The sequence below is a fragment of the Stenotrophomonas sp. CS3K5 genome (assembly GCF_059515225.1).
In genome coordinates this window covers 1-177000 of sequence record NZ_JCAKRX010000011.1, presented here as the reverse complement: position 1 = coordinate 177000, position 177000 = coordinate 1, and the positions used below count along the sequence as shown (strand labels likewise).

The window sequence follows — 177000 nt, the reverse complement described above, 5'->3', positions numbered from 1 at the left end:
TTCTTATTAAGTGAAGGCACTGCTTTTTCCGGGTACCTTCCGCCCCAAGGGCAAGATCGCGAGCTGGCGCTGCAAGCGCTGCTGCAACCGTCTCCCTGGTGAAATTAGCGCTGTGGAACCACCCGATCCCATCCCGAACTCGGAAGTGAAACGCAGCTGCGCCGATGGTAGTGTGGCTCAAGCCATGCGAGAGTAGGTCATCGCCAGGGTCTACACCCAAAACCCCGCTGCTCATGCAGCGGGGTTTTTCTTTGTGCGCAGGAAAGATCGTGGTTGCCGGCCAGCGGCCGGCACTACCCGTAAGACGATACCGGTGATCGACAGTGGGTAGATCCACGCCATGCGTGGATGGAAAGAAGTGCCAACCAGGGTTGGCACCCACCCATGGCGGAGCGCGCAAAAAAAGCGGCGCCCCGTGGGGCGCCGCTCAGGCCTGAACGTTGGTCAGTCGAGCACGCTCGACTCTACTTGGCTGCGGTCTTGTCTTTCATCATGGCGTCGCGGGCCGCCTTGAACGGGTTGCCCTCGTACCAGTTCGGCCAACGATCGCCGCCGGCCAGCTCCTTGCCGACGCCATACATCAGCTGCAGGTCTTCCACGGTGCCGTCCAGCTTCCAGGTGGCAGCGTCGAACTCATCCTTCGGGCCGTGGTAACGGTTGGCACCGTAATCGGCAGCAGCCTTGCGACCTGCCTCCACGCCACCCTCGCGCAGGTCTTCGCCACCATCGGCGTACAGCGCCGGCACACCGGCCTTGGCGAAGTTGAAGTGGTCCGAACGGAAGTAGAAGCCGCTCTGCACCGAGGTCTCGCCGTGCAGGGTGCGGTCCTGTGCGGCGGCCAGCGGCTTGAGGATGTCTTCCAGCTCCGAGCTGCCGAAACCAGTCACCGTCACGTCCTTGGCACGCCCGGCCACCGACATCGCATCGATGTTGATCACGCCGGCAATCTTGTCCAGCGGGAAGGTCGGGTGGGCGACGTAGTACTTCGAACCCAGCAGGCCCGACTCTTCCAGGGTCACGGCCAGGAACACCACCGAACGCTCCGGCTTCGGATCCTGGTGGGCCATGGCCTCGGCCACCTCGAGAATGCCGGCCACGCCGGTCGCATTGTCGACGGCGCCGTTGTAGATGTTGTCGCCGGTCTCACCCTCGTGCTTGCCCAGGTGATCCCAATGGGCCATGTACAGCACGGCCTCATCGGCGCGCTTGCTGCCCGGCAGCACGCCCACCACGTTGCGCGACTGCTTCTGTGCAATCTGGCTCTTCAGATCAACCGCAGCGGTAGCCTTCAGCGACACCGGCTTGAAGCCACGCTTGCTGGCGTCCTTGTAGGCCTGCGCCAGGTCCAGGCCTGCACCGGCAAACAGCGCCTTGGCCGCGTCGGCACTCAGCCAGCCCTGCACCGGGATGCGCGCATCCGGATCGTCCTTGGCCGGCAGGTCGTACTGCGGGCCGGCCCAGGAATTCTTCACCACGTCCCAGCCATAGGACGCGCCGGCAGTGTCGTGCACGATCAGTGCGGCGGCAGCACCCTTGCGCGCGGCTTCCTCGAACTTGTAGGTCCAGCGCCCGTAGTAGGTCATGCGCTTGCCGTCGAACAGCTTGGCGTCATCGACGTGGAAGCCCGGGTCGTTGACGAACATGACCACCGTCTTGCCCTTCCAGTCCTGGCCGGCGTAGTCGTTCCACTTCTGTTCCGGCGCATCGACGCCATAGCCGACGAACACCAGGTCACTGGCGTCGACCTTGACTTCGGCCTGGCCGGTGCGGGTCCCGACCACCATGTCGGTGCCGAACTTCAGCTCGGTGGTCTTGCCACCCTGGGTGATCTTCAGCACGGTCGAGGCATCGGCCGTGGTCTCGGTCATCGGGACATCCTGGAACCAGCTGTCGCCGTTGCCGGGCTGCAGGCCGATGCGCTGCATCTGGTCGCGGATGTAATTGACCGTCAGTTCCTCGCCCTTGCTGCCCGGCGAGCGGCCCTCGAACTCATCCGAGGCCAGGGTCTTGACCATCTCGGCGAAGTCGCCGGCGTTGATCTCCGGCGAGAACGAATGGGCCGTCGGCGTGGTGGTGGTGGCAGCGGCGTCGGTGGCCGGCGCAGGTGCCGGAGTGTCTTCGCCTTTGCAGGCACTGAGCGCGGCCGCAGCGGCCAGGCACAGGAGGAGTTTGCGGGGCATCGTCGATTCCTGGGAAACAAAGGGCGGCCGCACGCCTTGCGCGACCGGTGTCAGCGAGTATCACCGAACCTGGGAGGGCCGGTGCGCTCAGTCCGCCGGGGCGGTTTCGGTGTCGAACGGGATCGGTTCGGCGCCGGTGACCGGCCCGATCCGTGCGGTGCGGTGTACGTACAGCACCACATCACGCTCGAACTGCAGGGGACCGTTGACCACGGCATTGGGGCCGACAATCACGCGCGGCTTGCGGCTGGCGGTCAGCGAGACGCTGAAGTTCGGCTTGCGCACATGCACACCGCCGTTGACCTGTGAGCCGATGCCGACGGTGATGTCACCGTTGACGGTCTCCACGTCCTTGCCGATGCGGCTCTCGACCAGGCCGATACCGCCGTTGACGGTCTCGACACCGCCTTCGATCTGGCTGCCGCGGTCGGCGAAGATGCTGCCGTTGACGGTGCTGACGCTGCCGTTGGCGATCACCTCACGGCCCAGCCGCACGCCGCCGTTGACGGTCTCGATCTTGCCGGTGCGGGCGCGGTCGGCGACCTTCACCCCGCCGTTGACGGTGTCAATGCTGCCGGTCTCGACGCCTTCGCCGACCCGGATGCCGCCGTTGACGGTGTCCAGCTTGCCGTAGCGCTGGCCGGGTTCGGCGCTGATGCTGCCGTTGACCTTGCTGATGTTGTCCTGCGCCGCCACCGGCGCGGCGACCAGCAATACGCCCAACAGCAACGGAATGGAAAGAGTGTTCATGGCGCCCTCGATGGAAGTGCGGCTGGCAGGCCGCGTGCGGAGATGTCACCATTCCCCGGTACCCCCTGCAACTGCCTGAAGTCACTGGAAAGCCCTTGCGCGACAACGTCTTCCCATCACGCCAACCTCACATCGCCGCGGCCCGTGGCGGGCGCTGGCTGCTGTTGGGGCTGGCCCTGATGCTGGCCGTGCCGCTTCCCGGTGCCGCACAGACCACCCGTGAGACCGAGCGCAAGCTGCAGAAGCTGCGCAACGAGCTGAAGGATGTCGCGCAGGAACGGCGGCAGATCGAAGGGCAGCGTGGGCAGGCGTCGCGGCAACTGCGCGAGGCCGACGAGAAGGTGGCGCGCAGTGGCCGGGCACTGGCACAGACCGAAACGGCACTGCGCGAGCAGAACCAGGCACTGGTTGAGGCCGAGCGCCGCCGCAGCAGCCTGCAGGCCAATCTGGCCCAGCAGCATCGCGAGCTGGCCGGCCTGCTGCGTGCGGCCTACCAGCTGGGCAGCCATGCACCGCTGAAGCTGTTGCTGTCACAGGACACCGTGGCCGATGCCAACCGTGCGCTGGCCTATCACCGCTATCTGCAGCGCGAGCGGGCGCAGCGCATCACCACGCTGACCGCCGACCTGAAGGAACTGGAAGGGCTGCAGACGCAGATTGCCGAGCACCAGCAGAAACTGCAGAGCACCCAGCGCGACCAGAAGCAGCAGGCGGCGACGCTGGCGGCCGATCGTCGCGATCGCGCGCAGACCGTGGCCTCGCTGGACGAGCGCTTCAAGGACCGGCGCGAGAAGGAACAGGCGCTGGGCCAGGATGCCAAGGCGCTGGAAACGTTGCTGGCCAATCTGCGTGCCGCTGCGGCCCGCGCAGAAGCCGAACGCCGTGCTGCGGCCCGTCGCGCGGCAGCGGAGAAGGCCGCTGCCGAGAAGGCCGCGCGGCAGGCGAAGGCGGAAGGGCGTCCACCACCGCCGACCAAGGTGCCGCCTGCGGTGGCTTCGGCCCCGGCGCCGAAGGTCGGGGGCCTGGGCTGGCCGCTGTCGGGCAATCTGTTGGCCCGCTACGGTGGCAAGCTGCCCGATGGCCGTACCAGCAGCGGTGTGCTGATCGGTGCACCGGCCGGCAGCACCGTCACGGCGGTGGCTGATGGCACCGTGGTGTTCTCCGACTGGATGACCGGCTACGGCATGATCCTGATCGTTGACCACGGCAATGGCTACATGAGCCTGTACGCGCACAACGACACGCTGCTGAAGGATGCCGGGGCCCGGGTCAGCCGCGGCGATGCCGTGGCCAAGGTGGGCAATTCCGGCGGGCAGGGCGTCACGGCGCTCTACTTCGAGCTGCGTCGCGGCGGGCAGCCGGTCAACCCGGACAGCTGGCTGCAGCGGCGCTGAACCTGGCCTCGCTGCCAGCGCTGCGGATTCAACGGGAATTTAGCTGTGCTTCGCGCATAATCGCGGCATGTGCCTTGGGCACGATGCCACCGTCGACAGGAGTGATCCATGCGCGCAGCCCGTACCGCCACCCTTTTGCTGGCCCTGTTGCCGGCGCTGTCCTGGGCGCAGCAGACCGCGCCCGCCCCGGCCCAGGAAACCAGTGGGCAGGCGGCGAACAGCGAGGAGGCGGTGACCTCGAAGGTGCCGCTGGAAGAGATCCGCCGCTTCGTGGCTGTGTACAACGCCGTGCGCGCGGCCTATGTCGATCCGGTCGATGACAAGAAACTGATGCAGTCGGCGGTGCGCGGCCTGCTGCTCGACCTCGATCCGCACAGCACCTATTTCAACAAGGAAGATGCGCAGGCCTTCGACGAGCAGGCCAACGGCGCCTATGAAGGCATTGGCGTGGAGCTGCAGCAGCAGCCGGACAACGCCAGCATGAAGGTGATCTCGCCGATCGACGACACGCCGGCGGCCAAGGCCGGCATTCTTGCCGGCGACCTGATCATCGCCATCGACGGCAAGCCGATCAGCGCCATCGATGCCAGTGAACCGCTGCGCGGCCCGGCCGGCAGCAAGGTGGTGCTGACCATCGTGCGCGATGGCAAGCCCAAACCGTTCGATGTCAGCCTGACCCGCCAGACCATCCGCGTGACCAGCGTGCGCAGCCGCCTGCTGGAACCGGGCTATGGCTACATCCGCCTGAGCACCTTCCAGGCTGACACCGGCTCGGATTTCCAGAAGCACGTGCAGCAGTTGCAGAAGCAGTCCGGTGGCCAGCTCAAGGGCCTGGTGCTCGATCTGCGCAGCAACCCGGGCGGGCTGCTGACTGCCGCCGTGCAGGTGGCCGACGATCTGCTCGAGAAGGGCAACATTGTCAGCACCCGTGGTCGTATCAGCATCAGCGATGCGCGCTTCGATGCGACCCCGGGCGACCTGTTGAAGGGCGCACCGGTGGTGGTGCTGGCCGATGCGGGTTCGGCCAGTGCCTCGGAAGTGCTGGCCGGCGCGCTGCGCGACAACAAGCGCGCGCGCGTGGTTGGCAGCCGCACCTTCGGCAAGGGCTCGGTGCAGACCGTGCTGCCGCTGGACAACGGGGATTCGGTGAAGTTGACCACGGCGCGTTATTACACGCCGAGCGGCAAGTCGATCCAGGCTACCGGCATCGTGCCGGATGTTGAATTGAAGCCGGCCGCCACGCCAGCCGACGATGCGTTGCCGGCCAGCCTCAGCGACTACAGCGAAGCGACCCTGCCGGGCCACCTGCGCGGTGACGACGAAGGCACCGAGGGCTATCGCGCCGGCGCGGTGCTGCCGGGCGATGGTCCGATCAACGACGCGCTGGCCGAACTGAAGAACCCGGGTTCGGTGGCTGCGCGGTTGAAGGCCGAAGCGGCCAAGGCGGACGCGGCCAAGGCCGCAAAGGCCGCAGCGGCGAAGCCGGAAGCCAAGCCGGAAGCCAAGCCGGAAGCCAAGCCGGAAGCCAAGCCCGTTCCGGCGCCGGCCAAGCCCTGACGGTAGCGCCGGGCCATACCCGGCGGACGAGGCCCGAGCCGAGCAAGCTCGACTCTACGGACGGGCGGGTCAGCGTGGAGCCGGTCAGCGGCCGGCACTACCGGGGCGGTCAGAACCCGTGCCGCTTGCGCAGCCGGCGGGCGATCGCTGCCCGCACGTAGACCCCATACACCACGCCGAACACGAAGCCGCCGATGTGCGCCCACCAGGCCACCATGCCGAAGCTGGGGCCGATATGGGCAAACACCACCTGCAGCGCGGCCCACACGCCGATCAACAGGTAGGCCGGGGCGCGCACAAACTCCAGGAACAGCCCGAGCGGTATGACCACGCCCAGCCGAGCGCCCGGGAACAGGGCCAGATAGGCGCCAATCAACGCCGAGACGGCGCCGCTGGCGCCGATGATGATCTGGTCCGGGCTGCCCATGGTGTAGATCGCCACCAGGTTGGACACCGCGCCGCCGACCAGGAACAGCAGCAACAACCGCCACGGCCCCAGTACGCGTTCGGCCGGCAGGCCGAAGATCAACAGGAACACCAGGTTGCCCAGCAGGTGCGACCAGTCCGCGTGCAGGAACAGGGCGGTGAACAGGCGCAGCACGCTGCCGTCCTGCAGGGTCGCCCACCAGTCCAGCGGGTGGGTCAGGCCGGTGGACAGCGCGCCCCAGTCCAGCCAGAGACTGCTGCGGGCATCGTCCGGGCGCGAGATCGACCACAGGAACGCCAGCCACAGTGACGCAAAAAGCACGGGCGTGGCCCAGCGCAGGGCCGTCTTCTTGCGCGACGGGAGGGAGACGAACATGGGCAGTAGCCTAGCGTGACGGCGCCTGGGGCGGGGATTGTCCTGTTCAGCTTTTGAGGCGGAAGAAGCGCCGGCGCTGTTATTGTTTCATTAACAGCTCTGGGTAATACTCGCATACGGCGTCGTATGTCGGGAGGGGAATCCGGCGCGCTTCGAAGGGCCCTCCGGGGCTGGTCGGGCGCAGGCGCACTCAGAGCAACATCACCGCTTACCGGAGAGAGAACTACGATGCAAACCGCTTCCACCATTGCCCGTCTGACCCTGCTGGCCGTCGGCGTTGCCGGTGCGCTGGCCGCTGCTGACGCCAACGCTGCCGCCTTCCAGCTGAAGGAAAACAGCGCCAAGGGCCTGGGCCGTGCGTTCGCCGGCTCCACCTCGACCGAAGGTGACGCCTCGGTCATCGCCACCAACCCGGCTTCGATGCGCCTGCTCGATGGCACCATGCTGCAGGGCGACGTCAGCGCCATCAGCTTCGGCGCCAAGTTCCGCGGCCAGGGCCAGTACGGCAACGGCGCGCCGATCTCGGGTGGCAACGGCGGCGACGCCGGCATGATCGCCCCGGTTCCGGCTGCCTACTTCCACATTCCGTTCGGCGAGAACGACAACATGCACTTCGGTGCGTCGCTGACCGTGCCGTTCGGCTTCAAGACCGAATACGACCGCGACTGGGTCGGCCGCTACAACGGCGTCAAGACCGAGCTGCAGGCGATCGATCTGGGCGTGGCGTTCTCCTATGACGTCAACCCGTACCTGTCGTTCGGTGCGTCGGTGTTCGCCGAGCGTCTGAACGTCGACCTGACCAGCGCGGTCGATACCGGCACCGCCATCAACGCCACCGCCTAGCGCACGGCTGCCAAGCGCGTGCTTGATGCGGGCGGAACGCCTGCCCAGGCGGCTGCCGCCTCGCAGGCCGCTGCCCGCCAGATGGCCCAGCTTGGCTTCTCGCCGGGTACCGCCGATGGCTTCCTGCGCATCAAGGGCGATGAAGTGTCGGTGGGTTACACCCTGGGCATGACCGTCACCCCGGTGGAAGGCACCAACATCGCCTTCAGCTACCGCTCGCAGGTCAAGCACAAGATCAACGACGGCACCGCCGACTTCACCATTCCGGGTAACGCCCAGGCCTTCCTGGCCTCGACCGCGCCGGGTACCTTCATCGACAGCAACGGCCGTGCCTCGATCACCCTGCCGGCCAGCGCTACCGTGGGCTTCACCCACCGCGTGAATGACCAGTGGCAGATCATGGCCGAGGTGACGCGCACCGCGTGGAGCAAGTTCGACCAGGTCGTTGTCGATTACGACTCCAACCAGCCGGACAGCGTGCTGCCGTTCCACTACCGCGACACCACCTTCGCGTCGATCGGTACCGATTTCCGCGTGAACGACAAGCTGACCCTGCGCGGCGGCCTTGCCTACGACCAGACCCCGACCACCGATGCCCACCGCGACGTGCGCGTGCCGGACACCACCCGCAAGTGGCTGTCGCTCGGCATGACCTACGCCGCTTCGGACAAGATGGAATACAGCGTGGGTTACACCCACCTGTTCACCAAGGACCCGAACGTCAACTCGACCTCGGCCACGGCCAACACCGTGACCGGCAAGTACAAGGTCAGTGGCGACGTGCTGGCGGCTTCGATGCAGTACAAGTTCTGATCCGGGCGATTGCCTGACGCAGGACACGCAGGGCCCCGCGCAAGCGGGGCCTTTCGTTTTCAAGGCGCGGATCCATGACAATAGGGCGATGAACCTGTCCGACCCGAACTTCCAGCTGGAGCTGGCCGCCAACATCGCCGTCGCCGGCTCGATCCTGCTGGCCGGACGCAACAACGTGCACACCTGGTGGCTGGGCATCGTCGGCTGCGCGCTGTTCGCTGCGGTGTTCGAGCGTTCGCACCTGTACGCGGACATGGTGCTGCAGTTCTTCTTCATCGCCATCAGCGTGCTGGGCTGGTGGCAGTGGCTGCGGGGCGACCACGGTGCGCCGCTGCCGATCACCGCGCTGCGTCCGCGCGCGTGGGCCTGGCTGGCGCCGCTGGCGGTGGTGGCCACCTTCGGCTACGGCTGGATGCTGACCCGCCTGACCCACGCCTATGCGCCGTACGTCGATTCGGCGGTGCTGGTGCTGAGCGTGATCGCGCAGATCCTGATGATGCGGCGCAAGCTGGAGTCGTGGTGGGTGTGGCTGCTGGTCAACACCATTGCGGTGCCGCTGTATTACAGTCGCGGCCTGCACCTGACCTCGATCCTGTACGTGGGCTTCTGGATCAATGCGCTGGTGGCGCTGCGCCATTGGCGCAAGCTGATGCGGGCGTAGAGCCGAGCCCTACCGTTCAAGCCGAGCATGGGCTCGGTTCTACAGGAAACAAGGCACAAAAAACCCCGCGTTCGCGGGGTTTTTCGCTTGCCGCATGACGCCTGGGATCAGTCGCCCAGGGTCAGCAGCGAGGCGTTGCCGCCGGCGGCGGTGGTGTTCACCGTCACCGTCTTTTCGGTGGCGAAACGCAGCAGGTAGTGCGGGCCGCCGGCCTTCGGGCCGGTGCCGGACAGGCCCTGTCCGCCGAACGGCTGCACGCCGACCACCGCACCGATCTGGTTGCGGTTGACGTAGACGTTGCCGACGTGGACGCCGTTGCTGATGCGGTCAACGGTCTCGTCGATGCGCGAATGCACGCCCAGGGTCAGGCCGTAGCCGGTGGCGTTGATCTGCTCGATCACCGCATCGAGCTGGTCGCCCTTCCAGCGGATCACGTGCAGGACCGGCCCGAAGATTTCCTTGTGCAGCTGGCCCAGGTCCTTCAGCTCGTACGCACGCGGCGCGAAGAAGGTGCCGTTGGCGGCTTCGGGGGACAGCTCGGCGGCGGCGATCAGGCGTGCTTCGCGGTCCATGCGCGCGGCGTGGTCCTGCAGGATCTTCAGCGCGTCGGCGTCGATCACCGGGCCGACGTCGGTGGACAGCAGGCCAGGGTTGCCGACCTTCAGTTCCTTCATCGCGCCGGCCAGCATGGTCATCACCTTGTCGGCGATGTCGTCCTGCACGAACAGCACGCGCGCGGCCGAGCAGCGCTGGCCGGCGGAGGTGAAGGCCGAACCGATGGCATCCTTGACCAGCTGTTCCGGCAGCGCCGAGGAGTCGGCGATGAAGGCGTTCTGGCCACCGGTCTCGGCGATCAGCACGCCGATGGCGGCGTCACGTGCGGCCATCGCGCGGTTGATCGCACGGGCGGTGTCGGTGGAGCCGGTGAAGGCGACGCCGGCCACACGCGGGTCGGCGGTCAGTGCGGCGCCGACGGTGGCACCGTCGCCCGGCAGGTACTGCACCACCTCGGCCGGCACGCCGGCATCGTGCAGCAGCTTCACCGCGTAGTAGCCGATCAGGTTGGTCTGCTCGGCCGGCTTGGCAATGACGCTGTTGCCGGCGGCCAGTGCAGCGGCCACCTGGCCCAGGAAGATCGCCAGCGGGAAGTTCCACGGGCTGATGCAGACGAACACGCCGCGGCCGTGCAGCTGCAGTTCGTTGGATTCACCGGTCGGGCTGGGCAGCTTCTCGGCGTGGCTGAACTGCTCGCGCGCCTGCTTGGCGTAGTAGCGCAGGAAGTCCACCGCTTCGCGCACTTCTGCGATGCTGTCGGGCAGGCTCTTGCCGGCTTCCTTCACGCACAGCGCCATGAACTCGGGCATGCGCGCTTCCAGCTGGTCGGCGGCGTGTTCGAGGATGGCGGCGCGGCTGGCGGCCGGGGTGCGGTTCCAGGCCGGCTGCGCGGCCACGGCATTGGCCAGCGCCTTCTGCACGGTGGCGGCATCGGCGGCCAGCCACTGGCCGACCACTTCGCGGGTGTCGGCCGGGTTGGTCACCGGCAACGCGGCGCCGGCCGGGTTGGCACCCGGCACCAGCGGGGCGGCCTGCCAGCCGCTCTTGCCAGACGCGGGCACAGCCGCGTTGATCTGCTCGGCCAGGGCGCGCAGTTCGTTGTCGTTGGCGAGGTTGGCGCCCATGGAGTTCTTCCTGTCGTGGTTCTGGCTGCGCAGCAGGTCAACCGGCAGCGGGATCTTCGGGTGGGGGATCGAGGCGAAAGAGGACACCATCTCGACCGGATCGCGGATCAGGTCGGCGATCGGCACGCGCTCGTCGGTGATGCGGTTGACGAAGCTGGAGTTGGCGCCGTTTTCCAGCAGGCGGCGCACCAGGTACGGCAGCAGGTCTTCGTGCGAGCCGACCGGTGCGTATACGCGGCAGGGCAGGCCGAGGCGGTCGGCCGGCACCACTTCGGCGTACAGGTCATCGCCCATGCCGTGCAGCTTCTGGTGTTCGTACACGCCGCCGTTGGCGATGCTGCGCACTGCGGCAATGGTGTGCGCGTTGTGCGTGGCGAACATCGGGTAGATCGCATCGGCATGGGTGAACAGACGCTTGGCGCAGGCCAGGTAGGACACGTCGGTGTTCTGCTTGCGGGTAAACACCGGGTAGCCCGGATAGCCTTCGATCTGCGCGCGCTTGATCTCGGCATCCCAATAGGCGCCCTTGACCAGGCGCACCTGCAGGCGGCGACCGGCGCGGCGAGCCATGTCGGCCAGATGATCGATCGTGTACGGGGTGCGCTTCTGGTAGGCCTGCACGACCACGCCGAAGCCATCCCAGCCGGCCAGCGACGCGTCGGAGAACACCTGCTCGATGATGTCCAGCGACAGTTCCAGGCGGTCGGACTCTTCGGCGTCGACGGTGCAGCCGATGCCGTAGCTCTTGGCCAGCTGTGCCAGTTCCAGCACGCCCGGCACCAGATCCTTCAGTACGCGCTCGCGCTTGGCATGCTCGTAGCGCGGGTACAGCGCCGACAGCTTGATCGAGATGCCCGGGGCGTTGTTGACGTCGCCGTCGGGGCGGCCGCCGCGTGCCTTGTGATCGCCGCCGATGGCGTGGATCGCACGACGGTAGTCTTCCAGGTAGCGCAGCGCGTCTTTCATGGTCAGCGCGCCTTCGCCCAGCATGTCGAAGGAGTAGCGGTAGCTGGCGTTGTCGCCCTTGTGCGAGCGGGACAGCGCTTCGCTGATGGTGCGCCCCATCACGAACTGGTGGCCCATGATCTTCATCGCCTGGCGCACGGCCAGGCGTACCACCGGCTCACCGACACGGCCGACCAGGCGCTTGAACGCGCTGGGCGCATCGGCGCGGGTGGCATCGTTCATCTGCACCAGCTTGCCGGTCAGCATCAGGCCCCAGGTGGAGGCGTTGACCAGCACCGAGTCGCTGCCGCCCAGGTGCTTTTCCCAGTCGGCATCGGCCAGCTTGTCGCGGATCAGCTTGTCGGCGGTGTCCTGGTCGGGAATGCGCAGCAGCGCCTCGGCCACGCACATCAGCAGCACGCCTTCCTCGCTGCCCAGGTCGTACTGGCGCATGAAGGCTTCGATCGCGCCCTGGTCCTTGGCACGCACGCGCACGCGGCCGACCAGGTCGGCGGCCAGCGCCTGCACCCGGGCCTGTTCCTCGGCGGGCAGGCGGGCCTGCGTCAGCAGCTCGCGGACGTGGCTGGCCTCGTCCTTCAACCAGGCATCGGTGATGGCCTGGCGGAACGGGTTGGGGGACGCCGGCAGTTCCGGCGACAGCAGCGCGCCGGGACGCGGAGCGTCGCTGGCGGCAGGGGAGGAGGAGGGTGCGTTCATGCCGGTCCGGCCAGTGGAAAACTTGGCGATTTTAATCATTTTTGCGCCCTTCGGAAGTGCCCCGCAGACACCTTCATGAAGGGCTGATAGCCCCTAACGGTGGTGGATTCGGCGTGTTCAGCAATCCCGGCCATATTTGTGCTGAATTCGTCATTCGTGCCGCCGACCTCATGCTGTGTTGCAGCATCGGAAAAAGTGTGAATGCACCCTTGCTACCGGCGAGAGGGCGGGGCTACCATCGAGACGTTTCCCGCGGCAGGAACGCGGTTGCGACATGATCGAGGTGCTTCCAGCTCCGGATGGGTCAGGTACGCAGCTGCGGCTGCGTCCCCCACGGGCGCTCGATGCCCGGCAGTTCGTCCTGTTGTTCACCGTGTTGGCCGGTGCGATGTGGCTGGTGTCCGCCCTCGGGTGGTTGGCCGGCAATGCATTCGCCCCCCTGTTCGCGCTGCTGTACAGCCTGGTGCTGGCGGCGGCGCTGCGTGCCTTGTGGCGCAGTGGTGAACGGCAGGAGGAGATCCGGGTAGTGCCGGCGTACGTGGAGGTCATCCCCGTACCCGGTGGATTGCCGGTGTTCCGGGCTCACCCCCACTGGGTGCGTCTGCTCACCGACGATGAGAGGGTCCGGCTGGCATCCAGCGGCCGGCAGGTGGAGGTGGGGAGTTTCCTCGCGCCGGCCGAACGTCAGACGCTCGCAGAGACACTTGAAAGCTTGCTCGCCGCCAGCGATGGCGGCAACCGACGACGCTAAGGGTCTAGGCAATGAAGCAAAGCAGCAGGTGGGGCACGAAGTGCGTGAATGCGGTCGCCGCAGTGCTGGCGACCGGGGGACTGATGCCGGCGTTGGCCTGGGCCCAGGCGGCCGATCCCAAGCCGTGGCAGCTGAACATGGGCAAGGGGGTGACCCAGACCTCGCGCCTGGCCTGGGAATCGAACAATCTCTCGCTGATCGTCTGCACGGTCATCGGCGTCATCGTGTTCGGCGCGATGGCCTATGCGATGTTCAAGTTCCGCAAGTCCAAGGGCGCAGTGGCGGCCACCTTCAGCCACAACACCAAGGCCGAGGTCATCTGGACGGTGATCCCGGTGATCATCCTGATCGTGATGGCATGGCCGGCCACGGCCAACCTGATCAAGATGTACGACACCCGCGATGCCGAGATGACGGTGAAGGTCACCGGCTACCAGTGGATGTGGAAGTACGAGTACCTCGGCGAGAACGTTACTTTCACCAGCCGCCTGGACCGCGAGTCCGACCGCGTGCGGCAGAGTGGCGTGGTGCCCACCCGCCAGAGCCATCCGCACTATCTGCTGGACGTGGACAACCGGCTGGTGCTGCCGGTGGATACCAAGGTGCGCTTCGTCATCACCTCCGACGACGTGATCCACGCCTGGTGGGTGCCGGCGCTGGGCTGGAAGCAGGACGCCATCCCCGGTTTCATCAACGAGGCCTGGACCAGCATCGAGCAGCCCGGCGTGTACCGTGGGCAGTGCGCCGAACTGTGCGGCAAGGACCACGGCTTCATGCCGATCGTGGTCGAGGCGGTATCCAAGGAAGACTTCAAGCGGTGGCTGGCGCAGCGCAAGCCGGCACCGCCCGCAGCACCGGCGGCCCCTGTGGCACCGGCAGAACCTGCTGCACCGGCCGCTGAGGCACCGGCCGCCCCGGCGGCGGCTGAAGCTGGCAACGCACCTGCCGCCGCGGCCAGCGGCGCGTGATGTAAAGCCCGTGGCCGCCTGCGGCCGCGGTGACAACCGATTCTGAGAGGTGTTTTGCAATGGCGCACTCGGCAGTTGGGCACGACGATCACCATCACCATCCGGGTTTCTTCGAGCGTTGGTTCTTCTCGACCAACCACAAGGACATCGGCACGCTGTACCTGGGTTTCAGCTTCATCATGTTCATCATCGGCGCGGCGATGAGCGTGGTGATCCGTGCCGAGCTGGCGCAGCCGGGCCTGCAGTTCGTCAAGCCCGAGTTCTTCAACCAGATGACCACCGTGCATGCGCTGGTGATGATCTTTGGCGGCGTGATGCCGGCCTTCGTGGGCCTGGCCAACTGGATGATCCCGCTGCAGATCGGCGCGCCGGACATGGCCCTGCCGCGCATGAACAACTGGTCGTTCTGGCTGCTGCCGGTGGCCTTCAGCCTGCTGCTGCTGACCCTGTTCCTGCCCGGTGGTGCACCGGCCGGTGGCTGGACGCTTTACCCGCCGCTGTCGCTGCAGGGCGGCTACAACGTGGCCTTCAGCGTGTTCGCCATCCACGTGGCCGGCATCAGCTCGATCATGGGCGCGATCAACATCATCGCCACCGTGCTGAACATGCGCGCGCCGGGCATCGACCTGCTGAAGATGCCGATCTTCTGCTGGGCCTGGCTGATCACCGCGTTCCTGCTGATTGCGGTGATGCCGGTGCTGGCCGGCGCGGTGACCATGCTGCTGACCGACAAGTTCTTCGGTACCAGCTTCTTCAACGCCGCCGGTGGCGGTGACCCGGTGATGTACCAGCACATCTTCTGGTTCTTCGGGCACCCCGAGGTCTACATCATGATCCTGCCCGCCTTCGGTGTGGTCAGCGAGATCATCCCCACCTTCAGCCGCAAGCCGCTGTTCGGCTACCAGGCGATGGTGTACGCCACCGCCGCGATCGCCTTCCTGTCGTTCATTGTCTGGGCCCACCACATGTTCACCGTGGGCATGCCGCTGGGTGGCGAGATCTACTTCATGTTCGCCACCATGCTGATCTCGATCCCGACCGGGGTGAAGGTGTTCAACTGGGTCAGCACGATGTGGCGCGGCTCGTTGACCTTCGAAGCGCCGATGCTGTGGTCGGTGGCCTTCGTCATCCTGTTCACCATCGGCGGTTTCTCCGGGCTGATGCTGGCGATTGTGGCTGCCGACTTCCAGTACCACGACACCTACTTCGTGGTCGCCCACTTCCACTACGTGCTGGTGACCGGTGCGGTGTTTGCGCTGATCGCCGCGGTGTACTACTGGTGGCCGAAGTGGACCGGGCGCATGTACAGCGAGAAGTGGGCCAAGGTGCACTTCTGGTGGTCGATCGTGTTCGTCAACCTGCTGTTCTTCCCGCAGCACTTCCTCGGCCTGGCCGGCATGCCGCGCCGTATTCCTGATTACAGCGTGGCGTTTGCCGACTGGAACCTGATCAGCTCGATCGGTGCGTTCGGCATGTTCGCCACCCCGTTCATGATGGCCGCGATCCTGCTGTCGTCGCTGCGCAACGGCGAGAAGGCCGAGGCCCGAAGCTGGGAAGGCGCGCGGGGCCTGGAATGGACGCTGCCGTCGCCGGCACCGGCACATACCTTCACCACGCCACCGACCATCCGCCCGGGGGACCTAGCGCATGACGACATCACCCATTGAGGTGGGCCATGCATAACGAGAACCCGTTTCCGGTTGGTAGAGTCGAGCCATGCTCGACTGACGCCTTGGGCAGAGTCGACTGTCAGTCGACTCGCCAAGAGCAGCCAACCAGCGGTCGGCTCTACCACGGCCAGAGCAACGGCATCGAACAGCAGCGGCAGCGCGCCCGGCGCACCGCCGCCTGGGTCGGCGCGATCGCGGTGCTGGTCTACGTCGGCTTCATTCTCAGCGGAGTGATCGGCCGATGAGCGAGGCACCGGCCAGCACGCCGTCACCCAGCGCCGGCCTGCCGCGCCTGATCGGCGTGGCGGTGGCGGTGTTCCTGCTGACCTTCTCGCTGGTGCCGCTGTACCGTATCGCCTGCGAAAAGGTGTTCGGCGTGCGCCTGGAGCGTGGCCCGGGCAGTGAAGCCAGCACCGGCGCCGCCGCGGGCAGGCGCACCGTGCGGGTGGAATTCGATGGCGGGGTGAATTCGCGCCTGCCGTGGTCGTTCCATCCCGAACAGCTGACCATGGACGTGGTGCCGGGCGAACTCAACGAGGCGCTGTACTTCGCCCGCAACGACAGCGCCGCTGCGGTGGTCGGCAGCGCGGTGCCATCGGTGGCGCCAGCGCGTGCGTCGGGCTTCTTCAGCAAGACCGAATGCTTCTGTTTCACCGCGCAGACGCTGCAGGCCGGCGAGAAGCGCGACATGCCGGTGCGCTTCATCGTCGATCCGGACCTGCCGCCGGAAATCAAGACGATCACCTTGTCCTACACCTTCTACCGCAACGACGCGCTGTCCGATCGGCTGGCCCCGGCCGCCACCTCGGAAGGCGCGCACGCCGCACCCTGACCCGGATACCGACATGGCCCAGACACCGACCGACGCCAACGTGTACTTCGTTCCGGCCCAGAGCAAATGGCCGTTCGTGGGTTCCATCGCGATGATGGTGACCATGGTCGGCGTAGCCAGCTGGCTCAACGATGCCAGCTGGGGACGCTGGACCTTCTATATCGGCATCGCGATGCTGGTGCTGACCCTGTTCTGGTGGTTCAGCGACGTGGTGCGCGAATCGCAGGCGGGCCACTACAACCGCCAGGTGGATGGCTCGTTCCGGATGGGCATGGTCTGGTTCATCTTCTCCGAGGTGATGTTCTTCGGTGCCTTCTTCGGCGCGTTGTTCTACACCCGCAACCTGGGCCTGTCCTGGCTCAGCGGCGAAGGCCGTGGGGTGATGACCAACGAGCTGCTCTGGCAGGGCTATTCGGCCGGCTGGCCAACCAACGGCCCGGCCGCGATCGGCGGTGCGTTCCAGACCATCCCGGCCTGGGGCCTGCCGCTGATCAATACGCTGATCCTGCTGACCTCCGGCGTGACCCTGACCATCGCCCATCACGCACTGAAGGCCGGCAATCGCCGCCAGCTGCTGATCTGGCTGGGCTTGACCGTGGTGCTGGGCCTGGGCTTCCTGACCCTGCAGGCGGAGGAGTACATCCACGCCTACAAGGAACTGAACCTGACCCTCGGCTCGGGCATCTACGGTTCGACGTTCTTCATGCTGACCGGCTTCCACGGCGCGCACGTGCTGCTGGGTACGATCATGCTGATCGTGATGTGGCTGCGCTCGGCCAAGGGGCACTTCACCCGCGACAACCATTTCGGCTTTGAAGCTGCCGCGTGGTACTGGCACTTCGTCGACGTGGTGTGGCTGATGCTGTTCCTGTTTGTCTACGTGCTTTGATCACGCACGCATCGGTGGCCTCAGCCGCCGATGCCGTGCGGCTTGATCCAGCCCATGTAGATGCTCACGATCACCAGTGCGATCAGTGCGACCGACACCGCGATGCGGCGCGTCAGTGCGTTGACCGTGCGTTTGGTCTGGCCACGGTCGACCAGCAGGTAGTACAGGCCGGCGCCCAGATTCCAGACGATGACGATCAGAAACGCGATTACCAGCAGGGTCTTCAGCGAATCACTCATGCGCGGCTCGAGGGCAGGGTGGATGCGCCTATCTGACCGCGTTTGCGCGGACTTGTCATGATGCGGAAGCACACACGCGTGATTGGATGGCTGCTGGCCGTGCTGGCGATGGCCGCTTTCAGCGCATTGGGGCTGTGGCAGCTGCAGCGCATGCATGCCAAACAGGCGATGTTGGATGCACAAGGTCCAGCCGCAGCGCAGGTACTGTCGCTGGCGCAGGCCCTGGCAGCGCCTGGTGCGTTGCACGGTGTGGCCGATCACGGCCGCTTCCTGCCCGGCGTGGTGCTGCTGGACAACCAGACCCGGCATGGCCGCGCCGGGGTGAAAATCTATCGCCCGTTCCGCAGTGACGATGGCAGCGTGCTGCTGGTCGACCTGGGATGGCGCGCGCTGCCGCCGGACCGCACGCTGCCGGACATACCGGCGCCGCCTTCGCCGGTGGCGGTGCGCGGGCTGCTGGCACCGCCGCCGGCGGCCGGATTGGCACTGGGTCCCGCATTCTCCGCCACCGGAGAAGCGGGCCGCTGGCTGGCAAGCCGTCTGCCGGCCGAAGGCCTGGCCCGTGCGCTGGGACTGCGAGTGCTGCCAGAGCGGGTGCTGCGGCTGGACCCGGCACTGCCGTTCGGCGACGAGCGCGACCTGGACCTGCTGCCCAACACGCTGCCGCCGCAGCGCCATCTGGGCTATGCCGTGCAGTGGTTCGGGCTGGCCCTGACCGTGCTGGTGGTGGCGCTGGTACTGGAATGGCGCAGGAGACGGCTCATCGCCCGGTAGTACCGGCCGCTGGCCGGCACGCCCCCGGATTCCTGGATGCCGGCCGGCGGTCGGCACTACCGCGGCATCACACCCGCATCCCCCATCCAACCATGAGAAAATGCCCCGCATGAACACTGCTACGTCCCCGCAGGCGCGCGGCTCCGGCCGCCGGACCCTGGTGCTGCTGTTTGCCGTGTTCTTCGGCGCGATGGCGCTGGCCGCCGTGCTGCGCTTCTCCGGTTGGCAGCCGACCGGGCACCGTAATGCCGGCCAGTTGCTGAAGCCGCCGGTGGACCTGCGCCAGCAGGCACCGACCCTGGCCAATGGCCAGGCCTACCCTTGGAACCCTGAGGCACGCACCTGGCGCCTGCTGGTGGCGCCGTCCGGGGGCTGCGACGCGCAGTGCGTCACTTTGTCGCAGGGACTGGGCAAGGTGTGGCAGCTGTTCGGCCATAACGCCGATAATGTCGAGATCCTGTGGCTGGGAACGCCACCGGTGTCGATCGCCTCGCTGCCCGCGCTGCGGCCGCTGGCTCCGTCGCCCGCCCTGCGCGCGGCGTTGCCGGGCGTCGATGATCCGGCGGGACTGCCGGTCTACGTGATCGATCCGAACGGCTTCGTGATCATGCGCCATGCCCCGGGTTCCGACCTCGGTGGCCTGCGCAAGGACATGGCCACGTTGCTGAAACTGAAGTGAGTCCCGTTTGATGAGCCTTTCCGCGCGTCCGGCGCTGCACCGCAATTTCCACCGCCTGGCGTGGTTCGCCATGATCATGACCGCGAGCACGATCATGTTCGGCGCCTTCGTGCGCCTGTCCGATGCCGGCCTGAGCTGCCCGGACTGGCCGACCTGCTACGGCCGCGCCACCTGGCCGCAGCACATCGAGGAGACCGTCGGCCACCCGGCCGCGGAGATCCGCCCGCTGGAGACCCACAAGGCCTGGCGTGAGCAGGTGCACCGCTTCCTGGCCGGCGCGCTGGGCATCGAGATCCTGACCCTGGCCCTGCTGGCCACGCGCAAGCGACGCTTCGGAAGCACGGCGGTGGTGACCGCCTGCGTACTGGTGGCCACCGGCATACCGTTGTACATGATGGGCTGGCATGGCACCGCCAGCGCCCTGGCATTGATCGGCGAGGCGATCCTGCTGATCGCCGCGCTGCGCTGGAGCAACATCGACCTGGCGCGCGCTGCCCTGCTGACCCTGGCGGTGGTGATCTTCCAGGCCCTGCTGGGCATGTGGACGGTGACGTTGTTGCTCAAACCCATCGTGGTGATGGGCCATCTGCTGGGCGGCATGCTGATGTTCGGCCTGCTGGTGTGGATGGCCTGGCGTGCCACGCATATGCCGATCACCCTGGCCGAAGCACCGAAGCTGAAGTGGCTGCTGCGCATCGGCGTGGCGGTGCTGGTCACCCAGATCGCGCTGGGTGGCTGGGTCAGTGCCAACTATGCCGCACTGGCCTGTGGCGGTGGCAGCCTGTCGATGGACAACTTCCCGCGCTGCGCCAACCAGTGGTGGCCGCAGCACAACTTCGCCGAAGGCTTCACCCTGTGGCGTGGCATCGGCGTGGATTACGAAGGCGGCGTGCTGGATGGCGCGTCGCGCATCGCGATCCAGATGGCGCACCGCCTGTTCGCGATGGTGGTGGCGGTCTACCTGCTGTGGCTGGGCGCGCGTCTGTTCCGCCTGCCGAGCATGCGTGGCTGGGCCAGCGCGCTGATCGCACTGCTGCTGCTGCAGGTGACCCTTGGCATCCTCAATGTGAAGCTGGCGCTGCCGCTGGAAGTGGCCGTCGCCCACAACGGCGTGGCCGTTGCCCTGTTGTTCGTGCTGGTCAGCCTGCTGGCCCGCCTGCGTGCCCCGGACTGATTCCATGTTTGCCAATTACCGCCAGTACTGGGACCTGACCAAGCCCAAGGTCGTCGCCCTGATCGTGTTCACCGCCCTGGTCGGCATGGTCCTGGCCATTCCGGGCGTGCCCAGCTGGGAGCAGGTGCGTGCCGGCCTGCTCGGCTTCCTCGGCATCTGGCTGGCCGCTTCGGCCGCTGCCGCCATCAACCAGCTGCTGGATGCGCACATCGATGCGCAGATGGCGCGCACCTCGTGGCGTCCGCTGGTGGTGGGCAAGGTCAAGCCATGGCAGGTGCTGGTGTTTGCCGGCGTGCTGATCGTGCTGTCGATGGTCATCCTGGTGCTGTGGGTGAATCTGATCACCGCCGTGCTGACCTTCGCCTCGCTGATCGGCTACGCGGTGATCTACACCGTGTACCTGAAGCGCGCGACCTCGCAGAACATCGTCATCGGGGGCCTGGCCGGGGCGATGCCGCCGATGCTGGGCTGGGCGGCGGTGACCGGCATGCAGGGCTCGTCGGACTGGGCGTACTCGTCGCTGCTGGTGCTGATCATCTTCATCTGGACGCCGCCGCACTTCTGGGCGCTGGCGATCTTCCGCCGCGAGGACTATGCCAAGGCGAAGATCCCGATGCTGCCGGTAACCCACGGCGTGGTGCACACCCGCAAGCAGATCATGGTGTATTCGGTGGTGCTGGCGCTGGTCTGCCTGCTGCCGTACCTGGTGGGCATGAGCGGCGCGTTCTACCTGGGCGGCGCGATCGTGCTCAACGCCGTGTTCCTCTGGTACGCCTGGCGCATGCTGGACCCGCCGGACGAACTGTTCTCGATGAAGATGTTCCACTACTCCATCGTCTACCTGATGGCGCTGTTTGCCTTCCTGCTGGTCGACCACTGGATCCTGCCCTGGTTGTGAGGGGCCACCTGTAGAGCCGAGCCCATGCTCGGCTGAGGGGGGAGAGCAGCCGAGCGTGGGCTCGGCTCTACACTTGATCCCTTCCAGCGGCGTCGCCATTGCTGTTCCTGACCCCAAGGAAAGGAAGGCGTACGGATGCATTCGATCTTCCGCTGGACCACCGCGCTGCTGCTGGCGCTGGGCATGGCGCTCAATGTGCATGCCGATGACACTGTCGCGCAGATCCGCCAGCACGCCGCCGAGCATCGCATGCTGGTGCTGGGCGAATTCCACGGCACCCGCGAGGTACCACTGCTGGTGCGCCAGCTGGTGGATGACTACAGCCGCGAAGGTACCCCGGTGCTGCTGGCGCTGGAACTGCCCCGTGCTGAGAACCCCGCGCTGCACGACTATCTGGATTCCGATGGCGGGACGGCGGCACGCCAACGCTTGGACAACCGTGCGTTCTGGACCGTGCGCGATGACCAGCACGACGGCCGCCGCAGCCGCGACATGCTGGCGATGATCGAAGCACTGCGCGCGCTGAAGGCGCAGGGCCGTGCGATCGAGGTGGTGGGCTACGACGTGAACAGCAGCGGCGGCGGCAACCAGGATCGCGATGACCGCATGGCCGCCGAGCTGCGGCGCCTGTACCGGCGCCTGCCCGACAGCGCACGCATGGTCGTGCTGACCGGCAATGTGCACGCCATGCTGCAACGCCCGGCCGATGCGCCGCCGGAGATGCAGACCCGGCCGATGGCATCGGCGCTGCGTGACCTGGATATCTACAGCGTGCGGCTGGAAGCGCTGCGCGGACACTTCTGGGGATGCATGGACCGTTGCAAGGCACTGGCTCTGCTCGAACGGCCGGCGCGTGCGGCGCAGGTCAACACCCATGCCGGGCGCGAGTACGACCTGTGGGTGTGGATGCCGCAGCTGAGCGTCGGCACCCTGGTGGACCCGTAGCACAACGCAACCCATCCACGCATGGCGTGGATCTACCCCCAACCATCGGTGACGTCGACCAGCAGTAGATCCACGCCATGCGTGGATGGGTCTCCTGATCCCGTGCATCCGGTGTCGGCTTCCCCTCCCCCAGGATTGCGCCGCGCCAAAAAATCTACCGGGCAAGGTGTAGGGATTTGCCGCGTCGCTGACTCCCCGCGAGCCATGGATCACAGATGCGGATGGATCTGCCAGGTGGGACGATCCGGAGTGGATACACAGGACGAGCGAGATGACTCGCAGTTCTGTGGAGCAATCAATGAGAAGCCACTTTTCTCTGCCCATCGTTCTAGGTGCCGCGGTTGCCTGCCTTGCCGGCAATGCTTCAGCGGAAGTGAAAGCATTGAGCCGGGCGAACTGTATCGGATTCATCAATGAATCCGTTACCTACGAACGGCCTCAGTTTCGTAACTTCCAGGGGTCGGCCGTCACCAGACACATCCCGCTGGGGAACATCGAACCAAAGCACGTCTTCGGTGCACCCAACAACGGACACTTCTCCTGGCGCTTCTACGCGGGGGATGGCTCCGATCCGGAGCGGATGGTCGTCCACGGCTATCACACATGGGTGCTGGACGGGCGTGTATTCACTCAGTCCACGAGCGCGGTCGACTGCCAACTTTCGGAGTGGTGAGCATCATGAAAAAGCTCGTTTGCATCGCAATCCCATTGGCGATATCGATGTCCGCCCACGCGTCCCAGTCGGGTACAGATCCCGATCCGGTGGGACGTTGGCTGCACCAGCGTGCCCTGCAGATGGCAATGCAGGATAAGGATTCGACTATGGGAAGGTTGTCCGCCGGCGTGGGCAGCTACCGCATCGTGCGATTGGCGGACCTGGACGCACCTGAAGAGGTGAAGCGTCAGCTTCGTGCTGACATCGCGCGATCCGAAGGGGTGGTGCGGGTTGCGGAGGGCAGTATCCCGACGCAGGCCCAGATGCTTGCGGCCCTGCCTCGACGTCACCGCTCGGCAGCGGAACTGCGCCAGCGCCTGCCGCAGCCTCCCAGCGCGCTGCTGGCCAGCCCCTTGGGGCCGGCAGAATTGATTGGCATGGAGCCCAGTGGCGTGCTGGAGGGAGGGACGTCCTCGGGCCTCAGTCGCTTCTACCGGCTGGGGGGTGTCGGCATCGTGGAGTTCAGCGAGAACAACTTCCTCGCTGCGGGCACGCACATCGAAGCCATCGCCGAGGCGCAGAACACCACGGTCAACGGCGTACCTGCGCAGCTGAGGAAGCGTGCTGATGGCGTTGGCCACACCCGGGTGGAGCTTGCCTGGACGGGCCGCAGCAAGACCTACAGTCTGGTGGCCACGGGTGAAAAGGGTAGCGACGTGGAGCGTAACGCGCGGCTGCTGCACGACATCGCAGCGGCCATCGTGGATTAGTGGCGGAACGGGGAGCATCCACGCATGGCGGTACATCAGCCGAGCATCGGCTCGGCTCTACAGTAGATCCACGCGATGCGTGGATGGCGTTTTCGGCAACAACCCGCGCGCCCGATCAGGGCGCGCGCTTTGCATACCGCTGCGCGATCACGCCGCAGACGATCAGCTGGATCTGGTGATAGATCATCACCGGCAGCACGATCGCGCCGAGGCTGCCGCCGGCAAACAGCACCTTGGCGATCGGCACGCCGGTGGCCAGGCTCTTCTTCGAGCCGCAGAACACGATGGCGATCTCGTCCTCGCGGTTGAAGCGCAGGCGGCGGGCGATGAAGGTGATCAGGGGCATGGCGATGCCCAGCAGCACCGCGGCCACGATCGCCACCGCGAACAGCGACAACAACGGCGTCTTGCTCCACAGCCCTTCAGTGACCGCTTCGCCGAACGCCGAATACACCACCAGCAGAATGGTGGCCTGATCGGTGTAGCGCAGCAGCGCGCGCTGCTTCTCCACCCAGCCGGCGATCCACGGCCGCAGCAGGTGGCCGGCCACGAACGGCACCAGCAGCTGCAGCATGATGCCGCCGATGGCATGCAGCGGGTCGTGCACGCCGCCGGAGGTACCGGCCAGCGCGGTCAGCAGCAGGGGCGTGAGGAACACGCCGAGGATGCTCGACAGCGAGGCGCTGCAGACGGCCGCAGGCACGTTGCCGCGCGCCATCGAGGTGAAGGCGATGGACGACTGCACGGTGGACGGCAGCGTGCACAGGAACAACACGCCCAGGTACAGCTCCGGGGTCAGCAGCCAGCCCGACAGCGGCTTGAACAGCAGCCCCAGCAGCGGGAACAGGATGAAGGTGCAGGCTAGGATGGTCAGGTGCAGCCGCCAGTGCAGCATGCCGCCGATGATCGATTCGCGCGGCAGGCGCGCGCCGTGCAGGAAGAACAGCGCGGCGATGGCCACCGTGGTGACGTCGTCGAGGACGATGGCGGCAGCGCCCTTCATCGGCAGCAGCGAGGCCAGCCCGACGGTGCACAGCAGGGCGAGGGTGAAGTTGTCCGGTCGCAGGCGCGACCACCAGCGGGTCATGGGGGGCGGACTCCTTGGTGCGGGTGATTCAGGGCGAGGTGACCGGCGTGGCCAGGCGCTGGCGGGTGGCGGCCTCCAGCGACTTCAGGCCGGCACGCTGGCCCAGTTGCAGCGCCTGATCGGGGCTGGCCTGTTCGTAGCGTGCATTGACCAGGCTGAGCATGGCGCCGGCGCGGTTGCCGGAGGCGCAGTGCAGCAGCACCGGCCCCTGGCTCTGCTGCAGGGCCTGGTGCACGGCACGCACGTTGGCCGCGTCCAGGCCCTCGGCACCGGCCACCGGAATGCGCACGTAGCGCAGGCCCAATGATTCGGCCTGGCGGGTTTCATCGAAACCACGGTCCTCACCGGGCTGGCGCAGATCGATCACGGTGCGCACGCCCTGCGCGGCAAGCTCGCGCAGCTGCGTGGCACTGGGCTGGCCGCCGGCATACAGGCCAGGGCGGACTTGGTTGAGCGCCGCGTCTTCGGCCAGCGCGGCCAGCGGCAGGCAGAGCGACAACAACAGCAGGCAGGTCAGGCGCAGCAGCATGGTCTTCTCCGTGAAAGCGTCCTGCCGCTACAGGCGCAGTCCGGCGCGGGCCTTGAGCAGCTCGCGCAGTTCGTACTTGTCAGTATCGTCCAGGCCCTGCTGGCGCTGCTTTGCCAACAACTCCTCCAGACGTTGCACCAGCAGCTGTTTCTCCAGCTGGGCCACGGCATCGTGCAGTTCCTGGGTCCACATTGCCTCGTCGCCCGGCATCGTCTGCGCGGCCAGGGTATGCAGGGAGGCCTGTTCTTCGCGGCCGTCGAAATGCTCCAGCAGCGCGCCGGTGCTGATGTCCGGGCGCTGTTCGACCAGCCCCAGCAGTTCCAGCAACAGCTCTACCCCCGGCAGGCGCAGGCCCTGGAAGTGGTGCTTGCCGCCCAGGGTCAGCGCCAGCGAAGGCTGCTGCAGCAGTACGGCAATCGCACCACGCACCAGGCTGCGCTTGGCCACCGGTTGGATCGAACGCGCCGGCGGCCGTTGCGGCATCGGCGAACGTGCCGCCTGGGCATTGCCGCCGAGGCCGGTCAGCTGCCCCAGCTGCTGCTTCATCAGATCGCCGAAGGCGCCATCGGGAATCTGCGCCAGCATCGGCTTTGCGCGTTCGGCCAGGCGGGCCTTGCCGTCCAGCGTGCCCAGGTTGATCTCGCGGGTCAGCTCGTCGAAGAAGAACTGCGACAGCGGCGTGGCCTGCTTCAGGCGCTCGTTGAACGCCTCGGCGCCTTCCTTGCGCACAATGGTGTCCGGGTCTTCGCCATCGGGCAGGAACAGGAAGAACGCCTGGCGGCCATCCTTCATGCGCGGCAGCACCGATTCCAATGCCTTCCAGCCGGCGCGGCGGCCGGCGGCGTCGCCGTCGAAACAGAAGAACACGTCCGGCGCGTTGCGGAACAGCAGCTCGGCATGGTCCGGCGTGGTCGCGGTGCCCAGCGTCGCCACCGCCTGGGTGACGCCGAACTGGAACAGCGAGACCACGTCCATGTAGCCCTCGACCACGATCAAGCGCTCGATCTTCTGGTTGGCCTGGCGCACCTGCCACAGGCCGTACAGTTCGCGGCCCTTGTGGAACAGCGCGGTCTCGGGCGAGTTGAGGTACTTGGGGCCGTCGTCCTTCTCGAACACGCGGCCACCGAAGGCGATCACCCGGCCCCGGCGGTCGAAGATCGGGAACATCACCCGGTCGCGGAACTTGTCGTAGACGTGGCCGCGATCGTTCTTGGAGAACAGGCCGGCGCGGTCGAGCAGCTTCATGCGCCGCTCGTCCTTGCCCAGGGCATCGCGCAGGCCGCTGTAGCCATCCGGTGCATAGCCGATCTGGAAGCGCGCGCGGGTGTCCTCGTCAACGCCACGACCATCGAGATAGCTGCGCGCCTTGTCGCTGCCTTCCAGGTTCTTCTGGAAGAACCTGGCGGCCGCATCCAGCGCCGAGTACAGCTCGCGGCTGTCGTCCTGCTGCTGCGGGCTGCGCGGGTTCTCGTTGCGCGGTACTTCCATGCCGGCGCGCTTGGCCAGCTCATCCACCGCATCGAGGAACTCGAGGCGGTCGTAGTTCATCAGGAAGCTGATCGCGGTGCCGTGTGCGCCGCAACCGAAGCAGTGATAGAACTGCTTGGTGGGCGAGACCGTGAACGAGGCCGAGCGCTCGTCATGGAACGGGCAGCGCGCCGCGTACTCCTTGCCCTGGCGCTTCAACGGCACGCGGCTGCCCACCACCTCGACGATGTCGGTGCGGGCCAGCAGGTCGTCGATGAAAGCGTCGGGGATACGGGCCATGGGCAACAGGGCAGGGCGCAGCCGGCAGGCCGCGCAGAAGGGAAGGCAGGTTCCCTAGTCTACTCGCTGGTGGCCGCCGGGCCCGCTTCTTCGGTGGTGTCCCCGCCCTTGGCCAGCTGCGTCCGGGCATACAGGCGTTCGTCGATCACCGCGGTCATCAGCGCGCCGACGAAGAACACCGCAGTGGCGTAGTAGATCCAGACCAGCGAGATCACCAGCGCGCCCATCGAACCGTAGGCGCTGCCCGGGGCCACGGTGGCGATGTAGACGCCGATGCCATAGCGGCCCAGCGCGAACAGCGCCGAGGTGATGGCGCCGCCGATGAAGGCCTGGCGCCAGGCCACGCGGCGGTCGGGCAGGTAGTGGTAGAGGAAGGCGAAGGCCAGCGTGTACAGCAGCAGCGAGGTGAGGTAGCCGACGGCCGGCAGCACCGACGGCAGCTGCGCGAACACCACCTGCAGCGCGGTGGTAGCGGTCATCGACAGGATCAGCAGGAAGCCCAGCGCCAGCACCACGCCGAAGGAGAACACGCGCTTGCGCAGCCAGGCCTTGATGCCATCCAGGCGCTGGCCGCTGGTGTGGAAGATGCGGTTCAGCGCGTTCTGCAGCTGGGCGAACACCGCGGTGGCACCGACAAACAGCAGCAGCGTGCTCCACAGCCCGGCCAGCGAGCCCATGCTGGGCTGGCTGTTGGCGTTGTGCAGCACGGTGTCAGCGACGCTGGCCACGCTGCTGCCGGCCACCGAGCCGATCTGGCCGATCAGTGCCTGCTGTGCCGGCGGGTACAGCGAAGCGGTCAGCCACAGCAGCAGCACCAGCAGCGGGGCCATCGACAGCAGGGCGTAGAAGGAGACCGAGGCGGCCTGGGTCAGCACGTCGATCTCGACGAAGCGCTTGGCCACGGCCATCGGGAAGCTGTCCTGCAGCTTTCCCAGGCGAGATCGGACGGCAGGCAGAAAGGCGTGGGGATGCGGCATCGAAGCAGGAGAAGGCAGGTGGATGATGCTTTTTCTAGCAAATCAGGGCGTTGGGTTGGGTGAAGTGCCTATTCAGACGTTGTGCCGTACAGCGTCCGCGCTATCCTTCTGCCCGACCGTGGGTGCGCAGGGGGGCTGCCGCCACGGTATCCGGGGCCGGCTGCCGCTGCGCAGGGCCGCGACATTCCAATTTCTCTGCAAAAGGACGCGTTATGAAAGGGATGGTCTACACCACGATGGTGTTGCTGGCGACGGTGAGTGGCTCGGCGGCCGCCGCCTCAGCTGCCTGCGAGAAGGCATTCAAGACGGTAGGGGATCCGCGCAACGGCGCGATGTACATGGCCGATGTGACGGTGCCGGGGCTGAAGGTGCAGAGCGCACTGGACCAGCTGCGGCAGATCGGTGCCGAGGACCAGTTCGAGATCGGCGGCCAGCTGGTGGAAGGCAACACCGGCAACCAGTACCTGATCCAGACCAAGGGCCTGCGTACGCCGCTGGTGCTGATCGGTACCGCCGACCACACCGGCCGGGTGACCCTGGCGACCAAGCTGGCGCGTGGCCAGACGATCGGGCAGGACGAGGCGCGGCAGTCGATGTGCGCGATGCTGGACAAGCTGAAGGGCGGCAGCCAGGGTGAGGCGCTTGCCGCCGCGGCGCGCGCGAAGCAGCCGATGCCTGCGCTGGAAGACGTGGCCGCACCGGACCTGTCCAAGAAGATGGGCAAGGAAGTGCGCTCCACGATGGCCGCCTACAATGCCGCTGGCAGCTTCAAGGACCTGATGCTGGGGACCACCACCAACAAGGAAGACCTGGGCGATCGGTCGGCCACCTTCCTGCCGCTGTACGCGAAGTACATCGGCCGCCGGTACCGCATCGACGGGCAGATCTATACCGTCAACCGGAACAGCTACTCCACCCGTCCGGGCGAGGTGGGATCGATCAACTACCTGGTGACGCCGGAACGCGGCCTGCTGCGGATCCGCCAGAACGACACCTTCAACAACAACAACTACACCATCCGCTGCGAGTTCGCGCCGGACCAGGCGGCCAACTTCAGCGTGCTGCGTGAGCGTGACTGGGCCAAGCTGGAAGGTGAGGTCAGTTCGATCGAAGGCAGCTCGATGACGCTGCGCAACTGCCGCCAGGCGTAAGCGGCAGCGCCCCTGCCTGCAGCAATGGCAAGGCCCGCATAGCGCGGGCCTTGTCGTATGCAGTGGGCGGTGCGGTGATCAGCCGGCCAAGGCCTGCTTGACCAGCTTGGACACCAGGCCCATGTCGGCCTGGCCGGCCAGCTTGGGCTTCAGTGCGCCCATCAGCTTTCCCATGTCGGCCGCGCCGGAGGCGCCGGTCTCGGCGATGGCCGCCTGGATGGCGGCCACGATCTCGGCTTCGCCCATCTTGGCCGGCAGGTAGGCTTCGATGACCACGATCTCGGCACGTTCGATCTCGGCCAGGTCTTCGCGCTGGGCCGCTTCGTACTGGCTGACCGAGTCCTTGCGCTGCTTGACCATCTTGTCGAGCACGGCGATCACCGCGGTGTCATCCAGCTCGATGCGCTCGTCCACTTCGCGCTGCTTGATGGCGGCGTTGATCAGGCGGATCACGCCCAGCTTGTGCTTCTCGCCCGCCTTCATGGCGGCCTTCATGTCGTCGGTGAGCTGCTGCTTCATGCTCATGAGGAACCTCGTGGTGGTGGAGGGGCGGGGCGGATGCCCGGGCCCGGAAACGCAAAAAGCCGGCGACGCTCGCGCGTGCCGGCTTCGGCTTCACCGCGGAAGGACAAGCCTGCCGCAATGAAGATGCGTCCGATCAGTACAGGCGCTGACGCTTGGTGACGTCGCGCGACGAGCGGCGCAGCTGACGCTTCACAGCAGCGGCGGCCTTGCGCTTGCGCTCCTGGGTCGGCTTTTCGTAGAACTCGCGCTTGCGGGTTTCGGCCAGCACACCGGCCTTTTCGCAAGTGCGCTTGAAGCGGCGAAGAGCAAACTCGAAGGGCTCGTTCTCGCGGACTTTGACGCTGGGCATGGAATCTCCGGGACACAGTAGAACCGGGTCACGCCCGGCGAGCCGCACATTATAGCGGCGAATAGACAAACTGCAAGCGGCCAACCCTGAATACGGGCCGGAAGTTCGAAAGCAGTGAGATCTGCACATCCCCCGAGGGGGCGGCAGGGGCGTCATAATAGCAGGCATGCGAGTCCTTGGCATCGAATCTTCCTGTGATGAGACCGGCGTGGCGGTGTATGACACCGACCTGTCCGGCAGCGCGGCCCTGCGCGCCCATGCGGTCTACAGCCAGATCGCGCTGCACGCCGAGTACGGCGGTGTGGTGCCCGAACTGGCCAGCCGCGACCACGTCCGCAAGCTGCTGCCGCTGGTGCGCCAGACCCTGGCCGAAGCGGGCCTGGGTGTGGGCGACATCGACGGTGTGGCCTACACGGCCGGCCCCGGCCTGGTCGGCGCTCTGCTGGTGGGTGCCGGCGTGGCCCGTTCGCTGGCCTGGGCGCTGGAGGTGCCGGCGGTGGGGGTCCACCATATGGAAGGCCATCTGCTGGCCCCGCTGATGGAAGATGACCCGCCGCAGGCGCCGTTCGTGGCACTGCTGGTCTCCGGCGGCCATACCCAGCTGGTGGCGGTCGATGCCATCGGGCAGTACCGCCTGCTGGGCGAAACCCTGGACGACGCGGCCGGCGAGGCCTTCGACAAGACCGCCAAGCTGATGGGCCTGCCGTACCCGGGCGGCCCGCAGCTGGCCAGGCTGGCCGAGCAGGGCACGCCGGGCGCGTACCGCTTCGCGCGGCCGATGACCGACCGCCCGGGGTTGGATTTCAGCTTCTCCGGCCTGAAGACCCAGGTCCTGATGGCCTGGCGCGACAGCGACCAGAGCGAACAGACCCGCGCCGACATCGCGCGTGGCTTTGAAGATGCGGTGGTCGAGACCCTGTCGATCAAGTGCGAGCGCGCGCTGGAAGCGGCCGGGACCAATGTGATCGTGGTGGCCGGCGGTGTCGGCGCCAACAAGCGCCTGCGCGCGCGCCTGCAGCAGATGGCCGAGCGTCTAGGCGGCCGTGCCTGCTTCCCGCGGCCGGCGCTGTGCACCGACAACGGCGCGATGATCGCCTTCGCCGGCGCGCTGCGCCTGCAGGCCGGCCAGCACAGCCCGCCGAAGGTGGATGTGACCCCGCGCTGGGACATGGCGACCCTGCCGGCGGTGTGAACCGCTGTCTGTAGCGTCGAGCTTGCTCGACTGTTCCAGGCAACAACTACAAAGGCGGTGAGGCAGCCGAGCAAGCTCGACTCTACGGGCGGGCGGCCAACGGCGATGCGGCCAACACCGTCGTCGCCCGCTCGTGCCGCTGCAGCCACCCCAGCGTATGCGGGCAGCGCGCATGGATCAGCCGCCCGATCGCGGCCAGGTCAGCGCCGATGTCGCGCTCCAGGATGGGTTCGTGGTGGGCGATGCGGTTGCGCAGGTGGCGGATGCGTCCAATGTCTGCGTGGATGGCTTTCCTGATGACACTGGGATGGGCCGAAGGCGCATGACGTAGAACCCCGCCGAGTGCAGGTATCCACAATGTGGCGTCGAAGCGGCAGGTGAAGAGCTGCTGCCAGAAGACCATCGGCAGGTTGGCGACGACTTCGGAGGCCTCTGTTGCGCGGCTGGCGACCTGCTCCAGCGCGATTCTCGCCGAGGTGGATGAAGCGGCGGGCAGCCTGCGCCGCTGCGTTGCGAATGACCACTTCGCACAGATGCACCGGCATCATCAGTGCACCGCACATCCGCATGTTCCACACGTACAGGCATTGGGCAGTGACGTCAGCGCTGCAGGTTGATGCGATTCTCTCGTAGGTCGACAGTCGCTCCGCCGACAACGCGCGCCTCAATGCATCGTATGCAGCCATGGTGATGTGTGGTGAGGGAGGGAAGCGGGATGTTGCCGAGGGGCCGAGCCGGCCACCATCAGGAAACATCCTTGTGTACGTGGGCTGTTTCCCGCGTATCAGCCGGGGCGGGAACACGGATCTGCGTTGTCGTGATTGGCCTTGACCCGCCGGTTGGTCACTGACTAGTCTGGGCACCTGCGCCACCGGGACTCGCGGCTTGAGAAAGCTCCCCCCGGGGACAAACGGTAGTACCAAAGGGCCCCGCTAGCAGGGCCCTTTGTCTTTTCCGGGCCCGCCCCATGCGGGACGCCCACCGCCCGTTCCGGGCAGGGTCACCGCCGTGCCGTTACCATGGCCGCCTGTATTGTCGCTGGTAACCGCAATGGACAAGGTTTTCATCGAGGGGCTGACGATCGACGCCCTGATCGGTATCTACGATTGGGAACGACGGATCCGCCAGGACCTGGTGTTCGACCTGGAAATGGGCTTCGACAACCGTCGCCCCGCGGCGACCGACGACATCGCCCACACCCTGAACTACAAGGCAGTGAGCAAGCGCCTGGAGCAGTTCGTGCGTGAATCGGAGTTCGGCCTGGTGGAAACCCTGGCCGAGCGTTGCGCGCAGATCGTGCTGGACGAGTTCGAGGTGAAGTGGCTGCGCCTGAAGCTGAGCAAGCCCGGTGCAGTGCGTGGCGCGCGCGCGGTGGGTGTGATCATCGAGCGCACGCGCGACTGACCCGGTGAACCCGGCCGCCGGCCGGCAATCCGGTAGTGCCGGCCGCCGGCCGGCAACCTCATCAGCAGTAAAACAAGGAGACAACCGATGGTGGACGCGGTGGTGGCGGTACAGTGGCTGGAAAAGCTGCAGAACACACTGGAACCCTATCCTGGCGCCTACCTGGCGTTGATGATCACGGCGCTGTTGATCGCCGCCGGCCTGGCCAACTGGGTGACCAAGCGCATCCTGCTGCGTGGGCTGCGGCGCCTGCTCAGCCGCCTGCCGGGCGCCGACACCGGCCGCGGCAGCCATCTGATGCGGGTGATCTCGCGCCTGTCCAATGTGGTACCCAGCCAGGTGATCGCCTCGGGTATCCGCATCGTGCCGGACCTGCCACCGGGTCTGGTCAGCTTCATCATCGGCGCCTGCCAGGCCTGGGCGATCCTGACCGTGGTGCTGGCGATCTCGCATGCGCTGGATGCGGCCAACGACCTGTACGAGCGTCGCCCCGAAGCGCGCAACAAGCCGATCAAGGGCTACCTGCAGGTCGCCAAGATCGTCATCTTCGTGATCGCCGGCCTGTCGATCGTTGCCACCCTGGCCGGCGTCGACCTGCGCTATCTGGTCACCGGCCTGGGCGCCGCCACCGCGGTGCTGATGCTGATCTTCCAGGACACCATCCTGTCGCTGGTGGCCAGCGTGCAGATCAGCGGCGATGGCCGCGTGCGCATCGGCGACTGGATCGAGATGCCCAGCCAGAACGCCGATGGCGATGTCATCGACATCGCGCTGCACACCGTCACCGTGCAGAACTTCGACAAGACCATCACCACCATCCCGACCAAGAAGCTGGTGACCGAGTCGTTCAAGAACTGGCGCGGCATGCAGGAGGCCGGGGGCCGCCGCATCAAGCGCGCGCTGTACCTGGACCAGCACAGCGTGGGCTTCCTGGACGAGGGCGACCTGGCCTTCCTCGGCCAGTTCGCGCTGCTGGGCGACTACCTGCGTGAGAAGGAACAGGAGCTGGGACAGTGGAACGGGCGCCTGCGCGAGCAGGGCGTGGCCGAGGTCAACAGCCGCCGGGTGACCAACCTGGGCACCTTCCGCGCCTACGTGGAGCGCTACCTGCGCAGCCATCCGGGTATCCACACCGACATGACCCTGCTGGTACGGCAGCTGCAGCCGACCACCGAGGGCCTGCCGCTGGAGCTGTACTGCTTCACCCGCAGCACCGCCTGGGGCGAGTACGAGGCGGTGCAGTCGGACATCTTCGACCACCTGCTGGCGATCCTGCCGGCCTTCGGGCTGCGGGTGTTCCAGGCCTCCAGCGACGCCATGTTGATGGCCGGGCAGCGCCAGTTGGCCGGCTCGGAGTAAGCTGCGAGGCCTCCGGCCGGACCGTACGGATCCGGCTGGAGGTTGAAACTGAACGACGAAACCTCTCGCCAAATGGCTCCGGATCGCTAGAATGCCGGGCTTGTAAACGTTTTCATCAAGGACTGCTGGTGGCCTCCGATCGCATCGAATCCCTCATTGCCCAGATGACCGTCGAGGAAAAGGTCGGCCAGCTGGGTGTCTTCGCGGACATGGTCCGCCCGTTCGCCCCGGACGTGAACCCGGAAGCCAACGTGCGCAATGCCGACCAGGTGCTGCAGCAGGTGCGCGAGGGCAAGGTCGGCTCGCTGTTCAACGGTGTCGGCGCCGAGCTGGGCCGCCGCATCCAGCAGGTCGCCACCGAGGAAAGCCGGCTGGGCATTCCGGTGATCCTGGCCGCCGACGTCATCCACGGCATGCGCACCGTGTTCCCGATTCCGCTGGGCGAGGCCGCCAGCTTCGAACCGGACCTGGCCGAGCGCACCGCGCGCGCCACCGCCGTCGAAGCCACCGCCGCCGGCCTGCACTGGACCTATGCGCCGGCCGTGGACATCGCCCGTGACCAGCGCTGGGGCCGTGGCGCCGAAGGTGCCGGTGAGGACGTGGTGCTGGGCTGTGCGTTCGCCGCCGCCCGCGTGCGTGGCTTCCAGGGCAGCGACCTGCGCGCCGCCGATTCGCTGCTGGCCACGCCCAAGCATTTCGCTGCCTATGGCGCGGTGATGGCCGGCATGGAATACAACATGGTGGACATCTCGCCGCAGACCCTGCGCGACGTGCACCTGCCGCCGTTCAAGGCCGCCTTCGACGCCGGCGCGATCACCGTGATGTCCTCGTTCAACGACATCAACGGCGTGCCGGCCAGCGCCAATGCCGAACTGCTGACCGACATCCTGCGCGGTGAGTGGAAGTTCCCGGGCGTGGTGATCTCCGATTACACCGCCGACATGGAACTGGTTGCGCACGGCTATGCCGCTGACGATCGCGATGCCACCGCCAAGGCGTTCACCGCCGGCCTGGACCTGAGCATGCAGAGCGGCTTCTATGCCGAGCACCTGCCGGGCCTGGTCGAGAGCGGCGAAGTGCCGATGGCGGTGCTGGATGAAGGCGTGCGCCGCATCCTGTGGCTGAAGGAAACCATCGGCCTGTTCGACGACCCGTACCGTTCGCTGGACCCGGCGCGCGAAGCCGATACCTCGCACCTCGCCGCGCATGACGCACTGTCGCGCGATGCTGCACGCCGTTCGATCGTGCTGCTGAACAACCGCGACAACGTGCTGCCGCTGCAGAAGAGCGGGCAGAAGATCGCGCTGATCGGCCCGTTCGTGCAGGACCGCGAGAACATCGAAGGCTGCTGGACGCTGTTCGGCGACAAGCAGCGCTATGTGGACCTGGAAACCGGCGTGCGCGCTGCCATCGGCGACCAAGCGCTGCTGGAGATCGTGCCGGGCTGCGAACTGGAAACCGCCATTGTGGGCGGCACCGAAGCGGCCGTGGCTGCCGCGCTGCGCGCCGACGTGGTGGTGCTGGCGCTGGGCGAGCCGCAGCGCTACAGCGGTGAGGCGCAGTCGCGCGTGGAGATCACCCTGCCGCCGGCGCAGCAGGCGCTGGCCGAGGCGGTGGCGATGACCGGCAAGCCGCTGGTGGTGCTGCTGCGCAATGGTCGCGCGCTGGCGCTGCAGGGCGCGGTGCGCAACGCACACGCCGTGGCGGTCACCTGGTACCTGGGCACGCAGACCGGTCATGCCGTGGCCGATGTGCTGTTCGGCGATTACAGCCCGTCCGGCCGCCTGCCGGTCAGCTTCCCGCAGGTGTCCGGCCAGCAGCCGTACTTCTACAACCACCCGCGCACCGGTCGCCCGGAACTGCCGACCATGTCGGAGTTCAAGGCACGCTGGCGCGAGATCCCGAACGAGCCGCTGTACCCGTTCGGTCATGGCATCGGCTACACCACGTTTGCCTACGGCGTGCCGCAGCTGAGTTCGGCCCAGCTCGGCTGGGATGACACCCTGACCCTCACCACCACGCTGACCAACTGCGGCGATGTGGCCGGCGAGGAAGTGGTGCAGCTGTACATCCACGACCGCGTGGCCAGCCGCGTGCGTCCGGTGCGCGAGTTGAAGGACTTCCGCAAGGTGGCCCTGCAGCCGGGCGAATCCACCGAGGTGGTGTTCACCCTGACCCGCGAGCAGCTGGCCTTCACCGGCCGTGACGGCGTGCTGCGTGCCGAACCGGGCGTGTTCGACGTGTGGGTATGCGCCTCGTCGGCGGCCGGTGAAGCGGTGCAGTTCGAGCTGCTGAAGGGCTGATCGTAGAAAAAGGGGACGGAGGGGATTAAGTCGTTTGTGCCACAAACGACTTAATCCCCTCCGTCCCCTTTTTGTTGCCGTCACTGTGGCGGCGCTACCATCGGGCTCCCTCATTCGATGGAGCGCGCGCATGCGCCGGATGGCCTACCTGATTCCCGCCTTGTTGCTGGCGGCCTGTTCGCAGCCGGCGGCCCCCCCGGCCGCGCCTGCGGCGGATGCACCGCCGCCGATGGAGGCCAGTGCCCCGGCAACGCCTGCGGCACCTGCCGCTGAGCCCGCTGCTTCGGCACCGGCCGCGCCCGCAGCCGAGGCGCCTGCCGAAGACGCACGTGCGCGCATCGAGACGCTGCTCGGCGACGCCGCGCAGTACGAAAAGGTGTTCAATGCGTTCAAGACGGCCGTGGTTGGCGGTGATCGCGCCGCCGTCGTCGAGGAAGTGCACTTCCCGCTGAACATCGCCGATGGGAAGAAGATCACCGGTCCGGGTGAGTTCCAGCGCAACTACGAGAAGATCATCACCCCGGCGGTGGTCAAGGCAGTGTCCGAACAGGACTTCGGCAAGGTCTTCGTCAACCAGCAGGGCGTGATGATTGGCAATGGACAGGTGTGGTTGAACGGGCAGTGCCTGGACCCGGCCTGCACGAAGACCGAGGTGAAGGTCATCACCATCCAGTAAACGGAAACGGCCCCGCATGCGGGGCCGTTCCGGGAAAAAGTTCCGATCAGGCTTTCGGCGTCAGCTTCAGCAGGCGTGCCTTGCTGCCGTCTTCCAGCAGCCACAACGCGCCATCCGGGCCCTGTTCCACTTCGCGGATGCGCTCGCCCATGTTGAAGCGTTCGGCTTCGCGCGCGCTGTCGCCGTCGAAGGTCACGCGCGCCAGCGAGGTCGACGACAGGCCGCCGATGAAGCCGCTGCCCTTCCACTGCGGGAACAGCGTGCCGCTGTAGATCACGAAGCCGGCCGGCGAGATCACCGGTGTCCAGGTCACCTTCGGTGCAGCAAATTCCGGACGGGTGCTGTGGTCGGGAATCGGGCGGCCGTCGTAGTGGTCGCCATTGGAAACCACCGGGTAGCCGTAGTTGGCACCGCGCACGATCAGGTTCAGTTCGTCGCCGCCGGCCGGGCCCATCTCATGCGCCCACAGCTTGCCGTTGGCATCGAAGGCCATGCCGAGGATGTTGCGGTGGCCCAGCGACCAGACCTGCGCGGCCACGCCGCCCTGCGAGGCGAACGGGTTGTCGGCCGGCAGGCTGCCATCGTCGTTGAGGCGCACGATCTTGCCGAGGTTGCCGCCCATGTCCTGCGCCGGATCGAACTTCTGCCGCTCGCTGGAGCTGATCCACAGCTTGCCGTCCGGGCCGAAGGCGAGGCGGTGGCCGTAGTGGCCTTCGCCACTGACCTTGGGGCTCTGCCGCCAGATCACCTTCAGGTCCCTGAGCTGGCCAGCGCCGCTTGCGTCCAGCGTCAACGTCGCACGGGCCACGGCGGCACCGCGGGTGTCCAGCGTGCCTTCCTCGGCATAGCTGAGGTAAACAACATGATTCCGGGCGAAGTCGGGGTGCAGGATGATGTCGCCAAAGCCCCCCTGGCCACCGTAGGCCACCTTGGGAACGCCGGTGATCTCGTGCTTCTGGCCGCTGGCCAGGTCCAGGTGCTGCAGCTTGCCGCGCTTCTCGGTGACCAGCAGGCTGCCGTCAGGCAGGAAGGTCATCGCCCACGGCTGGTCGAAACGGCTGACTTCGGTGGCGGTGAACGGGCGCTGGTCGGTGGCGGCGGAGGCTGCCGGTGCGGCGGCCTGGGCGCCGTTGGCGGCCGGGTCGGCGGCGTTGCAGGCGGAGGTGGCGAGGATCGGCACCAGGCCGAGGGCGAGCAGCAGGGAGGTGCGGGTCATGGGTATCTCCAGGGCGGGGATGCGGATGGCCGGGCTGTCCCTTGTACACCACCCGGCGTGTGACCGTCGTGGCCCGAAGGTCCTGCGCCCCCTGTGCGACGACGGCCGGATCGACTAGGGTGGGCACGCCCGGGCAAAGCATGCCCGCCTGCCTGCAAGGATCCGCAATGAACACTGCCATGCCCCACAAGCCGTCCACCGCCTTCATCGCCGCCTCCTGGGTTGCCCTGCTGCTGGGAGCGGCGGCCTACCTGATCGGCCTGTTCAACGCCGCCACCATGGCGCTCAACGAAAAGGGCTACTACCTGACCCTGCTGCTGTTCGGCCTGTTCGCAGCGGTATCGCTGCAGAAGAGCGTGCGCGACCGCGTCGAGGGTATTCCGGTGAGCGCGCTGTACTACGCACTGTGCTGGTTCGCGTTGCTGTCGGCGCTGATGCTGCTGCTGGTTGGCCTGTGGAATGCCACCCTGGCATCGAGCGAGAAGGGCTTCTACGGCATGGCGTATGCGCTGTCGCTGTTCGGTGCGGTGGCCGTGCAGAAGAACACCCGCGACCTCATCGCCGCAGGTGGTGGTGAGAGCAAGCGCAGCGCGGTCGTGCCGCCGCTGCCGGAACAGGAGTGACTCCGTAGAGCCGAGCCCATGCTCGGCTCTCCTGCCGCATCTGTAGCGCCGAGTCATGCTCGACTCCCAGCCGAGCATGGGCTCGGCTCTACACGAGCATGGCGTTATCGCTTCAACCGTGGGTCCGCCAGCTGCGCGTCTTCCCAGCCACGGCGCACCGCATTGCGTGCCTGTGCCCATTCCAGCCGGCTGCGGCCACGTTCGCCGGCCCAGCGCGATTCCAGCTCGGCCTCCACCTGTTCGTAGGCGCGGATCATGTCCTGCGCGCGGGCCGCGTGGCCGATGCGGTAGGCCGGTTCGTAGTCCTCGAAGAACAGCTGGTCGTCGTAGTACGGCTCGGCGCTGTAGCGCTCGCGCCAGTAATTGCTGACCGCATCACGCGACGTGCTGTCATCCGGTACGCGGCCGGGGATCTGGTACTCGGTCATGGAAGGCTCCGTTGTGTACGAAGCCTGATCGTGCCTGGGTGGCGGTTAACGGCCCGGTCCGGCAGTGTGATCACCAGATCAATCCGCCGGGCACGGCCCGGCGCTACCGGTTACCCGGCGTCGGCATCCTTGCGCGGCAGCTTGTAGATCACCGCGCCGATGGCAAATGCCACCAGCGCAGCGGCGATGTTCTGCCAGCTGGCACTGGCGAACAGCGCCACGCACAGCAGCAGTGCCAGCACCGGAATCAGCGGCCCACCGGGCAGCTTCAATGCGCCCGGGCGGTCGGCGTAGCGCTTGGCCAGCACCAGCACCGCAGCGGCGGTACCGATGTAGGCAAACAGGCGCGTGGTCATCGACAGCAGTGCCAGCTGCACGAACGAGCCGGACAGCGCCAGCCCGAGTGCAATCAGGCCCTGGCACAGGATCGATGCGGCCGGGGTGTGGAAGCGCGGATGTACCTGCGCCAGGATCTTCGGACCGTAGCCATCGCGTGCCAGCGCGAACAGGAAGCGGGGGCCCATCATCATCGTGTTGCTGTTGGTGCCGAGGATGGAGATGGTGGCACCGACCGTCAGGATCAGCGCCAATGCTTCGCCACCGAAGCCGGCGGCGGCATCGGCCAGCGGCGTGGCCGAGCTGGCCAGGCCGGCCAGCGTACCCTGTGCCACCACCTGTACCGCGCCGTAGATGACGGTGACGGTGATGATCATGGTGATCAGCGCGAACGGAATATCGCGACGCGGGTTGCGGTATTCGCCGGCGGCCGCGGGGATGTTCTCGAAACCGGCGTAGGCGTACAGCAACAGCAGCGCGGCCTCGCCCATGCGCTGCAGGTCATGCGGGTCCGGGCGCTGGCCGGAGAAGGCCAGCTGCGGGTCGATGTAGAACGCGCCGATGGCCACGAACAGCAGCAGCGGCAGCATCTTGCCGATCACCAGCACCACGCCGGTACGCGCGGCCGAACGCACGCCGATGATGTTGATGCCGGTAAGGAAGCCCAGCGACACCACGATCACCGCGATGCGGCCCAGGCCAGCACCGGCCCACGGCCAGAAACGCGCAACTGCATCGGCCAGCGCGTTGCTGAGCGCCGCGGCCGAGCTGATGCGGGTCAGCCAGATCATCCAGCCGATCTCGAACCCGGCGAAGCGCCCGAACGCCTCGCGGGCGTACAGGTAGCTGCCGCCGGGCTCATCGAAGTAGCTGGCGGCCTGCGCGTAGCACAGCACCAGCAGGGCCACGACGATGCCTGCGGCAACCACGCCCCACAGGCTGAAGGGGCCGAGCAGGGCGACGGTGGCGGCCGGCAGCAGGTAGATGCCGCTGCCGATCACATCGTTGATCGACAGGCCGACGATCTGCCAGCGGCTGACCGCGCGCTGCAGCTGCGGTTCGTCCGGCGCGCTCAACGGGCGTCTCCGCTCAGTGCGGGCAGCTGCCACTGCGCCTGCAGCCGCTTGTACTCGGCGCGTGGCAGCAGCACGAAGCGCGGCGTATCCTGCGGCCGCAACCAGTCCAGCAGGGCCTGCATGCGCGCCTGCGGCATGGCGGTGCAGCCGGCAGTGGCTTCGCCGGGCTGGCGCCACAGGTGGGCGAAGATGCAGCTGCCCTTGCCGGGCTGGTTGTCGGGATTGTGGGCGATCACGAAGCCTTCCTGGTAACGCACGTCGCCCTTGGTGTGCAGGTCCAGCCGCATCGGTTCGGTGGAGCCTTCCACGGCCGCCTTGCCCACCTTCTTCGCGTCGACGATGCGGTTATAGAACGGCGAGCCGGGTACGTCCATGCAGTAGCTGCTTTCAAGCATCGGCTGGTAGGCCATGGCCGTGCCTGGGCGTGTGACGGCATAGCCGAACGCGCTGCCGAGCGCGAACACGCCCGCAGGGCTGCGGCCATCGCCTTCCTGCTTCTGCGGGCCGTCGGCCTGCGCCGGATGCAGGCCCAGCCCCCAGGCGCTGCCGGTGCGGCCGAGCGCCACCGGGAACGCCTGGCCATGCGCGTGCCAGCCCTTGCCGTCGCGCACATAGGCCTGCAGCTGCCCCTGGGGGCTGTCCCAGCCTTCGCTGGTGACCACGATCAGCTGGCGCGCCCCATCCAGCGGCGCAGCATGGACGGACACCGCCGCAGCAAGCAGCAGCGCAGCGGTAGCGAGGCGGACCAGCGATTTCATCAACAGGTGCTCCGGTCAGGAATCCAGCAGGTGGTCGATCCGCTCCAGGTTCACCGCCAGCTGCTGCTGGCGGTCCGGATTGGTGTGGCAGAGCAGCACGAACAGGAAATCGAGCAGGGCGTGCATGGCGCTACGGTACAGCAGCTGCGCCACCTGCGGCGTGCGATCGTGCGCGCACACCACCAGTGCTGCATCCGCATGCGCGCGCAGCGGGTTGGCGGTGTGGCGGGTGATGGAAATCACCTTGCCGCCCATGTCCTGGAACTGGCGCGACAGCTGCGAAAGCTGGGGCAGGTTGCCGAATTCGGAGAACACCAGCAGCACATCGCCGGGGCGTGCGGCCGACAGGTTGGCCAGCATCAGGATCGGGTCGGTATGCGGCACCACCAGCAGGCCGAGCAGCGACAGCCGCATGGCGAACTCGCGGGCATACAGGCCATCGTCACCCAGGCCGTACACGAACAGCTTGGGCGCGTCGTCGAGCAGCTGCACGATGCGTTCGATCTCTTCGCGCGGATTGGCCTGTCGGGTCTCTTCCTCAGCCTGTGCCTTGCTGCGGCGCAGGGCCTCGCCCAGGCGAAGGTAGTCATCGCCGCTGTCGGGTTCGCGGGGTGCCTGCTGTGGATCGGTACCGGCGCGGGCAACATCCTGGCCGATGGAATACTTCAGGTCCGGGTAGCCCTTGAAACCGAGCTTCTGGCTGAACTTCACCACGCTGGACTGGCTGATGCCCAGCGCGCTGGCCAGCTGCTGCGAAGAGTAGTCGCGCAGCAGGTGGGCGTTGTCGAGGATGAAATCGGCAATGCGGCGTTCGATGGCCGACATCTGCCCGCGCTCGGAACGGATCTTCAGCAGGGGCGGCATGCGGGGCGTCCGGACATGGATAGGCGCGTTGCGGTTGGCAGCGTAGAGCGTGTCATGGAATGGGTCGGGCGGGTGGGATGTGCAGGGGACGCCGTGAATCCATCCATGGAGGCTTGGCCGCGCCATCCATGGCGCGGACACCCCTGCAGATCCCACCCGCCCGACCCCGGACAGATCGCGCGCGTGCCAGCCGCGAAGAGGATACGGGGTAGGGCAGAAGCAGGAGCATCCACGCATGGCGTGGATCTACCCGGAGCTGCTGTTGAGTCCGCCTTGTAGCGAGCCGAGCACCGCAGGGCACCGGCGTGCGCAGCACGTCGGCTCGCGGCCGGCGGAGCGTTTCTTTTGGTTACTTTTCTTTTCGCGAAAAGAAAAGTAACGCCCGACCCAATGTCAGTTGCATGCCAGGTCAGCCGCAAGGCAGAGATCAACCCAGCATCTCCAGCCCGCGCACTTCGGTGATGCCCAGCCCCGGCACATCGCTGATGCTGATCTCCGATTCGTTGAAGTGCACGCCGCCGCTGACCGGATCGAACTGGCCCAGCGACGGACCGTCCAGGTCGACCTTGGTGATCACATCGCTCTTGGCCACCGCCAGGTGCACGGCGGCGGCGACGCTGATGCTCGATTCGATCATGCAGCCGATCATGCACGGCACACCGTAGATGCCGGCGATGTCGGCGATGCGGATCGCGTTGGACAGGCCGCCGGTCTTCATCAGCTTGATGTTGATGATGTCGGCTGCGCGCTGCTGGATCAGGTCCATCACCTGGCTCGGGCTGAACACGCTTTCGTCAGCCATCACCGGTGTATTGACCCGGTCGGTGACGTACTTCAGGCCGCTGATGTCGGCGGCCTTCACTGGCTGCTCCAGCAGCTCCAGCACCACACCGGCTTCTTCCAGTGTGCGCATCGCATGCACCGCCTGCTTGGCGGTCCAGCCCTGGTTGGCGTCCAGGCGCAGCAAGGCGCGGCCTTCGACGGCGGCATGGATCGCCTTGACCCGTTCGATGTCCAGGCCGATGTCCTTGCCGACCTTGATCTTCAGCGACTCGAAGCCACGGTCGATCGCCGACAGCGAATCGGCCACCATCTTGTCGATGTAGTCCACGCTGATGGTGATGTCGGTGGTGATGACCGGGTCGCCGCCGCCGAGCATCTGGTACAACGGCGCACCATGCAGCTGCGCCCACAGATCGTACAGCGCGATCTCCACCGCGGCCTTGGCGCTGGTGTTGCGCTCCATCGCGCCCTGCACCAGGCCGCACAGGCGGTTGAGGTTGACCACGTCCTGGCCGATCAGGCGCGGGGCGATGAAATGGCGGATCGCTTCAATGATCGAGCCGTGCGTATCGCCGGTGATCACCGCCGTGGCCGGGGCTTCGCCATAGCCGGTGTGGCCACTATCGGTGCGGATCAGCACCACCACGTCTTCCACGGTTTCCACCGTGCGCAGGGCGGTCTTGAACGGTGTCTTCAGCGGCACGCGCAGCATGCCCAGTTCGATGGCAGTGATCTTCATTCAGGAGTCTTGGCGCGCAGGCGCTGGATGTTGGTGATGCGGTCGATGTAGCGGACGGTATCGCTGGCCATCATCGGCTCCAGCGGCGTCACCGAAACACCATTGAGGTGAGCCTGCACGCGTTTGCCGTCGGCACCGGACCAGCTGCCGCCTGCCGTATCGTGGATGACCCAGGTACGGCCGTCGACGTGGCCGATGGCCATCATCACGTGGCCGGGTATGTAGACCAGATCGCCCACCTGAAGGTCGGTCACAGCACGGTCGCGCGCGGCCTTTGTGTCCTTGTCGGTGAACGGCAGGCGGTCCAGTGCCGGGCTGACGGCCTGGGCGCTGGTATTGCGCGGCAGCAGCACGCCGAAGCTGCGGTAGATCTCGGAAACGAAACCGCTGCAGTCGCGGGTGTCGTAGTCGTGGCCCCAACCGTAACGCTCGCCGAGGAACTTGAAGGCCTGCTGCAGCAGCAGGCGCGGGGTCAGCGGCGGGTAATCGGCTGCGGTGTCCTGCGAGCGCGGCAGCAGGGCCGGCACCAGCTTCAGGCGCCCGTCGGCCTCGCGTACCGGCAGCTGCACCACCCACGAGGCATGCGCCTGCTGGCCGTTCACCGCTTCGGCGGCGGGCCAGTCGGCCAGCACCGGCAGTCGCACGCCCATGTCCAGCTGCAGCCGCGAGACGCGCGGTTCCTCCGGGGTGTAGGCGGTCTGCGCGGTGGCGCCGGTGACAACGCGGTACGGGCCCTTCGTGCCGTAGCCGAGCACCGTGGCCTTGTCGCCGCCAGCGATGGCATCGGCTTCGATCCACGCGCTGTAGCGCTCGCTGTGCACGAACAGCCAGCGGCCATCGGCGCTGCGATGGACCACCGCCACCTTGTCGCCGGGGAACAGAGCCGACTCCTGGAAGCGGTCGATGTCGGTATCACCGACGGTGCTGAAGACGCGCTCGCGGGTGGGGAAGGTGCGCAACGCCGCGCGCTTCACCACCAGGCCGTAGGCGGGTGCGACGTGTGCGGGAATCGCATCGAGGCCGAGGTTGGCTTCGATGCCACTGCGCAGCGCAGGCGCGATGGCCTGGCCCCGCTCGTTGAACAGTGCCCGCCCGGGCCAGCGCGACAACGCGCTGATGCTGGCGCGTACCTGCGCGGCATCAAGCTGTGCGGGCAGCGCGGCGATGTCCTGGATGTGGCTGTCCTGCGCGCGCATCCGCGCGTTCTGCGCATCGATCTGCGCGCGGTCCATGATCGGCGCATCGGCGTTGTCCAGCCGGGCCGCCCAGTACTGCGGCGTCAGGTAGGCCTCATGCAGGCCGATCACATACGGCAGCGGCGCGCCGGGATCGGGTGCCGGTGCGGCCGGTGCAAAGGCCGGTGCGGCCAGCAGGCACACGGCCAGGGTCAACCGGCGCGGCCATCGCCACTGCCGCAGTGGTTCGCGGGAAGCCAGGATCATGCGCAGCACACCCTCCTCGAATGCCTTTTGGAATATTTATTCCTTTCGGCACAGAAAGCAAGAATAAATTATTGACCGGCATCCCGGCCCGTGTTACACAGCCATTACCACCCGCGCTGGGGAAGTGTCGCTGTGGATCCTGCCGTTCGCAAACCGCGTCTGCCTGCTGCTGCCGGCCTGTGTGCCGCGCTGCTGCTGTGGGCGTCGGCCACGCAGGCGGCCGATGGGCGCAGCAGCCAGCAGCGGGCGCGGCAGACGCAGGTGATCGACCTGATCGACAGCGGTCGCTTCAACGATGCCCAAGCCCTGCTGGCAACGGCGGGCGATGCTGCCGAAGGCGCCTTCCAGCGCGAACGCATGCGCCGCATCCGCCTGGATTTCAGCCTCGACGAAACCGCCGCCAAGGCCGCTGTGCGGCGCTGGATTCCCGATCTGAGCGACGAAGAATTCGCGCGCTGGGACCAGCTCGGCCTGATCGAACACCTCGATATCGATGGCACGCGCGGGTACTTCAAGCGCGCTCCGTCGAACCTGTTCCTGCTCAGCGACGAAGCACGCGCGCGGCGCCGCGCAGATGCACCGATGCCGCCTCCGGGGCCCAACGAAGTGCTCAATGCGCACCACGCGCGCGTGCTTGCTGCGGCCGAACACAGTGGCCGGGTGTCGGTGCTGCCGCAGCGCATTGAGTTCACCCAATCGCTCACGGTGAAGGCCGATGCCGTGCCGGCCGGCGAGACCCTACGCGCCTGGATTCCGTACCCGCGCGAGATTCCCGGCCAGCAGGAGCAGGTGCAGTGGCTGGGCAGCACGCCGGGCAAGGCACGCGTGGCTCCGGCCAGTACCTTGCAGCGCACCGCCTACCTGGAAGCCAAGGCCGTAGCCGGCAAGCCGACCCGCTTCGAGATCCGCTACGCAGCGACGATCTTCGCCCGGCATACCGCGATCGATCCGGCCAAAGTGCAACCGACCCCGGCCGATCCAGCCTTGAAGCCCTATCTGGCCGAGCAGCTGCCACATGTGCGCTTCACCCCGGCGCTGAAGCTGTTCTCCGACCAGGTGCTGCAGGGCGAGACGCGCCCCCATGAAGTGGTGCGCAAGCTCTTCGCGGCGGTCGACCGCATTCCCTGGGCCGGTGCACGCGAATACTCCACGATCAGCAACATCAGCGATTACGCCTTGCGCGCTGGCCATGCCGACTGCGGGCAGCAGACCCTGCTGCTGATCGCGCTGCTGCGCCTGAACGGCATTCCCGCGCGCTGGCAGTCGGGCATGGTGTTCTCCGACGATGGCAGTGGTTACAACAACCTGCATGACTGGGGGCAGGTCTATCTGGCGCCGTACGGTTGGCTGCCGATGGATGTAACCACCGGCGCGCTGGCCAGCGATGTGCCGGCCCTGCGCGATTTCTACCTGGGTGGCCTCGATGGCTACCGCATCGCCTTCAACGATGATTTCGGCCAGCCCTTCGTGCCGGCCAAACAGCACTACCGCTCGGAAACGGTCGACTCGCAGCGCGGCGAGGCCGAGTGGGCAGGCGGCAACCTGTACTTCGACCAATGGAGCTACGACTTCCAGTGGCGGGTACTGCCAGCCAGGCAACGCTAGCGCGACACCTCGCATTCCACACCATTCAATTCTTGCAGGAGAGAGCAGGGGATGAAGGCTTACAGCATCAAGCGGGCGGCGTTGTGCGTCGCCCTTGGGGCGTGTCTGGGCGTGATCGCGCCCAGCGCATTCGCACAGGATGGTTCAGTGGTCGGCCGGCTGGTCAGCGATGCCGGCCAGGTACCGGCCGGTGCCACGGTGACCGTACGCAACCCGGCAACGGGCTTCGTACGCTCCGTGCAGGCCGAAGCCAACGGCAGCTACCGCATTCCGCTGCTGCCCGTCGGCACCTATGACATGGAGGTGAGCCTGCCGGGTGGAGGCGCCAGCCGTGTCGGCCAGGTGACGGTCAGTCTCGGCAGCGCGACCACGGTGAACGTGCCGCTGGGTGCGGTCAGTACCCTGGGCACGGTCGAAGTGCGGGCGCCGCAGGTGGTGTCGATGGTGGATGTGAAGTCCACCGAGTCGGCCACCAACATCACCCGCGAGGAGCTGTCGCGCCTGCCAGTGGACCGTGACATCACCGCGGTGGCGCTGCTCGCGCCGGGCGCGGTGAAGGGCAAGGGGTCGCTGGGCGGGCAGGGCATTTCCTTCGGCGGTTCGTCGGTGGCCGAGAACACCGTCTACATCAATGGCCTGAACGTCACCGACTTCTACAACCGGGTCGGCTTCTCGTCGGTACCGTTCTCGTTCTACCAGGAATTCCAGGTCAAGACGGGCGGCTACTCGGTGGAGTTCGGGCGCAGCACCGGCGGTGTCATCAATGCGGTGACGCGTTCGGGCAGCAATGATTTCAAGGCGGGTGCCGAGCTGGTGTTCGAGCCTCGCGCGTGGCAGTCGCAGGCACGCGACCGCTACGACGGCAATGGCAGCCGCTACATCACCGCCAGCCGCGACGACTACAGCCGCAGTGCGCTGAACGTGTTCGCCTCCGGTGCGCTGGTGCAGGATCGACTTTTCTTCTTCGGCATGTACGAAGCGCGCGACTACCGCCCTACCTCGACCAACGACGCCGGTACGCGCCTGAGCCAGGGCAAGGCCGATGATCCGTTCTGGGGCGGCAAGATCGACTGGCAGATCACGGACAACCAGATGTTGTCGCTGTTCGGTTTCTCGGACAAAAGCAAGACGCTCACCGATGTCTACGCCTACGACTACGCCACGGGGCAGACCGTGGGCGAGCGCAGCAACCAGATCTACAACACGGTGGGCGGCAAGAACTGGTCCGGCACCTACAGCTGGCAGGTCAACAACGACCTGACCATGAAGCTGATGTATGGCGAGAACAAGCGCAACCGTGCGCAGAGCTCGTTGATGGACGAGAACTGCAACCGCGTGTTCGACAACCGCACCGCCAGCCAGGGCGTGCCGCCCTCGCTGCAGGGTGACCGCAGCTGCACCAGCAGTTCGCAGCTCGAATCCGCACTGGACACCCGCAAGGCTGCGCGCGCCGATTTCGAATGGACGCTGGGCAACCATCTGCTGCGGTTTGGCCTGGATCGGGAAGAGAACACGTCCGACTACAGCCGCGCCTATCCCGGGCCCGGCGGCCTGCGCTATGACATCTACGCCCGCACGCCCGGTAGTTCGCTCAACGGCGGCGTCGTGCCGGCCAGTGGCCTGGTGGCGCGCACCCGTCGTTATGAAGTGGAGGGTGCCTTCGAGACGATCAACTCGGCCTACTACCTGGAAGACAACTGGCAGGTGACGCCGAATCTGCTGCTGAACATGGGCCTGCGCCTGGAAGCCTTCGACAACAAGGGCGGCGACGGCAGCAGCTACATCAAGATCGACGACATGCTGGCCCCACGCCTGGGATTCTCCTGGGACGTGCGCGGCGACGGCACCACCAAGGTGTTCGGCAACCTGGGCCGCTACTTCCTGCCGGTGGCCAATGTCATCAACATCAAGCAGGCCGGTGGATTCCTCGACGAACGCACCTGGTATGAGTTCCTTGGCTATAGCGGAGCGACCAACAACATCCCGAACCTGGGCGCGCAGATCGGCCCGGTGGACAATTCTCAGGGCGACGGCAGCGTGCCGGACCTGCGTGCGGAAGTGAACCGGGACATGGACCCGGTGTACCAGGATGAGGCGATCCTGGGCTTCCAGCAGATGATCAACGAGGCCTGGTCGGTCGGTGCCAGCGTGACCTACCGCCGGCTGCACAACGCCATCGATGACATGAACATCACCGCGACCGGGCAGTGTGGCGCCATCGACGGGGTGTGGATCATGGGCAATCCGGGCCGGACCAATACCGTATGGGGTGACACCGACTGTGACGGCAGCAATGACGGCTGGATCAGCATCGACACCTCGAAGGAAGGCTGGGCGCTGTACGACGACAACGGCAACTACGTCGGCCAGCGCGGCTGGGTCAAGCCCAAGCGCGACTACAAGGCACTGGAGCTGCAGGTCGACCGCGCCTGGGACGGCAAGTGGGGTTTCAACGCGTCCTATACGCTCGCATACGGTCGCGGCAATGCAGAAGGCCCGGTCAACTCCGATACTGACTTCGCCGATGCCGGGCGTACCGAGAACTTCGACAATCCGTGGGTGAACTACCGCGGCTACGGCTATCTGGCCAACGACCGCCGCCACCAGTTCAAGTTCCGTGGCAGTTATGCCTTGACCGAGAACCTGAGTGTAGCCGCTACGCTGGGCGTGCAGTCGGGCAGCCCGATCACGCGCTTTGGCGCCGGCAACCCGTTCGACGACACCGATTTCCACAGCTACTACGTGTGCGTGTCCAACTGCCAGGCGACGGTTCCGTCCCAGCGCGTGTTCGTGCATTCCCCACGCGGTGGCGACGGGCGTACGCCGTGGACCTACGATCTGGACGTGAGCGTGTCGTACAAGGTGCCGATCCCCACCGACCTGCGCCTGAAGCTGGCGGTGTACAACGTGCTCAACCAGCAGCGCGTGGTGACCGTGGACCAGGACTACGAACCGCAGGACAGCATCGGTACGCTCAACCCGCTGTACCGCTACGGTACAGGGTTCCAGTCACCGCGCTATGCGCAGTTGACCGTGACATGGGCCTACTGAAACCTGTCCGGCATGCACGACGCTGCGTCTGCGTGGCGGCGTGGGCGGTGTTCCCGATTGCGGCGGCGCAGACGACCACGACCGCCTCCATCGATGCCGACGTCGCGGCCATCGTCCAGCACGAGCACCTGCCCGGGCTGGCCATGGCCGTGGTCGATCACGGGCAGGTGGTCTACCAGCACGCCGATGGCATGCGCGGCGATGGTGGCCACATCGATCAGGACACGCTGTTCAAGATCGCCTCCAACAGCAAGGCGATGACCGCCGCGCTGCTGGCGCGGCTGGTGCAGCAGGGCCGGCTGCGCTGGGATGATCCGGTGCAGCGGCACCTGCCAGGTTTCCGCATGCATGACGCGTGGGTGGGCCAGCAGATGCAGGTGCGCGACCTGCTGATCCACAACAGCGGCCTCGGCCTGGGCGCGGGTGACCTGATGCTGTGGCCGGAGCCGAACGCATTCACCCGCGCCGACATCATTGCCGGTCTGGCGCACCTGAAGCCGGTCAGCAGCTTCCGCAGCCGCTATGCCTACGACAACCTGATGTATGTGGTGGCCGGCGAAGTGGCGGCCGCTGCCGGTGGCAAGCCGTACGACCAGCTGATGCGCGAGCAGGTGTTCGAGCCGCTCGGCATGGACCGTTGCCAGGTCGGGGCATGGCCGGTGAAGCAGGTGGGCAACGTGGCCCAGCCGCATGCCTGGCGCGCGGGCCGCAACGTGGTGGTGAACGCCGATGGTGAAACCAGCCCCGACCTGACGTCGATGGCCGCCGGCGGCATCCGCTGTTCCCTGCGTGACATGACGCGTTGGATGCAGGTGCTGCTGGAGCCTTCCCTGGTCCCTGATTGGCTCAATGCTGAGCAGCGCCGCACGCTGTGGACCCTGCACATGCCGATGCCGCTGGGCGAACGCCAGCGGCGCTGGGACAACGCGCACTTCTACGGCTACGGCTATGGCTGGCGGGTGTCGGACATGGACGGGCAGTGGAAGGTGGCGCACACCGGCACGCTGTCGGGCATGTACTCGTCGCTGGCCCTGCTGCCCGACCGCAAGGTGGGCGTGGTGATGCTGATCAACGGCGAGGGCGAGGACGCACGCACGGCGCTGATGCAGGCGCTGCTGAAGCGCCTCACCGCTCCGCATGATGCGCGCCCGGCCGAGGCCTATCTGGCCGAACTGAAGACCGAGCAGGCCACGCGGGCAGCATCGGGCCATCAGCGACCTGTGACGTCCCCGGCGCAGGCGGCGCGCGCGGTCGATCTGCCGCGCTGGCAGGGCCGTTACCGCGATCCCTGGCTGGGGCCGGCCTCGCTGTGCCCGGGCAAGGACGGCCTGCGTTTCAGCGTGGACAAGTCGCCGAAGCTGCAGGGCGCCGTGCTGCAACAGCAAGGACGCTGGCTGCTGCGCTGGGATACGCTGGGCGACGAAGCGCAGGCATGGCTGCAACCGGGCGAAGGCCCGGTGCCGACGCTGGACCTGCGCGCCATCGATCCGGACATCGACTTCAGCTATGACTTCCAGGACCTGCATTTCACTCGTACTGGCGATTGCCCTGGCCGCGACCGCCCACGCCGCTGAGCCACCCCGCGTTTCGCCGGCCACCGATGCGGCGGAGGCTGGGCTGGTGGAGATCGGCACGCTGTCGCCGCACATCGAGATGGATATCCGCTATGCGACGGCGAACAACTTCACCGGTGCGCGCGTCCCCGGCTACGAGGCGCCGTCCTGCTATCTGCTGGCGCCGGTCGCCAAGGCACTGGCCCAGGTGGAGCAGGACCTGCGCGCGCAGGGCTTCGGCCTGCGTGTTTACGACTGCTATCGACCGGTGCGTTCGGTGCAGGCTTTCATGGCCTGGGTGAACGATCCGAACGAGCGCTCTCGCAAGGCGGTGCAGTATCCAGACCTGGAGAAGCCGCGCCTGCTGGCCGACGGCTATATCGCCGAGCGCTCCGGTCACAGTCGCGGTGCCACCGTAGATCTGGGGTTGCTGGATTGCCGCAGCGGTGGTTGTACGGTGCTGGAGATGGGCACCGACTTCGATTTCTTCGGCCCGCGTGCGCATACGCAGACGACCGGCCTGAGTGAAGCACAGCAGGCGAACCGCCAGCAGCTGGTGCGGGCGATGGCGCGGCGCGGCTTTGTGAACTATCCGCAGGAGTGGTGGCACTACACGTTCCAGCCCGAACCGGACCCCGGCACCGCCTACGACGTTCCCGTGCGGTAGGGGCGACACGGTAGTGCCGGGCGATACCCCTTACACTGGCCGCCTTCCCACCGCTGCCCACCCGATGAACCTTCCCCTGCACTTCGGCCTGCTCGGTACCCTGGAAGCGGGCGCCATCGCTCTGCTGGTCGGCCTGCTGGTGTACCTGCTGTGGTCGCGGTTGTGCCGGCTGCTGCACTGGCCGATGCGCCATGCGATTGGCTGGTCCTGCGTCATCTCGGTGGTGATCTCGGCGGGCATCGATGCGTGGAAGCTGTTCTACATGGGCATCGTGCGCCTGGAATCACCGCTGTACGCGCGCATCTTCCTGTCCACCATCCACGATCCGAACGAACTGGGCAGCCGCGTGGTGCTGGAAATTGCCGGCGCGCTGGCCGGTGTGGCATTGGGATGGGTGATGTTCAGTTCGCGGTCATCGGAAAAAACCGTCGACTGACGCAGGTTTTTCGTTGGCACCCGGTTAAATCCGGGCGCACTGAATGCGCATCTTATGAGCCACTCACCCGGCCCTAACCAGCGCACTAATGCATGCGCGCGGGCCAGTGGTTAATCGCGCGTGTGGGCGCCGGTCGCAGCGCAAAATCGATTCAGAAAGGCGGTGGCAGGGTAGGTGCCGTGCGGAGACAACAGGCCGCGCAACACCACCCAACAGGTAGGAGACACCCCTGATGACTATTCGCAACCGCAAGCCCCTGATCGCCCTGATCGTCGCCGCCGGCAGCGTACTGGCCATTCCGGCGATGGCGCAGTCGGCCAAGCAGCAGGCCGCGCAGGCGCAGAACGAGGCCGCGCAGGCCCAGCAGGCAGCCGCGCAGGCGGGTCAGGCTGCTGACCAGGCGACCAATGCGGCCGCTTCGGCATCGGCGCAGGCCAATGGCGGTGGCCAGACCTGGGCCAGCATCGATACCGATGGCAACGGCACCATCAGCAAGACCGAGGCGCAGGTGAACGCGGGTCTGGCACAGGTGTTCGACCAGGCCGACAGCAACAAGGACGGCGAGTTGAGCGCCGATGAGTACAAGGCCTACGTGGCCGCCCAGCAGGCAGGTGCGGGCGGCGCTGCGCAGGGCGCGCAGGGCAGGTAACACCTGCATCGGGGCGTATGGGAACCCGGGCGGCTTCGGCCGCCCGGGTTTTTCTCGTCACCATGGCCCCTGTATCCTTGACCGATGAATACCTCCACGCCTGCGCCGTCGCGCGCCATCGGCCTGGTCGGTTTTGACGGTGACGATACGCTGTGGAAGAGCGAGGACTACTACCGCAAGGCCGAGCAGGATTATCTTGACCTGCTGTCGCGCTACGTCGACGTGCATGACACCCAGACCGCGCGCCACCTGCTGGAAGTGCAGCAGCGCCACCTGGGTACTTTCGGCTACGGCGTGAAGAGCATGACCCTGTCGATGATCGAAGCGGCCATCGACATCACCGGCCAGCGCATCGAAGCCAAGGACATCCAGCGCATCCTCGATATCGGCCATGCCACCCTGGGGCATCCGGTCGAGTTGATCGACGGTGTGCGCGAAGCGGTGGCGGCCATCGCCGAGCACTACCCGGTGGTGCTGATCACCAAGGGCGATCTGTTCCATCAGGAAGCCAAGATCAAGGTCGCCAACCTGGCCGAGCTGTTCCCGCGCATCGAGATCGTCTCCGAGAAGGATCCGGAAACCTACGCCCGCGTGCTGTCCGAGTTCGACCTGCCGATGCAGCGCTTCGTGATGGTCGGCAACTCGCTGCGTTCGGATATCGAGCCGGTGGTCACCCTCGGTGGCTGGGGCGTGCATACGCCGTACGCGGTGACCTGGGCGCACGAGACCCAGCACGGCGTGGCCGACGACGAGCCGCGCATGGTCACCGCGGACAGTGCCCACGATTGGCCGGCCGCGCTGGCCGCGATCGAGGCCAAGGCCGCTGCTGCGGCCTGACAGGAACGGGCGGCTGCGGCAGAATCGGGCCATGAACCTGCGACTGCGCGCACTGCTGTTGTCCCTGCTGCTGGCGCCGGCCACCGTGCTGGCCCAGCAGACCGCCGAGCGTTCGGCCGCGTATGAGGTGGAGACCGGCGACAGCTGGGTGGATGACCAGCTGCAGGACATCAACCATTACGCCGAACGCTACCCCGACGCCTTCCTTGACGAAGTGTCGCGCTATGCGGGCGTGCCACGCGGCTACATCAGCGCGCTGTTCACCACGCATGGCTGGCAGGCCGGGGACATCTATTTCGCCTGTTTCTGGGCCAAGGCCAGTGGCCAGACCTGCCGCGACAGCGTGCGTGCGTTCAGCCAGAACCCGGAGGGCGGCTGGGAGGCGGTGGTGAAGCGGATGCCGGTGAAACCGCAGAACGTGCATGTGCGCGCCGTACGCCATGCCATCGTGGCCAGCTACCAGCACTGGGACCGGCCGATCACCCTGGATGCCACCCTGAAGCGTCAGCTCAACCGGTAATGCCGGGCCGCGTCCGGTGGGTGCGAACCTTGGTTCGCACGGAACGGCCAGGGGCCGGTGCAGAAGCACTGCGAACCAGGGTTCGCACCTACCAGGAGCAGTCCAGGGGTTGCCGGCCAGCGGCCGGCACTACCGGTTTGCTTCATGTTGCTCTGCATATCGCCGCCGCCCCGCGCTCCGGCGACAATACGGGCCCGAGCTGTTCCCCGTTCCCGTAATCGAGTGACTGATGAGCGCCTCTTTCGTTTCGCCTGATGTGATCCGCCGCCTGTTCGCGCAGGCCATGTCCCGCATGTACCGCACCGAAGTGCCGCTGTACGGCACGCTGGTGGAACTGGTGGAGCGGATCAACGCGCAGGTGCTGGCCCAGGACCCGGCGCTGGCCGCGCAGCTGCAGCGCAACGACGAGCGCGCGCGCCTGGATGAAGAGCGCCATGGCGCCATCCGCGTTGGCACCGTGCAGGAACTGGCCACGCTGCGCCGCCTGTTCGCGGTGATGGGCATGTACCCGGTGGGCTACTACGATCTGTCGGTGGCCGGTGTGCCGGTGCATTCCACCGCGTTCCGCCCGCTCACCGGCGCCGCGCTGGCGCAGAACCCGTTCCGCGTGTTCACCTCGCTGCTGCGCCTGGAGCTGATCGAAGACGAAGCGCTGCGTGCCGAATCGGCAACGATCCTTGCCCGCCGGCGCATCTTCACCGACGGCGCGCTGGCGCTGATCGAGCAGGCCGAGCGTGACGGTGGCCTGTCACAGGCCGATGCCGAGCGCTTCGTCGATGAAGCGCTGGAGACCTTCCGCTGGCATGGTGATGCCACCGTCGACCTGCCGACCTACCACGCCCTGCACAACGCGCACCGCCTGGTGGCCGACGTGGTGAGCTTCCGTGGCCCGCACATCAACCACCTGACCCCGCGTACGCTGGACATCGATGCCGCGCAGACTGCGATGATCGAGCATGGCATGGCGGCCAAGGCGGTGATCGAAGGCCCGCCGCGCCGTGCCTGCCCGATCCTGCTGCGCCAGACCAGCTTCAAGGCGCTGGAAGAGGCCGTGCACTTCCCGGACAGCGAAGGCGGCGATGCCGGCACCCATACCGCGCGCTTCGGCGAGATCGAGCAACGCGGCCTGGCGCTGACCCCGAAGGGCCGCGCGCTGTACGACCAGCTGCTGTCGCAGGCACGCGATGCCGGTGGGGCCGGCAGCTCCGGTGGCGACTACGGCCAGCGCCTGCAGGCGGTGTTTGCCAGTTTCCCGGATGACCACGACACCCTGCGCCAGGAAGGGCTGGGCTACTACCGCTACCAGCTGACCGAGGCTGGCCGCGCCGCTCCGGAGCGCGTGGCCGATCTGCCTGCCGAAGTGCTGGTGGCCGCGGGCCTGGCCACGGCCGACCCGATCGTCTACGAAGATTTCCTGCCGGTCAGTGCCGCGGGCATTTTCCAGTCGAACCTGGGCGGCGAGGAGCAGCGCGCCTATGCCGCGCATGCCAACCGCGAGGCCTTCGAACAGGCGCTGGGTGTGGCGGTGAATGACGAGTTCGAGATCTACGAGCGGCTGCAGGCCGAATCGCTGGCGGCGCTGCGCACCTGATCGGCACCGCTTGGGTGCGTGTGGTGGGTGCGGACCTTGGTCCGCACTGATGTATCCGGGCTCCAGAGCAGATGCAGTGCGGACCAAGGTCCGCACCCACCGGAAGCTGGTAGCGCCGGGCCATGCCCGGCGAACCGAGAATAATCAGCCCTTCATCGTGCCGGTATCCAGCCAACGCTGGTGCCACGACAGCGCTTCGGGCAGCAGGTGCGGGGTGTGCTTGCCGTAGCTCTCGCGGCTGGCACGGTCGAAGTAGTCCTGCAGCTGCGCGCGGAAATCCGGGTGCGCGCAGTTGTCGATCAGCACCTGCGCGCGCTTGCGCGGGGTCAGCCCGCGCAGATCGGCCAGGCCCTGTTCGGTGACGATCACCGACACGTCGTGCTCGGTGTGGTCGACGTGGCTGGCCATCGGCACGATTGCCGAGATGGTGCCGTTCTTGGCGGTGGACGGGCTCAGGAATGCCGACAGGAAACCGTTGCGGGCAAAGTCACCCGAACCGCCGATGCCGTTCATGATCCGCGTGCCCATCACGTGCGTCGAATTGACGTTGCCGTAGATGTCCACCTCGATCATGCCGTTCATGCCGATGCAGCCCAGGCGGCGCACCAGTTCCGGATGGTTGGAGATCTCCTGCGTGCGCATGATGATGCGCTCGCGGTAGAAATCGATGTGCTCCTTGAACGTCTCGTTGGCCTGCGGGCTCAGCGCAAAACCCGTGCACGAGGCATAGCTCAGCACGCCGTCGCGCAGCAGGTCGAGCATGCCGTCCTGGATCACTTCGGTGAACGCGGCCAGGTCGCGGAAACCACTCTTGGCCAGGCCGGCCAGCACCGCATTGGGAATATTGCCCACGCCCGACTGCAACGGCAGCAGGTTCGGCGGCAGGCGGCCCTTCTTCACTTCGTGCTGCAGGAACTCGATCAGGTGCGAGGCGATCTGTTCGCTGGTGGCATCGATCGGGCTGAACGGGCTGTTGCGATCCGGGCCGTTGGTGCGCACCACCGCCACGATCTTGTCCGGGTCGCAGCGCAGCGCGGTATCGCCGATGCGGTCGTTGGCGTTCACCAGCGGAATCGGCTTGCGGTGCGGCGGCAGCGCGGTGCCGTAGTAGATGTCATGCATGCCATCGACGCCGGCGGGCTGCCACTCGTTGACCTCGACGATCACCTTCTTCGCCAGGTCCAGCCAGGTCTTGTTGTTGCCCACCGAGGTGGAGGGCACCAGCGAACCGTCTTCGCGGATGGCCGACACTTCGATCACCGCGGTATCGATCTCGCCGTAGAAGCCGAACCACACGTGCTGGGCCACGTGGCTGAGGTGGATGTCGATGTAATCCAGCTTGCCCTCGTTGATGCGGTTGCGCGCATCCGGGTCGCTCTGGAACGGCATGCGCATGGCGATGCCATCAGCCTTGGCCAGCGCGCCATCGAGTTCCGGCGCGGTGGAGGCGCCGGTCATCAGTTTGATCTGGAAGGGGTTGCCCTGGGCGTGCACCGCTTCGATGCGGCGGGCCAGTTCGACGGGAACGGCCTTGGGATACCCGGAGCCGGTAAAGCCGCTCATGGCCACGGTTTCACCGGGCTGGATCAGCGCGGCTGCGGCCTCGGCGGAGACCACGCGGTCACGGAGACGCGCGTTGGCGATGCGATCAACAGACATGACGACAGTGTTTCTGGGGGGAAACCCGATTATCGGCCATCCTCATCCGTACGGGGGGTTCTACCTTCGTGGAATGGCTTTTCCCCGCAGGGCTCACCCATACCCACCGGTTTTGTTTTGCAGTGCAGCGTGCAAAGTGCTTTCGCAGCCCGCACGATGGCCCTGCATCCCGACGTGGGGGAGGGAGCAGAGCCCGCTGGCAGTTCGCTGCAAGCGGGCTTTTTTATTGCCTGTCGCCCAGAATGAATACGCGACCTCCATTACCGGTAGTGCCGGCCGCTGGCCGGCAACCCCAGCAACCTTCGGCAGGATCATCGGATTTGCCGGCCAGCGGCCCGCAGCACCGGGTCGATACAATCAGCCCATGACCCTCGCCCCCGCTGAACTGCCCGCCTCCCTGCAGCCCGTCGTCGACCGCGCGCTGTCGCGATTGACCCAGGTTTTGCCCGAGCCCGTCACGGTCGAGCTGCAGCCGCTGCTGATCCGGCTGGCCGTGGCCAGCGACTTCGCCCTCGATACGCTGGTGCGCCAGCCGGCCCTGCTGGCGCAGCTGGCTGCCCCCGGTTGCCCGCCGATCCCGGCGCCGGTGCTCGACCCGCTGCAGCCCAGCGACTGGCCGGCACAGCTGCGGCGTTGGCGTGCGGCGATGTCCACGCGGCTGATCTGGCGCGACCTGGCCGGTCTGGATGACGTGGCGCAGACCCTGGCCGGTGCCACCACCCTGGCCGAAGACTGCCTGCGGCTGGCGCTGGAGGCCCTGCAGCAGGAGTTCGCGCAGCGCCACGGCGTGGTCTGTGATGCCGAGGGCCACCCACAGCAGCTGGTGGTGTTCGGCCTTGGCAAGCTCGGCGGCGGCGAGCTGAACTTCAGTTCCGATATCGACCTGGTCTACGCCTACCCGCACGGCGGTGAATCCGACGGCCCGCGCGCACTGGCCGCCGAAGAGTATTTCGCCCGCCTCGGCCAGCGCCTGGCCAAGCTGCTGGACGAAACCACGGTCGATGGCTTCAGCCACCGCGTCGACCTGCGCCTGCGCCCGTTCGGCAGCGCTGGCCGCGTCGCACTTTCGTTTGCGGCGATGGACCAGTATTTCCAGCGCGAGGGCCGCGACTGGGAACGCTATGCCTGGTTGAAGGCGCGTGCAGTGGCCGGTGATATCGCTGCTGGTGAAGCATGGCTGCAGACCCTGCGCCCGTTCGTGTACCGGCGTTATCTCGATTTCACCGCGCTCGATGGCCTGCGCGAGATGAAGGCGGCGATCACCGCCGAGGTCGCGCGCCGCGAACTGCATGAAGACATCAAGCGTGGTGCCGGTGGCATCCGCGAGATCGAGTTCCTGTGCCAAGCGCTGCAGCTGATCCGTGGCGGCCGCGAGCCGGCGCTGCGTGAGCGCCGCCTGCTGGTGGCGCTGGAGGCACTGGTGGCCGCCGGGCAGATCGCGCCGGAGGATGGCAGCGCGCTGCGCGAGGCCTACCTGTTCCTGCGCCGCTTGGAAAACCGCCTGCAGATGCTGCGCGACGCGCAGACCCACGTGCTGCCCAGCGATGCCTTGGACCGCGAGCGCATCGCCATCGGCCTCGGCTACCCGGACTGGGACGTGCTGCGCGCGGCGCTGGCCGTGCAGCAGCAGCGGGTCAGTACCGAATTCGCCGCGCTGCTGGCACCGCGCAAAGGACAGGCCGCGCCTGACGCGCTAGCCAACTACTGGCGCAGCCTGCCCGACGGCAGCGATGCACCGCTGCTGGCCGAAGCCGGTTTCCTCGATGCCAACGGCGCCGACCAGTCACTGCGCGATTTCGCCCAGGGCACCGGCGTGAAGTCGTTGTCCGACGCTGCGCGCGCACGCCTGGACCGCGTGCTGCCGGCGCTGCTGCATGCGGCCACGCGCTCGCCGCAACCGGACGCAGCGCTCAAGCGCGTGCTCGGCCTGCTGCAGGCGGTGCTGCGCCGGACCAGTTATCTGGCGCTGCTGGACGAACAGCCGAGCGCGCTGGCGCGGCTGGTGGACGTGCTGGCGCGCAGCGCATTGCTGGCCGAACGGCTGGCGGCGTATCCGCTGCTGCTGGACGAACTGCTGGACGTGCGCGTGTCCGGGCCGATGCCGGATGCGGACGGCATGCTGGCCGAGTGCCGGCAGGTGCTCTCGGTGGAGGATCCCGAATCCGCGCTGCGCTGGCTCAACGAGACGCGGCTGGCGCTCAGCTTCCGCATGGCGATGGCCACGCTGGACGGCCGTCAGGGCGCGGTGGACAGCACCCGGCAACTGGCCGAGCTGGCACAGGCCGTCGTCATCACGGTGCTGGCGATGGCCGAGGCGGACATGCGCGCCGCGCACGGCGAGATTCCCGGCGGCCGCTTCGCGATCATCGGCTACGGCAGCCTGGGTGGTCTTGAACTGGGCTTCGGTTCCGATCTGGACCTGGTGTTCCTGCACGACAATCCGGCCGGGGTGGATGCCAGCGATGGCGCGCGCCCGCTGGAACCGGGGCGCTGGTATGCGCGCCTGGCACAGAAGGTGATGGCCCTGCTCGGTGCGGTCACCGCTGCCGGGCGCCTGTACGACATCGACGTGCGCCTGCGCCCGGATGGTGGCAAGGGTTCGCTGGTGTCTTCGCTGGCAAGCTACACCGAGTATCAGCGCGAACGCGCCTGGACCTGGGAACACCAGGCGCTGGTGCGTGCGCGTGGTGTGGCCGGTGATGCCAGCCTGCTGGCCGCCTTCGAGCAGGTGCGCGCGCAGACGTTGGGTCGCGAACGCGATCAGGCCACGCTGTTTGCCGATGTGTTGAAGATGCGCGGCCGCATGCGCACCGAGCTGGACCGAAGTGATGCCGCGCGGCTGGACCTGAAGCAGGGCGCCGGTGGCGTGGTGGACCTGGAGTTCCTGCTGCAGACCGGCGTGCTGGCGCGCAGCGCGCAGCATGCGGCGCTGCTGCAGCCGCGTGATACGCCATCATTGATCGATGCATTGGCCGTTACCGGTTTCCTGCCCGATGGCACTGCGCAGGCGCTGCACAGCGCACATGCCACGCTGCTGGAGGTGGGTTTGGCCTGCACGCTGGATCGGCGGCCACGTTTGGCAGCGACCACCCCGGCCATTGAAGAGGCCTGCGCGGCGATCACTTCGGCGTGCGTTGAGGCGGAGTTGCCGTTCGCCTGACCGGCAGCGATGGCTGGGCAATGGCCCGCTTCTGGTAGGTGCCAACCTCGGTTGGCACAGGCCCTCAGGGCTCATGACCCCGGCAAGAGCGTGCCGACCAACGGTCGGCACCTGCCAGAGCGATGGCGGTCAGCCGGCGGTGCGCAGCGGCGCCATCTTCCACAACAGCGCGCGGAACGGGGCCAGCAGGCACACGCCGATCGCCAGCTTCACCGCCAGGTCGCCGGCGGCCCAGCTCACCCACGGCAGCGCCGAACCGGCAAATGCGATCGACCAGAAGATCGTGGTGTCCACCGTCGCACTGCAGGTGGTGGCCACCATCGGCGCGCGCCACCAGCTGCCACGGCGCAGGCGGTCGAACACGGTGATGTCCAGCAGCTGCGCCACGATGAACGCCGAGCACGAGGCCATGGCAATACGCGGGGTGGCCACCCACACCGACAACACCACCGCCACCAGGAAACCAATCCACGCCACGCGGCGCGCCGGGCCCGGGCCGAAGCGGCGGTTGATCAGGTTGCTGACCAAAAACGCCACCGGATAGCTGAAGGCACCCCAGGTCAGCCAGTCGTTGATCGGGTACTGCACCAGCACGTTCGACAGCAGCACCACCGCGCCCATCGCCAGCACCGCCAGCACCAGGGCGCGCGGGGTCAGCGGGGCAAACACAGGGGCAGGACGCACGGACATGGCGAGCCAGGGGGACAAGGGGAATTGCCCATTATCCGCCCGGCCCGCGGCAAAGCCAAAACCGGTCGTTCAGCTTTACAGCGCTTGGCTCATCACATCGCCGGCGGCGTAGGCGGTGGGTACGTAGGCCAGCGTCTGGCCCTGGGCGCCCTTCACGTTCCAGCCGGCACCGGCCGGGGTCGGCTCGAAACGCACCTGCTGGCCGACCACGAAGGCTGCCGTCGGATCCTGGTCCTTCGGCGTGACCGGCCAGTGCAGGGTGGCGGTCTGGTCGGCCTTGTCGGGCACCTGCAACTGCACCTTGCGCTCGCCCTGCGGCGTGGTTTCCACCTTCTTCACCTCCATCGGCGGCAGCGGCACCGCCTTGGTGCGGGTGGCCTTGCCGTGGCGCTCGCTGGCCTCGAACGGCGCCTTGGACAGCTCGGACAGGCCCATCGAGGCCGCCAGCGGCAACGACAGCACCACGAACGAAGTGACGATCACGCTGGCTTGGCTGCTGTTCAACTGCGGCGCAGCGCCGGCATGGACGGTGGGCACCAGCAGTGCGGACAGCAGCAGGGCGGACGCGGGAACGCGCAGGCAACGGAACATGCAGACCTCCAGGGAGCGAGGAAAAAGGAAAGGATTCAGGGCGCGGCGGCGGCAGCACCGGCCACCGGTACATGAGGGATCACCAGTTCCTGCTGCAGCTGGCTGCGCTGGTGCAGGAAGTCGAATACCGATTCCACTGTGACCACCGAGTAGTTGCCGGAGATGCGTTCGCCGGCGGGGTGGTCGGTGGTGGTGGCGTTGGCCACGAACAGGCGCGCACCCACGCGCTTGCCCAGGCCGATATGCAGCACGCTGGGCTGGTACTTGTGCTGGCGCAGCCACTGCTGGGCCTGTTCGCGCTTGACGATGGCCGGCGCGCCGTCGGCCTGGGCCATCGCCGCGGCCAGCACTTCCAGCACCCACTGGTTGGAGTTCTGGTAATCGGTGGCGAACGGATAGGCCACCACGTTGTACTTCGTTTCGTGCAGCGCCTTGGGCTGGATCGACGGCGCGGCCAGCATCGCCTTCAGTGCCGCACGCAACGCCGGCGAAGGGATGCCGATGCGCACATCGGTATGCCCCGCGCTTTCACCGACAAAGTTGCCCAGCCCCTCGTGGTACAGCTGCGAGCTGTCGGTCTTGCAGCGGTTGAGCAGGTGCATCGCGCGCCAGCGGCCGTCGTCCTCGCGCAGCAGGAAGGCCAGGTGGCTGTGGCGCAACCCGTAGCGGCTCAGGTCCTGGCCCCCGCGCGCGGCCACCACCACGTCCACCTCGGGCAGCGCGTCCAGGCGTTCGGCGGTGGTCCAGGCAACGTCCAGCATCGCCGCCTGCGACGCCACGCTGGGGTAGCGTTCGCGGCACTCGGTGCTGTTGGCCCAGGCCGGTGCAGTTGCCAGCAGGCTGGCGAACAGCAGCGCGGCGCGGGGCAGGCGATAGAAACGATCCATGTCGGTACCTTCAACGGCGGTCAGGGCCGCGCACTGATCATACGCCGGTCAGCGCAGCGGGCGGTCCACACCCTTGCGCTTGAGCTCGCGGTCGCAGGCCTCGCTGATCGGTGCCACCGGCAGTGGCGGGCGCTCGTCGCGCGGATTGCGCAGGGCCGGCTGCTCGCGGTACGCATCCAGCTGCTGCTGGCACTGGTAGGAAATCGGGTCCAGCTCGGTGGGCGCGGTGGAGCACGCGGCGAGCAGGGCCAGCGGCAGCAGAAGCAGGGTACGCATGGGGACATCCGGTCCAATGGGGGAAGCTGGACTCTAACCGTGCGGCCCGATCGAGATGTTCAAAAATCGCTGGGCGATCAGGTGGTGCCGGCCAGCGGCCGGCACTACCGTAGTGCCAGGCGCTGCTTTACCTCGGCGGCAATCCGCGCGGTTTCGCGCAGTGGTTCGATGCGCTCGTACTGCCAATCCAGCCACTTCGGCTGCAAGCGCCCGCGTTCGCGCAGCTGCTGCTGGAAGCGCGCCAGCCGCCCTTGCACGGTATCGGCCAGCGCCACCATCACCGGCATGCGCGTGGCGCAGGCTTCCGACAGCAGGTTCACCGAATCGGGCGATACCACTACGCGGTTGGCCCAGCCGAGCAGGCCGCCATATGGATTCACCCCGTCGCCGCCGTCGCCCCAGATCACGTGCGGCAGGTCGGCGAAGGTCGCGCGCAGGATCTCGGCCAGTGCCGGCGGCGTGCGTCGCGAGGTGGTGGCCAGCAGGCTGCCGCCTTCGCTGCGGATCTGCTCGGCCAGGGCGCGGAACACGCCGACCATCGCGGTCTCGTCCCACGGCGCCAGCGGCGTCGGGCCGCCCACCAGCAGTGCGGTGCGCGGGCCGGGCAGGGTGCTGAAGCCGGCGAACGCGGCGCGGCCCCAGGCCAGCCAGTCGTCGTCCACCGGGTTGAGGCTGCCGAGCAGGGTCAGCACGTTGCTGCCGCGCAGGCGGTCGTGCTCGGGCACCACCACCACATCCCAATGGCGCGCGCCCAGGCGCGGGTCAAGGATCTGCACCACCTGGCTGCCGCGTGCACGCAGCACGCGCAGGGCACCGGCGGCCTGGCGGCCACAGCCGATCGCCAATGCCGGCGGGTCGGCAGCCAGTGTCGCCAATGCCTCGCCATAGCCATTCACATCACCGGGCAGGCGGCGAGGTGACAGCCAGCGCCACGGTGCACGCGGCTGCAGGAGCAGCGGCCGATGGGTGCCCTGGCGCAGCGCCGAGGCCAGCGCGACCGCCTGGCGGACATTGCCCGCGCGGCCGTCGGTGACCGTCCAGGGCGCGCTCGATCGTTTCACCATTGGCATTAATTCGTTTCAGCCCTGCTGGGTGTTGCAACAGTCGCGACACTCTACACTGCGGCTCGTCGATTCGCCCCGCGCCGCCCGCGGGCACTGACTTCCCTTAGCCGCCCTGGAGATCCACCGATGTCCCACGCGCTTGACGCTGCCGCCCTGGACCAGCTGTTCCGTACCGCCCGCACCCAGAACGCCTTCCTCGACAAGCCGGTGTCCGACAGCCTGCTGCAGGAACTGTACGAGCTGGTGAAGTGGGGCCCGACCGCAGCCAACACCACCCCGGCCCGCTTCGTCTTCGTGAAGTCGGCCGAGGCCAAGGCCAAGCTGGCCCCGGCCCTGTCCGAAGGCAACCACGACAAGACCATGGCCGCCCCGGTCACCGTCATCATCGGTTTCGACCTGGATTTCCACGAGAAGCTGCCGTACCTGTTCCCGCACACCGATGCCAAGGCCTGGTTCGAGGGCCCGCGTGAAGGCCGCCACGAAGCCGCCATCCGCAACGGCAGCCTGCAGGGCGCCTACCTGATCCTGGCCGCGCGCGCGCTGGGCCTGGATGCCGGCCCGATGTCCGGCTTCGACAATGCCAAGGTGGACGAGGCGTTCTTCGCCGGCACCGCCATCAAGTCGAATTTCCTGGTCAACCTGGGTTACGGTGACTCGGCGGGCCTGTTCCCGCGTCTGCCGCGCCTGTCGTTCGAAGAAGCGGCGCGCATCGCGTAAGTCGCTGTATCGGTTTCGGGCCCGCCGTCCCGCGGCGGGCTCTTGCTGCACCGTGTACCCACCCTACGATCCGGAGAGTTCCTCAGATGAGCGCCACCCGTAAACTGCTGCTGCCGCTGGCCCTGACCCTGGCCATCGCCGCCTGCTCCAAGCCGGCCGATACCGCTGCCCCGGCCGCTGATGCTGCCGCCCCGGCCACCACCGAACAGGCCGCTGCCCCGGCTGCTGCGGCCGCCGATGCTGCCGCTGCCGCCCCGGCCGCCGAAGCGATCAAGATCGCCTCGGGCACCTACAAGCTGGACCCGAGCCACACCGACGTGCTGGCCCAGTGGAGCCACTTCGGCTTCTCCAACCCCAGCGCGCACTTCGGCAACGTGGAAGGCACCCTGGTGTACAACGCCGAAGACGTGACCAAGTCCACCGTGGAAGTGAAGCTGCCGCTGAGCGGCCTGAACAGCTTCACCGCCAAGTTCGACGAGCACCTGAAGAGCGCCGACTTCTTCGACGCCGCCAAGTTTGCTGATGCCACCTTCAAGAGCACCAAGGTGGAAGGGGCGGGCACCAACAAGCTGACCGTCACCGGCGACCTGACCATCAAGGGCATCACCAAGCCGGTCACCCTGGACGTCACCGTCAACGGCGGCGGCGAGCACCCGATGGCCAAGGTTCCGGCCGCCGGCTTCGATGCCACCACCACGCTGAAGCGCAGCGATTTCGGCGTCGGCGCCTATGCTCCGAACGTCAGCGATGAAGTGAAGATCCGCATCACCACGGAAGCCACTGGCGAAAAGCCGGCGGCTTGATGCACCCCGCTCACTCGTCGTGAGAAGGCAGAAGGCCCGCTGAAAAGCGGGCCTTCTTTTTTGCGCGCGGGCACATGCGCTTTGGTAGGTGCCAACCTTGGTTGGCATGCGACCAACCGGTGGGCCAACCAAGGTTGGCCGCTACCGGATACGCGCGTTCAGCGCAGCGCGCCCATCCACGCCACGCACGCCTCGCTCGGGCTCTGCTTGGCCTTCACCGTCAGCCCGCTCACGCGCACGAAGGTCTGCGCCGCCTGCGCCACCACCTGACGGGCGATCAACGCCGCCTGCTTGGTCGCGGCCTGCTGCTTGCGCAGCTGCACGATGTGCACCGACGGGCGGCCCACCGGCGCGTACTTCTGGTCGCGACGCAGCACATCGGCCACCTGCGCCACTTCGAACTCGGCCTGCAGGTAGCGGTGCTGCGCCTCCACCAGGTCGCGCAGCGGCGCGCGCAGCGCGGCGGTGTCGGTGAACGCGGCCAGCGCCGTGTCGCAGGCGGCATCATCGGCGAAGCGGATACGCAGCGCGTCCACGCTGGCCAGGGTCAGTTTGGCCATGTGGGCCTCGTTGCTGCAGGAAAGGAGCGCGATTGTCGCATTGCTTGCCGGCCCCTGCGTTGATCCGGGGCACTTTCGGCCTTCGTTGGATGGGGGGCGGGGCGCCGCCCCTGTAGCGCCGAGCCGATGCCCGGCTCATCGCGCGTAGCGCGGGGGATGGATCAATGGTGGCTGGGAGAGCAGCCGAGCGTGGGCTCGGCTCTACAATGGGCCGCTGTTTCATTCACGGAAGAACGACCCATGCAGGACGCGCAGTACTGGTTGAACGAATTCTGGGCCGGCTTGAGCGTGCTCGATCTGGCGTTGGGCAGCGTGCTGGGCACGTTGCTGGGGCTCATCGCCGGCCTGGCCGTGTGGTATGGCCTGCGCCGCCGCGGCTGGCTGCAGCGGCGCAAGCGCTGGCATCACTGGCTGCTGGCCAGCTACATGGTGCTGCTGCCGCTGGCCACCGCCTTCTTCGGTCTGCAGCTGGGCTTCACCGCCGGTGCGCACCGCGCGCTGTTCAAGCAGCTGGACCATTTCCAGCCGCACCTGCAGACCCTGGTGGCCGAATGGAGCCACGGCTTCACCGATTCGCTGGACGACCCGCGCATGCGCGAGGCGCTGCGCAGCCAGGGCACGGTGGGCGATGTGGCCGATGCGGTGGCCTCGGCCTACCTCAGCGAGCACCCGCTGCCGGCGCTGGACCGCCTGGGCGACGGCGTACTGGCACGTGCCACGGGCTGGGTGATCGGCAAGGTGCGCGAAGGCGTGCTGCGTGGCCTGGTGGAAGACACGCTGGTGGACAAGGCGGGCGCACTGGGCGTGGAGCCGAAGGTGGTGCGTGAGGCCCTGACCATGCACGTGGATGAGCTGCTGCACACGCGCGGCGTGCTGCGGCTGGTGAAGGCGCAGATCAACGGCATGATGCCCGGTGTGTACTTCGGGCTGCTGCTGCCGTGGCTGTTGATCCTGCTGCTGGTGGCGCTGGAGATCTGGGCCGCGCACCGGTTCGGATGGACGCGGAAGGTGGCGACCGACGTGGTAGTGCCGGCCGCTGGCCGGCAGCTGCAGGTTCCTGCCGAAGGTTCATGAGGTTGCCGGCCAGCGGCCGGCACTACCTGTCGGAGAGCGTGCGGACCAACGGTCCGCACCCACCCAGGTGCATGCAGTCAGTCGCCGTCGGTTTCGTCCGGGTGGGCTTTCCAGTAGCCGGTCGAACGGATCCAATCGCGCGGCACGCCCAGGTGGCCTTCGATGAACTTGCGCATCATCCGCGCGCGGCGCGATTCGGTGGCGATCCAGTAGAAGGCATCGCCGTCCGGGGCTTCGAAGTCGGTCAGCATGTCCTCCAGCAACGTGCTGCTGGCGGCCGGGAAGCCGTTGCGCTCCAGCCAGTGGATGCGCACGTTCTCGTACTGCGGCAGGTCCTGGCGTTCGGCTTCATCGCTCACTTCGATGTAGGCCTGCACTTCGGCGCCGTCCGGCAGCACGTCCAGCCAGCGGGCGATGGCCGGCAGCGCGGTCTCATCGCCAATCAGCACATAGGCGTCGTAGCTGTCGGCCACCACGAACGAGCCGCGCGGGCCGCCGATCACCAGCGGGTCGCCCGGCTGCGCGCGCTCGGCCCACGGCCCGGCAATGCCCTGGTCGTGCAGCACGAAGTCGATGGCCAGCTCGCCAGTCTGGTGGTCCCACCAGCGCGGGGTGTAGTCGCGGGCGGGCGAGGGCTCCTTGCCCTCGGGGTAGCTGCGGCCTTCGGCGGTCAGCACCGGCAGCACCATCTCGCCGGCGGCGTTGGGGAAGAACAGCTTGATGTGGTCGTCGGCGCCGGGCGAATCGAAACCGGCCAGGTCGTCGCCGCCCAGCACGATGCGGCGCATGTGCGGGGTGACTTCTTCAGTGCGCAGCACGGTCAGTTCACGGAAGCGCACATCCAGGCGCAGGCGCGTGTTGTTGTGTTCGGTCATTGGGGGTACCTGCAAAGGTGTCGCGCAGTGGTGCGCGGCGTAGGGGAGGACCTGGCTGGAATCAGTCTGGCTGGGTCGTTGAAAGCGGGGGTGTCTCGTTACCGGCGGTGCCGTTGAGCAGGGCCGAGGCCCGGATCAGCAGCGCCGCCACTTCATCCGCCTCACCCTCGGCCCAGCGGCCGTGGTGGTGCACCAGCGCCCGCTTGAACTCGCGCAGGGCGGTGGCCAGCGGTGGCGGCAGCGAGGCCTTGGTGATCTCGCGGGCGCGGTCGAAGGCGCGTCGCTGCGCCAGCCGTACCTGGGTGCGCTGCACCTTCAGCTCGAACTCGCCGGCGGCGGTGATGCGGAAGATCCGCTTGCCATCCACCTCCTCCGCCTCGATCCAGCCGGCCTGCTCGAAGCTGGCCAGCAGCGGGTACATGGTGCCGGCGCTGGGCGTGTAGGCCTGCATGAACTGGTTGCTGATCAGCTGCATCAGCTCGTAGCCATGGCGCGGCTGCTCGCCGATCAGGGCCAGCACCAGCAGGCGCAGGTCACCACGGCTGAGCACCCGCGGCTGGCCGTTGCGGCGCGGCACCGCCGAATCGGTGGAACGGGCTCGGGGAGAAGGGGGGCGGCTCATTTCGATATATCGGTAAACGAGTGTGCAAACGATATATCGATATGTCGAAGCCGGCAATCATCGATCCGGCCACAAGCAGATCTGTTTTGGGCCACGGCCGACGGCGCGCACGGTAAAAGGGGCGCCCCTTGCGAGGCGCCCCGGCGATGCTGTGGAAGGGAGCAGGGCCACCGGGCCCATCACTCACGGGCCACCCTGGGCCCATGGCCAGCGGCAATCCAGAGGCAGGTGCGACACGTTGTCGCCGGTTCAGAACCGCTGCCCGGCGCCCACCTACGGCGGTGCCGGAGTTGCCCCACAACCGTCATCGGCAGCAGTAACACTGCGTCCCGCACATGGGCGCAGCGGCCCGCACGCGACAGCCCGCGCAGCCGCCAAGGCCCGCCGCAGGGCCATCAAGGGCGCTTGCAAGCCCCTTGCGGACACTGGCCGGTTGCGTCCATACGCCAGCGTAGCCAAGTGACGAAAGCCCTTGGTGCGCTACACTTTGCGGTCTAGAAATCTATACAACAGTCGCGCGCGTGCGTGCGGTTATGGGAGCGCTAATGAACTGGTTGAACGAGGTGCTGAACAACGACCCGAATCCTGTGGAAACCCAGGAGTGGATCGAGTCGTTGAAGGCCGTTATTGATGTCGAGGGCTCCGAGCGCGCGCATCAGCTGCTGGAAGGCATGGTGGAGCTGACCCGTCGTTCGGGCGCCTACCTGCCGTTCTCTCCCACCACCGAATACGTCAACACCATCGAGCCGCAGCTCGAGGCCAAGAGCCCGGGCAATGCCGAGCTGGAATGGCGCATCCGTTCGATCATCCGCTGGAACGCGATGGCCACCGTGGTGCGCGCCAACCGCAAGCCGGGTGACCTGGGCGGCCACATCGCCTCGTTCGCCTCCGGCGCCACCCTGTACGACGTGGGCTTCAACCACTTCTGGCGCGCCCCGAGTGAAAACCACCCGGGCGACCTGCTGTTCATCCAGGGCCACAGCGCCCCGGGCATCTACGCGCGTTCCTTCCTGGAAGGCCGCATCAGCGAAGAGCAGCTGGACAAGTTCCGCATGGAAGTGGACGGCGGTGGCCTGTCCTCGTACCCGCACCCGTGGCTGATGCCCGATTACTGGCAGACCCCGACCGTGTCGATGGGCCTGGGCCCGCTGGCCGCCATCTACCAGGCGCAGTTCATGCGCTACCTGGAAAACCGTGGCCTGATCGAGAAGTCCGACCGCAAGGTGTGGTGCTTCATCGGCGACGGCGAGAGCGACGAGCCGGAAACCCTGGGTGCCATCGCCCTGGCCGGCCGTGAAGGCCTGGACAACCTGATCTTCGTGGTGAACTGCAACCTGCAGCGCCTGGACGGCCCGGTGCGCGGCAACGGCAAGATCATCCAGGAGCTGGAAGGCGTGTTCCGTGGCGGCGGCTGGAACGTGATCAAGCTGCTGTGGGGCGGTTACTGGGATGCCCTGCTGGCCAAGGACAGCGACGGCGTGCTGAAGAAGCTGATGATGGAAACCGTCGACGGCGAATACCAGAACTGCAAGGCCTTCGGCGGCGCGTATACCCGCGAGCATTTCTTCGGCAAGTACCCGGAAACCGCTGCGATGGTGGCCGGCCTGAGCGACGACGACATCTGGCGCCTGAACCGTGGTGGCCACGACCCGCACAAGGTGTACGCCGCCTACCACCAGGCCGTGAACACCAAGGGCATGCCGACCGTCATCCTGGCCAAGACCGTGAAGGGTTACGGCATGGGCAGCGCCGGTGAGGCGCTGAACCCGACCCACCAGACCAAGAAGCTGGACGACGATGCGGTGCGCCACTTCCGCGACCGCTTCAACATTCCGGTGACCGACGCGCAGCTGGCCGACGGCCAGGTGCCGTTCTACCACCCGGGCCCGGATTCGCCGGAAGTGCAGTACCTGCAGGAACGCCGTGCCGCACTGGGCGGTTACCTGCCGCAGCGCCGCCGCAAGGCCGACAAGACCTTCGTGGCACCGAAGCTGGAGGCCTACGACCGCCTGCTGAAGAGCAGCGGCGAGCGCAGCTACTCCACCACCATGGCCTTCGTGCAGAGCCTGAACATCACCCTGCGCGACAAGGAACTGGGCCCGCACATCGTGCCGATCGTGGCCGACGAAGCCCGTACCTTCGGTATGGAAGGCCTGTTCCGCCAGATCGGCATCTACGCGCCGTTCGGCCAGAAGTACAAGCCGGTGGACGCCGACCAGCTGATGTTCTACCGCGAAGACCAGAGCGGCCAGGTGCTGCAGCAGGGCATCAGCGAGCCGGGTGCGATCAGCTCGTGGATGGCGGCCGGTACCAGCTACTCGGTGAGCAACGTGCCGATGCTGCCGTTCTACATCTACTACTCGATGTTCGGCTTCCAGCGCGTGGGCGACATCGCCTGGCAGGCGGCGGATATGCGTACCCGCGGCTTCCTGCTGGGCGGCACCGCCGGCCGCACCACGCTGAACGGTGAAGGCCTGCAGCACGAAGATGGCTTCAGCCATCTGGTGGCCGGTGGCATTCCGAACGTGCGCAGCTACGACCCGACCTTCGGCTTCGAAGTGACCGTGGTACTGCAGCACGGCACCAAGCGCATGATGGAAGACCAGGTGGACGAGTACTACTACGTCACCCTGATGAACGAGAACTACACCCACCCGGAAATGCCGGAAGGCGCGGCCGAAGGCATCGTCAAGGGCATGTACCTGCTGACCGACGCCGGCAAGCCGAAGAAGGGCGAGCTGCGCGTGCAGCTGCTGGGTTCGGGCACCATCCTGCGCGAAGCCATTGCCGCGGCCGAGCTGCTGGACAAGGACTTCGGCGTGACCGCCGATATCTGGAGCTGCCCGAGCTTCAACGAACTGCGTCGCGATGGTTTCGACGTGGAACGTGCCAACCGCCTGCATCCGGAAGGTGAGCAGCGCAAGGCCTACGTGACCGAGCTGCTGGAAGGGCGCCAGGGCCCGGCGATTGCCGCCACCGACTATGTGCGTGCGTATGCGGACCAGATCCGTGCGTTCGTGCCGATGTCGTACACCGTGCTTGGTACCGATGGGTTTGGCCGTTCGGATACGCGTGCGAACCTGCGTCGGTTCTTCGAGGTTGACCGGTACTACATCGCGCATGCCGCGATTGCGGCGCTGGCGAAGGAAGGGAAGATGACCGCGAAGGATGTGGCCCGGGCGATCAAGCAGTACAAGATTGATCCGGAGAAGGCTAATCCTGTTGGGGTTTGATTAGTCAATTAATTGACGCGAAAAAGGGCGGCCATTGGTCGCCCTTTTTCTTTTAAGGCAAATGGCGCTACACGCTTCACTTCATTGCTGATAGCGACTAGGCTAAAGCGAGGCGGTCGCTTCGCTTGACCTAAGAATCTCATAATATCTACCCCGCAGGCGCCGAGGTTAATGATGAAGGTATACGAAGATTGGTTTGATGATGATGCGGAAGATTTTGACGTTCGAATTGATGAGTATGAGATAAGCTCCTCGCCTAACGATTTTAATGTCTCAACGATCTTCAGCTTCATTAAATCAGGGGCAGTAAAGATTCCTGGGTTTCAGAGGCATTTCGTATGGGATATAAAGCGATCGTCAAAGCTAATCGAGTCTCTACTTCTTGGGCTTCCTGTTCCTCAAGTATTTTTATACGAGGAAGCTAAAAATAGCTTTCTGGTGATCGATGGCCAGCAGCGCCTGATGTCGATATATTATTTTGTCAAGCAAAGGTTTCCGCGACCTGAAAAAAGGGCTGAGCTAAGAGCCATTTTTGACGCTGAATCGGGAGATATTCCGGATGAAGTCTTGCAAGATGATCGCTACTTTGTTCCATTTAATTTGAAGCTTCCTGCTCCGATTCCAGGGCCTAAAAGTAGATTCGACGGTTTGAACTACTCGACGTTAGGCGAATTTAAGGTGGCGTTCGATCTCCGCACCGTCCGGAACATTATCGTCAAGCAAACATCTTCAGAGGAGGATGACTCTGCGGTGTTTGAGATATTCAACAGGCTCAACTCCGGGGGCGTTAACTTGACCCCTCAGGAAATTAGAGCCAGTCTATATCATTCGTCGTTCTATGAAGTCCTTCAGAGGATTAACAACAAGCCCGCGTGGCGCCATATTGTTGGCCGGGAAGACGCTGATATTCACATGAAGGATGTAGAAATTTTGCTGAGATCGTTTGCAATGCTTGTAATGTCTGACAAGTATGCGCCATCAATGACGAAATTTCTTAACATATTCTCGAGGAAGTGCCGCGGCCTGGACAGTTCTCAGGTTACCTACCTAGAGAGACTTATGGATGAGTTTGGAGAAGTCGCAGCAAAGCTTCCTGCAAGGGCCTTCTATAATCAGGGGAACAGTAGGTTCAATATTTCACTGTTTGAGTCAATATTCGTCGCTGCATGTGGTTCAGCTTTCAAAGAGAGAAATTTTGAAGTGAAGCAGTTTGCTGTTGAGCATCTGGCTAGTTTGAAGTCTGATGTCAATTTTACAAGAGCTTCTTCAGAGGGAACTAGTAAGTCGGAAAACGTAGCAACTCGAATTGGAATCGCAAGGGCGCTACTCGGGGGTTAAGTGGCAAACACAGTCGAAGAGCTCAAGGAGGCCGCTGACGCGGTGAAAGATTTCTTGATCAGGGAAGGTGAAGCGTCGCTAGTTGTCACGGCAGAAGATGTCTGGCGAAAAAGTGTTCTAATTGCTGCGGCTTCACACTTCGAACATGAGCTGGGGAGGGCGATCGAGCGCTGTGCTGAAGTGCACGGAGTATCAGATACATTTAGAAGCCTTATTTCTGCAAAGGCTATATCTCGCCAGTTCTACAGTTACTTCGATTTTGAGTCGAAAAATACAAATAGGCTTTTTAACTCATTCGGAGCGAAATGCAAAGAGCGAGCGGATCGGCTCTTGAAAGAGTCCACGGAGTTGCGTGATGCGCAGAGGGCGTTTCTCGAGGTGTGTGCTCTTCGAAACAAAATGGTGCATACGAACTACGCTTCATTCGTCATTGAAATAACTACCGACGAAGTATTTTTTATGTATCAAAACGGAAGGAGATTTATCACCTTCTTTGAAGAGGTTGTATCTGGTGGAGAGGGGCGGCACTAGCCTCTCCTCATTCCAAATTGCTACACGGCAAGATCAAGTGGCAGGTCGGAAATGTCCTTGAGTCTTTTTCCTTCAATCAGAATTTCGAGCATATCGACGGCGTCGAACTGACCAAGATCTGCTACCGCCAGCTTCAGTTCATTTAGTGCGAAATGGTAGGTGCAGTCTATGTCGCCCGTGCCAAGTGCAATCGACGCTATTCGGCTGGGGCTTGGTTCCGCAGTTACTACTACAGCATGCGGAAGTCTTCCCTTTCGATTCCTAATTAGATTAAGCGCTTCGGAACGTGCGTTCTGCGCTCTATCGCTGCGCAGCGTCCATTTGCAAGAAATGCTCGCATGCAGCAGCGGCAGGCCTCCATTTGCGCTTCGAAGGGAGGATCGCTGGGCAGTATATCCGTCGACTATGAGGGTGTTGGTGTTTATAACGGAATCATCAAGTAGGCCGCGTGAAACTATAATGTCAGGGGTGATTGTATAATCGTTCCCCAAGGCCGCAGCCAATTCGCGATTTCCTTTGGCTGCGCGATCAAGGGCTACTAGGTGCGAATATTGATCGAAACTCGCAATCAACTTCCTGTTCTTGCCGCCCACTTGTTGGATAAGCCAGTCGCCCGGCCTTATATGATCAAGTTGAGCAAACGTACTTCGAATAAAGCTCGCGCACGCGCTCTCGAAATTTGACCCGGAGGTCTGTGCTGGAGCGCGTTCGCTCAGTACCTCAACACAGAGCTGAGTGGCTATGTGCTTAGCAATTTCCCGGCTTGCTCGGCTATCTTTATCAGCGTTGGAAGGAATGCCGTTCTTGTCAATCGTAAGTGTGTTTTCCAGCAGTGAAGCGTGAAACTTTTTTCGTTCTGAAAGGAAGAATGCTTCTTCGCTCATGCCACTTTGAAAACTCGCTGTTGTGAAAGAACATCGAAAATGCGAGAAGCCACAGCCGCGGCCACCGGAGGAGGGAACGCGTTGCCGATCTGCCTATAAGCTGCTGTCTTACGCCCTGCAAACTCCCAACTGTCAGGGAAGCCTTGGATCCGAGCAGTCATGCGCGGAGTGAGCCGAGGCATGCCCACGAAATTCGCTTCGGGAGCCTGATCCCAGAGCCCCATGCCGTCTACGCCGAGGGCAGCCCAAGCCTTCTTGGCGCGGGTTGGTCCAAGGTCAGGGCCGCCGTGCTTCTTGGATCCCCCGACGAGAGTCGGCGCGATCGCGTTGGCACCTTCCCTCCATGCATCAACTTGATCCCAGCCTCGCGCGCCCATCAAGTCGTGCAGGAGCTGACCTACCGTCTTTGGGGGCTCTTTCAGTGCTTCTGGCCATGAGAATGCCGGAGCCAGCTCCTTCTTCATGCCGACAAATATCACGCGCGGCCGAAGCTGGGAGACGCCGTAGTCGGATGCGTGCAGAAGTCGCCAATCGCCCAAGTATCCGAGTTTCTTGAGCTCCTTCTCTACGCCCTTCCGGTAATCATCGAACTTGGGGTCGAGCAGGCCGCGAACATTCTCGAGCATGATTGCTTGAGGCCTTACCTGATCAACAATTCGAATGGCTTCAGGAAAAAGGTCGCGCTCGTCGTCGGCGCCCAGCTGCTTTCCTGCCTTAGAGAAAGGAGGGCAAGGCACGCCGCCGGCAACGAGATCCACACCCTTGTATGGGGACGCGTCGAATTCGCGAAGGTCACCCTCAATCACGTTCCAGTTCGGGCGGTTCAAGCGGAGCGTCTGGCATGCGGCCGGCTCCCATTCCACGAGCGCAGAGTGGTCGAAGCCGGCCATCTCTAGGCCAAGGCCTTGTCCGCCAGCACCGGCGCACATCTCAAGGGAGGTGAATTGACTCATGTAGATCTCAGATCAGAAAGGAGCCCGGCAGGAGGGTGTCGCGCTGGCTACAGCGCGAGCTCCTTAGAGCGCCAGGTGTTGGGTGGGGGGCGATGGGGTCAGCAAGTACACGCTGGCGCCGTATCAGATGCTGAGACTAGGGCAGGCATGTCCCTAAGCCGCATGACAGTGCGTGGCGTGTCCAGATGCCTGGATTCCCCTTCTCTGGCAACTGCCAGCGTACCAAGCCTGATCGCTAGTGCAAGTGTTTGGAGTTCAGGGCGCTTGGGAGGCCATCCCTGCAGGTCAATTCCGCCAAATCGCTTCCAAAATCCCCGAGATGTCAAGGCCAGGGCTGGCCCATTGCGTAACGCAGTCAGCCGAGTCCTGGAAGCTGCTGGCTGTGAGCCTCTGTAGCAAAGCCTTAAGGGCTATCAGAGATCCTGAGGCTCAACCATTCATCTTTGGCTGCAGGGGTGAAGCCGTGGGCGATCATGATCTCGCGGTCCGCGAGATAGGTGGCACAAAGGACCTGGTAGCCCTCCCTCCCCAGCGTTTCCTTCATCTCGCGAGCCCGCTTCACCGCATCCCTTTGCTGTGCCAACTGTTCGATGACATCCCGTGGGATGAGAAGGCCCGTGGCCATGGTGAAGAGCGCGCGCACTCGCTGCCGCCCACTAGGCTGGGCCAAGATTGTCGAGCGGACCACTTCAGGGAGATCCAGCATGAAGTTCCTGGGCATCGGACCCTCTACAAGCCATCGAATCTGCGCTTTACCGGCAGCGGAGATGGACTTCTTCCCGTCTCTGTTCTGGCCATTGGTCAGTACTCCCGGGGTCATTCTCAACAGGCCGAGCCAGCAAAGCCCCTTCACATCGTCCGCGCGGACAAGCATGCAAAGCTGCCCAATCGCCTCCTGCGGGATCATCCAATCGTTCTTGACTGTGAATTTGGTATCAACCTCGTGGCCGGCAATTAGATTATCCAACAAGACTCCTCGCTCCAGGGCCAAGGCTTTGCGGAGCAGGATCTCGACCTTTGTGCCGATGTAGGTCTTTTCTGTTTTCTCTAGCTGATCAATGCAAAATCGCCCCGTACGGGGCGCGTCAATCACTTCGTCGAACGCCGTGCGGAGCGCTTGCCCCACCTTGCTCAGCAGAGCAGGGTCGCGTGAGAGCGCAGCGGCAACCTGCTCTAGAGCGGGGTCATCCAGCTGCGGAACTTGTGGAAAAAAGGCATTCATTGAGCCCTTCTATCACAACACGGGCAATTTACGTAAGGTTATGCCGTGTCCGGCCCATAGTTAGCCGCCGCCCTATTCTCGTGATCCTGATGTGTCAGTTGGGCCGCAACAATCTGACTATGCGATCGATCTCTCGGGCTCGGTCCGCTTCCCGCTTGATCTTGCACTCCCAAACAGTAATCACCTTCCAGCCTGCGGCCCTTAAGCGGCGCGCTGACCTACGGTCGCGCCGGACATTCGCTTCCAGCTTGGGCGACCAGTAGCGCGCGTTAGTTCCCGGTCTCCTTCCGTTCAAGCAACTGTGCAGATGCCAAAAACAGCCATGCACGAAGATGGCGGTTCTGTACTTCGGTAGCACGATATCTGGTCGTCCAGGAAGCCCGCTTCCTCCCAGCACATACCGAAAACCTCGAGCATGCATAGCTTTGCGTAGCCACAGCTCAGGTTTGGTACCTGAGCTGCGAATCCTGGACATTCGTTCGCTTCGTGCTTCAGGGCTAAGAATGTCGGGCATCGTCCTGCCTCGGGTCTTCTGAGATAAAGCACACTCTCGCCTATTTCAGCTCTCGGTAGATAGCAAGTGAACGTTCCATTGGTCCCGCACTGCTTCCTACCACTGGCACTGCGATCGATGCCAACTGATTGATTCCTGGCAGGCTGACAGCTCAGACGGCATGGGAATGCTCAACTCACGGCCATCCAACTCGAAGTAGGTTGATTGCTGGAGCGCAGGCGCCACGGCGATCCGCAGAGAACCGGGGTTGATGGCTATCAGATACAAATCGAACAGAGTGTGCACATCGGCACGGAGCAAAAGACCGTTCCTGACATTGTTGCTCTTTAGGCCTGAGTAGGGCTGGATGTGGGCCGCCTCGAGCGCATCGACCACATCGCATCCCGTCATAGCACAGCAGCCGCCGTATGCGTCCAGCAGTGCCTTACGGAAGGCAGGCTGCCCGCGGCGCCGAACGATAGCTGCCAGCACACGCTGCCTCTCGTCCACCTCGTCCGCTGGGGAGTAACTGCCAGATGCCTCCGCCGCTTTGGCCTGCTGCTCCAACAGTTCCCTTGTAGGACCAGAGACCGACGTGAGCGTCTCACCGGAGAGCCCGAGGAGCTTGGCCAGTTTCGGCTCAACCTTTGCACCCACTTTCGATGCCGGAAGAAGCCCGGATAGCCAGGGCTTACCTGCCTGATCTAGAACATGGGAGATGTTCTGCATGCGGTACTCCCAGGCCTTGGGCGTGCGTCCGTGGCGGGCAGCCAGTTCCCGATAGACCCTTGCCTTCTCAAGGGTAGATCCATTGGCAAGACGGGCCTCCATCTGGCGATATGCCTCAACGGCGGCAGCCAATTCGTCTTCAGTCCACCTACTCACAGCCTTCCCCTGTCCGCGATCGCACGTGGCGTCCTTGGGAAAGTATGCCGTAAACGACACAATGAGCCGCTAATGGCTTGGCGCGGAAGAGCGTGGCGTGTCAGCGCAAACCGCGGACTGTTCAGGCCCGTCGGTAAGCCTCGCACGTGGAGTTCAGTTGCAGAGCCCTAGTTGGCCGGACGTACTCGGTTACTCCAGCGCTGGCGTAGAGGTTGAACGCAAGGCGTCTCACTGGCTCGGCCTATGAAGCCTAGGATGAGCAACTGTGATGAGGAGTTGTCCACCAGCAGAGCGGGCTCACCTCGGCAAGTGAGTTCGAAGTACCTTGCTTCAAAGCGTCCGGCACCGAGCGTTGCATCTTCAGCCGCTAGGCTTAGGGCTTCCTCGCGCATGACAGCAAATTCGGTAGCCGAGACCTTGGGGTAAGTCTTCAGCTCCAAATCGCCTTTTGGCAAGTGGAAGTGGGCGAGCGCTGAACCAATCAGCGCTGCTAAGCACAGTACTGCGTACGTCAGAGACTTCATCGGAAGTCCTGCAGATCAGAGGCGAACGGATAATGGAGCCGCGACGATAGCCTGCAGCCCATTGCTTAAGGCTCAAGCCTTGGGCGCTACTCCCGCACGTGCAGCCGCTCTGCCACCTGCGCAGTCAACGCCACACACGCCATCTTCAACCCCTCCATCACCCGATCCCCCAGGTACTCCTCGGGCGCGCCGTTCTGCCGAGTCCGCTCCGCAGCCAGCATCAACTCCGCCACCACTCGCAGACCGGCCACAGCACAATCCGCATCTGCCAGCTGAAGGCAGCGACCAGGCAGCTGATGCCGTTCCGGCCAAGGTTGGCCGTCTGCCGCCGCACCGGTTCCGATGCGGCGCAACGTGGCGACGAAGGAGTTGGGATCGGGGGAGGGTTCGCGCTCGGCGTCGGCGTTGTCCGGATCGTACAGCGCGTGCGGGGAACGGAAATCCGAGGTGCTCATGGCAATGCTCCGTACAGGACAGATAGCAGCGCCACCAGTAAAGGCGGCGGACGGTGCGGGCTCGAAAACCGGTATGTACCAGACCGGCGGATCCGAAGATCCCCACGCACCGCCCGCCATAGAACGCGAACGGATTGCCAGCCGGCGCCCCACAAAGGGTGACGCCGGCCGGCAAGCGCATACATCTGGTACATGGACGGGTTTTCGAGTCCCGCGCCACCCTTTTCCGGTGGCACGCCAAGATGTACCCGCACCAATGCGAATTGCCAAGAATTCGTAGGCCACAATGGCCACAGATGCTGACGCTTCTGGCATTGTTGCATGGCAGGCGCACGCCGGAACCCTTGCGGTGCAGCGGTCTCGGCCGTTGTTAAGTTACCGCCCGAATGCGCTCCTAAAAGCACGGTTTGCCGCCGCCTGCGGTTCCAAAAGCGACATTCAGCTCTAAGAGTCGGCGGGCGAGGCGTGCCAATTGCGACACGGCTTAACGCTTCGGCGGTACGCCCGGCCGTGGCCACAAGGCATCGTCACGCTCCAGGTCGTAGTCGCTGCCGAATGCCAGCGCTGCCTCGCGCGGTGGCAGATCCGCGTAGCAACCCAGCAGATACTCATCCATGCCGGCATCGCCATGGTCGATGGCGAACAGATGCAGCAACTCCTTGTCGAAGGCTTCCAGCCACGCGGCGTCGATTCGGGTCATGGTCATCCTCCAGTGGGGCGGGGAGGATGACGCGCCCTCGTCTCAAGACGTTGGATTCAGTCCGCCAGACTGTCCTCCGGCCATACCCACCCCTCAGGCAGCAATACCTCGGCCCGCGTCAGGCAGAACGGCAGCACCCACAACCGCAGCCCTTCGCTGCCCGGGAAGTCGAACACCGGCAGCGGCTGATTCAGCTTGTCGGTACGCGGGTAGACCAGCGCAACCACACCCTGTCCATCCAGATAGCTGCGCCCATAGGCGTGCAACTGGTAGAAATCATCCTGCTGCAGGCCGTACTTGTCGGTGCCATTGGCCTGGCCGGCGTCCAGCAGCTTCCACTTGGTGTCCAGCACCAGTACGTCTGTCTTCTGCCGGCTCACCACCATGTCCGGGCGCAGCTGGAACCACTTTGCTCCGCCGTGATGCACCAGATGATGCCGCCTGACCTGGGTATCCAGTGCAAGATGCGCCGGTAGCTGCTTCTGGAAGTGCCTGGCCACGTACGCCTCGAACAACCGTTCCATCGGGAACAGCAGCGACGGTGCCTGCTGCGCGCCCACCGCCGATGTGGGCGAGAGCCCTTGCAGGATCAAGCGGGTCCAATCCAGCGCTTCGCGATAGGTGCGCATGTTGCGGTCCAGCTGCACCCGCTGCATGTCCTGGTCTGGGGTGTGGCTGACCGGCACCTCAGCGAAGAACGCGAGCAGCTCCCGCGCCAAGCGCTGATGGTTGGTCACGCGGGTCGCGCCAAGCACCCTGCGCAACGCCGTGTGGATCAGCCGGTTCTCCGGCCTGTCGATGCTGAATTCATCATGGGCGGTGTGGAAGCGATCGGCACGTACCAGATTGCGGCGTAGATGCTGGGCAACGAGCAGCCTTCCGCGCAGCGCGGGCAGGTCATCTTCGCGCGTCTGGTACTGGCCGCGCAGCCCGGTGCGGGTGACCGCCACCACCGTGCGCAGGAACTCGCCAACGAACACGTCCAGCAGTGGCATGCTGTCGGCGGCAAGCTGCGCATTGCCGAACCGAAAGTGCGAGAACTGCTGCAGGCAACGCAACATCCTCAACAGCAGGCCGCGCGCCTCACCGGCCCCTGCATCCAGCGCCTTGCCCACCTTGGGCAGGATCTCGATCTGTTGGCCGCCTGGCGCGGTAACCACGCCCACATGGCTGGTGACCTGAACACCGCGGCGGCAACGGCGCACCCATGGGGAGAGCTTGCCGTCGATCAGTTCCAACGACTGCCGTTCCAGCCACCGGTAAACGCCATCGGGCACAACATGCGCACCACCGGGCGCCGGGCCCGATGATGAGGCCGGCACGAGTACGTCGTACTCGTGCAGGGTGAGCGTGGCTGCCGTGCTCACTCGTTGCCCAGCAGCGTGCTGTAGATGCCCACGTAGGCGGCAGGGGAGTGCAGCGCCTTGGCATTGCGGCTGAAGCGTGTGCGTGCACCATGCCCCTCGGCCGCAGCCGCAGAACCGAACAGCCGTGCCAGTGTCTGGTCATCGCCGTTGCTCTCCCGCACGAACTGCAGGTCGGGAAGCTTCTGGTTGTCGCCCAGCACCAGACGGATCTTCTGCCAGTCGTCGTAAAAGTACTCTTCCAGCAATGGGAGGATCTGCTTGTCGAAGAGGGCGATCAGCGCGGACATGCGCTCACTGCCATCCTTGAAATGCTTCAGTGGCCGGAAGTAGGCGTGGCCGATCAGATGATCACGATCGTAAAGTGCTTCGATACGCTGGTTGATGGCAGTGAGCAGTTTCGGAATATGGATGCTCACGCCTTCCATGTTGACGCGCAGGCCTGCCAGCGGCGCCCGGCCTTCATCCTTGGCGTCCGGCAGAACCTCTTCAAACTCGAATCGGCGGCGAAGCGCCGTGTCCAGCGCTGCCAGGGATCGGTCGGCCGTGTTCATGGTGCCGATGATGCTGACATTGCGCGGGACGGAGAAAGCCTGCTGCGAGTAGGGCAGGGTGACCGAATGGCAGTTCTCCATGCCGGTCCGCTTGTCCAGCTCGATCAACGTGATCAGTTCGCCGAAAATCTTGCTGATGTTGCCGCGGTTGATCTCGTCGATGACGATGGCGAACATTTCATCCGGGTGCCTGCGGGCACGCTCGCACAGCTTCAGGAACACGCCCGGACGGATTTCGTAGCGTACCTGGCCCTGCGCGCCCTCCTCGATGACCGGGCGCAGCCCTTCGATGAAGTCTTCGTAGCCGTAGGACTGGTGGAAGGTGACGAAGCTGTAGCGTTGGGTCTCGCCCTGCGCAGCCGATTCGTCGCCTTCATCGGCCGTGAACTGATCTTCCAGCAGGAACTTCAGTTGGTAGGTCTTACCGGTGCCCGGCGGGCCGAAGTAGATGCGATTGAACGCAAGCTCTGCTGCAATCGCGTCCTGCACTGCGGGTTGCTCGCTGTCATCGTCGTCAGCCTCCAGCAGGTCCCCTGTGGCCGACACATCGTCACCGGCCTGCATCGGCCAGAAGCCGTCGCGCTCTTCGTCGGCGCGAATCAGCTCCTGCAGGACTTCGTCGTCGGCATCCAGCGCGGCCTCGATGTCGTCAACGATCTTCTCTGAAATACCCTTTCGCACGAAGCGGGAAATGCTCTGCAGCTCGTGACGCCAGGTCACCTGGCAGGCACGACTTCCCATCACCAGGCCCACCACCGAGACGGCGCGCGAGCTTCCGGCATTCTTGCGGCCAAAGCGCAGATGGGTGCGGCTGCCAGCAAACCACCAGTCCATGCCTGCATCGTGCACCAGCCGGGCCAATCGGCAGAACTGGTCGGTCTCGGCCGCAGACCAACCCTTGCGCATGGCGCGGAACGCTTCGTTGACGTCGAAGTGCTTGAGGATGGCATCCGGTGTCACGTTTTGGGTCAGGCCGATCCGATGTGCGACTTGCTCGTAACCCAGCGAGAACTTACCGATGGCGTCTTTGCTCCACTCAACCAGTTCGTCCAGGCTCATGGACAGTCCCTTGTCGATCGGTAGCACCGCCACGATCGGGGAGGCATGGCTTGGGCCGCGCAGGTCCAGGTAGGCATCGCGTACGGGGTGGCCCTGCTGCAGCTTCACCGTGTCGATCTTGACCACGAAACCTTCATTGCCGTTGAGTCCGACGGTATAGGCAAGCGATGGGGGCGAGTCCGGATCGGGATAGATTTTGGCCCAGTTGTAGGACAGGAAGTAGTTGCCTTGATTGGTCGGGCGTCGGCGCGCATTGACGCGGCCCTCTTCAAACATCGAATTCTTGATGCGCTTTGCCCATTCGAGGGTGAGGTCGTAGGCCTCGCGAAGCCGCTGATAGGCAGCCTCATGCGCGGCATCGGTTTGATCGAACTTCTTCCCTTGCAGCGACTGCAGCAGGTTGAAATGTTCTTGCGTGAAGAATTCGGACATCGGGCCTTCCATTCCTTGACGATGCGGGCGGACTCATTCCGCCTTGGGGTGATTGCAGCACCTAGTGCTAAACGGCAGCAACGGGTGGAACTTTAGGGCGGGCCCCTGGGCGTTGCGCAGGGATTGCGCGGGCGCCCGGTACAGCAGACCACCCGCCCCCCCTGTCTCCTGCTACCATTCCCCCGCTAACCCAGCCAGCCTTTCCGTGCGCACACGCCGGAACGGCCGTCTTCGTACGGCCCAGCGAGCCAGGACACCCTCCCGTGCCCTTTCAAGGATGCTCGCATGTTCCGTCATTCCGCTTTCCGCTCGGCCGCCCTGGCCCTTGCCGTCTCGCTCAGCCTTGGCGCGCCCGCCGCCTTCGCCGATAACGCGCCCGCCGCCAGCGCCACCACCGCCACCACCGCCGTGCAGCGCCAGGCCGTGGCCAAGGGCCTGTACGAGCTGGCCTACAGCCCGAAACAGAACGCCGTGTTCGTCGCCTCGTCGGGCGGCTTCGGCGATGACGCCGGCCCGGCCCAGGTGCTGCGCCTGAACCCGGCCACGCTGGCCGTGGAAACCCGCATCCCGCTGGAGCGCAAGGCGTTCGGCGTGGTGCTGGACGACGCCCACAACCGCCTGTACGTGGGCAACACCGTGGACTTGTCGGTGACCGTGGTCGACACCGCGCAGAACAAGGCCATCGGCACCATCCAGCTGATGGAGAAGAAGACCGGCAAGGACGGCAAGGCCGCCTACACGCACGACCTGCGTGAGCTGGTGGTGGACAGCGCCGGCAACCGCCTGTACGTGACCGGCCACAGCAGCCAGCCGGACGTGAGCAGCGTGCTGTTCGTGATCGATACCACCACGCAGAAGGTGATCAACACCATCGACGGCCTGGGCAATGCGAAGGCCCCGGGCCTGGCGCTGGATGCGGCCAACAAGCGCGTGTACACCAGCAACCTGCTGGCCGACCTGGTGGTGGTGGCCACCGATTCGAACAAGGTGGTGGCCCAGCACAAGATTGCCGCCGAGCAGCCGATGAACATCGCGCTGGACCCGGCCGGCAAGCGCCTGTTCGTGACCGACCAGGGCTCGGAGTTCCTGCGCGGCTACCAGGCCAAGAGCAGCGGCATGGTGAGCAAGCATCCGGGCCAGCGCGTGCTGGTGCTGGACCGCAGCACCGGCAAGGAACTGGCCAGCATCCCCACCGACGCCGGCCCGCTGGGCATCCTGCTGGACGCACCACGCAAGCGCCTGTACGTGACCAACCGCGAAGCGGGCACGGTGACGGCCTACAACAGTTACAGCTACCAGAAGGTGGCCACCTACGCCGTGCCGACCCACCCGAACAGCCTGGCGCTGGATGCGAAGAACAACGTGTTGTTCGTGAGCATCAAGAACGGCGAGAAGGATGCGAAGGACGCGAACGAGAGCGTGGCGCGGATTCAGTTGTAATGTGGATCCGCTGAGTTGATGGGGCCCGTGCCTTCGGCCGTTGGTCGTGGTGCGGGCCCTTTCTCATTGATGCGGCTCGCATGGCGATGGACCAGGAGGTGTTGCAGATGGGGTGGTGAGCGCTTGTTGAAGCCAGACAGGACGTGTAGCGTCATCGGGCTTTCAGGGGGCATTTTTCCATGAGCACGTACGCCAGGTCCGTCGAGGTCGCATTTGAGAGGCTGAGCAAGGAACTTGGATTGCCGAAGGGATTCGCCGTGGCGCTCTATGAGGAGGAGGACTCGTGGAGCTTCATCTCCAAGCTTGCCCAGCTTGTCGAGGCCGTCTTTACGCGTGCCGTGGTCGATGCGCTGCGCGAGCCGCTGATAATCGATGTGATCAGTAATCTTCCGCAGGAGGTGAGGATCAATCTCCTGCGCAAGATGAACATCATCGACAGCGAACAGAAATCCATGTTCAAGGCCATCGCCGAGATCAGGAACCAGTACATCCATGATCTCTCCAACGTCGCCATTCCGCTGGATGCCTACATCAGGAACCTGGGGGACGGTGCGAGGAAGGGACTCTTCAATCGGTTCAAGCCGTACCTGGTCGACCCCAGGATGTCCGTTTCAGAATTCATCCGGGACTGCAGGTCGCAGGTGTTCGATGTGTGCGTGATGCAGCTGCTGACGGTCCACGCAAAGGTGTCCTCTACCAACAGTCAGAGGGATCACGAGGCATTCCGTCTTCAGAAGGCGGGAAGGCTGCTGCCGGCAATGAAGGCAGGCGAGATGCTGCCGATGGATCGACTGATGGTGAGCGAGTATGTCACGCAGGCGAGGGACATCCTGAAGCGGGAAGGCCTGTTCGTGCCGCAGTTCGAGTAGCGGGAGCGAATCGCCTCCGCGCCTGCTCACCCCATCCGCGGCACGGTATATGGAACCGGCCCGCACATCGCTTCGCGCCCCTCAATCCGCCGGCCGATGGTCATAGCTGATCACCCGCTCCACCTGCCACTGCCCATCCACGCGCCGCCAGACCTGGATGAAGCGCGCCTGTCCGGTCCAATGCTCCACGCCCTTCGCATCGCGCTCGTGGAAGCGGTGGTCGCCGATTTCCAGCGCCCGCTCGTCGTGCAGCGGAAACACCTGCAACGAGCTCTCCACCAGTTCGCGGCGCAGGCCCGTGTGGTTGGCGCGGGTGCTTTCGCACAGCGCGGCCACGCTGCGGCGGAAGTCGTCGCGGTTGCTGGCGGACTTGCCGGCCTTGTCATGGAAGAACTCCATGTCTTCGGTGGTCATCGACGCGGCCTTGTCGGCGTCGCAGGCGTCGAACGCGGCGGCGAACAACTGCGTATCGGCCTGGCGGATCTGCTCGCGCAGGGTGTCCGGCGCGGTCGGGGCGGCGGCGAGGCCGGCGGCCAACAGGGGCAGGGTGAGCAGCAGCATGGGCAATCTCCCGGAGGTGGTCCACGCAGGCTGGCACGGCCCGCTGCGCCCCGCTGCCGTGCTGCGACGAAACCGCCGCCGGGCGCGATGAAACCCGGTTTTGGCGGCACGGCCGCCCGGCCACCCTGTGCACGCCGTGTCACAGTGCGCCGCGATTCCCTCACGGGCGGCATAGGGATGGGGCTCTAGCCTGCAACTCTGCCCTTCCACAGGAGCCCCCATGTCCGCTTCCCCTACTCGCCTGCACGTTCGCCTGCACGTTGAAGACACCGGCGGCGATGGCCGCCCGGTCATTCTCATCCATGGCTGGCCGCTGTCGGCCGATGCCTGGAAATCGCAGGTGTCGATCCTGCGCGATGCCCAGTACCGGGTGATCAGCTACGACCGTCGTGGCTTCGGCCGCTCCGAAAAGCCCGCCGACGGCTATGACTACGACAGTTTGGCAGCGGACCTGGCGGCGTTGATCGAAGAGCGCGATCTGCGCGAGGTGACGTTGGTCGGCTTCTCGATGGGCGGTGGCGAGGTGGCCCGCTACGTGGCCAACCACGGTGAGGACCGCTTGCACAGCGTGGTGTTCGCCGCCGCCGTGCCGCCGTACCTGCTGAAAAGTGACGACAACCCGGACGGCCCGCTGACCCAGGACAAGGCCGATGAGATGCGCAGCGGCCTGGAGAAGGATCGCGAGGCGTTCTTCGATGGCTTCACCCGCGACTTCTTCAGCGCCGACGGCAAGCTGATGGTGACCGAGGAGCAGCGCCAGGCCGCGATCGCGCTGTGCCATCAGTCCGACCAGACGGCCGCGCTGGGCTGCATGCAGTCCTTCGCCACCACCGATTTTCGCGATGACCTGAAGAAGATCACCGTGCCGACCCTGATCCTGCACGGTGACAGCGACGCCATCGTGCCGTTTGAGGGCTCGGGCGAGCGCACGCATGAGGCCATTGCGGGCAGCGAGGTGGTGATCCTGGAAGGCGCGCCGCACGGTTGCAACACCAGCCATGCCGACCACTTCAATCTGGCGCTGCTGAACTTCCTGAAGAAGTAAGCTGGCGCCATGCGCAAGACCCAGACTCCACCCTGGAAGAAGCCCAACCCCAAGGGCCAGAAGTCCCAGCCGCTGTCGCCCGCACAGAAGGAGGCGGCGCGGCAGCGGGCGGAGGAGAACGGGCGCCCGTACCCGAATCTGGTGGACAACATGTGGGCGGCCAAGCTGCCGCGCGGTGATTGATGGTGGCAGCCGAGCGTGGGCTCGGCGCTACTTCTGGATCAGTGGCGCCCAACCGGCGTCGGCCCAGGGGGCTACGTCTGCCTGCTGCACCGACACCGCGTTGGCTGGCAGGCCGGCCAACCGCGCCAGCTCGGCCTGCAATGCGACCGCATCCACGGCGGTGGGAACGGCCACCTGCATTCGATCATCAAGGTGCCGAACTTGTACCGGCAGAAGGGCGCGCGCTTCATGGTCGCCGCCGAAGCGGGTGATCGGATAGCGCATCACGACCGGGCGCGCCAGCGGCGCCAGGGCGGGCTGCCATCGTTGCAGCGCCACCGGCTGCGCCGCCGGCGGAACGCGCACTTCGGCCATCGTAACCGGGTAGCCGCGCAGGCTCTCGACCATCACCTGGAAGCGTGCGCCATCGGGCATTGCCACCACCGTAGCCGCCAGCGCCGCCAGTGCGACCATCGTGCCGGCGAAGTACCAGCGGCGCGGGGCGCTGGCGGGAACGATGGCGCTGCGCAGGCCCGGGCGGCGGCGCAGTGCGCGCGCGTACAGGCGGCGGTCCTTCTTGCGCGGACTGCGGCTGTGCGCGGGCAGGTTCAGTGGCACCGGCGGCAGGCGCGCGGCACGCGCATTGATCAGGCGTGACAGCAACCAGGCCACCAGCGCGAATACCAACAGCGGCAGCAGCATGCGGACTGCCAGGTACAGCGTCACCATCGTGCGCACTCCTTGCACGCGTGCCTCTTTCCGAATGCACATCCTACCGGTACGCGCCGTGCGTGTCGCATCTGCCAGCCGACAACACTGGCGCCCTTGGTTAGCATGGCCGCAGTTTGTAACGGATGTAACCATGCGCGCGACTGCCTCCCGTCTTGGCCGCCTGTTCGGGCCAGCGTTGATGTTGTTCCTGTTGCAGGTGCTCGCGTTGCTGGCGCTGGGCCTGGACGCCGGCTACTTCCATCATCGCGTCGCGCTGCTGCTGGAGCCGCTCAGCCCGGCCTGCGGCGGGCCGGATGCGGCGGCGCGGCTGCAGGTGGCCGAGCAGCTGATGGCCCGAGCCGAGGCGCTGGATGATTGGCAACCCCTGCGCTGGATTCCGCTGCTGGGCATCGTGCTGGCACTGTTGGGTGCCATGACGTTGTGCGCCAGCCAGGCGTTGCGCTTGCCCCAACGATGGCGCGCGGCGGGCGGGTCGCTGGCGCTGCTGCATGGCGCCGCATTGGCGTTGGCGAGCTGGACGCTGCACCTGTATGAGAACGCCTGGCGCAGTCTGGCCACCCTGTCACCTGCGACATGCCTGGTGGATCTGACCGAGCATGGCAAGGTGCCGCTGGCGCAGGCGCAGCAGGTGGTGTTCCACATTCTCACCCGCGAGCATGCGCCGCTGCAGCGCAACCCCGACGATCTGGCCCTGGTGCTGGCCACACTGCTGCTGATGGCGATGGTGGCCAGCCTTGCGCTGTGGCGGGCTGTGGCACGCGGCAGCGCATCCGCCGAGGGCTGAGGCCCATCTCGGCGAACGCCTGCATTCGCGCTACAGTCCACGCAGTGTCCTGACAAGGAAGTGCCGATGCGTGCGTTGTTGCGAGCCCTGCCGTTGCTGTTGTTGTCACTGGCCGTGCAGGCCGCCGAGGTCGATCGTCGCATTGCGGTGACCATTGATGACCTGCCGTGGGCGCGGGTGGACGAGATCGTACCGGCCGATCTGCAGGCGCGGCACGTCGCGTTGATGGCGCAGCTGCACCAGGCCAACGTGCCGGTGGTCGGCTTCGTCAACGAGAACAAGCTGGAGGTGGGTGGGCAGGTGCAGCCGGCGCGGGTGCAGATGCTGCGCGACTGGCTGCAGGCTGGCTACGTGCTGGGCAACCACACCTATTCGCACATGGACCTCAATGCCAAGGGCGTGGCGGCGTTCCAGCAGGACTTCCTGCGCGGTGAAACCGTGCTGCGGCCGCTGCTGGCCGAGCGTGGGCAGACGCCGCAGTGGATGCGCCATCCCTACCTGCGCGCCGGTCGTACACCGGAAGAGCGCGCGCAGATGGACACGTTCTTCAAGGCGCATGGCTACCGCGTGGCACCGGTGACGGTGGACAACGGCGAATGGGTGTGGGCGTTCGCCTATGCCAACGTGATGAACGAACAACCCGATTCGCCTGCACGCGAGGCCACGCTGGCACAGCTGCGTAAGGGCTATGTGCCGTACATGCTGAACAAGCTGGATTACTACGAGAAGCAGTCGCAGGCGCTGCTGGGCTACGCGCTGCCGCAGGTGTGGCTGATGCATGCCAACGAACTCAACGCGGCCACGTTCGCCGAACTGGTGGCGGCGACCCAGCGCCGTGGCTACCGCTTCGTGTCACTGGACGAGGCGATGCGCGATCCGGCCTATGCGCGCGGCGCCGAAGGCTACAACGGCCGCTATGGCCCAAGCTGGCTGCACCGCTGGGCGATGGCGGAGAAGAAGCCGAAAGACTTCTATGCCGGCGAGCCGGTGGTGCCGACGTGGGTGATGCAGTTGGCGAAGGTGGATTCGGAGTGAGGCTCAGCGCCTCACAGCCAGTACCCCATCCAGTGCCAGCTCTGCCTTGAAGCCGGCCTTTTCCAGCCGCTTGGCCACTTCGCGCGGTACATCGCGGCCGCTGGTCAGCTTGTTCGGTGCGCCGGTGTAGTGGAACAGGCGGCCGCCCTTGCGGATGACGCGGGCGAGGTGGTCGTAGAATGCCTGCGAGTACAGTTCGCCGGCAATGCCGAAGCGCGGCGGGTCGTGCAGGATCGCGTCGACGCTGTTGCTGGCCACCTGCTCGATCTGCTGCGAGACGTCGCCATGGCTGAACTGCAGGCGGCCCCCGGCGGCGGCCGAATCCGGATCCGGCGACCACGGGTTGAGCGTGCGCAGCCACATCACGTCGGCGTTCTTCTCGAACGAGCGGATCTGGCCGACGCCGGCCTCCAGCGCGCAGGCGGCGAAGTAGCCCAGGCCGCCGCAGGTATCGAGGATGATCTTGCCGGCCGGGGCGACCAGCTCGACCTTGCGTCGCGCATCCTCGAACGGGGACAGCTTGGAGGTCGGCAGCATCTTGATGCCGTCGATCTCGAAGGTCGGCGCGCCCCATTCGGTGGGCACCAGCTTGATGAGTGAGCCGCTGTAGCGCGAGATCGGCGCGAAGTCCTCGCCATCCCAGTAGTACAGCGTGCGGTCCTTCAGTTTGCCCGGCCACGGGTAGTGCTGGTCGCGGAAGCCGAAGCCTTCGGCGTCCAGTGCAACCGTATCCTGGCTGCGCCCCAGATCGAGTGAGCCCTGCCAGTCGGTGGCGCCCTTGTCATGGGCACGGCGCAGGGTGTCGGCGCTGTCACGGGTCAGCAGGGGGCCGGTGTAATGGGGCACGGCGGGTACCGGGGCGGTTCGGGGGAGGGCATGGTACCGCAGCTGTTGCAGAGCCGAGCCGCGCTCGGCTTCACCGTGCCTGCATCCACGCATGGCGTGGATCTGCTGCCGCAGCGGCGGAGCGTGGGCTCCGATCAGCAATTGAATGGTATCAGTGGTGATTTGGGCCGAATCATAAGCCTGAGCCGGAAGGGCGCCTTGGCGCCCTGTCCGCCGCGGCAGAGGGGGCCTGGTATCAGTCGGCCGTGATGGTACCGCGATCGCTTGCGCAGGCACGCGGTACGCAACCTTCCATCAACGTATTCATGGTCTGCGGACCATGAGCGAAGCAGAGTACTCTCGCGGTGTGGTTGCCCACGGTATTGGGTGGGTAGTACTCGCTGTAGAAGGTCTGGCACCTTCCGTTGTCGATCTGCGCGCTGCCTTGGATGTTCCCGCCGACCGGACTATTGAACCTTACGGTTCCGTAGGAAACGAAATTTTGCCCGGCTGTTACCTGTCCATTCGGTGCATAGGCGATTACATAGTCAGTACTCTTTGCGTCGCTAACACTGTTCGATTCGATGCTTGAGCAATGCCATGCGGCACTTCCTGGCCCCACCGTGATGGATTCGCCCTTGGCGGGATTCATCCCGATATCCGCGCAGGAAGCCTCGTGATATTGCTTCGTTGCTTCCGATTGATCGTCGTAACGATAGACATATTGACCCTTCGAGTTGCGGGTGAGGGACTGCTCGACACTGACCGTTCCCCCAATGAAGTCAGGCCATTCCGCGGTGTGAACGATCTTTGATGGGGTCCTCGCTTCGTCAGCGGTTTGTCCAATAGCTGGAATTCTGTCCCCTGCCTGCACCGATGAAGAGATGATGAGCATGAGAATCGCTACTTGCAGTTTCATGTGAGCCTCTCAGATCTGGGTAAGGCTCCATCTTCATTACTTGCCACTTTGCATTTTGGGGCACATCAAGCAGTTACTCGGATTTCAAACTTTTCTCATTCATGGCTGTCGCTACTGGCACTTCACCGCATACACCGGCCCGGCGCCGATCAGCATCAGTGCCATGTAGTCGCTGTCGCTGGCCTTGCCTTTCAGCGTGGCGCCCTTGTTGAAGTGGAAGATGCCGAAGCCGCCGGCCATGCGGATCAGCGCGCTGTCGATCTGTGCGGCGTCATCGCGGAAGTAGCGGCCGATCTCGCTGGTGCTGGCCTTGTGCAGGGCATTCGGGTCGCGCTGCCACTGGCCGTTGCGACCGAAGGAGACGAAGTACTGGCCGCCTTCCTTGTCGATGCGGAAATCGGCGGGCTTGCGCGCGCTGGTGGCGAAGCAGCCCTGCAATGGGTCGGCAGAGAAGGGAAGCCCTGCCTCACCACTGCAGGCGGCGAGCAGCAGGAGGGCACCGGGCAGCAGCAGGCGGAGCGTGCGCATGGGATGTCCCTACAGGGCGGGTGCGGCTAGTGTAGGCAGCAGTGGGGCGTAGCCCGTACAGAAATTCGGCAAGGTCAGAGGGGTTTTCGGATGGCGCAGGGCAAGGCACCGTGGTGCGGCGTGGCCAGTTGGCTGGGCATTGCAGTGGGCTGGGGCGCGGGCACGTTGGCGGCGCAGGCGTCACTGGCGGCCGGCGGCAATGGGCTGGCCGCAGGGCTGGGCGTGGGCGTGCTGGGGGCCGCGCTGGTGGGGTGCGGACTGGCGGTGGCCTCGCGCGTGCGCGGTGAGCGCTGGCCATGGATCGGTATTGGCGGCGCGGTACTGAGTGCGGCGCCGCTGCTGATGTACCTGCTGCGGATGCTGTTGAAGCTTTAAGGGGTAGTGCCGGCCGCTGGCCGGCATTCGCAGGGTGCATTCGCAGTCCATGGGGTTGCCGGCCAGCGGCCGGCACTACCGATGGGTTCACGTGATGCGGTGGATCTCCACGGTGACGTGCACCAGTTCTTCGTGGATGGCCAGTGCCTGGCGCACGCTGTCGGCATCCAGCTGGGGGTCGCTGGTGACCACGCTGGCGCTGACCGCGTACTTGCCGCGGCCTACCTGCCAGACGTGCAGGTCGGCCAGGCGTGCCGGCCACGGGCCCTGCTCGATCACTTCGCGCACTTCGGCCACCACCGGCGCATCCATCTGTGCGTCCAGCAGGATGCGGCCGCTGTCGCGCAGCAGACCGATCGCCCACACGGTGACCAGCACCGCGCCGACCAGGCCCATCACCGGGTCCAGCCAGGTCAGGCCCAGCAGCTTGCCACCGAGCAGGGCGACGATGGCCAGCACCGAGGTGGCGGCGTCGGCCAGCACGTGCACGTAGGCCGAGCGCAGGTTGAGGTCGTGGCCGTGCGAGTGATCGTGGTGATCGTGATCATGCCCGTGGTGGTCGCCATGGTCGTGCCCGTGCCCGTGGTGGTGATGCGCATGCCCCGGGCTGTCATGCAGCCACCAGGCGCACAGCAGGTTCACGCCCAGGCCGACCACGGCGATGGCGATGGCTTGGTCGTAGTGGATCGGCGCGGGCACCCACAGCCGCTCCAGTGACTGCACCGCCATCAGCGCGGCCACGCCGAGCAGGGCGATGGCGCTGGTGTAGCCAGCCAGGATCTCGATCTTCCAGGTGCCGAAGGCGAAACGCGGGTCGAGCGCGTAGCGGCGCGCACAGCGGTAAGCGAACACCGACAGGCCCAGCGCCAGCGCGTGCGAACTCATGTGCCAGCCGTCTGCGAGCACGGCCATGGAGTTGAACCACCAGCCGCCGACGATCTCCACCAGCATCATGCTGACGGTGAGCCACAGGGCGCGACGGGTATTGCGTTCGGCCAGCGGGTTGCCGTCGTCGAAGCGGTGTTCGTGACGACGGGCGGCGGCGAGGGCGTCCAGGTGCATGAGGAAACCAGAGGGTGGAAGGATACCCCCATAGGGTATACGATACGCAGATGGCCCATGTACACAAGAATCGAAAACAGCTGCTGACCCGGGTGCGCCGTATCGGCGGCCAGGTGGCGGCGTTGGAGCAGGCGCTGGACAAGCCCGAAGGTGAGGCCGGTGACTGCGCGGACGTGCTGGTGCAGGTGGCCGCGGTGCGCGGTGCGGCCCACAGCCTGCTGATGGAGCTGCTGCACGAGCATCTGCAGGAGCATGTGGTGGGTGCCGAAGACCCGCAGCAGCGGGCCGCCGAGGCCGAGGTGCTGGTGGAGCTGCTGCGCCGCTACGGCAAATAACCCGGTATTACCGGGACGTTCGGGGTTCATGCGGTTGCCGGCCAGCGGCCGGCACTACCGGGCGCGTTCGGGGTTCATGCGGTTGCTGGGCGGCATTACCGATGGCGGTGCCGGGCGTTCCAGAGATGCGTTGCCGCCAGCAGCAGGCTGCCGGTGACGGTCATCGGGGTTTCCCAGTCATGCGAGGGCAGCGCCAGCGCGCCGGCCAGCAGCAGGCCCACCCCGCTGCCGGCGGTGGCCCAGGCCAGCACGGGCAGGGGACGGCGACGCTCGGCGCGCCACAGCGCATAGCCGGTCAGCGGCAGGGCGATGGCCACGAACAGCAGGTGCACCCATTCCGCTTCGGCCCAGGCGCCGAACAGCGGCAGCGCCGCGGCCAGCAGCGGCAGCGCCAGGCAGTGCAGCAGGCACAGGCTGGACAGGGCGACCGCGCCGGCATCGAGCAGGGCGGCGGAGGGGGACTTCATCGGGGGAGGTTCCTTGCGCGGCAATTGTTATACAGTAACATTTCCGTTCCGCAGCCAACCCGCTCCGACATGAACACTGTTTCCCGCGCCGACCGTCGCCTTCCGGTCACCGTGCTGTCCGGCTTCCTCGGGGCCGGCAAGACCACCCTGCTCAACCAGATCCTGCGCAACCGCGAGGGCCTGCGCGTGGCGGTCATCGTCAACGACATGAGCGAGGTGAACATCGATGCGCAGTTGCTGCGCGAGGGCGGCGCTGAGCTGCGCCGTACCGAAGAAACGCTGGTGGAGTTCAGCAACGGCTGCATCTGCTGCACCCTGCGCGACGATCTGCTGCAGGAAGTGCGGCGCCTGGCCGAGGCCGGCCGCTACGACTATCTGCTGATCGAATCGACCGGGATCGGCGAGCCGATGCCGGTGGCAGCCACTTTCGCGGTGCGCGACGAGCACGGTTTCAGCCTGAGCGACATTGCACGCCTGGACACGATGGTGACCGTAGTGGACGGCAGCGCGTTCCTGACCGACTTCGGTTCGACGCTGCGCCTGGCCGAGCGTGGCCAGCAGGCCGGTCCGGACGATGACCGTGGCGTGGTCGATCTGCTGTGCGAGCAGGTGGAGTTCGCCGATGTGATTGTGGTGAGCAAGGTCGACCAGGTGGATGACGAGGCGCTGCAGGACACGCTGGCGGTGCTGCGTGGATTGAACCGTGATGCGAAGCTGCTGCTGTCCCGTTTCGGAGACGTGCCGCTGGCCGAGCTGCTGGATACCGGCCGTTTTGACTTCGAACGCGCGCAACGCGCACCGGGCTGGGTGAAGGAGCTGCGCGGCGAGCACACGCCGGAAACCGAGGAGTACGGCATCGGCAGCTTCGTCTACCGCGCGCGGCGTCCGTTCCATCCCATGCGCTTTGCGCGGGCACTGCAGTCGGGCATGTCGGGGGTGATCCGCAGCAAGGGCTGGTTCTGGTTGGCCAACCGCATGGACTGGGTGGGCGAGCTGAACAGCGTGGGCGCGGCCACCCGCACTCAGGCCGCCGGCTTCTGGTATGCGGCGCGCGAACGGGTGCGTGCCGGCCAGGAAGACACCACGCCGCTGCTGCCGCCCACGCCGCTGCCGTACAGCGATCTGGGCTGGGCACGGCAGCAGGCCGAATGCTGGAGCGCGCCGCTGCCCGGTGTGGAGGAATTCCCGGACAGCGCCGCACATTCGGCGATGGCCCGCCTGTGGCATCCGCTCTGGGGTGACCGTCGGCAGGAACTGGTGGTGATCGGCGTGCACATGGATGAGCGTGCGGTGCGTGCTGAGCTGGATGCATGCCTGCTCAACGACCAGGAACTACGTGCGGGGCCGTTGCTGTGGCAGCAGCTGCCGCAGGCGTTCCCGGTGTGGAAGCGGTAAGCGGAATGCCGTTGTAGCGCCGAGCCCACGCTCGGCTGCTGCTTCGGTAGATCCACGCCATGCGTGGATGCAGGCATGGCGGAGTCGAGCAAGCTCGACTCTACAACGCGTCGCGCCATTGCCAGCCATCGCTGCGGACGTGCAGCACCTGGGTGGGCTGCAGCGCCTGCAACAGGTGGTGGTCGTGGCTGACCATCACCAGCGCACCCGGCCAGACCGCCAGCAGTTCTTCCAGTGCCTGCAGCGCGCTCAGGTCCAGTGCGTTGCCGGGCTCATCCAGCAACAACAGCTGCGGGGCAGGGGCGGCGTACAGCACGCTGGCCAATGCGCCCTTCACCCGTTCGCCGTCGCTGAGGCTGGCCGCTGGCCGTTGGATGCGCTGGGCGTCCAGCCCGAGCAGGGCCAGCCGCGTGCGCAGTTCGCCCGGATCGGCAGTCGGGTTCGCCGCCTGCACGGTATCGAGGATGCTGCGCTCGCCGGACAGGCCCAGCAGCTGCTGATCCAGCAGTGCCAGCGGCGCGTGGCGCTGCACGTGGCCCGCGCGTGCCGGCAGCTGGCCGGCCAGCACGCGCAGCAGGGTCGACTTGCCGGTACCGTTGTCGCCGACCACGGCGATGCGTTGGCCGCGGCGAATGTCCAGCTGCAACGGTACGCCGCAGCCATGCGGCAGCAGCAGATCCTGCGCCTGCAGCAGGCGTGCGCTGCTGCGTTCACCTTCCACGGCGAACAGCGCCAGTTCCGGCGCCACGTGCACGGCCGAAGTGGCGGCCCGCAGCTGTTCGCTGCTGGCCTGCAGGCGCTCGGCCTGCACCTGCTGCGCGCGTGCGTGCGTGGCCTCGGCGCGCTGCTTCTGGCGGCCGAGCAGGATCGGCGCCTGGTTGGCCTGCTTCGCATCGCGGTTGCCGCGCGCCTGGCGTTGCTGTTGGCGCTGGTGCTGTTCGCGCGCGCTGCGCTGCTGCTGGCGGTGCTGCGCGCGCGCATGGTCGAGCTGTGCGATGGCGGCTTCGCGTTCGGCCGCGCGCGTATCGGCATAGTGCTGCCACGCGCCACCATAGCGATGCAGGCCGCGTCCTTCGAGTTCGACGATCTGCTGCATGTGGCCGAGCAGTTCGCGATCATGGCTGATGGCCAGCAGGCCGCCGCGCCACTGCTGCAACTGCGCATACAACTGCTGGCGATGGTGCGCATCAAGGTGGTTGCTGGGTTCGTCCAGGATCAACCAGTCGGCACCGCTGGCCCAGGCGCCGGACAGCGCCACCTGCATGGCCTGGCCGCCACTGAGGCGCGTGGCAGGGTGAAGCGGATCCAGATCATCGGGCAGGCCCAGTGCCTGCCAGCGTTGCAGCAGGCGCTCGCGCAGATCCCAGCGGTCACCGATGCAGGCGAAGTCGGCCTCATCGACGCTGCCCGCTTCGATGCGCGCCAGCGCGGCCAGTTCCCGACCGACTCCCGCCAGTTCGCCGACCGTGCCGGCCGGAGGGTAGCCCGGGGTAGGCAGCAGGAACACACGGCCGCTGCCGCGCACCTGGCCGCTGTCGGGGGTGAGCCGGCCGGCCAGCAGGCGCGCGAGCACACTCTTGCCGGCGCCATTGGCACCGACCAGGCCGGTGGCCACCGGTTCGAAGGAAAAGGACAGATCGGAAAACAGCGCGCGGCCGTCGGCCAATCGATACGACACGCGATCGAGCGTGAGGGAATGCGGGGTCATGCGACCTCCAGGGATGCCGGGTTCTCCCCTGCGCGCAGGGGCGGGAAGAGTCAGGCCGTCTGTTGGGAAGACGGCGGCATCACTGGCGCATTGGTCGCGAGCCTCTGGGAGGAATGAGGGGGCCAGTATAGCGAGGTTGGCTGAATGATCGCGTGCAGTTGTAGAGCCGAGCCATGCTCGGCTGGTTTTTGTTTGGGTTCCGATTAGTCGAGCATGAGGAGCATACGCGCATGGCCTGCATCTACGGCACGGTGCCCAGGCGTTCGCCGACGAAATCGATGAATACCCGCAGCTTGGGCAGCACGTGGCGGCCGGAGGGCCACAGCAGGTGGAAGGTGCCGCAGGAATGCACGTGTTCTTCCAGCACGGTCACCAGCTGGCCGTCGGCCAGCGCATCACGCACCGAATGCACCGGCACGAACGCCACACCGACATCACGCAGCGCCAGTGCCACGCGCGCTTCGATGGTGTTGGCCACCATGTGGACCGGCAGTTCCTGCGGCACTTCGTCATCGGGCCAGTGAATCGGCCACGCCTCCAGCTTACCGGTGCTGGGGAAACGATAGTGCAGCAGCGTGTGCTGCATCAGCTCCGCCGGCGTGCGCGGAACGCCGCGACGCTGCAGGTAGGCCGGCGAGGCGACGATGCGGCGCGGAAACACCCCCAGCCGTCGTGCGTTCATGCGCGAGTCGCTGGGTTCACCTACGCGCAGCACGGCATCGAACCCTTCCTCGATGACATCGACCAGGCGGTCGCTGAAATCCAGATCGAGCCGGATGTCCGGATACGCCGCCATGAACTCGGCCATCAGCGGCAAGGTCAGATCGCCCACCAGCGGCAGGCTGATGCGCAGCGTGCCGCTGGGCGTGGCATGCGGCTGTGCGAGTTCGGTGCGGGCGGCATCGCGCTCGTCGAGGATGCGCCGGCAGCGCGCCAGGAACAGCTGGCCTTCGGCGGTGAGGGTGATGCTGCGCGTGCTGCGGTGGAACAGGCGCACGCCCAGCGCGTGTTCGAGCCGGGCCACGCACTTGCCGGCGGCCGAGGCGGAGATGCCCTGCAGGCGTCCGGTCTCGACGAAGCTGCGGGTGTCGGCGGCATGCACGAAGGTCTGCAGGTTGGCGAGGTTGTCCAGGACTGACATGGGCGTGCGGGCAATGAAAGCGGCAGGGTAGGGGAAGGGCCCGCCGCCGGCGGCACGGCCACCGCAACGCTGTGGTGCGCGACCGGACGCGGGCGGTTGCGGCCCCGCAGTTCCGGCCATCATGCCGATTGCGGACTACACGGTCCACGATGCGCGGAGCGGTACCCCGCTTTTTGCGACGCGGCGGGCTGCCTAACGTGGCGGGCCTCTCCCCACGGATCACCGCGATGAATGCCGCTCCTTCCCTTCCCGCCGCGCCGACCCTGCCCTCGGTGCAGCGCCTGTTGCAGCAGGTGCACCCGCAGCGCCTGGTCGGCGCGGTGGTGCGCGTGCGCCAGCACGGGGTGCTGCGCCATGCCAGCGCCACCGGGCTGTCTGATCGTGAAGCGGCCGCGCCGATGCGCGCGGACCAGCTGTTCCGGCTGGCTTCGGTGAGCAAGCCGCTGCTGACCACCGTGCTGCTGCGCCTGGTGGCCGACGGCGTGCTGGACCTGGATACGCCGGTGCAGCGCTGGCTGCCGCAGTTCCGCCCGGCGCTGGCCGACGGCAGCACGCCGCCGATCAGCCTGCGCCAGCTGCTCAGCCACAGCAGCGGGCTGGGCTATCGCTTCCTGGAAGGCGATGCCGATGGCCCCTATGCACGCGCCGGTGTCAGTGATGGCATGGACGCCAACCCGCTGTCCCTGGCCGACAACGTGCAGCGCATCGCGCAGGTGCCGCTGCTGTTCGCACCGGGCAGCCAGTGGCTGTATTCGCTGGGTGTGGACGTGGCCGGTGCGGTGGCCGAGGCGGCGACCGGCGAGACCTTGCAGGCCTTGTTCGCGCGGTTGCTGGCCGCGCCGCTGGGCCTGCGCGACACCGCGTTCGCCACGCGTGATGCGGCTCGCCTGGCTACGCCGTATGTGAGCGATGCGCCGCAACCGCATCGCCTGCGCGAAGGCGAGGTGGTGGCGCCGTTCGAGGGCACCGTGGGCATCGACTACAGCCTGGCGCGCGCCACCGATGCCAGCCGCTTCGCGTCGGCCGGCGCCGGCCTGGTGGGCACCGCCGACGAGGTGATGGCGGTGCTGGAGGCACTGCGTGATGTGCAGGCGTCGGGGCTGTTGCCGCCGGCACTGGTGGCACAGATGGGCACGCCGCAGGTGGGAGAACAGGGGCCGCCCGAGCCGGCCGGCTGGGGGTTCGGGCTGGGCTTTGCCGTCCTGCGTGATGCGGCGGCCAGTGGCACGCCGCAGAGCGTGGGCACCTGGCGCTGGGGCGGTGCCTATGGCCACAGCTGGTTCGTTGACCCGGCACGGGCGCTGAGCGTGGTGGCGCTGACCAACACCCTGTACGAGGGCATGGACGGTGCCTTTGTCGATGAACTGCGCGATGCGGTGTACGCCGATCTGGAGGCTGCGCGATGAGTGGCCATGCGATCGACGCGGGCAGCCCGGCCGGAGAGGCCACGCGCCTGCCGTGGGCGGGCCTGCTGGCGCTGGCCGGCGGCGGCTTCATCACGCTGCTGACCGAGACCTTGCCGGCCGGCGTGCTGCGGCCGATGGGCGACAGCCTGGGCGTGAGCGACGCGGCGGTCGGGCAGCTGGTCAGCGTGTACGCGCTGGGCTCGGTGATGGCCGCGCTGCCGATGACCGCGCTGACCCAGCGCCTGCCGCGACGGCCGCTGCTGTTGGCGGCGATCGCCGGCTTCGTGGTGGTCAACACGCTGACGGCGATGAGCAGCAGCTATCCGTTGATCCTGGCAGCACGCTTCCTGGCCGGCGTCTGCGGTGGCCTGCTGTGGTCCCTGGTGGCCGGGTACGCCGCGCGCATGGTGGTGCCGTCGTTGCAGGGCCGGGCGATCGCGGTGGCGATGGTGGGTTCACCGCTGGCACTGTCGCTGGGCGTTCCGGCGGGCACGCTGCTCGGCCAGCAGATCGGCTGGCGCTGGGCGTTCGCGCTGATGAGCGTGCTGGGTATCGGGTTGCTGGCCTACGCGCGCTGGGCGTTGCCGGCGCTGCCCGCTGCCGGGGCCGGGCAGCGCACATCGCTGGGTACGGTGTGGCGCATGCCGGGGGTACGCAGCGCGCTGGCCGTGATGGCGTTGTACGTGCTGGCGCACAACGTGCTCTACACCTACATCGAGCCATTGGCCGTGGACGCCGGCGCCGGTGCGTGGCTGGACCGGCTGCTGCTGGCGTTCGGCGTGGCGGCGATCGTCGGCATCGGCATTGCCGGCTGGGGCGTGGATCGTCACCTGCGCCGGCTGGTCTGGGCGGCGGTGGTGGGCTTCCTGTTGCCGGTGCTGGCGCTGTTGCTGTGGCCGGGTGCACCGGGCGTGCTGCTGCCGGCCACGATCATGTGGGGGGTGGCGTTCGGTGCGGTGCCGACGCTGTTCCAGACCGCGCTGGCGCGCCGCGCCGGGGCGGCGGCCGATCTGGCGCAGTCGATGCTGGTGACGGGCTGGAACCTGGCCATCGCCGCCGGCGGTGTGGCCGGTGGCGTGCTGCTGCAGGCCGGCGGTGCCGGCGTGCTGGGGTGGTTGCCGTTGCTGCTGCTGGTGGTCAGTGCAGGGTGGCTGCTGGCGCGGCCGAAGGCGTGGCTGTAAAGGATGATCGCGCCCGCAGCCGAGCGTGGGCGCGGCGCTACGCCTCCGGCTCCTGCTCGATCGGTACGCTGCGCGGGTTCTGCATGTGCTCGCGCGCAGCGCCGTACTGCTGCTGCCGCTTGTGATGGAAGGCCACGAACTCGTCGCGTGGCAGCGGCCGCGAGAACAGCCAGCCCTGCCCGAATTCCACATGCCGGCTGTGCAGGTAGGCCAGCTGTGCTTCGGTTTCCACGCCTTCGGCCACCACCCACAAACCCAGCTCCTTGGCCATGTCGATGATGTGCGGGGTGACCGGGCTGGTCGCACTTTCGGTACCGATCGCATCGATGAAGGACTTGTCGATCTTCAGCGCGTCCAGCGGCAGCTGCTCCAGGTACTGCAGGCTTGAGAAGCCCACGCCGAAATCGTCGATGGCCACGCTGTGCCCGGCGCGCCGCGCCGCCGCCAGCATGGTGCGTGCACGATCCAGGTCGAGGAAGCCGCGCTCGGTGGCTTCCATCCAGATCTGCTGCGGCAGGATGCCGCTGCCGGCCATGTGCTTGGAGATCATCTTCAGCGCGCGGCCACTGCTGATGTCTTCGGCGGCCAGGTTGATGGCGATGTGCGCGCTGCGGTCGGCCACCAGCAGGTCGCGCATGTCGCGCACCACGTTTTCGATCACCAGGTCGGTGACGTCGGCGATCATGCCGGCCTCTTCGGCCAGCGGAATGAACAGATCCGGCCGCACCTGGGTGCCATCGGGGCGCTGCCAGCGCACCAGTGCTTCGGCGCCGACGCAGATGCCGGTATCCAGTTCGATGATCGGCTGGTAGTGCAGGTACAGCTCGCGGCGGCGGATGGCCGTGGCCAGCTCGCCACGCAGCGACAGGCGGCGCTGCGACAGCCAGATCACCAGGCCGACTGCGGCGGCGGCCAGCAACAGGCCCAGCGGGACGTACAACCAGGCCTGCTGGCGGAACGTGGCAGCCAGTGCGGTGCGGGGCGTGGTGGCGATCGCCAGCCATTCCTCGTTGCGCGCAGTCGCGTACAGCGTGTTCTGGTCCAGGCCTTCGCCGGGGTCGCGCAGCAGTGCCAGCAGCAGGGTCGGGTCCACGCCGGACTGCTGGGCCAGCAGGCGCCCATCCGGGCTGGCCAGGGCCAGGCGCACATGCGGATCAACGATGACATCGACGAAGCGGCGCGGGTCGACCAGCACATCGTAGGAGCCGTACAGGATGGCCAGCATCTGGCGGCGCCCGCTCGCTTCGGGGCGCACGTCCACCGCGATGCCGGCGCCATCGCTGGTGACATGGTCGGGCTTGGGCTGGTCCACGTCGGACAGGAACGGCCCCCAGGACGTGCAGCGCAGTTTGCCGCCTTCGAAGTACCCCATCTGCTCGATCGACGAGGTGGTCATCACCAGCGTCTGCATGCGCCGGATGTGGTCGGCGCTGCACGGCACGTGGGCGCCGGCCTCGACTGACTTCAATGCGGCCAGCGCTTCCTGGTAGGACAGGTCCGAGCGGCGCAGGGTGCGCCCGGCGATATCGCGCAGGCGTTCCTGCTCGACACTGACCGCACGGTCCCAGGTGGCGTAGGCCATCACCGCGATGGGCACGGCCGCGGCCAGCAGCGCCAGCGCGGTGCCACCGATGATGACGCGCAGGCGGCTCATGGCTGGGGCTCCGGCAGGGCGGTCAGGGCAGGGCGCATGGTCGGGCCGGTCCTTGGGCAGGTGCGGCTATCTGAACACGGTGCAGGTCCGGGCGGAATGGGATCAATACGGTATTCGGTCACATTGTGGTGAAAGCGACCCTCTGTGACGCAACAGGCCAGTCTGGCGCTGGCGCTCCGGGCCCCGGAGGACTACCGTCGGACGCTTCGCCCGCCCCTTCCCACGCCCATGACCGAGCCCGCAACGCCCCCCGAGCACCTGCGCCGCAGCCTGTCCAACCGCCACCTGCAACTGATCGCCATCGGCGGTGCCATCGGTACCGGCCTGTTCATGGGCTCGGGCAAGACCATCAGCCTGGCCGGCCCCTCCATCGTGTTCGTCTACCTGATCATCGGCGCGATGCTGTTCTTCGTAATGCGCGCGATGGGCGAACTGCTGCTGTCGAACCTGCAGTACAAATCCTTCATCGATTTCTCCACCGACCTGCTCGGCCCCTGGGCCGGATTCTTCTGTGGATGGACGTACTGGTTCTGCTGGATCGTCACCGCCATTGCCGACGTGATCGCCATCGCGGCCTACGCGCAGTTCTGGTTCCCCGGGCTGGATGCATGGATACCGGCGCTGGCCTGCGTGCTGCTGTTGCTGGCGCTGAACCTGGTGACGGTGAAGCTGTTCGGCGAAATGGAATTCTGGTTCGCGCTGATCAAGATCGTGGCCATCTGTGCGCTGATCATCACCGGTGCCGGGCTGGTGGCCTGGGGCTTCACCTCGCCCAGCGGCCATACCGCCTCGCTGTCGAACCTGTGGAATGACGGCGGCATGTTCCCGATGGGCCTGGTGGGCTTCTTCGCCGGCTTCCAGATTGCCGTGTTCGCCTTCGTCGGCATCGAGCTGGTCGGCACCACCGCCGCCGAAACCGCCGACCCGGAGCGCAACCTGCCCAAGGCGATCAATTCGATTCCGGTGCGCATCATCATCTTCTACGTGCTGGCGCTGATTGCGATCATGGCGGTTACCCCGTGGCGCCAGGTGGTGCCGGACAAGAGCCCGTTCGTGCAGCTGTTCGTGCTGGCCGGCATTCCCGCTGCGGCCAGCCTGATCAACTTCGTGGTGCTGACCTCGGCGACGTCGTCGGCCAACAGCGGCATCTTCTCCACCAGCCGCATGCTGTACGGCTTGGCCGAAGAGGGCCATGCACCGCGTGGGCTGTCGCGGTTGTCACGCGCGGCGGTGCCGGCGCGCGGCCTGCTGTTCTCCTGCCTGTGCCTGCTGGGCGGTACGCTGTTGATCTACCTGATTCCGAACCTGGTGACCGCCTTCACCCTGGTGACCACGCTGGCCACCGTGCTGTTCATCTTCGTCTGGTCGCTGATCCTGGTGGCTTACATGGTCTATCGCCGCCGCTATCCGGAGCGGCACGCCGCCTCGATCTTCAAGATGCCCGGCGGCGTTGCCATGTGCTGGGCGTGCCTGCTGTTCTTCGCCGGCGTGCTGGTGCTGCTGAGCCTGCAGGGCGATACGCGCCAGGCGCTGATGGCCAGCCCGGCGTGGTTCGTGCTGCTGGGTGTGGGGTATTGGGTGCGGCGCAGGAACGCGACGTAAGCCGAAGGGTCAGATCCCGTTGGGTTGCCGACCAGCGGCGGCACTTCCTGGGCCCCATTCACCCGGCGTTAGCGGCTGCGGCCGGATCATCCGGCCGCCATGTTTCCCCGCCCTGCCGCCATCGCGCTGTTGCTGCTGTCCAGCCTCTGGCCGGGGCTGGCCGCTGCGCGCACCGTCTACCGCTGCGTGCAGGGCAACACGGTCAGCCTGGCGACGGCGCCGGAACCGGGCTCGCGCTGCACACCGAAGGAGATCGACGACAACGCCATCCAGACCCCGAACCTGTGGGGCAACATGGGGGTGTTCAGTGGCGTGCTGTACGAACGCGAGCAGGACGGCGCACTGGTCTATTCCACGCGCAACCTGCCCGGCTCCCGGGTGTTCCTGAAGTTCACCGTGGCCACCCCGCCGGGGGAGCCTGCCCACGAAGGCCTGGGCAAGGTCGGCGCGCCGCAGCTGGCGCAGCATGCCAAACAGTTCAAGGCGGCGGCCAAGGCCACCGGCGTCGACGATGCCTGGCTGCGTGCGATCGCGCATGCCGAAAGCAATTTCGATGCGTTGGCGGTATCGAGCAAGGGCGCGCAGGGCGTGATGCAGCTGATGCCCGAGACCGCGCAGGAGTTCGGTGTACGCGATCCGTTCTCTCCGCAACAGTCGATCGACGGCGGTGCACGTTACATGCGCGCGCTGCTGCGCCGCTACAACGGTGACCGGCCACTGGCCGCAGCCGCCTACAACGCCGGTATCGGCGCGGTCACCCGCTACAAGGGGGTGCCGCCGTATGCCGAGACCCTGGCCTACGTGGACAAGGTGATGGCGTTGTACGCGCGCTACCGCGAGGCGATGGGCATCCGCAACGAGGTGCCGGCGCGCTAGGTGGGTTCTGCGGGTGGTGTTGTAGAGCCGATCAGCGCGAGGTGCCGCTGCTGACCAGGTCGTAGCGCTCGACGCGGCCGATGCGGGCGATCTCCGCCTGCACGTCGGTGCGCTGTTTCAGTGCACGCCACGCCGCATCGATCTTCATGTCGCCGGGCAGCGACGGGTAGGTGCGCATGTCCTGCAGGGTGGCCAGCGTCTGGCCACGTTCAACCGGGGACCGCAGCTGCTCAATCAGCAGCGCAGCCGCGGCGTCCAGATCGCCTTCCTCCAGCAGCATCTCGCGCTGGAACAGGCGCGCGTCTTCGCCCTGGCCCAGAATCGCCGCGCGCGCGGCCTGGGTGGCTGGCGCGTCGCCGCGTTCGCGGGCGGCGGCGAACTGCACCAGCGCCTGCGCCGCCCTGCCGTAACCGCTCAGCCCCGCGATGTCATTGACCGCCGCGGCGCCCTCCTGCGCGCGTCCCAGCGAGATCAGGAAGAAGCCGACATTCAACTGGTGCTCGATGCCGTTGGCACTGGGTGCACCGATGCGCGCAGCCCACCTCGCCGTGGCCAGCGCATCGTCGATGCGGCCCAGCCGGCGCAGCGCGGCGGACCGGCTGCTGAGCAGCCACGCCACCCATTGCGCCTCGGCCGCCGATGGCGACTGGCCTGCGGCGGCGGCGCGGGCCATGCCATCGGTCAGCGCCAGCACTTCCTCGCTGCGGTCGAGCATCAGCAGCGTGCTGGCGAAGTCGGCCATGCGCGCATCCAGTGCGCGATCGAGCAGGCCCGACACGCGCAGATCATCCAGGTGCGTCTGTGCCGCCCGGCGTGGATCAAATTGCGGGTCATCGCGGTCGACATAGCGGTCGAAGCGCTTGTCGCTGCGCAGCCGGATGATCTCGGCCGGGCCCTTGATGCGGGCCAGCGTGGCAGGAATGTCATCGCCGCGACCGTGCTCGGCCTGCAGCGCGGCCAGTGCCAGCCACAGCCCGCTGGGTTGCACGCCGTCGCCCTTCCAGCCGTTGTCGAACAAGGCCTGCAACAGTTCCATGCGCCGCTGCGGCTGGTCGCGCAGGCGGTGCTGCAGGTAGAGAACGGACTGCTGCTCGATCGGCAGCGGCGCCTGGGCGTGCTTCAGCGCCTGCAGCAGGTAGGTGGTGGCCGGTGCAGGCTGGTTGTCGGACAGTTCCAGCCATACCCGGGTGAGCAGGATCCGCGCATCGTTCGGCAGGGTCTGCTGCGCGCGCTGCAGGTAGCGGCGTGCCAGGGCCGGCTTCTTCTGCATCATCGCGGTCCAGCCGGCCGCCTGCGCAGCCCGGCCCTGTCGCTCGGCGTCGAAGTCGTCCAGCAGCGGATCTTCCATCAACCGTTCCATGCTGATCAACGCCGCCAGCGTGTTGCCGCTGTCCGACTGCTGGATCGCCTCATCCCAGCGGTTGGCATAGGCCACATGCACCGCATCGGTGGTGATGGACGGCTTCTGCGGCGCCACCGTGATCGATGCCGAAGCGGGTGCGCCGGCCAGTGCGGCCATCAGCACAACGGTGAGGGGGACGAGGCGGGGCATGAAGATCTCCATCCGTGGCAGCCCATTGAACCCGCTGCGCCTGGCAAGGACAAGCACGATGGATGCAACGTTGATGCTTGAGCGCCCGCTCGACCGTGGCGCATCACGCGCGCAGCGTCTATTGTCGGTGCCTCTTCAGGCAGCAGGCAGGGCGGCACGGCACGATGGCACGGTGGCAATGGATGGCGGCAGGTGTGGCGTTGGCAACGGCGGTGGCGTTGGCTGCAACGTGGTGGGAAACGCCGCTGCATACCCTCGCTGAACCGGCAGGCCCGCTGCCGACGCCGCTGGCCTGGACCGCGCAGATCGAGACGCTGGCCGGCGATGGCCATCCCGGTGATCGCGATGGCGCGTCGGCGCAGGCCCGTTTCGCCGATCCTTATGCGCTGCTGCGCGCGGCCGATGGCAGCGTCTATTTCACCGATGCGGGCGACAACAACCGCATCCGCCGCCGCCTGCCCGATGGTCGCGTCGAAACCGTGGCCGGGCAGGGCGAAGGACGCCTCGACGGCCCGGCGTTGCAGGCGAGCTTCAACACGCCCTCGGGCATTGCCGCCGATGCGCAGGGCAACCTGTACGTGGCCGACACCGGCAACCATGCGATCCGCCGCATCGGCAGCGACGGCCAGGTGACCACGCTGGCCGGCGGAGAGCAGGGCTACACCGATGGCCCTGCCGCGCAGGCGCGCTTCGATGCGCCGATGGGCATCGCGGTGGATGCGCAGGGCCAGGTCTTCGTGGCCGACACCTACAACGACCGCATCCGGGTGATCGGCACCGATGGCACGGTGCGCACCCTGGCCGGCGGTGAGCGCCCGGGGCTGGCTGATGGCACCGGTGCCGAGGCGCGTTTCGATACCCCGGTGGCGCTGGCCTTCGATGCGCAGGGCGCGTTGCTGGTGGCCGACCTGTTCAACAACGCGGTGCGCCGGGTCGGCGCCGATGGCACGGTCAGCACGGTGCTGGGTACGGGCGGTGTGATCAATGGCCCGCTGTCGCTGGCCACCACGCATGACGGTGTGCTGTACGTCGGCGATCTTGATGGCCGCATCGTGCAGGTGACGCCGCAGGGCCACCAGATCGCGCTGGTCGGCAATGGTCGCCTGCCGCGCCTGGCCCGCCCCAGCGGGCTGGCGGTGGATGCCGATGGCAGTGTGCTGGTGGCCGACGCGGCGGCCTATCGCCTGCACCGCCTGCGCCCGTTGCCGGTGGGCGAGCTGCCGGCGCCGGCGCTGGTTGGCCCCGCCGCCGATGCCGCGCTGCCCGATACCGGTGGCCGCTGGCCGCTGGCGCCGCAGCAGGGCTGGCATGAAGTGGTCGGCACGCTGGGCGAGGTGCGCGGCAACTTCAAGGGCGAGAGCCGCCATCACCTGCACGGTGGCTTCGATGTGCGTGGTGATGTCGGCCAGACCGTGCTGGCCATCGCCGAGGGCAAGGTCAGCAGCCCGGTGGCGGCGTGGAGCCTGGGCGGGCAGGCCGAGGGCCTGGCGGTGGATCGCCTCAAGTACATCCACATGCGGGTTGGCCGCACACCGCGCGATGAACCGTTCGACGCGCGCTGGCAGGTGCTGTACGACGAGCAGGGCAAGCTGGAGCGGATGCGCGTGCGCCGTGGCACCCGCATCCACGTGGGCGACCGGCTGGGCAGCATCAACAACCAGGCCCATGTGCACCTGGCGGTGGGCACCGGCGGCTTCGAGACCAATGCGGTGGCGCTGGGCTTCCACAACTACGCCGATCACTTCGCGCCACGCATCACCGATGTGGCGCTGCTGGACGACAACGACCAGCCGCTGGCCGCCGGCGCCGACGGCGTGGTGATGCTGGCGCGCCAGGGCCGTGGCGTGCAGATCGTGGTCGAAGCCTGGGACCAGGTCGACAACAACCTGCCGCGCCGTCGCCTGGGCATGTACCAGGTGGGCTACCAGATCCTCGATGCCGGCGGCCAGCCCTTGCGGGGCTACGAGCAGCCGCGCTGGAACATCGTGTTCAACCGCATGCCGCCGCAGATGGAAGCGGTGCGCGTGGCCTATGCGCCGGACAGCGGCATCACCGTGCATGGCAGTGCGGTGACCCGTTTCCGTTACCTGGCCACCAACACCGTGCGCGACGGCCTGATGGAAACCGGGCGCTGGCAGCCGGCGGCGCTACCGCCGGGCGAGTACATCGTGCGCGCCAGCGTGCGCGATTACAGCGGCAACGAAGGTGTGGGCCCGCGCGAGATCAGAGTGCGGTTGCTGCCATAGCGGCGGCCGGGGCGCCACAGCGTTCGCGCTCGGCGTCCATGTCTTCCAGCGGCCGCACTTCAATGCTGCCGAAGCGTGCCCAGGGGAACTGGCGGGCGATGCGCATGGCTTCGTCGCGGTCGCGGGCCACGATCAGGTTGAAGCCGGCCAGCAGTTCGCGGGTTTCGGCGAACGGTCCATCGAGCACGCGGCTGTGGCCATCGCGCACGCGCAGGGTCTGCGCGGTTTCGACCGGCTGCAGTTTCTGCGCGGCCAGCAGGGTGCCTTCGGCCTGCAGCTGGTCGGCGTGGGCCAGGCAGTCGCGCATCAGTGCGTTGAACTCGTCGCTGCTCAACCGCTGCAGCAGCGAGGGGTCGATGTAGATCAGGAGCAGGTACTGCTGCATGGCACGGTCCTGGCGGGGGCGGGTGCCCATGATGGCGCAGGTCTGCGCACGGGCATGTTGCAGCGCGGGAAGCGCGCCTTCGGCGGGTGGCGGCGAACGGCGGAGCCCCTCCGTGGTGGGGTGGGTGGGACGCTGAACGCGGGCTTCCTGCGGGTGGGCCGGGCGGGTGGGATTGGCGGGGACGCCGTGAACCCGTCCATGGGGGCTTAGCCGCGCCATCCATGGCGCGGATACCCCGCCAACCCCACCCGCCCGGCCCCGGACAGATTCCGGCGGCCGATCCACCACGGGAAATCAACAACAAGAGCAAAAAAGCGGGTCGCTGCGCTCGCAAAGCCGGGGCCGCCAGTCAATTGCTGTTGCTGTTGCTCTTGCCTTTTCTCTTGATCTTCCCGTGGTGCGTATCGGAGGCAGGAAACTGTCCGTGGCCGGATGGGTAGGCGGGGCGGGGGTGTCCGCGGCATGGATGCCGCGGCCAAGCCCCCATGGACGGGTTTACGGCGTCCCCCGACCCGCCTACCCACCCGGCCCACCCACAGGAACCCGAGCTCTCAGCGACCCACCCAACCCATCACGGAGGGGCTCCGCCGTTCGCCGACCTCCGCCGAAGGCGCGCCTTCCGCGGAAGAAAAAAAATTCCAACAGACGTGTCGATTCCCGGCCCGCTGGTTCGTTGTACCCAGTGAAGGGCACGCACCACGCGTCCCCACGGGAGACCGAAATGAAAGTGATGGTGATCGTGAAGGCCAACGCCGACTCCGAAGCCGGCCGCATGCCCAGCGAACAGGACCTGTCTGAAATGGGCGCCTTCAACGAGCAGCTGGTCGCCGCCGGCATCATGCTGGCCGGTGAGGGCCTGCACGCCACCCAGCGCGGCCGCCGCATCCATTTCGGCCACGGCGCGCCGAAGGTCGAGTCCGGCCCGTTCGGCCCGGCCGACCAGCAGATTGCCGGCTTCTGGCTGTGGAACGTGCGCTCGCTGGAGGAGGCGGTGGAATGGGCCAGCCGTGCGCCGTTCCGCAGTGGCGGCACGCTGGAAGTGCGTCCCCTGATCGCGCCGGAAGATTTCGGCGAAGCCTTCACCGCCGACTTACAGCAGCAGGAACAGCGTCTGCGTGCACAGCTGCAGGATTGACCCGGATTCCCCCGCCGGGCGTGGCCCGGTGCAACCGACCTGAACCACACAACGGAGTAGTGCGATGAAACTGATTCCCTTCCTCGGCTTCAGCGGCCAGACCCACGATGCGATGGCGTTCTACGCCAAGGCACTGGGCGGCCAGGTCACCTCGGAAATGAAGTACCGCGACATGCCGCCCTCCGATGGCGCGCCGGGCTGCAATGAAATGCCGCCGGAAACCCTGGACCACGTGGCGCACAGCCAGCTGGAGATCGGCAACGCGATCCTGATGGCGGCCGACGGCCCCGGCGGTGGCGAGGGCGGCTCGACCACCATCAATGTCGATGTCGACAGCATCGAGGAAGCCGAGCGCGTATTCGCCGCACTGGCCGAAGGTGGCCAGGTGCAGATGCCGATCGCGGAAACCTTCTGGGCCCATCGCTGGGGCATGCTGATCGACCGCTTCGGCAAGCCGTGGATGGTCAACTGCATGAAGCAGCCCTGATCCCTCTGTCTTCCATCCACCAGGAGCGTTACCGATGAGTGCACCACAACCGCAGATGATCTTCGTCAACCTGCCCGTGAAGGATCTGGAAAAATCCAAGGCGTTTTTCACCGCGCTGGGCTACAGCTTCAATCCCACCTACACCAATGACGTTGCGGCCGGCATGGTCATCAGCGAGAGCATCTACGTGATGCTGCTGACCCAGCCTTTTTTCCAGCAGTTCACCAACAAGCCGATTGCCGATGCGCACACCCACACCGAAGTGATCAATGCACTTTCTGCGCCCAGTCGCCAGGCCGTTGACGTGTTGGTGGACAAGGCCCTGGCCGCAGGTGCCAGCGAACCGCAGCCGGCGCGCGACCTTGGCTTCATGTACCAGCGCGGCTTCCAGGACCTGGACGGGCACCTCTGGGAAATTGCACACATGGACGGCGAGCCGGGCTGACCGCCGCCGCAGGGAGAACCCTCATGGCTTACGTGGATGCTTACGTGCTGCCGTGCCCGCAGGACAAGGTGGCGGCCTACCGCCGCCTTGCCCGCAAGGCCGGCGCGGTGTGGAAGGAACATGGCGCGCTGCAGTACATGGAGTGCGTGGCCGACGATGTGGAGCCGGGGAAGACCACCTCGTTTCCGCGTGCGGTGAAGGCCAGGGCCGGCGAGACGGTGATCGTGGCCTTCGTGGTGTTCCGCTCGCGCGCCGCGCGCGACCGCATCAACGCGAAGGTGATGGCCGACCCGCGGCTGGCGTCACTGGGCCCCAAGGACATGCCGTTTGATACCCGGCGCATGTTCTGGGGCGGCTTCAAGCCGATCGTTGAAGCGTGAGCGGCGGCGCTTGTGCAGGCCGGGCGTGCGTGCTGTGATCGGCGCATGCTCGAGCCCGCACTGACGCAGCGTCTGGAAACCCTCTGGCGGATGGAGTCGCCAGTGTTGATCGCGCGCCTGGCGCGGCTGCTCGGCGGCGATGTCGGCCGTGCCGAGGAGCTGGCCCAGGACACCTGGCTGGCCGCGCTGGAGCGTTGGCCGGAGCAGGGCATCCCGGACAATCCCGGAGCCTGGCTGATGACCACCGCGCGCAACCGTGCCATCGATGTGCTGCGCCAGCACCAGCGGGTGGCGCAGCAGCACGCGCAATGGGGCGAGGAACTGCATCCGGCCGCGCTGCCGGCGCCGGATGACAGCCAGGCGCTGGAAGACGACCTGGGTGACGATCTGCTGCGGCTGATGTTCGTGGCCTGTCATCCGGTGCTGCCCGCCGATGCGCGGGTGGCGCTGACCCTGCGCCTGCTGGGGGGGCTGACCACGCTGGAGATCGCCCGCGCGTTCCTGCAACCCGAGCCGACCATTGCCCAGCGCATCGTGCGTGCCAAGCGCACGCTGGCGCAGAAGCAGGTGCCGTATGAAGTGCCACGCGCCGAGGCGATGCCCGAGCGGCTGGGGTCGGTGCTGGAGGCGATCTATCTGGTGTTCAACGAAGGCTATGCCGCCAGCAGCGGCGATGACTGGATGCGTCCGGCGCTGTGCGAGGAAGCGTTGCGGCTGGCGCGCATCCTGGCCTACCGCATGCCGGTGGCACCGGTGCTGGGTCTGCTGGCGTTGATGGAACTGCAGGCCTCGCGTGCGGCGGCGCGGGTGGATGCCCGCGGCGCGGCGGTGGTGCTGGACCAGCAGAACCGTGCCCGGTGGGACTGGTTGCAGATCGAGCGCGGCCAGCAGCTGCTGGCACGCGCGCTGGCGGCCGGTGGCAATGACGATCCCTACGTGCTGCAGGCCCGCATTGCGGCCTGCCATGCCGGCGCGCGCCGTGCCGAGGATACCGACTGGCCACGCATTGCCTCGCTCTATGCGCAGCTGTTGCAGGTGCAGCCCTCCCCGGTGGTGGCGCTGAACCGGGTGGTGGCGGTGCTGCGCAGCGACGGCGCCTTCGCCGCATGGGCGCAGTTGCAGCCGTTGCTGGTCGAGCCCCGGCTGCAGGACTACGCGCCGTTGCAGGTGGTGCGGGGCGAACTGCTGCAGCAGCTGGGTCGAACCGATGATGCCCGCCAGGCGTTCACCGCTGCCGCCGCGCTGACCACCAACGCACGCGAACGCGAGCACCTGCTGTCGCGCGCGCAAGGAGCGGGATGACCATTGGGGTCAGATCCCTCTCCCGTCGGGAGAGGGATATGACCCCCTCTTTCCGAATCCCATTACACTCCGGAAGGATTTCCCTGCTGGAGAGAGCAATGAAGCGAGTAGCACTGGGCGTGCTGGCCCTGTCGGTGTCGAGCGCACTGATGGCGGCCACCCCGAAATTCGATGGCGCGCGGATCTCCGCCGACGTCAAGGAACTGGCCTCTGACGCCTACGAAGGCCGCTCGCCGGCCACCGCCGGCGAGGAGAAGACCGTTGCCTATCTCAGCAAGCAGTTCGCCGCGGCTGGCCTGCAGCCGGGCGGGGACCTGAAGGACGGCAAGCGCCTGTGGACCCAGGCCGTGCCGCTGCGCAAGGGCGACATCGTCGGCACCCCGCAGCTGGCGCTGCACCAGGGCGGCAAGACCATTGCGCTTGACCAGGGCAAGCAGATTGCCGTGCGCGCGGCGATGAACGGCGCCAGCAACGTCGACATCAGCAAGGCACCGCTGGTATTCCTCGGCTACGGCGTGAAGGCGCCGGAGCGCAACTGGGATGACTTCAAGGGCGTGGACCTGAAGGGCAAGATCGCCGTGGTGCTGATCAACGATCCGGACTTCGAGACCGGCCAGGGTGACTTCGACGGCAAGGGCATGACCTACTACGGTCGTTGGACCTACAAGTACGAGGAAGGCGCCCGCCAGGGCGCGCTGGGCGTGCTGATCGTGCACGAGACCGCGCCGGCATCGTACGGCTGGGCCACCGTGGCCGGCTCCAACACCAACACCATGTTCGACGTGGTGCGCGACAACCCGGCCGGCAGCCATCCGCTGCTGGAAGGCTGGATCCAGCGTGACCTGGCGGTGGAGCTGTTCCGCTCGGCCGGGCAGGACTTCGAGGCGCTGAAGAAGAAGGCGCAGCAGCGCGACTTCACCCCGGTGGCGCTGACCGGCGCCAGCCTGGATGCGAAGTACGCGGTGAAGACCGAAGTGATCACCTCGCACAACGTGGCCGCACGCCTGGAAGGCAGCCGCCATCCGGATGAGACGATCATCTACAGCGCGCACTGGGACCACATCGGCGTGGGTGAACCGGATGCACGCGGCGACCGCATCTTCAATGGCGCGCTGGACAACGCCAGCGGCACCGCCTCGCTGATCGAGCTGGCACGTGGCTTTGCCAAGGCCAAGCGCCCGGAGCGCTCGCTGCTGTTCCTGGCGGTCACCGCCGAAGAGAAGGGCCTGCTGGGTTCGGAGTACTACGCCACCCATCCGCTGTACCCGCTGGAAAAAACCGTGGCGGTGATCAACATGGATGGCATGGCGCCGTTCGGTCCGTCGCGCGATTTCGGCATCTACGGTGCTGCGCGCTTCGAGCTGTTGGACCAGTTGAAGGACGTGGCCAAGGGGTGGGACATCCGCTACACCCCCGACCCGAAGCCGGAAGCGGGCCTGTTCTTCCGCTCCGATCACTTCCCGTTCGCCAAGCGCGGCGTGCCGGCGCTGTCGTGGTCGGCCGGCCAGGACTGGGTGGACGGTGGCGTGGCCGCCGGCAAGAAGGCCTCGGAGGACTACACCGCCAAGCGTTACCACCAGCAGGGCGACGAATGGCAGCCGGACTGGGTGTTTGCCGGTGCCGCCCGCGACCTGGAGGTGCTGTACACGCTGGGCAACCAGCTGGCCAATTCCCGTGCCTGGCCGAACTGGAGCAAGGACGAGTCGTTCCGCGCCGTGCGTGACGCCAGCGCCGACCAGCGCAGGTAAGGGAATGCGGGGCGCGCTGCCCCGCCAGCCCTGGTAGCGCCGGGCCATGCCCGGCGTTGCACTGAAGGCTTCCATCCCCGCTTTCCGGCCCTTCGTCGCAACCCGCTTGTTTGCCCGGCGGGCCGCCCTATGCTCGGCTCACCCCCTTCCTCCAAGGCGCTGCCGTGTTCGCCAGCCTCTCTCTCCTGATTCGCCACCTGCTGGCCTGGGCCGCCGCGCTGGTTGTTGCCGGCATGGTCTGGAGCGGCATCTTCAGCGGCATGAACGATGGCCCGGGCTGGGTGTTCGGCCTGCTGGCGATGTTCCTGATGATCTCGGCGCTGGGCAGCGCGATCACCCACATCCGCCGGGTCTGGCTGGTGGCCGGACGACTGGATGCGACCACCCTGTCCGGGCGCCAGCGCCGGCAGGTGGAACTGCCGATGGATGCCGGCCACGCCTACGCGGTGGTGGAAGCGGCCATCGCCGAACTGCCGCGTGTGGAAGAGGTGGAAAGCTCGGCCGGCAGCCTGCAGGTGCGCGCCTACGTGCGCCGGGTCGATCTCTGGAACGGCCGCCAGCCCTCGCGCTGGAACCTGCCGGCGCGGCTGGCGATCAAGCGCAACAGCGTGCTGGCCACGGTCACCCCAGCGCAGGGCACCAGCACCGTCACCCTGCTGTTTGAACCCGATGCCGGCTGGTGGGCCGACCTGCTGGCGCTGGACGAGGGCAGCAACTTTGAGAACGCCGAAGCGGTCACCCGCGCGATCAGCCGGCGCGTGGCCGACCAGCGTCGCGACGAGCAGGCGGCCGCCGAACAGACCCAGGTGGAAAAGGAGCTGTCGGTGGCGCGCTTGAACCTGCTGCATGCGCAGGTGGAGCCGCACTTCCTGTACAACACCCTGGCCAACGCGCAGGTGTTGACCCGCACCGATCCGGCGCGCGCCGAACAGATGCTCGGGCACCTGATCCAGTACCTGCGCAGTTCGTTGCCGCAGGTGGATGAATCGGTGTCGACGCTGGGCGTGGAGCTGGATCGCACCCGCGCCTACCTGGAGATCCTGCGCATCCGCATGGGCGCACGCCTGGCGGTGGAGGTGCAGGTGCCCAACGAACTGCATGGCGTGCACCTGCCGGCGATGGCGCTGCAGACGCTGGTGGAGAACGCGATCAAGCACGGCCTGGAGCCGAAGCCGGGCGGTGGCACGATCTGGATCCTGGCGCGTGGTTTCGAGGACCACGTAACCGTGACCGTGGCCGATGATGGCCTCGGTTTCGGCCAGGGCACCAGCGGCACCGGCATCGGCCTGAAGAACCTGCGCGAGCGCCTGCGCCTGACCTGCGGCGAGCAGGCCGGCGTGGCGATCGTCGCCAATTTCCCCAGCGGCGTGGCCGCGACCATGACCCTGCCGCAGTCGCACAAGGAGCGCAGCCATGCCGCTTGAAGCCCTGATCGCCGAAGACGAAGAACTGCTGCGGCAGTCATTGCTGGAACAGCTGCGCCGGCTGTGGCCGGAACTGAAGGTGGTGGCCGAATGCGAGGATGGCGCCAGCGCGCTGGAGCAGCTGGCCGAGAAGCAACCGGACATCGCCTTCCTCGATATCCGCATGCCTGGCATCAGTGGCATCGAAGTAGCGCGTTCGCTGTCCGAGCTGAGCCCGCGCACGCAGGTGGTGTTCGTGACCGCCTACGACCAGTACGCCATCGATGCGTTCGAGCAGGGCGCGATGGATTACCTGCTCAAGCCGGTCAGCGACGAGCGCCTGCTGGCCACCCGCGAACGCATCCTGTCGCGGCTGCCATCGACGCGCCAGGACGATGCGGTGCTGGAACGCCTGCTGCAGCGGCTGGGCCCGGCGCAGGGCGCGGCCGAACGCCCGCCGCTGGCTTGGATTACCGCCAGCAATGGCCGCGAGACACAGCTGATCATGCTGGAAGACGTGGCCTACTTCCGCGCCGACAACAAGTACACCACGGTGGTCACCGCCGCAGGCGAGAGCCTGCTGCGCACGCCGCTGCGTGAGCTGCTGGACGTGCTCGACCCGCAGCACTTCCGCCAGATCCACCGCTCGACCATCGTCAACATGAAGGCGGTGGCCGCGGTGAGCCGCGACGATACCGGGCGCGGCGTGCTGCGTCTGCGCGAGCGTGCCGAGACGCTGGTGGTCAGCCAGCCGTTCATGAGCCTGTTCCGCGGCATGTGATCCACGCCGGCGGCTGAAAGAACAATGCCACCGTGATCGCGCACGGTGGCATTGTGGATCCCCCCGCTTTCCCGAAGGGTCAGTAGGCAGGCTGCAACGTCAGGTCGTGGTGATGCTCGTTCTCACCGACATGGTTCAAGCGGCCGACCAGTTCGGAGTGCTGCTTCATGCGCCCGATCTCGGTCATGATGCGGATGTCCTCGTGGCGCAGTTCGCGCTTGGCGGTGACCGCCTGCTTGTAATCCAGCACTTCCGGGTAGTGCTCGGCCAGGTCCAGCGCCTCGGCCACGTGTTCGACACTGTCGGCCTTGGAGCTGATGCGGGCGCGGCTGTTGAACGCCTTCATCCAGCGCTCGAAACCGGCCGTGCGGTCGAACATGTTGGCCATGAACCAGATCACGAACAGGATCGATACCCATGAGCCGAACACGATCACCACACGGGTGAAGGTGATATGGAAGTCGTCGCGCCACAGGTAGTTGGCGATCAGGCCCAGGATCAGCAGCGATGCTGCCTGCCAGCCGACGATCGAGGCGATCAGCCATTGGCACTTGGCCTGTGCCATCACCGCTACTTCATCGCGGATCTGCTGCTCGCTGAGATTGCGCCAGTGCGCGACCTGTTTGTCGAACGGGCTGCTGTAGAGCTCGTTGTCGCGAAGCAGAATTCCCAAACCCTTGAACAAAGCAATCATGGCTGGCTCCTTGTGGAACGTGCGTCGATCAGCATTTGACGGTGTGGCGGGTTCAGTTCTAGCACTTCCAGCGAGCGGTGCAATGGGCGCAATGCCAAGCGGGGCAAGGGTTTTGTCTGAATGGGTGAAGATTGATGCGGCGCAGCATCGGGGCCGCAGCCTGCGACAGGATGTCGCAGGGTGAAACGTGCTGCGGCCGCACATGAAACCGTGGCTGAGTGCGGAGGCTCGCCGCCGGCGTCGTGATCGCCCAGAATCGGGGCCGACCGCGCAAGGCGTGGACCTACTTCCGCCGTTTCTGGACCTGTGATGCCCGCTCTGCTGCAGCGACTGTCCCGCCCCGTCACCGCGCCGATCCGGCGCTGGGTGCTGGAGGCCTTCCCGCGTGGCCAGAGCGGCATCGATTACGACCATCCGCTGGGCGACCCAGGCTGGTTCGGCCCGGACAGCGTGACCTGGCGGCTGCATGCCGAATTCCCCTCGATGCTGGCCGGCGGGTTGTGCGCGCTGATGCTGCAGACCCTGCACCCGCGCGCGCTGGCAGGCGTCTACGACCACTCCAATTTCCGCCAGGACCTGGTGGGTCGGCTGCGCCGCACCACCGCGTTCGTCGCCGGCACCAGCTATGCGCCGCGCGGCGAGGTCGAGGCGCTGGTGAGCAAGGTGCGCCGCATCCATGCGCAGATCCGCGGCCAGACCGCACAGGGCGAGCCATACGCCGCCGATGATCCGCAGTTGCTGACCTGGGTGCACGTGACCGAAGCGTTTGGCTTCCTGCAGGGCTTCCGCCGCTATGGGCGTGAGGTGCCGGAGCCCATCGCCGACTGCTACTACGACGAGTATCGCCGCGTGGCTGAAGCACTGGGCGCGGTGGATGTGCCGCGCAGCGAAGCGGAAGTGGCGGCGTATTTCTGCGCGCGGCAACCGCAGCTGCGGGTGGATGGGCGCTCGCGCGAAGTGCTGGAGGTGTTGTCCGGCGTGCGCTTGCCGGTACCTGTGCCGGGGCTGTCGCGCGAGGTGTTCCTCGGCGCCGGCGCGGCACTGCTGCCGGACTGGGCCGAGGCCATGCTGGAACGCACGGGCCGCCAGCGTGCGCAAGCCGCAGCGTCGGCGAAACTGATGCAGGGCATGGCACCGCTGTTCCGTCGCGCGCTGCCTGATGGCCTGGCCAGCCGCGCCTGCGCGCGCATGGGCGTGCCGGTGGAGATCCTGCGCGGTTGGCCCGACGTGCGTTGGTAGATGCCGACCCTGGTCGGCACGCATTTCGCGCGGTGCCGCAGAAGCGCCAACCAAGGTCGGCGCCTGTCCCCAAATGAAACGGGCGCCTTGCGGCGCCCGTTCCGGTTACATCACCACACCTTGACCCGCTTGTCCGGGGCCAGGTACAGCTTCTGGCCTTCCTTCACTTCGAACGCCGGGTACCAGGCGTCGATGTTGCGCACGGTCAGTGCGCGGAACTGGCCCGGTGCGTGCACATCGGTCAGCAGCGAGTTGCGCAGCGCCTGCTCGCGGCTCTTGCTGCGCCAGGCCTGGGCGAAGCCGAGGAAGAAGCGCTGGTCCGGGGTGAAGCCTTCCAGGGTCTGGCCCGGCTTGCCCTGCAGCGACAGCTGGTAGGCGTCGTAGGCGGTGCCCAGGCCGGCCACGTCGGCGATGTTCTCGCCCAGGGTCAGCCTGCCGTTCACATGCACGCCCGGGAACGGCTCGTAGCTGCTGAACTGCGCGGCCAGCGCGTCGCCGGCGGCGTTGAACTGCTTCAGGTCCTCGGCGGTCCACCAGTTGTGCAGTTTGCCGGTTTCGTCGAACAGCGCACCGGCGTTGTCGAAGCCGTGGCTGATCTCATGGCCGATCACCGCGCCGATCGCACCGTAGTTCACCGCATCGTCGGCAGCGCCGTCGAAGAACGGCGGCTGCAGGATCGCGGCCGGGAACACCAGTCGGTTTTCCAGCGGCACGTTCATCGCATTGATGGTCTGCGGCAGCATCGCCCACTCGCTGTGGTCGACCGGCTTGCCCAGCTTGGCGATGTTGCGCTCGTATTCGAAGCGTTCGGCACGCTGTGCATTGCCCAGCGCGTCATCGCGGCGGATCTCCAGGCCGGTGTAGTCGCGCCACTTCTCCGGGTAGCCCATGCCCACGGTCAGGCCAGCCACCTTCGCCTTGGCATGCGCCTTGGTCTGCGGCGACATCCACGACAGTGCATCGATGCGCTTGGCGAAGGCGGCGATGATGTTCTTCGCCATCTCGTCAGCGCGCTCCTTGGTCTTGGCGTCGAAGTGCTTCTCGACGTAGCGCTTGCCGATGGCCTCGCCGACTGCATGGTTGGCATCGTCCACCGCGCGCTTCCAGCGGTCGCTCTGCTGCGGCGTGCCGCTCAGGGCGGTGCCGTGGAAGGCGAAGCGGGCATCGGCGAACTTCTTCGGCAGGTAGGCGGCGGCGCGGTCCAGCGCGTGGAATGCCAGGTAGTCCTTCCACACCTCCAGCGGCTCGGTGGCCACCAGCCTGGACAGGCCGGCCACGGCCTTGGGCTGCCACACGATGAAGTCCTGCTGCTGGCCCAGCTTGGCCGCCTCCAGGAACGCAGCCCAGTCCATGCCCGGCGCCTTGGCGCTGAAATCGGCCTGGGTCCACGGGTTGGCACCCTTGGTCACGTCGTTGGTTTCTTCCTGGGTGGCGTGCGCCTGCGCGATCTTCGTTTCGAGTGCGAGGATGCGCTGCGCCTTGCCGGCCGGGTCGGCCACACCGGCCAGCTGCAGCATCTGCGCGATGTAGGCCTGGTACTGCTTGCGCAGCTCGGCCATGCGGCCGTCACCGAGGTAGAAGTCGCGGTCGGGCATGCCCAGGCCGCCCTGCACCAGGTAGGGCGCGTTGCGGTCCGGCTGCAGCAGGTCCACCGACACCCACAGGCCGAACAGGCGGTCGGTGTAGAAGTTGGTTGCGTTGAGCAGGTCGACGTCGGCGCGCACGTCGCCGCCGAGGGCACGGGCCAGGCCAGCCTTGTCGGCGATGGCATCGATCGCCTTCAGCTGCGGCTGCACCGGCGCGACGCCGTGCTGCTCGATGCCGGCTTCGTCCATATAGGCGGCGTAGTAGTCGCCGATCAACTTGTCGTCACCGCTGGCCTGGGGGTTGCCGGCGGCGCCTTCGAGGATGGCGCGGGTGTCGGCCAGGGTCTTCTCGGCGATGACATTGAAACTGCCGAAGCGCGAGCGGTCGGCCGGGATCTCGGTGTTCTTCACCCAGGTGCCGTTGGCGAAGCCGAAGAAGTCGTCACCGGCGGCGATGCTGCGGTCCATGCCGCTGGCATCGAAGCCGAAGCTGCCCAGCATCGGCTTGGCGGCCGCAGGGGTGGCATCGGCCGGCGCGGCGGTGCCGGCTGCCGGATCGGCCGGGCGGTCGCAGGCGGCCAGGGACAGGCTGGCAACGATGGCCAGCGCCAGGGTGGGACGGCGCAGCTTGGACATGGACTTCTCTTGCAGCGGGAAAACACCAAGTCTAATCCGCCGCGGGGCGGCTGGCCGCTCCTGCGTGCCGGCTGTGCTGTGCAGCATCTGGCTGAACGGGCGGGCGTGATCTTCACGCCGTCATCGGTGTGGTGCATGCTGGCCGCTGGCGCCCTGCGCGGACACGGGGAGGTGACCATGCGGGGCAGGGTCAGGCGTCAAGAATGGCGTCCGCCGGCCGTTGAGGTCGGGGATGTGGAGGATTCGTTCGCGCATGAAGCCAGCCGACTGCACAAGGACACCCAACCGATGCCCGCGTTGAAACGGGCGTTGGCCCGACCCCTGCGCGCCATCACCTGGGGCGGCGTGCTGCTGGGGGTGCTGCTGGTGGCCGGGTTGACCACGATGCTGGTCAACGACCACCACCGCCGCCTGGAAGCCGCGCAGCGGCAGAGCCGTGCGCTGGCGGTGGGCAGCGAACGCCTGCTGGCGCTGGAACTGCGCAATCTGGAGCGGGCGATGACCGGCATTGCCGGCGATGCCGGCGAGCTGTTCCGCAGCGTGCCGGCGCAGGCACCGGCCTTGCTCGATGCCGCCATCGGTGGCGTGCTGCGCCGCCACGCCGAGCTGCACAGCATCGTGGTGCTCGACCGCCATGGGCGCGCACTGACCGCCGGCAGCGGCGACCTGCAGCTGCCGCTGTGGACCGACCCGCAGCGACGCGGCCTGGGCAGCGCGCTGTACATCGGCCCGCCGCTGCGGGCCAGCGACGGCGGCTGGGTGGTGCCGCTGGCCTTGCCGATGAGCGGTGAGCGCTGGCTGCTGGCGCGGCTGCGCTGTGCCGAACTGCAGCGCATTGCCGGTGGGCTGGATGTGGGCCCGAACGGGCTGGTTTCGATCAGCGATGCCGAAGGCTACATGCTGGCCCGTGTGCCCGATCCGCATGGCACGGTCGGCCGCCGTTACGATCTTCCGCGACGTGACCTGCTGGGCCAGCAGTCCGTGGTCGAACTGGGCAGCCTGGCCGGCGTGGTGGATGGCGTGCCGCGCATCACCACCATCAGCACGCTCGACCGCAGCCCGCTGGCGGTGCAGGTGGGGTTGGCCGACGAGGACGTGCTGGCACCGTGGTGGCCGTACCTGCAGGCGTCGGTGGCGATCGTGCTGGCCTACGTGCTGGTGTTGCTGGTGCTGCTGTATGCGGTGCGCCGCACCACGCGCCGCCAGCAGTCGATGGCCGAGGAACTTAAGGCCGGCCATGCCGAGCTGCGGCTGGCCCACCAGGTCGGGCGGGTCTGCACCTGGTACGTGGACGAAGACGCGGCATTGCTGCGCTGGTCGCCATTGGCGCGCGAAATCTTCGGCGTGCACACCGACGCGCTGCCGGTGGCGGACTTCTTCGCCCGCGTGCACCGCGACGACGCCGCGCGCCTGCAGCAGGCGTTCGACCAGGCCTTCGCCGGTGGTGCGGTGCTGGATGAGGTGTTCCGCCTGGTGCTGCCCGGAGGCGATGTGCGCTGGGTGGGTGCGCGCGGCCAGCGCGTGGAGGTGGCCGACAGCGAGCGGCGCATGATCGGCGCGCTGACCGACCTGAGCGAGCGCTACCAGGCGCGCGAACAGATGAGCCAGGTCGAACGCCGTTTCCGCCTGTTGTTCGACCGCAACCCGGCGCCGTTCTGGGTATTCGATCCGGACACGCTGCGCTTCATCGAAGTCAACGACGCTGCGGTGCGGCAGTACGGCTACAGCCGCGAGGAATTCCTGGCGATGAGCATTCTCGACATCCGCCCGCGCGAAGGCTGGGACGAGGTGAAGGGCGCCATTGCCAGGGCCCGCGTCGGCGAGCTGCAGGACGCGACGGTACGCCTGCATCGGCGCAAGGACGGCAGCGTGTTTGAAGTGCGCGCACATCTGTCCAAGCTCGATTTCGATGGCCAGCCGGCCTGTCTGGTGCTGGCCGAGGACGTCAGCGAACGCCTGGCCTACGAACGCGACCTGGCCTACCAGGCGCGCCACAACCCGGCCACCGGCCTGCTCAATGTGCGCGCGCTGACCGGGCAGCTGGACGAGCGCGATGTCGGCTACACCATCGCCTTCGTGCAGCTGCGCGGCCTGCAGCTGGTGGCCGATACCCTGGGGCGCGAGATCGGGGATGCCGTGCTGCAGTCGATGGCGACCCGGCTCGGTGGGCTGGGTGCCCGCTGCGGCACGCTGGCGTTCCAGCCGGCCGAGGACTTCGTGTTCGCCATCGCCGCCGAGCACGATACCCAGCGCGTGCTCGACGACCTGCTGCAGATCGTGTCGGCACCGATGCGCGGCAAGGATTCGCTGCACCAGTTCGAGCCGCGCGTGGGCGTGGCCGTGCATGTGGCCGGTGATGGCCACAGCGCCGAACAGGTGATCGGCATGGCCGCGCAGGCGGCGCATGCGGCGCGCGCCGAGGGCAACGTGGTGGTGTGGTTCGATGCCGCGGTGACCACACGGCTGGCCGACCGCCTGCGCCTGGCCGGACGTATCCATGCGGCCATCGACAACGAGTTCCAGCTGTACTTCCAGCCGATCCGGCATGCCGGCGACGGCAGCCCGGCGGCGCTGGAAGCACTGCTGCGCTGGCCACAGGCCGACGGCAGCTTCATTCCGCCCAACGAGTTCATCCCGTTGTGTGAGGACACCGGCCTTATCCTGGCCCTGGGCCGCTGGGTGATCCGCGCGGCGGCCAAGGCGCAGCGGCGTCTGGTCGAGGCCGGTTGGGGCGAGCTGCCGATTGCAGTCAATGTCTCGGCCGTGCAGTTCTTCAACAGCGATCTGGTGGCCGAGTTCACCCGCGTCCAGCAGGAGTTCGGCCTGGCCCGTGGTGCGCTGCATGTTGAACTGACCGAGAGCAGCCTGATGCGCAAGCCGGCGCAGGCGATGCAGACCATGCAGCGCCTGCACGAGCAGGGCATCAGCGTGTCGCTGGATGATTTCGGCACCGGTTATTCCAGCATGTCCTACCTGCAGCACCTGCCACTGGACATCCTGAAGATCGACCGCAGCTTCGTCGCCGACGTGGAAACCAATCCGCGCAACGCCTCGATCTGCCGCGCGCTGCTGTCGCTGGGTCACAGCATGGGGCTGACCATCATCGCCGAGGGCGTGGAGACGCCGGGGCAGCTGGACTGGCTGGCTGCGCACGGCTGCGACCAGGTGCAGGGCTACCTGCTGGGACGGCCGGCACCGCTGGAACGGATCATCGACGCGCTGGATGAAGTCCCCGCCTGATCGGGTTTCGTATTTGCCGGCCGCTGGCCGGCAGACGCCAGGCCCGGCTACACCCCCACCTCCACCAGGTGGTCGATGAAACTGCGCACCTTCGGTGCCAGGTGGCTGCGGCTGGTATAGACGGCGAAGATGCCGATCGGCGCGGCTTCCCATTCGGGCAGGATGCGCACCAGCCGGCCATCGGCCAGTGCATCGTGCAACAGGAAATCCGGTTGCAGGATCACCCCCATGCCGGCAATCGCCGCCTCGCGCAGCACATCGCCGTTGTTGGCGTGCAGCAGGCTGCGCACCGCCACTTTCACTTCGCCGCCCGGTCCCTGCAGCGGCCAGTGATCGCCGGCCGACCAGTAGCTGTAGCCCAGGCAGGCGTGCGCTTGCAGGTCCTGCGGGACCTGCGGGGTGCCGTGGGCGGCCAGGTACGACGGCGCGGCACACAGGCTCACCCGGGATTCGCCCAGACGGCGCGCGATCAACGCCGGGCTCGGCTCGCGGGTGATGCGGATGGCCACGTCGTAACCTTCCTCGACCATGTCCACCAGCCGGTCGGACAGCGCCAGATCCAGTTCCACCTGCGGAAAGCGCTGGCGGTAGCCGGCCAGCAATGGCCCCATCCGGGCGATGCCCCAGCTGACCGGTGCATTGATGCGCAGGGTGCCGGAGGGCTCCAGCGCCTGCGCGCCGATACTGGCCTCCAGCGCGTCGAACTCGGCCAGCAGGCGCACGCACTGGGCGTAGTAGGCCGCGCCGGCACTGGTCGGGCTGACCCGGCGCGTGGTGCGGTGGAGCAGGCGGGTGGACAGGCGCTTTTCCAGCGCGGCCACCTGGCGGGTAACGCCGGCGGTGGACATGTCCAGGGCCTGGGCGGCGGCGCTGAAGCCGTTGCGCTCGACCACCGTCACGAACACGCGCATCGCCTCGAGGGTGTCCATTGTTGCGCCTTTTGAAATAAATACGGTCAAACGATCGTATTTATCGGCCGGTGAAGGAGCAATAACCTGTGCCCATTCCTTCCGAGGTGCTTCCCCATGCACACCACGACTGCTCCTGTTTCTTCGCTGGCCCCGTATGGCGCCACCCTGCTGCGCCTGGCCCTGGGCGTGCTTTTCCTGGTGCACGCGCTGACCAAGCTGCTGGTCTTCACCCCGGCCGGAACCGCCGCGTTCTTCGAGTCGATCGGCCTGCCCGGCGTACTCGGCTACCTCACCATCGGCGTGGAGCTGGCCATCACCGCTGCGCTGCTGCTGGGCATCTATGCGCGCTGGGTCGGCCTGGCCGGCGTGCCGCTGCTGCTGGGCACCATCGTTACCGTGCACGGCGCCAATGGCTTCAGCTTCGCCAACGCCGGCGGTGGTTGGGAATATCCGGCCTTCTGGGCACTGGCGCTGGTGGTGCTGTTCCTGGTCGGTGATGGCAAGTGGACCCTGCGTTCGCGCTGATCGCCGCCTGATCCTGCAACTGGAGAATTCCATGTCCCGTCTGCCTTCGCTGTACATCTCGCATGGTTCGCCGATGACCGCCCTGCATCCAGGCCAGGTCGGCGTGCGCCTGGCCGAGCTGGCGCGCGACCTGCCGACCCCGCGTGCCATCGTGATGGCCTCGGCGCACTGGCTGGGCCGGCAGCCGCGGGTCGGCGCGCATTCGCAGCCGCCCACCATCCACGACTTCGGCGGCTTCCCGCGCGCGCTGTTTGAACTGCAGTACCCGGCGCCGGGTGATCCGGCGCTGGCCGAAGAGGTGGCCGGCCGCATCGCTTCCGCCGGCCTGCCGGTGGCGCTCGACCCGCAGCGCGGCCTCGACCACGGCGCGTGGGTGCCGCTGCGCCTGCTGCGCCCGCAGGCCGATATCCCGGTAGTGCCGGTGTCGATCCAGCCACTGCTCGGCCCCGAGCACCAGTTCGCGCTGGGCCGGGCACTGGCGCCGCTGCGCGAGCAGGGCGTGCTGCTGGTCGGTTCGGGCAGCATCACCCACAACCTGCACGACTGGGGCGACTACCAGGATGGCAGGGAAGCACCGTACGTGCGGCCCTTCATCGAGTGGGTGGAACAGCGCCTGGCCGCCGATGACCGCCAGGCCCTGTTCGACTATCGCCGGCAGGCGCCGTTCGCCGAGCGCGCGCATCCAACCGACGAGCACCTGCTGCCGCTGTTCTTCGCGATGGGCGCAGCGGGCGAGGGCGGCTTCGGTGCACGTCGCATCGATGCCGGCATCGATGCCGGCTTCCTGGCCATGGATATGTACCGCTTCGACGGGGCATGAGCCGGGGCTGACGCACGGCCGCGCCCGTTGTCGCGGGTGCGGCCGCGTGTGGTAGTTTTTCCCGGGTTTCCGGCGCTGGCCTTCGAGCCTCTCCCCGCGCGCCGCTTCCTGGAAGAAGCATGCATACCATCGAAGTCGTCCTGGCGATGCTGGTGGCCGTTGTTGCCAGCGGCTACCTGGTTCGCGTCCTGCCGTTCTCGTTACCGCTGCCACTGGTGCAGATCGGTCTGGGCGCGGTGATTGCCGGGGTATTCAACCGTGGCCACGCGCTGGAGCCGGAGGTGTTCTTCCTGCTGTTCCTGCCGCCGCTGCTGTTCCTCGATGGCTGGCGCATTCCCAAACAGGGCCTGTTCCGCGACAAGGGTGCGATCCTCGAGCTGGCGTTTGGCCTGGTGGTGTTCACCGTGATCGGTGCGGGCTTCCTGATCCACTGGCTGATTCCGGTGATGCCGCTGGCGGTGTGCTTCGCGCTGGCGGCGATCGTCTCGCCCACCGACCCGGTGGCGGTCGGTGCGATCGCGTCCAAGGCACCGATCCCCAAGCGCCTGATGCACATCCTGGAAGGCGAATCGCTGCTCAACGATGCATCCGGCCTGGTCTGCTTCCGCTTCGCGGTGGCCGCGGTGATGACCGGCACCTTCTCGCTGGCCACCGCCTCGCTGACCTTCGTGTGGGTGGCGGTGGCCGGCCTGGCGGTGGGCGTGGCGGTCACCCTCGGCGTGTCCACCTTCCAGCGCTGGCTGTGGCGCCGCTTCGGCGAGGAGCCGGGCGCGGCGATGCTGGTCAACCTGCTCATTCCGTTCGCGGCCTATCTGCTGGCCGAAGAAATCCATGCCTCGGGCATCCTCGCCGCGGTCGCCGCCGGCATCGCGATGAGCTACGTGGAGCTGACCGGCCGCGTCTCCGGCAGCATGCGCGTGCAGCGCGCCGGGGTCTGGAACATGCTGCAGTTCAGCTTCAACGGCATCATGTTCGTACTGCTGGGCGAGCAGCTGCCGGGCATCGTCGAACGTGCCACCACCACCATGAACGAAAGCGGCCACCAGAGCGCGTGGTGGCTGCTGGTGTACGTGGTGGTGATCAACCTGGCGCTGATCACCCTGCGCCTGCTGTGGGTGTGGCTGTCGCTGCGCTGGAACCTGCTGCGTGCACGGCGGCGTGGCCTGGAGCGCGGCGAAGCGCCGAACTGGCGCATCGTGGTGGCGACCTCGGTGGCCGGCGTGCGTGGTGCGATCACCCTGGCCGGTGTGTTGACCCTGCCGCTGTTCCTGCCCGACGGCAGTGCCTTCCCGGCGCGCGACCTGGTGATCTTCCTGGCGGCCTCGGTGATCCTGTTCTCGCTGCTGGGCGCCAGCATCGCGCTGCCGCAGCTGCTGAAGGGCCTGCAGCTGCCGGCCGATTCGGGCGAACGCAAGGAAGAGGACCTGGCGCGCCGGCTGTCGTCGAAGGCCGCGCTGGCCGGGGTCGAGCGCATGCGCCAGCAGCTGGTGATGAACCAGAACACCGAGAACGTGCAGCTGTACAACGACGCCGCCTCGCGGGTGAGCCTGCTCTACCAGCGCCACCTGGAGCGCGACAGCGAGGGGCCCGACGTGGACCCGGAGAAGGTGCGGCGCATGGAAATGGGTTACCGCCAGCTGCGCAGCGCCGGCCTCAATGCCGAGCGCGAGGAACTGTTCCGGCTGACCCGGCGCGGGGTGATCTCCGATGAGATCTCGCGGCGCCTGATCCGCAACCTGGACCTGCTGGAGTCGCGCAAGCGCGAATGACCGGTACGCCGACCGGGGTCAGCTCCCTTTCCGCAGGAAAGGGAGCTGACCCCGGGATCCGGTTACTCCGGCTTCTGTTCGAGGAAATACGCCTCGACCTTGCCCTTGACCTTGATGGTCATCGGGTTGCCGCGGCGGTCGCGGGCCTTGCCGGCCTGCACGCGGATCCAGCCTTCGCTGACCGAGTATTCCTCGACATTGTCGCGCTCGACGTCGTTGAACCGCACGCCGACGCCGCGCTCCAGCGCCTGCGCATCATGGAAGGGGCTGGCCGGGTTGATCGCCAGGTGGTCGGGAGGAGTATCGCTCATCGCTTCATTCACAGTGACGGCCACCAAGGCCGGCTTCAGCGGCACAGGATAAACCGTAGAATGCCGGCCTGCCCCAAGGAATGCCGACCATGCCCGACAACAGCGACTATTTCGACTTCGAGGAAGACGCCCACGATTTCGACGAGGACGATTTCGAGGCGCGGGTCTGGAACCTGCTGGTGCTGATCAACCCGGGCGACGAGGAACTGGCCCTGCAGCAGTTCAACCGCTGGCGCGAGCACCTGGCCGAGGACGGGCAGCCGCTGGAAGCGGACAGCGACTGGCTGCCGGCGCTGTTCACGGCCATCGCCTGGCAGTCCGGTTTCGAGGTGGAGCGCGATGACCTGGAATCGCTGCAGTCGGCGGTGAACGAGCTGTCGGCGCGCTTCAACCTGCAGCTGGACTGGGGCGGCGACCTGGACGATGAGGATTTCGCCGCCGATCTGGACGGGGTACAGCTGATGTCCACCGCCTTTGATCGCCTGCGCGAGCACAACTACACGCTGTGGAGCGTGGATGCCGGCAACGGCGGCTTCAGCGGCGTGATGGCGCTGACCCGCGACGACGACGCGATGCTGGCGCTGTGTTCGCTGCTGAACGTGGAAATCCGGCTGGGCAGCGACCCGTTCTGATCGATGATCCGACCCGCCGGGCCATGCCCGGCGAGCACACTACGGCCGGTACTGTGCCCTGGCGTTGGCGATCACCGCTTTGACCAACTCGCGGTCGGTGTGCCGGGAAATCGCCCGTGCACCGAGCGCAACGGCCTGCGCGCGCAGCTCGGCGGTGACATCGTAGTGGGCACCGCTGGCCTTGTTCTGGAAGGCCCGCGGTGGGATGCCGAGCTGCGCCGCCATCGCGTGCAGCTCGGCCAGGGTGTCGGCCATCAGGTGCGCCCAGCGCTGTCCGCGCCAGGCATGCACCGCGTCATCGACGTAGACCGTCACCGCCGCGGCCGGTTCAGGCCTGCGGCTTGCTGTCGCTGTCGGCGGCCGGGGCGGCCTCGGCGTCGGTAGCAGCAGCTTCGGCCGCGTCACCCTTGGCGTCTGCGTCGTCCTCGCCCTCGGCAGCTTCGACGCCTTCGAACTCGGCGACCAGCTTGTCCAGGTATTCGTCAGCGGTCTGGCCGGACTCTTCGGCCAGGGTGTCCAGCAGCTTCTGCAGCAGCTCGGAGTATTCAAGGTTGACCTTGCGGCCTTCCTTCTCCTGCACGTTGGCCAGGTGCTTGAGCATGGCCAGCATCGGCACCGGGTTCTCGGCGTTGCCCATGGTCTGGCCGCCGATGGCCAGCAGCCACTCACGGCCCTGCAGGCCGATGGCCGCGACCACCTGGCCGTCTTCGCTGGTCAGCACGGCATGGTTCTGCACCTGCTGCTGGGCGTTCAGACGGAGGAACGGGCGCTTGCCCTGCTGCTTCTTGCGCTTGTCGCGCTTGGCCTTGGAGTTCTGGGACATGAGGTGGGGTCACCTGGAAACGGAAAGACCGCCATTGTAGCGGCCGCGCGCAGGTGGGGTCAGATCCCTTTCCAGGGGAAGGGGATCTGACCCCGGTTCAGTGCGCCTCACCCTGCGCGGCCTGCACGTCCGGATCGGCGGTGGGCGCCGACAGCCCCACCTGCGGGCCGGCGCCGGCCAGGGCGGCCGCTTCGGCGGCCTGGGTCATCACCACGATGCTGATGCGGCGGTTGATCGGGTTCTGCGGGTCGGCCTTGTCAAACAGCACCGACGAGGACAGGCCGACCACGCGGGTGATCTTGCCGTCGTCCAGGCCGCCGTCGATCAGTGCGCGCCGTGCGGCGTTGGCACGGTCGGCACTCAGCTCCCAGTTGCCGTAGCCGTGTGCGGCCGAATACGCGGTGATGTCGGTGTGGCCGGTCAGGCTGATCCGGTTCGGCACATGGTTCAGGTAATTGGCCAGCTCGTGCAGGATCTGCTGCGTGTACGGCTTCAGCGTGGCACTGCCGAGGTCGAACATCGGCCGGTTCTGCTTGTCCACGATCTGGATGCGCAGGCCTTCCGGGGTCAGGTCCAGCAGCAGCTGGTCCTTGAACGGCTCCAGTGCCTGGCTCTTGCTGATCGCTTCCTGCAGCTCCTTCATCAGCTGCTCCAGCTGCTGCTTGTCGCGCTGCTGCTGGTCCACCGGCTGCGGCACCGCTTCCTTCTGGTTCTGGAAGGGGTCGTTGCTGTTGCCGCGCGAGATGTCGGTGGCACCGCCCAGCTTGATCATCGAGGTACTGGCGCCGCCCGGGCCGGCCATGCCGGGGGCCGGCGTGGCGCTCTGCCCGCTCAACGGGCTGGGGTTGCGGAAGTACTCGGAAATGGCGGCGCGGTCGTTCTTGTTGGTGGTGGCCATCAGCCACAGCACCAGGAAGAAGGCCATCATCGCGGTCACGAAGTCGGCGTAGGCCACCTTCCACGAGCCGCCATGGTGGGCGGCGTGGCCGGCCTTCTTGACCCGGCGGACGATGACGGTGGGCTTGGTCTCGGCCATGGCTTACTTGACCGTCTTCAGGTGCTGCTCGAAATCGGAGAAGGCCGGACGCACGTTCGAGGGCAGCGTCTTGCGGGCGAATTCCAGCGCGATCTTCGGGTTGTAGCCGCGCAGGCAGGCCAGCAGGGCGGTCTTCACTGATTCGTAGATGCGGCTGTCCTGTTCGGCGCGCGCTTCCATCGCCGCCGCCATCGGGCCGACGAAACCGTAGCCCAGCAGGATGCCGAGGAAGGTACCGACCAGCGCACCGGCGACGTGGCCACCGACCTCGACGATGTCGCCACCGATCGAGCCCATGGTGATGACGATGCCCAGCACCGCCGCCACGATGCCGAAACCGGGCAATCCGTCGGCGACCTTGGTCAGCACCTGCGACGGTGCCATGGCCTCGGCGTGGTGCTTTTCCAGCTCCAGTTCCAGCAGCGGCTCCAGCTCGTGCGGCTCGATGTTGCTGCCGATCATCAGGCGCAGGCAGTCGGTGATGAAGTCGATCAGGTGGTGATCGGCCTGCACCTTGGGGTAGTTGCCGAACAGTGCGCTCTCGGCCGGACGCTCGACATGGTCTTCCAGCGCCATGAAGCCTTCGCGGCGGGCCTTGTTGAGCAGTTCGTAGAGCAGGCTGAGCACATCGATGTAGTCCTGCTGCTTGTAGCGCGGGCCCTTGAACACGCCCACCATCGCCTGCAGGGTCTGCTTGACCGTCTTGGCCGGGGTGCCGACCAGGAACGCACCCAGCGCGGCACCGCCGATGATGACCAGCTCATACGGCTGCCACAGCGCCCCCAGGCGGCCATGTGCGCCGAGGTAGCCGCCCAGCACGCTGATGATGACAACCAGGAATCCAACGATGATGAGCATGGCGCAACGCAAGGAGCGGGGATATCTCCTTGTCGGCCCATCACCGGGTTTTCTGAAGAGGGAATTCTGTGAAATCGGTCAGCGGGGTGTTTCAGCCCGCCACGCCGCTTTCGGCGCCGCCACGCTGCAAGGGATCAGGCCAGGACTCGCCGTTGCCGGTGAACGAAAGTGAGACGGAGTTCAGGCAGTGGCGCTCGTAGGTCGGCGGCGGGCCGTCCGGGAACACGTGGCCCAGATGGCTGCCGCAGCGGGCGCAGGTGATCTCGGTGCGGACCATGCCGTGGCTGGTGTCGCGGATCTCGCGCACGTGCGCCGGGTCGAACGGCGCGAAGAAGCTGGGCCAGCCGGTGCCGGAATCGAACTTGGTGCTGGAGCGGAACAGCGGCAGCGCGCATAGCCGGCAGCAGTAGACGCCCTCGCGCTTGTTGTCCAGGAACACGCCGCAGAACGGAGCCTCGGTGCCGTGCTGCAGCAGCACGCGGCGCTCTTCGCTGCTGAGGCCGGCGACCAGCGCCTCGGTCTGGGTGGCAGTGGGGGGCGTCAGGTCGAAAGCGGTCATGGCGGCGCTCCGTGGGGTCGTGGCCTGGGGATGCGGGAAAAGGTGGGGGTACCGGCCCCGGCTTGCAAGTGTGATGGCCGTTCATGGGGGGCACACGCGCACGGGCGCAAGGTGGAGCCGATCCACGCCGGAGCGTGCCATGAAACCGACTCTTTCCCTGATGTTGATCGCCCTGCTGCCGGCGCTTGCGCTGGCCCAGGTGCCCACCGCCGACCCGACCGCCACCCGCAGCAGCACCACCGTGGCGCCCGCGCCGGTGCCACCGCCGCCACAGGCCGCGCGCCCGCAACCGCAGGTGCTGCCCTCGCCACAGCCGGCGCAGCCGATCAAGTCCACCGGCCCGGCCCAGGTTGCGCCGATGGCGGTGCCGAAGCCGGCCGACAAGGTCTACGACCGCAACGGCCGCATCATTCCCGGGGTGCGCCCGGCCGGGCCGAACCGGGTGTTCGACTCGCGCACAGGCCGCTATTACGACAGCGTGCCGCAGGGCGACGGGCAGCAAGTCCGGTAGCGCCGGGCGGTGTAGCTGAACTGCCGAAAACAGCCTGCGGGCGCTCACTGCTTTTTCGCCTGCGGTTAACCGTTCCGGGACCACCGTGGCCGTGCGTCGGCACCCCCGCCGCCGCATGTCCTTCGTCCACTGGATCGCGATCATGAAAAACCAGCAGAACCGTCATCCCGGCAAGGAACCGCAGGGCCGCAACCCGCAGCAACAGCAACAGCAACAGCAGCAGATGGATCAGCAGCAGCCGCACAAGGGCGGCAGGCAGCAGGAGCAGCGTTCGCAGAAGCATCCGCAGCAGCGCTGACGGAATCGGGGTCGGATCCCGTGCAGCGGGCTCTGACCCCACCCCCAGCCGGCTCAATCCGGAATCGGCAGGCTCAGCGTCTCCTTCACCTCTTCCATCACGATGTAGCTCTTCGACTCACGTACATGCGGCAGCGTCAGCAGGGTGCTGCCGAGCAGCTTGCGGTAGGAGGCCATCTCGCTGATCCGTGCCTTGAGCAGGTAATCGAAGTCGCCCGACACCAGGTGGCACTCCAGCACGTTGGGCAGCTTCAGGGCGGCGCGGCGGAATTCCTCGAAGATGTCGCCGGACTTGTAGGCCAGGCTGATTTCCACGAACACCAGCAGGCTGGCCTTCACCGCGGCCGGGTCCAGATGGGCGTGATAGCCGGTGATCACCCCTTCGCGCTCCAGCCGGCGCACGCGCTCGGTGCAGGGGGTGGTTGACAGGCCGACCCGCTCACCCAGCTCGGTGAAGGAGATACGGCCTTCGGCCTGCAGGATGCGCAGGATCTTGCGGTCGATCTTGTCCAGTTCGCGGGTACGGGTGGCCATGGCCGTCAACCTTCGGGAATGAATTGCAGGGGAACATCCTGACGGTGTATCTCAAAACAGGCAAATCAACTGGTATCGGCTGTCTATACTTCCCCAATTATGGTCCCGGCACGCTTCAGTGCAGGGAATGATCGGGTTGGAGAAGTCCCATGCGAGTCCTAGTTCTCGGCAGCGGCGTGATCGGCACCACCAGTGCCTGGTACCTGCGACAGGCCGGGTTTGAAGTCACGGTCATCGACCGCCAGCCCGGCCCGGCGCTGGAGACCAGCTTCGCCAACGCCGGCCAGCTGTCGTTCGGCTACACCTCGCCGTGGGCGGCCCCGGGCGTGCCGAAGAAGGCGATCGGCTGGCTGTTCGAGAAGCACGCGCCACTGGCGATCCGCCCGGGCATGGACCTGGCCCAGTACCGCTGGCTGTGGCAGATGCTGCGCAACTGCACCCACGAGCGCTATGCGATCAACAAGGCGCGCATGGTGCGCATGTCCGAGTACAGCCGCGATTGCCTGAACGAGCTGCGCGCGCAGGTCGGCATCGAGTTCGAAGGCCGCGACCTGGGCACCACCCAGCTGTTCCGCACCCAGCAGCAGCTGGACGCCTCGGCGCAGGACATCGAGATCCTGGCCCAGTACGGCGTGCCGTACCAGGTGCTGGACCGTGCCGGCATCATCCAGGCCGAACCGGCCCTGGCCCACGTCGATGGCCTGGTCGGCGCGCTGCGCCTGCCGCGTGACCAGACCGGCGACTGCCAGCTGTTCACCCGCCGCCTGGCGCAGATGTGCGTGGACGCCGGCGTCGAGTTCCGCTTCGACCAGGACATCACCGGGCTGGAGTTCGACGGCGACCGCATCACCGGTGTGCGCATCGACGGCAAGCTGGAAACCGCCGACCGCTTCGTGGTCGCGCTCGGCAGCTATTCGCCGGCGCTGGTGGCACCGCTGGGCATGCGCCTGCCGGTGTACCCGCTGAAGGGCTACTCGCTGACCCTGCCGATCACCGACCCGGCGATGGCGCCGACCTCGACCATCCTCGATGAGAGCTACAAGGTGGCGGTGACCCGTTTCGACGACCGCATCCGCGTCGGTGGCATGGCCGAAGTGGCCGGCTTCGACCTGTCGTTGTCGCAGCGCCGCCGCGAGACGCTGGAGCTGGTGGTCCGCGACCTGTACCCGAAGGGCGGCGACCTGTCGCGTGCGCAGTTCTGGACCGGCCTGCGCCCGGCCACGCCGGACGGCACGCCAGTGATCGGCGCCACGCCGTTCCGCAACCTGTTCCTCAACACCGGCCATGGCACGCTGGGCTGGACCATGGCCTGCGGTTCGGGCCGCTACCTGGCCGATCTGATGAGCGCACGCCAGCCGCAGATCAGCACCGAAGGCCTGGATATTTTCCGCTATGGCCAGTACGGTCACGCGCCGCAACATGAGAACCGCACATGCGTCCTGCCCGCGCGCTGATTGATCTGGGCGCCCTGCGCAGCAACTACCGGCTCGCCCGCGAACTGGGCGGTGGCAAGGCCCTGGCGATCATCAAGGCCGATGCCTATGGCCACGGCGCGGTGCGCTGCGCACAGGCGCTGGAAGGCGAGGCCGATGGATTCGGCGTGGCCACCATCGAAGAGGCACTGGAGCTGCGCCAGGCCGGCATCGGTGCGCCGATCCTGCTGCTGGAAGGCATCTTCGAGCCCAGCGACATGGCGCTGGTGGCCGAGCACGATTTCTGGTGCGCGGTCGGTTCGCCGTGGCAGCTGGAAGCGCTGGCCGCCTTCGACAGCCCGCGCCCGCTGACGGTGTGGCTGAAGCTGGACAGTGGCATGCACCGCCTTGGCCTGGACGTGGACAGCTTCCGTGCCGCGCATGCGCGCCTGTCAGCGCTGCCGCAGGTCGAGCGCATCGTACTGATGACCCACCTGGCGCGTGCCGACGAGCTGGACAGCGAACGCACCCATGAGCAGGCAGCCACCTTTGCGCGTGCCATCGATGGCCTCGAGGGTGAGACCAGTGTGTGCAATTCGCCGGCGCTGCTGGGCTGGCCGGATGTGCGCAGCGACTGGGTGCGCCCGGGGCTGATGCTGTACGGCGCCAACCCGCTGCCGGACAACAGCGCGCTGACCGAGCGCCTGCGCCCGGTGATGACCATGCAGTCCAAGGTGATTGCCGAGCGCTGGATCGAGCCCGGAGAGCCGGTCGGCTATGGCGCGCGCTTTGTGTCCAAGGTGCGCACCCGCGTGGGCGTGGTTGCGCTGGGCTACGCCGATGGTTATCCGCAGTTCGCGCCGAACGGCACGCCGGTGTTGATCGATGGCCAGCCCGGTGCGCTGATCGGCCGTGTGTCGATGGACATGCTGACCGTGGATCTGACCGCACACCCGCAGGCCGCAGTCGGCAGCGTGGTGGAGCTGTGGGGCACTGCGCCGACATTGGCGGAACTGGCACCACGTTGTGGCGTAAGCGCCTATCAGCTGCCGTGCGCGGTCAAGCGCGTGGCACGCGTCTATCAGGACTGAGAGGTTGCCGGCCAGCGGCCGGCACTACCGGAATCGGAGGGTAGCGCCGGCTGCAGGCCGGCGCCTTGCGTGCGTGCCGACCAAGGCCGACACCTGCCCATGGGCCTACCGCGCCGCGGTGGCCTGCGCTGTCAGCTCGCGCTTCACCCAGTCATCGATCAGGCGCTTCTCGTAGCGCAGCGGGTCGCTGTCACTCCTCAGTCCGAGGTTGTGCAGGTAGCCACTGTCGCTGAGCTTGGCCTCGCCTTCGTCGACGATGCGGCCACTGGCGTCCTTCAGCGTGTACTGCAGCGTGATGCGCGGCGGATAGATGTCGCGCATGACCCTGATATCGCTGCCGCGCGGGCCGTGCCAGGGTTCATAGTCGCCCGCACGCTTGATGTCGACCAGGGTCACATCCAGGGTCTGCCCGGGCTGCAGCGGCTTGGCCGCCGTGTCCTGCACATAGCTGGCCAGCTGCTGCACCCAGTTGCCGCGTTCGGCCTCGAAGCGGTTGGTGCTTTGGCGGATCTCGGTGAAGGTGGCCGGATCATCCCACTTCACGCTGACCGGACCCTTGGACTGCAGCGCGCGCGGTGCATCCGGGGCGGTCACGGTGCGCGGTGCCGCGTGCGCGCCACCAGCCAGAAGAGCGCCCGCCAGCAGCAGGGCAGTTGCACGTGCGAGTTTCATGACGGTCTCCTGCGTCCCGCAACGGGGCGCGACGTTGATCACGGATTCGAGTGTGATCCTGCTGCCAGAGCGCCGCAATGGCCGATTGCGACATGCGCAAGAGCGGTTGCCGCCAATTCATCCTCGTCAAGCATGACTGACGGCGCTTGACGCTGTGAATACGCCCTTTGGAAGATGCTGTGCCTCCAACCCGGCCTGTCCAGACGCCCTTGTCCACTCTGCCGCCCCTCGTGGAGCGCCCACCGATGATGGTGCCGGCGCCCGAACCCGACCTGCATCATGGCGTGCTTGAGCGCATCAACGCCGGTTTCTGTGTGATCCAGGTGCTGTTCGAGGGCGAGCGTGCCGTCGACTACCGTTTCATCGAAGTCAACGACGCCTTCGAACGCCATACCGGGCTGAAGGATGCGCGGGGCCAGCGCATGACTGCGCTGGAGCCGAACCATGAGCAGGACTGGTTCCGGATCTACGGCGACGTGGCCCGCAGCGGCCGCCCGGCCCAGTTCGAGATGGAAGCGCGCGCGCTGGGCCGCTCGTTCTCGGTCGATGCGGTGCGCGTGGGCCGGCCCGGCGAGGACAAGGTCGGCATCCTGTTCTTCGACATCACCGCACGCAAGCAGATGGAAGTGGAACTGGGCGAGAGCGAAGCGCGCTTCAGTGCACTGGCCGACGGCCTGCCGATGCCGGTGTGGGTGCTCGACGAACGTGGCCACGCCCGCTTCGTCAACAGTGCCTTCAGCGAATTCTTTGGTGGCGACGAAACGCGCGTGCCGGAGGATGTATGGCGCGGCCTGGTGCATCCCGATGACGCCTCGGTGTTCGAGTACGAATTGCAGGAGGCGTTGAAGGCGCAGCGTTCGATGCATGCGCTGGTGCGTGCACGCCGTGCCGATGGCCAGTGGCGCTGGCTGGAGATGAACGCGCGCCCGCGCTTTTCGCGCATGGGCCGTTTCATCGGCCTGGCCGGCAGCAGCCCGGACGTGACCGAACGTCGCGAGATCGAACTGGCGCGCGAGGAGCTGCTGCAGTCCGAGCGGGCAGCGCGCAGTGCCGCCGAGAACATGGCGCGGTTGAAAGACGAATTCCTGGCCACGCTGTCGCACGAACTGCGCACGCCGCTGACCACCATCCTGGGATGGAGTGAACTGCTGCTGCAGCGCGTGGACAACACCAGCCCGCTGTTCAAGGGCCTGAATGTGATCGCCAACAGCGCCGCGGCGCAGAAACGCCTGATCTCGGACATGCTCGACCTCAGCAGCATGCTGCTGGGCAAGGTGCAGCTGGAAGTGGAAGTGCTGGACCTGCGCGACCTGCTCGGTGAAGCCATCGGCGCGCAGGAACTGGTGGCCGAAGGCAAGGCGCTGGACGTCACCCTGCAGCTGCCCGAACAGCCCAGCCAGGTGCTGGGCGACGCCACCCGCCTGCAACAGGTGTTCTGGAACCTGCTGTCGAACGCGATCAAGTTCACTCCGGCCGAAGGCCGCATCGATCTGCAGCTGCAGTCCGACGGCAACCACTGGGTGATCACCGTGCGCGACAGCGGCGACGGCATCGCGCCGGAATTCCTCAACCACCTGTTCAGCCGCTTCCGCCAGGCCGATGGCACCACCACCCGCCGCCACGGCGGCCTGGGCCTGGGCCTGGCGATCGTGCAGCAGCTGGTGGAACTGCATGGCGGCACCGTCACGGCTGCCAGCGAGGGCCATGGCCACGGCGCCACCTTTACCGTGCGCCTGCCCAAGCACATCCCGGATGCCGAACGACGGCCGTTGCGTGAAGTGATCAGCGGGCCGATCCTGGAACCGGTGATCGTCGAGCCCTATCCGCTGCGTGGCATGCATGTGCTGGCGGTGGAAGACCAGCCGGAAGTGCTGGAGTACCTGCGGCGCATGCTGGAAGAGCAGGGGGCCAGCGTGTCGGCAGCCAGTTCGGCCGGCGAAGCCCTGGCGCTGCTGGCCGACACCGGCCACCTGCAGTACCACGTGATGCTGACCGACATCGGCATGCCCGGCATGGACGGCTATGGGCTGGTGCGCACGCTGCGCGAGGACATGGGCGTGGATGCGGCTACCCTGCCGGCGGTGGCGGTGACCGCGCTGGCACGTGCCGATGATCGTCGGCGCGCGCTGGCATCGGGCTTCCAGGAACACGTCGCCAAGCCGTACTCGGTGGCACAGCTGGTGTCTGCGGTACGCAAGGTGCAGGTACCGCGCGTCGACAGCGCGCTGCACTGAGCATTCACGGCCGATCGGCGACCCTGTACGCAGGAGGTCGCCGATGTCCCGCTTAGCTCCCCGCATCCATACCGATCCGGCGCAGATCGCGCGCCTGGAAGCCCTGCTGCCACAGCTTGAAGGTGAAACACAGGTGCAGCTGACCCTGCACGATGGCCGCCGCCTGCTCGGTACGGTGGCGGTGAAGCCGACCGTGCAGCAGTACCGCAACGAGGCCGGTGATGAAGGCAGCAACGGCCAGCTGCGCCTGGATGACTACGACACGCCGGTGCAGCAGCACCATGTGTGGCTGGATGAGATCGCCAGCATCGACCGGTTGCCGCCGAAGGCGCCTTGATCGGATGTAGAGCCGAGCCCACGCTCGGCTGCGCCGTCGCCCGAGCATGGGCTCGGGCGCTACAGGCGTGTCAATGCTCGAACAGCGTTGGCGTAGCCTCGAACCGCCGCGCATAGGCGCGTTCCTCGGCCACCCGCGCCACCTCGTCATCGGCCAGGTCCGGTGCACCGTACACCGCATAGGCCACCCTGCCGTCGGCGCCATGGCCGACCTGGTGCAGCCGATAGCGCGAATGGCCGCCGCCGGTGTCCTCCGGGTAATGCACGGGCGGATGGCTGCCTTCCAGGTCCATTTCACTGTTGTCGACCACGCCACCGACGAACAAGGCTCGCATGCAGGTTCTCCTGAGGTTTCCGGGGGAGCCTCTACCCTGAACGTTTCAATGTTGCTGGCACATCAAGGGCCCGTTCGGGTTTCGCAAAACCGGCGCCGGGGCGGGCCCGGCCAAGCCGGTACAATGGACGGCCCTCACGCTTGAAGTACCCGCGCCGATGGCCTCCAGCGACGACGCCCCCCTGCAGACCCTGCTCCTGCCGTTCTCCCAAGGCGCCCTGCGCTGGCCGGAGGGCACGGTGGCCTTCCTGCGCGCCCGCGATGGCTGGCCGCTGCGCGAAGTGGCCGGCAACCGCGAGCTGCACTGCGAACAGAGTTTTGCCCCGTTTGCGCAGCCGCTGCAGCAGGCTGCTGGCTGGACCGTCAGCGGCCAGCTGGACGACGTGGCCGGCAAGGGCCGCTACCCGCTGGTGCTGGTGCTGCCGCCGCGTCAGCGCGAGGAAGCCCGGGCGCTGTTCGCCCGCGCACTGGCGCTGGTGGCCGACGGCGGCCGCATCGTCGCCTGCCAGTCCAACAATGAAGGCGCGCGCTCCGGTGAAGGCGATCTCAAGCAGCTGGCCGGCCTCGGCGGCAGCCTGACCAAGAACCATTGCCGCGTTTACTGGACCGCACCGATGCAGGGCCAGCACGACGTCGACCTGGCCAAGCGCTGGGCCGCCCTGGACGCGGTACGCCCGATCGTCGGCGGGCGCTTCCTCAGCCGCCCGGGCGTGTTCGCCTGGGACCGCATCGACCCGGCGTCGGCGCTGCTGGCCGAGCATCTGCCGGCTGACCTGGCCGGCCGCGCCGCCGACCTCGGTGCCGGCTACGGCTACCTGTCGCGCGAGCTGCTGGAGCGCTGCCCGAAGATCACCGCGCTGGACCTGTACGAGGCCGAGCAGCGTGCCCTGGCGCTGGCCGAACTGAACCTGGCACCGCCGCCGCGCCCGCTGCCGCTGCGCTTCCTGTGGCGTGACGTCACCGCCGGCATCGAGCCGGGCTACGACGTCATCATCAGCAATCCGCCGTTCCATACGCCCTCGCGGGCCGACCGCCCGGACATCGGCCAGCGCTTCATCGCCGTGGCCGCGCAGGCGCTGCGCCCGGGCGGGCGCCTGTATGTGGTGGCCAACCGCCATCTGCCGTACGAGCACACCCTCAACGACAGCTTCGGCGCGGTGCGCGTGGTGGCCGAGCGCGACGGCTTCAAGCTGGTCGAAGCAGTGAAGGGGAAGGGCCGATGAAACTGGTCAAGCACATCGCCAACCTGGGCTATGGCAGCCGCAAGCAGGTGCAGTGGATGTTCCGCGAAGGCCGTGTCACCGACGCCGAGGGTGAAGTGCTGTACGCCGATGACCAGGTGCCGCACGAGGCCATCCGGGTTGATGGTGAGCCGCTTGATCCGCCGGCGGGCCTGTCGATCGCGCTGCACAAGCCGGCCGGCTACACCTGCTCGACCAAGGACACCGGCCGCCTGATCTACGATCTGCTGCCGCCGCGTTTCCGCGACCGCGACCCGGTGCTGTCCACCGTCGGCCGGCTGGATCGGGACACCAGTGGCCTGCTGCTGCTGACCGACGACGGTGGCCTGCTGCACCGGATCATCTCGCCGAAGTCGAAGCTGCCCAAGGTCTATGAAGTGGAACTGGGCGAGGATCTGCGCGGCGACGAAGTGGCGCTGTTCGCCAGCGGTACGCTGATGCTGGAATCGGAGAAGACCCCCCTGCTGCCGGCTGAACTGGAAGTGCTGGACGCGCGTCGTGCGCGCCTGGTGCTGCATGAAGGCCGCTACCATCAGGTACGCCGCATGTTCGCCGCCACCGGCAACCACGTGCAGGCCCTGCATCGCAGCCGCGTGGGCGGCCTGGATCTGCAGGGGCTGGACGAGGGGCAGTGGCGGCAGCTCACGTCCACCGACCTGGATACGCTGTTCGCTCCATGACCGCCATCGCTGCGCTGCCGTTCCTGCCCGCTGCCGTCATCTTCGACATGGACGGCCTGATGATCGACAGCGAGCGGGTCTCGCTGGCCTGCTGGAGCGAGGCCGCCGATGCATTCGGCCTGGGCCTGGATGAGGCGGTGTTCCTGCGCATGGTCGGCCTGGGTGACCGCGATTCACACGCGTTGCTGCGTGCGCAGGGCATCGAGGACAGCGTGATCGAAGCGGTGGCCGCGCATTGCCATGAGCTGTACGAAGCCCGCACCCAGACCGGCCTGCCGCTGCGGCCGGGCATCCTGGCGCTGCTGGAACTGCTGAAGGCGCACGCGATTCCGCGCGCGGTGGCGACCACCACGCGGCAGCCGCGCGCCAACCGCAAGCTGGCCGCGGCCGGCCTGCTGCCGTACTTCGATGCGGTGATCACCAGTGGCGATGTGGCGCGGCCGAAGCCGGCACCGGACATCTATCTGCTGGCCGCACAGCGGCTGGGCCAGGCACCGGAGCGCTGCCTGGCGCTGGAGGATTCACCGGCCGGTACGCGCGCCGCCCTGGCGGCGGGCATGACCGTCATCCAGGTGCCGGACCTGGTGCACCCGGACGAGGAACTGCGCGCGCTGGGTCACCGCATCGTCGGCTCGCTGGTGGACGCGCACGCGCTGCTGCTGCCGCTGCTGCCGAAATAACCGGGGTTGGCAGTCTAGCAAGCTCGACTCCACATTCATGGGTGGGTGCCGACCGTTGGTCGGCACACCTGCCCTCATCACACCCGCCCGAACACCAGTGCCGCGTTGGTGCCACCGAAACCGAAGCTGTTGGACATCACCGTGTCCAGCTTCTGCTCGCGGCTCTCACGCAGGATCGGGAAGCTCTCCACCTTCGGGTCCAACTCGCCGATGTTGGCCGAGCCGGCAACGAAGCCATCGCGCATCATCAGCAGGCAGTAGATCGCCTCGTGCACGCTGGCAGCCCCCAGCGAGTGCCCGGACAACGCCTTGGTCGAAGACAAAGGCGGCACCGCATCGCCGAACACTTCGCGGATCGCGTTGAGCTCGGTGACATCGCCCAGCGGGGTCGAGGTACCGTGGGTGTTGAGGTAGTCCAGCGGACGATCGACGCCCTGCAGTGCCATCTTCATGCAGCGCACCGCACCTTCACCGGACGGCGCCACCATGTCGGCACCGTCGGAGGTGACGCCATAGCCGATCAGCTCGGCATGGATGTGCGCACCGCGTGCAACGGCGTGGTCGTAATCCTCCAGCACCAGCATGCCGCCGCCACCGGCGATGACGAAGCCGTCGCGGTCCTTGTCATAGGGGCGCGAAGCGCTGGCCGGGGTGTCGTTGAAGCTGGTCGACAGCGCGCCCATCGCATCGAACATCACGCTCATCGACCAGTGCAGGTCTTCGCCGCCACCGGCGAACATGATGTCCTGCGCGCCGTGGCGGATCATGTCCGCAGCCGCGCCGATGCAGTGCGCCGAGGTCGCGCAGGCGGCCGACAGCGAGTAGCTGACGCCCTTGATCTGATAGGCGGTGGCCAGGCAGGCCGAGACCGTCGAGCACATCGTGCGCGGCACCATGTACGGGCCGACCTTGCGCACCCCGCGCTCGCGCAGCAGATCAACCGCACCGATCTGCCATTCGCTGGAACCACCGCCGGAGCCGGCGATCAGGCCGGTACGCAGGCTGCTGACCTGCTCGGCGCTGAGCCCGGCATCGGCGATGGCATCGCGCATGGCCAGGTAGGCGAAGGCCGCCGCATCGCTCATGAAGCGCTTCTGCTTGCGGTCGATCAGTGCCTCCAGTTCCAGGTCGACGCGACCACCCACCTGGCTGCGCAGGCCGGCCTCGGCATGATCGGCCAGTGCGGTGATGCCCGAGCGTCCTTCGCGCAGCGCGCTGGAGACGGTATCCAGATCATTGCCGAGGCAGGACGTGATGCCCATGCCGGTGATGACGACGCGACGCATCAGAAGCTCCCGGTTTCGGTGAACAGGCCGACGCGCAGATCGCGCGCGCTGTAGATTTCGCGGTCATCCACGTACATGCGGGCGTCCGACTGGGCCATCACCAGCTTGCGGTTGATGACGCGGCTGATGTCGATCTCGTAGCGCACCAGCTTGGCCTCCGGCAGCACCTGGCCGGTGAACTTCACCTCGCCACAGCCGAGCGCGCGGCCCTTGCCGGGCGCGCCCAGCCAGGTCAGGTAGAAGCCGGTCAGCTGCCACATGGCATCCAGGCCCAGGCAGCCGGGCATCACCGGGTCGCCGATGAAGTGGCAGCCGAAGAACCACAGGTCCGGGCGGATATCCAGTTCGGCGCGTACCATGCCCTTGCCATGCGGTCCGCCGTCCTCGCGGATTTCGGTGATGCGGTCGAACATCAGCATCGGGTCGTTGGGCAAACGGCCGGCAGCGGTGCCGAACAGTTCACCGCGTGCGCTGGCCAGCAGCTGTTCGCGGTTGAACGCGTGGAGACGGGTCATGAAGCACAATCCTGGAAGCGGGGAAACAGGGAAACAAGCGCTCGAGCATGCCCGTGGAAACTGCGCCGATCAAACATTTCAACCGTACGCAACCGTAGTGTTTTCAAGGGAATACGCGCATCCTGTTGATGTGCAACGACCATACTTCGGCGTGTGGCCCGTACCGCCCGCCCCCGCCTCTTCCACCTGACATGACCCGACTGCGCAAGATCATCCACGTCGACATGGACGCGTTCTACGCGTCGGTGGAGCAGCGCGACGATCCCTCGCTGCGCGGCAAGCCGGTGGTGGTGGCCTGGCGCGGCGCGCGTTCAGTGGTCTGCGCGGCGTCGTACGAGGCGCGCGTGTTCGGCGTGCGTTCGGCGATGCCTGCGGTGCGCGCTGAACGCCTGTGCCCGGACGCGATCTTCGTGCCGCCCGACTTCGCACGTTACAAGGCGGTGTCACAGCAGGTACGGGCGATCTTCCTGCGCCATACCGACCTGGTCGAGCCGCTGTCGCTGGACGAGGCCTACCTGGATGTGACCGAACCGAAGAGCGGCATCGAACTGGCCACCGAGATCGCCCGCACCATCCGCGCGCAGATCCGCGAGGAAACGAACCTGACTGCTTCAGCCGGGATTGCACCGAACAAGTTCCTGGCCAAGATCGCCTCGGACTGGCGCAAGCCCGACGGCCAGTTCGTGATTCCGCCGCAGCGCGTGGATGCGTTCCTGGCACCACTGCCGGTGAACCGCGTGCCGGGCGTGGGCAAGGTGATGGAAGGCAAGCTGGCCGCGCGCGGCATCGTCACCTGTGGCGACCTGCGGCAATGGGCACTGATCGATCTGGAAGAGGCCTTCGGCAGCTTCGGCCGCAGCCTGTACAACCGCGCACGCGGCATCGACGAGCGCCCGGTGGAACCGGACCAGCAGGTGCAGTCGATTTCCTCTGAAGATACCTTTGCCGAGGACCTGCTGCTGGAAGATCTGGGCGAAGCCATCGTGCAGCTGGCCGAAAAGACCTGGAAGGCCACCCGCAAGACCGAGCGCATCGGCCACACCGTGGTGCTGAAACTGAAGACCGCGCAGTTCCGGATCCTCACCCGCAGCTTCACCCCGGAGCGCCCGCCGGAATCGATGGAAGAACTGCGCGACATCGCGTTGGCGCTGCGCGCGCGGGTGGACCTGCCGGCCGCGACCCGTTACCGCCTGGTCGGTGTCGGCCTGGGTGGCTTCCGCGAAAAGGAGCCGGTGGTGCAGGGGGAATTGTTCGAGCACGAACCCAACGATTCCCCGCGAAGCTGATCTATGTGTCGACCAAGGTCGACACCCACCAAGAGCAGGCCATGCCATCCAGACAGATTGCGGAGATCTGTCGAAGGCGGGGTGGTCCGGTTGCGGGGGCGTGAGCGCCATGGATGGCGCGACCGAGCCTCCATGGACGGATTCACGGCGTCCCCCGCAACCGGATCCACCTCGCCATCCCACGGATAGCCAGCTGTTGCTGTTGCTTCGGCTGTGGCCGTTGCATTGAGCAGGTGCAGGGCGCAGCCCTGCAAAAGAAAACTCCCTACCTCATGGCCACTGCATCTCGCCCTTGGCCACCTTTGCGCTCAGCTCCAGCGAACTTTCGCCGGCCAGCGTCGGGTAGCGCGCCTGCATCGCCTTCACCAGTGCCGCACTGTCCCTGGCCTTGGCCGTCTCGGCATCGAAGGCACGGATGTAGTCGGCGGTGAAGCGCAGCGCGCTGGCGTCCAGCGCCGCACCGGGTGCGTAGTGCCCCGGCACCACCACCTTCGGCTTCAGTGCCTGCAGGCGTTGCAGCGTCTGCAGCCAGTCGCTGTGCGACTTCGGCGTCTGCGTATCGGCCATCCACACATGCTCACCGGCCACCACCGGAATGCCGCCGACGATCGCACGCAACGAGGGCACCCACAGCACGCTGCGATCCGGAGTCGGGCCGTCCAGACCGATCAGCGGCAGGCGTTGGCCTTCCAGCTGCAGAGCATCGCCGTCGAGCACCTGCGGCAGCACGATGCGTGCGGGTGCATCGGCGCCCATCTTCGGCCCCCAGTAGGCCAGCTTGCCGGCCTGGGTCTGCTGGATGTGGGCGACGGTCTGTGCGGTGGCAACGATGCGCGCCTGCGGGAACGCGTCCTGCACGGTGGCCAGACCGAAGTAGTAGTCCGGATCGCCGTGGCTGATGTAGATCGTGGTCAGCTGCCTGCCGCTGGCGCGGATCAGATCCACCAGCCTGCGCGCATCGCTGGCACCGAACTGCGCATCGACCAGGATCGCGTCGTGGCGGCCCTCGATCAGCACCGAAGACACCGAGAACATCGCCTGCGGGCCGGGATGGAAGGTCTGCAGGTGCAGCTGGGATTTCGCTGCGGTGGCCGGTGCCGGCACCGCCGGGGCGGCCAGCAGCGGAGTGCTGGCGAAACTGGCGGCCAGGGCAAGGGGAAGCAGCAGGGCGGCGGTGCGCATGGGCAATTCCTTGTATCGGATGGGGAGCCGAGCGTGGGCTATGCCGGGCGTCCTTGCCCGGCCCCCTACGGGCCGTCGCAAGCGACGTTGGCAACGGCTCCTGCCGTTGCCTCCGGCTCTACAGGTAGGTAGCGCCGGGCCATGCCCGGCGGACGGCATGATCAATACGCGGCCGTGATGATCTGCTTCGGGTACTGGTGCGCCTCCAGCTCGGCCACGAACGCCGCGCCGTAGTCGGCGTAGCTGATGCGGCTGTGGCCGCTGGCGTCGGCCAGGAAGGCCTTGGGCTGCACGCGGTACTGGCCACGTTCGTCGCCCGGGCCGATTTCAGCGGCCGGCGAGAAGAAGGTCCAGTCCAGGTCGTCCACCGCCTGCAGGCGCTTGAACGCTTCGCGGTGGGCCAGCGCGTACGGCTTGTAGGCCTCAGGGAAGTTCGGGGTATCGACCAGCTGCACGCCCGGCGCGACTTCCAGGCTGCCGGCGCCACCGACCACCACCAGGCGCGGCACACCGGCCTTGCGCGCGGCCGCAGCCAGCTGCGCGGCCACTTCGCCGACGCGGCCGACGTCATCACCCGGGCGCGGGCCGTAGGCGCTGGCCAGCACGTCGTGGCCGGCGATGGCCGCCACCAGGGCGTCCTGGTCATCCAGCGAGGCGATCACCGGATGCGCGCCGGCCAGTTCGGCCGGCAGGTCCTGTGCGCTGCGCACGATGACGGTGAGTTGATGGCCGTGGGCCAGCGCGTGGCGGGCGATCTGGCGGCCGATATTGCCGGTGGAACCAACGAGGGCGATCTTCATGGCAGGACTCCGTGGGGCGGTTTGGGGGGGGTAATGGGGCCACTCTAGGTCGCTGCAGTCGCTCGAAAAACAGCGTATAACGCGCTTGTTTGTTGCAGGAATCGAGCAGATGGACCGATTGACCGCCATGACCGTGTTCGTCGAGGTGGCCGAGCGCGGCAGCCTCACCGCCGCTGCCGAGGTGCTGGACATGTCGCGGGCGATGGTCACCCGCTACCTGGCCGAGGTCGAGGGTTGGCTGGGCGTGCGCCTGCTGCACCGGACCACGCGGCGGATCAGCCTGACCGGTCCCGGCGAAGCGGCACTGGCGCGCTTCCGGCAGATGCTGGCCATCGGCGAGGCGCTGCAGGGCGAACTGGCCAGCGACGATCCCGAGCCGCACGGCACGCTGCGGGTGACGGCCAGCGTGTCGTTCGGACAGAGCCATCTGGCGCGTGCGGTGGCCCGCTTCGTCGCGCGGCATCCGGCGGCGCGCATCGAGCTGCTGCTGGTCGACCGCACGGTCAACCTGGTGGAGGAACGGGTGGACCTGGCGGTGCGCATCGCCCGCCAGATCGACCCGAGCCTGATCGCGCGACGGCTGGCCACCTGCCGCTCGGTGCTGTGCGCGACTCCCGCCTACCTGCAGCTGCACGGTACTCCCACTGCGCCTGAGCATCTGGCCGCGCACAATTGCCTGACCCATCACTACGTGGGCAAGAGCCTGTGGCAGCTGCACCGCGATGGCCGCTCTCTCTCGGTGGCGGTGGGCGGCAACATCAGCGCCAACGAGGCGTCGCTGTTGCTGGAAGCGGTGCGTGCCGGCGCCGGCATCGCCATGTTGCCGACCTACCAGGTGGCGCCGCTGCTGCGCAGTGGCGAGCTGATCGAGCTGTTGCCCGAGTTCAGTCTGGATGAGCTGGGCATTCATGCGGTGTACGCATCGCGGCGCCAGCAGCCCGTTATCATGCGGCGATTCCTGGACTTCCTGGCCGAATGCTTCGCCAGCCCGTCCTTCCAGGATCTGGATTGGCGCCCACCGGGCAAGGAGAACGCATGAACCATGGACAGGCCCTGATCGACCACAACCGTGTTGCCTGGGACCGCCAGGCCAGCGAGGTGCGCGAATGGTCGCGCCCCGTGGACAGTGCCACCGTCGCCGCCGCCCGCGAAGGTCGATGGCAGGTGCACCTGACCCCGCACGCGCTGCCGCTGGACTGGCTGGGTGATGTGCGCGGCCGCCGCATCCTGTGCCTGGCCTCGGGCGGCGGCCAGCAGGCGCCGGTACTGGCGGCGGCCGGTGCCGAGGTCACCGTGTTCGACCTTTCCGATGGGCAGCTGGAACAGGACCGTGCGGTGGCCGCGCGCGATGGCCTGCAGCTGCGCACCGTGCAGGGCGACATGCGCGATCTGCACGCCTTCGCCAGCGGCAGCTTCGACGTGGTGTTCCAGCCGATCTCCAATCTGTACGTGCCCGACGTGCGCCCGGTGTGGAACGAGTGCCACCGCGTGCTGGCCCGCGATGGCCTGTTGATGGCCAGCTTCTACAACCCGGTGCTGTTTGTCGGTGCACGCGATCCGCAGCTGGATGCGCAGGGCCTGATCCGGCCGCAGTACGCCATTCCCTACTCGGATCTGGAAGACCTGGCGCCGGCCGAGCGCGAAGCGAAACTGGCCCGTGGCGACGCATTGACCTTCGGCCACAGCCTGACCGAACTGCTCGGCGGCCAGCTCGATGCCGGCTTCGTCATCGATCGCTTCCTGGAAGACTGGCAGCCGCAGCCACGCTTCCTCATCGATCGCTATCTGCCCACCTTCCTGGCCACGCGCGCGCGCCGCATCGGTTGAGGCCGGTCCGGCAGGAAAACCGGCGGCGTACAATGCACGGCTCCACGTCGTGCAGGTGCCGTCCCTTGTCGTATCCCTATCCGCTGGTTGTGTTCGACCTTGATGGCACGCTGGTGGACAGCGCCGCCGATATCGCTGAAGCGCTGAACCGCACGCTGGAGCAGATCGGCATGGCGCGCGTGCCCGAGTCCACCGTGCTGGGCTGGATCGGCGACGGCGTGGGCCGGCTGGTTGAACAGGCCATGCAGGCGGCCGGCCGCAAGGTCGATCTGGCAGCCGTGATGCCGGTGTTCATGGTGCATTACCGCGACTGCCTGCTGCGCAGCCCGCAGCTGTTCGAAGGGGTGACCGGGGCGCTGGCGCAGCTGCGTGCCCGCGACGTGCCGCTGGCGATCTGCACCAACAAGCCCGAAGCCCTGGTGCCGCCACTGCTGCAGCACCTGGGCATCGCCGATGCGTTCGCGCTGGTGCTGGGCGGTGATTCGCTGCCACAGCGCAAGCCCAGCGGCGAGCCGCTGCGCCACATTGCCGCCCATTTCGGGCTGCCGGTGGAGGATTGCCTGATGGTCGGTGACTCGCTCACCGATTACCGCGCCGCCGAAGATGCCGGCATGCCGATCGCACTGGTGCGCTACGGCTATCCGCGCGGCCTGGATCTGGCCACCGCGCATGCGGTGGCGGTGATCGATGACCTGCGCGAACTGCCGGGGTTGCAGCGTTGATTCAACGGACAACGCCGGTCGTCGGGCGGTAACCCGGGCCAACCCAATGGGTAGCGCCGGCCGCTGGCCGGCACCCCGCAATGCGCTGCCGAAGGTCATGATGTTGCCGGCCAGCGGCCGGCACTACCTCGGCTGGTAACGCACGCTCAGCTGGTACTCGCGGCCGGGCTGGTTGAACCACGCCACCGTCTCGTACCTGCGGTCGAACACGTTGGCCGCGCGCGCCAGCAGCGACCACGATGGCGTCAATGCGTACTCGGCGCGCAGGTCCAGCGTGCCGTAGCCGCCGACCTTCACCGTGTTGGCGGCATCGTCATAGCGCTTGCCGGCACCCTGCACGGTCGCCCCGGCGCGGAAATCACCGAAGCGACGGTCGATGTCCAGGCGAGCGGTCTGCTGCGCGCGGCGCGGCAGCCAGTTGTCGAACTGGGCACTGTCCCCGGTGCGGTTGCGCGGGTCGGTGTAGCTCAGCTGCGCAGTGATGTCGAAGCCGGCCAGCAGCGCGCCACCGGTCAGTTCGGCGCCGCGGATGCGCGCCTTCTCCACCTGTTGCATCCGGAACGTCGCGGCATCGTAGGTGATCAGGTCGTCGATACGCGTTTCGTACACGTCCAGGCCCCAGTGCCAGCCCTGGCCCTGCTGCGAAACGCCCAGATTGGCGCTTTTGGACTTCTCCGGATCCAGGGTCGGCACGCCGCTCCATGGGTCGTACAGGTCGCTGAAGGTCGGTGCCTTGAAGGCGGTGCCGTAGCTGGCGTTGAGGCGCAGGCCGTGGCCCAGCTCCATCGCCCAGCCGACGCTGCCGGTGGCGTGGTTGCCGAACTGCTGGTTGTCGTCGTTACGCGCGCTGGCCTGCAGCTGGTGGCGGCCGAAGCGGCCCTGGTACTGCACGAACACGCCGGTGTTGCGGCGGCTGTCGACGAGGTAACCGGCGCTGCTGCCGTCCAGGTTGTCTTCGCTCCAGTCGACGCCGGCGCTCAGCAGCTGGCCCTCGGCCACGCCGAAATCACCCTGCAGCGAAGCGCTGTCGCGGTGGGTCTGCGCGCTGCCACGCACATCGAAGGCGCCGAAGTTGTTCGATTCGTTGTCGCTGCGTCCGACGTTGGCGGTGACGGCCACGCGCTCGGACGGGGTGTAGCGCACCTTGCCGGCCAGCACCTGCTGGCGGGTTTCGGAGTAGTTGTAGTAGCCGTCGTAATGGTTCTTGCCATCGGCGCGCAACGCGCTGCCTTCCACGTTCCACTGCTCGTTGAAGGTATAGCCGCCGCGCAGGCTCTTGGACAGGTTGCGGTAGCCGTCGCGGTCAGGCTCGTCGGCGAAGCAGCCGGTGAACAGCGTGGCCGAGCCACGGCAGGCATCGATGCCATCGGAATGCTGGTAGGCGATGTCGGCGCCGAACCAGCCGCGCTCGGTGCCGCCGCCGATGCCACCGCTGGCCTCGCGCAGGCCGTTGCTGCCGCCACCGAGCTGGAAGTGCGGGGCGAAGTCACCCTGGTTGCGACGGGTGAAGATCTGGATCACGCCACCGATGGCATCGGCGCCGTACAGACTCGACTGCGGACCACGGACGATTTCCACGCGCTCGATCTGCGCCAGCGGCAGGTCCTGGTACATGGCCAGGCCGAGGTCGGCGCTGTTGATGCGCACGCCATCGACCAGCACCACGGTGTGGCCGGAGTTGGTGCCACGCAGGAACAGCGAACTCTGCTTGCCGAGGCCGCCGGCGTTGGTCAGGTTGATGCCGGCACGGCCGCGCAGCAGCTCCTGCAGCGAAGTGGCCTGGCTGGATTCGATCTGCGCACGGTCGATCACCTGCGCTGGCGCGATGCTGTCCTGCAGGGCGATCGGGGTGCGGGTGGCAGTGACCAGGATCTGGTCAAGCGCGGTGGTGTCCTGGTTGGCATGGGCCAGCGCGGGCAGGGCGGCCAGCACGGCCAGGGACAGCATTCGGGACTGCAGCTTCATGGGGGGACTCCAGGTGCCACGCACGCCCGCGTGGCGAAGGGGAGGAGCCGCGAAGGCAGGCACGCGCCGATGCCCGCAGGCTGCAGGCATCTGGCGCCATGCCCACCGCATCGCGACCTGAGGCTTCCGGGCCGGTCTCCGGGCTCGCCGCCGGGTGGCGCGAGGCCACCGTCCAGGCGCCTTCCCGTGCGCGCGGCACAGTGGCGTATTGCCTGGAACTGACGTGCTTACCGTTGCGGGGGCAGCGCCGGCATGGCGCGGAATCGCGCGTCACCGGCTTCCCGTTTCAACCTGCCGGCCGAAGCCGCAGGTCACCTGGAAGTGCGCGCAGTCTAAGTCATTGCCTGCCGCGGGCGTTAGAGTAGTGGCCTCTTCAGGTTCGTGCGAGTGGCCATGGTTGCGAAGGATCGCCTGCAGTTTCTCGATGCCCTGCGTGGGCTGGCGGCGGTGTACGTGGTGCTGTACCACGTACAGTCGATGCCGGCACCGGCCCTGCCGGTAGCGGCGGCCTGGCTGCCGGCCGTGCACATGGGGGCCACCGGCGTTGCGCTGTTCTTCGTCATCAGTGCGTTTTCCCTGTGTTACACCATGCCCCGGCACCAGGTCAGCGGCCGGCCGCTGCTGAGCTTCTATCTGCATCGATTCCTTCGCATCGCGCCGCTGTTCTATGTGCTGTTGATGTTCTCCCTGTTCCGCGATGGTCGCGGCGACCATGCCGGCCATTCATGGGGGGAGATCGCGGCCAACCTGTCCTTCACCTTCAACCTGTTCCCGGGATGGGAAGCGGGCATCGTGTGGGCCAGTTGGGCGGTGGGCGTGGAGATGCTGTTCTACGCCATCTTTCCCGCGCTCTACGTGCTGGTCGGCAAGGCGCGCAGCGCCTGGGCCCTGCTGATCGGGTTGCTGGCGCTGGTGGCGTTGGCCTGGATGGGCGTGCTGGGCCCGCGCCTCCAGGCCTCGCTGGGTGACTACGGTTGGCTGCGCCATGCCCCCGTCTTCGCGATGGGGCTGGTGGGCTTCCATGCCTTTGCTGCACTGGCGCGGTTGCCGGCACCGCGCGCGCGGCGCTGGGCACAGGGGTTGAACCTGGCCGGTGTGCTGTTGTTGCTGCTGGCCGCGTCCTCAGCCGCTTGGGCTGCCGCCGGCCCTTGGCAGTGGCAGTTGTCGGGGCTGGGCTACCTGTGCCTGCTGCTGGGCTTCTCGCAGTGCCCGCCGCGTTGGCTGGTGAACCGCTTTTCCGCCTGGCTGGGCACGGTGAGCTATTCGCTCTATCTCGGGCATCCGATCGTCATCGCGGTGCTCGGTCCGGTGTTCGCGCGGGTGCTTGCCGTCCAGGGCGGCAGTGTCGGTTACCTGCTGTGCGCGGCGGTGACGCTGCTGGTGGTACTGCCGCTGGCTGCACTCGGCCATCGCTTCGTCGAAGCCCCGATGATCCGTCTCGGCAAACGGCTGATGTCGCCCGCCACGCCGGTGCGCAGCGCCGTTGCAGGTGGGCAGGCAGAGGGCGGCGCACGCTAGAATGATGCGCCCCGTCGCGGGGCATCCGTTCTGGAAGTGTTGCCGATGATTCTGTTCCAACCGCTACCGATCCCCGCCGCTGGCCTGTCCGAGGCGCTGCTGCGCCGGCAGGTACAGACCGGCCGGCAGCGATGATTCTCGATCTGGTCCGCCACGCGGGCAACGGCCGTGATGAATACCTCGATGGCCGCAGCGATCCGCCGCAGCTGGCGCGCCTGCCGCAGGAACTGGTGGAGGCTTACGCCGGGCAGGAATGGCAGCGGGTGATCAGTTCGCCGCGCCTGCGTTCGCTGCATACGGCGATGGCGCTGGCCACCCCGCGCGGACTGGATGTGGACGCAGACGAGGAATGGGAGGAGCTGGATTTCGGCGATTGGGACGGGCAGTCGCTGTTCGACCTGCCGGAGGACGCGCTGGCAGCCTTCCACGCCGATCCGCATGCGTTCCCGCCGCCCAACGGTGAAAGCTGGGGCCACTTCGAACGGCGCATCGCGCGCGCGCTCGACCGGCTGCTGGACGAGGAGGAGCCGCTACCGACTCTGGTGGTCAGTCACGGTGGGCCGCTGCGCATGGTGCTGTCGCAGGTCTGCGGTCTGCCGATGTCGCTGTGCTGGGCCTTGCGCATCGACCACGGTACCCGTCTGCGGGTGTGGCTGGAGCGTGGTGAGGTGGGCCTGGTAGGCGAACTGCTGGAGCTGCAGCAGCCGTAACCCTGTTGGTGCTTCGGCCGTCCATAGAGTCGAGCTTGCTCGACTCTACAGGCGCGCGCCTCAATCCTCGTCGGCGTCGTCCGCTGCGCTGTCCTCAGCGTCACCGTCGTCATCGAAGCGCTGCTCATGCACCGGACCTGAGGCCGGGCCGGCCGCCTTCAGCGGATGTGCGGCGATGCGTGCTTCGTAGTCCTGCACCAGCGCTTGACGCTGCGGCTCGCTCAGTTCCTGCCAGTGGCACTCCAGCAAGGCTCCTTCCAGCGAGTACAGCAGGTTCAGGCTGGGCTTGAAGCCGGCCCGCTTGACCTTGACGAACGCACCGACTGCACCGATCGCGGCCAGGTCCTCGCGGCTGCGCAGGCCGACCTGGCGCAGCCAGGCTGCACTTTTCGGGCCGATGTTGCGCAGCTTCGGTGCGCTCATCCCAGCGCCTCGACGAACACGCGCGCGATGGCTTCCAGCCCGGCTTGGTCGTCGGCATCGAAGCGGCCGACCTTGGGGCTGTCGATGTCGAACACGCCGATCAGCTCATCGCCGCGCAGCAGCGGCACCACCAGTTCCGAACGCGAGGCCGAATCGCAGGCGATATGGCCGGGGAAGGCATCGACGTCCTCCACGCGCTGGGTCACGCGCTGGCTGGCAGCGGCGCCACACACACCCTTGTCCAGCGGAATGCGCACGCAGGCCGGCAGGCCCTGGAAGGGGCCGACCACCAGTTCCCTGCCGTCGTACAGATAGAAGCCCACCCAGTTCAGATCGGGCAGGGCGTGATAGACCAGCGCGGAGAGATTGGCCGCATTGGCGATGCGGTCGGACTCACCGTAGACCAGGCCACGGGCCTGCTCCAGCAGCTGGGCGTATTGTTCCGGCTTGCTGCCGGTCAGCGAGGCATTGGCGAACATGCGTGCAGTCTAGCAAGCGCACCGGGCCGGCGATAATGAACGCTCTGTTGCCCTGTTGGAGCCTGTCGATGCCGTTGCCCGCCACCCTGCCGCCCGCGCTGTTCGTGACCGGCACCGATACCGAGATCGGCAAGACCGCCACCAGCACAGCGCTGCTGCATGCGCTGCGCCGGCGCGGCCTGCGTGCCGTTGGCATGAAGCCGGTGGCCAGCGGCAGCGAAGACCGGGGGCAGGGCCTGCGCAACGGGGATGCGCTGGCGCTGCAGGCAGCCAGCTGGCCGGTACCGGACTATGCCGACCTCAACCCCTATGCGCTGCGGCAGCCGCTGGCCCCGGAACTGGCGGCCGCCGAGGACGGCGTGCAGGTGCAGCTGGCACCGATCGTGGCCGCCTTCGAACGCCTGCGCGCGCAGGCCGACATCGTGGTGGTGGAGGGCGTGGGCGGCTGGCTGGCGCCGGTCTCGGCCACGCTGGATCAGCTCGATCTGGTGCGTGCGCTGCAGCTGCCGGTGCTGCTGGTGGTGGGCATGCGCCTGGGCTGCGTCAACCACGCGCGGCTGACCGCGCAATCGCTGCAGGCCAGCGGCGTGGAATGCCTGGGCTGGATCGGCAACCACATCGACCCGGCCATGCAGCGCCAGGACGAGAACATCGCCACGTTGCAGCAGCGCCTGCCGATGCCGTGCTGGGGCCGCCTGCCGCATCTGCCGGGGGCGGATGGCGAAGCGCTGAGCGCGCACCTGCTTGGCGACCTGGGGTAGTGCCGGCTGCTGGCCGGCAGTGCAGTTGCCGGCCAGCGGCCGGCACTACCGTGTTGCAGCCGCCAGCTCGCACGCCATCGCACCCAGTCGCTCCACCGCGCCAACGAAGCGCGCGTCCAGCGTCTGGCAGCACGACAGGCGCAGGGCATGGCGGTAGCGCGCGCCGCGCGAATACACCTGGCCGGGCATGAACACGATGTCCTCCACCAGCGCACGCTCGAACAGCTGGCGGGTATCCACGCCGGGTAGTTCCAGCCACAACAGGAACCCCCCCTGCGGTTCGGTGGCACGGGTGCCTGCCGGGAAGTGCTCGGCCACCAGCTGGCGCAGCCGTCCGACCTGTTCGCGATACAGGCGGCGCATGCGGTGCAGGTGGTGCTCGTAGCTGCCCGCTTCCAGATACGCAGCCACCGCGTCACCCAGCAGCTGCGGCTCGCCGCCGGTGGACTGGAACTTCAGCAATGCGATGCGCTCGGCGAAGCGGCCGCCATCGAGCCAGCCGATGCGGTAGTCCGGCGCCAGCGTCTTGGAAAAGCCACCGACCACCATCACCCAGCCGTCGCGATCGAAGGCCTTCAGCAGCGGTGCCGGTGGCTCGCAGAACTGCAGCTCGGCATACACCGCATCTTCGATCAGCGGCAGCTGGCGCGCGTTGACCAGCTCGGCCAGGCGCTGCTTGGCGGCCATCGGCATGGTGCAGCCCAACGGGTTGTGCACCGTCGGCATCACCACCAGCGCCGCCAGCGGTGTGTGCTCCAGCAGGGCCTCCAGTGCGTCCACCTCCAGGCCGTGTTGTGGATGGGTCGGTAGTTCGATGGCCTGCAGGCCCAGCGTGGCCAGCAGCGGGTACAGGTTGAAGTACGACGGCGCTTCGATGCCCACCGCATCACCCGGCTGGGTGACCGCACGCAGTGCCAGCTGCAGGGCCTCCATCGCGCCATGGGTGAGCAGCAGACGCTCGCTGTGGGTGTGCAGGCCCATGCGCGGGCCGCGCCGTACGATCTGCGCCAGCAACCGTGGTGATCCATTCGGACGCGCATAGGTCTCCACCGTCTGCTGGCCATGGCGCAGCACCTGCGCGGTGTGCTTGACCAGCTGCGCACCGGGATAGAACTGGCGACCGCGTGGGCCGGCGAAGGCCAGGTCGATCACACCGGGGCTCCGTTGCGCTTCCAGTACTCGGGCCATCAGCACCTGCTGCAGCGGCGCGGTCGGTGCCGAGGGCACATCGCGCAGCGAGCGATCCGGCACTGACAGCCGCGGCGCCACCTCGAAGCCGGCCTTGGGCCGCGGAATCACCAGGCCGGCATCCTCCAGCTGGCGATAGGCGGCAATCACGGTGTTCAGGCTGAGCTGCCGCTGCGAGGCCATCTGCCGCAACGACGGCAGGCGGCTGCCTACGGGCAGGCGGCCACCGTGGATGGCCTCGGCCAGTTCATCGGACAGCCGCTGGTAGCGGGGAGGGATCATCGCGCTGTGGTCATCTGTATCCATCGAATGTCCCGTCATCTGGAGCTGTACCCATGATGACGGCGAGCCTAGCATGCTGTTGTCGGCCAGGCCTGATCGGTGCCTGGGCGATACTTTCCATGCGCACGGCTGGATGGCCGTGCGCTTTTTTTCGTTGCGTGTAGAGCCGAGCCCATGCTCGGCTGCTCTTCCCTCAGCGGCAGCCGAGCGTGGGCTCGGCTCTACAGAGCAGCACCCCCGAGCGCCGGCGGCCCCAGCGGAAATGCCGGTTACCGCATCGGCACCAGCACCGCATCGCGCCGGTACAGCGCCGGGAACTGCCTGCCCAGCGCCGCCAGCTTGGGCGCGTCGTAATAGCGGATGTAGGCCGCCTGCGGGTAGTTGCTCAGGTAGTTCTGGTGGTAGCTCTCGGCCGGGTAGAAGCGCTGGCCGCTGACCAGCTGGGTGACGATCGGCGCGGAAAAACTGCCGGCCTGGCCGAGCTGGGCGATGTAGGCACGGCTGGCCGCCTGCTGGCGGGCGTCGTCGCTGAAGATGGCCGAGCGGTACTGGCTGCCGTGGTCCGGGCCCTGGCGGTTGAGCTGGGTCGGGTCATGGGCCACCGCGAAGAACACCTGCATCAGTTGCCCGTAGCTCACCTGGCGCGGGTCGTAGTCGATCTTCACCGCTTCGGCGTGGCCGGTCTGGCCACTGCTGACCCGTTCGTACCGCGCGTTGGCAGCGCTGCCGCCGATATAGCCGGACACCGCATTGCTCACACCCTTGACGTGCTGGAACACGCCCTGCACGCCCCAGAAGCAGCCGCCGGCAAACACCACGCTGGCATGAGTGGCGTCATCGCCGAACGCAGCATCGCCGGTGGGCGCCGGCAGTGCCTTGACCTGCGCGCTGGGCTCGACCGGGGCCGCGATCGCGCCGTGATCGACCAGCAGCACTGCAGCGATCAGCGCAGTGGCGACCAGCCCGGCAACACCTGCGGCGACGCCCTGTTCAAAGGAGAGTTTCATCGTGTCCTCCTGGTTCAACCGAAGGTGAAGGCATAGGCCTGTACGCCCGCATCGAGGAACTCGATCTCGAAGCGGTGCGGGCCGACCGTGCCGCGCTGGCGCACCAGCTGGTACAGGCGGTGTTCGTCGACCACGCCACTGCCGTCGGCGCCCACATCGCTGCCGGCGTCAGTGGCCGGCAGCGGCTTGCCATCGAGCAGCACGCGGAAGCGCACCGGCTTTCCTTCCTGGCTCGGCGCCAGCACCAGGTGCAGGTCGCGCGCATGGAACTGGAAGGCGATACGGCCGCCGGCCTGTTGCAGCTGTGCCGCCTCGTCGGTGACCGTCCAGTGGCCGGACAGTCCCCACTGGTTCAGCGCCAGCGCAGTGGGCAGCGAGTAGTCGAAGGCGGTATCGGCACGCTGTCCACCGGGCGAGGCGAACTGCTCGGCGCGGGCGTGGCCCAGGTAGGTCTCCGGCGAACGCAGGTTGCCCATGTCGGCCTGCGCGGCCACGCCCTTCAGCTCGGCAGCGGCGGGATCGGCCGGTGGCGGCAGATTCGTCTGGCCGGCCTCGGCCAGCAGGCGGCGGATCACCTGTTCCGAACGCGCGTAGTTGCCTTCACCGAACTGGTGGCCACGGATGTTGCCCTGGGCATCGACGAAGTACTGCGCTGGCCAGTAGCGGTTGTTGAACGCGCGCCAGATCGTGTACTGGTTGTCCAGCGCCACCGGGTAGGCGACCTTCAACTGCTCAACCGCCTTCATCACGTTGCGTGGGTCACGTTCGAAAGCGAACTCCGGGGTGTGCACGCCGATCACCACCAGGCCGTGGTCGCGGTAGCGGCGCTCCCATTCGTGCACGAACGGCATCGCGCGCAGGCAGTTGATGCAGGAGTATGTCCAGAAATCGACCAGTACTACCTTGCCGCGCAGCTGCTGGGCGCTCAGCGGCGGGCTGTTGAGCCAGCCGGTGGCACCGTCCAGCGCGGGCAGGGTGCCTTCCACCGGCAGCGGTGCATCGGCAGCGGCGTTGGCACCGGCCATCATCATCATCGGCGGTGCCGCCGGCTGCGCGCCGGGCACCGCATCGAGCAGGCCCTGTTCGATGCGCGCGGTGCTGAGCGTGGACAGGCGGGTCAGCAGGCCGGTATCCCAGCCCAGACCGATCGCCACCACCGCCAGCAGCGCGGCCACGCCCAACATCTTGCGCAGCACGTCACCCAGGCCGAGGCGTGCCTGCAGGGCGCGGAACACGCGGCCGCCCACCCAGACCGCCAAGGCCAGTGCGGTAATGGCCCCCAGCGCGTAGGCCAGCAGCAGCGTGCTGGTGCCGGCGCTGGCGCCGTGCAGGGCCGCGCCGGTCAGCACCAGACCAAGGATCGGCCCAGCGCAGGGCGCCCACAGCAGGCCGGTGGCGATGCCGATCAGCAGCGAGGTCCACGCCCCGCCACGGCCGGCGGCATCAGCGGCATCGGCGCGCGCACTCAGCCGCGCACCCACGCGCTGGAACGGCGCCAGCAGATGGTCGGCCAGCCGCGGCCACAGCAAGGCCAGCGCGAACAGCGCCATCAGCAGCAGGGCGATCCAGCGTCCGATCTGGTTGGCCTGTGCCACCCATTGGCTGCCCACCGCGGCCAGGCTGGCAACCACGGTGAAGGTGAGTGCCATGCCCAGCAGCAGCGGCAGCGTGCTGCGCAGGAAGGGGCGGTCGGCGCGTGCGAACACGAACGGCAGCACCGGCAGGATGCATGGGCTGAGCAGGGTCAGTGCGCCCCCCAGGTAGGCAAGCAGCAACAGCAGCATCGTCAGGCTCCGGAAACAGGGGAAGAACCGACCGGCACGCGCCAGCCGTCGGCAGCGCCATCACCGGCGCCGGGAACAAACACCATGGCCGCACCGTTCATGCAGTAGCGCAGCCCGGTCGGGCGCGGGCCATCGTTGAAGACGTGGCCGAGATGGCCGCCACAGCGCCGGCAGTGCACTTCCACCCGCAGCATGCCGAAGGTGACGTCGCGGTCCTCGCCGATTGCGTTGTGCAGCGGTGCCCAGAAGCTGGGCCAGCCGGTACCGCTCTCGAACTTGGTGGAGGAGGAGAACAGCGGCAGCGCGCAGCCGGCGCAGGCGAAGGTGCCCTGCCGGTGTTCCTTGTTGAGCGGGCTGCTCCAGGGCCGTTCGGTGGCCTGCTGGCGCAGCACCGCGTACTGCGCCGGGGTCAGCTGCTGGCGCCATTGCGCATCGCTGTGCATGACCTCGAACTGCCGCGCTGGACGGGTCTCGGCGGCGGCCGGTGCGGCACGGCTGCAGGCGCCCAGTCCGAACAGGCCGGCGGCGGTGGCGACACCGCCCAGGCCCAGCAGATGGCGTCGGGTGAGGGGCATGGCGGACTCCGGGAAGGGGCGACGGGGTCATGCTGCGCCTGCCCGGGTCAACGAATCCTCACGCAGGATTCAATTTTTCGTGAGGTATCGGCGGCCGTCCCGCGCCACAATGCGGGCAGCCTCCCCACTGGCCCTGAGCTGCCGATGTCCACCAAACGCGTGCTGATCGTTGAAGACGATGCCCACATCGCCGACCTGCTGCGCATGCACCTGGGCGATGAAGGCTACGACGTCGCCCACGCCGCCAGCGGCGACGCCGGCCTGCGCCTGCTCGAACAGGACGGACCGTGGGATGCGCTGGTGCTGGACGTGATGCTGCCCGGCGTGGATGGCCTGCAGGTGTGCCAGCGTGCACGCGCGATGGCGCGATACGTGCCGATCATCATCATCAGTGCGCGCGGCAGCGAGACCCAGCGCATCGTCGGCCTGGAACTGGGCGCGGACGACTATCTGGCCAAGCCGTTCTCGATGCCGGAGCTGGTGGCGCGGGTACGTGCGCTGTTGCGCCGTGCCGAGGCGATGGCGCAGAGCGCGCGCATCGATGCCGGTGCAATCGAGCTGGGCGGGTTGCAGCTGGACCCGGTGGCACGCACCGCTTCGGTGGATGGCAACGCGCTGGAGCTGACCCCGCGCGAGTTCGACCTGCTGTTGTTCTTCGCGCGCCACCCGGACCAGGTGTTCGCGCGCATGGAGCTGCTCAACCAGGTCTGGGGCTACCAGCACGATGGTTACGAGCACACGGTCAACACCCACATCAATCGGCTGCGCAGCAAGATCGAGCCGGACCCGGCCAACCCGCGGCGGCTGCTGACGGTGTGGGGACGCGGCTACAAGCTGGTCGATCCGGCCGGGGCGGCGGCATGATCAAGCCCAACCTGTGGCAGAAGCTGGCGGCGGTGATCGCCGCGCTGATGCTGATGTGCTGCATGGCGCTGCTGGCCCTGCAGATGCGCGCCAACACGCGCCACGAACAGGAAGTCGTGCAGCGGCTGTCGCTGGGCCTGGCCGAGCACATTGCCCAGCGCAGCGAGCTGATGGACACCAGCGGCATGCGCGACGCCGCGGTGCGCGCGCTGTTCGGGCAGCTGATGGCGGTCAATCCCAGCGTCGAGGTGTATCTGCTGGACGATCAGGGCCGCATCCTCGGCCACGATGCGCCCAGCGGCCATCTGGTGCGCAACCGGGTGGACGTGACGCCATTGCGCCGCCTGCTGTCCGGTGCGCCGTTGCCGATCCTTGGCGATGACCCGCGCAGCGCGGACGGGCGCAAGGTGTTCAGTGCCGCGCCGCTGATCGTGCAGGGACGCCAGGCCGGTTACGTGTACGTGGTGCTGGTGGGCGAGCACCGGCAGATGCTGTCCGATGATCTTGCCGCCGGCAGCCAGTGGAACACCACATGGTGGTCGGTGGTGCTGGTCGGTGGCCTCGGTCTGCTGGCCGGGCTGGTGGCCTTCTACTGGGTGACCCGGCCGCTGCGCCGGCTGACCCGTCGCATCCAGGCCTTCGACATCGACGCCCCCACACCGTTGCCGCCGCCGGAACCGCTGCGGCCGGGTGAGCGCGACGAGCTGGTGATCCTCGAACACGCGCATGCGCAGATGGCGCAGCGGCTGGGAGAGCAATGGCAGCAGCTGCGCCAGCAGGACCTGCAGCGGCGCGAGCTGGTGGCCAACATCTCGCATGACCTGCGCACTCCGCTGTCATCGCTGCACGGCTATCTGGAGACGTTGGCGTTGAAGGATGCCACGCTGTCGCCGGACGAGCGCCGCCGCTACCTCGGCATCGCGCTGGCGCAGAGCGCCAAGGTCGGCCGCCTTGCACGCGCGCTGTTCGAGCTGGCGCGGCTGGAGCATGGCGAAGTGCGGCTGGAGTGGGAGGTGTTCGCGCTGCCGGAGCTGCTGCAGGACGTACTGCAGAAGTTCGAGCTGGCCGCGCAGGCCCGCAACCAGAGGTTGCATGCGGACTTCCCGCCGGGCCTGCCACTGGTGCGCGCCGACCTGGGCCTGGTCGAGCGGGTGTTGACCAATCTGCTCGACAACGCCCTGCGTCATGCGCCCGAGGGTGGCCGGATCGAAGTACGCCTGCGTGCGACACCGGACAGCGTCGAGGTGAGTGTGGCCGATGATGGCCCGGGTGTAGCGCCGGCACTGCGCGCGCAGTTGTTCCAGGCACCGGCTGCGCTGGGCGCGCGCCGTGGCGAGAACGGTGGCCTGGGCCTGTTGATCGTGCAGCGCATCGTGCAGCTGCATGGCCGCCGTATCGAACTGCGCGACAGCGAGCAGGGTGCGTTGTTCGTGTTCGCGTTGCCGCGCGCGGAAGCGGCGGCCTAGCAGGCGGCCTCGCACTCCACCACGCCGCTGCTTTCCAGCGGCAGGTGCAGGCGGATGCAGGCGCCGCCCAGCTCGGAATCGGTCACCTCGACGTGGCCGTCGTGCTTGTCGGCCACCACCTGCACCAGGGCCAGGCCCAGCCCGAAGCCGGGGCTGCCGGGGTCGAGCCGTACGTAGGGCTGCAGCACCTGGCCACGCAGTTCGGACGCGATGCCGGGGCCGTCGTCCTCCACCTGCAGGCACAGCCAGCCATCGTTGACCGTGCTGGCAATTCGGATCTGCCGGCGTGCATAGCGCAGCGCGTTGCCCAGCAGGTTGCGCAGGGCCAGCTCCAGCATGTGCCGGTTGACGTTGACCAGGCCGGCCGGCGACAGCGCCTGCTGCACCGGCATCGGCAGCGGCGCGAACTGGGCGACCACGCCGCGCACCAGCGCGGCCAGCTGCAGGCGCTGGCGGGTCAGCTGATGACAACGGCCGAGCGCGGCGTACTGGACGCCGGCATCGGTCAGGTGCTGCAGCCGATCGACATCGGTGCGCAGCCCGCCCAGGGCATCGCGCTGGATCTCGTCCAGCGCGGTGTCCTCCAGGTCGGCCAGGCCGAAGCGCATGCGGGCCAGCGGCGTGCGCACTTCATGTGCCACCGCCTGCGCCAGCACGCGCTGGCTTTCCAGCAGCTGCTGCAGCTGTTCGGCCATGTGGTTGAAGGCATTGGCCAACGGCCGCACCAGTGCGGTGCCGGCGCGCGGCGCACGCGTATCCAGCTGGCCATCGCGCATGCGCCGCGCGGCCTGTGCCAGCTGCGAGACATCGCGCCACAGGCGGTAGACCATCACGTACATCGGCAGCGCCACGGCCACCATCAGGATCAGCAGCAGGATCGCCACGCCGGAGACATCGCTGTCCTGCCAGCCTTCGTCGGGCAACGCTTCGTCCAGTGGGCCCAGCATCACCGCATAGTCGCTGTCGCCGATGCGTTGCAGGCTGCGCATGTGCTCCAGATCGATCTGCACCCGGCCATTGTTGAAGGGCGGGCGCTGGCTGGCGGGCAGTTCCTTCACTGCCTCGGCCAGCGGCACCATGCGCAGGGCGTAGGCGAAATCGGTGTCGAGCTGGCGCGCCAGTGCCGGCCACTGTTCGCGCGGCGTCTCGGCGAAGCGGTGCTGCAGCAGCGCATGAGTACCGCGCATCTCGGCCTGCAGGCCCGCTTCGGTGCGGTCTTCCAGCAGCGCGTCCCAGGCCCACAGGCCAAGCACGATCAACAGCAGGTGGGCGACCAGGAAGCCGATGCCGTAGCGCAGGAAATGAAAGGCGTGACCGCGCATCGCCGAGGGCGTGCGTTTCATCCCCATGCCGAGCGGCTGAACAGGTAGCCGCGGCCGCGGACGGTCTTGATCCGTTCCGGTTGCTCGGGGTTGTCGCCCAGCTTGCGCCGCAGGCGCGAGATGCGCGCATCGATCGAGCGGTCCAGGCCGTCGAAGGCGATCCCGCGCAGGCCGCGCAGCAGCGCGTCGCGGTCCAGGATCTGGCCGGCGTTGCTGGCCAGCAGGAACAGCAGGTCGAACTCGGCGGTGGTCAGTTCCAGCAGGCCGCCCTGCAGGTGCACGTTGCGGGTGGACGGGTCGATGTTCAGCTCGCCGAAGCGCAGGCTGCCGTCACGCGGTTCAACCCGGCGGTGGCGGCGCAGGTGGGCGCGCAGACGGGCCAGCAGGACCCGCGGTTCGATCGGCTTGCCGATGTAATCGTCGGCACCCAGTTCCAGCCCCAGCACCTGGTCGATGTTGTCGGTGCGGGCGGTCAGCACGCAGATGATGCCGTCATAGTGGGGGCGGATCTGCCGACACACTTCGAAACCATCCTGGTCGGGCAGGCCGACGTCGAGCAGCACCAGCGCCGGCTTTTCGGCCAGGATGCGGGTCACCGCACGCGCGCCGGTGCGCTCGTGGGCCACCTGGTAGCCATGCCGCTGCAGATAGTCGCTGACCATCGTACCCAGGCGGGCATCGTCTTCGACCAGTACGATATCCAGCATTATCAAGGCCTCCGTGGGCGCAAACGTACCGCCACGGCACGAGCGCGGCGATCCTATCCCAGCCTTCGGGCCGCCCGGGTCCCGGGGGCGGGCGCCATTCAGCCGGGGTTGCTGACGCGTGGGCCGGGTCTCAGTCCCGGCAACACCTTGCCGCCCAGCATAGCCGGTTGCCGTTACAAAACGTTACGTGGCGGCCACGGCCGGTGACGATCGCTGACAGCAAAGCGACTGACAGCGCACGCCGGCCGCGCCGAGCATGGAGTCTCCTCCGCTCCGCGTGCCGTCCCCATGTCAGCCGCTGCCCCCTGCCTGCCCAACCTGTCCTGCCGCTGCCGTCATGGGGGCCTGCGATGAGCGGCGTGGTTGGCGCCTGGCTGCCGCCCGCCGACGATGGGCAGCTGCTCCAGCAGCTGGCGCCGATGCTGCGGGCCCTGCAGCAGCGCGGTCGCGGTCGCATCGGTTACTGGACCGACGCTGACGCCGGCCTCGCCCTGGGCCACTGCCGGGCACCCAGCGATACGCCGTTGCAGCCGCTCAGCTCGGATTGTGGCCGCTACGTGCTGTGCCTGGATGGCCGGCTGTACAACCGCGCCCACCTGCAGGGGCAACTGCGCGACCTGCCACGCAGCTGCAGCGACGCGCGGTTGCTGTTGCAGGCAATCGTGGAATGGGGCGTACAGCGGGCGCTGTCTCGCATCGAAGGTGCCTTCGGTTTCAGTGTCTGGGATCGCCAGTCGCGCGAACTCTGGCTGGCCCGCGACCCAGTGGGCGAGCGCCCGCTGTACTACGGCTGGCACCAGGGGCAGTTCCTGTTCGCCTCCGAGCTGAAGGCGCTGCAGGCGTTCGCCGGTTTCTCGCCCAGCATCGACCAGGACGCGCTGAGCCTGCTGCTGCGCTACGACTACGTGCCGGCACCGCACACGATCTATCGCGGCATCCACAAGCTGGTGGCCGGTGCGATGCTGCGCATCGATCTTGCCGACCACGCCGCGCGCGGTTCCGCGCAGGCCGCGCAGGGCGGTTCGCGCTACTGGTGCGCGCGCGATGCGATGCACAGCGCGCTGCAGGAACCGCTGCAGCCGGCACCCGACCTTGAGCAGGCCACCGATCAGCTGGAGGCCGTGCTGCAGAAGGCCATCGCCGCGCGCATGCACTCGCCGCTGGCCTGTGGCGCGTTCCTGTCCGGCGGCACTGATTCGTCGCTGGTGACGGCGATGATGCAGGCGCAGTCGGCGCTTCCGATCGAAGCGTGGACGGTGGGCTTCGACGATCCGGGGCATGACGAGAGCGACTGGGCCTCGCAGGTTGCGCGGCATCTGGGCGTGCAGCACCACCTGCACCGCATGGATGCGCGCCAGGGCCTGGACCTGCTGCAACGCCTGCCGCAGGTCTGGTGCGAGCCGTTCGCCGATGCGTCGCAGCTGCCGACCCTGCTGGCCAGCGAACTGCTGGGTGCACGCAAGCCGGTGGCGTTGACCGGTGATGGCGGCGACGAGCTGTTCTTTGGCCATCCCAGTTACGGCCGTGCGCTGCGCAATGCCCGCCTGTGCGGTGGCCTGCCGGACTGGGTGCGCGATCTGGCGCGGCGCAGCGGCACCCGCATGAACGCCGAACGCGGCCGCCTGGGGGGCTGGCGAGCGCTGGTGGCCGAAGTGGCGGCCAATGATGTGGAAGGCCACTACCTGCAGCGCGTCACCCGCTGGCGGCAGCCGGCGCAGGTGGTGCTGGGGGCACGTGAACCGATGACGATCTTCCAACAGCAGGACACCGGGCTGCCGGCGGAGGCGCGCATACAGCTGCTGGATTTCCGTATGGATCTGGCCGAGGGCATCCTCGCCAAGGTCGATCGTGCCGGCATGGCGGCGGGGGTGGAAACGCGCGCGCCGCTGCTGGACATGGACGTGGTGCGTCTTGCCTGGCGCCTGCCGCAGCACCTGAAGTACCACGACGGCGAGCACAAGCGGATCCTCAAGCATCTGCTGGCGCGCTACCTGCCCGAGCCGCTGGTGTACCGTCCCAAGCGCGGCTTCGGGCCGCCGATGGCGCGCTGGCTGGCCGGCCCGCTGCGCGACTGGGCCGAGGCATTGCTGGATCCGCAGCGGCTGCGCAACCAGGGCTGCTTCGATGCGGTTCGCGTGCGCGGCATCTGGGAGGCGTTCCTGCGCGGCGAGCGCAAATGGCACACGCACCTGTGGAATGTGTTGATGTTCCAGGCGTGGCACCAGCACTGGCACGGTGGCCGCGGGCGCTGAGCCGTTCCTGCATCGCGTGTGGCGGATTCATTCTGCGTGGCGCAGGGCGGAGGCCCTTGCGTACGAATGTCCTCCGGCGCCGGCCGTTGGCCGTCACCTCCTCCTTTACTTCGTACGCAAGGGCCTCCGCCCTGCGTTCGGAATCTATCGGCGCCTCATCGAAAGGTTGCCGCGAGCACGGCGCTCTACCTACCGCAAGCCGAGCCCCGGCGGGGCCCTTCAGTTCGCAGAGACTCCGGACGAAGACGCACTTCGAAATGCAGACACCAGGCAAAAAAAGACCCGGCAGAGGGAGGGATCTGCCGGGTCCGGATTGCATGGGGGGAGGGACCCATGCAATGAGCGTTGCGTCGCGTCAGTGACTGTTCGCGTCCGCCGTTGTTTCGTTGTAACCCTGCACCAGTTCGGACCAGGCCTTGCTGGCCTGCAGGCCGAGACCGACCACGTCCTGCTGCGTCTGGCCCAGCCGCTGCAGGTTGTCCTGCCACAGCTGTGCGCCCCTGGAGAGGGCACCGGCCGCGTCCTAGCTGCGGGCCAGTTCGCCCAGCCAGCCGCCGGTGGCGGTCAGGTTGCGCTCCATCGCCTTCAGCTGTACGCCGAACATGCTTTCCGCGTTCTCCAGCGCCCACCGGTTCGCGCGCGTTGCCGCCGCGGCGAGCTGGCGGGTGGCATCACTGAAGCGATCGCTGAAGGCGGCGGCCATGGGGCATCAGGGAGTGACTTGATGCAATGCAGCATACGCCGTTGATGCGGCAATGCAACAAAAATAACAAAGGCGCCCTGGGCGCCTTTGAAAATCCTTGAATATCAAGGGGTTGATCAGGTGGACGGGCCACGGTAACGACAGCCGGAGGTGCAGGTTTCGTGCACGGTGATCTCGCTCAGCGCTGGCAGGCCGGGCTTGAGTTCGTTCCAGATCCACACCGCCAGGTTCTCGCTGGTCGGGTTCTCCAGGCCAGGGATATCGTTGAGGTAGTGGTGGTCCAAGCGGTCGTAGATCGGCTGGAAGGCGGCCTTCACGTCTCCGAAATCCATGATCCAGCCGGTCTGCGCGCCCGGCTCGCCCTCGACCTTCAGTTCAACCCGGAACGAGTGTCCATGCAGGCGCGCGCACTTGTGCCCGGGCGGCACGTTGGGGAGGCGGTGCGCCGCCTCGATCATGAAGACTTTGAAGATTTCCATGGCGCCCATTGTACGTCGCAGGTGTCGCCTACGGCCGGTCGGCGCGGGAGAGTCTGTGAAGAAATTCTTTCCATCCGGATGAAGAGATGATAGTTTCTCTTATATCCGTATGAAGAGATGTTATTGGCCGGACCCCGGCCAGGCATGGACTACTGCGGAACTTACGTCGTCCTTCCACTACCTCCCCCACATCGTCATGCCCCAGCACACCCTGCTCGTGGCGGCCCTGGCCGTCGCTCTGGCCGCGCCTTTGTCCGCCGCCGCCGAAACCTCCGCCGACGCCAGTGGCGAAGCCAGCACACTGGCTGCAGTGCGCGTCACCGGCTCCAACATCAAGCGCGCCGATACCGAAGCCTCCAACCCGGTGCAGGTGATCGGCCGTCAGCAGCTGGAGCAGACCGGCAAGGCCACCGTGGCCGATGTGCTGCGCTCGATCTCGGCCAACACCGGTAATGCGGCCAACGAAACCACCAACAATGGCTGGGCCTCCGGTTCGGCCGGCATCGGCCTGCGTGGCCTGTCGCAGAAGAACACGCTGGTGCTGCTCAACGGTCGCCGCCTGGCCAACTACGGTTTCCCGGCCGGTGGCCTGTCCGACACCTTCGTCGATCTCAATGCACTGCCGCTGGTGGCGGTGGAGCGCATCGAAGTGCTCAAGGACGGCGCCTCGGCCGTGTACGGTTCCGACGCGGTGGCCGGCGTGGTCAACATCATCACCCGGCAGAACTTTGAAGGCGCCGAGATCGGCGGCAGCTTCGGCGGTGCCGACCAGGGCGGCCTGCACGAGCAGAACCTGAAATTCGTCGGCGGCCTGGGTGATCTCGACACCGACGGCTACAACATCCTCTTCAGCCTGCAGGGTTACAACCGCGAACGCCTGGACCAGGACGAACGCAACCTCACCAAGAGTGGCATCTACAGCGACCAACCGGGCGGCCGCTGGAACGGCTGGTCGGCCAAGGGCGCGCGTTACCTGGTCAACGGCGCGTCGGTGCCGATGCTCGATGCCAGCGGCAACTGCCCGGCCGGCACCGCCCGCGTCGCCAGTGCGCCGATCGACGGCCTGGCCGGCGATACCTGCGGTTTCAACCAGGCGCCGTTCACCACGCTGATTCCTTCAACCAAGCGCTACCAGGCCTATGCCAACGGCACCTTCCGCCTGAACGACAACGTCGAAGCCTTCGGCGAAGTGCTGTACAGCCAGATCAAGAGCGCTGCATGGTTCGGCAGCAGCCCGTTCTTCACCCTCGAAAGCGGTCGCTTCGCGTTGAACGCCGACAGCGGCCTGGCCGAGCCGGTGTCGTCGCTGCTGCCGGCCAGCAATCCGTACAACCCGTACGGCCGCGCGATCCCGATCGAGTACACCTTCTTCGACCTCGGCGGCACCATCAAGACCAACCGCTCCACCGCCTATCGCGGCGTGTTCGGGCTGCGCGGCACCACTGCGAACTGGGACTGGGAAGTGGCCGCATTCGGTGCGCGCAGCAGCGAACGCGAGACCGTGTCCGGTGGTTTCGCCAACCGTTGGGCACTGGCCGATGCGCTGGCCACGGGCAGCTACAACCTGCTCAACCCCGCCGCGACGCCGCAGTCGGTACGCGATGCGATCAACATCGCCACGCTGCGCCCGGCCGAGTCCAAGCTGCAGGGCATCGACGCGAAGATCTCCGGCACGCTCGGCCACACCTGGGCCGGTGAGATCGGCTTCGCCGCCGGTGCCGAGTGGCGCCGCGAGAAGCTCGACTCCAACAACCCGTGGCAGATTGACGCCGGCCTGCAGGTACGCCCGGCCATCGCCGAAGTGCACGGCGAGCGCCAGGTCAGCGCCGCCTACGCCGAAGTGAATGTACCGCTGGCCTCGACGCTGGAGCTGTCCGCTGCGGCGCGCGCCGACCATTACGACGATTTCGGCGACGCATTCTCGCCGAAGATCGGCCTGCGCTGGCAGCCTCTGGACATCCTGCTGGTGCGCGCCTCGGCCTCGAAGGGCTTCCGTGCACCGTCGCTGTCGGAGAACTCCAACAGCACCAGCATCGCCTACGGCAGCGTGGTCGACCCGCGTGATCCGGACGTGCCGGGCTCGCGGCAGAACCCGACCTTCTTCACCGTCGGCAACAACGCGCTGAAGCCCGAACGCACCAAGAGTGTGAACTTCGGCGTGGTGCTGTCGCCGTGGGCCAACACCAACCTGAGCGTGGACTACTACCGCATCCAGCTGGACAACCTGGTCGGCACCAACAACACCCAGACCCTGGTCAACGACAACGTGGCCGGCGCGGTGCAGCGCGACGAGCGCGGCAAGCTGCAGGCGGTCTACAACCGCTACCAGAACCTGAGCGAACTGAAGACCTCCGGCATCGACGTCGAACTGCGCCAGCGCATCCCGACCGCTGCACTGGGTGACTTCACCGTGTCCTCGGCCTACACCCATGTGCGCGACTACCGTCGGCCGACCGTGGTCGGTGGCCCGCTGGTCGATTACGCCGGCAGCAATCTCGGCGCGACCCTGCCCAAGGACAAGGCCACCACCACGCTGGACTGGAAGCAGGGCGACTTCAACGCGGCGGTGACCTGGTACTACACCAGCGGCTACCGGCAGGAAGCCAGCACCGCAGCCAAGGCCGTGCAGACGCGCGTCGGCAGCTACAGCCAGTACGACTTGTACCTGGCCTACACCGGCGTGGACAAGCTGACCGTGTACGCCAAGGTGCAGAACCTGGCCGACAAGACGCCGCCGTACGACGCCTCGTTCCCGGGCATCCGCGCGCCGTACGACTTCAGCCAGTACGACCTGCGCGGCCGCTACTTCACGCTGGGCTTCGATTACCAGTTCTGATCCATCCGCCGCGGCCGGTCACCTTAAGGGGCCGGCCGCGCGATTGCCTGCCGTTGTGTTCCTGGGGAGTTACCGTGTCCTTGCATCGCCGTGCCGTTCTTCCGTTGCTGCTTGCCGCCGCCACCGCACTGTCCTGCCCGCAGCCGGCGCAGGCGCAGAGCGCGTACTTCTTCCCGCAGGCTACCGATGCGGCCGCATTCGATACGTCCATTCCCACGCCGGAGCAGTTCCTGGGCTATCCGATCGGCAGCCGCTACACCCGGCATGACCAGCTGGTGGCGTACCTGCAGGAACTGGCCCGCCGTTCGGAGTCGATCAGCGTGCGCGAGATCGGTCGCAGTTACGAGGGCCGCCCGCTGCTGATCGCTACCGTCACCGCCGCCAGCAACCATGCGCGGCTGGAGCAGATCCGCCAGCAGCACGCCACCCTGGTCGATCCGGCGCAGCCGCGCAGCGCCGCCGGCGACAGCCCGGTGGTGGTTTGGCTGGGCTACAGCGTGCATGGTAATGAAACGTCCAGCGCCGAAGCGGCGATGCTGACCGCCTACTATCTGGTGGCCAACCGCAGCGCCGAAACCCGGCAGTGGCTGCAACAGGCCGTGGTGCTGTTCGACCCGGCGCAGAACCCGGATGGCCGCGACCGCGCCGCCAACTGGCACAACGCCTGGGCTTCGGACCCGGCCTCGGCCGACCCGGCTGACAAGGAGCACGTCGAACCCTTCCCGCAGGGCCGCACCAACCACTACTTCACCGATCTCAACCGCGACTGGCTGGCGCTGACCCAGCGCGAGTCGCGGCCGAAGGTGGAGGTGTTCCATCAGTGGTATCCCAACGTGCAGATCGACTTCCACGAAATGGGCAAGGACAGCACCTACTACTTCGAGCCCTCGCCGAAGAGCATGCACAGCCCGCTGATTCCGCCGGCGTCGTACCAGTTCAACAAGACCCTGGCCAAATACCACGCGCAGGCGCTGGATGCGTTGGGATCGCTGTACTACACCGGCGAGAATTTCGACAACTTCTCGCCGGTGTACGGTTCTACCTATCCGGACTTCCATGGTGCTGTCGGCGTGACCGTCGAACAGGCCAGCTCGCGCGGCCGCGTGCAGGAATCGGTGAATGGGCTGCTGACCTTCCCGTTCACCATCCGCAACCAGATCGCCACCGGGCTGGGCACCGTGCGTGGTGCAGTGACCGAGCGCAGCGGCCTGTTCGATCTGCAGAAGCAGTTCTTCCAGAGTGCACTGAAGCAGGCCGCACAGCAGCCGGTGAAAAGCTTCGTGTTCGGTGATGCGCATGACCCGGCACTGACCCGTCGCCTTCTGGAACTGTTGCTGCTGCATCGCATCGAGGTGCACGCTCTGGATCGTGCCGTCACTGTCGATGGACAGCGTTTCGATGCCGGCAGCGCCTACGTGGTGCCGGTGCAGCAGGCGCAGTTCCGCCTGGTGCATTCGATCTTTGCCGAGACCCCACCGATCAAGGGCGATGTGTTCTATGGCAGCACCAGCTATGCGATTGCGCCCGCCTACGGTGTGGCGTTCGCGGGTAGCCGCAGCCGTATCGACGGCGGTGCCCGTGTGACCGCGCTGCCGGCGGAGCAGGGCACAGTCAATGGCGGCCAGGCCAGCTTTGCCTATGCCATCGACTGGCGCGATTACAACGCCGGGCGCGTGCTGGCCGCGCTGCAGGGCAAGGGGTTGAACGCGCGTGCGGCGTTCCAGCCCTTCACCACCGCCACCGCACAGGGCGAAGTCCACTTCGCCGCCGGCAGCCTGGTGATTCCGGTGGCCGGGCAACCCCTGCAGGGCGCCGCGCTGCTGGAGGCCCTCAGCGCCGCCGCGCGCGAGGCCGGTGTGCAGGTGCACGCACTGTCCAGTGGCCGCAGCCGCGAAGGCATCGATCTCGGCAGCGATGGCGTCAGGGCGCTGCGCACGCCCTCGGTCGCGCTGGTGATGGGCGAAGGTGTGGCCGCGACCGAGATCGGCTCGGCCTGGTTCCTGCTCGATAAGCAGCTGCGGATTCCCGCCAGCAAGCTCGACCCGCAGCAACTGGGCAAGGTGGCGTTGGACCGCTACACCACCATCGTGCTGTCCGGCGGAACCTACAGCGGCGTGGATGCCACGGCCGTGGCGGCGCTCAAGCGCTGGGTGCAGGCTGGGGGCTCGCTGGTGACTTATGGCAGCGCCTCGAAATGGGCGATCGAGCAGAAGCTGGCCGACGGCGAGACGGTCGGCAAGGATGAAGAGGCGACCGACGCGGGCCGTCGCGCCTTCGGTGACCAGCGCGATATCGCCGCGATCGAGCGGGTCAGCGGCAACATTCTCAGTGCCGACGTCGATACCAGCCATCCGCTGGCCTTCGGCGTGCCGCGCCGGCAGCTGGCGATCAACAAGGAGAACACGGTGACGCTGCAGCCAAGCGCGAATCCGTTCTCGACGGTGGTACGCATCGACACACCGCCGCGGGTGAACGGCTATCTGTCAGAGCGTAACCGCGCGCGGGTGGCGGGCAGCGCATGGCTGCTGGTGTCGGCGCAGGGGCAGGGCAATGTGGTGCTGTTCGCCGATGACCCGGCGCATCGGAAGTACTGGCACGGGACGGATCGGCTGTTGATCAACGCGATCTTCTTCGGGAATCTGGTGAATCCGAGTAAAGCGCGGGGTTGAGGTTTTACGCGCCTTGATTGATGCGTGTGGGGGAGGCCGGGCGGGCTGCGCAGGACACGCTGTAGATACGTCCATGTAAGCTCGATCGGCGCATCCATGCGCCTCACGGTCCTGCGCTGGCCCCACGCCCATCCGCCCTCAGCGCAACACACCGCGCGCTTTATCACCCGGCAGCCAGCAACAAAAAAGGACGGCGCGTCAGCGCCGTCCCTCGATAAGCCCCCGCGCAGCGGGAGACGTCATCCAATTCAGCTGGGATCAGCCGGCGCGACCGCCGCCGTTGCCACCCTGGCCGCGGCCACGGCCGCCACCATTGCCGCCACCGCCACGACGCTGGCCCTGACCCGCGCCCGCACGCTGCTGGCCATTGCCACCGCCCTCGCGACGGCCACCACCGGCCTTCTTCGGGCCCGCATGCGCATGGCGCGGTGCATCGCCGTGCGGACGACGTGCGTGGCTCTTGCGCGGCGCGCGCTCGCCGGTCTCGTGCTCGGCCTTGCCCGGCGCACTGTTGCCCCAGCGGATCGGCACCTGCAGCTCGAAGCCCGGCACATCGCGGATGTCCATGTCGCGGCCCAGCAGGCGCACGATCGCGCGCAGCAGCTTCACTTCATCCTGCGCCACCAGCGAAATCGCCTGGCCGGTGGAACCATTGCGGCCGGTACGGCCGATGCGGTGCACGTAATCCTCGGCCACCATCGGCAGATCGAAGTTGATCACCTTCGGCAACTCGTTGATGTCGATGCCACGCGCGGCGATGTCGGTGGCCACCAGCACGGTCACGCGGCCGGCCTTGAAATCGCCCAGTGCACGCAGGCGCTGGCCCTGGCTCTTGTTGCCATGGATCGCCGCGGTCTTGATGCCCGACTTTTCCAGGAACGCGGCCAGCTTGTCGCTGCCGTGCTTGGTGCGTGCGAACACCAGGGTCTGCTCGCGGCTGTCCTGCGCCAGCAGGTGCAGCAGCAGGTCGCGCTTGCGGCCGGCATCGACCGGGTGCACGCGGTGGGTGATGGTTTCGGCCACGGTGTTCTTCGGCGTCACCTGGATCTGTTCCGGGTTGCGCATGAACTCCAGCGCCAGCTGGCGGATGTTGTCCTCGAAGGTGGCCGAAAACAGCAGGGTCTGACGGTTCTGCTTCGGCAGCTTGGCCAGGATGCGCTTGATCGACGGCAGGAAGCCCATGTCGAGCATGCGATCGGCTTCGTCCAGGATAAGCACTTCGATGCCGGACAGGTCGACGCTGCGACGCTCCAGGTGATCGATCAGGCGGCCCGGGCAGGCCACCAGCAGGTCCACGCCGCGACGCAGGATGTCCAGCTGGTTGCCCATGCCGACGCCGCCGTAGATGCAGGCGCTGGGGATGCGCAGGTACTTGCTGTAACCGCGCAGGCTGTCATGCACCTGGGTGGCCAGCTCGCGGGTCGGGGCGAGGATCAGCGCGCGCGGCTTGCGCGGGCCGGCGCGCACTTCCTGCGAGGCGGTGCCCAGGTGCTGCAGCAGCGGCAGGCCGAAGGCGGCGGTCTTGCCGGTGCCGGTCTGTGCGCCGGCCAGCAGGTCACGACCGGCCAGCGCCAGCGGGATCGCCTGCTGCTGGATCGGGGTCGGGTTTTCGTAGCCCTGCTCGGCGAGCGCACGCAGCAGGAAGGGCGCCAGGCCCAGCGATTCAAAAGACATTGAGTTTGCTCCAAGTACAAGAAACGCCTGTCCGAACGGACAGACGGGGGCAGATCAGAGTGATCGGCTGACTCGGAGCGTTCCCGTGAACCGCGCTGCGAGAAGTTGGGTGCAGCCGGCGCGGAGCGCAGGCTGGAATGCGTGACGAACGGCGTCGGAGTGGGGGCGGGCGACGGGGCGGACCCCGGACGCCGGCGATCCCGAAGGGAAACGGACGGCCGCTGCAGACCTGCCTAGTCTAACCGATGGCTGAGACCTCGCGCAAAAAGCCCCGTTCAGGTAGGGGGGCTCTCTGCAGGGCTGCGCCCTGCACCCGCAGAGGCCGAAGCGACGTCAACGTCAACGTCAACAGCGGGCTTGCTGGGGGTAGGCGGGGGGGGGGGGGGCGGTTGCGGGAGACGCCATCAA

Annotated in this window: 163 protein-coding genes, 1 rRNA gene, 3 pseudogenes and 1 riboswitch; of the genes and pseudogenes, 90 read left to right on the top strand and 77 right to left on the bottom strand. The window is 66.9% G+C overall.

The features are described 5' to 3' along the window. The first annotated feature begins 94 nt into the window (after positions 1 to 94). Positions 95 to 209, top strand: a 5S ribosomal RNA gene (gene rrf / locus AC5YGJ_RS16365). A 255-nt stretch (positions 210 to 464) separates the two neighbouring features. Here rrf and AC5YGJ_RS16360 read toward each other — a convergent pair. Together AC5YGJ_RS16360 and AC5YGJ_RS16355 are read right to left on the bottom strand one after the other, a co-directional pair. Then, a complete protein-coding gene (locus AC5YGJ_RS16360) occupies positions 465 to 2180 on the bottom strand; it encodes a M28 family metallopeptidase (protein ID WP_496187145.1) in 1716 nt (571 codons plus the stop codon). Positions 2181 to 2267: 87 nt separating this feature from the next. Beyond that, the gene (locus AC5YGJ_RS16355; RefSeq protein ID WP_309336886.1) at positions 2268 to 2930 is read right to left on the bottom strand and encodes a DUF4097 family beta strand repeat-containing protein; all 663 of its coding nucleotides are present in this window, start codon (positions 2928 to 2930) and stop codon (positions 2268 to 2270) included. A gap of 95 nt (positions 2931 to 3025) precedes the next feature. Here AC5YGJ_RS16355 and AC5YGJ_RS16350 point away from each other — a divergent pair, with 95 nt between their 5' ends. Together AC5YGJ_RS16350 and AC5YGJ_RS16345 are read left to right on the top strand one after the other, a co-directional pair. Beyond that, positions 3026 to 4324 (top strand): murein hydrolase activator EnvC family protein, encoded by a 1299-nt coding sequence (locus AC5YGJ_RS16350; protein ID WP_249842153.1) that lies wholly within the window; start codon positions 3026 to 3028, stop codon positions 4322 to 4324. Positions 4325 to 4432: 108 nt separating this feature from the next. Next, a complete protein-coding gene (locus AC5YGJ_RS16345) occupies positions 4433 to 5881 on the top strand; it encodes a S41 family peptidase (protein ID WP_496187144.1) in 1449 nt (482 codons plus the stop codon). Positions 5882 to 5990: 109 nt separating this feature from the next. On the opposite strand, the gene AC5YGJ_RS16340 is transcribed toward AC5YGJ_RS16345, so the two are convergent. Beyond that, positions 5991 to 6683 carry a rhomboid family intramembrane serine protease gene (locus AC5YGJ_RS16340; RefSeq protein WP_107232094.1) on the bottom strand — a complete coding sequence of 231 codons (693 nt, stop codon included), beginning with the start codon at positions 6681 to 6683 and terminating at the stop codon, positions 5991 to 5993. A 228-nt stretch (positions 6684 to 6911) separates the two neighbouring features. On the opposite strand from AC5YGJ_RS16340, the pseudogene AC5YGJ_RS16335 reads away from it, so the two are divergent. Together AC5YGJ_RS16335 and pnuC are read left to right on the top strand one after the other, a co-directional pair. Beyond that, a pseudogene (locus AC5YGJ_RS16335) lies at positions 6912 to 8339 on the top strand (outer membrane protein transport protein). A gap of 88 nt (positions 8340 to 8427) precedes the next feature. Further along, on the top strand, positions 8428 to 9000 hold the full coding sequence (pnuC, locus tag AC5YGJ_RS16330) for a nicotinamide riboside transporter PnuC (protein ID WP_496187143.1): 573 nt from the start codon (positions 8428 to 8430) through the stop codon (positions 8998 to 9000). Positions 9001 to 9107: 107 nt separating this feature from the next. Here pnuC and putA read toward each other — a convergent pair whose 3' ends face one another. After that, the gene (gene putA, locus AC5YGJ_RS16325; RefSeq protein ID WP_496187142.1) at positions 9108 to 12341 is read right to left on the bottom strand and encodes a bifunctional proline dehydrogenase/L-glutamate gamma-semialdehyde dehydrogenase PutA; all 3234 of its coding nucleotides are present in this window, start codon (positions 12339 to 12341) and stop codon (positions 9108 to 9110) included. A 274-nt stretch (positions 12342 to 12615) separates the two neighbouring features. Between putA and AC5YGJ_RS16320 the strand changes: the two genes are divergently transcribed. The 6 genes from AC5YGJ_RS16320 to AC5YGJ_RS16295 are packed head-to-tail and all read left to right on the top strand — an operon-like array spanning position 12616 to position 17451. Next, on the top strand, positions 12616 to 13092 hold the full coding sequence (locus AC5YGJ_RS16320) for a DUF2244 domain-containing protein (protein ID WP_107232098.1): 477 nt from the start codon (positions 12616 to 12618) through the stop codon (positions 13090 to 13092). An 11-nt stretch (positions 13093 to 13103) separates the two neighbouring features. Then, positions 13104 to 14060 carry a cytochrome c oxidase subunit II gene (gene coxB / locus AC5YGJ_RS16315; RefSeq protein WP_496187141.1) on the top strand — a complete coding sequence of 319 codons (957 nt, stop codon included), beginning with the start codon at positions 13104 to 13106 and terminating at the stop codon, positions 14058 to 14060. Positions 14061 to 14119: 59 nt separating this feature from the next. Next, entirely contained in the window at positions 14120 to 15727 is a 1608-nt protein-coding gene (gene ctaD / locus AC5YGJ_RS16310) for a cytochrome c oxidase subunit I (RefSeq protein WP_249842147.1), read from the top strand. An 8-nt stretch (positions 15728 to 15735) separates the two neighbouring features. Further along, on the top strand, positions 15736 to 15975 hold the full coding sequence (locus AC5YGJ_RS16305) for a hypothetical protein (protein ID WP_496187140.1): 240 nt from the start codon (positions 15736 to 15738) through the stop codon (positions 15973 to 15975). Beyond that, positions 15972 to 16562 (top strand): cytochrome c oxidase assembly protein, encoded by a 591-nt coding sequence (locus AC5YGJ_RS16300; protein ID WP_409460808.1) that lies wholly within the window; start codon positions 15972 to 15974, stop codon positions 16560 to 16562. The genes AC5YGJ_RS16305 and AC5YGJ_RS16300 overlap by 4 nt, the downstream gene beginning before the upstream one ends. Positions 16563 to 16575: 13 nt before the next feature. Beyond that, positions 16576 to 17451, top strand: coding sequence for a cytochrome c oxidase subunit 3 (locus AC5YGJ_RS16295; protein ID WP_107232103.1), 876 nt, complete (start codon positions 16576 to 16578; stop codon positions 17449 to 17451). A gap of 20 nt (positions 17452 to 17471) precedes the next feature. Here the strand turns inward: AC5YGJ_RS16295 and AC5YGJ_RS16290 are convergent, their stop codons facing one another. After that, positions 17472 to 17690: a twin transmembrane helix small protein gene (locus AC5YGJ_RS16290; RefSeq protein WP_107232104.1), complete on the bottom strand. Its 219-nt coding sequence runs from the start codon at positions 17688 to 17690 to the stop codon at positions 17472 to 17474. A 57-nt stretch (positions 17691 to 17747) separates the two neighbouring features. Here AC5YGJ_RS16290 and AC5YGJ_RS16285 point away from each other — a divergent pair, with 57 nt between their 5' ends. The 7 genes from AC5YGJ_RS16285 to AC5YGJ_RS16255 all read left to right on the top strand — a co-directional run bounded on the left by AC5YGJ_RS16285 (position 17748) and on the right by AC5YGJ_RS16255 (position 23585). Then, entirely contained in the window at positions 17748 to 18464 is a 717-nt protein-coding gene (locus AC5YGJ_RS16285; RefSeq protein WP_496187139.1) for an SURF1 family protein, read from the top strand. A 109-nt stretch (positions 18465 to 18573) separates the two neighbouring features. Continuing rightward, positions 18574 to 19143, top strand: coding sequence for a redox-active disulfide-containing membrane protein (locus AC5YGJ_RS16280; RefSeq protein WP_496187138.1), 570 nt, complete (start codon positions 18574 to 18576; stop codon positions 19141 to 19143). Between the two features lie 10 nt (positions 19144 to 19153). Continuing rightward, entirely contained in the window at positions 19154 to 20317 is a 1164-nt protein-coding gene (locus AC5YGJ_RS16275) for a COX15/CtaA family protein (RefSeq protein ID WP_309339577.1), read from the top strand. A gap of 4 nt (positions 20318 to 20321) precedes the next feature. Continuing rightward, positions 20322 to 21215, top strand: coding sequence for a heme o synthase (cyoE, locus tag AC5YGJ_RS16270; RefSeq protein WP_309339576.1), 894 nt, complete (start codon positions 20322 to 20324; stop codon positions 21213 to 21215). A 135-nt stretch (positions 21216 to 21350) separates the two neighbouring features. Next, positions 21351 to 22160, top strand: a complete 810-nt coding sequence (locus AC5YGJ_RS16265) for a calcium-binding protein (protein WP_496187137.1) — start codon at positions 21351 to 21353, stop codon at positions 22158 to 22160. Between the two features lie 271 nt (positions 22161 to 22431). Beyond that, a complete protein-coding gene (locus tag AC5YGJ_RS16260) occupies positions 22432 to 22833 on the top strand; it encodes a hypothetical protein (protein WP_496187136.1) in 402 nt (133 codons plus the stop codon). 5 nt (positions 22834 to 22838) lie between these two features. Next, the gene (locus AC5YGJ_RS16255) at positions 22839 to 23585 is read left to right on the top strand and encodes a hypothetical protein (RefSeq protein WP_496187135.1); all 747 of its coding nucleotides are present in this window, start codon (positions 22839 to 22841) and stop codon (positions 23583 to 23585) included. Positions 23586 to 23700: 115 nt separating this feature from the next. Here the strand turns inward: AC5YGJ_RS16255 and AC5YGJ_RS16250 are convergent, their stop codons facing one another. From AC5YGJ_RS16250 to AC5YGJ_RS16235, 4 genes are read right to left on the bottom strand one after another with little or no spacing between them, the layout of a single operon-like run. Beyond that, a complete protein-coding gene (locus tag AC5YGJ_RS16250; RefSeq protein ID WP_475284466.1) occupies positions 23701 to 24672 on the bottom strand; it encodes a bile acid:sodium symporter family protein in 972 nt (323 codons plus the stop codon). Positions 24673 to 24700: 28 nt separating this feature from the next. Continuing rightward, positions 24701 to 25201: a protein tyrosine phosphatase family protein gene (locus tag AC5YGJ_RS16245; protein WP_496187134.1), complete on the bottom strand. Its 501-nt coding sequence runs from the start codon at positions 25199 to 25201 to the stop codon at positions 24701 to 24703. 27 nt (positions 25202 to 25228) lie between these two features. Then, on the bottom strand, positions 25229 to 26968 hold the full coding sequence (gene dnaG, locus AC5YGJ_RS16240) for a DNA primase (protein WP_496187133.1): 1740 nt from the start codon (positions 26966 to 26968) through the stop codon (positions 25229 to 25231). A gap of 59 nt (positions 26969 to 27027) precedes the next feature. After that, complete coding sequence (locus AC5YGJ_RS16235) at positions 27028 to 27945, bottom strand: YihY/virulence factor BrkB family protein (RefSeq protein ID WP_496187132.1); 918 nt, start codon at positions 27943 to 27945, stop codon at positions 27028 to 27030. 212 nt (positions 27946 to 28157) lie between these two features. Here AC5YGJ_RS16235 and AC5YGJ_RS16230 point away from each other — a divergent pair, with 212 nt between their 5' ends. Then, positions 28158 to 29096 (top strand): hypothetical protein, encoded by a 939-nt coding sequence (locus tag AC5YGJ_RS16230; protein WP_295576486.1) that lies wholly within the window; start codon positions 28158 to 28160, stop codon positions 29094 to 29096. Positions 29097 to 29174: 78 nt separating this feature from the next. Here AC5YGJ_RS16230 and AC5YGJ_RS16225 read toward each other — a convergent pair whose 3' ends face one another. Both AC5YGJ_RS16225 and rpsU read right to left on the bottom strand, forming a co-directional pair. Then, positions 29175 to 29621 (bottom strand): GatB/YqeY domain-containing protein, encoded by a 447-nt coding sequence (locus AC5YGJ_RS16225; RefSeq protein WP_249842134.1) that lies wholly within the window; start codon positions 29619 to 29621, stop codon positions 29175 to 29177. Positions 29622 to 29754: 133 nt separating this feature from the next. Beyond that, a complete protein-coding gene (rpsU, locus tag AC5YGJ_RS16220; RefSeq protein WP_002808376.1) occupies positions 29755 to 29970 on the bottom strand; it encodes a 30S ribosomal protein S21 in 216 nt (71 codons plus the stop codon). Between the two features lie 166 nt (positions 29971 to 30136). Between rpsU and tsaD the strand changes: the two genes are divergently transcribed. Next, a complete protein-coding gene (gene tsaD, locus AC5YGJ_RS16215; RefSeq protein WP_057497438.1) occupies positions 30137 to 31162 on the top strand; it encodes a tRNA (adenosine(37)-N6)-threonylcarbamoyltransferase complex transferase subunit TsaD in 1026 nt (341 codons plus the stop codon). Positions 31163 to 31244: 82 nt separating this feature from the next. On the opposite strand, the pseudogene AC5YGJ_RS16210 reads toward tsaD, so the two are convergent. Then, positions 31245 to 31848: pseudogene (locus tag AC5YGJ_RS16210) on the bottom strand (hypothetical protein). A gap of 364 nt (positions 31849 to 32212) precedes the next feature. Here AC5YGJ_RS16210 and folB point away from each other — a divergent pair. The 4 genes from folB to AC5YGJ_RS16190 all read left to right on the top strand — a co-directional run bounded on the left by folB (position 32213) and on the right by AC5YGJ_RS16190 (position 36904). Then, positions 32213 to 32566 (top strand): dihydroneopterin aldolase, encoded by a 354-nt coding sequence (gene folB, locus AC5YGJ_RS16205; RefSeq protein WP_049465349.1) that lies wholly within the window; start codon positions 32213 to 32215, stop codon positions 32564 to 32566. Positions 32567 to 32653: 87 nt separating this feature from the next. Further along, complete coding sequence (locus AC5YGJ_RS16200) at positions 32654 to 33925, top strand: mechanosensitive ion channel family protein (RefSeq protein WP_107232117.1); 1272 nt, start codon at positions 32654 to 32656, stop codon at positions 33923 to 33925. Between the two features lie 128 nt (positions 33926 to 34053). Then, positions 34054 to 36228, top strand: a complete 2175-nt coding sequence (locus AC5YGJ_RS16195) for a glycoside hydrolase family 3 N-terminal domain-containing protein (protein WP_496187131.1) — start codon at positions 34054 to 34056, stop codon at positions 36226 to 36228. Between the two features lie 130 nt (positions 36229 to 36358). After that, the gene (locus tag AC5YGJ_RS16190; RefSeq protein ID WP_496187130.1) at positions 36359 to 36904 is read left to right on the top strand and encodes a hypothetical protein; all 546 of its coding nucleotides are present in this window, start codon (positions 36359 to 36361) and stop codon (positions 36902 to 36904) included. Positions 36905 to 36950: 46 nt separating this feature from the next. Here AC5YGJ_RS16190 and AC5YGJ_RS16185 read toward each other — a convergent pair whose 3' ends face one another. Then, positions 36951 to 38120: a PQQ-dependent sugar dehydrogenase gene (locus AC5YGJ_RS16185; protein ID WP_496187129.1), complete on the bottom strand. Its 1170-nt coding sequence runs from the start codon at positions 38118 to 38120 to the stop codon at positions 36951 to 36953. Between the two features lie 167 nt (positions 38121 to 38287). On the opposite strand from AC5YGJ_RS16185, the gene yiaA reads away from it, so the two are divergent. Continuing rightward, the gene (gene yiaA / locus AC5YGJ_RS16180; RefSeq protein ID WP_049426932.1) at positions 38288 to 38743 is read left to right on the top strand and encodes an inner membrane protein YiaA; all 456 of its coding nucleotides are present in this window, start codon (positions 38288 to 38290) and stop codon (positions 38741 to 38743) included. Positions 38744 to 38847: 104 nt separating this feature from the next. Here the strand turns inward: yiaA and AC5YGJ_RS16175 are convergent, their stop codons facing one another. From AC5YGJ_RS16175 to AC5YGJ_RS16150, 6 genes are all read right to left on the bottom strand, one after another. Further along, positions 38848 to 39171, bottom strand: coding sequence for a hypothetical protein (locus AC5YGJ_RS16175; RefSeq protein WP_249842129.1), 324 nt, complete (start codon positions 39169 to 39171; stop codon positions 38848 to 38850). 110 nt (positions 39172 to 39281) lie between these two features. Further along, positions 39282 to 40583: an APC family permease gene (locus AC5YGJ_RS16170; RefSeq protein WP_249842128.1), complete on the bottom strand. Its 1302-nt coding sequence runs from the start codon at positions 40581 to 40583 to the stop codon at positions 39282 to 39284. Further along, positions 40580 to 41341 carry a L,D-transpeptidase family protein gene (locus AC5YGJ_RS16165; RefSeq protein WP_249842127.1) on the bottom strand — a complete coding sequence of 254 codons (762 nt, stop codon included), beginning with the start codon at positions 41339 to 41341 and terminating at the stop codon, positions 40580 to 40582. The genes AC5YGJ_RS16170 and AC5YGJ_RS16165 overlap by 4 nt, the downstream gene beginning before the upstream one ends. A gap of 15 nt (positions 41342 to 41356) precedes the next feature. Continuing rightward, the gene (locus AC5YGJ_RS16160; RefSeq protein WP_496187128.1) at positions 41357 to 42205 is read right to left on the bottom strand and encodes a MurR/RpiR family transcriptional regulator; all 849 of its coding nucleotides are present in this window, start codon (positions 42203 to 42205) and stop codon (positions 41357 to 41359) included. A gap of 427 nt (positions 42206 to 42632) precedes the next feature. Beyond that, entirely contained in the window at positions 42633 to 43727 is a 1095-nt protein-coding gene (locus tag AC5YGJ_RS16155) for a dipeptide epimerase (RefSeq protein ID WP_107232127.1), read from the bottom strand. Beyond that, the gene (locus tag AC5YGJ_RS16150; protein ID WP_496187127.1) at positions 43724 to 45169 is read right to left on the bottom strand and encodes a C40 family peptidase; all 1446 of its coding nucleotides are present in this window, start codon (positions 45167 to 45169) and stop codon (positions 43724 to 43726) included. Before AC5YGJ_RS16150 ends, AC5YGJ_RS16155 begins: the two co-directional genes overlap by 4 nt. Positions 45170 to 45301: 132 nt before the next feature. Here AC5YGJ_RS16150 and AC5YGJ_RS16145 point away from each other — a divergent pair, with 132 nt between their 5' ends. From AC5YGJ_RS16145 to hglS, 9 genes are all read left to right on the top strand, one after another. After that, complete coding sequence (locus AC5YGJ_RS16145; protein WP_496187126.1) at positions 45302 to 46774, top strand: transglutaminase-like domain-containing protein; 1473 nt, start codon at positions 45302 to 45304, stop codon at positions 46772 to 46774. A 51-nt stretch (positions 46775 to 46825) separates the two neighbouring features. Continuing rightward, a complete protein-coding gene (locus AC5YGJ_RS16140; protein WP_496187125.1) occupies positions 46826 to 49825 on the top strand; it encodes a TonB-dependent receptor in 3000 nt (999 codons plus the stop codon). Beyond that, positions 49813 to 51399 (top strand): serine hydrolase domain-containing protein, encoded by a 1587-nt coding sequence (locus tag AC5YGJ_RS16135; protein ID WP_496187124.1) that lies wholly within the window; start codon positions 49813 to 49815, stop codon positions 51397 to 51399. The genes AC5YGJ_RS16140 and AC5YGJ_RS16135 overlap by 13 nt, the downstream gene beginning before the upstream one ends. Beyond that, positions 51332 to 52045, top strand: coding sequence for a M15 family metallopeptidase (locus AC5YGJ_RS16130; RefSeq protein WP_249842120.1), 714 nt, complete (start codon positions 51332 to 51334; stop codon positions 52043 to 52045). Before AC5YGJ_RS16135 ends, AC5YGJ_RS16130 begins: the two co-directional genes overlap by 68 nt. Before the next feature lie 64 nt (positions 52046 to 52109). Continuing rightward, positions 52110 to 52481 carry a hypothetical protein gene (locus AC5YGJ_RS16125; protein ID WP_496187123.1) on the top strand — a complete coding sequence of 124 codons (372 nt, stop codon included), beginning with the start codon at positions 52110 to 52112 and terminating at the stop codon, positions 52479 to 52481. A 232-nt stretch (positions 52482 to 52713) separates the two neighbouring features. After that, positions 52714 to 53130 (top strand): EF-hand domain-containing protein, encoded by a 417-nt coding sequence (locus AC5YGJ_RS16120; protein ID WP_496187122.1) that lies wholly within the window; start codon positions 52714 to 52716, stop codon positions 53128 to 53130. Between the two features lie 84 nt (positions 53131 to 53214). Then, positions 53215 to 53967, top strand: a complete 753-nt coding sequence (locus AC5YGJ_RS16115) for an HAD family hydrolase (protein WP_309339721.1) — start codon at positions 53215 to 53217, stop codon at positions 53965 to 53967. A 31-nt stretch (positions 53968 to 53998) separates the two neighbouring features. After that, positions 53999 to 54487 carry a hypothetical protein gene (locus AC5YGJ_RS16110; RefSeq protein WP_249842116.1) on the top strand — a complete coding sequence of 163 codons (489 nt, stop codon included), beginning with the start codon at positions 53999 to 54001 and terminating at the stop codon, positions 54485 to 54487. Positions 54488 to 54716: 229 nt separating this feature from the next. Beyond that, positions 54717 to 56078 carry a 2-oxoadipate dioxygenase/decarboxylase HglS gene (gene hglS, locus AC5YGJ_RS16105; protein WP_496187121.1) on the top strand — a complete coding sequence of 454 codons (1362 nt, stop codon included), beginning with the start codon at positions 54717 to 54719 and terminating at the stop codon, positions 56076 to 56078. A 144-nt stretch (positions 56079 to 56222) separates the two neighbouring features. On the opposite strand, the gene scpC is transcribed toward hglS, so the two are convergent. After that, positions 56223 to 57737, bottom strand: coding sequence for a succinyl-CoA:acetate CoA-transferase ScpC (scpC, locus tag AC5YGJ_RS16100; RefSeq protein WP_249842114.1), 1515 nt, complete (start codon positions 57735 to 57737; stop codon positions 56223 to 56225). Between the two features lie 364 nt (positions 57738 to 58101). Here scpC and glnE point away from each other — a divergent pair, with 364 nt between their 5' ends. Further along, positions 58102 to 60897, top strand: a complete 2796-nt coding sequence (glnE, locus tag AC5YGJ_RS16095) for a bifunctional [glutamate--ammonia ligase]-adenylyl-L-tyrosine phosphorylase/[glutamate--ammonia-ligase] adenylyltransferase (protein WP_496187120.1) — start codon at positions 58102 to 58104, stop codon at positions 60895 to 60897. A gap of 129 nt (positions 60898 to 61026) precedes the next feature. On the opposite strand, the gene AC5YGJ_RS16090 is transcribed toward glnE, so the two are convergent. The 5 genes from AC5YGJ_RS16090 to AC5YGJ_RS16070 all read right to left on the bottom strand — a co-directional run bounded on the left by AC5YGJ_RS16090 (position 61027) and on the right by AC5YGJ_RS16070 (position 64405). Next, positions 61027 to 61587, bottom strand: coding sequence for a queuosine precursor transporter (locus AC5YGJ_RS16090; RefSeq protein ID WP_496187119.1), 561 nt, complete (start codon positions 61585 to 61587; stop codon positions 61027 to 61029). 75 nt (positions 61588 to 61662) lie between these two features. Continuing rightward, positions 61663 to 62178, bottom strand: coding sequence for a hypothetical protein (locus AC5YGJ_RS16085; protein ID WP_309339710.1), 516 nt, complete (start codon positions 62176 to 62178; stop codon positions 61663 to 61665). A 35-nt stretch (positions 62179 to 62213) separates the two neighbouring features. Next, on the bottom strand, positions 62214 to 63065 hold the full coding sequence (locus tag AC5YGJ_RS16080; RefSeq protein WP_496187118.1) for a DUF2145 domain-containing protein: 852 nt from the start codon (positions 63063 to 63065) through the stop codon (positions 62214 to 62216). Between the two features lie 48 nt (positions 63066 to 63113). Then, positions 63114 to 63341 (bottom strand): hypothetical protein, encoded by a 228-nt coding sequence (locus AC5YGJ_RS16075; protein WP_107232142.1) that lies wholly within the window; start codon positions 63339 to 63341, stop codon positions 63114 to 63116. 104 nt (positions 63342 to 63445) lie between these two features. Further along, on the bottom strand, positions 63446 to 64405 hold the full coding sequence (locus tag AC5YGJ_RS16070) for a mitochondrial fission ELM1 family protein (protein WP_249842109.1): 960 nt from the start codon (positions 64403 to 64405) through the stop codon (positions 63446 to 63448). 126 nt (positions 64406 to 64531) lie between these two features. Here AC5YGJ_RS16070 and AC5YGJ_RS16065 point away from each other — a divergent pair, with 126 nt between their 5' ends. Both AC5YGJ_RS16065 and AC5YGJ_RS16060 read left to right on the top strand, forming a co-directional pair. After that, positions 64532 to 65122: a malonic semialdehyde reductase gene (locus AC5YGJ_RS16065; RefSeq protein ID WP_496187117.1), complete on the top strand. Its 591-nt coding sequence runs from the start codon at positions 64532 to 64534 to the stop codon at positions 65120 to 65122. A gap of 86 nt (positions 65123 to 65208) precedes the next feature. Then, positions 65209 to 65925: a YceI family protein gene (locus AC5YGJ_RS16060; protein ID WP_496187116.1), complete on the top strand. Its 717-nt coding sequence runs from the start codon at positions 65209 to 65211 to the stop codon at positions 65923 to 65925. A gap of 158 nt (positions 65926 to 66083) precedes the next feature. Here AC5YGJ_RS16060 and AC5YGJ_RS16055 read toward each other — a convergent pair whose 3' ends face one another. Continuing rightward, on the bottom strand, positions 66084 to 66485 hold the full coding sequence (locus AC5YGJ_RS16055) for a hypothetical protein (protein ID WP_496187115.1): 402 nt from the start codon (positions 66483 to 66485) through the stop codon (positions 66084 to 66086). A gap of 240 nt (positions 66486 to 66725) precedes the next feature. Between AC5YGJ_RS16055 and AC5YGJ_RS16050 the strand changes: the two genes are divergently transcribed. Then, positions 66726 to 67559 (top strand): hypothetical protein, encoded by an 834-nt coding sequence (locus AC5YGJ_RS16050; RefSeq protein WP_496187114.1) that lies wholly within the window; start codon positions 66726 to 66728, stop codon positions 67557 to 67559. 77 nt (positions 67560 to 67636) lie between these two features. Here AC5YGJ_RS16050 and AC5YGJ_RS16045 read toward each other — a convergent pair whose 3' ends face one another. Both AC5YGJ_RS16045 and AC5YGJ_RS16040 read right to left on the bottom strand, forming a co-directional pair. After that, positions 67637 to 68434 carry a siderophore-interacting protein gene (locus AC5YGJ_RS16045; RefSeq protein ID WP_496187113.1) on the bottom strand — a complete coding sequence of 266 codons (798 nt, stop codon included), beginning with the start codon at positions 68432 to 68434 and terminating at the stop codon, positions 67637 to 67639. Positions 68435 to 68495: 61 nt separating this feature from the next. Continuing rightward, the gene (locus AC5YGJ_RS16040; protein ID WP_496187112.1) at positions 68496 to 69056 is read right to left on the bottom strand and encodes a PadR family transcriptional regulator; all 561 of its coding nucleotides are present in this window, start codon (positions 69054 to 69056) and stop codon (positions 68496 to 68498) included. A 545-nt stretch (positions 69057 to 69601) separates the two neighbouring features. Between AC5YGJ_RS16040 and aceE the strand changes: the two genes are divergently transcribed. From aceE to AC5YGJ_RS16025, 3 genes are all read left to right on the top strand, one after another. Further along, the gene (gene aceE / locus AC5YGJ_RS16035) at positions 69602 to 72289 is read left to right on the top strand and encodes a pyruvate dehydrogenase (acetyl-transferring), homodimeric type (protein WP_496187111.1); all 2688 of its coding nucleotides are present in this window, start codon (positions 69602 to 69604) and stop codon (positions 72287 to 72289) included. Between the two features lie 174 nt (positions 72290 to 72463). Then, positions 72464 to 73627 carry a DUF262 domain-containing protein gene (locus AC5YGJ_RS16030; protein WP_496187110.1) on the top strand — a complete coding sequence of 388 codons (1164 nt, stop codon included), beginning with the start codon at positions 72464 to 72466 and terminating at the stop codon, positions 73625 to 73627. Beyond that, positions 73628 to 74158: a HEPN domain-containing protein gene (locus tag AC5YGJ_RS16025; protein ID WP_496187109.1), complete on the top strand. Its 531-nt coding sequence runs from the start codon at positions 73628 to 73630 to the stop codon at positions 74156 to 74158. It abuts the gene before it with no gap. 20 nt (positions 74159 to 74178) lie between these two features. Here the strand turns inward: AC5YGJ_RS16025 and AC5YGJ_RS16020 are convergent, their stop codons facing one another. The 9 genes from AC5YGJ_RS16020 to AC5YGJ_RS15980 form a co-directional block, all read right to left on the bottom strand. Continuing rightward, positions 74179 to 75042 (bottom strand): NgoMIV family type II restriction endonuclease, encoded by an 864-nt coding sequence (locus tag AC5YGJ_RS16020; protein ID WP_496187108.1) that lies wholly within the window; start codon positions 75040 to 75042, stop codon positions 74179 to 74181. Next, complete coding sequence (locus AC5YGJ_RS16015) at positions 75039 to 75995, bottom strand: DNA cytosine methyltransferase (protein ID WP_496187107.1); 957 nt, start codon at positions 75993 to 75995, stop codon at positions 75039 to 75041. Before AC5YGJ_RS16015 ends, AC5YGJ_RS16020 begins: the two co-directional genes overlap by 4 nt. 403 nt (positions 75996 to 76398) lie before the next feature. After that, a complete protein-coding gene (locus tag AC5YGJ_RS16010) occupies positions 76399 to 77217 on the bottom strand; it encodes a NaeI family type II restriction endonuclease (protein WP_496187106.1) in 819 nt (272 codons plus the stop codon). 94 nt (positions 77218 to 77311) lie between these two features. Continuing rightward, positions 77312 to 77731 carry a very short patch repair endonuclease gene (locus tag AC5YGJ_RS16005; protein ID WP_496187105.1) on the bottom strand — a complete coding sequence of 140 codons (420 nt, stop codon included), beginning with the start codon at positions 77729 to 77731 and terminating at the stop codon, positions 77312 to 77314. A 96-nt stretch (positions 77732 to 77827) separates the two neighbouring features. After that, a complete protein-coding gene (locus AC5YGJ_RS16000; protein ID WP_496187104.1) occupies positions 77828 to 78439 on the bottom strand; it encodes an HNH endonuclease in 612 nt (203 codons plus the stop codon). Between the two features lie 766 nt (positions 78440 to 79205). Then, positions 79206 to 79574, bottom strand: a complete 369-nt coding sequence (locus tag AC5YGJ_RS15995; protein WP_496187103.1) for a hypothetical protein — start codon at positions 79572 to 79574, stop codon at positions 79206 to 79208. 484 nt (positions 79575 to 80058) lie between these two features. Next, positions 80059 to 80274 carry a hypothetical protein gene (locus tag AC5YGJ_RS15990; RefSeq protein ID WP_496187102.1) on the bottom strand — a complete coding sequence of 72 codons (216 nt, stop codon included), beginning with the start codon at positions 80272 to 80274 and terminating at the stop codon, positions 80059 to 80061. A gap of 56 nt (positions 80275 to 80330) precedes the next feature. Then, a complete protein-coding gene (locus AC5YGJ_RS15985; protein ID WP_496187101.1) occupies positions 80331 to 81512 on the bottom strand; it encodes an McrC family protein in 1182 nt (393 codons plus the stop codon). A 125-nt stretch (positions 81513 to 81637) separates the two neighbouring features. Beyond that, on the bottom strand, positions 81638 to 83683 hold the full coding sequence (locus AC5YGJ_RS15980) for an McrB family protein (protein ID WP_496187100.1): 2046 nt from the start codon (positions 83681 to 83683) through the stop codon (positions 81638 to 81640). 285 nt (positions 83684 to 83968) lie between these two features. On the opposite strand from AC5YGJ_RS15980, the gene AC5YGJ_RS15975 reads away from it, so the two are divergent. Continuing rightward, positions 83969 to 85123, top strand: a complete 1155-nt coding sequence (locus AC5YGJ_RS15975; RefSeq protein ID WP_496187099.1) for a YncE family protein — start codon at positions 83969 to 83971, stop codon at positions 85121 to 85123. A 179-nt stretch (positions 85124 to 85302) separates the two neighbouring features. Next, complete coding sequence (locus AC5YGJ_RS15970) at positions 85303 to 85992, top strand: hypothetical protein (protein WP_496187098.1); 690 nt, start codon at positions 85303 to 85305, stop codon at positions 85990 to 85992. Between the two features lie 81 nt (positions 85993 to 86073). On the opposite strand, the gene AC5YGJ_RS15965 is transcribed toward AC5YGJ_RS15970, so the two are convergent. Continuing rightward, entirely contained in the window at positions 86074 to 86553 is a 480-nt protein-coding gene (locus AC5YGJ_RS15965; RefSeq protein WP_496187097.1) for a DUF4440 domain-containing protein, read from the bottom strand. A 220-nt stretch (positions 86554 to 86773) separates the two neighbouring features. Between AC5YGJ_RS15965 and AC5YGJ_RS15960 the strand changes: the two genes are divergently transcribed. Together AC5YGJ_RS15960 and AC5YGJ_RS15955 are read left to right on the top strand one after the other, a co-directional pair. Next, positions 86774 to 87598, top strand: coding sequence for an alpha/beta fold hydrolase (locus AC5YGJ_RS15960; protein ID WP_496187096.1), 825 nt, complete (start codon positions 86774 to 86776; stop codon positions 87596 to 87598). Between the two features lie 9 nt (positions 87599 to 87607). Continuing rightward, positions 87608 to 87781, top strand: coding sequence for a hypothetical protein (locus AC5YGJ_RS15955; protein WP_249842089.1), 174 nt, complete (start codon positions 87608 to 87610; stop codon positions 87779 to 87781). A 27-nt stretch (positions 87782 to 87808) separates the two neighbouring features. On the opposite strand, the gene AC5YGJ_RS15950 is transcribed toward AC5YGJ_RS15955, so the two are convergent. Continuing rightward, the gene (locus tag AC5YGJ_RS15950; RefSeq protein ID WP_496187095.1) at positions 87809 to 88489 is read right to left on the bottom strand and encodes a hypothetical protein; all 681 of its coding nucleotides are present in this window, start codon (positions 88487 to 88489) and stop codon (positions 87809 to 87811) included. Between the two features lie 133 nt (positions 88490 to 88622). Here AC5YGJ_RS15950 and AC5YGJ_RS15945 point away from each other — a divergent pair, with 133 nt between their 5' ends. Both AC5YGJ_RS15945 and AC5YGJ_RS15940 read left to right on the top strand, forming a co-directional pair. Then, complete coding sequence (locus AC5YGJ_RS15945; protein WP_496187094.1) at positions 88623 to 89276, top strand: hypothetical protein; 654 nt, start codon at positions 88623 to 88625, stop codon at positions 89274 to 89276. A gap of 66 nt (positions 89277 to 89342) precedes the next feature. Next, entirely contained in the window at positions 89343 to 90311 is a 969-nt protein-coding gene (locus tag AC5YGJ_RS15940; protein ID WP_496187093.1) for a polysaccharide deacetylase family protein, read from the top strand. Between the two features lie 3 nt (positions 90312 to 90314). On the opposite strand, the gene AC5YGJ_RS15935 is transcribed toward AC5YGJ_RS15940, so the two are convergent. The 3 genes from AC5YGJ_RS15935 to AC5YGJ_RS15925 form a co-directional block, all read right to left on the bottom strand. Beyond that, a complete protein-coding gene (locus tag AC5YGJ_RS15935) occupies positions 90315 to 91157 on the bottom strand; it encodes a class I SAM-dependent methyltransferase (protein ID WP_496187092.1) in 843 nt (280 codons plus the stop codon). 235 nt (positions 91158 to 91392) lie between these two features. Then, positions 91393 to 92055, bottom strand: coding sequence for a hypothetical protein (locus AC5YGJ_RS15930; RefSeq protein WP_496187091.1), 663 nt, complete (start codon positions 92053 to 92055; stop codon positions 91393 to 91395). Positions 92056 to 92166: 111 nt separating this feature from the next. Next, positions 92167 to 92583 (bottom strand): hypothetical protein, encoded by a 417-nt coding sequence (locus AC5YGJ_RS15925; protein ID WP_496187090.1) that lies wholly within the window; start codon positions 92581 to 92583, stop codon positions 92167 to 92169. A gap of 90 nt (positions 92584 to 92673) precedes the next feature. Here AC5YGJ_RS15925 and AC5YGJ_RS15920 point away from each other — a divergent pair, with 90 nt between their 5' ends. Beyond that, positions 92674 to 92958 carry a hypothetical protein gene (locus AC5YGJ_RS15920; protein ID WP_249842084.1) on the top strand — a complete coding sequence of 95 codons (285 nt, stop codon included), beginning with the start codon at positions 92674 to 92676 and terminating at the stop codon, positions 92956 to 92958. 87 nt (positions 92959 to 93045) lie between these two features. On the opposite strand, the gene dmeF is transcribed toward AC5YGJ_RS15920, so the two are convergent. Beyond that, entirely contained in the window at positions 93046 to 94020 is a 975-nt protein-coding gene (gene dmeF / locus AC5YGJ_RS15915) for a CDF family Co(II)/Ni(II) efflux transporter DmeF (protein ID WP_249842083.1), read from the bottom strand. Positions 94021 to 94070: 50 nt separating this feature from the next. Here dmeF and AC5YGJ_RS15910 point away from each other — a divergent pair, with 50 nt between their 5' ends. Continuing rightward, a complete protein-coding gene (locus AC5YGJ_RS15910) occupies positions 94071 to 94355 on the top strand; it encodes a metal/formaldehyde-sensitive transcriptional repressor (protein ID WP_106550496.1) in 285 nt (94 codons plus the stop codon). A 95-nt stretch (positions 94356 to 94450) separates the two neighbouring features. Here the strand turns inward: AC5YGJ_RS15910 and AC5YGJ_RS15905 are convergent, their stop codons facing one another. Then, on the bottom strand, positions 94451 to 94822 hold the full coding sequence (locus tag AC5YGJ_RS15905; RefSeq protein ID WP_496187089.1) for a MerC domain-containing protein: 372 nt from the start codon (positions 94820 to 94822) through the stop codon (positions 94451 to 94453). 69 nt (positions 94823 to 94891) lie between these two features. On the opposite strand from AC5YGJ_RS15905, the gene AC5YGJ_RS15900 reads away from it, so the two are divergent. After that, entirely contained in the window at positions 94892 to 96217 is a 1326-nt protein-coding gene (locus AC5YGJ_RS15900) for a GTP-binding protein (protein WP_496187088.1), read from the top strand. Positions 96218 to 96317: 100 nt separating this feature from the next. On the opposite strand, the gene AC5YGJ_RS15895 is transcribed toward AC5YGJ_RS15900, so the two are convergent. Together AC5YGJ_RS15895 and AC5YGJ_RS15890 are read right to left on the bottom strand one after the other, a co-directional pair. After that, positions 96318 to 97925 carry an ABC-F family ATP-binding cassette domain-containing protein gene (locus tag AC5YGJ_RS15895; protein WP_496187087.1) on the bottom strand — a complete coding sequence of 536 codons (1608 nt, stop codon included), beginning with the start codon at positions 97923 to 97925 and terminating at the stop codon, positions 96318 to 96320. A 241-nt stretch (positions 97926 to 98166) separates the two neighbouring features. Then, on the bottom strand, positions 98167 to 99066 hold the full coding sequence (locus tag AC5YGJ_RS15890; RefSeq protein ID WP_249842079.1) for a LysR family transcriptional regulator: 900 nt from the start codon (positions 99064 to 99066) through the stop codon (positions 98167 to 98169). Between the two features lie 227 nt (positions 99067 to 99293). Between AC5YGJ_RS15890 and AC5YGJ_RS15885 the strand changes: the two genes are divergently transcribed. Both AC5YGJ_RS15885 and AC5YGJ_RS15880 read left to right on the top strand, forming a co-directional pair. Further along, on the top strand, positions 99294 to 100472 hold the full coding sequence (locus tag AC5YGJ_RS15885) for a serine hydrolase domain-containing protein (RefSeq protein ID WP_496187086.1): 1179 nt from the start codon (positions 99294 to 99296) through the stop codon (positions 100470 to 100472). Beyond that, a complete protein-coding gene (locus AC5YGJ_RS15880) occupies positions 100469 to 101653 on the top strand; it encodes an MFS transporter (protein ID WP_496187085.1) in 1185 nt (394 codons plus the stop codon). Before AC5YGJ_RS15885 ends, AC5YGJ_RS15880 begins: the two co-directional genes overlap by 4 nt. A gap of 37 nt (positions 101654 to 101690) precedes the next feature. Here AC5YGJ_RS15880 and AC5YGJ_RS15875 read toward each other — a convergent pair whose 3' ends face one another. Then, positions 101691 to 103307: an EAL domain-containing protein gene (locus AC5YGJ_RS15875; RefSeq protein WP_496187084.1), complete on the bottom strand. Its 1617-nt coding sequence runs from the start codon at positions 103305 to 103307 to the stop codon at positions 101691 to 101693. Positions 103308 to 103535: 228 nt separating this feature from the next. Between AC5YGJ_RS15875 and cycA the strand changes: the two genes are divergently transcribed. Then, positions 103536 to 104909, top strand: a complete 1374-nt coding sequence (gene cycA / locus AC5YGJ_RS15870) for a D-serine/D-alanine/glycine transporter (RefSeq protein WP_309336029.1) — start codon at positions 103536 to 103538, stop codon at positions 104907 to 104909. Between the two features lie 99 nt (positions 104910 to 105008). Beyond that, the gene (locus AC5YGJ_RS15865) at positions 105009 to 105785 is read left to right on the top strand and encodes a lytic transglycosylase domain-containing protein (RefSeq protein WP_249842074.1); all 777 of its coding nucleotides are present in this window, start codon (positions 105009 to 105011) and stop codon (positions 105783 to 105785) included. A gap of 31 nt (positions 105786 to 105816) precedes the next feature. Here the strand turns inward: AC5YGJ_RS15865 and AC5YGJ_RS15860 are convergent, their stop codons facing one another. Then, complete coding sequence (locus tag AC5YGJ_RS15860; RefSeq protein ID WP_496187083.1) at positions 105817 to 107337, bottom strand: hypothetical protein; 1521 nt, start codon at positions 107335 to 107337, stop codon at positions 105817 to 105819. Positions 107338 to 107501: 164 nt separating this feature from the next. Here AC5YGJ_RS15860 and AC5YGJ_RS15855 point away from each other — a divergent pair, with 164 nt between their 5' ends. After that, on the top strand, positions 107502 to 109583 hold the full coding sequence (locus tag AC5YGJ_RS15855) for an NHL repeat-containing protein (RefSeq protein WP_309336034.1): 2082 nt from the start codon (positions 107502 to 107504) through the stop codon (positions 109581 to 109583). Here AC5YGJ_RS15855 and AC5YGJ_RS15850 read toward each other — a convergent pair. Next, positions 109561 to 109968: a YciI family protein gene (locus tag AC5YGJ_RS15850; protein WP_496187147.1), complete on the bottom strand. Its 408-nt coding sequence runs from the start codon at positions 109966 to 109968 to the stop codon at positions 109561 to 109563. The two genes, AC5YGJ_RS15855 and AC5YGJ_RS15850, sit on opposite strands and share 23 nt — an antisense overlap. A 721-nt stretch (positions 109969 to 110689) precedes the next feature. Here AC5YGJ_RS15850 and AC5YGJ_RS15845 point away from each other — a divergent pair. The 8 genes from AC5YGJ_RS15845 (at position 110690) to AC5YGJ_RS15810 (ending at position 117649) form a co-directional block, all read left to right on the top strand. Further along, a complete protein-coding gene (locus tag AC5YGJ_RS15845; RefSeq protein ID WP_107232177.1) occupies positions 110690 to 111103 on the top strand; it encodes a YciI family protein in 414 nt (137 codons plus the stop codon). 64 nt (positions 111104 to 111167) lie between these two features. Further along, positions 111168 to 111590: a VOC family protein gene (locus AC5YGJ_RS15840; protein ID WP_249842071.1), complete on the top strand. Its 423-nt coding sequence runs from the start codon at positions 111168 to 111170 to the stop codon at positions 111588 to 111590. 34 nt (positions 111591 to 111624) lie between these two features. Next, positions 111625 to 112035 (top strand): VOC family protein, encoded by a 411-nt coding sequence (locus tag AC5YGJ_RS15835; RefSeq protein WP_249842070.1) that lies wholly within the window; start codon positions 111625 to 111627, stop codon positions 112033 to 112035. A gap of 23 nt (positions 112036 to 112058) precedes the next feature. Beyond that, complete coding sequence (locus AC5YGJ_RS15830) at positions 112059 to 112415, top strand: DUF1428 domain-containing protein (RefSeq protein WP_496187082.1); 357 nt, start codon at positions 112059 to 112061, stop codon at positions 112413 to 112415. Positions 112416 to 112460: 45 nt separating this feature from the next. Then, complete coding sequence (locus AC5YGJ_RS15825; protein WP_496187081.1) at positions 112461 to 113717, top strand: RNA polymerase sigma factor; 1257 nt, start codon at positions 112461 to 112463, stop codon at positions 113715 to 113717. Between the two features lie 98 nt (positions 113718 to 113815). Next, positions 113816 to 115465 (top strand): M28 family metallopeptidase, encoded by a 1650-nt coding sequence (locus tag AC5YGJ_RS15820; RefSeq protein WP_496187080.1) that lies wholly within the window; start codon positions 113816 to 113818, stop codon positions 115463 to 115465. A 164-nt stretch (positions 115466 to 115629) separates the two neighbouring features. Then, on the top strand, positions 115630 to 116889 hold the full coding sequence (locus AC5YGJ_RS15815; protein ID WP_496187079.1) for a sensor histidine kinase: 1260 nt from the start codon (positions 115630 to 115632) through the stop codon (positions 116887 to 116889). Continuing rightward, positions 116879 to 117649: a LytR/AlgR family response regulator transcription factor gene (locus AC5YGJ_RS15810; protein WP_309336045.1), complete on the top strand. Its 771-nt coding sequence runs from the start codon at positions 116879 to 116881 to the stop codon at positions 117647 to 117649. The genes AC5YGJ_RS15815 and AC5YGJ_RS15810 overlap by 11 nt, the downstream gene beginning before the upstream one ends. A 79-nt stretch (positions 117650 to 117728) precedes the next feature. Here AC5YGJ_RS15810 and AC5YGJ_RS15805 read toward each other — a convergent pair whose 3' ends face one another. Continuing rightward, entirely contained in the window at positions 117729 to 118343 is a 615-nt protein-coding gene (locus AC5YGJ_RS15805) for a hypothetical protein (protein WP_249842064.1), read from the bottom strand. 309 nt (positions 118344 to 118652) lie between these two features. Here AC5YGJ_RS15805 and AC5YGJ_RS15800 point away from each other — a divergent pair, with 309 nt between their 5' ends. Next, positions 118653 to 119582 carry an oxygenase MpaB family protein gene (locus AC5YGJ_RS15800; RefSeq protein WP_309336048.1) on the top strand — a complete coding sequence of 310 codons (930 nt, stop codon included), beginning with the start codon at positions 118653 to 118655 and terminating at the stop codon, positions 119580 to 119582. 110 nt (positions 119583 to 119692) lie between these two features. Here AC5YGJ_RS15800 and AC5YGJ_RS15795 read toward each other — a convergent pair whose 3' ends face one another. Next, positions 119693 to 121804 (bottom strand): M13 family metallopeptidase, encoded by a 2112-nt coding sequence (locus AC5YGJ_RS15795; protein WP_496187078.1) that lies wholly within the window; start codon positions 121802 to 121804, stop codon positions 119693 to 119695. Positions 121805 to 121981: 177 nt separating this feature from the next. On the opposite strand from AC5YGJ_RS15795, the gene AC5YGJ_RS15790 reads away from it, so the two are divergent. Then, a complete protein-coding gene (locus AC5YGJ_RS15790; RefSeq protein ID WP_496187077.1) occupies positions 121982 to 125044 on the top strand; it encodes a bifunctional diguanylate cyclase/phosphodiesterase in 3063 nt (1020 codons plus the stop codon). Positions 125045 to 125091: 47 nt separating this feature from the next. On the opposite strand, the gene AC5YGJ_RS15785 is transcribed toward AC5YGJ_RS15790, so the two are convergent. Then, positions 125092 to 125973, bottom strand: a complete 882-nt coding sequence (locus AC5YGJ_RS15785) for a LysR family transcriptional regulator (RefSeq protein WP_496187076.1) — start codon at positions 125971 to 125973, stop codon at positions 125092 to 125094. A gap of 96 nt (positions 125974 to 126069) precedes the next feature. On the opposite strand from AC5YGJ_RS15785, the gene AC5YGJ_RS15780 reads away from it, so the two are divergent. The 3 genes from AC5YGJ_RS15780 to AC5YGJ_RS15770 all read left to right on the top strand — a co-directional run bounded on the left by AC5YGJ_RS15780 (position 126070) and on the right by AC5YGJ_RS15770 (position 129069). After that, entirely contained in the window at positions 126070 to 126480 is a 411-nt protein-coding gene (locus AC5YGJ_RS15780) for a DoxX family protein (RefSeq protein WP_309336054.1), read from the top strand. A gap of 31 nt (positions 126481 to 126511) precedes the next feature. Further along, a complete protein-coding gene (locus AC5YGJ_RS15775; protein ID WP_496187075.1) occupies positions 126512 to 127300 on the top strand; it encodes a dioxygenase family protein in 789 nt (262 codons plus the stop codon). Between the two features lie 119 nt (positions 127301 to 127419). Then, entirely contained in the window at positions 127420 to 129069 is a 1650-nt protein-coding gene (locus AC5YGJ_RS15770; RefSeq protein WP_057498198.1) for a Na+/H+ antiporter, read from the top strand. A 62-nt stretch (positions 129070 to 129131) separates the two neighbouring features. Here AC5YGJ_RS15770 and AC5YGJ_RS15765 read toward each other — a convergent pair whose 3' ends face one another. After that, a complete protein-coding gene (locus tag AC5YGJ_RS15765) occupies positions 129132 to 129380 on the bottom strand; it encodes a DUF3297 family protein (protein WP_025878401.1) in 249 nt (82 codons plus the stop codon). 89 nt (positions 129381 to 129469) lie between these two features. On the opposite strand from AC5YGJ_RS15765, the gene AC5YGJ_RS15760 reads away from it, so the two are divergent. Beyond that, positions 129470 to 130012 (top strand): DUF6630 family protein, encoded by a 543-nt coding sequence (locus AC5YGJ_RS15760; RefSeq protein ID WP_107232295.1) that lies wholly within the window; start codon positions 129470 to 129472, stop codon positions 130010 to 130012. A 39-nt stretch (positions 130013 to 130051) separates the two neighbouring features. Here AC5YGJ_RS15760 and AC5YGJ_RS15755 read toward each other — a convergent pair whose 3' ends face one another. From AC5YGJ_RS15755 to msrB (AC5YGJ_RS15735), 5 genes are all read right to left on the bottom strand, one after another. Beyond that, complete coding sequence (locus AC5YGJ_RS15755) at positions 130052 to 130327, bottom strand: DUF4031 domain-containing protein (RefSeq protein WP_496187074.1); 276 nt, start codon at positions 130325 to 130327, stop codon at positions 130052 to 130054. A 13-nt stretch (positions 130328 to 130340) separates the two neighbouring features. After that, on the bottom strand, positions 130341 to 130835 hold the full coding sequence (locus AC5YGJ_RS15750; RefSeq protein WP_249842056.1) for a hypothetical protein: 495 nt from the start codon (positions 130833 to 130835) through the stop codon (positions 130341 to 130343). 97 nt (positions 130836 to 130932) lie between these two features. Beyond that, positions 130933 to 131871, bottom strand: a complete 939-nt coding sequence (motB, locus tag AC5YGJ_RS15745; RefSeq protein ID WP_249842055.1) for a flagellar motor protein MotB — start codon at positions 131869 to 131871, stop codon at positions 130933 to 130935. Positions 131872 to 131874: 3 nt separating this feature from the next. Further along, positions 131875 to 132729: a flagellar motor stator protein MotA gene (gene motA / locus AC5YGJ_RS15740; protein WP_008264562.1), complete on the bottom strand. Its 855-nt coding sequence runs from the start codon at positions 132727 to 132729 to the stop codon at positions 131875 to 131877. A 91-nt stretch (positions 132730 to 132820) separates the two neighbouring features. Further along, positions 132821 to 133288, bottom strand: a complete 468-nt coding sequence (gene msrB, locus AC5YGJ_RS15735; RefSeq protein WP_249842054.1) for a peptide-methionine (R)-S-oxide reductase MsrB — start codon at positions 133286 to 133288, stop codon at positions 132821 to 132823. Between the two features lie 139 nt (positions 133289 to 133427). On the opposite strand from msrB (AC5YGJ_RS15735), the gene AC5YGJ_RS15730 reads away from it, so the two are divergent. Together AC5YGJ_RS15730 and AC5YGJ_RS15725 are read left to right on the top strand one after the other, a co-directional pair. Continuing rightward, positions 133428 to 133799: a classical arabinogalactan protein 4 gene (locus tag AC5YGJ_RS15730; RefSeq protein ID WP_496187073.1), complete on the top strand. Its 372-nt coding sequence runs from the start codon at positions 133428 to 133430 to the stop codon at positions 133797 to 133799. 115 nt (positions 133800 to 133914) lie between these two features. Beyond that, on the top strand, positions 133915 to 134097 hold the full coding sequence (locus AC5YGJ_RS15725) for a lana protein (RefSeq protein WP_180868863.1): 183 nt from the start codon (positions 133915 to 133917) through the stop codon (positions 134095 to 134097). 53 nt (positions 134098 to 134150) lie between these two features. On the opposite strand, the gene AC5YGJ_RS15720 is transcribed toward AC5YGJ_RS15725, so the two are convergent. After that, entirely contained in the window at positions 134151 to 134630 is a 480-nt protein-coding gene (locus tag AC5YGJ_RS15720) for an Lrp/AsnC ligand binding domain-containing protein (RefSeq protein WP_005407919.1), read from the bottom strand. Positions 134631 to 134779: 149 nt separating this feature from the next. Here AC5YGJ_RS15720 and AC5YGJ_RS15715 point away from each other — a divergent pair, with 149 nt between their 5' ends. Both AC5YGJ_RS15715 and alr read left to right on the top strand, forming a co-directional pair. Continuing rightward, positions 134780 to 136084 (top strand): D-amino acid dehydrogenase, encoded by a 1305-nt coding sequence (locus AC5YGJ_RS15715; RefSeq protein ID WP_409460863.1) that lies wholly within the window; start codon positions 134780 to 134782, stop codon positions 136082 to 136084. After that, positions 136063 to 137133: an alanine racemase gene (alr, locus tag AC5YGJ_RS15710; RefSeq protein WP_107232197.1), complete on the top strand. Its 1071-nt coding sequence runs from the start codon at positions 136063 to 136065 to the stop codon at positions 137131 to 137133. The genes AC5YGJ_RS15715 and alr overlap by 22 nt, the downstream gene beginning before the upstream one ends. 105 nt (positions 137134 to 137238) lie before the next feature. Here alr and AC5YGJ_RS15705 read toward each other — a convergent pair whose 3' ends face one another. Then, on the bottom strand, positions 137239 to 137805 hold the full coding sequence (locus AC5YGJ_RS15705) for a DUF3016 domain-containing protein (protein WP_496187072.1): 567 nt from the start codon (positions 137803 to 137805) through the stop codon (positions 137239 to 137241). Between the two features lie 245 nt (positions 137806 to 138050). Here AC5YGJ_RS15705 and AC5YGJ_RS15700 point away from each other — a divergent pair, with 245 nt between their 5' ends. Both AC5YGJ_RS15700 and AC5YGJ_RS15695 read left to right on the top strand, forming a co-directional pair. Next, positions 138051 to 140039, top strand: coding sequence for a hybrid sensor histidine kinase/response regulator (locus tag AC5YGJ_RS15700; RefSeq protein ID WP_309336073.1), 1989 nt, complete (start codon positions 138051 to 138053; stop codon positions 140037 to 140039). A gap of 43 nt (positions 140040 to 140082) precedes the next feature. Beyond that, positions 140083 to 140376: a DUF3247 family protein gene (locus AC5YGJ_RS15695; RefSeq protein WP_496187071.1), complete on the top strand. Its 294-nt coding sequence runs from the start codon at positions 140083 to 140085 to the stop codon at positions 140374 to 140376. A gap of 70 nt (positions 140377 to 140446) precedes the next feature. Here AC5YGJ_RS15695 and AC5YGJ_RS15690 read toward each other — a convergent pair whose 3' ends face one another. Further along, a complete protein-coding gene (locus tag AC5YGJ_RS15690; RefSeq protein WP_496187070.1) occupies positions 140447 to 140710 on the bottom strand; it encodes a hypothetical protein in 264 nt (87 codons plus the stop codon). 157 nt (positions 140711 to 140867) lie between these two features. On the opposite strand from AC5YGJ_RS15690, the gene AC5YGJ_RS15685 reads away from it, so the two are divergent. Genes AC5YGJ_RS15685 through AC5YGJ_RS15675 form a run of 3 tightly spaced genes read left to right on the top strand, consistent with a single transcriptional unit; the run spans position 140868 to position 143310 of the window. After that, positions 140868 to 141932: a class I SAM-dependent methyltransferase gene (locus AC5YGJ_RS15685; protein WP_249842046.1), complete on the top strand. Its 1065-nt coding sequence runs from the start codon at positions 140868 to 140870 to the stop codon at positions 141930 to 141932. Next, on the top strand, positions 141929 to 142630 hold the full coding sequence (locus tag AC5YGJ_RS15680) for a pseudouridine synthase (protein ID WP_107232202.1): 702 nt from the start codon (positions 141929 to 141931) through the stop codon (positions 142628 to 142630). Before AC5YGJ_RS15685 ends, AC5YGJ_RS15680 begins: the two co-directional genes overlap by 4 nt. After that, positions 142627 to 143310, top strand: a complete 684-nt coding sequence (locus AC5YGJ_RS15675; RefSeq protein WP_249842044.1) for an HAD family hydrolase — start codon at positions 142627 to 142629, stop codon at positions 143308 to 143310. Before AC5YGJ_RS15680 ends, AC5YGJ_RS15675 begins: the two co-directional genes overlap by 4 nt. A gap of 77 nt (positions 143311 to 143387) precedes the next feature. On the opposite strand, the gene fabB is transcribed toward AC5YGJ_RS15675, so the two are convergent. Together fabB and fabA are read right to left on the bottom strand one after the other, a co-directional pair. Then, positions 143388 to 144596: a beta-ketoacyl-ACP synthase I gene (gene fabB / locus AC5YGJ_RS15670; protein ID WP_107232204.1), complete on the bottom strand. Its 1209-nt coding sequence runs from the start codon at positions 144594 to 144596 to the stop codon at positions 143388 to 143390. Beyond that, on the bottom strand, positions 144596 to 145111 hold the full coding sequence (gene fabA / locus AC5YGJ_RS15665; RefSeq protein WP_249842043.1) for a 3-hydroxyacyl-[acyl-carrier-protein] dehydratase FabA: 516 nt from the start codon (positions 145109 to 145111) through the stop codon (positions 144596 to 144598). Before fabA ends, fabB begins: the two co-directional genes overlap by 1 nt. A gap of 191 nt (positions 145112 to 145302) precedes the next feature. On the opposite strand from fabA, the gene dinB reads away from it, so the two are divergent. Beyond that, positions 145303 to 146397 (top strand): DNA polymerase IV, encoded by a 1095-nt coding sequence (gene dinB / locus AC5YGJ_RS15660; protein ID WP_496187069.1) that lies wholly within the window; start codon positions 145303 to 145305, stop codon positions 146395 to 146397. 270 nt (positions 146398 to 146667) lie between these two features. Here dinB and AC5YGJ_RS15655 read toward each other — a convergent pair whose 3' ends face one another. Both AC5YGJ_RS15655 and AC5YGJ_RS15650 read right to left on the bottom strand, forming a co-directional pair. Beyond that, entirely contained in the window at positions 146668 to 147579 is a 912-nt protein-coding gene (locus AC5YGJ_RS15655) for an MBL fold metallo-hydrolase (protein ID WP_496187068.1), read from the bottom strand. 161 nt (positions 147580 to 147740) lie between these two features. After that, positions 147741 to 148379: an NAD(P)-dependent oxidoreductase gene (locus tag AC5YGJ_RS15650; RefSeq protein ID WP_496187067.1), complete on the bottom strand. Its 639-nt coding sequence runs from the start codon at positions 148377 to 148379 to the stop codon at positions 147741 to 147743. 109 nt (positions 148380 to 148488) lie between these two features. On the opposite strand from AC5YGJ_RS15650, the gene AC5YGJ_RS15645 reads away from it, so the two are divergent. The 3 genes from AC5YGJ_RS15645 (at position 148489) to gph (ending at position 150928) form a co-directional block, all read left to right on the top strand. Then, a complete protein-coding gene (locus AC5YGJ_RS15645; RefSeq protein ID WP_249842039.1) occupies positions 148489 to 149418 on the top strand; it encodes a LysR family transcriptional regulator in 930 nt (309 codons plus the stop codon). Further along, on the top strand, positions 149415 to 150206 hold the full coding sequence (locus tag AC5YGJ_RS15640) for a class I SAM-dependent methyltransferase (RefSeq protein ID WP_496187066.1): 792 nt from the start codon (positions 149415 to 149417) through the stop codon (positions 150204 to 150206). The genes AC5YGJ_RS15645 and AC5YGJ_RS15640 overlap by 4 nt, the downstream gene beginning before the upstream one ends. Positions 150207 to 150271: 65 nt before the next feature. Further along, complete coding sequence (gene gph, locus AC5YGJ_RS15635) at positions 150272 to 150928, top strand: phosphoglycolate phosphatase (RefSeq protein ID WP_496187065.1); 657 nt, start codon at positions 150272 to 150274, stop codon at positions 150926 to 150928. A gap of 123 nt (positions 150929 to 151051) precedes the next feature. Here gph and btuB read toward each other — a convergent pair whose 3' ends face one another. Then, positions 151052 to 152893, bottom strand: coding sequence for a TonB-dependent vitamin B12 receptor (btuB, locus tag AC5YGJ_RS15630; RefSeq protein ID WP_496187064.1), 1842 nt, complete (start codon positions 152891 to 152893; stop codon positions 151052 to 151054). A 112-nt stretch (positions 152894 to 153005) separates the two neighbouring features. Then, positions 153006 to 153227, bottom strand: a riboswitch (cobalamin riboswitch). 59 nt (positions 153228 to 153286) lie between these two features. Between btuB and AC5YGJ_RS15625 the strand changes: the two genes are divergently transcribed. Together AC5YGJ_RS15625 and AC5YGJ_RS15620 are read left to right on the top strand one after the other, a co-directional pair. After that, positions 153287 to 154411, top strand: a complete 1125-nt coding sequence (locus AC5YGJ_RS15625; RefSeq protein WP_496187146.1) for an acyltransferase family protein — start codon at positions 153287 to 153289, stop codon at positions 154409 to 154411. Between the two features lie 131 nt (positions 154412 to 154542). Next, positions 154543 to 155121 carry a histidine phosphatase family protein gene (locus AC5YGJ_RS15620; protein WP_309336101.1) on the top strand — a complete coding sequence of 193 codons (579 nt, stop codon included), beginning with the start codon at positions 154543 to 154545 and terminating at the stop codon, positions 155119 to 155121. Positions 155122 to 155181: 60 nt separating this feature from the next. On the opposite strand, the gene AC5YGJ_RS15615 is transcribed toward AC5YGJ_RS15620, so the two are convergent. Both AC5YGJ_RS15615 and AC5YGJ_RS15610 read right to left on the bottom strand, forming a co-directional pair. Next, positions 155182 to 155544, bottom strand: a complete 363-nt coding sequence (locus AC5YGJ_RS15615) for a TfoX/Sxy family protein (RefSeq protein ID WP_309336104.1) — start codon at positions 155542 to 155544, stop codon at positions 155182 to 155184. Next, positions 155541 to 156023 (bottom strand): GAF domain-containing protein, encoded by a 483-nt coding sequence (locus AC5YGJ_RS15610; RefSeq protein WP_065199401.1) that lies wholly within the window; start codon positions 156021 to 156023, stop codon positions 155541 to 155543. The genes AC5YGJ_RS15615 and AC5YGJ_RS15610 overlap by 4 nt, the downstream gene beginning before the upstream one ends. Positions 156024 to 156091: 68 nt before the next feature. Here AC5YGJ_RS15610 and bioD point away from each other — a divergent pair, with 68 nt between their 5' ends. Then, positions 156092 to 156784 (top strand): dethiobiotin synthase, encoded by a 693-nt coding sequence (gene bioD / locus AC5YGJ_RS15605; protein ID WP_496187063.1) that lies wholly within the window; start codon positions 156092 to 156094, stop codon positions 156782 to 156784. 45 nt (positions 156785 to 156829) lie between these two features. Here bioD and AC5YGJ_RS15600 read toward each other — a convergent pair whose 3' ends face one another. The 4 genes from AC5YGJ_RS15600 to msrB (AC5YGJ_RS15585) form a co-directional block, all read right to left on the bottom strand. Continuing rightward, positions 156830 to 158278, bottom strand: a complete 1449-nt coding sequence (locus AC5YGJ_RS15600; protein WP_496187062.1) for an aminotransferase-like domain-containing protein — start codon at positions 158276 to 158278, stop codon at positions 156830 to 156832. Positions 158279 to 158523: 245 nt separating this feature from the next. Further along, positions 158524 to 159261: a peptide-methionine (S)-S-oxide reductase MsrA gene (gene msrA / locus AC5YGJ_RS15595; RefSeq protein WP_496187061.1), complete on the bottom strand. Its 738-nt coding sequence runs from the start codon at positions 159259 to 159261 to the stop codon at positions 158524 to 158526. A gap of 14 nt (positions 159262 to 159275) precedes the next feature. Then, positions 159276 to 161045 (bottom strand): cytochrome c biogenesis protein DipZ, encoded by a 1770-nt coding sequence (locus AC5YGJ_RS15590; protein WP_249842030.1) that lies wholly within the window; start codon positions 161043 to 161045, stop codon positions 159276 to 159278. A 2-nt stretch (positions 161046 to 161047) separates the two neighbouring features. Next, positions 161048 to 161620 carry a peptide-methionine (R)-S-oxide reductase MsrB gene (gene msrB, locus AC5YGJ_RS15585; protein WP_496187060.1) on the bottom strand — a complete coding sequence of 191 codons (573 nt, stop codon included), beginning with the start codon at positions 161618 to 161620 and terminating at the stop codon, positions 161048 to 161050. A 144-nt stretch (positions 161621 to 161764) separates the two neighbouring features. On the opposite strand from msrB (AC5YGJ_RS15585), the gene AC5YGJ_RS15580 reads away from it, so the two are divergent. Continuing rightward, a complete protein-coding gene (locus AC5YGJ_RS15580) occupies positions 161765 to 162484 on the top strand; it encodes a response regulator transcription factor (RefSeq protein WP_014035866.1) in 720 nt (239 codons plus the stop codon). Beyond that, entirely contained in the window at positions 162481 to 163950 is a 1470-nt protein-coding gene (locus AC5YGJ_RS15575; protein ID WP_496187059.1) for a sensor histidine kinase, read from the top strand. The genes AC5YGJ_RS15580 and AC5YGJ_RS15575 overlap by 4 nt, the downstream gene beginning before the upstream one ends. On the opposite strand, the gene AC5YGJ_RS15570 is transcribed toward AC5YGJ_RS15575, so the two are convergent. Then, positions 163947 to 165293, bottom strand: coding sequence for an ATP-binding protein (locus AC5YGJ_RS15570; protein ID WP_496187058.1), 1347 nt, complete (start codon positions 165291 to 165293; stop codon positions 163947 to 163949). The genes AC5YGJ_RS15575 and AC5YGJ_RS15570 overlap by 4 nt on opposite strands. Next, entirely contained in the window at positions 165290 to 165979 is a 690-nt protein-coding gene (locus AC5YGJ_RS15565; protein WP_249842026.1) for a winged helix-turn-helix domain-containing protein, read from the bottom strand. Before AC5YGJ_RS15565 ends, AC5YGJ_RS15570 begins: the two co-directional genes overlap by 4 nt. Before the next feature lie 350 nt (positions 165980 to 166329). On the opposite strand from AC5YGJ_RS15565, the gene asnB reads away from it, so the two are divergent. After that, entirely contained in the window at positions 166330 to 168231 is a 1902-nt protein-coding gene (gene asnB, locus AC5YGJ_RS15560; protein WP_496187057.1) for an asparagine synthase (glutamine-hydrolyzing), read from the top strand. Positions 168232 to 168586: 355 nt separating this feature from the next. Here asnB and AC5YGJ_RS15555 read toward each other — a convergent pair. Then, positions 168587 to 168934, bottom strand: a pseudogene (locus tag AC5YGJ_RS15555) (phasin family protein). A gap of 116 nt (positions 168935 to 169050) precedes the next feature. Next, a complete protein-coding gene (queD, locus tag AC5YGJ_RS15550; protein WP_496187056.1) occupies positions 169051 to 169413 on the bottom strand; it encodes a 6-carboxytetrahydropterin synthase QueD in 363 nt (120 codons plus the stop codon). Between the two features lie 196 nt (positions 169414 to 169609). Here queD and AC5YGJ_RS15545 point away from each other — a divergent pair, with 196 nt between their 5' ends. After that, positions 169610 to 172249 (top strand): TonB-dependent receptor, encoded by a 2640-nt coding sequence (locus tag AC5YGJ_RS15545; protein WP_496187055.1) that lies wholly within the window; start codon positions 169610 to 169612, stop codon positions 172247 to 172249. A gap of 74 nt (positions 172250 to 172323) precedes the next feature. Continuing rightward, on the top strand, positions 172324 to 174918 hold the full coding sequence (locus AC5YGJ_RS15540) for a M14 family metallopeptidase (RefSeq protein WP_496187054.1): 2595 nt from the start codon (positions 172324 to 172326) through the stop codon (positions 174916 to 174918). 258 nt (positions 174919 to 175176) lie between these two features. Here AC5YGJ_RS15540 and AC5YGJ_RS15535 read toward each other — a convergent pair whose 3' ends face one another. After that, positions 175177 to 176592, bottom strand: a complete 1416-nt coding sequence (locus AC5YGJ_RS15535) for a DEAD/DEAH box helicase (protein WP_249842020.1) — start codon at positions 176590 to 176592, stop codon at positions 175177 to 175179. Between the last annotated feature and the right edge of the window lie 408 nt (positions 176593 to 177000).

Bases quoted from the DNA above. Each gene is read 5' to 3' on its own strand.
- AC5YGJ_RS16060 (WP_496187116.1), top strand. From the start codon at position 65,209: ATGAGCGCCACCCGTAAACTGCTGCTGCCGCTGGCCCTGACCCTGGCC.
- AC5YGJ_RS15720 (WP_005407919.1), bottom strand. From the start codon at position 134,630: ATGGCCACCCGTACCCGCGAACTGGACAAGATCGACCGCAAGATCCTG.
- AC5YGJ_RS15895 (WP_496187087.1), bottom strand. From the start codon at position 97,925: ATGACCCCGCATTCCCTCACGCTCGATCGCGTGTCGTATCGATTGGCC.
- AC5YGJ_RS15685 (WP_249842046.1), top strand. From the start codon at position 140,868: ATGGCCTCCAGCGACGACGCCCCCCTGCAGACCCTGCTCCTGCCGTTC.
- AC5YGJ_RS15890 (WP_249842079.1), bottom strand. From the start codon at position 99,066: ATGTCAGTCCTGGACAACCTCGCCAACCTGCAGACCTTCGTGCATGCC.
- folB (WP_049465349.1), top strand. From the start codon at position 32,213: ATGGACAAGGTTTTCATCGAGGGGCTGACGATCGACGCCCTGATCGGT.
- AC5YGJ_RS15760 (WP_107232295.1), top strand. From the start codon at position 129,470: ATGCCCGACAACAGCGACTATTTCGACTTCGAGGAAGACGCCCACGAT.
- AC5YGJ_RS15990 (WP_496187102.1), bottom strand. From the start codon at position 80,274: ATGACCCGAATCGACGCCGCGTGGCTGGAAGCCTTCGACAAGGAGTTG.
- AC5YGJ_RS15845 (WP_107232177.1), top strand. From the start codon at position 110,690: ATGAAAGTGATGGTGATCGTGAAGGCCAACGCCGACTCCGAAGCCGGC.
- AC5YGJ_RS16155 (WP_107232127.1), bottom strand. From the start codon at position 43,727: ATGAAGATCACTGCCATCGAACTGGGCATGCTGCGCGTGCCGCTGAAG.
- AC5YGJ_RS15655 (WP_496187068.1), bottom strand. From the start codon at position 147,579: ATGCGCACCGCCGCCCTGCTGCTTCCCCTTGCCCTGGCCGCCAGTTTC.
- AC5YGJ_RS15700 (WP_309336073.1), top strand. From the start codon at position 138,051: ATGATGGTGCCGGCGCCCGAACCCGACCTGCATCATGGCGTGCTTGAG.
- AC5YGJ_RS16165 (WP_249842127.1), bottom strand. From the start codon at position 41,341: ATGAAATCGCTGGTCCGCCTCGCTACCGCTGCGCTGCTGCTTGCTGCG.
- putA (WP_496187142.1), bottom strand. From the start codon at position 12,341: ATGAACGCACCCTCCTCCTCCCCTGCCGCCAGCGACGCTCCGCGTCCC.
- AC5YGJ_RS15625 (WP_496187146.1), top strand. From the start codon at position 153,287: ATGGTTGCGAAGGATCGCCTGCAGTTTCTCGATGCCCTGCGTGGGCTG.
- AC5YGJ_RS15570 (WP_496187058.1), bottom strand. From the start codon at position 165,293: ATGAAACGCACGCCCTCGGCGATGCGCGGTCACGCCTTTCATTTCCTG.
- hglS (WP_496187121.1), top strand. From the start codon at position 54,717: ATGAGCGCCTCTTTCGTTTCGCCTGATGTGATCCGCCGCCTGTTCGCG.
- AC5YGJ_RS16265 (WP_496187137.1), top strand. From the start codon at position 21,351: ATGCATTCGATCTTCCGCTGGACCACCGCGCTGCTGCTGGCGCTGGGC.
- AC5YGJ_RS16040 (WP_496187112.1), bottom strand. From the start codon at position 69,056: ATGAGCCGCCCCCCTTCTCCCCGAGCCCGTTCCACCGATTCGGCGGTG.
- AC5YGJ_RS16300 (WP_409460808.1), top strand. From the start codon at position 15,972: ATGAGCGAGGCACCGGCCAGCACGCCGTCACCCAGCGCCGGCCTGCCG.
- AC5YGJ_RS16110 (WP_249842116.1), top strand. From the start codon at position 53,999: ATGAACCTGCGACTGCGCGCACTGCTGTTGTCCCTGCTGCTGGCGCCG.
- AC5YGJ_RS16185 (WP_496187129.1), bottom strand. From the start codon at position 38,120: ATGACCCGCACCTCCCTGCTGCTCGCCCTCGGCCTGGTGCCGATCCTC.
- AC5YGJ_RS15575 (WP_496187059.1), top strand. From the start codon at position 162,481: ATGATCAAGCCCAACCTGTGGCAGAAGCTGGCGGCGGTGATCGCCGCG.
- pnuC (WP_496187143.1), top strand. From the start codon at position 8,428: ATGAACCTGTCCGACCCGAACTTCCAGCTGGAGCTGGCCGCCAACATC.
- AC5YGJ_RS15795 (WP_496187078.1), bottom strand. From the start codon at position 121,804: ATGTCCAAGCTGCGCCGTCCCACCCTGGCGCTGGCCATCGTTGCCAGC.
- AC5YGJ_RS15800 (WP_309336048.1), top strand. From the start codon at position 118,653: ATGCCCGCTCTGCTGCAGCGACTGTCCCGCCCCGTCACCGCGCCGATC.
- motB (WP_249842055.1), bottom strand. From the start codon at position 131,871: ATGGCCGAGACCAAGCCCACCGTCATCGTCCGCCGGGTCAAGAAGGCC.
- scpC (WP_249842114.1), bottom strand. From the start codon at position 57,737: ATGTCTGTTGATCGCATCGCCAACGCGCGTCTCCGTGACCGCGTGGTC.
- AC5YGJ_RS16005 (WP_496187105.1), bottom strand. From the start codon at position 77,731: ATGCCCGACATTCTTAGCCCTGAAGCACGAAGCGAACGAATGTCCAGG.
- AC5YGJ_RS15965 (WP_496187097.1), bottom strand. From the start codon at position 86,553: ATGCTGCTGCTCACCCTGCCCCTGTTGGCCGCCGGCCTCGCCGCCGCC.
- AC5YGJ_RS15610 (WP_065199401.1), bottom strand. From the start codon at position 156,023: ATGTTCGCCAATGCCTCGCTGACCGGCAGCAAGCCGGAACAATACGCC.
- AC5YGJ_RS15810 (WP_309336045.1), top strand. From the start codon at position 116,879: ATGCCGCTTGAAGCCCTGATCGCCGAAGACGAAGAACTGCTGCGGCAG.
- yiaA (WP_049426932.1), top strand. From the start codon at position 38,288: ATGAACACTGCCATGCCCCACAAGCCGTCCACCGCCTTCATCGCCGCC.
- AC5YGJ_RS15805 (WP_249842064.1), bottom strand. From the start codon at position 118,343: ATGATTGCTTTGTTCAAGGGTTTGGGAATTCTGCTTCGCGACAACGAG.
- AC5YGJ_RS16125 (WP_496187123.1), top strand. From the start codon at position 52,110: ATGAACCTTCCCCTGCACTTCGGCCTGCTCGGTACCCTGGAAGCGGGC.
- AC5YGJ_RS15785 (WP_496187076.1), bottom strand. From the start codon at position 125,973: ATGGACACCCTCGAGGCGATGCGCGTGTTCGTGACGGTGGTCGAGCGC.
- AC5YGJ_RS16255 (WP_496187135.1), top strand. From the start codon at position 22,839: ATGAAAAAGCTCGTTTGCATCGCAATCCCATTGGCGATATCGATGTCC.
- cyoE (WP_309339576.1), top strand. From the start codon at position 20,322: ATGTTTGCCAATTACCGCCAGTACTGGGACCTGACCAAGCCCAAGGTC.
- AC5YGJ_RS15675 (WP_249842044.1), top strand. From the start codon at position 142,627: ATGACCGCCATCGCTGCGCTGCCGTTCCTGCCCGCTGCCGTCATCTTC.
- queD (WP_496187056.1), bottom strand. From the start codon at position 169,413: ATGGAAATCTTCAAAGTCTTCATGATCGAGGCGGCGCACCGCCTCCCC.
- coxB (WP_496187141.1), top strand. From the start codon at position 13,104: ATGAAGCAAAGCAGCAGGTGGGGCACGAAGTGCGTGAATGCGGTCGCC.
- AC5YGJ_RS15545 (WP_496187055.1), top strand. From the start codon at position 169,610: ATGCCCCAGCACACCCTGCTCGTGGCGGCCCTGGCCGTCGCTCTGGCC.
- AC5YGJ_RS16320 (WP_107232098.1), top strand. From the start codon at position 12,616: ATGATCGAGGTGCTTCCAGCTCCGGATGGGTCAGGTACGCAGCTGCGG.
- AC5YGJ_RS15940 (WP_496187093.1), top strand. From the start codon at position 89,343: ATGCGTGCGTTGTTGCGAGCCCTGCCGTTGCTGTTGTTGTCACTGGCC.
- AC5YGJ_RS16030 (WP_496187110.1), top strand. From the start codon at position 72,464: ATGAAGGTATACGAAGATTGGTTTGATGATGATGCGGAAGATTTTGAC.
- AC5YGJ_RS15930 (WP_496187091.1), bottom strand. From the start codon at position 92,055: ATGAAACTGCAAGTAGCGATTCTCATGCTCATCATCTCTTCATCGGTG.
- AC5YGJ_RS16000 (WP_496187104.1), bottom strand. From the start codon at position 78,439: ATGCAGAACATCTCCCATGTTCTAGATCAGGCAGGTAAGCCCTGGCTA.
- AC5YGJ_RS15955 (WP_249842089.1), top strand. From the start codon at position 87,608: ATGCGCAAGACCCAGACTCCACCCTGGAAGAAGCCCAACCCCAAGGGC.
- AC5YGJ_RS15535 (WP_249842020.1), bottom strand. From the start codon at position 176,592: ATGTCTTTTGAATCGCTGGGCCTGGCGCCCTTCCTGCTGCGTGCGCTC.
- AC5YGJ_RS15925 (WP_496187090.1), bottom strand. From the start codon at position 92,583: ATGCGCACGCTCCGCCTGCTGCTGCCCGGTGCCCTCCTGCTGCTCGCC.
- AC5YGJ_RS15645 (WP_249842039.1), top strand. From the start codon at position 148,489: ATGGACCGATTGACCGCCATGACCGTGTTCGTCGAGGTGGCCGAGCGC.
- AC5YGJ_RS15770 (WP_057498198.1), top strand. From the start codon at position 127,420: ATGCATACCATCGAAGTCGTCCTGGCGATGCTGGTGGCCGTTGTTGCC.
- AC5YGJ_RS15730 (WP_496187073.1), top strand. From the start codon at position 133,428: ATGAAACCGACTCTTTCCCTGATGTTGATCGCCCTGCTGCCGGCGCTT.
- AC5YGJ_RS15615 (WP_309336104.1), bottom strand. From the start codon at position 155,544: ATGAGCGCACCGAAGCTGCGCAACATCGGCCCGAAAAGTGCAGCCTGG.
- AC5YGJ_RS15885 (WP_496187086.1), top strand. From the start codon at position 99,294: ATGAATGCCGCTCCTTCCCTTCCCGCCGCGCCGACCCTGCCCTCGGTG.
- AC5YGJ_RS16245 (WP_496187134.1), bottom strand. From the start codon at position 25,201: ATGCTGCTGCGCCTGACCTGCCTGCTGTTGTTGTCGCTCTGCCTGCCG.
- motA (WP_008264562.1), bottom strand. From the start codon at position 132,729: ATGCTCATCATCGTTGGATTCCTGGTTGTCATCATCAGCGTGCTGGGC.
- AC5YGJ_RS15850 (WP_496187147.1), bottom strand. From the start codon at position 109,968: ATGCAGCAGTACCTGCTCCTGATCTACATCGACCCCTCGCTGCTGCAG.
- AC5YGJ_RS15860 (WP_496187083.1), bottom strand. From the start codon at position 107,337: ATGCCCCGCCTCGTCCCCCTCACCGTTGTGCTGATGGCCGCACTGGCC.
- AC5YGJ_RS15865 (WP_249842074.1), top strand. From the start codon at position 105,009: ATGTTTCCCCGCCCTGCCGCCATCGCGCTGTTGCTGCTGTCCAGCCTC.
- AC5YGJ_RS16345 (WP_496187144.1), top strand. From the start codon at position 4,433: ATGCGCGCAGCCCGTACCGCCACCCTTTTGCTGGCCCTGTTGCCGGCG.
- AC5YGJ_RS16360 (WP_496187145.1), bottom strand. From the start codon at position 2,180: ATGCCCCGCAAACTCCTCCTGTGCCTGGCCGCTGCGGCCGCGCTCAGT.
- AC5YGJ_RS16135 (WP_496187124.1), top strand. From the start codon at position 49,813: ATGGGCCTACTGAAACCTGTCCGGCATGCACGACGCTGCGTCTGCGTG.
- AC5YGJ_RS15580 (WP_014035866.1), top strand. From the start codon at position 161,765: ATGTCCACCAAACGCGTGCTGATCGTTGAAGACGATGCCCACATCGCC.
- AC5YGJ_RS15950 (WP_496187095.1), bottom strand. From the start codon at position 88,489: ATGGTGACGCTGTACCTGGCAGTCCGCATGCTGCTGCCGCTGTTGGTA.
- AC5YGJ_RS15650 (WP_496187067.1), bottom strand. From the start codon at position 148,379: ATGAAGATCGCCCTCGTTGGTTCCACCGGCAATATCGGCCGCCAGATC.
- AC5YGJ_RS15705 (WP_496187072.1), bottom strand. From the start codon at position 137,805: ATGAAACTCGCACGTGCAACTGCCCTGCTGCTGGCGGGCGCTCTTCTG.
- AC5YGJ_RS15840 (WP_249842071.1), top strand. From the start codon at position 111,168: ATGAAACTGATTCCCTTCCTCGGCTTCAGCGGCCAGACCCACGATGCG.
- AC5YGJ_RS16305 (WP_496187140.1), top strand. From the start codon at position 15,736: ATGCATAACGAGAACCCGTTTCCGGTTGGTAGAGTCGAGCCATGCTCG.
- AC5YGJ_RS15980 (WP_496187100.1), bottom strand. From the start codon at position 83,683: ATGTCCGAATTCTTCACGCAAGAACATTTCAACCTGCTGCAGTCGCTG.
- AC5YGJ_RS16230 (WP_295576486.1), top strand. From the start codon at position 28,158: ATGAAAGGGATGGTCTACACCACGATGGTGTTGCTGGCGACGGTGAGT.
- AC5YGJ_RS16340 (WP_107232094.1), bottom strand. From the start codon at position 6,683: ATGTTCGTCTCCCTCCCGTCGCGCAAGAAGACGGCCCTGCGCTGGGCC.
- AC5YGJ_RS15855 (WP_309336034.1), top strand. From the start codon at position 107,502: ATGGCACGGTGGCAATGGATGGCGGCAGGTGTGGCGTTGGCAACGGCG.
- AC5YGJ_RS16295 (WP_107232103.1), top strand. From the start codon at position 16,576: ATGGCCCAGACACCGACCGACGCCAACGTGTACTTCGTTCCGGCCCAG.
- asnB (WP_496187057.1), top strand. From the start codon at position 166,330: ATGAGCGGCGTGGTTGGCGCCTGGCTGCCGCCCGCCGACGATGGGCAG.
- AC5YGJ_RS15690 (WP_496187070.1), bottom strand. From the start codon at position 140,710: ATGCGAGCCTTGTTCGTCGGTGGCGTGGTCGACAACAGTGAAATGGAC.
- rpsU (WP_002808376.1), bottom strand. From the start codon at position 29,970: ATGCCCAGCGTCAAAGTCCGCGAGAACGAGCCCTTCGAGTTTGCTCTT.
- alr (WP_107232197.1), top strand. From the start codon at position 136,063: ATGCGTCCTGCCCGCGCGCTGATTGATCTGGGCGCCCTGCGCAGCAAC.
- AC5YGJ_RS15905 (WP_496187089.1), bottom strand. From the start codon at position 94,822: ATGAAGTCCCCCTCCGCCGCCCTGCTCGATGCCGGCGCGGTCGCCCTG.
- msrB (WP_496187060.1), bottom strand. From the start codon at position 161,620: ATGCCCCTCACCCGACGCCATCTGCTGGGCCTGGGCGGTGTCGCCACC.
- AC5YGJ_RS15620 (WP_309336101.1), top strand. From the start codon at position 154,543: ATGATTCTCGATCTGGTCCGCCACGCGGGCAACGGCCGTGATGAATAC.
- AC5YGJ_RS16285 (WP_496187139.1), top strand. From the start codon at position 17,748: ATGATGCGGAAGCACACACGCGTGATTGGATGGCTGCTGGCCGTGCTG.
- AC5YGJ_RS15680 (WP_107232202.1), top strand. From the start codon at position 141,929: ATGAAACTGGTCAAGCACATCGCCAACCTGGGCTATGGCAGCCGCAAG.
- AC5YGJ_RS15780 (WP_309336054.1), top strand. From the start codon at position 126,070: ATGCACACCACGACTGCTCCTGTTTCTTCGCTGGCCCCGTATGGCGCC.
- ctaD (WP_249842147.1), top strand. From the start codon at position 14,120: ATGGCGCACTCGGCAGTTGGGCACGACGATCACCATCACCATCCGGGT.
- AC5YGJ_RS15835 (WP_249842070.1), top strand. From the start codon at position 111,625: ATGAGTGCACCACAACCGCAGATGATCTTCGTCAACCTGCCCGTGAAG.
- AC5YGJ_RS16065 (WP_496187117.1), top strand. From the start codon at position 64,532: ATGTCCCACGCGCTTGACGCTGCCGCCCTGGACCAGCTGTTCCGTACC.
- bioD (WP_496187063.1), top strand. From the start codon at position 156,092: ATGCCGTTGCCCGCCACCCTGCCGCCCGCGCTGTTCGTGACCGGCACC.
- AC5YGJ_RS16090 (WP_496187119.1), bottom strand. From the start codon at position 61,587: ATGTCCGTGCGTCCTGCCCCTGTGTTTGCCCCGCTGACCCCGCGCGCC.
- fabA (WP_249842043.1), bottom strand. From the start codon at position 145,111: ATGACCCGTCTCCACGCGTTCAACCGCGAACAGCTGCTGGCCAGCGCA.
- btuB (WP_496187064.1), bottom strand. From the start codon at position 152,893: ATGAAGCTGCAGTCCCGAATGCTGTCCCTGGCCGTGCTGGCCGCCCTG.
- AC5YGJ_RS16045 (WP_496187113.1), bottom strand. From the start codon at position 68,434: ATGACCGAACACAACAACACGCGCCTGCGCCTGGATGTGCGCTTCCGT.
- AC5YGJ_RS16015 (WP_496187107.1), bottom strand. From the start codon at position 75,995: ATGAGTCAATTCACCTCCCTTGAGATGTGCGCCGGTGCTGGCGGACAA.
- AC5YGJ_RS16160 (WP_496187128.1), bottom strand. From the start codon at position 42,205: ATGCCGCCCCTGCTGAAGATCCGTTCCGAGCGCGGGCAGATGTCGGCC.
- fabB (WP_107232204.1), bottom strand. From the start codon at position 144,596: ATGCGTCGCGTCGTCATCACCGGCATGGGCATCACGTCCTGCCTCGGC.
- msrA (WP_496187061.1), bottom strand. From the start codon at position 159,261: ATGAAACTCTCCTTTGAACAGGGCGTCGCCGCAGGTGTTGCCGGGCTG.
- AC5YGJ_RS15775 (WP_496187075.1), top strand. From the start codon at position 126,512: ATGTCCCGTCTGCCTTCGCTGTACATCTCGCATGGTTCGCCGATGACC.
- AC5YGJ_RS15820 (WP_496187080.1), top strand. From the start codon at position 113,816: ATGAAGCGAGTAGCACTGGGCGTGCTGGCCCTGTCGGTGTCGAGCGCA.
- dnaG (WP_496187133.1), bottom strand. From the start codon at position 26,968: ATGGCCCGTATCCCCGACGCTTTCATCGACGACCTGCTGGCCCGCACC.
- AC5YGJ_RS16080 (WP_496187118.1), bottom strand. From the start codon at position 63,065: ATGGATCGTTTCTATCGCCTGCCCCGCGCCGCGCTGCTGTTCGCCAGC.
- AC5YGJ_RS15960 (WP_496187096.1), top strand. From the start codon at position 86,774: ATGTCCGCTTCCCCTACTCGCCTGCACGTTCGCCTGCACGTTGAAGAC.
- AC5YGJ_RS15565 (WP_249842026.1), bottom strand. From the start codon at position 165,979: ATGCTGGATATCGTACTGGTCGAAGACGATGCCCGCCTGGGTACGATG.
- AC5YGJ_RS16020 (WP_496187108.1), bottom strand. From the start codon at position 75,042: ATGAGCGAAGAAGCATTCTTCCTTTCAGAACGAAAAAAGTTTCACGCT.
- AC5YGJ_RS16225 (WP_249842134.1), bottom strand. From the start codon at position 29,621: ATGAGCATGAAGCAGCAGCTCACCGACGACATGAAGGCCGCCATGAAG.
- tsaD (WP_057497438.1), top strand. From the start codon at position 30,137: ATGCGAGTCCTTGGCATCGAATCTTCCTGTGATGAGACCGGCGTGGCG.
- AC5YGJ_RS16250 (WP_475284466.1), bottom strand. From the start codon at position 24,672: ATGACCCGCTGGTGGTCGCGCCTGCGACCGGACAACTTCACCCTCGCC.
- AC5YGJ_RS15790 (WP_496187077.1), top strand. From the start codon at position 121,982: ATGCGGGGCAGGGTCAGGCGTCAAGAATGGCGTCCGCCGGCCGTTGAG.
- AC5YGJ_RS16055 (WP_496187115.1), bottom strand. From the start codon at position 66,485: ATGGCCAAACTGACCCTGGCCAGCGTGGACGCGCTGCGTATCCGCTTC.
- AC5YGJ_RS15995 (WP_496187103.1), bottom strand. From the start codon at position 79,574: ATGAGCACCTCGGATTTCCGTTCCCCGCACGCGCTGTACGATCCGGAC.
- AC5YGJ_RS15715 (WP_409460863.1), top strand. From the start codon at position 134,780: ATGCGAGTCCTAGTTCTCGGCAGCGGCGTGATCGGCACCACCAGTGCC.
- AC5YGJ_RS15695 (WP_496187071.1), top strand. From the start codon at position 140,083: ATGTCCCGCTTAGCTCCCCGCATCCATACCGATCCGGCGCAGATCGCG.
- dinB (WP_496187069.1), top strand. From the start codon at position 145,303: ATGACCCGACTGCGCAAGATCATCCACGTCGACATGGACGCGTTCTAC.
- AC5YGJ_RS15640 (WP_496187066.1), top strand. From the start codon at position 149,415: ATGAACCATGGACAGGCCCTGATCGACCACAACCGTGTTGCCTGGGAC.
- AC5YGJ_RS16050 (WP_496187114.1), top strand. From the start codon at position 66,726: ATGCAGGACGCGCAGTACTGGTTGAACGAATTCTGGGCCGGCTTGAGC.
- AC5YGJ_RS15830 (WP_496187082.1), top strand. From the start codon at position 112,059: ATGGCTTACGTGGATGCTTACGTGCTGCCGTGCCCGCAGGACAAGGTG.
- AC5YGJ_RS15880 (WP_496187085.1), top strand. From the start codon at position 100,469: ATGAGTGGCCATGCGATCGACGCGGGCAGCCCGGCCGGAGAGGCCACG.
- AC5YGJ_RS16175 (WP_249842129.1), bottom strand. From the start codon at position 39,171: ATGACCGAGTACCAGATCCCCGGCCGCGTACCGGATGACAGCACGTCG.
- AC5YGJ_RS15945 (WP_496187094.1), top strand. From the start codon at position 88,623: ATGCGCGCGACTGCCTCCCGTCTTGGCCGCCTGTTCGGGCCAGCGTTG.
- AC5YGJ_RS16200 (WP_107232117.1), top strand. From the start codon at position 32,654: ATGGTGGACGCGGTGGTGGCGGTACAGTGGCTGGAAAAGCTGCAGAAC.
- AC5YGJ_RS16235 (WP_496187132.1), bottom strand. From the start codon at position 27,945: ATGCCGCATCCCCACGCCTTTCTGCCTGCCGTCCGATCTCGCCTGGGA.
- AC5YGJ_RS16010 (WP_496187106.1), bottom strand. From the start codon at position 77,217: ATGAATGCCTTTTTTCCACAAGTTCCGCAGCTGGATGACCCCGCTCTA.
- AC5YGJ_RS16260 (WP_496187136.1), top strand. From the start codon at position 22,432: ATGACTCGCAGTTCTGTGGAGCAATCAATGAGAAGCCACTTTTCTCTG.
- AC5YGJ_RS15725 (WP_180868863.1), top strand. From the start codon at position 133,915: ATGTCCTTCGTCCACTGGATCGCGATCATGAAAAACCAGCAGAACCGT.
- cycA (WP_309336029.1), top strand. From the start codon at position 103,536: ATGACCGAGCCCGCAACGCCCCCCGAGCACCTGCGCCGCAGCCTGTCC.
- AC5YGJ_RS16075 (WP_107232142.1), bottom strand. From the start codon at position 63,341: ATGCGTACCCTGCTTCTGCTGCCGCTGGCCCTGCTCGCCGCGTGCTCC.
- AC5YGJ_RS16115 (WP_309339721.1), top strand. From the start codon at position 53,215: ATGAATACCTCCACGCCTGCGCCGTCGCGCGCCATCGGCCTGGTCGGT.
- AC5YGJ_RS16290 (WP_107232104.1), bottom strand. From the start codon at position 17,690: ATGAGTGATTCGCTGAAGACCCTGCTGGTAATCGCGTTTCTGATCGTC.
- AC5YGJ_RS15920 (WP_249842084.1), top strand. From the start codon at position 92,674: ATGGCGCAGGGCAAGGCACCGTGGTGCGGCGTGGCCAGTTGGCTGGGC.
- AC5YGJ_RS16355 (WP_309336886.1), bottom strand. From the start codon at position 2,930: ATGAACACTCTTTCCATTCCGTTGCTGTTGGGCGTATTGCTGGTCGCC.
- AC5YGJ_RS15970 (WP_496187098.1), top strand. From the start codon at position 85,303: ATGAGCACGTACGCCAGGTCCGTCGAGGTCGCATTTGAGAGGCTGAGC.
- AC5YGJ_RS16140 (WP_496187125.1), top strand. From the start codon at position 46,826: ATGAAGGCTTACAGCATCAAGCGGGCGGCGTTGTGCGTCGCCCTTGGG.
- AC5YGJ_RS15765 (WP_025878401.1), bottom strand. From the start codon at position 129,380: ATGAGCGATACTCCTCCCGACCACCTGGCGATCAACCCGGCCAGCCCC.
- glnE (WP_496187120.1), top strand. From the start codon at position 58,102: ATGACCCTCGCCCCCGCTGAACTGCCCGCCTCCCTGCAGCCCGTCGTC.
- AC5YGJ_RS15910 (WP_106550496.1), top strand. From the start codon at position 94,071: ATGGCCCATGTACACAAGAATCGAAAACAGCTGCTGACCCGGGTGCGC.
- AC5YGJ_RS15750 (WP_249842056.1), bottom strand. From the start codon at position 130,835: ATGTCCCAGAACTCCAAGGCCAAGCGCGACAAGCGCAAGAAGCAGCAG.
- AC5YGJ_RS16280 (WP_496187138.1), top strand. From the start codon at position 18,574: ATGAACACTGCTACGTCCCCGCAGGCGCGCGGCTCCGGCCGCCGGACC.
- AC5YGJ_RS16085 (WP_309339710.1), bottom strand. From the start codon at position 62,178: ATGTTCCGTTGCCTGCGCGTTCCCGCGTCCGCCCTGCTGCTGTCCGCA.
- AC5YGJ_RS15825 (WP_496187081.1), top strand. From the start codon at position 112,461: ATGCTCGAGCCCGCACTGACGCAGCGTCTGGAAACCCTCTGGCGGATG.
- AC5YGJ_RS15975 (WP_496187099.1), top strand. From the start codon at position 83,969: ATGTTCCGTCATTCCGCTTTCCGCTCGGCCGCCCTGGCCCTTGCCGTC.
- AC5YGJ_RS16130 (WP_249842120.1), top strand. From the start codon at position 51,332: ATGACTTCCAGGACCTGCATTTCACTCGTACTGGCGATTGCCCTGGCC.
- msrB (WP_249842054.1), bottom strand. From the start codon at position 133,288: ATGACCGCTTTCGACCTGACGCCCCCCACTGCCACCCAGACCGAGGCG.
- AC5YGJ_RS16120 (WP_496187122.1), top strand. From the start codon at position 52,714: ATGACTATTCGCAACCGCAAGCCCCTGATCGCCCTGATCGTCGCCGCC.
- AC5YGJ_RS15590 (WP_249842030.1), bottom strand. From the start codon at position 161,045: ATGCTGCTGTTGCTGCTTGCCTACCTGGGGGGCGCACTGACCCTGCTC.
- AC5YGJ_RS16275 (WP_309339577.1), top strand. From the start codon at position 19,154: ATGAGCCTTTCCGCGCGTCCGGCGCTGCACCGCAATTTCCACCGCCTG.
- dmeF (WP_249842083.1), bottom strand. From the start codon at position 94,020: ATGCACCTGGACGCCCTCGCCGCCGCCCGTCGTCACGAACACCGCTTC.
- aceE (WP_496187111.1), top strand. From the start codon at position 69,602: ATGAACTGGTTGAACGAGGTGCTGAACAACGACCCGAATCCTGTGGAA.
- AC5YGJ_RS16150 (WP_496187127.1), bottom strand. From the start codon at position 45,169: ATGATCCTGGCTTCCCGCGAACCACTGCGGCAGTGGCGATGGCCGCGC.
- AC5YGJ_RS15875 (WP_496187084.1), bottom strand. From the start codon at position 103,307: ATGAGCCGCCTGCGCGTCATCATCGGTGGCACCGCGCTGGCGCTGCTG.
- AC5YGJ_RS15600 (WP_496187062.1), bottom strand. From the start codon at position 158,278: ATGGATACAGATGACCACAGCGCGATGATCCCTCCCCGCTACCAGCGG.
- AC5YGJ_RS16070 (WP_249842109.1), bottom strand. From the start codon at position 64,405: ATGGTGAAACGATCGAGCGCGCCCTGGACGGTCACCGACGGCCGCGCG.
- AC5YGJ_RS16190 (WP_496187130.1), top strand. From the start codon at position 36,359: ATGCGCCGGATGGCCTACCTGATTCCCGCCTTGTTGCTGGCGGCCTGT.
- AC5YGJ_RS15900 (WP_496187088.1), top strand. From the start codon at position 94,892: ATGAACACTGTTTCCCGCGCCGACCGTCGCCTTCCGGTCACCGTGCTG.